Here is a 180,074-nt window from a genome sequence, read left to right as displayed (position 1 = left end):
AGCCCGTTGGGCGGGTCTAGAGCCCTGAGGTTAAAACCCGAGGGCAAAAGTTATAGGCCTGTAGCTCAGCTGGTTAGAGCGCACCCCTGATAAGGGTGAGGTCGGCAGTTCAAGTCTGCCCAGGCCTACCAAAATTCCGCTACTCTGCGTTATTTTGTCGCTTGCATAGTGAACTATGCGGCGCGACAAGATGCCTTGATTAGCGAAATTTACATTTTCCTTTTAGAAAATGCTTATCGATGGGGCTATAGCTCAGCTGGGAGAGCGCCTGCCTTGCACGCAGGAGGTCAGCGGTTCGATCCCGCTTAGCTCCACCATCTCCTGACGATCCACTTCAGAAATCAGAAACCTGGGTTCTTAGCAGTTTCTTGCGGTTTAAGAATAAGAGTCCAGCTTTCTGATTTTTACATCAGATGCTCTTTAACAAGGTGAAACAATTTGTAGTAATACACTGCAAGGCGAGGTTAGGTTGCTGTTATTCGCAAGAATAGCAAAAACTTAACATCAATAGAAATGTGTGTCTCTCAAGCACACAATCCGGTGTTCAAGTGTTTATCGGCACTTGAATACAAAGTCGTTAAGTAGTCGTTTGTGTTGTATGGTCAAGCGACTAAGCGTATACGGTGGATGCCTTGGCAGCTGGAGGCGATGAAGGACGTAGGAGCCTGCGAAAAGTCTAGGGGAGCTGGCACACAAGCTTTGATCCTGGAATGTCCGAATGGGGAAACCCACCCGCTTGCGGGTATCCATGACTGAATTCATAGGTCATGGAGGCGAACCCGGGGAACTGAAACATCTAAGTACCCGGAGGAAAAGAAATCAACCGAGATTCCCTGAGTAGCGGCGAGCGAAAGGGGACTAGCCCTTAAGCCTATTATGTTTTAGTGGAAGGTTCTGGAAAGTACCGCGATACAGGGTGATAGCCCCGTACACGAAAAGGCATTTTAGGTGAAATCGAGTAGGTCGGGACACGTGTTATCTTGACTGAACATGGGGGGACCATCCTCCAAGGCTAAATACTCCCAGCTGACCGATAGTGAACCAGTACCGTGAGGGAAAGGCGAAAAGAACCCCGGAGAGGGGAGTGAAATAGAACCTGAAACCGTATACGTACAAGCAGTAGGAGCCCTTCGGGGTGACTGCGTACCTTTTGTATAATGGGTCAGCGACTTATTGTCTGTAGCAAGGTTAACCGCATAGGGGAGCCGTAGAGAAATCGAGTCTTAATAGGGCGTTCAGTTGCAGGCAATAGACCCGAAACCCGGCGATCTATCCATGGGCAGGTTGAAGATTGAGTAACATCAATTGGAGGACCGAACCCACTAACGTTGAAAAGTTAGGGGATGACCTGTGGATCGGAGTGAAAGGCTAATCAAGCCGGGAGATAGCTGGTTCTCCTCGAAAGCTATTTAGGTAGCGCCTCGCGTCTCACCCTCGGGGGTAGAGCACTGTTTGGGCTAGGGGGTCATCCCGACTTACCAACCCCATGCAAACTCCGAATACCGAGGAGTGCAATCGCGGGAGACACACGGCGGGTGCTAACGTCCGTCGTGGAAAGGGAAACAACCCAGACCGCCAGCTAAGGTCCCAAATACCAGTTAAGTGGGAAACGATGTGGGAAGGCCCAGACAGCTAGGAAGTTGGCTTAGAAGCAGCCATCTTTTAAAGAAAGCGTAATAGCTCACTAGTCGAGTCGGCCCGCGCGGAAGATATACCGGGGCTCAAACTGGTAACCGAAGCTGCGGATGCCTGCATCTCTCTTAAATCCATTCGGATTTGTTCCAAAGAGAGCAACTCTTTACTACTTCCATCGATTAGCGTCGCGTAGCGACGATCAAGCGCCTCCGAACGTTGAGTCGGACTGCGTGAGAAGGTGGGGAGCAAAGAGTGGATTTAAGTGAGATGCAGGCATGGTAGAGGAGCGTTCTGTAAGCCGTTGAAGGTGGATCGAGAGGTCTGCTGGAGGTATCAGAAGTGCGAATGCTGACATGAGTAACGACAAGGGAGGTGAAAAACCTCCCCGCCGGAAGACCAAGGGTTCCTGTCCAACGCTAATCGGGACAGGGTTAGTCGGCCCCTAAGGCGAGGGCGAAAGCCGTAGTCGATGGGAAACAGGTTAACATTCCTGTACTCGCTATTGCTGCGATGGAGTGACGGAGAAGGCTAGGCCAGCACGGCGATTGGTTGTCCGTGTTTAAGGTAGTAGGCTGGGGACTTAGGCAAATCCGGGTCCCTAAGGCTGAGAACTGACGACGAAGCTTACTTCGGTAAGTGAAGTGGTTGATGCCCTGCTTCCAGGAAAAACTTCTAAGCTTCAGGCAATAGAGAACCGTACTCGAAACCGACACAGGTGGTCAGGTAGAGAATACCAAGGCGCTTGAGAGAACTCTGGTGAAGGAACTAGGCAAAATGGTACCGTAACTTCGGGAGAAGGTACGCCGGTTTTGGTGATGGGACTTGCTCCCTAAGCTGAGGCCGGTCGAAGTGACCAGGTGGCTGCGACTGTTTATTAAAAACATAGCACTCTGCAAACACGTAAGTGGACGTATAGGGTGTGACGCCTGCCCGGTGCCGGAAGGTTAATTGATGGGGTTAGCTTCGGCGAAGCTCTTGATCGAAGCCCCGGTAAACGGCGGCCGTAACTATAACGGTCCTAAGGTAGCGAAATTCCTTGTCGGGTAAGTTCCGACCTGCACGAATGGCGTAACGATGGCCACGCTGTCTCCACCAGAGACTCAGTGAAATTGAAATCGCTGTTAAGATGCAGTGTACCCGCGGCTAGACGGAAAGACCCCGTGAACCTTTACTACAGCTTTGCACTGAACTTTGAGCCTGCTTGTGTAGGATAGGTGGGAGGCTTTGAAGCGAGGACGCCAGTTCTCGTGGAGCCATCCTTGAAATACCACCCTGGCATGTTTGAGGTTCTAACCCAGGTCCGTAATCCGGATCGGGGACAGTGTATGGTGGGTAGTTTGACTGGGGCGGTCTCCTCCCAAAGAGTAACGGAGGAGTACGAAGGTGCACTCAGCATGGTCGGAAATCATGCAATGAGCATAATGGTATAAGTGCGCTTGACTGCGAGACAGACATGTCGAGCAGGTACGAAAGTAGGTCATAGTGATCCGGTGGTTCTGTATGGAAGGGCCATCGCTCAACGGATAAAAGGTACTCCGGGGATAACAGGCTGATACCGCCCAAGAGTTCACATCGACGGCGGTGTTTGGCACCTCGATGTCGGCTCATCACATCCTGGGGCTGAAGCCGGTCCCAAGGGTATGGCTGTTCGCCATTTAAAGTGGTACGCGAGCTGGGTTTAGAACGTCGTGAGACAGTTCGGTCCCTATCTGCCGTGGGCGTTGGAGATTTGAGAAGAGTTGCTCCTAGTACGAGAGGACCGGAGTGAACGAACCTCTGGTGTTCGGGTTGTCACGCCAGTGGCATTGCCCGGTAGCTATGTTCGGACGGGATAACCGCTGAAAGCATCTAAGCGGGAAGCCTCCTTCAAGATAAGATCTCCCTGGGACTTCGAGTCCCCTGAAGGGCCCTGGAAGACTACCAGGTTGATAGGCTGGGTGTGGAAGCGTTGTGAGGCGTTGAGCTAACCAGTACTAATTGCCCGTGCGGCTTGACCATACAACAGAGATGGTTACTGACGACTGCTGAGCGGAGAGTGAAGACTTGAGTGAAAACTTAAAGTTGAGGCTCGAAGTGAAGCGGGATTGTGAAGTCAGAGAGACGCGCAGACGACGCTTGAAAGAGCGGCCTTGCGGTGTATTACTACAGATTGTTTTACCGACTTATTTGGGTTGACTGTAACGCTGGAAAATCAGCGGCAAACGGACAGTCAGACGGCAGTGCAGAGCAACCGCTCATAAGACCAAGCCAACCCAAGCCAGTTTGCCTGACGACCATAGAGCTGTGGAACCACCTGATCCCATGCCGAACTCAGTAGTGAAACGCAGCATCGCCGATGGTAGTGTGGGGTCTCCCCATGTGAGAGTAGGTCATCGTCAGGCTTCTAAATAAAAATAAGGGCCACCCAAGCGGGTGGCCCTTTTTTTATTTACAGATTGCACAAACGCCTACTGCCGAACATCGTGACAAATCGGCAGGAAAGCCGATTTGGACGCCGCAGGCGCCCGTAGGGGCGCGGCACAGGGATGTGCCGCGATCAGAGTAGGGCCCCAGAGCGCGTTTGCGAAGCGCAGCTTCGCGCGCTCTAGGGCGACCGGCCAGGGATGGCCGGGCCGGGGCAGGTTCGAACACTTAGAAGCCGCGCCAGGGATGGCGAGGCAGAAGTTAACAGCCTCTTCCTCACCGTACCGAATCCAACCCCGATCGCGGCCAGCGGCCGCTCCTACAGGGCGCCGGTAGCCAACGCAGTGGCTGATTCAAAGATCGATCGCGGCCATGGGCGGATGGCCGCCCCGCCGCTCCTACAAAGTAATCTCACTCCCTCCCTGTAGGAGCGGCCCATGGCCGCGATCAAGTTCTCAGAAAGCACAAAACACAAACCAATTCCCAATGCCATTGAGTTCCGGTTTGAGTAAAAACTTAATCAGGCAAACGGTGAGGGATAGATGCGAAAGGTTTCCCCGCCGGCTGGTCACGAGCACTTCGACATGTATTTGTTGCAGGATGCAGTTCGAGGAAATCCAACTGCTCGCCGACCACTGCCCGCCGGTGCGCCACGAGAGCCTGGAGCCTGCCGGCGATGGCCGGGCACCCCTCCTTCTGTCGGTTGAAGAGAAACAGTTTTGTGCAGATATCTCCGGCAAAGCCGGAAAAAACTATTTTGCCCAGTTCAAGGCCTATGCGCCGTCAGGGCTCTGGATGGCTCTCCCCCCCAGCGCCGAAAGCGCAATTAAAGAAGCCCGACTGCAAAGCCCCCCGCCGCCGGTTGTCCCCGGCAGAGTTTCTCGAGATCCTCACTGCCCGGCAAAGATGGCCCGGCACTTGCAAATCTTTTCACGCCAAAAATGGTTACCTGGAAAATGTGACCTTTATCACACAGCAAACAAAAACCCGATACTGGCACCCAAAAAAATGACTCTCGCGACAAGTGCCCGTGACTTGTCGTCCGTATAATCATGCGCCTACATCGCTGCGCAGACGGCGAGTGGAACTCTGCCCGGAACTTTGTGCGATGTATGACAAACGGGGCAACCAACCAGCTATCCCAACTCTAAGGAGTAAGTACAACATGGCAAATGAAGAGCAGGCAAAGCCGAAGGAAGAGAGCTCCAACAGCTTTCTGGATGGATTTATCGATCAGGGTAACTCCGCCCCCCAGCGCGGCCCGCGGATGGGCGAAGAGGCTGAAAAGTCTGTAATCGGAAAAAACATCAAGTTCCGCGGTGAACTGATCGGTAACGAGAGCCTGCATATCGAAGGCACTGTCGAGGGCACCGTAATCATGGAGGGGCATAATCTCTCCGTGGGCGCCGGTGGTGAGCTGAATGCCAATATTCACGCGAAGAACATCACCGTGGAAGGCGCCCTCACCGGCGATGCCCTGGCAGAAGAGCTGATTGAAATCCGCCGCACAGCAGTGGTCAAGGGCAACCTGATAGCGCCGCGCATCCAACTGGACGACGGCGGTAAGTTCCGCGGCTCCATGGATATGGTGGATACCGATGCGGAAATGAAAGAGCGCACCAGCGATTTCAAAGAAAAGCTGGTACACCCCAATTTACCGCCGCGGGACAATGAGAACGATGGCAAGAAGAAGGCCGGAAAGGGAAGTGCAGCCAAAAGCAGCGGCCTTTTCTCCTCCAAGAGCGCCGCTACCGAAACCTCCGACAGCCCGGCTGAGCTGGTGACCAGCGACTGATCGTACCGGGAAAGATGCCAGAAGCGGTTTCACAATTATTGCGTTCCACTTAGTGAACCCGCTTCCTGCTAAACCGCGGTCAAGTGGTGCCGGTCGGCATGACGCGGCCGCGATTTTTCCTTGTGGTGTTTCGGGAAGTATTGCATGCAGCATCACTCTTTCGGCTTGGCGGCGCTCAGCCGGGAAATTATTCAGCCGGGATTTCGCATACTGGATCTGGGGTCACTGGCGGTAGGGACTACCCAGGCTTTCCTGCAGATGAACTGTCCCTGCTACATTGAGGACCTGATCGAATTCTTTGCGGAGAATCAACAGAACCCGGATCTCAAAGGCGCCCTGCAAGACCACTTGGTGGCCAAGCCCTCGCGAATAAAATTTGACGTCGTGCTCTGCTGGGACCTGCTCAACTTTATGAGCACCGAGTTGATTGAGCATCTGATCGAACTGCTCCAGCCGAACCTGAAACCCGGCACGCTGCTGCACGCCATGATATACACCGGTACCGCGCCGCAGGGGCCCGCGAGATTCCGCCTGTTGCAGGATTTCACCTACGAAACGGCCGAGGCCCCGCATTACCCCCGGATTCCCTGCCAGCGCCACTCGACCGTGGCCCTGACGCAGAGCCTGGGGCGCTTCAGCCTGAGCAATTCACTGTTGCAGCGACAGGGAATGCGCAAGGATCTTATCGAACATATTTTTGAATTTGACGGTAACGATTCTCGGGGAAAAGTCCGCCCGGGCGGCGCATCGGATGTATCGACCTATTTTACCGCGGCGGAAGCTGGCGAGGCGCTGTCGCTGTCCGGCCTGTCGACGGCAATGAGAGCGGCGCGCAGGTCACCGGTCAGCAGGGTGATGGATTGCGGGCCCAGGAGCGGGCGCAATGTGGACGCGTTGCAGAAACAGGTGGGCGAGCTGTTCGTGCTGGACATGCACGCGGCCATTCAATGGCACAAGCAGCGCGGCGAGGACGGCTGCTCGGCGATACGCGCGGCTTTTGGTAAGTTTTCCGGGCTTGCAGAGTGCGATGCGATTCTGGCCTGGGACATTATTGGCTTTTACAGCCCTGATGAGGCATCGGTACTGAGTGAACTGCTGGTGTCAAAGCTGAAGACCGGTGGGCTGTTGCACATGGTGTTTTGCAAGCGGGAGCGGTTACCGCAGAAGCCCGCGGTTTTCGAGATACAGGTAGACGAACGGGTGCTGGTGAAGGAGTTCCCACCCGGGGATGAGCGGGCCCATTTCAACAACCTGGCGGAAATTATCCGCGCCCTGCCGCGTCTGCAATTGGTGGACCAGGGCCACGGCAAGCTGCCGAGTGGAGCCTTCTATCACGAATTTATCTTAAAGAAATTCTCTGAGGCATAGTGGATGTCGGGATTATTACACCAGATGTTTTTGTCGCTAACCCCCGCAGTGGTCACCGAGGGGTTTATCCTGCTGATGCTGTCGATTTTTTCCCTCGCAATGCTGTTGCGCTTCTCGGGCCGCGGGCGGGATTTTGTGGACCAGGGCCCTGGCTTTCTCACCTCCCTGGGTATTCTCGGTACATTTGTCGGCATTATTATCGGTCTCTACGAATTCTCCCTGGAGGATATCGACCGCAGTATCGCGGAGCTTATGGAAGGGCTGAAAACAGCCTTTATCACCAGTGTGGTCGGGCTGGCGCTGTCCCTGCTGTTGCGGGTTTTCAGCCGTATGCTGAGGTTGCCGTCGGACCCCGTTCAGGAAACTGCCACCATCGACGACCTGAATCGAAACCTGCTGGTGCTGCGCGACTCGCTGGATAATTTTGCCCAACGATCCGCGGTGGAGCTGGTTGGCCAACTGGAGCAGGTGGTGGCACAGTTCAATCAGGGCCTGCAGGCGCAGTTCGGGAACAACCTGCAGAGTTTTTGCGCACAGCTTTCCGAACTGGAACCTGCGCTCGGCGCCGCCGCGGCTGAGTACCGAGAACATGCCGCGCGGGTGGAATCCTGGAGCCAGCGTTGCGACGAGAGCCAGCGGCAGCTGATCGACCAGCAGGCCGTGCTCGCACAGGTATACGACAAAATAGCCGAGCTGCCGCATATGTACCGCGGGCTGGATGAACTGTTGGAGCGGCAGGGGCAGCAGGCGGCGCAGTTGAACCAGCTGTTGGATGCGCAGCACGAGTCGGTGCGGCAGCTGGCGGAACTGGCGCCGCAACTACCGCCAGTTATCGAGCAGCTGTCACAGGGCGTTGCGGCCGCGCAGCAGCGGGTGGACGAGAACCTCTCGGCGATCAGCGCACAACTCGAGAGTCAGGGTGACGCGCTGGCGGAGCGCTTCCGGTATTTGTCTGCGGCGCTGGAAAATCTTCAGGAATTGGACCCCGAGGCCCTGCAGAAACTGGTGGGAACCTCCGCGCAGGCACACCGGGAGTCGATGCGGGAACTGGCGCAGATGATCGCCACTACCCACCGGGAGATGTTGCAGGTCCTCACCGAGGTGATCCGCAAGGAATTGCAGGATACGGATATCTCCATTCGCCGCCAATACGAGCAAATGGACAAGGTGATGGCGGAGCAGGTGGAACAGGTGCTCGCCGCCATGGGCGAGTCCCTGGCCACCATCAGCGGGCAGTTCACTCGGGATTATCGCCAGTTGGTGGCGCAGATGCGGCGGATACAACAGCGGGACCTGGAATATGCCGGCTAGCCTCTCTTCGCGCCTGCGCCCGACTGAAGAGGGCGAGTGGCTCAGCGTCTCGGACCTGATGGCCGGGCTGATGATGGTTTTTTTGTGCATCTCCATAGTGATGATGCGCTCGATGATGGAGGAGCGGGAAAAAATTCGAGCGCTGGCCCAGTCCTATCGCGACAACCAGCTGGCGATTTACCAGACACTGGTGAGGGAGTTTGAAGGCGACCTGCAACACTGGGGAGCCGCCATCGACAAGGACAGCCTGACCATCGCCTTCAACAACTCCGACGCCATGTTCCAGACCGGCGCCGCGGAGATGAACGGGGATGCCCAGAAGGTGATGGAAAACTTTTTCCCGCGCTACCTGGCCGCGCTGAAACCCTATCTGGACTCCGTCCGGGCGATCCATATCGAGGGGCACACCAGCTCCGAGTGGGGCACCGGGGGGAGCCGCAGCGAAAACTACTTCAACAACCTGCGCCTGTCCCAGAACCGCTCGCGGGAGGTGTTGCGTTTTGTTCACAGCCTTGTGCCGGCGGAAGAGGTTCCCGGCATGTTGGCACTGGTGGCCGCGGTAGGCTACTCGTCCGCCCGTCCGGTTCTGCGCGCCGACGGCAGCGAGGACCCAGAGAAATCCAAGCGGGTCGCCTTTCGCGTGATAACCAACTCGGAAGCGCAGATCCACCGAATCTTAGAGGAGGCCCTATAGTGGCACTGTGGAAACAGGCGTTGGCAAAGCTGCGCGGCGCAGCGGACAGCGTGCGCCCGCCCGAGTCCGGCGAAGACAGCGAGAGCGGCCCCGTTGCGGAAGCGGTGGCGGAATTGGTGGCGGACGATGCCGTGGACGCAACCGGTTCCGACCAGCCGGCGGTCGCGGACGGAGAGGCGCTGGCGCGGGAGCTGCGCGCCGGCATCCAGGTGAGCCTCGGCGAACTGGAGCCCTGCGCCGCAGGCTGGCGTTACCGCGGTCACCCGGTAATGGTTTTCGGCGCCGAGGCGCCGGAGCTGGCAGAGCCGGAAAGGCGCCGGGATTTTTTCTCGCTGGTGCATCTGTTCCCCTGCTGCGGAGCCTTGGAAAACGATGAGCGCAGCGTGTGGGTGGCTACGGACCTGGCATCGCTCAACGAAGCGCAGTCGCAGGGTCCCCTCAATGTTTGTAGAACCTGCCTGGATGCCAGCGCGGGGCGGGGCTCGGCCTCTGCTGAATTTGATTTTCCCGCCCATGTGCGCAGCCACGCGGACAGCTACTTCTCGGCCTCTGCCTGTCACTGGAAGCCGGGAGCCAATCCGCTGCCGCTGCAGCCACCCGCCGCTGAGGCGGAGGGCAGCTGCCCCAATTGCGGTTGTGCGTCGGAAGAACCGGGCTGGCAACTGAGTGCCCGCGATGCGGAGCAGCTGGCACTGCCCGAGGGCATCTGCCTGCTCTGTGCCGAACGCCAGGTGGATGGCTGCCTGCACCTGGGAGAAACCGCATTGCTGGAGGCTGCGTGGGCCCGCTACCACTACCTGGTGGCCCAGGCGGCACAGACGCCGGCGCCATCCTGGAAACTGGCGGAGGCAATTTTGCCCATGGCCTGGCAACCGCTGTTGCGCAGCCTGCAGCAGATGCTGCCCCCGCCGGAGCTGTTTTACCCGATCGAGGAGGGGGTGCCGCCGACGGTGCTGGCCTGGCCGGCCCTGAGCCGGGGAATCGTCGTGGACGAGGCTCTCGCCCTGGAGGGCGTGTCGGGCTGGAGTCTGTGGTCGCGGGGGCAGATAGAGTCGGAGCTCGGGTTCAAATTGCGCTGAGGCGGTGGAAGCTGCTGAGAAATAAATATTTTTCTGTCTTTGTTATTCCGCCCACCACTAAAAAAATACCCCGCGTGAGCGGGGTATTTTCGTCAGGTTACCGGCGGCTCAACCGGTGGATTTTGCCGGGGACGAAGCCCCGGAATTCCTGCCTTTGAGCAACAGCCAGGCCGCGGCCACCAGTATGGCCGCCTGCAGGCCGATGCCCTCCCAGGTGGAATAAATCCCCAACCAGTCGAAGCTGAAGGACACCGGCAGCGGGGTGATGCCTACCAGGGCGGCTTCCTGCAATGCGGCGATCGCTTTGCCGGCGAGCACGAACGACAGTGCCAGCAGTACGAAAGTGGTGGTGGAGAAGAATTTACCGATGGGCAGGCGCGCGGAGTAGCGCACCAGCGCCCAGCCGACCACCGCCAGCAGCGCGGCGCCGGCGGCGATGCCGCCCCACAGCGCGCTGTACTGCCCCTCGGCGGTCTGGGTGAGCAGGGACTGGTAGAACAGGATGGTTTCAAAAATTTCCCGGTACACGGCGATAAACGCCAGCCCGGCGATGCCCCACAGGGTGCCCGCGGTCAGGTTGCGGTTGATGCTGTCCTGAATGTATTGCTGCCACTCCTGGGCCTGGGTCTTGCTGTGCATCCAGAAGCCCACATAGAAGAGCACCGCGGCGGCCAGCAGTGCGGCGGCGCCTTCCATCACCTCGCGGCTCGCTCCGCTGATGGTAATCACTTTCTGCGCGAGCACCCAGGTGGCGAAGCCGGCGATAAAAGCGGTTATCCAGCCGAAATGCACGTATTTCAAGGCATCGCCGCGCTGGGTCTTGATCAGGATGGTGGTCAGTGCGATCACCACCAGCAGCGCCTCCAGGCCCTCGCGCAGCAGGATGATCAGGCTGGCGATAAACAGCGCGGTGCCGGACAGATTGGATTCCTCCAGCAGCGCCTGGGCCTGATCCAGTTTTTCGAGCACGGCGTTTACCTGTTGTTCCACCTGCTGCGGATCGCTGTTTGCATTCAGTTGGGCGCGCAGGCCGAGCAGGTCGCTCTCGATGGACCTGCGCAGATTCGCGTCGCGGGAGTCCAGCGTATTTTCAACCAGTTCGAAGCCGTCCAGGTAGGCACTGATCGCCAGGGTACGGGCGCTGCCGTAATCGCCCTGGCGATAGGCGTCCAGGGCTTTTTGCAGCTGGCTGCGCGCGGTCTCCATGGGGTCTCCATCCCGAGAGCTTTTTTTCGCGAACAGCGGCGCCGGGTCCGCGCGCAGGGCGGCCACGGATTCAGTGGGCACTTCCGGGCGGTCGTTGCGCAGCACTGCGGGGCTGTACATCACCAGGTCCTGCAGGCTCAATTGCGTGTCGGCTGTCGCCGGCTCCGCACCGGCGAAGGCGAGTCCGCCTACATAGAACGCCAGGGACCAGCGCTGCTGGTCTGTCAGGTTGCCGAATGCAGTCATGGCGGTGCCGTCGATGCCGTTGCTGATCGCATCGTAGAGGCCGAGCAGGGATCGGTTCTCCGCGCGCTCGCGCTCATGGAAGTTGGTGGGAGGCGGCTCCAGCTGTGCCGCCAGCGGGCCATCGCCCTCGCCGGATGGGCCGTGGCAGGCGACGCAGTTCTTCTGGTAGAGGGCTCGGCTCTCATCCAGGCTGAGCAGCGACTGGGGCAGGGACAACGCCGGGGAAATGGACAGCAGCCCCTGGCGCAGTTTGGCGGTGTGGCTCTGCACCTCGGCGAGGCTCGCCTTGCCGGCAATAGCCGCCTGCAGTGCCTTGGCTTCGCCGCGGATGCTCTCCGCCTCCGGCGAAGGGGACAGCCGCTGGCCGCGGTCGACCAGAACTTGGGCGAACTCCTCCATCTCCGAGTACTCGCCGCTGTTGATGATCTCGCCATCCTTCACCGCTTCCGGGTAGTCCACGCCGATGTATTCGGCCATCTGCATCAGCTGGCGCAGCTCCTGTTCGCTGAGGCCGGCCTCCTGGGCCGGGGCGGTAATTGCGGTGGCGGCGAGGAATACCGCGAGCAGTAGACGGGCTAAATACAGGCCGGGATTGCGCATGGGGGAGTGTGTCCGTTTCCATTAAAAATTTTGAACGTAATATTATTGATAATTATTCTCACAATAAACCCCGCGCTGCCTCTTCTTTGATGGATCTCGCTTGTAATTTTGGTTGTGCACAATACAATTTCCCACAACCTATTGTGTTCAACCGAGGAAAAACTCCCATGAGCGATCTCTATTCCATTCCCCTGCAGGCTGCGGATGGCAGTACCACCTCCCTGGAGGAGCAGCGGGGCAAGGTGCTGCTCATCGTCAATACCGCCAGCAAGTGTGGCTTTACCCCCCAGTACAAAGGGCTGGAGGCGCTGTACCACAAATACCGGGACCAGGGGTTGGTGGTGCTGGGGTTCCCCTGCAACCAGTTCGGCCAGCAGGAGCCGGGCAGCGACGAGGAAATCCAGCAGTTCTGCGAGCTGAACTACGGCGTCAGCTTCCCCGTCTACGCCAAGCTGGAAGTGAACGGCCCCGCCGCCCACCCGCTGTTCGAGCATCTCAAGCGCGAGGCGCCGGGGATTCTGGGCACCGAGGGGGTCAAGTGGAACTTCACCAAGTTCCTGGTCGACCGCGAGGGCCGGGTGGTGAAGCGCTTTGCCCCGAAGGACAAGCCGGAGGCGCTGGCGTCGGAAATCGAGCAACTGCTCTGACTGTTCCGCGGGGAATACTCTGATGTCTCTCTGCGAAGACAGCGGTCCGCTGGCGCTCAACCGCCAGCTCTGCTTTGCCCTCTACGCCGCCTCCCGCGCTGTGACCCGGGCCTACCAGCCGATGCTGCAGGACCTGGGTATCACCTATCCCCAATACCTGGTGCTGCTGGTGCTGTGGGAGCGGGATACAGAGGAAGACGGGGATGCCGGTACCAGTGTCGGCGCCCTGGGCGAGCGGCTGATGCTGGACTCCGGAACCCTCACGCCGCTATTGAAGCGAATGGAGCAGCGTGGCCTGGTCAGCCGCGAGCGCGCGCCCTGGGACGAGCGGGTGACGGTGGTGGCGATCACCGATGACGGCCGCGCGCTCGAGCCCCGCGCCCGGGTGTGGGTGGAGCGGGAACTGGATGGCTCCGAGGTAACCCGGGAGGAGGTGGAGCAGCTGCGCCAGAACCTGTGGCAGCTGTTGGACAAGCTGGGGGCGTCTGCCGGTTAATTGGGATGTTTATCCCAAGTTTCGTTTAAATTCTCCGGTTTTCTATCTATTTATCTTTTATTTTTTGTTTTCTTAGGATGGTTGTTGATTTCGCCGGTGCGCGGACGTATAGTCCCTCAATCGACCATTTACCTGTTTGAGCCGCTATGCCCACCGCATACCCCGCACGCAGATTTCCCTCTGGCACACTAGCTTTTTCGCTGCGACTACCGCGTTGCGGCATATAATTTTACTCCGTTACCCTCCTGTAGAATTCCACACTTTATTTGATCGGCGCGTAGACAGCAGTACAGCCGCTGTTTAGCCTCGGGCCAGATGAGGAGAAGAGCCCAGATGAACACCAAGAAAGATAAATTAGTCATATTTGATACCACCCTGCGCGACGGCGAGCAGAGCCCCGGCGCTTCCATGACCAAGGATGAGAAGGTCCGCATCGCGCGTATGCTCGAACGCATGCGTGTGGACGTGATCGAAGCCGGCTTCGCCATCGCCAGCCAGGGGGATTTCGAGGCGGTGCAGGCGGTGGCCGAGGCCGTCAAGGATTCCACCGTATGCAGCCTGGCCCGCGCCGTGGGCCCGGACATCATCCGCGCCGCCGAGGCGCTGAAAAAAGCCACCGCCCCGCGCATTCACACCTTTATCGCCACCTCCCCCATCCATATGAAATACAAACTGCAGATGGAGCCGGAACAGGTTTTCGCCCAGGCGGTGGATGCGGTGAAGCGCGCGCGCCAGTTCACCGACGATGTGGAGTTCTCCCTGGAGGACGGCAGCCGCTCCGAGCCGGAATTCATGTACCGCATTATCGAGGCGGTGATCAATGCCGGTGCCGGCACCATCAATATCCCCGATACCGTCGGCTACGGCGAGCCCGGCGAGTACGGGGCCATGTTCAAGCGGGTAATCGAGAATGTGCCCAACTCCGACAAGGCCATTTTCTCCACCCACTGCCACAATGACCTGGGGCTGGCGGTGGCCAACTCCCTGTCCGCGGTGATGAACGGCGTGCGCCAGGTGGAGTGCACCATCAACGGTCTGGGCGAGCGCGCCGGCAACGCCTCCCTGGAAGAAATCGTGATGGCGGTGCGCACCCGCCAGGATCTCTACCCGGTGGAGACCGGCATAGACGCCACCCATATCGTGCCCACTTCGCGTTTGGTCAGTTCCATCACCGGCTTCCCGGTGCAGCCCAACAAGGCCATCGTCGGCGCCAATGCCTTCGCCCACGAGTCCGGGATTCACCAGGACGGCATTCTCAAGCATCGCGAGACCTACGAAATCATGCGCGCCCAGGATGTGGGCTGGGGCCACAACCGCCTGGTGCTGGGCAAGCACTCAGGCCGCGCGGCGGTCAAGGCGCGCTACGAAGAGCTGGGAATCAACTTTGACGACGCCGGCGAGTTCGCCCTGGTGTTCCAGCGCTTCAAGGACCTGGCGGACAAGAAACACGAGATCTTCGACGAAGACCTGCAGTCGCTGGTCACCGGCAGCGAGGCTCCCGTGGAGCACTACCAGTTGGAAGACCTGGAAGTGCGGAGCAAGAGCGGCAGCCTCCCGCAGGCGCAACTGCGCCTGCTGATCGACGGCGAGTCCCACCGCGCCGAAGCCTATGGCAGCGGCCCGGTGGACGCGACTTTCAAGGCCATTGAATCGGTGGCGGAGAGCGGCGCGGACCTCAAGCTCTACTCGGTCAACGCAGTCACCCAGGGCACCGACTCCCAGGGCAGCGTGACCGTGCGTCTGGAGCTGGACGGCCGTCTGGTCAACGGCGTTGGGGCGGATATCGACATCCTCGTGGCCTCGGCCCTGGCCTACCTGGACGCCCTCAACCTGCTCGCCTCAGGCGGCGGCAAACGCAAGGGCGTCTGATGCACGAACTGCATCGCGCGGAATATCTGTCGGCGCTGGGAGTCACCAGCTATATGCCGCGCTTCCGGCTGCCCCTGGCGCCGGAACCGCGCCAGGCCCGGCTGCCGGTTGAAGAACTGCCGATGGAAAACAGGGAGCCTTCCCCCGGGACCGCGGAGCCCCAGCTCCGCCAGCGGGCCGAAGGCCCGCCCGAGATCGCGGTCACCCCGGAAGCCCCCACTGCGCTACGCGATATCGGCGCCCTCACCGAACAGGTGCGAGCTGCACCCCAGCCGCAGTCCGCCCCCGCCGAACTGACCCCGCCACAGCAACAGGTGCAACCCTTTGTTCTCAGCTGCTGGTGGCTGGGAGACGAACTGCTGGCGGTGGACAGCCGCGAGCCCGGCGCCGCGCTGCCGGTGGAGGCGCTGTTCAACAATATCGCCCGCGCCCTGGGCTGGCACCAGTTGCCCCGGGAGCAGGACCGGCTGCGCTGGCCCCTGGCGGAAAACCGCTTCGGCCCCGCGGCCGCCGCCTCGGACGCGCGGGACACCTGCTCCAGCTGGCTGGAAGCGGCCAGCGTCCGCCGGCCGGTTAAATCCATCTGGCTGATGGGCCGGCAGGCCCGCGACTTCTGTTCACCCCTCTCCCTAAAGCAGCCCTTGGCAGAGCCGGTGACCGAGTGGAACGGCATCCGCCTGGTGGCCATGCCCAGCCTGACCGAACTCTTGCAGCAGCCGGAGCGCAAGCGCGCACTGTGGCAGTTGCTGCGGGAAACCTATCCGGAGCACACTCGTTTCCCTGATTCCGGGGTCCAATGACCCCCGAATTCGACCTCACCGATGCCCACCTGGCCGCCGCCACCGTCGCGGACTGCCCCACCCTGGCCGCGCTGGCGCGCAGTGCCCACAGCCACCCCTGGGGTGAGCGGCAATACCGCGACAGCCTCGAGGCCGGGCACGACGGCTGGCTGCTGTGGTCGCCGGAGGGCGAGGCCATCGCCTGCTGTGTGATTTCCCGGCTGTTCGACGCGGCGGAAATCCTCGATATCGCCGTGGCGCCCCGGTGGCGCCGGCGCGGCGTGGCCGGGGCGCTGTTGAGGCAACTGCTCGCCCAACTGCCGCCGGAAATCGAACGGGTCCTCCTGGAAGTGCGCGCCTCCAATCGCGCCGCGCGCTCCCTCTACCGCAAACTGGGTTTTCGCGAAGACGGCCTGCGCAAGAATTACTACCCCGCAGACGGTGGCGCCCGCGAGGACGCGGTGCTGATGAGCCTCCACAGGCAACACCCGTAACTTCGCCGGATCTCCTCCCCCGCCGCTCCTACAATGCGTTTTTCGTCGTCCCTGCGCCGGTACGACGAACTTCGGGATTGAAACGGAGTAGCCACGGGGATGGTAAACTAACGGTGTTCCGTTTTTCTTTTCACACTCCGCTGCCATCCAGCGGAAGCGTCCATCTTTCCGCAAAGAGTTGTTCATGGCGTTAACCTCCAACAATCCCTCCCTGCTGGAGGGCCCGGTCGCCGGCCACCTGCAGCGCCTGGCCCTGCCCATGGTGTGGGGCATTCTCGCAACCATGTCGTTCAATGTGGTGGACACCTGGTTTGTCGCCCAACTGGGCAGTGGCCCGCTGGCGGCGATGAGCTTTTCCTTTCCGGTGGTGATGGTGATCAACAGCTTCGCCATCGGCCTGGGCGCCGGCACCTCTTCGGCGGTGGCGCGGGCCTACGGCGCCGGCGATATGGCCCGGGTGCGGCGGCTGGTGACCGACGCCTCGCTGCTGGCGCTGCTGGTGGCGCTGGCGATCAGCGCCGTGGGATTGCTCACCGTGGGGCCGCTGTTCCGCCTGCTGGGCGCGCCGGCGGAGATGCTGCCGCTGATCGCCGACTATATGGTGCCCTGGTACCTGGGCGCGGTGTTCGCGGTGGTGCCCATGGTGGCGCTGTCGGCGCTGCGGGCCATCGGCAACAGCGCGATCACCGGGCGCATCATGGTGGCGGTGGCGCTTTTCAACCTGCTGTTGGACCCGCTGCTGATCTTCGGCCTGTTGGGCTTTCCGCGCCTGGAGTTGCAGGGGGCGGCCCTGTCCACGGTGATCGCGCGCGGAATCAGCTTCTTTGCCGCGCTCTATTTCCTGGTGCGCAGGGAAAAGCTCCTGGCCGCGCCGGAATGGCGCTGGTCGGTACTGGCGGACTCCTGGCGCACCGTTCTGGCGGTGGGGCTGCCGGCGGTGGCCACCAATGTGATCATCCCCATGGCCGGCGGTGTGATGGTGGCGCTGGTGGCGGTGCACGGCGCCGACGCGGTGGCCGGCCTGGGGGTGGCGCTGCGTATCGAGCCGGTGGCGCTGATCGTGTTCTATGCGCTGTCTTCGGTGGTGGGGCCCTTTATCGGCCAGAACGCCGGCGCCGGCAAGGTGGGGCGTATGCAGGAGACGGTCGCTGTTTTGGCGCGCTTCTGCCTGGTCTTCGGGCTGGTGCTTGCGCTGGTGTTATACCTGGTGGGCGGGTTTCTCGCGCAGCTGTTCAGTGATTCCGAGGCGGTGCTGGCGGTGGCGGTGGCCTACCTGGCCGTGGTGCCTTTCAGTTACGCTGGCTACGGCTTCGTGATGTCCGCCAACGCGGCCTTCAACGGCCTCGGCCGGCCACTGCCGGCCACGCTGATCTCCTTCCTGCGTGTACTGGGCATCTATCTGCCGCTGGCCTGGGTGGGCAATCAATTGTGGGGGATCAGCGGGCTGTTCGCGGCTACAGCGGCGGCCAACCTGATGCTCGGTGTCCTGGCCTGGTGGTGGCTGCGGCGGGAAATCGGCGGGCGCGAGAGCGCCGGAGATATCCCCGCGAACGCGGCCGTGGGCCGCGATTGATGTGTCTCATTGACTCGTCATACCGGCGCAGGCCGGTATCCAGTTTAGTGGCACAGGATTTCCGGATTGCGCCGCAATGACGAAAGCGCGTTGTAGGAGCGGCCCATGGCCGCGATCTGAGCCACTACGAAGTAGCGAGTCAGCGGCGGGCCTCGCGGCCCGCAAGCCGAGCTGGAGCTCGGCGCTCCCGGGAGGCCGCTCCTACACGGCCAGTGGCTCGGTGACGGCCTCCAGCCAGCGCTGGGTGTTTTCATTTACCAACGGCATCAACGTCTCGCGCACCCTCCGGTGGTAATCGTCCAGCCATTTCCTCTCCTGTTCACTCAACAGCTTCACCTCGATCAGCGCCCGGTCGATCGGCGCCAGTGTCAGCTCCTCGAACTCAAGGAAGCCGTGATGTTCCGCGGATTCCTTCACGAACACCAGATTTTCGATGCGAATGCCGTACTGCCCGGTGAGGTAGAACCCCGGTTCGTTGGAAACGATCATGCCCGCCTGCAGGGGCACGCCGGTGCCCGCCTTGCCGATCCGCTGCGGCCCCTCATGCACACTCAGGAAACTGCCAACCCCATGGCCGGTGCCGTGGGCGTAGTCGAGTCCCTGGTCCCACAGCGCCCGGCGCGCGAAGGCGTCTATCTGTTCGCCGCAGGTGCCGATGGGAAAGCGCAGGGTGGCGATGGCGATATGGCCCTTGAGTACGCGGGTGAAATGCTCTTTGGCCAGGTGCGGAAAACTCCCCAGGGCCACGGTGCGGGTGACATCGGTGGTGCCGTCCGGGTACTGGGCTCCGGAGTCCACCAGGTAGATGCCCTCGGGCTTTATCGGCAGGCTGGACTCGCGGCTCACCCGGTAGTGCACCACGGCGCCGTTGGGGCCGTAGCCGGAGATGGTGTCGAAGCTGTCGTCGCTGAAGCCCTCGCGCTGTTCGCGCTTGGCCCGCAGCAATTGCACCGCCTCCAGTTCGCCAAAGCGGTTATCGGCAGTGCCGGCGGCCACGGCGCCGGGCAGCTCCGCGAGAAATTCACACAGGGCGGCGCCGTCGCGCTCGTGGGCGGCGCGGGTGCCCGCCAGTTCCACCGGGTTCTTGCACGCCTTGGCGGCGATGATGGGATCGCGCTCCTGCAGTAGTTCGATATCCAGTGCGCGCAATTGCTGCAGCGTCCAGCAGTTGGTGATCAGCGGGTCCACCCAGACTTTCGCTACATGATGGCGCCGGGCGGCGGCGAACAGTTCGCGCTTGTCGCTGACAATACTCACTTCGTTGTCCAGGTGTTCGATCAGCGCGTCGCCCACGGCTTCCGTCGCCAGGTAGAGGGTGGCACTGCCGTCGCGGTAGAGCAGGGCGCTGGCCAGGGCCACCGGCAAATGGGGCACGTCGTTGCCGCGGATATTGAACAGCCAGGCGCACACCTCCGGGTTGGGCAGCCACAGAGCGTCGGCGCGCTTGTCCGCCAGCAGCGCGGCGATACGCCGGCGCTTGTCTGCGGAGTGTTCGCCGGTAAACGTATAGGGATGGGGGCGCGCCGGCCCGCAGGGCGCCGCGGGCCGGTCGCTCCACACGGCGTCGATGGGGTTGTCGTCCAGGGGGCGCAGTGCGATATCCCGCTCGCCCAGGCGCTTGTGCAGCAGTGCCAGGCCCGGCTCGGTGTGCAGGCGCGGGTCGTAGCCCAGGGCCTCGCCGGTCTTCAACTGATCGCACAACCAGTCGGCGATGGCGTCCTGGTTCAGGTCCTCCTGGTCGATGGGCTGGTCGCCGATCTGCTGCTGGGCCTGCAGGGTATAGCGGCCGTCCACGAACAGCGCCGCGTGTTCCATACTCACCACGGCCATGCCGGCGGAGCCGGTAAAGTCGGTGAGCCAGGCCAGGCGCTCGTCGGAGGCGGGCACATATTCGTTCTGGTACTCGTCGCCGCGGGGCACCAGGAAGGCCTGTACTCCCTGTCGCGCCAGCTCTTCCCGCAGTGCCTGCAATCGCTCCCGGCTCATAGTTCTTCTCTCTTCTAAATCTGGTGGCGCCCCTGCTACCGGTGGCTTTTTACGGGACACGCTGTGAATACATCCCTGTACGCTCTCCGCGGCCATCCATGGCCGCAGAAGGTCCCGCAAAAAGCCCCCGGCATCAGGGGCTTCGCAGCACGTTCGTTGATTGGATTTCGATTCCAAAAGCTGCAGTCTATCAGCCCCCTGTGCGGCTTGCCGACGTGTATAATGCGCGCCTTGTTTTCCAAGCTGTTCAAGCACCGAGATTATGGCCCAGAGTTCCAGCCTGGCGGGTATCGCCGGCCGTCGCACCTTCGCGATTATTTCCCACCCGGACGCCGGTAAGACCACAGTGACCGAAAAGCTGTTGCTGTTTGGCAATGCCATCCAGCTGGCCGGCTCGGTCAAGGGCAAGAAGGGGCCCCACGCGCGCTCCGACTGGATGGCCATGGAGCAGGAGCGGGGTATCTCGGTGACCTCCTCGGTAATGCAGTTCCCCTACGCGGGGCGCACGGTCAATCTGCTGGACACCCCCGGCCACGAGGACTTCTCCGAGGATACCTACCGGGTGCTCACCGCGGTGGACTCGGCGCTGATGGTGATCGATGGCGCCAAGGGTGTGGAGGACCGCACGGTCAAGCTGATGAACGTCTGCCGCCTGCGCACCACGCCAATCCTGTCGTTTATCAACAAGCTGGACCGGGATATCCGCGACCCCATCGAGGTGATGGACGAGATCGAGGAGGTGCTGAATATCCAGGCCGCGCCGATCAACTGGCCGCTGGGTTCCGGCAAGTATTTCCGCGGTGTCTACAATCTCTACACCGACACCATCCACGTCTACAAACAGGGCCAGGGCCATACCATCCCGGAGGATATCCGCATCGAGGGGCTGGATTCCGCCGAGGCGGACGCGCTGCTGGGCGAGTACGCCGACGATATCCGCGAGGAGATCGAATTGGTGCGCGGCGCCACCCACCAGTTCGACCTGGAGGCCTACCTGGCCGGCAAGTTGACCCCCGTGTTTTTCGGCACCGCGCTGGGCAATTTCGGCGTGCGCGAAATGCTCGACGGTTTTGTGGAGTGGGCGCCGGGTCCGCAACCGCGCGCCACCAACGAGCGAGTGGTGCAGCCGGACGAGAAAAAATTCTCCGGCTTCGTATTCAAGATCCAGGCGAATATGGACCCCAAGCACCGCGACCGCATCGCCTTTATGCGCGTCTGCTCCGGCACCTACAGCCGCGGTATGAAGATGAAGCACGTGCGCCTGGGCAAGGACGTGAAGATCGCCGATGCGGTGACCTTCATGGCCGGCGACCGCACCCATGTGGAGGAGGCCATCGCCGGCGACATCATCGGCCTGCACAACCACGGCACCATCCAGATCGGCGATACCTTTACCGAGGGCGAGCAGCTCAAGTTCACCGGCATCCCAAACTTCGCCCCGGAACTCTTCCGCCGCATCCGCCTGAAAGACCCGCTGAAACTGAAGCAGCTGCAGAAAGGGTTGCAGCAGCTATCCGAAGAGGGCTCCACCCAGGTGTTCTTTCCGCTGGACAACAACGACATTATCGTCGGCGCCGTGGGGGTGTTGCAGTTTGAAGTGGTGGCCTACCGCCTGAAAGACGAATACAAGGTGGAAGCCATTTACGAAAATGTGAACGTTAGCACCGCGCGCTGGGTGGACAGCGAGAGTGCGAAAGAACTGGATGCGTTCAAACGCAAGGCCAGCACCAACCTGGCGCTGGACGGCGCCGGCCACCTGACCTACCTGGCGCCCACGCGGGTGAATTTGCAACTGGCGGAGGAGCGCTACCCGGAAATCCGCTTCTACGCCACCCGGGAGCACTAGCCGGGACCGCGGAGCTCCAGCTCCGCAAGCGGGCCGCAGGCCCGCAGTAGGAGCTTGCTTGCAAGCGAATGGAATAGAGCTCCGCAATCCTTCGCTTGCGAGTAAGCTCCACACCGCTGAATGTCTAAGTGATCGAACGGGCAGTAAGATTGAGAGAAGGATTGACGTGAGTATTCCAAAGAATCTACCCGAAGAAATTCCGCGAATCGGCAACTGGTTTACCCAAGCCATTGGCCTGCTGATCGTAAAGGCCCTGGGCTGGCGCCTGGAGGGTGAATTCCCGCCGGAGAAAAAAGTCATGGTGGCCCTGGCTCCGCACACCTCCAATTGGGACTTTGTGATAGCTATGCCGTTCATTATGGCGCTCAAGGCCAAGATTTCCTTTATGATGAAAAAGGAAGCCTTTTTCTGGCCATTCAAGCGCCTGTTTATATGGCTGGGCGGCCTGCCCACCGACCGCCGGACCCCCGGCGGCCTGGCCCAGCAGATGGCGACTTCCTTCCGGCAAAACGAAAAGATGTGGGTGGCGATCGCTCCCGAGGGCACGCGCAAGAAGGTCGATAAGTGGAAAAACGGTTTCCTGCGAATCGCCTATGCGGCGCAGGTGCCGATTCTGCTGATTGCCTGGGACTTTCCCCGCAAGCGTGTCTGCGTGGATTCCCTCTACCAGCCCACCGGCAACCTGGAACAGGATATGCGCGAGATACAGCGCCGCTTCAGCAAGTACCGGGGCCGTAACCCGGAAAACCAGACAGACTTTATCGAGGACGAATAAATCCTCCCGGGAACAAAGTGGCGGAATTTACCGGCGACCTCCCATTAATCACCTACCTGATCCTGACCTCAGTGGCCTTTGCCGCGGGCTTTATCAGTTCCATCGCCGGTGCCGGCGGCATGATCACCCTGCCGGCCCTGCTGTGGGCCGGGATACCGCCACTGGATGCCCTCGGCACCAATAAATTCCAGAGCGTATTCGGCACCCTCTCCTCCGCATTCAACTTTTTCCAGAAGGGCCACCTGGACCTGCGGCCATTGTGGCCGGGGCTGCTGGCGGCAATTTGCGGATCGGCGCTGGGTACCTGGACGGTAACCCAGCTGGGTGGTGAGCAACTGCGCATCCTGCTGCCGGTGCTGTTGATCGCAATCGCGTTGTATTTTGCCTTTTCGCCACGTATATCTGACATAGATAGCAAAGCCCGCCTAAGTAACGGCCAGTTCAACCTGCTGATCGGCGGCGGCATTGGCTTTTACGGCGGCTTTTTCGGGCCGGGCATGGGTTCCATCTATGCGCTGGCTTTTGCCGCTTTGCTGGGTTACAACATGCGCAGGGCAACGGCGCACACCAAGCCGCTGGTGCTGGCCACCAACGCCACCTCGATGTTTATCTTTATGGCGGGGGGGCATCTGCTGCTGTGGCTGGCCATCTGTATGTCGGCGGCGCAGATTGTCGGCGCGCGCCTGGGTTCCAACCTGGTGATCGCCCGCGGTGCCAGCCTGGTGAGACCGGTCATAGTTCTGGCCACCATTGCAGTGGCGATCAGGTTGCTACTGGAGGAGTGAACGATGGAAGTATTCGTTACCCTGTTGCTCTCCTTCGGCATTTTCGCCCTGATCATCTGGGCTTTTATGCATATGCGCACGCCGCGCTTCCGCATGGACCGCGAGCAGTTCCTCAAGGGGCTGGAGGACGTGATCGCCGGCCAGGCGGACGACAGCGAGTGGCGGGTACTCACCGGCTACCCGATGCGCCACGACCCCGAGCTGGAGAAGCTGCGCAGCGATTGCCTGGCGATAGAGGAAAAGGAATACACCGGCGGTTCGCCCTACCTGTTTACCGAGGCGGGCATCAACCGCCTGCGGGAGGTGCGGCACCGGTTGCTGGCAATCGGAATAGAAAAACAGTCCGACAAGGAATAGCACTAAGGAACTTTTGAATATCGTCATTCCGGCGAAGGCCGGAATCCAGAGCACAGTGATTTCTCTGGACTCCGGCCTTCGCCGGAGTGACGGGATGGTCTTATTCAGGGGTCTCCCTAAGTTAAGCGGAGTCCCCTGTGGGAGCCTGCTTGCAGGCGAATTGAGGTTGCGACAAGGCACCGGGAATATTCACCTGCAAGCAAGTCTCTACAGAGTACCCCCCTGGGCAGGGCCAGCTCGGGGTCCAACTAAGTGCCGTCCATCCGACAAATAATCCAACGAGCCTATTGAGGTTAAAACCATGTTCAAACCACTGCTCACCCTTACCGGGGGACTGATCGCGACCCTGGCGGTTACCGCCGCCCAGGCCAAGCCACTTTCCCAGGAGGACCTCTCCGTGGCGGAAGTGCTGCGCGACCGCGCACTGGAATCCTCCGATGCCTACAGCATCGTCGAATCCCTCACCGTCGAGGTGGGCCCACGCCGCGCCGGCACCGAGGGCGACCGCCGCGCGGTGGCCTGGGCCCAGGACAAAATGAAGAAGCTCGGCTTCGATCGCGTCTACACCGAACAGATCGACGTGCAGCGCTGGCACCGCGGCCACGCCCACGCCGAAGTGGTCGCGCCTTTCCCGCAACCGCTGGTGGTCACCTCCCTCGGTTACAGCGCGCCCACCCCGGAAGGCGGCTTCACCGCGGAAATCGTCGAGTTCTCCGATGTGGAGGCCCTGCTCAAGGCGCCGGCCAAGAAGGTGAAAGGCAAGATCGCCTTTATCAACAAGCGCATGGAGCGTGCCCGCACCGGCGAGGGTTACGGTCCCGCAGTACAGGGCCGCAGTAGGGGCATGCGCGCCGCTGCGGAAAAAGGCGCGGCCGCACTGCTGCTGCGCTCCGTGGGCACCGACTCCGACCGCTTCGCCCACACCGGCATGATGTCCATCGACGGCGTTGAAAACCCGGTGCCGGCCCTGGCCCTCTCCGCCCCGGACGCCAACCTGCTGGAAGCCATGCTCGAGCGCGGCAAACCGGTGGAAGTCAAACTGGACGTGCACAACGAACGCCTCGCCGACGGCCCTTCCTTTAACGTGATCGGCGAAATCACCGGTCGCGAAAAACCAGAAGAGGCGATGATTATCGGCGCCCACCTGGACTCCTGGGACGAAGGCACCGGCGCCCTGGACGACGGCGCCGGCGTGGCCATCGTAATGGAAACCGCGCGCCTGATCGCCGAGTTGCCCCAACGCCCGCGCCGCACCCTGCGCGTAGTTTTATTTGGAGCCGAGGAAATCGGCCTGGTGGGCGCCAAGCAATATGTGGATGCCCACCGCGGCGAACTGGACAACATCATTGCCGTCTCCGAATCCGACTTCGGCGCCGGCAAAATCTGGCGCTTCGACACCCGCCTGCCGGAGAACAAGTTCGATATCGCCGACCAGATGATGCAACTGCTCGCCCCCCTGGGCATAGAGCGCGGCAACAACCAGTCCAGCGGCGGTCCCGACAGCAGCGTCTTCGTCGCCCAGGGCGTACCCGCCTTCGGCCTCTACCAGGACGGCACCGACTACTTCGACTACCACCACACACCCAACGATACCCTGGACAAGGTGGACCCGAATAACCTGAAGCAGAATGTGGCTGCCTGGGTGGTAATGTCCTTCCTGGCTGCGGAAATGGAAGAGGATCTGGGGCGGGTGCCGACTGAAAATTAAGACCGATCACAGGAATAACTGGCTGTCGAACCCAGAGTACTGCCAGCCACCCGGAAACCCCGCCTCAGTGCGGGGTTTTTGTTTTTTGGACGGAGCTAAATTCGACCAGGATCAGCAGCGGCTGCTTCTATCTACACGGAAGATTGCGCAGGTGTTTGATTTATAGGGGGATGTCGATATGATCAATAGCTGTGACTGCGGGGGAGATATAGAGCAGCTGCTATCTATTTCTGGTGTGGTAGCTCTGAATGATCTTGTAACTGGCTGATTTTAAATGGAATATCTTTATTTGGGACTATGGTGCTTAATTAGATGGTGGGCATGTAGATATAAGGGAGCGTCTTTTGAATTAACTGTTATGTGCGGTCTAACTTCTGAGGAAATAAAGTGAATTTTTCGGATAAAGAGATTCAGCTAATCAAGAAGGCAGAAAGGAGTGTAAAGCAAGCGGTGGTCATGAGGATCATCGCTATCTTTGTTTCATTGCTCCTGATCGCCCTATTTTTCTTGGGAGAAATTGGTCCAGAGATGTTAGCCGTATCCGCCTTCGGATTGGCAGTCTTTACAATATTGGCTCCGCAGATAGGAGGAGCACCAAAATATGAGAAGCTGGCTCTTCTGCTTGTATCTAAGCTAAAGAGCCAAGAACACACATAACCAGGCCAACCTGGCGGACAGCCTACACAAAGCGCTTCGCACAAAAAGCGTTGCGGCTGCCGCAGTTGGCAACGTTAAGTTTTCAGTCGAGTGATTGTGGAAAATCAAAAAGGAGAACGTATTGAAGTTGATACAAAGATGGATGCTGACGCTGCTGTGTCTCATTGCCGCAATTGCATGTTATGTATTCGGGATTCCGACAGGCGGCGTCATTTTCCTGGTCCTAGGTGTAATTTTTGAAGGCATATTTTGGACACGGCTTTTCAAGCGCAAATCTACTAAAGTATAGAGCTGCTTAAGGTGGGCACAGTGCCAATCAAAATTAATCAGGCCAGGCTGTCCGCTCCGGCGCTCCGGCGCTCCGGCGCTCCGGCGCTCCGGCGCTCCGCGCCTCCGCGGGACGGCCTACGCTATGCGCTGCGCGCATAAACAGCGCAGGCCACCCCGGCTGGCAATGTTATACACACAATTAAGTAATGAAGAATGGAGCACAAAAAATGAAAAAAATAAAAATCGCATTATTTGGAGTTATCGTCGCAATAGCTTTCTCTGCGCATGCCAATGGATCATTCCGGCTTCCAAATGGAAAACTCATCCTAGAAGGGAAGAGCAAGCAGGAAATTATCTATATAGCCGGAGCTCCAATGTTTCAAGAGGTAGAAACTATCGCTGTAGATGAAGGAGCAGGCGGAACCCCAATAAAAAGAGAAATTTTAACGTATCGCCTTCCTAGCTCTCTTGGCGGCATGTCTTTGGTTGTAGTAACCATAGAGAACAACAAAGTAGTTTCTGTAGAGTCAAAGCAAGAGAGCAGAATATAGGTGCTCTGCGGTGTTCGTGTATACCTGCTCTGCAGGCCGACAGTTTACTTTGCGCACCTTTTGCGCGGTCGCTCCAATTTTCGCACAAAAGGCGCACAAAATAAGCTGCGGCTGAACGCGGCGGATTTTTAATATATTTTATGAAAATAAAATTAATAATTAGTTTTGGCCTTGGGTGCTTAACCACGTTTCTAGTCTTTGCTTTTATGTATAATCTGGTTCATGTTCAAGAGTCAGAAATGGCTAAAGGTATAGAATTTTCTATTCTGGATAAGGGCCCAATTTGTTCTTTTCCGATATTCCCTACAACTTCAATTGTTGAAGAGTCTTGTTCTTGCTGGTATTTGGGAGAAGGAGAGGGTAAGAAATATCGCGGTCTTGGTGGAGGTTGTGATGCGCTCACTTTGGACCATGAAGATTTAGGTGTTTTACCAAAATGTGGCAGCATATAGGCTGTTCAGCAGCGAGGTGGCCTGCTTTAGCCAATCACTAAACATCGGACGGGATTGCTTGTGCTCACACTTATACAAGCAGTTGTAGCCGCCGCGAAAAATGCAGGTGTGGCGGCCGCCTAAGTATGCTCCGGCTGCTACTAATCGGCCGTTAGCCAACTCCGAATAGGGCAGATTATGAATGACTCTATCCCAGAAACCTACAATTTATGCTGTAAAATACCTTGCCCCCTTTGTCAGGATGGCCGTCTTTCACTGAACCGAAGAAGCCAAGACAGGGCGTGTTAAGAGGAACAAGTGCCCCTGTAGGCAAGGTTAAATTTCTATGAAGACAGAATTTATTCTGTGTCTAGCCGTTGGCCTGTTGATGGCTTTAAATCTTTATGCCATCTATCGCTCCATTCGGTCAGAGTATGCTACAAAAGAACAAAAAGTCCTTCAATGTCTGCTCGTATTATTTATTCCGGTTGTGGGTGCAATAACTGTGATCTGCTTTTCTGGGATAACTGATTCCACTCCAAAATATAAATCTACTGGCGAAGCAGCGGGGCAAGATGTTTGCTCTGGTTCCTGGGGTGGGGATCTTCATGGTGGAGATTTCGGCGGTGGAGATGCAGGGGGCGGAGATTAGTAAAGAATTAAAAATTTAATCATTTGCGCAAAATCCCCTCCAAGGACTCCAATACTGCACTATCGTATCCTCTGTCTGACGCCTGATGGAAAAGACGGTTTAAGTGACAGAGGACACAGCGCCGTGAAAAAAGACGACCGCAGCCGCACGACCAACGATGCCGGTATCCCCGTAGCCAGTGACGAGCACTCCCTGACGGTCGGGCCGGATGGCCCGGTTCTTTTGCAGGACCACTACCTGATCGAGCAGATGGCGAATTTCAACCGGGAGCGGATTCCGGAGCGGCAGCCCCATGCCAAGGGATCGGGCGCCTTCGGCTATTTCGAGGTGACACAGGATGTCAGCGCCTATACCAAGGCGGCGGTATTCCAGCCGGGTACCAGGACGGATACGCTGATCCGCTTTTCCACCGTGGCCGGCGAGCGGGGCAGCCCGGATACCTGGCGTGATCCGCGCGGGTTTGCGCTGAAGTTCTATACCACCGAGGGCAATTACGACATGGTGGGGAACAACACGCCGGTTTTCTTCGTCCGCGATCCAATGAAGTTCCAGCACTTTATCCGCTCCCAGAAACGCCGTGCGGACTCCGGTCTGCGAGATCACGATATGATGTGGGATTTCTGGACCCTGTCGCCGGAGTCGGCACACCAGGTGACTATTTTGATGGGGGATCGCGGTGTTCCGAAGAGTTACCGGCATATGAACGGTTACTCCAGCCACACCTATATGTGGGTCAATGCCAAGGGCGAGCGTTTCTGGATCAAGTATCACTTCAAAACGGACCAGGGCAATGACTTCCTGACCCAGGAGGATGCCGATCGCCTAGCGGGTGAGGACGCCGATGTCCACCGCCGCGATTTGTTTGAGTCTATCGCCAATGGCGATTACCCCAGCTGGACCCTGAAGGTGCAGATAATGCCGTTCGAGGAGGCGGAGGATTACCGCTTCAATCCCTTCGACCTGACCAAGGTGTGGCCGCACGGCGACTATCCGCTGCAGGAAGTCGGCCGGCTGACCCTGGACCGCAACCCCACCGACTTCCACACGGAGATCGAGCAGGCCGCGTTCGAGCCCAACAATGTTGTGCCCGGCATCGGCTTCAGCCCGGACAAGATGCTGCTGGCGCGGGTCTTTTCCTATGCGGATGCGCACCGGGCGCGCATGGGCGTGAACTATAAGCAGATCCCGGTGAACCGGCCCAAGTGCCCGGTGCACAGCTACAGCAAGGACGGGCTTATGCGGGTGGAGAACGTGTCCGACCCGGTTTACGCGCCCAATTCCAAGGGTGGGCCGGAGGCCAATCACACCTATACGGAGAAGTGGGAGGCCAGCGGCGAGTTTATGCACGCGGCCTATACCCTGCGCGAGGAAGACGACGATTTCGGCCAGCCGGGTACTCTGGTGCGCAAGGTGATGGACGATGCGGCGCGGGATCGGCTGGTGTCCAATGTGGTGGGCCATTTGAAGGCGGGGGTTTCCGAGGAAGTCCTCAAGCGCGCCTTCGAGTACTGGCGCAATATCGACAAGGATGTTGGCGACCGGATCGAGAAGGGGGTGAGGGGTAGTTGAACCCAGGGGGCGCAGACTGGATACCGGCCTGCGCCGGTATGACGATTCGAAACAGCTTGTAGGATGGGCAAAGGAGTGCAGCGACGTGCCCATCTTCTGCCGCAATGATGGGCACGCTTCGCTTTGCCCATCCTACAATTGCTACCGGAAGATTGGGCAGGGAGCGCCGGACCCGGTCCGTGGGTTTTGAAGTGCCATTCTCTTCCGTGAGGGAGGACCAGGTGCAATTTCATATAGGCACGTCCGGCTGGGTGTATCCGCACTGGCGAGAGCGTTTCTATCCCGAGGATCTGGCCGAACCCCATTGGCTTGCTTTCTATGCCGAACGCTTGAAGAGCGTGGAAATCAATCGCAGTTTCTACCGGCTTCCCACGCCAGAAAACTTCGCCACTTGGCGCGATGCTACTCCCGATGATTTTCGGTTTGCGGTCAAGGCGAGCCGCTATATCACCCATATGAAGAAGCTGAAGGAGCCGGAGGAGACCCTGCCGCCGCTGCTGGATGCCATCGAAGGGCTGGGGGACAAGCTGGGGCCGCTGCTGTTTCAATTGCCACCGCGCTGGCACGCCAATCCCGATCGGCTGAGGGATTTCCTGGAGGTCTTGCCCAAAGGCTTGCGGGCCGTAATCGAGCTGCGCGACCGGACCTGGCACTGCGACGAGGTCCTGGAGATTCTGTCGGATTTCAACGTCGCCTTCTGCGTGTACGACCTTGGCGGCTTTACCAGCCCGCGGGAGGTCACCGCGGATTTTATCTACCTGCGCCTGCACGGTCCCGTGGACACTTACCGCGGATACTACGATTCCGAAGTGCTCGAAGACTGGGCCGAGTGGCTGCGGGATCAGCAGGTGAGTACTGCCTACGTTTATTTCGACAATGACGAGTCCGCCTACGCCGTGCGCAATGCCCTGGAACTCAGGGAGTTGCTGGGGTGAACTGGTTCGCCATCGACGGAAGCTTCGGCGAGGGCGGCGGCCAGCTGAGCCGCTACGCGGTGGCCCTGGCCGCAATCAGCGGCCGTCCGCTCCATCTCAGGAATATCCGTGCCCGGCGGGCCAAGCCGGGGTTGATGGCGCAGCACCTGACGGCGCTGCGGGCCGCGGCCGAAGTTGGTGGCGGCGCGCTTGAAGGCGCCGAACTCGGCGCGACGGAGATTTACTACGAGCCGGGCCGTATTCGCGGCGGCGAATACCATTTCGATGTCGGTACCGCGGGCAGCATTGTGCTGGTGCTGCAAGCACTGTTGCCGGTGGCGCTTCACGCGGACGGCCCGGTGCACCTGTCGATCACCGGCGGAACCGACGTGAGGATGGCCCCGCCGGTGGATTACCTGCGGTTGGTCTTTCTGCCCTGGCTCGCCCGCATGGGAGTCCGGGTACACGTCGAATCGGTCCGCCACGGTTACTACCCGAAGGGCGGTGGACTGGTGCAGATGCGGGTGGAGCCGTGCAGCGCACCGTGGCCGCTGCTGGCGGAGGCGCCCGGCGCGTTGCTGCGGATCAGCGGTGTATCCCACGTCGCACACCTGCCGCTGCATATCCCCGAGCGCATGGCCGCCGCGGCACGCTCTGTGCTGGCTGATTTCGATGTGCAGATTGAAACCAGAGTGTTGGGAGACACCGAGGCATTCGGCACGGGCGGGGCTCTGGTGCTGACCGCCGAAACCGAAAACAGCGTGCTGGGGGCGGCAACGGTGGCGGAGCGCGGCGTACCGGCCGAGCGTTTGGGGGAAGACGCCGGCTATGCGCTGCGCGCAGAACTGGAGGCGGGTGCGGCCATTGATATTCATGCCTGCGACCAACTGCTGATCTATGCGGCGCAGGCACAGGGGACCTCACGATTCGCAGTGCGGAAGGTGAGTGAGCACACGCGCACGGTGATGTGGCTTGTCGAGCAGTTCCTGCCGGTCAGGTTCAGCGTCGAGCCTTGGCAGGGTCTGTACCGGATTGAGGTGGCGTCAACGCTGTTGAGTTAAGCCATTGTTGTAAGAGCCTGCTTGCAGGCGAATGGCTACGGAGCTACGTTCTTGTTCGTCTGCAAGCAGGCTCCTACAGGAAGATTCCCCCTAACTTAACCGTATTGGGTTAGCGTGGCTCTCCCCCGAAATTATCCCCATTCTCCAGGCGACGATAGCACCGCCAATTCTGGCGTACCTGTTGGCAGTTCTGTCAGAGTATTTTTCCCCTGCGGTTTGCAATCCTTTCACTGAACTAATATCTCCGGATCAGAAGTCGATTGTGCGGGTATTTACCCGTCTCGGCTTGTGAAAAAACCTACATAAAAGCAATCGCTGTTTTCCCTAAATCACCCGGAGAATAAAAATGATTAGCCGCCTGTCCATCGTGCGTCGCCGGCTGTTTCTGGTTGCGCTGATTTCCACGATAATCGTTTCTTTGCCCGTATGGGGGCAGACCACGCTGCCGGGAGACTCTCCCGACGATCTGTGGCAGATCCTGGAAGAGGTCGAATTTCCCCCGCGTTACAGTGCCCCCACGGAATTCACGGCGCTGAGTCTCGATGCCGCGCTGCTGGATTCCCTCCTGGCCGCTGCGCCCCGCGAAGACTTTGGTCCAATTCCTCCACAGGTACAGCTCTGGATACCCCTCGCGAGTGGCCGGTTTGCCCAGGTCTCTGTTGCGCAAAGCCAGATGATGGAGGGGAGTCTCGCCAGCCAGTTTCCGCAGATCAAAACCTATGTCTTTTCCGGCGAGGGTGTTGCGGGCCATATCGCGGTGGGTCCCGACGGGGTGCACCTGGCCGCGATGGACGGGCCGGATATACGGTGGATACAGCCGGTAGAGACGGCCACCGGGCGAGTCTACGTGAGCTATCTCGACCGCAACCGCACGGACGGTGCGAATGTGATCGAGCACGATCCCCATATGGGGGAGGGCGACATTCCCCCGGTACCCCTGGCCCCGCTCGGTGCCGTCGCGAATGCCGCACAATTGCTGGCCGGCGAGCAGCTGCGTATCTATCGCCTGGCTGCATCCACCACCGGCGAGTTCTATCAGGCGCGCGGCAATAATGACCTCAGTGTTATTTTCTCGTTGGTCGTCGATCTTATCGGTGCCAATGCCGTGTTCGAACCGGAGGTGAGTGTACGTCTGGTTCTGGCCGCGGCCAGCCTGGACCTGCTCTACGACGATCCGGGTACGGACCCGTTCGACAACTCCGACAGCGCCTGTACCCTGCGCCAGGCCAACCGCACCAATATGCAGAATCTCGATGCGAACGGCGATATCGAGGAGGGCGACTACGACCTGGGTTTCCTGTTCGCTGCGCGCAGCGGTGGCGGTGCCAACGGTTGTGCCTGGTATGTTGTCTGTCTCGCCGACCATCAAAAGGCGCGCGGTGCCGGCAAGATGGGCAACAACGGTGCTAACAGCGCCAGCGGCCTGCTGGCGCACGAGGTGGGCCACCAGTTGGGCGCGCGCCACACCTTTACCGGCCAGGCCGGAAGTTGCACCCTTAACGAGTTCCAGGCAGGCAACAGTGAGAGCGGCTACGAGCCGGGCAGCGGCACTACGCGCATGTCCTACCGAGGCAATTGTGCGGACCAGGCCGGAGACCCGCCGCCGCCCCCACCGCCTCCGCTACAGAACGACAACGTCGATACCAGCGTGGTGCCCGCCGGCTCCTACTTTCACTCGCGAAGCTTCGACGAGATAGTCGACAATGTGTTCAACGGCGACGGTGCCAGCTGCGGCACCCTGGTCAATACCGGCAATACGCCGCCGACGGTGAACGCAGGTCCCGATTACACCATCCCGCGCCAGACGCCGTTCATGCTCACCGGCACAGGCATGGACAGCGAGCCGTTGACGTTCAACTGGGAGCAGTTCGATCGCGCCGAGGTCCAGCGGCCGATCAATACCGATCCGGGCGACGGCCCCATCATTCGTTCCGTCCCGCCCACTGCCGAGTCCTCGCGCACCGTGCCGCATTTGCCGGATCTGCTGGACAATATAGTCCGCCGCGGCGAGATACTGCCGCAAATGGATCGCGAGCTGAACTTCCGCCTGATCGCCCGCGACAACCTGATGGGCGGTGGCGGAGTCGCCTACGACAGCATGCATATCGAGGTACAGGGCGATCCCTTCTTTATCATCGCTCCCAACAGCGGTGCGCTGGAAGCCGGCTGCGCGGTGCCCCTGACCTGGCAGGTGGGCGGCGGATCGGTGGCGCCACAAGTGGAAGCGCTGTTCTCCATCGACGGCGGTCTGAATTTCGATACGCCGCTGACCGGGCTCATCGCCAACGACGGCGCCGACAGTTTCACCGTGCCCTGTCAATTGGGCGGCGAGGGGCGGATCAAGCTGCAGTCGGTCGACAACATTTTCTTCGACGTCAACAACGAAAACCTGACCGTATTCAATACGCCGCCCGCGGTGCAGGTGAGCACCGCTGGCGGTTCCGTGGATGACAACTGTGAGTTTACGGTGCAGTTCAGCGCGGAGGCCGTCGACAGTTGCGGGCTGAATGCGGCCGATGTGGAGGTGGAGCTGTTCAAGGTCGTGGACAACTTCACCCTCGGCCCGCCGACCATCAACGTCGTCCAGGTTGACTCCAATCAAGTGAATGTGACCGGCAGTGTGCAGGTTTCCGACTTGCTCAGCTCGCCGGCGCAGCTTTCGATCAGCGTGACTGCTACCGATGCCTGTGGGACATCGACCAGCGATTTTGCCGAGGCGCTGATCGTCGACGACACCCCGCCGGAAATCGATGTTGCGCTCGACCGGGATACACTGTGGCCGCCCAATCACAAGCTGGTGCCGATCCAGGCCTCGGTGGTGGCCACCGACAACTGCCCGGTAGTGGATTTCACACTCACCCAGGCAGTCAGCAATGAGCCGGAGAACGGCCAGGGCGACGGCAATACCGCGCCGGATATCGTCGGCGTTGAACTGGGAACTGCCGATCTGGAGTTCAGCCTGCGTAGCGAGCGCGCCGGGGGAGGCAGTGGCCGTATCTACACGGTGACCTATACCGCGGTGGACGGTTCAGACAATGCGGCGGAAGCTTCGGCGACTGTGGAGGTGCCCAAGTCCCAGTAGGGCATCCTTAAAATCGCAAAATTGGCCTGCCCATCTGCCACGGCCTTGATGGGCACGCTTCGCTTTGCCCATCCTACAATTAAGTCAGTACCAATCGGTTTAGCGGTGAGGCCAGTCGATATCGACAGCTCCTCACCGCTGCTCCCCCCGCAACCCCAACACCTGCTCCTGCAAGCGCTCGGCCTTGGCCGCCGCCGCATCCAGTGGTTCGCCGGCCACCACGCTGACCCGCGACCAGAATCTGCGCGGCCAGGTGGTAAAAGCGGTTCCGCCGCGGTGGCTGAAGAAGCTGCCCCAGAGGCCGCGCAGGGCCATGGGAACCACCGGCACCGGGGTGCGGCTGAGGATTTTCTCGATCCCCGCCTTGAACGGCTGCAGCTCTCCGTCTTTGGTCAACTGGCCCTCGGGGAAGATGCACAGCAGGTCGCCGTTCTTTAAACCCTGTTCTATTTCCTCGAAGGCCCGCTCGTAGCCTTCGGGGTCTTTCTGTTTTGAGCAGATGGGAATGGCGCGGCCGGTGCGGAAGATAAAGTGCAGCACCGGAATCTCGTAGATCGGCTTGTACATGATAAAGCGGATGGGGCGGCGCACGGCGCCGGCCAGCAGCAGGGCGTCCACATAGCTGACGTGGTTGCAGGCGATGATGGCCGGGCCCTCGTCGGGTACCCGATCCAATCCTTCGTGATTCACCCGGTACATGGTGTGGGACAGCAGCCAGACCAGCAGGCGCATGGCGAATTCCGGCACCTTGGCGAATACGAATACCGCCACCGCGGCGTTCATCAGTGCGATCACCATAAAGAACTGCGGGATGCTGAAGTCGAGCAGGCTCAGGAATACGATGCCGAGTAGGGCGGAAATCACCATAAACATTGAGTTCATGATGTTGGTGACGGCGATCACCCGCGCGCGCAGGGCTTTTTGGGTGCGCTCCTGGATCATCGCGTAGAGGGGCACGATATAGAGGCCGCCGAATACGCCGATCAGTGCCAGGTGCAGCAGGAACGCCTTGGCCCCCGGACTGGCCCAGAAGGCGGCCAGGGAGACCTCGGTCAGCGGCGACAGGTTGCCGCCGATCACCGACAGGGCGATGCCGCCGTAGGTCAGGCCGGCGGCCCCCAGCGGTACCAGGCCCAGTTCGATACGGCCGCCGGAGAGCCGTTCACACAGCAGCGAGCCGATGGCCACACCGATGGTAAAACTGCACAGCAGCAGGGCAACCAGCGGTTCGTCCCCGCCCAGCACGTTTTTGCCGAAACTCGGTATCTGGGTCAGGTAGGCGGCACCCAGCAGCCAGAACCAGGAGATGCCGACGATGGCGTAGAAGATCGATGGTGTCTTGACCACCTCCCGCAGCATGCGCGTTGTCTGGCTGATGGGATTCAGGTCGATTTTCAGCTCCGGCACCGGCGCCGCGGCGCCGGGAATCGCGCGGCATACGAGATAGCCCACCAGCGCGATAGCGATAATCAGGCCGCCGATCCATTGACTGCCGCCGCCGGCATCGCTGGCGCCGGAGAGAATGGTGCCCACGATGGTGCCGCCGAGAATGGCGACGAAGGTGGCCATTTCCACCAGGGCGTTGCCGCCCACCAGCTCCGATTTGCGCAGATGCTGGGGCAGAATCGCGTACTTGATCGGGCCGAAGAAGGCGGATTGCACACCGAGCAGGAAGAGCACCACCAGGCACAGGGAGTTGCTGCCGCTGATCAGCGCCACCACGCCCACCATGCTGATGCCGATTTCCGCCAGCTTGATGCGCCGGATTAGTAGGCTCTTGTCGTATTTGTCCGCCAGTTGGCCCGCGGTGGCGGAAAACAGGAAGAAGGGCAGGATAAACAGCCCCGCGGCCAGGTTGTTCAGTGCATTGGCCTGATCCGCGGCGAGGCGAAAGGCGATCATCACCATCAGCGCGCTTTTGAACACATTGTCGTTGAAGGCGCCGAGGAACTGGGTGAGGAAAAACGGCAGAAAGCGGCGGCTGGCCAGCAGTTGGAACTGGTTCTGGTGGGCCATGGGCGTCTCCCCTGTGATGGTATCGCCCTATGGTAAGCGAAAAGACGGGACTAGGCTAAGCTGGGAGCGGAGGCTGGAATCGGGACATGCTCAGATCTGTTACGCGGTATAAGGACGAACACAAGCTTCGCCCTTATACCGTGTTTTCGTCATACCGGCGCAGCAGGAACCCAGAGCCACTGGACTGGATACCGGTACCGGATCAAGTCCGGCATGACGTTCCTGCGCCGGTATGACGAGCAAACTGGCATTTACCAGATCACTACCCGCTCTTCCTCGGGCAGATACATCTTGTCGCCCTCCTTCACGTCGAACGCTTCGTAAAAGGCGGAGATATTCGGCAACACCCCGAGCACCCGGTATTTGGTGGGCGAGTGAGGGTCTGTCTTCAGTTGCGCGCTCAGCGCCTCGTCGCGAATCGCGCTGCGCCACACCTGGGCCCAGCCCAAAAACAGGCGCTGGTCGCCGGTGAAGCCGTCGATAACCGGGGCCTCTTTGCCATTCAGGGACATCTTGTAGGCCTTGTAGGCGATGCCCAGGCCGGAGAGGTCGCCGATATTTTCACCCAGGGTCAGGTTGCCGTTGATGTGTTCCCCCGGGAGCGGCTCGAAGGCGTCGTACTGGGCCACCAGCTTGCCGGTGAGTTTCTCGAAGTTCTCTCGGTCGGAGTCGGTCCACCAGTTGTTCAGGTAGCCTTTGCCATCGAACTTGCTGCCCTTGTCGTCGAAGCCGTGGCCGATCTCGTGGCCGATCACGCCGCCGATGGCACCGTAGTTGACCGCGTCGTCCGCTTCCAGATTGAAGAAGGGCGGCTGCAGTATGGCCGCGGGGAAGACGATTTCGTTCATGGGCGGGTTGTAGTAGGCGTTTACCGTCTGCGGGAACATATGCCACTCGCCCCGGTCCAGGGGTTTGCCCAGCTTGGCGCGCTCGTAGTTGGTGGAAAAGGTGCGCGCGGCGAGCACGTTGCCGACCAGGTCGTCGGCGCTGACTTTCAGCGCGCTATAGTCGCGCCACTCGTCCGGGTAGCCGATCTTGGTGGTGAAATTGTCCAGCTTGGTGAGCGCTTCCTTCTTGGTCTCCTCGCCCATCCAGCTGAGTGACTGGATGGATTCGCGGTAGGCGGCCTTGAGGTTGTTCACCAGTTCCACCATGCGCGCCTTGGCTTCCGGCGGGAAGTGCTTCTGTACGTAGCGTTTGCCCACCAGTTCGCCGGCGGAGCCGTTCACGAATTCCACCGCGCGCTTCCAGCGCGGTTCCATTTCCTCCACGCCGCGCAACGCGGTGCCGTAGAAGTCGAAGCGCACCTGGGCCAGCTCCCCGTGCATATAGGGCGCCATGGTGGTGAGCAGTTTGATTTTCAGGTAGCGGCGCCAGGTGGGAAGGCTGGTATCGGCGATAATTTTATTGGCCGCTTCCAGGTAGTCCGGCTGGCCGACGATCACTGCCTGCGCTCCCGTCAGCTGGGCCTTCGGCAGGTAGCGGTCCCAGTTGATGGTCGGCAGCATCTGCGCCAGTTCTTCCGGGGTTCTTTTGTTGTAGGTTTTATCCGGATCGCGGTTGTCCACGCGGGTCCACTGGCGTTCGGCGAGGCTTTTTTCCAACTGGTAGATCTCTTCGGTTCCCGCCTGAGGATCTTCCAGCCCGGCCAGTTGCTGCACCTCGGTGAGGTACTTTTTGTAGGCCTGCTGCAGCTTTTTGCCTTTTTCCGAGTCGTCGAAGTAGTAGTCGCGGTCCGGCAGCCCCAGACCTGCCTGCCAGAAGTAGGCGATATAGGATTCCACGTCCTTGGCGTCCTGGTTGATAAAGACACCGAAGGGAGCGTCGTAGCCCACGGAATCCGCGTAGGCGAAGTAGCCGGATAGATCGTCGCGGGATTTGATGCCGTCGATTTTCTTCAGCTCGCCCTCGATGGCCGCAAGGCCCCGGGCCTCCACCTTCTTCTCATCCATAAAGCTGTTGTAGAGGGCACCGATTTTCTGCGCATCGGCATCTTCCGCTTTCTCGCCGGCTTCGGCGATCAGGGCCTTGACCCGCTCGGTACTGGTATCGCGCAGTTGATCGAAGGAGCCCCAGCGGGATTTGTCTGCGGGAATTTCGGTGCTGTCAATCCAACCGCCGTTTACGTAGGCGAAGAAGTCGTCCTGCGGGCGCACCGAGGTATTCATGGCCTCCAGGTCCACACCGGAGCCGAGTGCGGCCGGCTGGACGGCGGCGCTGCCGGTGGCGTCTGCGGACTTTTCGTCCGCTTGCGGCGCCTCTGATTTGGAGCAGCCAGCCATTAGACCGGCGATGGCGAGAGATAGAAGGAATTTGTTCATATCGGGCCTTTGCGTTGGCTGATTATTCAACGCAATAGTATGCCCGATGCGGTTGAGAGTAGACAGAAGTCCGAGGACAAAGCGAGATCTGGAGGGGACAAAGCCGTCTCTGTCTCCTCCAGCTCAGGCCGGATCAGTCCGTTCGCTAGTCCGGCAGGCGGAAGGTGATCGGCACTGTGAAGCGGTACTCGCTCTGGGTCAACTGCGCCGGCGCCTTCGGGTAGGGGCTGGAGCGCTCGATGGCCTCACGGGCCTCGCGGTTGAGGCTGGAGTAGCGGGATTCCTGTACCGTCTGGATATCCTTTACCTGTCCCCGGGCGTCGATGACCACGTTCAGCCGCACGCTGCCTTCCTGCCCGCGCTCCTGGGCGCGCTGGGGATAGCGAGTGTTCTTGAAGGTGTGGCGCAGCAGCATGGAATGGTAGAGCTGGCGGGCGAGGATCAGGTCGGCGGTGAGCGGAGCTTCCTCTTCCTCCTCTTCCAGTTCCTCTTCTTCCGGAGCCGGGGGGCGGCGCTTGGCAGCGGCCTGGGGTTTGGAGGGCTGGGGCGCGGCTTTCCCCGCTGCCTGCGGCTTTCCATCCACGGAGGCGAGGGTGGGTGGAGGAATAGCGGCGGCTAACGCCGGTTTCTTCACTGTAGGCACGGCCGCCGCGGGTTTGGCTGCGGCCACTTGCTGTTCCTCAGCTGCCGCCTCTGTTGCTTCGGCCTCCCGCGCGTCCAGCTGTTCGGTCAGCTGCGCGATCCGCTCCGCACTGGGTTCGAGCAGTTCGTAGCGGCCGAGCAGAGACGAGGAGACCTGTCCCTCGGCCAGCAGGCCTTCGCGAAAATCGGAGGAGGGAGGCACCGGCCCGATCCAGGCGCGCAGCAGGGTGTTGAAGAAGTCGCGGTCCTCGATCTTGCCGAGGGGCAGGCCGTTCAGGGCTACGCTGGTGGTGCCGCTGTCCGCGGCGAAGGCCACGCTGAGCCGGTCGCCCTTTTTCAGGCGGCCCGAGAACAGGTTGGCGAAGATCACCATGTTCTCCGCCTGGCCGCTCAGGATATCCCCCTGGTTGTTGATCGCGATACCCTCCATCCACTGGTTGCGGAAGCTGCGAGCGGACAGGCTGTCGGCCAGGATGCGCACTTCCAGGCGGCGGGGTGTGTTGTTGTCCAGCAGTGTGCCGGCGCTAGTGGCGAGAGTTTCAGAGTAAACTGCGGCGATATAGCGGTCTTTGTTGAACTGCTGCTCCAGAGCGAGACCGTTCAACAGTGGTGCAGCTTTGGCGGATAGCGCCGCGGCAAACACCAACAGGGCGGTGAAGAGTGTTGTCGGTTTCATTGTTTTTCGGCGTCTGTTTTTTCCGGATGGGAAGTTTCCGGCGGATAAGAGTTTTGGCGCCCCCTCCCCCGAGGCGCGCCGGCCAGATTAAAAAATAGGCTACCAAGTAGCACTATTGACCAAATTAATCTGGACTCAGCCTAACTCTACTGCAACTGCAATGGAGTTCAAGCCCGAAATGGGTAGAATGTCTCGTTTTCTCAAATTTGGCGATTTGCGGGGGAGACAGCGGTCCTCCCGCCGATAGAATGCGCTGGGCCTGTTGCCGCAATATAATTTTTTTTCAATCAATATGTAATCAGTGACGGATGGAAAGTAAACCACTTGGTGATTATCCGCGGGACGCCGTGGACCGCCTGCTCAATGTCATTCACCTGTTTCGCGATATCCGCGCCACCAGCGAATGGCAGTACGACGTGTTGCTCAAGCGTTCCCAGCTTGTGAGCTTGCAGGCGGGTGAACAATTATTGAACGCCGGGGACGTGGACCAATGGGTGTACTTCCTGTTGCGCGGCGAACTGCAGGTACATGTCGAGAGCGCGGCAACGGGGAAAATCGACGCGGTGGAACGCCCGCTGGCGGTTATCCGCCCCGGCGAGGTATTCGGCGATCTATCCATGCTGCTGGCAGAGCCGCGCAGCGCCACTGTCGTGGCGGCGCCGGCCAGCCGTGATACCCAGGTTCTGGCAGTGGACTGCACCCTGTTCGGCGACCTGGAGGATTTCTCCCTGCTGCAGCTGCCCACCAAACTGGTGTTCTACCGCAATATGGTGCATTCCCTGCGCTGGAAGCTGGAAGTCTATCGCTCCAAATACCCCGCCCACCAACTGGCGGACAGCCACCGCAAACTGAAGCTGTACACCGGGCCGAAAAACTGCCGCGAGGAACTGCTGGCACTTGCGGACCAGGCCCGCGCCCTGGCGCGAATCCTGCTGGACTGGAATGCGGAGTTCGGTAGCGGTGAACTGGTGGACGAGAGTTCCGATATGTCCGACTTCCTCGAATCGATGCTTTCCTGATACCCGGAATTGTGGCGCCATAGAGCGGAACTTGTGTTCGCCCTCACGCGCGCGTTCGTTGTTCCGGCGCAGGCCGGAACCCAGGTGCCACTGGACTGGATAACCGGCGTGCGCCGGTATGACGAGTATGGGAGCTTGATTTAAAACAGGATATCTATAATTCCCACCGACCACACCCACCCCTTGACCTTCCCCCGCGGCAGGCTTGCAGGCTCTGCCGCGGCGACTTGCCGAAGACAGGCGCGATAACCCTTGTGAATTTCACATTCCGCTAGAAATGTTCGCTGCGCAGGCCGCATCCGCCGCCTACAATTTGCCTTCCGCCAGAATACGGAGGTTCTGGCGGAAGCTGGATTTTTTCCCCTCCGCAAGGTTTTCGAGATGAAAGTTTTTGCAACCTTCTGGCGGCAGCGCAATTACCGCGTGGCCGCAATCATCGCTCTGTTGGCCCTGCTGTGGCTGTTGAGTGGCCTGGTATTTTCCGGTGGACAATCGTCGGCGCCGGGGGATGGCGACAGCCGGGCAACTGCCCCCGGCGAATCACTGCGGGTACAGGCGAAAAGGCTCAGGGCCCAGTCCTACCTCACTCGCGTACAGGTAAACAGCCGCACGGAGCCGAACCGCAGCGTGCGTCTGCGCGCGGAACTGGATGGTGCCATCGTCGCGCTGCCGGTGGAGGAGGGCCGTGCGGTTAGGCAGGGCGAGGTGATTTGCGAGATCGAAGCGGAGGATCGGCCGGAAAACCTGGCCCGGGCCAAAGCCGCGCTGAGCAAGGCGGAGCTGGATTACCAGGGCGCCCAGCGGCTGAAGAAAAAGGGGCTGCAGTCGAACACCGACCTGGCTGGGCAGGAAGTGGCACTGGCCGACGCGCGGGCGGAATTCAAGCGGGCCCAAGTGGCGGTGGACAACCTGAAAATCCGCGCGCCCTTCGATGGCGTGGTCAACAGCCGCGCGGTGGAACTGGGGGATTTCATTCGCCGCGGCGAGGAGTGCGCCACCCTGCTGGACCTGGACCCGATACTGGTGGTGGGCGAGGTGTCCGAAGCGCAGGTGGGCCGCCTCACTATCGGCGGCCCTGCCAGTGCGCAGCTGCAGGGTGGGCAGACAGTGCGAGGGCGCCTGCGCTATATCAGCCGGCAAGCGGACGAACTGACCCGCGCCTATCGGGTGGAAGTGGCGGTGGAGAATTCCTCGGCCGCATTGCGCGCGGGACTCAGCGGGCGCCTGGCGCTGCCCACCGGTGAGATATTGGCGCACCGGATCAATGCCTCACTGTTGACTCTCGACGACCGCGGCGACCTGGGCGTGCGTATCCTCGATGCCGGCAACCGGGTGGGTTTCGCCAACGTCGAGCTGTTTGGGGACGCGGACGAAGGTGTCTGGGTTGGAGGCCTGCCGCCCCGGGTCACGCTGATCACTGTCGGCCAGGAATATGTCTCCGTCGGCGAGGTTGTCAGTGTGGAATTTGAGCCCGGAGAGGGCGACCTGCCCGCGCCCGGCGAAGCCGCAGTGGAGGTGCTGCCCTCGGCGAGTGAAGTGGTGTCACCGGACGGGGGGGACGCGCAGTGAAATTGCTGGACAGCGCCATAGATCGCAGCCGCAGCTCCATCAGCCTGATGTTGTTGATTGTTCTTGTGGGTCTGGCGGCGCGCGCGGGCATGACTGTGGAATCCAGCCCGGAGGTGAATCCACCGGTGGTGATCGTGCAGGTGGCTCACGAGGGTATCTCCCCGGAAGATGGCGTGCGCCTGTTGGTGCGCCCGCTGGAGCAGGAGATGCGCGCTATCGAGGGGATTGAAGAGATAATTTCCACTGCGCGGGAGTCCATGGCGTATCTGGTGATTGAATTTGATGCCGCCATGGATGTGGATGACGCAGTGGATGAAGTGCGCAATGCCGTGGATCGCGCCAAGGCGGAACTGCCTAGGGACGCGGAGGAGCCGGTTGTCGAGGAAGCCTCGGCACAACCGTTTCCGGCAATCGTGGTCACTCTGGCCGGTGAACAGGTCAGCGAGCGGGTGCTGCTGCAGAGTGCGCAGCACCTGCAGCGCAAGATCGAAAACCTGAGTTCGGTACTGAGTGCCGACCTCCGCGGCAACCGCGAGGAGGTGGTGGAAGCCACTATCGATCCGGTGCGACTGGAGCATTATGGAGTGACCAGCGGCGAGTTGATCAACGCGGTGCTGAACAACAACCTGCTGATTCCCGCCGGCGAACTGGAGACCGACCGGGGCCGCTTTTCCGTCAAGGTGCCGGGGCTGATCGAATCGGCGCAGGACGTATACGAAATTCCCCTGAAGAATTCCGCCCGCGGTGTGGTGACCCTGGGCGATGTCACCGAAATTCGCCGCACCTTCAAGGACGCTTCCAGTTACACCAGCGTCAACGGCCGCCAGGGGCTGGCGATCAACGTGGAAAAACGCAGCGGCGCCAGCTCGGTGGAAGTGGCGGACGCGGTGCGCGCACTGGTGCGGGAGGAAGCGCAATACCTGCCGCGTGGTGTCGAGGTGGATTTTGTCTTCGACCAGTCCCAGTTTGCGCGGGATATGGTCAGCGAAATGCAGGGCAATATCCTTACCGCGATGCTGCTGGTGATGGTGATTGTGGTGGCGGCGCTGGGTTTCCGCTCCGGCATGCTGGTGGGCCTGGGCATTCCCTTCTCACTGCTGTTCGGCTCCATTGTCACCTGGTATCTGGGCTACTCGTTCAATTTTATGGTGATGTTCGGCATGCTGCTGGCGCTGGGCATGCTGATCGACGGCTCAATTGTGATCACAGAATTCGCCGACCGGAAAATGGCCGAGGGGCTGTCCGCGCGCGATGCCTATGTGACTTCGGTGCGGCGCATGTTCTGGCCGGTGGTGGCCTCCACCGGCACCACACTGGCGGCCTTTCTGCCGATCATGTTCTGGCCCGGTGTCGTGGGTGAGTTTATGCGCTACCTGCCGGTGACGGTGTTCGCGGTGCTCTCCGGCTCGCTACTCTACGCGCTGTTTTTCGCCCCGGTGTTGGGGGCCATGTTCGGCAGGAGCGCGCTGGACCCCGCAGCCCGGCAATACCTCAGGGCACTGGAGGAGGGGCGGCCCGCGGTGCTCGGCGGTGTTACCGGCGCTTACGCGCGCGCTTTGGAGTGGGTGGTGCATCGCCCGCTCGCGGCTTTTGCCACCACTCTGCTGATGCTGGTCTGTATCTTTTTCGCCTTCGGCCGCTTTGGCGCCGGGGTGGAGTTTTTTACCGAGACCGAAGAGCAGTACGGCAATGTGGAAGTTCGTGCACAGGGCAATTTGTCGGTGGAGGAAAAGAAAACCCTGGTCGCGCAGGTGGAGCGCGCGGTGCTGGAGGTGCCGGAAGTGCGGGTGGCTTACACAGCGATCGGTTCCGGCGGTCTGTCCGGCAATACCGAGCGGGCGCCGGACCAGATTGCCAACATGCTGGTGGAGCTGATGCCGGCGCAGGAGCGCGAGCGCCGCAGTCGGGAGATTTTTGCCGACCTGCGCGCGCGAACCGCACATTTTCCGGGAATTAAAGTGACTGCCAAACTATTTGAGGGCGGTCCGCCGGTCGGCAAGGATATTGTGCTGGAACTGCGTTCGCGGAATTACCACAAGCTGCTGGCGGAAACCTGGCGCCTGCACCGGGCGCTGGAGAATGAGTTCGGCGGCCTGCGGGATATCGTCAATACCGCGCCGCTGCCGGGTATCCAGTGGGAGGTAAAGGTGGACCGGGCCAAGGCTGCGCTCTACGGTGCCGATCTCACACAGGTGGGTCGTGCGGTGCAATTGGTTACCAACGGCGTGCTGATGGCCGAGTATCGCCCGGACGATACCGATGAGGAAGTGGATATCCGCATCCGCTATCCCGAAAGTGCCCGCGGTATCGCCGCGCTGGAACAGCTCAAGGTGAATACCCCCCGCGGCGCGGTGCCCGTCAGCAGTTTCGTGCGTACGGAAGCCAGGCCCGAGGTGGATAAAATCGAACGCATCGACGGAACCACCCGCATGCAGGTCAAAGCCGATGTGCAGGAGGGGGTACTGGCGGACGATAAGGTCCGGGAGATCCGTGCCTGGCTGGAGGAGCAGCCAGTGGATGGCGAGGTGGACTTGCTGTTCCGCGGTGCCGATGAGGAACAGAACGAGTCGCTCAGCTTTCTCGCGGTGGCTTTCCTGCTGTCGCTGTTCCTGATGTTTATACTGTTGGTGACCCAGTTCAACAGTTTCTACCAGTCGCTGCTGATTCTGTCGTCAGTGGTAATGTCCACCCTCGGTGTGATGCTGGGGCTCACTCTTACCCAGAGTACTTTCAGTGTGATCATGACCGGCGTGGGCATAGTGGCGCTGGCCGGTATCGTGGTTAACAACAATATCGTGCTGATCGACACCTATAACCATGTGCGCGGAGCCGAGCCGGAACTGCCGCCGGCCGGGGCGGCGGTCAAGGCCGCGGCACAGCGGCTGCGCCCGGTGTTCCTCACGACCGCCACCACCATTCTCGGTCTGCTGCCGCTGGCCCTTGGAGTGAGCGTGGATATGGTGGGGCGCAATATCGTGGTGGGCGGTGTGATCGCCTCTTTCTGGGTGAAGCTGGCCAGCGCCATCGTTTACGGTCTCACCTTTTCCACCCTGCTTACATTGATCGTAACTCCGGTTATGCTGGTATTGCCCGGGCGCCTGCGGGAACTGCTGCGCAGCGTTTTGCCACCGCGGCGCCCCCTGGGGCCTGGGAGGCGAGGGCTAAAGGATCTGTAGGGTCGAAATCGGGCGCACAAGCACCGCCCGCGAAACGGGAGAGCCGGTATAGATGGCGAGCGAATGGCCAACTGCGATCATCGAGCAGGCGGAGCGGCTGTGCGAACGGCTGCAGTCTGAAATCGACGACTTTATTTCCGACCACCAGTTGCCGGCGTCGTTCCGCCACCAGGTAGAGCACTACTATGTGCCGTTGGCACTGTGGCTGGCGGAGCGCAAGGAGAAGAATAAAACCCTTGTCGTGGGTATCTGCGGCGGCCAGGGTTCCGGCAAATCCACCCTCACGGATTTCCTGCAATTGGCCTGGGAGCATCTGGGGTTTCGCAGTGCGGGTTTTTCCCTGGACGACATTTATCTCACCAGGATCGAGCGCCGGCAGCTCGCGCAGCAGGTGCATCCGCTGCTGGAGACCCGCGGTGTGCCGGGCACCCACGATGTATCCCTGGGGCTGGAGACGATCTCACGCCTGTGCAACAGCGATAGCGACACCGAGGTCGCTATTCCCCATTTCGACAAATCCACCGACGAACGCACTCCCGAGGACCTGTGGCCGCGTCACAGGGGGCCGCTGGATATTCTGCTGTTCGAAGGCTGGTGTGTGGGCGCCAGGCCTTGGGAGAACAGCCCCGAGCCGATCAATGTGCTGGAGCGGGAGGAGGACAGCCGGGGCGTCTGGCGCAATTACGTAAATACGCAGTTGGAGGGCCCCTACCGACAGTTGTTCGCCCCACTGGACACCCTGGTGATGTTGAAGGTGCCGGATATGGCGTGCGTGCTGGAGTGGCGCCAACTGCAGGAGAGAAAACTGCGGGCGCGCCGTGGCAATGGCATGAGCGACGACGAAATAGCGCGTTTCGTCCAGCACTACGAGCGAATCACCCGCAACCTGCTGGCCGAGATGCCGTCCAGGGCGGACTGCGTACTGGAGCTGGGGCGGGATCATCAGATAAAGCGGGCGCGGTTGAATAATTAGGCCGGGAACGCCGAGCCCCAGCTCGGCACGCGGGCCGCAGGCCCGCCGATGACGGCCTTACGCTTAGCACTCATCATTCACCACAAAAAAACCCGGCCGAAGCCGGGTTTTTTTGTGGTCTTGTGCTCGCCTTCCATAACGGGCGACTACAGGGACCGTCCTTACGCCTTTTTCGGCGGACGACCGGGGCCTCTCTTTCCAGCAGCGGCTTTCTTCGGGCGGCCCGGGCCTTTCGCAGTGGTGGCCTTCTTCGGACGACCTGGACGCTTCTTCACTGTGGTGCCCTTCTTGGGGCGGCCTGGACTTTTCTTCTCACTGGCGGCCTTCTTGGGGCGGCCTGGACTTTTCTTCTCACTGGCGGCCTTCTTGGGGCGGCCTGGACTTTTCTTCTCACCGGCGGCCTTCTTGGGGCGGCCCGGACTTTTCTTCTCACTGGCTGCCTTCTTGGGGCGGCCCGGAGCTTTCTTGGCCTTTTTCGCTGCAGCCTTGGCCTTGGCGGCTGCCTTTTTGGCCTTGGCTGCGGCCTTCTTCTTGGCAGCGGCGGCTTTCTTGCGCTCTGCAGCGGCGGCTTTCTTGGCGGCAGCAGCGGCCTTCTTCTTCTCCGCCGCAGCCTTCTTCTTGGCCTTTGCTGCGTCTTTCTTGGCTTTGGCAGCAGCTTTCTTCTTCTCCGCAGCGGACAGCTTCTTGGCGATGGCCGCCTCTTCCTTGGCTACGGCTTTAGCTACCTTGGTGGCCAGCTTGTTTTCCGATTCGATGGTGGCCAGCTGAGTTTTGGCCTCGGTTGCGGCGGCCTTGGCCTGCGCTGCCGCTTTCTTGGCTGCCGTGGAGGCGGCGGTGGCCGCTTTCAGCTGCTTCTGCTGTGCCGGGGTCTTCTTCTTCGCCCGTACAGCTTTTACTTTATCCTGTGCGGCCTTGGCTTTGGCGGCGGCTTTGTCGGCATCCTTGGCCAATTTATCGGCAGCTTTGGCCGCATCCTTTTCCTGTTTTGAGCGCGCCTCTTCCAGTTTGGATTTCAGAGCGCTGAGTTCCGCTTCCAGTTTGGCGACAGGACTGATTGTCGAAGTTTTTTTACGTGGAGCCATAAAATTTCCCTGTATTTAAGAGTTGTTATGGATGAGTGAAAATCATCGCGCTAATTGCAGCTCATTTATATACTGGAATGCAAGTGTTTTAAGGGTTTTTTGCCCCGCAATGAATAAATTTAAGAGCTTTTTTACCATTCTCGCTTTTATCTGGCTCTACAGCTGCGGTTTTTGGGCTCTGTTCCGGTGGATTTCCACCGGCGACATCGCCTGGTTGGGGTTGGCAGTAAACGCCCTGGCCCTGCCGGTATGGATGAGTCTTCGCTGGTGGCGGCCGGCCAGATATCGCGGTTCACTACGTGAAGATCCGGCATTTGCGGCAGTCCTGCTCGGGCTGGCGGTTGTTCTCGTCACCGACACCGGCAAGGACGAGCCCACCTACCTGGCGATTTACAACCTGTTTATCCTGCTGGTCTACCTGTTTCACCTCTCCGCATTGCGCCAGCCGGAAATGCCGCGGGTCAACGAGCGGTTTCCCCCTCTATGCACCGTGGAGGGGCAGCGATTGGATCCCGCTGCCGGGGTGAGAGCGGGAAATGCCGAGGGGTTGGTGTTGGTATTTCTGCGCGGCACTTTTTGTGCAGACAGCCGTGCCCTGTTGTCGAAGCTGCCGGAACTGGGGGAGCTATTGAACCGCTACAACGCACAGCTGATTTTGTTCAGCACCGAGAATAAAGGAAGGTGGACGCGTTTATGGTGCGGCGGGGAGCTGCCGGAAATTGTTCAGCTGGCGGAAGAAGAGGAGGGCAACCGGCTCTTTGTCGCCGCCGGCGGACAGCCGCTGTGGCTGCGCCTGTTCAGATCCCCGACACCCACCGCAGCGGCCTGCCGTCCCAGTTTATGGTTGTTGGACAGCGAGGGTATCGTGCTGTGGCGTCACCTGCCGGGGAACTATCGCACCCCGGGAGATGTGGATTTGTTGAAAGGGCAATTGTCTCGTTTGGGGAATAGAGGGTAGTGGCCGCTGGAGCGCTACCCACCAACCTCTCGTCAGAGAGGGCCGTAGGGGAGGTAGCGATTGTCCGAGTGCTGTTTGATCCACAGCAACTGGTCCCTGTCCAGCGGTGCCCCGCGCTGCCGCAGGGACCTGGCCAGCGGAATCACCGGTGACTCGGCTCCGGCGTGCCAGCCGGGGAGCTGCGCCTCGGCCAGGGTGAAAAACCGGATCAATTGCCAAAGCTGCTCTTTGTTCCAGGCTTCGCTCTCCTCCAGCCAGCGCTGTGCCGGGAGGCGCATCAGGTACGAGGCCTGCCGATCCTCCGGGGACAGGCTTTCAGGCAGCGGAGCGGTGGACTGTAGGGCGGAGATATACCGCTGTAACAATTCCCGGTTAATCTTCTCCCCCTCACCGCTCTGTTGTGGTGCTTTCTCTGGTTCCCAGGCGCCGACGCTCATTGCACAACTCCTCCGATGGAAAATGCCGCGCATTATAACGATCCGGGCGCCGCTCTGCCGAGCGCGGGCGGCGAATACTTGCAGTTGTGTGGCGAAACTGGGTAAATTGCAGCCCGGTTCCGATAAGGGGGGCCGCCAAGAAAAATAATGGCCGTGGGCGCAGCAGGAAGCGCACAACCCGCGGTACGAACCGGACTGGTTGTTTATGCGCTTCATACCTCTGCTTTTATTGCTCTCCCTGCTGAGCGCCTGTGGCGACTCCCGCTCCTGGCTGGAGCAGCGCCCCGACTCCCTGATGAAAGACGACCAGTTGATCTGCATCATCGGCGACCCCGGCACCGGCGATGAAAACCAGTGGGCGGTGGCCCGGGCGCTGCAGACCATGGACTGTGACCAGATCCGGGTGCTCGGGGATGTCATCTACCCCTCCGGTATCACCAGCCCCCAGGACCCGCTGCTGCAGTCCAACTTTATGCAACCCTACGCCGAGCTGCTGGGTAAGGGCGTCCCCTTTTACCTGGTGATGGGCAATCACGACTACAAGCAGAACGCCGGCGCCTGGCTGCAGGTGGCCGCGGAGAACCCCGATATCGTGTTTCCCAACTGGTATTACGCCGAGCGCTGGGGCGATATCTGTATCTTCAGCCTGGAAACCACCTGGTACAACAAGCTCTACTTTATTCACAAACGCTTTGCGGAGACCATGTGGCTGCGCCGGACCATGGAGGCGCAGAGAGACCGCTGCGGGTTTTCGCTGGTGCTCGGGCATCACCCGCTGATGAGTTCCGGCCGGCACGGCGATGCCGGCTACGGTGAGGCCCTGTTTCTGCGCGACGAGGTATTCGGCAAGGTGGATCTGTATATCGCCGGCCACGATCACTACCTGTCCGACGAAGGCGACTATAAAGGTACCCGCCAATTGGTCAGCGGCGCCGCCGGCAAGTTGTCCCACCTGAAAGGCGACGAACAGGAAGACGAGGACTACCACAGCTACGGCGCGGAGGGCGCCGTATTCGCGGCCTGGGAGCAGGGTTTCGTCACGCTGCGCTTCCAGCGGGACAAAGATGGCGGTAGTGTGATGGGCGACTACCGTTTCTACGCGGTCACTCCGGATGGTGAAGGCGGCTATAAAGAGCTGCGCCAGGTATGGGAAGGCCAGGTGCGTGGTCGCGGCCTGCGACTGGGAGACGGGTGATATTTCCGGCTGGGCGGCCGCCGAAGTCGCCAGTAAAGATGTAAGAATGAGCAACCGAGGAAATCATGGAGTTTATCGCGCAACCCTTGCCGGCCACCAAGCGGGTGGCCCTGGTGGCCCACGACAATCGCAAGAGTGCCCTGGTCCAGTGGTGCAACCGCCACCGCGGCCTGCTCGAACGGCACCGCCTGCTGGCGACGGGAACCACCGGGTCACAGTTGGAAGCGGCCACGGGGCTGGATGTGGAAAAGCTGTTCAGCGGCCCAATGGGCGGCGACCAGCAATTGGGGGCGAGGATCGCCCAGGGGGAGATCGATCTGCTGATCTTCTTCTGGGACCCCTTCGAGCCCATGCCCCACGACCCGGACGTCAAGGCCCTGCTGCGTATCGCCGCGGTGTGGAACATCCCGGTGGCCTGCAATTCCAGCAGTGCAGATATGATGGTGCAGTCGGCGCTGATGGACGCCAGTTTCGAGCGGGAGGTGCCGGACTACCAGGGTTATCTGGCCGAGCGGGCCGGAAAATGACTGGTCAAATATTGACCTGACTGGGTGGGGCTGAGTTGTAACTTGTTGATTTTAAATGAATTTTGTTCCAGGTGGCAGGTTTCACTTGCAATGCTGGCAATTTCCCGGCAATCTTGCCCACCTGATTAGACCGGTCAACCCGGCGCCATTTGCATTTAGCTAATTGTACGGTGTTTTATGAGTAGACGACGCGGTAAGGCTGTAGAAGAGGAAAAAGCCGATATCGACCTGACGCCCATGTTGGACGTCGTATTTATCATGCTGATCTTCTTTATCGTGACGGCGTCCTTTGTTAAAGAGAAGGCGCTGGATGTGAACGTACCCGATCCGGATCAGACCGAGCAGACCCCGCCGGACCCGGACAAGCAGAACATTCTGCTGACGGTGAACGCCAACGACGAGATCTGGATGGGCACCAGCCGTATCGACACCCGCGCGGTTCGCGCCCGTATCGCCCAGCTGTTTGCGGAGAACCCGCAGGCCATCGTGATCGTGCGCGCACACAACAAATCCAGCGCGGACACCTATGTGCAGATTGCCGACGCGGCCAAGGAAGTGAACGCGGGAATCCAGGTCTCCCTGGTGCCCTACGAGGGCTAAGCCTCCGGCGGACGCAAAAAAGCCAGCTTCGCGCTGGCTTTTTTATACCTCCAATATCTATCCCTTCCCTTATAGGAGCGGCTGGGCGGCCGCTCCTACTGCACACAATCATTGCGTCCCCGAATTAAAGCTCTGCCCGAATCGCCCACAGATCCGGAAACACCGGCTTGAACAGCGTGCTCTGCAGGTAGCCCACACCGCTGGAACCGCCGGTGCCCATCTTGCTGCCGATGGTGCGCTCCACCATTTTCACATGGCGATAGCGCCATTGCTGCAGCGAGGCGTCGATATCCACCAGCGCTTCGCAGATCTCGCTCACCAGCGGATCGTTGCGGTACACGTCGATCAACACCTTCTGCACTGCCCGTGAGGGCTCCGTCACCCGACTGAAATCCCGCTCCAGTTCGCTCTGGGGAATCTCGTGTCCCTCCTGGGCGAGGAAGTTCAAAAAGGCATCCCACAGGGTCGGCGCCTGCAGGCGCCTCTCCAGCCTCTGATAGTGCTCCGAGCCCGGCTTGTAGTTTTCCAGCTTCTTCGGGTCCTTGGCGCCGAACAGGAATTCCAGCTCGCGGAACTGGAATGACTGGAAGCCACTGGCGCTCGCCAGGCGATCGCGGAAAGACATGAATTCCAGCGGGGTCAGCGTCTCCAGGATGTCCACCTGCTGGATCAGGGTGTGGTAGATGGTTTCCACCCGCTTCAGGGTGTGCAGGGCACGGTTGCGCTCGCCGCCGTTGAACAGGCGCACGAGAAAGTCCAGCTCGTGCAGCAGCTGCTTGAACCACAATTCGTAGCTCTGGTGAATCACGATAAACAGCAGCTCGTCGTGCTCGGGCCCCTCGGAAAGAGGCTGTTGGCACTGCAGCAGCTCGTCTACTTTTAGGTAGGAACTGTAGGTAACGGTCATAGGGAAAGAACCTGCTCGAGAAGCGAGCGACGGCGAAATAAACCACTCTTTAAACCGCCCGCTTCAAAACTAAAATTGCGGAAAACACATTAATATTGGTGCCATTATAAGGTCTGGAGCCATGCGAATGGAAAATACTGCGCAATCCCTGCGAATCGATGGCGCCCGCCTGTGGGCCAGCCTGATGGAAATGGCCCGTATCGGCGCCACCCCCGCCGGCGGCTGCAACCGCCAGGCACTGACCGATGAGGACAAACGGGGGCGCGACCTGTTTTTGCAGTGGTGCCGCGAGATCGGCTGCGAGGTCCGTATCGATCGCATGGGCAATATCTTCGTCCGCCGCGCCGGCAGCGAGCCGGATGCGCCGCCAGTGATCACCGGTTCGCACCTGGATACCCAGCCTACCGGGGGCAAGTTCGACGGGGTCTACGGCGTGCTCGCCGGGCTGGAGGTGTTGCGCACCCTGGAGGACGAGGGCGTGCGGACCCGGGCGCCGTTGGAACTGGTGGTGTGGACCAACGAGGAAGGCGCGCGCTTCTCTCCGGCGATGATCGGCTCCGGCGTCTGGGCCGGCGAGTTCAGTCTCGAATACGGCCACGGCCGAGCGGACAAATCCGGCGCGACCATCGGCGAAGAACTGAGGCGTATCGGCTACCTGGGCGAGGAACCCGCCGAGCCCAAGCCCATAGCCGCCGCCTTCGAAGTGCATATCGAGCAGGGCCCGATACTGGAAAAAAAGAACGAAGTAATTGGCGTGGTCACCGGCGTCCAGGGCATTCGTTGGTACGATGTCACCTTCCAGGGCACACCCTGCCACGCCGGCCCCACGCCCATGGCCGATCGCCGAGATCCGGTGCAGGCACTGGCGCTGTTGTGCGAGCGCCTCTACAGCGAAGTGAAGGCCTACGGCGATGACGCACGTATGACCTGCGGCGATCTGCGCGCCGAGCCCGGCAGCCGCAACACGGTACCGGAAAAGGTCGTGCTGGCTCTTGACCTGCGCCACCCGCAGCCAGAGGGGTTGGAGCACCTTCACCGCACCCTGTACCGCATGGCGGACCAGGTCGAGGAGGCCACCGGAGTTGCGATCGATGTGCGCGAGGAGTGGCACTCGCCGCCGGTGGTCTTCGATTCCCAGTGTATCGAAGCGGTGGACAATGCAGCCAAAGCGCTGGGCTACAGCCATCGGAAAATGGTCTCCGGGGCCGGCCACGACTCGGTCTATGTATCCCGTGTGGCACCGGTATCGATGATCTTCGTACCCTGTGCCGGCGGCCTCTCCCACAACGAAGCCGAATCCGCCGAACCGGACCACCTGGAGGGCGGCTGTAACGTGTTGCTGCAGGCCATGTTGGCCCGCGCCGGCACCGCTTCTTAATCTCCCCCTCCCGCAAGCGGGAGAGGGGCCGGGGGAGAGGGCCCTGGGAGCGCTGAAGGCTCCAGCTCGGCTTGCGGGCCACAGGCCCGCCCCAAACCAACGAAAACAAATCCGGAACGAAAATAAATGACAGAATTCACTCTCCGCCGCCGCAAAGAAGAGGGCGGCACCAAACCGCTTGAAAAGTGGGGCATGGACTCCGAATACGGCCTGCTGCGCGAGGTGCTGATCGGCCCGGTGGATAACTTCAGCTGGCGCACCGGCAATGCCAGTGCCCGCCGCGCCGAGCGCCTGGGGCTTGTGTTCGACCACAAGGTGGCCGCCGCCCAGCACGCGGAAATGCTCGACGCCTACCGCCACGCCGGGGTCAACACCCACATCATCCCGCCGGACAGCAGCCTGCCCTATCAGATTTACGGCCGCGACTCCTCGGTAATGACCCCCTGGGGTCCTATCGTGACCCAGATGTACAGCCCCTGGCGCCGCGGCGAATGGGTGCCGATCGTCAAAAAATACGCGGAGCTGGATATCCCCATCTACGACGTGATCACCGCCGGCTCCCTGGAAGGAGGGGACTTCATGGTGCTGGAGCCCGGCGTCATCCTCTGCGGCTACTCCGGCGAACGCACCAGCGCCCAGGGATTTCAGCAGATGAAGCACTGGGTGGAAAAAGAGGGCTGGGAAGTGAAGGGTTACCAGTTCGATCCCTTCTTCCTACATATCGACGTCATGGTGGCCATGCTTGCGGAAAAACTCGCCGCCATCTGTGTGGATGCGGTGGAGCCGGAGCTGGTGCAGTGGTTCAGGAGCCGCAATATCGAGATTATCGATATCCCCTTCCCGCAGGTGCTGGAACTGGGGGTGAACGTGGTGGCTTTGGGCAATGACCGCGTAATGCTGCCCAGCGCCAATAAGGGCCTGGCGGAGAAGTGCCGCGCCCACGGTCTGGAGGTGATAGACCCGGATATCTCCATGATCACCCCCGGCGGCGGCGGCGTACACTGCATGTGCCAGCCGCTGCGCAGAGATTCGGTTAGCCAATCTGGTTGAATCGGCCCTCGTGCGGGCTGTGGCAGTGGCTAATATGGGTGTCTTTGTAGGAGCGGCCTCGCTTCGTAGTGCAGACTGATCGCGGCCAGCGGCGGATGGCCGCCCCGCCGCTCCTACAGGGTGCCGATACCAAGGCCAACCTGCTTATCTTTGTAATCCGGAGAAGCCCATGCAAACCCCATGCGCAGAAATCCAGTCCCAGGTCACAGATCGCGTACTGGAAATCACCATCAACCGCCCCGAGCGCAAGAATGCCCTCACCATGGCCATGTACAGCGCCCTGGCCGAACTGCTCAACAGCGCCGTGGGCAATATCGAAGTTCGCGCCGTGGTCCTCTCCGGCACCGAGGGCGTGTTCACCAGCGGCAACGACCTGACGGATTTCCTCGGCGGCTCCGCCTCCGGTGAAGAATCGCCGGTCTTCCAATTCTTGGTCGCCCTCTACAACTTCCCGAAACCGGTGGTGGCCGCCGTCAACGGCCCCGCCGTCGGCATAGGCACCACCATGCTGCTGCACTGCGATATGGCCTTCGCCGGCGACGACGCCATGTTCCAGATGCCCTTCGTCAACCTCGGCCTTTGCCCGGAGTACGCTTCCAGCTACTTCCTGCCCCGGCTGATGGGGCACGTGAAGGCTTCCGAACTCCTGCTGCTGGGAAAAAAATTCGGCGCGGACGAGGCGGTGGAGCTCGGCATCTGCAACGCAGCAGTGCCCGCCAGCGAAGCTTTGGACAGGGCGCGCGCTGCTGCTGGCGAACTCGCAAAAAAAGCCCCCGAAGCGGTGCGCCTCACCAAACAGCTGTTGCGCCAGGGTACCCATTCCGCCGGAATGGAAGTGATCGAGCGGGAGGCCGGATACTTCCAGAAGCGCCTGGCGTCGGAGGAGTTCAAGGAGGCGGCCACCGCCTTTATGGAAAAGCGGCCGGCGGATTTCTCCCGGTTCGAGTAGTTTTATCGAAAATTACAGAGCGGTACTTACAGGTGCGTTTCTGTCAGCGGGAGCCCCGGGAGATAAATTCCACGGCCTTGTCAGGGTGGTCGGTGAACAGCCCGTCCACGTTCAGCTGGTCGATAAACAGCTCAAGCAACCGCTCGAAACTGCCGATCTGTTGGGGGATCTTTTGCGAGTCGGCGCGGAAGGTGTAGGGATGCACCACCAGATTGTTGCGGTGCGCCCGCTGTACCAGGTCGGTGGTTACCACCTGGTTGTCATCAAGGGAGGCGATCATCATCATCAGCCAGGGACCTATAGCATCGGCATAGGTGGCGATTTTTTCCAGGCCGCCGGGTTGCAGCATCCAGTCGTAGTCATAGTTTTCCAGTTTTCCCTGTACCTCTACCTGCTTTTCACTCCACCCCGTTTTGGCGATCAATTGTACGAGGGGCAGATCCATTTCCAGCTGCGGCATCAGCTCGCGCTTTATCCGCTGCAGTTCCTCGGCGTCGAAGCACTGAAGGTAGATCTTTTTGTTGCGGTTGGTGTAGCCGTATTGCTTGAGTTTGACCAGTGTCAGGACGGCGATATCCCGGCCCTCGCGGCGATGGAAGGCGGGATTTTTAATTTCGGGGTAGATGCCGATATCGTAACCGAGCGTCTTGTTGAGCCCCTGGATCAGTTCGATTTCCTCCTCCAGAGTGGATAACTGGAAGCTGGATTGCCATAGCGGGAAGCGCCGGGGATATTTCGCAGCGATATTGCCATCCTTATTTCTGAACGCCTCGGTAACTCTCAATCGCTTGAGTTCCGTCAGGGTAAAATCGATGGTGTAGTAGCGCCCGTCCTTGCGCACGCGGCCAGGGAAAACCTGGGCGACATCGGTAATATCATCCAGGTAAATATCGTGCATTACTATCAGGCGGTTGTCTTTGCTCAGCACCAGGTCCTGCTCGATATAGTCCGGCCGCATGGCGTAGGCCAGGGCCTTGGCTTCCAGGGTATGCTCGGGCAGGTAACCGGAAGCGCCGCGGTGAGCAATCACCAGGGTGGCATGTGCACTGCCGGCGGCGAGGATGAGGACCAGGGAAAGGCAGAGGGGCAGGGTGCGATGAATCATCTTCTGTACTCTGTTTGTACGGCGCTCGGGAGTTTGTGTATACAGGATCATTGTGAGGGGCAATTTACTCAAATCAGCACCAGGCCCAGTAGCGCCACCACTGCCATGGCACTTACCCCCTGGATCAGGGTGGCGGTGGTCTGGGCGCGGTAGCCGAGTGTCACGTCCATCTTGCTGAATTGGGTAACCACCCAGAAGTAGCTGTCATTGACGTGGGACACTGTCATGGCGCCGGCACCGATCGCCATGACGGTGAGCACTCTGCCTATCTCGCTGTCCAGTCCCATCTCAAACAGAAGTGGCGCCACCAGTATTGAGGTGGTGGCCATGGCGACGGTGGAGGAGCCCTGGGCGCTTTTCAATGTTGCGGCGACCAGGAAGGGCATAAGCAGGCCCATACTGGAATGGGACAGGGACTGGCTGAGCAGGGTGCCGACACCGGAAACTTTCAATACTTCACCAAGAGCGCCGCCGGCGCCGGTGATCAACAGCACCGGTGCGGCGGCTTTGATACCGGCTGCTATATGTTTGGACAATTGCACTATTTTCTGCGGTCCACGCAGCAGAAAACAGGCGAGTCCCAGGCCCATCAGCAAAGCATTCAAGGGCTGGCCGAGAAAGACGGCCAGGTGGCGTAGGGCTGGAATATCATTGATCGGGTTATCGGGGAGATTGGCGATAGAGCCCAGGCACATCAGTGCGATGGGTACAAAAATTGGCGCAAAAGCAATGGCGGAGTTCGGCAGGCTGCCGTAACGCTCCACCAGTTCCCGGCAATACTCGTCGCTTACTTTGCTGTCCACGCCGATTTCCAGGTGTACGTCGGCAAACTGTCGCGACCAGATCCATCCCGCGAGTGCAGCCACCGCGGCTACCAGCAACCCCAGTATAATTACCATGCCGAAGCTGTTGCCCAGGCCCAGGCTGGTGGCCGCAGCGACGGGGCCGGGAGTGGGGGGGACCAGGGTATGGGTTGCGAAGAGCCCAGTGGCCAGCGCTACACTCATGGAACAGTTGGAAACCCGGAGTTTTTCCGCGAGAGAATTTTTCAGCGAGTTCAGGATAATGTAGCCGGAATCGCAGAACACAGGGATGGCAACCAGATAGCCGATAATGGAAATAGCCAGAGTCGGCATCCGTTCCCCCAGCAGCCGGATGGTGGTTTCCGCCATGGTGATGGCAGCGCCGGATCTCTCGAGAATAATGGCGATTACAGTACCCAGCATGATTACCAGGCCGATATAACCGAGTACACTGCCAAAACCGTTGCCGATGACAGTGGCAATGCTTGCCACCGGGATGCCATAGACAAAACCTGCGAGAAAGCTGGCCAGCAGCAGGGTGAGAAAGATGTGCAGTTTGAGCCTTGTGGTTATCAGTATGATCAAGCCGACAATGGCGAGCAAAATCAGAATCTGGATCACGCTCTCTCTCCCAGCCCTGGGGCTAGCCCGGATATCCCACCGCGCTGTTTAAATTGAGTCTTGTCCTTTTGATATCAAAAATTATCCTGTAACGTTCCCGGGTTACAGCCCGCTACCGGTCATCGTGGTCCGCAGTGATTGAGCGATTCCGCTGTCGGCTAGCGCATAACGGGGGAGTTGGGACCGCCTCCATTATCCCGGGTATGATCCCTCCCTCCTGCTTCAAAGGCTATGCCGCGACCGGATTCCAGATGGTGGCCGATCGCGGCCTTGGGTCGCTCCTGCAATCATGACGAGTCCTGAACTTTTCACTGTACAATCTTGATCCACTCTCCCGGCTTGGGCTCGCCGCGGGGAAAGTAACCATTGAGCAGGCGCAGTTGTTCCTCAGCGTATTCGCCGATCTCCATATGGCGGGCCAGCGATGCGAAAGTGGTTTTTTCGTTGGCTTTCACATAACGCACCCGTTTGACGTTCGGCTGAATAATGTCGCTTTTGCGCAGGGGGCGGAAGCTGCGAATACTGGTGAGAAAGAGGTTGTCGTACTCCTCGCCGGCCTTTTCCTCTCCCTCCGGCAGCTTGTTGATCTTACCCTCGAAAATATACTGGCGACTGCCGTAGAAAATTAATGCTACCCGGTCCGGGTCCTCGTTGCCGGCCTTCGGCAATTTGCCGGTGTGGCCCTGCAGCCGGTACTGCTGTAGCTGTTCGTCCTGTTCGAGGCGGCGCACGTCATAGGTCTCCCGCAACGCCATATCCGGGGGTTGGTTGCTGTTGCGCCTGTCCACCTTGAGGGTGATGGTGGCGGAATTGTCCGGTGCAATGCCGACGATGGCTTCGCGCTGGTTCTCGACTTTCCAGCCCTCCGGGAACAGCAGGGAAAATCCAAGCCGTTTGTGGTTGTAGCGGTTTTTTTCCGACTGTCGCGCGTTCTGCCCGTAGACCAGGCCGTCGGTTTTCTCGCGGTAGTATTCGACTTTGGTTACCTTTTTGTCCTCCGGCAGCTCTCCAGCTGCCGCCACAACTTCCTTCAGGCGGATATCGTTGCGAGGGTGGGAGGAGAAAACCCCGTGGTAGGTCTGCTGCTTTTTACCTTCCACCCTGGCGCGTCGGCGGGAGAAGGTCTCCTGGTCTTTCAGCAGGGCGATCACATTGATCATCGCCTGCGGATCGTAGCCGGCGTTGTACATATACTGTGCGCCAAAGCGGTCCGCTTCCAGTTCCATATCGCGGCCGTAACCTTTCACCGCCGCGGTGGTCCACAGGTTGGCCACGTCGCCGACGACACCACTGCCGGTCACCAGTACGGAGAGTACCGAGGCGACACCGGCGCCGGTGGCGGCGGTTTTTTGCCGCACCGCGTGGCGGGCGGTTATATGCCCAACTTCGTGGGCCAGCACCGCGGCCATTTCCGCCTCCGAGTGCAGATAGGTGAGCAGGCCGCGGTTGATATACACATACCCCCCCGGCAGGGCGAAGGCATTGATATCCTGGCTGTCGATAATGGTGAAGTGGTATTCCAGGTCGGGCCTGTCGCTGGCCGCGGCCACTTTCTGGCCCACGTGCTCCACATAGGCGTTCAGTACCGGATCGTTATAGATCGGCGTGCTCTTCACCAGCTTTTGATGCATTTCCCGGCCGATTTCAATTTCGCGGGATTCCGACATCAATACCAGGTCCGGCCGGTTGGTGGCGGGGTTGAAGGCGCAGCCGGCGATGGCCGCGATTACCGCGGTGGCGAGTATTTTGTGTAAAGTGTGCATTGTTTTGGTCCTCCGCTGAATTTGAGGAGCGTCAACTACTCGAAGATTTGCCGCCGGCGGGTTGTGCCGGCAGCAGGAACTGTTGCAGCTGTGCGGCCATTCCCTTGCAGGCGTTGTTCTGTACCCGGGCGATCAGGGGAATGGGTATTACGATGGCGGGCATATAGGAAGTGCCTTTGGCATCCGCGCTGAGCTTTCCGGAGAGCTCCCGGTCGCGAAAGTCCCAGACCGATGCCTCGTAGTCGGATTCCTTGTCCCAGGTGCCGAAACCGAAACAGCCCGCGCCACCGGTGCCGATGGAACAGCCGATGGAACCGGCGCTGGCGGTGGTCTCGGTGGAGCCATCGATCCACACGATGTATTTCACCCCGTAGGTTTCCATGCGCTCGCGCACTTCGGGGATATCCACCAGTCGGTCCAGGGATTTCAGGTGCATCGGCGCGGTGCGCGGCTCGAACCAGGGGTACATGGCGTCGACGAAGTGCTGCTCGGGAATAACGGTGACCCCGCGCTTGGGATTGTGCAGGTGCCTGCCCACACAGTCGATCAGGTCCGGTTCGGTTTCGTACTCGCTGGAGTGGCGCCGGCCCAGGATAACAACGGAGTCGCCGCGGGCGAGTTCGCCTTCACTGCGCCGGTATTCGTCGATCACCACCGTGGTGCAGCCGCTCAGCAGCACCAATGCGAAAATAAAAAGTGACTTGGCCACAATAACCTCCTGTTACTCCGTGGTTTCTTCACCGGCGGTTTCGCCACCCCTCATGGAAAGCGCCCGCTGCTTGTTGGCCAGGAACGCCTGCAGTTCCGGCACCCGTTCAAAGCCGGTATACAGGGTGGCGCCGGCATCACGCAGGGCGATATTGATGGCCTGGGCCAGGGCGTCCTCGCGGGATTTTAGAAAAGCAGTGGGCGTTTTGCCGTAGGCAGTGATCACCCAGTTTGCCACTGACTCGCCGCGCTGGTCATAGGCGTGCATATCGTATTTGATCCACACCTCGAAAATATTGACGCGGTTTTCCCGCGGCATGGTGAACTGGAGTTCGCGTACCTCCGGCACAATGACCAGCTCGACATTTTTCGGCAGGTCCTGGGGGTACTGGGAGAGGGAAATCGTCTCGGTAAACATGGAGCCGAGCACCGTCTCGAACAGGTTTTTCTGTGCCTTGCCGGTATTGATATTCCATTCGTCGCGGTCCGCGCTGTCCTCGTGATGGGTGAACTTACGGAATTCATCGCTGAGATAGATGCCCACGGTAAGGGGATGCTGCTGCCCGACCGGCTGCGGGTAGCGTCCATTGACACTCACCGTGTGCGAGCAGGCGACGGCGAGCAGCAGCGCCGAAACCAGGGTGATTTTCCAGACCGCGGAAAATCCTTTTTTTGACCAAGTCATAACTCGCTCCTGGATAACCCTTTAGTTACCGGAAATCGTTCAACCCCACAAAAGTCCCGCCGTTGCGGTAGGTGAGTTCGCGCATCAGCGCGGCAAATCTCAGCCCGGTTGTCTGCAGGTGCCGCGGCCGGGAAAACTGGATGGGAAAGCCGATGGCGTGAATACGTACCATACGCTGGTCTTCGCCGCGCTGGGCATTGACCCTGTCCACCGCCATCATCACATTGCGGATGGATTTGCCGGTGAATTCGTCCCCCAGTACATAGATGCTGATTTTCTTGTTGGGATCGTGGAAGGTGCGCACCGCCTTCTGGATGCCTTCCACCGGGCTGGAATTACTGAACGGGTTCCAGGACCTGAGGCGCTGCAGTATCGCCTGACGGCGCCCGGGGGTGTCGGGTATCCATTTGCCGCGGTAGTTGTTGAACATATAGTCCCCCATGTCGTTCATGACCTGGATACCCTTGACGTTGGGGTAGATATCCAGGGTGTTGACCATCTCCGTCATCATGCGGTCCCAGCCGTAGTTGAACATACTGCCGGAGGTGTCGATGATGAACAGGATATATTCACTGTCTACCGGGATGCCACCGATCACATTGTTCTTGCGCTGGTAGTTTTCCCCCAACAGGCGGCGCATTTCCTCGGTCAGGGTCTGCAGCGCCACGGTCAGCTCACCCTTGAGTTTGCCCTCCTCGCTCTCGCCCTCGGTTTTGCGCGCGTAGAGGGCCTGCAGCGTGTCCAGTTCGCCTCTCAACTTGGCAATGCGCTTGCGCTCGATGTCCAGTTGTTCGCGCTTGGCATTGAGGTCGCGGTTGAGAATACTGGTTTCGCCGCGGATTTCCGCCAGTTGTTGCTGCAGTTCCTGGACCTGGCCGTCCAGATCCAGTTCGGCTTCCTCGAGCACAATCGGCTCGATGGTTTTGGCGATCATCAGCAGCAGGACGATGGCGCCGAAGCCACAGCAGATAACGTCGAGAAAGGAGATGCTGAACTCTTCCTGTTGACGTTTGTTACGATTGCGTTTCATGGCCAGTCCCTCGAGGGCGCCAGAAATGAGCCGCGGGTATCCATGGCCAGTTTCCAGAACTCGCTCGCGGCAAAGGGATCCCCCTCCATCGGTGCCAGGATGACGTTGATCGGAACGTCTTTCGGCAACACTTTTATCGCGCGCCTGAACAGATCGATACGGTCCCGGCCGGAAATCGTATTGCCGCGGGGCTTTTTCATGCCCTGGGTGGGCAGGCCGTCAGTGATCAGGATGATGTTGTCCGGCAGCGGCGACAGGTTGCTGACCGCGTGGAACACCCGCTCCAGGCTGGTGCCGTTTTCGGGTACGACTTTGTCCAGTTCGCCGATGGCCTTATCCAGCTGGTCGCGGTCGTCCACGTTCAGCCAGCGGCCCTCGGTGCCGGCGATGGCGGCGCGAAAGCCGGTGTCGAAGGTGTAGATCTGGTACTGGCTGTCCTGGGGAAACTGCGCCGTCAGCCAGGACACGGTATTGATTGCGCGGCGCCACTTGTCGGTATTGCGTTTGACATGGGACGACATATTGCGCGTGCGGATCACCTTGATGAGCTGGTCCGCGAGCATACTCGCGGAGGAGTCGAGCAGGATCAGGATACGGTCTCCCCCCAGTTGCAGCCCGGTGAGATACTGGCGATCGCCGTCGCCCACATACTTGCGCACGTTGTTGCCGAGTTTTTTGTTCTCCGACTCCAGCTCTTTCTTGGCCTGCTCCAGCTTTTTCAGTTTTTCCTGCAGTCGCTCGACGTCCTGCTCCTCGTCGGCGCTGTCGACCTCGGCGATATTGCCCTTGACCTCCTCGATCTGCTCGATAATGCGCCGTGCCAGGCCCTGGGCCTCCGCCAGTTCGTCGCTGGTGGTATCCAGGGTGTTGCGCGCCAGCACCAGATGTTCGCGGCCGAACTCCACCTTTTCCTGCAGCAGGTTGACCTCCGCGGCCAGGTCCTGGTTTTCCGCCTCTATGTCGCGGTCGGAGCCGTGTTTGATAATCAAAAAGATCAGCGCTACGGCGCCGAAGCCGCAGGACATGATATCGAGGAACGACAGGCTGAAGGTGCTGAACCGCCGGTTCTTACGCGCCATAGTGCTCCACGCTGATCGCAGTGATTACGTCGTCGATATCCGCCGCGCCGATTTTGTCGCCGGCGGTGAGGTTCACCGGCGCAGCGATCTGCTCGCCGTTCAGCATCAGCCGGGCCCCGGCATCCACGCGTAGCGCGAGCCGCCCGGCGTGGTTGGTCACCGTGGCTGCGGGGTGGTGCGGCGGGGTCGCGGTCACCTCGAGTTTGCCATCCTTCCAACTGACGAACAGCGGCTGTTGCGCCGCCAGCGCCCGGTGGCCGAACAGCAGATGGGTGGCCGCCGCCTCGGCGGCGCTGTTGACCTGGACCGCCACTTCGCCGGCGGGGGCCGCGCTCAGTGCGGTGACCAGGCGCAGGGCCCCCGCATCGCTGTGGATTTCCCCCCAGCGCCGTGCCACCGCCTGGGCCACACAGTTGTGGGGCAGCAGGTGTATGCGCTCCGCCAGCTGCGCGCCGCCGGGAATTTCCGCCCAGCGATGGGAGACGAAGACCACGCTGTTGTGCTCCGTCAGATTGTCGATCAGCGCGCGCACCCGCGACAGGATCGGCGTGCTGGCGTCCTGTAGCTGGCGCAGGCTCACTTTCGCTGTGCGGTCGTCCAGTTCCGCCATGACTTCACCCTGGCGCATGGCGCGGCCGACCCACTGCGGCAGCATATCGTAGAGTTGCTGTTCGGCTTCCGCGGAGTAGAGCGGATCGAAGCGGCACTGCATCACGAAGGCGTCGGTAAACACCCGCGCCCAGGCGTCCTGGAAACTCTGTATGCCGGCATCGCTGACGGTTTCCGCCATATCCAGTACCGCCTGTTCGTGGACCGCCACGCGGCTCACCAGGCTCTGGTGGCGCTGTAGTTCGACGTGCAGCTGCACGCCGCGGGGGGCGCAGCTGCCGATACAGGCGGTGGCGGCATCCACCAGGCCCACGGCGTTCACCGGGCTCTCCTTGACGATGCCCAGCAGCAGCGCCAGCTGTTCGCGGGTAAAATTGCCGGGTACCGCCAGCACTATTTCTCCCGGAAGGTCGCAGTGCCCGGCGATTTCCTCCAGATGGCAGTAGGCCAGGTCCGCGTGGTGGCGGCAGCGGGCGTTGTCCGACTTCAGCGACTCCAGGCTGAGCCGGCGCCAGAACTGACTGTTCACCTGCGTGGGGTGGCTGCGCGCGCGCATCAGCGCCGCGGTGCCCACCAGTATCTGCCGGTTTTCCACCACGGCGACGCCGGGGCTTTCCAGTATTTCATCGGTGCCGGTGAATACCCGCAGCCCGCAGTCGTTGATTTCCAGTACGCCTTGGTTCATGGGCGATTCCTTCTTTGGCTCGCCAGCAGGCCCGTGCCCAACTGGCTAATTACCCTGTAGGAGCGGCCGGACCGCTCCTACAATTCTTTTAACCCAGCGATCAACTCACTTTCAAAAACCGCAACAGGTTGTTGTCGCAATAATTCTGCGTATCCAGCACCAGCCGTTCCTGCATCAGTTGCAGTTGGTGGGTGAAAAACATGATCACGATGCTGATCACCAGCGCGACAAAAGTGGAGTTGAAGGCCACGCCCAGGCTGACGGTCACCCCGGCGATATCACCTTCCACCGCCCGGTGCGCCTGGGACAGCGCCTCGCCGATACCGCGCACCGTACCGATAAAGCCGATGGAGGGTATGGCCCAGGTGATGTAACGCACCATGGCCAGTTCACTGTCCAAACGGTCCCCCTCGGTGTCGCACACCTCTTTCACGGAATTGGAAACCGCGGCCACGTTGCGGGTGGAGCCGAAGCGTTGCAGCGCGGTGAGCAGGGCGCGGGGCAGCAGGAAGTTGCGCTCTTCCTCCGGCAGGGCCTGTATGGGGCGGGTGAGGTCCCGCGCGTCTTCCGGCAGGATCGGCGTGCCTTCGCTGATATTGAGCAGGGCGCTGTCCAGCAGGCGGCGTTCGCGCAGGCTGCGGCGGGCTTTCAGCCCCATAATCGCCATGGCCCAGAGCATCAGTACGAAGCAGGCCTCCTGTTCATAGTCGCGCATCACGATGTAGAGCGAGCGCTGCTGTATGTAGGTTTCCCCGGCGGCTTCGCGGGCCAATTGCTCTTCGATCATCGCATCCGCGTTGGGACGGATAATCGCCACATAGATGGCGTGGACCAGGATGATGGCACCCAGCAGGGCGAAGAGCTGAAAGATAAAATCGGAGGATTTGAATTTCATGGCGGTGCTCTTTTAAATATCGATGGGATAGGAGACGGACAGGTCCTCGGAAATTTCCTCCGAGGGTCGGTAGTCGTCGGCTTCTTTCTCCGTTTTTTTCTTGTCGCGATCGGCCTGTGCCACCTGGACTTCTTTCTCTGTGTTTTCTTCTTCCGCTTTATCCTGCGCAGTCAGCGGCGCGGAAGTGAATACCAGGCTGAGAAAAATTACTGTCCATTTCATGGTGTCGTCTCCCCGTTGACCCAGCGCGCTACGCGGAAACCCACATCGTTGCGGGGATCGGCGCCGTAATCGCGAAAAGAAAGCCGCAGCTCGGTGAGGCCGGCGTGGCGCCAGCTGGAGCCGCGGATTACGTGATAGTCGCCATCCTGCGGGCCCACCGGGTTTTCCTCCCGCCTCAGCGAGAGCCCGGTGCCGATGGTGTAGAGGTCGTGCACCCACTCGGAAACATTGCCCCCGAGATCGTGGATGCCCAGGGAATTGGGGGAGTAGCTGCCCACCGGTGAAGTGGCGGCGTAGCGGTCGCTGTAGGTGCGCAGTACCGCGGGTACCAGTTGCGCGGCACTGGTGTCGGCGAAATTGCCGGAATTTTTTTGCACCGGCAGTTCATCGCCCCAGGGGAATTTACGCATGGCTCCCCGGTCGTAGCGGGCGGCCCAGGCCCACTCCGCCTCGGTGGGCAGGCGGTAGCCGTCGGCGGCGGTGTCGAAGCCGATGATGCGGCCGCGCTCGGTCAGGTAAACGGGGTTGAGACCGTCGCGCTCGGACAGCCAGTTGCAGAAGAGGGCCGCGTCGGTCCAGCCGATATTCACCACCGGCAGGTTGTCGTTGTCCAGGCTGACTCCCTGCACGTGGCTGGAGCTGTGCATGCGCTGGTAGCGGCGGTACTCGCCGTTGGTGACTTCAGTGGTGGCGAGGTAGAAGGGGCGGGTCAGGGAGACCTGGCGCAGCACTTCGTTGGCGCGGCGGCCCTGTTCGCGGCGGGAGGAGCCCATGGTGAAGCGGGCGTCGGGGCGCATCAGCTTCATGCGGCCGCCGGCGCCGTGGGTGATTTCCGCCGGCACCTTGGACCAGTGGGCCTGTTCGGCGGTGAGCAGTACCGCGCGCACGGTCTGTTCCAGCTTACCGCTGGGCACGATGCTGGTCTGGTAATCTTCGTAGCCGGCCTTGCGCACCACGATACTGTGGCTGCGCGCGGGCAGGGTGAAGGTCTGGCCGGCGACACCGGCGAGTTCGCCGTCGATCAAGACTTGGGCGTTTTCCGGACTGCTGGTGACGCGCACGCGGCCGAATACGGCAGAGAGGTCGACGGAGAGATCGCGCTCGACGCCGGCGGCTATGTCGATGGTGCGATCCACCGAGCTGTAGCCATCCTTGAAAAAACGCAATTGGTGGCTGCGCCCGGAGGCCAGTTCCAGTCGCAGCGGTGTGCGGCCGCGAAATTCGCCGTCCACGGTGACGCTGGCGTCTTCCGGGACACTGGTCAGGTGCAGGATGCCGTCCGCGGGCCCCAGGTCCACCGGCGCCAGTGTCTGGTCGACGCCCGCAGTCACCTCCACGGGGATCTTTTCGGTTTTGTGGTCCGGCATCGACAGCTCCACCAGTCTGTCCCCCTGAATGAGCTCCGCGCTCAGCGGCGTGGTGCCGAGCACCTCGCCCTCCACGGTAACGGTGGCGCCGGGTGGGTTGGTGTTGATATGGATACTGGCCCAGGCGGGGCGCAGTTTTGCCTGCAGTGTCTGGGTGTTGTCCAGGCCCTCGATATCCACTTCGCGGGTAAAGGGCAGGTAGCGTTCGCTCAATAGGGTGATGCGCTTGCGTCCGGCGGGAATATTCTTTGCCAGGCCATGTTCGCTGGGGACTTCGTCGCTGTCCACCAGGATGCGCACCGCCACCGGCGGATCAGTGATCACCCGCAGGTGCCCGGGGAGTTTTTCCAATTTGACGATGTGGCGGCTGTGGCCGTCGCTGTCGACTTCCACCTCACCGCTTTTTGGCAGGTAGCCCTCGGCGCTCACGGTGTAGCTGTAGTGACCCGGCAGGACCAGATGGCCGTCGCCCAGGGGCAGGGCGAGGCCGCTGACGCTGACATCGGCGTCGGCGGGCTGGGTTTCAAAAATCAGCGAGCGGGCGACCAGCAGGTAGACCAGCGCCAACAGGCCCAGCAGCAGGCAGCCGGCAATAGACAGCGCGCGGGGAGAAAACAGCAGTTTTCTGCCACCGGCTTCGACCTGGACCGGCGTGAAGCCGGTGGGCTCTATGAGCAAAAAGTCGTCGTCCGCGCGATCGCTCTTGCGAACGGGTACCGCTTCCTTCGCTGTCATTTATGCTTTCCTGTTACTGCGCACTTATCGACTTATCGCGTGTGAAGACCTCGCGCTGGTTTCGGGAAACCGACGGACCGGCACGAAGCGTTCTTGGTGCCCTACAGCTTAGCCCGCAACTGGTACTGTCAGTGTCTTTGTAACGCCATTTGGCATAAAAGTCATCTTATCGCGGGAACCGCCCTGGCGTTTGTGTCCAGGTTTTTCCACACATGAAAGTCGTGCAGTTTTTGATCAATAAGCGGAGGGTCCGTTCGCGCGCTCAGCTGTTATTGACGCCGTTAATTTTCTCCGCGCACTGGATGACCACGGTGGGTGGTTCCTCGGTGGGGTCCACGGTAAATTCCCGGCGAACGTCCCGGTAGCCCTCGCGGGTGCCCACGGCGGTGTAGCGACCCGGCTTCAGAGTGATTTCGCGCTCGGCAAAATTGCCCAGCCGGCCCACGTGATAAATCGTCACGCTGGTGCTGGTGTCGGATTGCAGGCGCACCGGGATGGGGATCAGCGCTTTGGTGATGGCGTTTTCCAGTTGTTCGATCTGGCCTTGCAGGCGCGGCGTGCCGCTTTCGAGTTTGCGCGCGTCGGCGAGCACTTCGCGGGCGTAGCGGTTGCGCTTGCCGCCGCCGAGGGAGAGGGGGTCTTCGAGCAGTTCCTGCAGTTGGTCGTCCAGCTGGGCGCGGGCTTCGGCGCGGGCCTTTCCGGTGATGGCGGAAACCAGGCTGGAATCCATTTTCAGCAGTTTGCGGTAATTCTCGGCGGCGGCGTGCCACTCTTCCGCCGCCTCCTGTTGGCGCGCGCGGCTGAACAATTGGTCGATACGCTGTTGTTTGAGGCCGTTGTCGGCCTGCCGCAATCCGACGGCGGGGTCTTCAGCCTGTGGCTTCAGCGCCTGCGCTTTCTGGAAGGATTTTTTCGCCGCGGAAAAATTCTCCTCGGCGATTGCCGCATAGCCCGCGGACATGGCCTCGCTGTAGTCGCGCTCGGTGATGTCGGCGAGAACCCGCGGGAGAAGCTCCTTGGCCGGGCGGGTCTCCGGGTCCACCGCCAGGGATTCCTTCAGGGCGTCGCGGGCTGCGTTCAGGTCGTTTTTTTCGAACGCCGTTTTGCCTTCGGTGAAGTGCTCCCAGGCCTCGGGCAGTTTTTCCGCACGGGCCTTGCCCTTGACACCCCGGGGGTGATCTTCGGAAATGATCAATACCAGGTCGAAGGCGGCGTGCGCGGCCTTGGCATCGCCGCGGTCAAGGGCTTCGTTACCTTCGGCCAGGTGTTTTTCGATACGGTCGGGAATGCCATCGCGCAGCGACTGCATCGCGGCCAGGGCTTCGCGGTATTTGTCCAGGGCCTGCATGAATTTGCGCTGGCGGTAGATCCCGTCCGCTTCCTCCGCCAGAGCCCGGGCCGCGGAAAACTCCTCGCCGGCCCAGAGATCTATCTGCCGTTCCTCCAGTTCCTCCTGCAGCATCAGGATATCCTGCAGCACTTTCTGGACCTCGCGTCGCTGCTGGGCCATTTCGGCTTCGCTGTAGGGGGAGGTCTCGATTTTTTTCGGAGCGCCGGTTTGCGTATCGGCGGTTTGGGCCGGGAGTTGCGGCCTGGGTTTTTCCACCAGTTGCGGCAGGCCCCAGAAAACCCCGATCAGCGCGAGCAGCAGGCCCGTGCCCACCGCGACGGCCAGGTGCTGCTGGTTTCGCGGATCTTTTTGCGCGGCCGCTGCGCGGGCGCGGGTCTGCTGGGACTCCGCTTGCGCGGGCTTTTCGCCGCCGAAAGTAAATTCCGCCGGCTGGATGAATCCGTTGTCTTCTGGTGACGGGTCGCGGTGTTGCATAGTCGTTCCGCACTGCTGTTTATTTTCTGTAGGAGCGGGCCATGCCCGCGATCGACGGCGGGAATCACTGCCGATCGCGGGCATGGCCCGCTCCTACCGGATCTTGTGGGTCATTACCATTGGTTCAATGGCGCTAAGTAAGTCTGGGGCGGCCCTGCTACCGGGGGCTTTTTGCGGGACACGCCGTGAATCCATCCCTGGAGGCTTGTCCGCGAGGTCCCTCTCGCAGACAAAACGGCAGGACTGCCGTTTTGGACGCCGAAGGCGCCCAAAGGGCGAGGGCCATGGATGGCCCGAGTCCCAGTCCCGCAAAAACCCCCCGGCATCAGGCCCTTCGCATCATGGTTAATGTTTAACTTAGCGCCCCTCGGTTCAGATACTGGTTTCCAGCGCGCCGGTTTCCGCCTGGTAGATTTCCCTGAGCAGTTCGCGCCACTGGCGGTACTGGTTTTCCACGGTGCCGGTGAGGGTCACGGTGCGGTCTTCCAGTTCGACGATCTGTGGCTCCACCTCCGACTGCATGGAGTCGCCCAGTTCCTGCAGCGCCTCTATGTGCATCTTGGCTTCCGCGCGGCGGTCGAAACCGCTCTTGATCAGGTAGCCGCCGCCGGCGATACCCACCTGACCGGCGGCGCGGGCGGCGCCGGTGCCGCCCCCGGCGGCGGCAATACCACCGATAATCGCCGCCGCGCCCATGATGGTGTGGTTGCGGGCCTTGCGCTTGAGTTCGCGCATCTGCTGCACTTCCTCATAGCTCAGGGCGCGCCACTCCTGATAGGGCGTCTCCATGGATTTCACGAAGGTGCCGTAGTAGCCCTGCAGGGTATCCACGAACAGGTAGTCCCGCTCGCGAATGCGGCGCACGCGCTCGAGCATGGGGTCGTTCTCCGCGGGCAGGGCGGTCAGTTGGTAGAGGCCATCCTCGTTCCGAATCAGGTAGCGGTCGAAGGCGTGGGGGGAAAAGCTGCGCGCGAACTTCATTTCGGAAATGGTGCGCAGCTCGGCGATGTACTGGTCTGAGAGCCGCTGCCGGTAAATCAGCATGTCGTTGGCGATGCGGTTGTAGACTCCCTGGAAGGCGTCGCCCTCGGTGGGATGCTTGCGGTCGTAGGCGTACTGGGAGGCCTGCTCGGTATATTCCTTGTTGAACCACACCTGGCCGCGGGAGTCGGTGACGGTGACATCCACGGTGAGGGTCTCGCCGTCGGACTGCAGGATGGTGCCGGTGACGGTGACATCGATATTGGTGCGCTCGCTGGGGATGACCCGCACCGCGCCCCAACCCTGGCTGGACTGCAGCGACTCGGCCAGGGTGACGGCGAGGTAGCGGGATTCCGCACGGCGGAGTTCAGGGAAAACCAATTCGTCCTCATCCGCCTCGGTGCTGTCCAGGCCGGGGTTGAACTGTACTATGCCCACGTCCAGCAGGCGGTCTTCGGGAATGGTCGCGTCCTCCACCGTGAGCGGCGTAAAGGCGGTGGTGCGCACGTCGGTGGTGGTGCAGGCGCCGAGAGCCAGCAGTGCCGCCAGCAGCAGGCTGCGCCCCAGAGCGTCAACGCAGAAATTCGTCCTGGACAAAAGCATACCGGCTTCCTCCGTTGTCACTTCTGTGCTTTCTTATATTTTCGATACTCTTCCCACAGTTTTTCCCGCAGTTCCGGGTCCGACTCGCGGGTGGCCGCCTCGCGGATCTGGCGGGCCACCACATCGTCGTCGTCGCCTTGGGGAATGTCCGCCGGCACCACCGGGGTGGTGCCGCTGTGGTCGTACTCGCCTTTGCGACCGGCGGTGGGCAGGCCGGGGCCGGTGGCCTGGCCGCTGGAGTTGTTCATTTCCGGGCCGCTGCCGCCCTCGCCGCCGCCTCCGGGGGGCGCGGGGATTTCCGCTTCCGCGGATTCGATCAGGTCCTCCAGGGATTCCCCGGGGGGCGCTTCATCCATGCCTTCCTCTTCCTCTTCGGGGGAAGCGGGGCGGTTGCGCACATAGTCCCGCGAACGCAGGATCATGCCGTCGTAGCTGGCCATGGTGGCATCGAACTCGCCCTCCAGTTCCGCGACCCGCTCCGCGGAGCTGGCCGGCGCCTCGTTGGGGGCGCCGCTGCCGCCACTCGCCGGGCTGCCGGCGCTGGCCTGGGCACTGGAGGAACCACCGGCCGAGGCGCTGCTGGACGAAGACGCGCTGTTGGAAGCGCTGCTGGATGAGGCACTACTGGAAGAACTGCTGGAGCTGGAAGAGGACGCGGTCTGCTCCTCCTCGGAAAAGTCGACTTCGTCCGGCGGCTCGCCCTCGCTGTTGGTGGAGGGGTCCGGCGGCATGCGGCTCTCCTCCGCGCGCTGGTCGGACTCGCTGTACACCGGTGTGGAGCGCTCGCCGGTGCGTGTGCTGTCGGGCCCGCTGTCGCTGGCGGAGCGGCTGCGCTGCGATTCATCGCCGCTGCGCGAGGCGGTGCTGGACTGCTGGCTGGACTCGCTGCCGGATTCGATGCTCGGCAGGTCCAGGCTGGGGCGATTGCTGGAGGCGGTGGCTCCAGGCATGCCCTGACTGGGACTGCTGGAAGAACTGCTCGAGGGCATGCCGGTGCTCGCGGTCGAGGGCTGGCTATTGCTGGAGGAGCTGCTCGATGAGGAGGAGCTCGACTGGGATTGGGACGAAGAACTGGAGGACGACTGGGATTGCGACTGCGACGGCTGTGCCGGTGGTTGTGATTGGGTCTGCTGGCTTTTGCAGCCGGCGATCGCCGCGCTCAGCGCCACAGCGGAGACCAGCGTGCGCCAGCCAAATTCTTCGAGTACTGCTTTCCGTAGTGTCATTGTGTCTCTCCCGAGCTGCGTGTGTCCGGTGCCGGCCCCGGGTTTCTGTAGGAGCGGCGGGGCGGCCATCCGCCCATGGCCGCGATCGGACTGCGCTTCGTAGCTCAGATCGATCGCGGCCATGGGCCGCTCCTACAGGGGGAGCCGTGTTTACACCTTATGTTCGACAGCTTCTGTTATCCAGAGTTGAAACTTCCCGTCCGTTCCCACGCCATTTTCCCGCTTCAATCGAATACGAAGCGCTGCACTATGTCCGTGGTGTCCACCGGTTCGCCGTCTTCGAAGCGCGGGCGAAATTTTGCGCGCTTGAGTACATTGCGCACCCGCGAACGGATACTCACGCTGTTTTCCGGCCTGGCATCCAGTACCCGGATATTGCGCACTTTACCGAAAGCGGTCACGTCGTAGGAGACGGTGACGTAGGACTGCGCCAGCGCTTCGCGGTCCTCTTCCAGTATCGGCAGCGCCGGCAGCGCCGCGGGGCGACCGAAAATATCCTCGATCTCCCGGTTGGTGGCGCCGTTGTCCCACAGCGCCTGGTAGGCCTCACTGTAGGTTTTCTTCGCCGAATGCCATTTGTTGAACATCATATACCAATCGCCCAGTTCCACCTTTGCCTTGGCGGAGGCCGCCGGGGGGGACTGGGGGTTTTTCTGGTAGACGTCCACGATGCGCGCAATGGCATTTTTGCCGGAGCTGAAGCTGTTCATGCGGTAGTGGTCCAGCTTGGATCTCTGCGGGTCCATGCCGTTGCCTCCGCCAAAGCTGGTGTTCACCACTATCGCTTCCTGCGGCTCACCCTTGTAGGTGGCCAGGTAGTAGTTGGTGGCCTTGAGGCCGCGCAGGGCTTCCACCAGGCGCAAGTCGTTGGCGCCGAAGTTCTGGGTGATGATATCCACCGCCAGGGTGTAGAGATTAGTGGCGCTGATCAAGTGCTCGAACAGGGTAGCCCCTTTTTCCTCTACGTAGGACTGCAGGTGCCAGCGGCTCAGGTTGTTGATGACCGGCAACATGCGCGGGTCCTTTTCCCCGTAGTTGCGCGCGTGCAGCCAGAAGAGATACTGCTGGTTGTCATTGGCTTCTTCCCATTGCTGCAGTGCGATCTGGCTGCTGATCATGCGCTCGATCATGGGCACCTGGTTCAGGGAGTAGAGGCCCTCATTGACCCGGTTGATCAGCATGGCGCGGCGGAATTCCCCGATCGCCTCTTCGTGAGCGCCGGCTTTCTGCAGCGCCGTGGCCAGGCCCAGCAACTGCTCATCGATGCCCGCGCCGTAGGCACCCTGTTCCGCCTCCAGTTCTTCAATGCGGGCGCGGTAGTTCTCCACCGCCTCCGAGGGGCGCAGCTGGCGCCTGGGCGTTTCCAGGGGTTTCGACGCGGCCTCAATATAAGCGGGGGGCGGAGCCTTGGAATCGACGGCGGTGGCTGTGCCTTCTTCCGCGTAGGTGTTACCACACAGCAGAGCTGTGGCTGTAAACATCAAGCCGATAGCAAAATTGTTGCCGATTTCTGTCTGTGTCACGGTTGAACCACTTCTGTTCCATGTTGTACTTCACCCGTCTCGCACCCTGTTGGGAGCGGAGAGGCGGGCACGAATTCCGCTCGGGCGCTGTGGCCGTGCGGATTTTTCTCTCCCTGAAGTGTGGTTCTTGCACAATCCCTGACTGTGCCCGGAGTGATTGTTCTTTCCGGTGGCAGGTTGCCGGCCCGCCGATCCAGGCGGCGCCATTACCTGTGAAAGTGCGCCCCGTATCTGCCGCGGCGGCCTGGGGGTGCGTAAAAATGAGTATAGCCAAGGGGCGCTTGTCACTTGCGATTGTGGCGGCAGTTGCGCCCGAAGCATCAGATCCCGTCCACCTATTCGGTGTAGCAGCCCGGCAGGGGGAAGGCGCGGGCAATACACGGATATTAGGAAACAGGTGACAGTAATTTTGTGTCGCAGTTAAAAAAATGGATCGGCATCACAAAAAGTTTTTTTCCGGGGGCGCCGCGCGCCGGCTGCCGGCATTTCAGTAGATCTCGAAATGTCTGTCCTAATCCATTTGGTCATAATCTGCAGGGTTGTGCGCGAATGCCTCTTCCCTTGGGTGGAGGATTTGGATTCGATCCCGGCAAGCGCCATAATCGGCCCGTGAGTTAGCAGGAGAGAATCAGTGAGTATTGAAATACACCCCGCTGTAGCCAGCTGTCTGCGCGGCTTCGAAGTACCCGATCGGCTGGGTTTCGGCACCGTGATGGCGCCGGTGATGTTTCGCGCCCGTTGCCAGGACGGTTGCTGGAGCACCGGCGAACTGATCCCCTACGGACCGCTGGCGCTGGACCCCGCGGCCAAGGTGCTGCACTACGCCCAGTCCTGCTTCGAGGGGATGAAAGCCTATCGCACCCGGGACGGTGGGGTCAGCCTGTTCCGCCCGGAGCGCAACGCCGCGCGCATGGCCCATTCCGCCGAGCGGTTGTGCATGCCGCCGGTGCCGGAGTCTCTATTTATGGAAGGCGTGCGCACGGTGACCGCCTACTGCGCCAACCTGGTGCCGGCGAGCAGCGGCGAGTCCCTCTACCTGCGCCCTTTCCTGTTGGGCACCCAGCCGGATCTGTCGGTTTCCGCCAGTGCCTCCTACGAATTCTACGTGATCGCCAGCCCCTCCGAGGCCTATCACGCCGGCAATATGCGCCTGTGGGTGGAGCGGGAGGACTCCCGCGCGGCGGTGGGCGGCACCGGCGACAGTAAAGTGGGCGGTAACTACGCCGCCTCGCTGCTCTCCATCGCGCGGCTCAAGAAGCGGGGCTACGACCAGTCCCTGTGGTTGAACCCCGGCAACCGGCGTACCGTGGACGAGCTCTCCGGCATGAACTTCTTCGCGGTGATCGACGGCGAGCTGCACACGCCGGCCCTGAGCGGCTCGATCCTCGAAGGGGTCACTCGGGACTCGCTGATCACCCTGGCCCGGGAACTGGGCTACACCGTGCGCGAGCTGGACATCGATATCGACGAGTTGCTCGCCCGGGTGCGGGACGGCAGTTGCAGCGAGGCCTTCGCCTGCGGCACCGCGGCGATCGTCAGCCCGATCAGCGTTCTGGGGGACGACAACGGGGAATACCTCCTCTCCTCGGTCCCCGGCCCGGTGGCCGTGTGCCTGCGCGAGGCGCTGCTGGATATCCAGGAGGGGCGCGCGGAGGATCGCTTTGGCTGGATGCGGCCGGTGGAAGTGGTCGATATCAATGACCAGTGATCAATTCCCTCTGTAGGAGCGGCCCATGGCCGCGATCGGTCTGAGCTACGAAGCGCAGCCCTATCGCGGCCATGGGCGGATGGTCGCCCCGCCGCTCCTACAAAGGTACTTTCCCAGCCGGGGTAATCGGTATCAATTTTTCCCTGCAGAATGTTTCCAGAGGAAACGCGAAAAAAACTTTCCCGCCAATTTAATTTCGATCGTTGACTTGTGCGACCCAAGTGTTACAACGACAAGTGCAACAATAAGAAAGACTGGAGCTTTGGGAATGGCCTCTTAGCGGTATTCCTCACTTTGACAAGCAGTATCCAGATCAAACTGAGCAATTGAGGACTCTCCCGAGTTTCTTGCAGTGTAGTGAGGAAAACGGGATGTTGAACCATACGTTCGGACTGCTGCTACAGCCGCGTCGGCAGTGGCAGCTAATCGGCAGCCTGTCGGAGAAAAATCTCCGCCGGCAAATTCCCTATGTGATCGTGCTGGCGCTGCTGCCGGCGCTGGCCTGGTATTTCGGCACCACCCGGGTGGGCTGGAGTATCGGCGGCGGGGAGCCGGTGCGGATTACCAGCGACAGCGCCCTGTCCCTGGTGGCGGTGTTCTACTGCACCATGGTGCTGGCGGTGGTGGCCATCGGTTATTTTATTCACTGGATGGCGAAAACCTACGGCGCCAGGACCTATCCCATGAAAGGCATGGTGGTCGCCGGCTTTACCGCAACGCCCATCTTTATTGCCGGTGCGGCCGGCTTCTACCCGCTGTTGTGGCTGGATATCCTGCTCGCCACCCTGGCGGTGGCCTATGCGGTGTACCTGCTGTACCTGGGTATTCCCATCGTGATGGAGGTTTCCGAGGAGCGCGGCTTCCTGTTCGCCAGCGCGATTGTCACTGTATCCATGGTGATGGCGGTGCTGGTGATGGTGGGCACGGTGCTTTTCTGGAGTTTTATTTCCGCGCCGGTGTTTCACTAATACCGCAGGTTTGAAAAAACATTGTAGGAGCGGTCCGGCCGGGAGCGGCCCATGGCCGCGATCGACCTGAGCTACGAAGCGCAGTCCGATCGCGGCCATGGGCCGCTCCTACAGGGTGTCGGTTTCTATTTCAGTCCTAAAATCACGGCGTATAGCGATATTCCAATACATAGCCATTGGCCAGTTGCACCTGCTGCGCCGCGGGGCTGCCCCTCTCCAGTTCAATTTCCACCAGTGACTTCACCACCTGCCGCGGTTCGGTATCGACGCAGTGCACGCTCATCGCTGCGATGGCCCGGTCCTCGCTGATTACCGAGTGTTCCAATATCTGCAGCAGCAGCCGTTCGTTATTGGCGCGCAATTGGTAGCCGGGCCCGCTGGGAAGAGTGACGCGGTACTTGAGGGCACCCCAGGGTCCGTCGCAGCGGATCGCCAGGTATTCCCGCGGCGGCCGGTCGCCGGGAATGGCGCCGGAATTGAATGACTCGAAAGTCTCACCCAACTCCTGCCGGGCCCGGTAGTTGTTTTCCCCGGTGCGGATTTCCAGTTCCAGGGTTTCTGCAGCTGCGGCGGCCGCAAGGCAGGCGGAGAGTGCGGGGGCTAGACGGAGGAAATTCATGTTTGCGGAAACTGTTCTGTCCCTGTTATTTCCCAGACCCTACAGGTCACCGCAACTTCCGGCAAGGCCGCTTGCTGGCCATCGGTCGATTGGATACCATCGGCTCACTGGCAGTCACTAATTTTTTCGCGATTTAATTGGTACAAACGTACTTATTGATAATTGATCTGCCGGACGGAACAACTCGAATAATTAGCAAGGAAAACTATCATGAAGACCGCAGCTTATATTGGCGTAGCCTTGGCGGCTGTGCTGACCGTAGCCTGTTCCAGGGATGCGGACACCTCGAAAACCGAAGAGTCACAACCGTCGGCCTCCGCCGATTTCCAGAAACAGTTGCTCAAGCAGCTGATTTCCGCGCAGCCGGGCGACGTGATCGAAATTCCCGCCGGCCGCTTCCAACTCAATCGCAGCCTGTCACTGAACGTGGACGGAGTGACCATCCGCGGCGCGGGCATGAGCGAGAGCGTTCTCTCCTTTAAGGACCAGATTCAGGGGGCGGAGGGCCTGTTGGTGAATGCCAGCGATTTCACCATCGAGGACCTGGCCATAGAGGACACTATCGGCGATGCGCTCAAGGTCAACGAGGGTGAGAATATTATTATTCGCAATGTCCGCGTGGAGTGGACCAACGGTCCCTCCACCGATAACGGGGCCTACGGCATCTACCCGGTGCAGACGAAAAACACCCTGGTGGAAGGCACTGTGGCCATCGGCGCTTCCGATGCGGGTATCTATGTGGGCCAGTCGCGCAACGTGATCGTGCGCAACAACCGCGCCGAGTACAATGTGGCCGGTATCGAAATCGAAAATACCATCGGTGCCGACGTCTACGGCAATGTGGCCACCAACAACACCGGCGGCATCCTGGTGTTCAATATGCCCAACCTGCCCCAGCCGGGCCACAGCACCCGTGTTTACAACAACCGGGTGTTCAAAAACAACACCGACAATTTCGGCCATGAGGGCACACCGGTGGCAGCGGTTCCCGCCGGCTCGGGTGTGGTGATCAACTCCAACGACCTGGTGGAAATTTTCGACAACGAAATTTCCGATAACGACACCGCCAATATAATCGTCAGCAGTTATTACACCTCCGGTTTCTACAGCGACAAATCCACCCAGGATGACTTCGACCCCTATCCCGAGAGCATCTACATTTACGGCAACCAATTCAGTGGCGGCGGCAAGTCCCCGGATCACCTGGAACTGAAGGCGCTAAAACTGGCCAAGTTCGGACTGGGCGGCAGCCTGCCGGATATTTTGTGGGACGGCGTGGTGAATCCGGAAAAATTGGTGGACGGCGAGCTGCCCGAGAAACTCCGGGTGTGCGTCGACAACGGAGAAGCGGGCATTGTCAATGTGGACGCCGCCAACGATTTCAAAAATATTTCCACAGATATAACCCCGCACAGCTGCAGCCTGAAAAAACTGCCGCAGATAGTGCTGGATTTTGACAGCCCGGCCGGCGAGGGGGATGAAATCGCACAAGCCGAGGCCGCCGATGCATAAGCTGTTTTGGGGTGGCGTGCTGGCCCTGGCGCTCGCGGGATGCGAAGCATCCCGCGAGCAGGTGGTCATCCACGGGCGCGATGCGGTGCCGGAGCGGCTGAGCGACTGGCATATCGTGGAAGTGATCGACGGCGAACTGTCCCTCAACGCCGGCGTCACTCCCTACGACCTCAACACCCAGCTGTTTACCGACTACGCACACAAGCTGCGCACCGTGTGGATGCCCGCGGGCAGCTCTGCCCGCTACGCCGAGGAAGCCTTCGATTACCCGGTGGGCACGGTGCTGAGCAAAACCTTTTATTACCCGAAAGCCGGGGGCGGAGGGGTGTTGCGCACCGCGGATTACAGCGCGGACTTTTCCCGTTCGGGACTGGACCTGGACAATGTGCGGCTGGTGGAAACCCGCCTGCTGGTGAAGCGCGAGGACGGCTGGCAGGCACTGCCCTACGTGTGGAATGCGGAGCAGACACAAGCCACATTGGAAATCGCCGGCGATGCCATCCCCATGCAACTGGTGGACGGAGAGGGCGGAAGCAATGCCTTCACCTATGTGGTGCCGGATGCCAATCAGTGCGCCGGCTGCCACGCGGACAATCACACCAACAAGGCGATCCGCCCGCTGGGCCCGCGCGCGCGCCATCTGAACAAAGAGTATCCCCACAAGCTGGGCAGTTACGCCGAGGGTGCGCAGAACCAGTTGTTGCACTGGCAGCAGATCGGCTATCTCAGCGAACTGCCGGAGTTGGCCGCCATACCGCGCAATGCCAGCTACTCGGATACCGGCTTTCCTCTCGAGGAGCGCGCCCGTGCCTACCTGGACATCAACTGTGGCCACTGCCACAACCCGGCGGGTCCGGCGGACACCTCCGGGCTGATGCTGCACAGGGCCGAACAGGACCAGCGCCGCCTGGGGCTGTGCAAGCCCCCGGTGGCCGCCGGCACCGGCAGCGGCAACCGCCGTTTTGCCGTAGTGCCGGGCCACCCGGAAGAGTCGATCCTGAGTTTCCGCGTGGAGTCCACCGACCCGGGGGCGATGATGCCGGAGCTGGGGCGGAGCCTGGTGCACGAGGAGGGTGTGGCGCTGCTGCGCGAGTGGATTGCGGGTATGCCGGGGGATTGCCTGTAGGAGCGGGCCATGCCCGCGATCAGCGTCTCCGACCTCCGCTGATTCGCGCCGTCCATGGCGCTCACCCTTCGGGCGCCCGCGACAAATCGGCTATCCTGCCGATTTGTCGCGGGCATGGCCCGCTCCTACAAGTGTGCTTTACGGGTTCTGCGGTGGGCATCCAACAGCGCCGCGTAGATGTGAAAGCGGGCCTCAATCCTGCGTACGTAGTCCACCGGCTCGCGGCCGCGGGCGTATCCGTATCGGGCTTTTTTGTAGTATTTGCGCTGCGATAATAGCAGCATGGCTTTTTCCACATTGCCGAACCATACCTTGCGGTCCCAGCCCATCTCCTCCGCCAGGTCTTTGGCGTCGTCCACATGGCCGGGCCCGGCGCTGTAGGCGGCGAGGGTGAACCACATTGCATTTTCGGGGCCGCTGGCATCCCGGCCTTTGAATTTGTCGTGCAGCCACTTCAGGTACTTCAAGCCCGTGCGCATCCCGATCTCCGGATCGTACAGGTTTTCCTCCACCTGCCTGCCGGTAACCGGCATTACCTGCAACAGCCCGCGGGTGCCAACCCAGGATTTGGCCCTGGGGTTGAAACTGCTCTCCTGGAATATCTGCGCCACCACCAGCCGCCAGTCGAGGCCGTAGTCCCTGGCATATTTCCGCACCAGCCGGTCGTAGGGGGAAATATGTCCCTCTGCGGTCAGCTCGGTAATTTCCGGGCGCGTGTATCTGGGGAAATCGAAATATTTTTTGCTCAGTTCTTTAGCGGCCGCGGTTTCTCTGTGACCAAAGAATTCATTTACCGCGGCCAGCAGTTCGGGGTTCTTCCCGCGCATCAGCCAGGCGTAGTCGTCGGTCTGCAGTTTCAGGGTGAAGTGAATGTCGTCGCGCCAGCGGCGCTCCAGTTTCACCGTGACTTCGTCGACCAGGGCCAAGTCGTAGTCGCCTTTGGCCACCTTGTCGATAATCTGCTGGCTGCTCATGGTTTCCGGTGCCAGTTCCATTTCGATTCCGGGGACCTTTCGTTGCAGCTTCTTCAATGCGTCATGCTGGCTACTGGACTGACGCACATGCACGGTGCGGCCAGAGAGAGCTTCCGGGCTTTTGATGCCGTCCCCCTTGCGCGCCACGATGCCGCTCCCGCCGCTCAGGTAGGAATCGGAAAAAGCGATTCCCTCTTGTTTCCCGCGCCCGGTGACCGGGAGCAGGCCGGCGGCGATATCCGCCCTGCCGGTATTGAGATATTCGATGAAGTCGTCGCGCTCCGCTGCGACGATAATCTCCAGCCGCAGGCCCTGGTTCCTGGCGAACTCCTCCAGCATTTCATATTCGTAGCCGAGCAACCGGCCCTTCCACATAAAATAAGAGCCGGGTGAGTTGCGGGTTACCGCGCGCAGGACCCCGCGCTTCCTGATCTCATCCAGGTCGCCGGTAAAGCGCTCGCCGGTAGGGCTGAGTTCGATAGGGCGGATTTCGTCGTTCATCATTTCGAGCAGCTGCGGGGAATGCTTGCGCACCGCCCAGGCCAGCTGTTGCCGTTCAGGGAAGAAGATGCTTTTCTTCAGGTCGTCGCGAAACTGCAGCACCAGGTCCAGGCTAAACTCGTCGATAATCGTAAAGTCCGTGCTCCCCTGGGCTACGTCCACCGCCAGATCGATACAGTCCTTTTCCACCACCTCGAGTTTTAACCCCGGGTGCCGTTCAACGAATTCACGCCCCTTTGCCTCATAGGTGGTGCCGGCGGTGACAGTGAGGGTCTTCCCCTTCCAGTGGTCCGCGCCCACATCCGGGCGCGATACCAGCACCAGCCGGCTGCCGGCCATGGGAGTGGAGAAGTCCACCAGCCGTTGGCGCTCTTGGGTAATGGTGAAGTTGTTGGCGATGATGTCGCCCTTGCCGGCGTTCAGCAGTGGAATCAGGTCGTCGGAATTGTTGGCGTAGAGCACCACCGGCTTCAGGCCCAGGTGCCGGGCCAGGCGTATGGCCTGTTCTATTTCGATAGCCTGCCGGGTGGCGGACCGGTGCAGGGATCTGGTCCCGAAGTCCACCAGGATGCGCAGCCTGCCGCGGCGTTTGATCGCATCCAGGTCGCCGGTTTCGGTGTAATTGTCATAGGCGTCTACGGGGTATTCGCCTCTTACCTCCGGCACCTCTCCATCCTTTTTGCCGGCTTCCTGGTCGCGCTCGCAGCCGGTGGCGATGCATAGCAGGGCGGTGAGCAGAGTGCACAGGATTCGCGGGGCGGGGGACATGGGGAGACCCGTACGGCTTTCGCTAACGACCCCGTAAGCTTAGTAGGAGCGGGCCATGCCCGCGATCGGTCTGTGGATTCAACCACTATCGATCGCGGGCATGGCCCGCTCCTACAAAGGGGGGGATTGCTCAGGCCCGGGCGGCCTCCGTCACCGGGAGGGTGGCGGGGATCAGGCCGCGGATCATCATGGTGACCGAGCGTTCCAGCAGTGGCGAGTCGTGGGTGATGGCGCCGCTGAGGATCTGGTATTCCAGGTTGAGGATGGTCCCGTGCACTATCTGCGCCGCCGCCTGGGGATCGGCGAGTTCGAGCAGTTCGAAGAATTCCTGGACCAGCGACTCGTTGGCCGAGTTGGCCATGCGGATGACGCGGGTCAGTTGCTCGTTGCGCAGGGCCTCATTGCGAAATGCCAGCTCGATCAGGCGGTAGTCGCGGTTGCCGGCCTGGGCGCGGATATGGGTGAGGATAAAGCGGGTCAGCTGCTGGATCAGCAGCTTGCGCCCGGTGCCCGTGGCGCGCTCTTCCGGGGTGAGGCGACGGGCGGCGGTGAAGCTGTCCTGCTGCAACTGGCGGGTGTGCTCCAGCCCCTGTTCCACAAAGTAAGTGAAGGCGTCGCTGATCAGGTCGCTCAGGTCTTTGAAATAGTAGGTGGTGGCGGCCAGAGGTACCGATGCCTCGCGGGCCACGGCGCGGTGGCGGATACCGCGGATGCCCTCCCGGACGATCAGCCGCAGAGTAGCCTCGAGGATGGCTTTGCGGCGTTGGCGGCTGTCCGCGCGCTGGGCGCGGCGTCCATGATAGACCAGTTCAGACTTTCCATTGTCCACACTCATAGTGTTATTCCCTGTTTTTATTGTTGGTCGCCGACCAAATTCCGGATCGGGGTCCCCATTCTAGCGAAATAGTTGGAAATGGCCACCGCTGTGGCGAGGAAGGGTGTGCCAAAAAAGTTACAGCGACGGGCTAATTGGGGCAGGACCTTGTAGGAGCGGCCCATGGCCGCGATCGACCTCTCTACGTAGCCGATACCGATCGCGGGCATGGCGGATGACCACCCCGCCCCTCCTACAGGATCAGGTGATCTTGCCGGTGGTACGTACCCGCTTGGCGCCGGGCACGATTCTGACCTGCTGGCTGCGGCGGCGCTCTATGCCCGCGTCGATGGCATTTTTGGCCGCGATCAACAGGCCCGCCACCAGGAAGGCGCCGGGGGGCAGCACCGCGGCCAGGAAGCCCGGGTAGTCGGCGCCGAGTACTGGGATCACCCACTCCTTGGCGGAGGGCCAGAACAGCAGGTCCATATCCGCAAACAGCGTGCCCTGGCCGAGCACCTCGCGGATGGCGCCGATCACAATCAGCACCGCGGTAAATCCCACGCCCATCATAAAACCGTCCACCAGCGAGGGCAGTACCGGGTTTTTGCTGGCGAAGGCGTCGGCGCGGCCGAGGATGGTGCAGTTGGTGACGATCAGCGGAATAAAAATCCCCAACACCAGATAGAGCTCGTAGGTAAAGGCCTTCATCAGCAGCTCGGCACAGGTGACGAAGGTGGCGATAATCATCACCGAGGCGGGCAGGCGCACCGCTTCCGGCATCTGCCGGCGCACCAGGGACACCGCCAGGTTGGAGCAGGTGAGCACGCCGGTGGTGGCCAGTCCTAGGCCGATGGCGTTCACCACCGAGCCGGTCACCGCCAGCAGCGGGCACAGGCCCAGCAGCTGCACCAGCGCCGGGTTATTGCTCCACAGGCCGTTGCGGGTGATCTCTCCGTATTCGGGGTTTGCCATCATTCGCTCTCTGACTTGGGTTTTTCCGCCGCAGGTTTGGCCGCCTGCGGCTCCACTTCCACCGCGCGCCCGGACGGCGGCACGTTGAAAATCTCCTCGCGATGTTCGGCGACGAAGTCCAGCACTGTGCGCACCTGGGTTACCACCGCCCGCGGGGTGATGGTGGCGCCGGTAAACTGATCGAAGGCGCCACCGTCTTTCTGTACTTTCCACAGGTCCCGCGGTGGGTCGTCAAGCGACTTGCCGTTGAATGACAGTATCCAGTCGCTCTTCTTCAGGTCCACCTTGTCCCCCAGCCCCGGGGTTTCACTGTGGCTGGTGACGCGCACCCCGGCGACGGTGCCGTCCCGGTTTACACCCACCAGCAACCGGATAGGGCCGGAGTAGCCGTCCGGCGCCACCGTGGGAATGATCACCGCGAAGATGCTGCCGTCGTCCTCCCGCGCAAGATTGATATCGCCGCCATTGGGCAGGTCCAGCATTTCCCAGTAGCGCTTGGGGATCGGGTAGGTATCCAGCAGCAGGTCGTTGCTGTGGCGCTCGAGGGGAATAATTTCCAGCAGCGCCTTGGCCGCTGCCTGGCGGATCGCCCGCTCGATGGGCTCGCGGGTGACGATCTGGGTTACCGCCAGGGTGCCGGCGGTGATCAGCGCGAACAGCGCCAGGATCAGGCCGTTGCCGAGTACGGATCGCTTTAGCATCACCGTTCCTCCAACTCAGTGGCCCGCCGCGGCGCCTTGTGGCCGTAGGTGCGCGGCACCGTGTAGTTGTCGATGGTGGGCGCGGCGAAATTCATCAGCAGCACCGCGAAAGCCACCGCGTCCGGGTAGGTGCCCCAGGCGCGGATCACATAGGTGAGAAGCCCCACGCCGGCGCCGAAAATCAACCGCCCCCTATTACTGGTGGCACCGCTGATCGGGTCGGTAATGATAAAAAACGCCCCGAGCATGGTGGCCCCGGAAAACAGGTGCAGCGCGGGCGAGCCCTCGGAGAGAGAGCTGCCGCTGTCGTAGAACAACAGCGACAGCAGTGCCAGGGTGGCGAGCATGGCCACCGGCGCATGCCAGGTGATGATGCGCCGGAACAGCAGGAAGAGGCCGCCCAACAGGAAACCGAAATTCACCGTCTCCCAGCCGAGCCCGGCAAGCGTGCCCTTGTTGAACACCGGCTCCATTTCGTACAGCCGGGAGAGCAACACCGATTCGTTTAGACGCACCACTTCCAGCGGCGTGGCGCGGGTGTAGCCGTCCACGTTGTAGCCGCCGAAACCGAACACCAGGCCAAGGGCCTCGTCGATACCGGGCGCACCGTAGATGAGTTCCGCGGGCCCCACCCAGCGGGTCATGGCCACCGGGAAACTGATCAACAGCACCACGTAGCCCACCATGGCCGGGTTGAACGGGTTGTAGCCCATGCCGCCGTACAGGTGCTTGGCCAGCACGATTGCCGTGAAGGTGCCCACCACCGGCAGCCACCAGACGCAGTAGGGCGGCAGGGCTATGCCCAGCAGCAGCGCCGTAACAAAGGCACTGCCGTCCTTGAGGTAGAAAGCCACCGGGCGGCTGCGCAGTTTCATCACCGCCGCCTCGCAGGCAAGCGCAGTGGCGGTGCACAGCAGGATATTGATCAGCACGCCGATGCCGAAATAAATCACCAGCGCCAGCACCCCGGGAACCGTGGCCGCGGCCACCTGCAGCATGACCTTGGTGGTGCTCTCGCCGGAGAGGGCGTGGGGGGAGGTGGCGCGCATCAATGCCATCGGTTCACCTCTGGAGCGAATGGCACTGATCTAAGGCGAGAATTGGTATTTATGTAGGATGGGCAAAGCGAAGCGTGCCCATCAAAGCCGCGGCAGATGGGTACGTCGCTACGCTCCTTTGCCCATCCTACGGAGGCTCTAGCGCTTAAGTCAGCACCATTCACCCCTGAAGGCGGAACGCTACCTGTAGGAGCCTGCTTGCAGGCGAACGCGAGCGCCCTGGCGCTCGCGAGGAGATATCCCCGGGATCGGATTCGGCCCAATTCGCCTGCAAGCAGGCTCCTACAGCGCAATCCCATTATTCCTGATCTCCAGCTTTCTTCTGCTCACGCATTTTCTCTTCCAGTTTTTTCTGCATTTTCCCCAGCGCCGTTTCAAACGCGTCCACGTTGGCATCACCCTCCGCGCGCGCCTTTTCCAGCCGCGCTTCGGCCTTTTTCACACGCGCCTTGAGGGCGTCGATATCCACCGCCAGTTTGTCCGCATCGCTCATACTGGCGCGGGCCGCGGCGGCCGCCTTGGCTTTTTCTATCGCGCTCTGCGCCTTACTCTTCTCCGCGCTTTCCGCCGGCGCGGCGCCGGCCTTTTCTTCGGCCTGGGCCAGTTTCTGTTGCGCTTCCCCCAGGCGGATTTCCGCCTCCTTCAGTTGCGCCGCCAATTGGCCGCGCTGGCTCTCTTCCGCGGCTTCGAGTTTTTTCTGCATGCGCTCCACCCGCTGCTCGGCACTGCTGAGTGCGCGCTGGGCGCGGGCCAGTTGTTGTTCCGGAGAGGCCTGTTTGGCTTTCACCCGCGCCAGCGCGGCGGCCACCACATCGGCCTCCTGCTGTGCAGATTTGGCTTCCGGGGAGCCGGCGTTTTCTTCCCGCTGCTTGCGCGCCAGTTCCGCGGCTTTGCGGCGCTCCTCGCGCTTGGCTTCCTTTTCCTTCTCGGCTTTTTCCAGGCGCAGCTTGCGGAACTCGAAGCGCTCGCGGGCGCGATCGGATTTTTCCTTTTCCGCCTCGGCGATGCGGATATCGCCCTTGGCGGCGCGGTAGTACTGCACCAGCGGAATGGTGCTGGGGCACACATAGGAACAGGCGCCGCACTCGATACAGTCGAACAGGTTGTAGGCCTGCAGTTTTTCCCGGTCGTCCACCCGCGCATACCAGTACAGCTGTTGCGGCAGCAGCGAAGCGGGGCACACTTCGGCGCAGAAACCGCAGCGGATACACGCCTGGGCCGGCGGCGCCGGCGGCAGTTCCTCGTCCGTGGGCACCAGGATGCAGTTGGTGGTTTTGATCACCGGCGTACTGTCGTCGTCGATGGTGTAGCCCATCATAGGGCCGCCGATCACGATGCGCTGCATCAGCCCGTGGTGGACGCCGTGGTGCTTGAGAATATGGCGGATGGGGGTGCCCAGGGGCACCTCGATATTGCGCTGCCGCTCCAGCGCCCGGCCCACCACCGTGGTCACCCGGCTGATCAACGGTTCGCCGAAACGGATCGCCCGGTACACCGCGCGGGCGGTGCCCACGTTCTGGCAGATAACGCCGATGTTGGCGGGCAGCCCCCGATTGGGCACCTCGCGCCCGGTGAGTATCTGGATCAGCTGCTTCTCGCCGCCGGAGGGGTATTTGGTGGGCAGGACCACGATATCGATGCGGCTGTCTTCGGCGGCCGCGCGCATCGCCATGATGGCCTCGGGCTTGTTGTCCTCGATGCCTATCAGCACCCGCTCAGGCTCGTCGAGTATATAGGCGAGGATCTTCACCCCGGCGATAATTTCCTCCGCGCGCTCGCGCATCAGCATATCGTCGGCGGTGATATAGGGCTCGCACTCCGCGCCATTGATCAGCAGCGTATCGATCTCGGCGCCGCCGTGGGGGTCCAGCTTGACCTCGGTGGGGAAGCCGGAACCGCCCATGCCGGCGATGCCGCATTCGCGGATCTTTTCCAGCAGGTCCACCGGCTCCTCACCGCGGAAATCCTCGCAGGGAATCAGCTCGCACCAGCGCTCCTCGCCGTCGGTGCGGATCACGATACTGTCCGCCGGCATACCGGAGGGGTGGGGCACCGCGCAGGGCTCGATCGCCATCACTTTGCCGGAGCTGGGGGCGTGCACCGGGCAGCTGATCAGGCCGTCCGCCTCGGCGATCTTCTGGCCCTTCATCACGTATTCGCCCAGCTGGACCAGCGGAATCGCGGTGCCGCCCACATGCTGGTTCAGCGGTACAACTAAATCCTCCGCCAGTGGAATGCTGCCGATGGGTTCGCCGGTGGACTGGTGCTTGTTTTCCGGCGGGTGAACCCCGCCGGGAAAATCGTAAAGCTTCAGCGCGCGTGCCTTCTCCCGCGCCTGGTCGCTGGCAATCAACTGCGCCTCGCGGGCGGCGCGGCGTTCGCGGGCGGACTCTGTTTCCTGCACCGGGCTCACGCTGCGTCCCTCTTGTTTCCGGACCGGGTGCCGCGCTGCGGGCGGTCGCTGGCGATCAGGTCGATCCCCTCCTCGGGTTTCTCCGGGTGCCAGTCGGCGAGGGAAGCCTCCCGCGGCACCATATCGATACAGTCCACCGGGCAGGGGTCCACGCACAGGTCGCAGCCGGTGCACTCGTCCACGATCACCGTGTGCATATATTTGGCCGCACCGGCGATGGCGTCCACCGGGCAGGCCTGGATGCACTTGGTGCAGCCGATGCACTCCGCCTCGCGGATAAACGCCACCATCTCCACTGTTTTTTCCGTGCCGTGCTCCGCGTCCAGGGGCACGGGCTCCATATCCAGCAGGTTGGCCAGTTCGTTAATGGTGGCCTGGCCGCCGGGGGGGCATTTATTGATGGCATCGCCGTGCACTATCGCCTCGGCGTAGGGCCGGCAGCCGGGATAGCCGCACTGGCCGCACTGGGTCTGCGGCAGCAACTCGTCCACCTGGTCCACCAGCGGGTCCCCCTCCACCTTGAAACGCACCGCGGCAAAGCCCAGCAATGCGCCGAAGGCCAGCGACATGCCGCCGAGCACCAGCAGAGGGATGGAGATTTCAGGGAGCCACTGCCACATCAGACCAACCCGCTAAAGCCCATAAATGCCAATGACATCAGCCCGGCGGTGACCATGCCGATGGCCGCGCCCTTGAACGGCAGCGGCACATCCGCGGCGGCCAGCCGCTCGCGCATGGAGGAAAACAGGATCAGCACCAGGGAAAAGCCCACCGCCGCGCCGAAGCCGTAGAGGGTGGACTGCACAAAGGTGTGCGCCTTGATGGTGTTCTGCAGCGCCACCCCGAGAACCGCGCAGTTGGTGGTGATCAGCGGCAGGAAGACCCCCAGCACCCGGTACATCAGCGGGCTGGTCTTCTCGATAAACATGCGCGCGAACTGCACCACCACCGCGATCACCAATATAAAGGAGATGGTGCGCAGGTATTCGATGCCGAAGGGCTCCAGCAGGTAGGTGTTCACCAGGTAGGAGCAGATGGACGCCAGCGTCAGCACAAAAGTGGTCGCCCCCGCCATGCCCACGGCCGTCTCCAGCTTGTTGGAGACCCCCATAAAAGGACACAGGCCCAGGAACTGCACCAACACATAGTTGTTGACCAGAATGGTGCTGAGCAGGATGACGACGAATTCGCTCATGGTTCTCCGGGGTAGCTGGTATCCGCAAAGCCTGGCAGGCACCTATGCTCCCCTCTCCCGCTTGCGGGGGAGGGGCTGGGGGAGGGGGCGCCGCGCAGGGCCGCTATTATGGGTGAGCGCCCGAGGGGCTTCAACACGGGGAGGGTGTCATCGCAAACCCGGACCGACCGGGCGGGGCACAAACCGCTCGCACCGCTAGCGCGGCTCCGGACCGGCGGCGCTCGGCTCGGTGGTGAGAATGGTTATGAGCGTCTGGGCGTGCTCGGCGGCGTCGTGGCCCAGACCGGTGAGATAGCCGCCGTCGGCCTGGGTGATCAGGCCCTTGTCGTGCAGCCGCCGGGTCGCCGCGATGGCACCGGACGCGGCGGTGGAGTGCACCTTGATACCTTCCTGGGTGGTGTTGAGGTTGAACAGGGTGAGGACTTCCAGCTCTTCGATCAGTTCCGGGGTCAGTTTCATGTTCGGAATCCTGCTGGGTGGCGGCGACCTATCGTTTGTACCGACACTATTCCCGGCTGTCCAGCCTTCTTGGCAGCTGGAGCTTAATGGCGAACTCGATTGCAATATCCCGGTATGAGCGAAAGCCCAGCAACAGCCCCTGCGGGCAGTTGACCTATCGGAGCCGGTGGCGGCAGCCTCAGCTCCCCTCTCCCCCCGGGGAGAGGGGTCGGGGGAGAGGGGCCCCCCAGCCCCCAGCACAGGGCCACCCTCGTAAATCCGGAATCCTATCCCCAACTCGCAAGAAAAGCGCCACGCAAAACAGCAGCTTCCCCTCCAGTCGAAGACAACATGGAAGCAGCAATCCCCTACTGCCGGTTGACCTCCCGGACCCGCTGGCGTAAAAAGGTTCAAACCGAGAAGGAAGTCACAAACAATAACAAAGCAGTTCACGCCTTCCCGGCTGTTCTGCGCGGGCACCCGCCAACATGGACGAAATCCAACAGCGCCGCTTCTGGCTGATCGAACTTATCGCCTACTGGGAAGGGCGCCTCACCACCACCCATCTGTGCGAGTTCTTCGGCATCAGCCGTCCATACGCCAGCAGCGAGATCAATCGCTACCGCGAAGCCCACCCGCACAACCTCCTCGAATACCGCCACAGCGACAAGGCGAATGTTCCGAGCCCGGACTTCCGGTGCCACTATATCGGTACCGACGTGGCCGAGTACCTCAACTGGATGGCCGGCCTCAGCGCCCGCTCGCTGCCCGCCCGCCCCTCCTGCCAACTACCCAACCTGGTGCTCCGGCACCCCGCTCGCAACGTCACCCCACAACTGATGCGTCCCCTGGTAAAAGCCATCCGCGAACAGCGCCGGGTGGAGGTGGACTACGGCTCCATCGCCAATCCGGACCGGGAGGGCCGCATCATAGCCCCCCACACCTTCGTCAACACCGGCCTGCGCTGGCACCTGCGCGCCTGGTGTGAAAAGAATCAGCAATATCGGGATTTCGTCCTCAGCCGGTTTCACGGCGAGCCGGAAGTGCTCAACAAATCCCCCCGCAGCGCCAAAGGCGACACCGCCTGGAACACCGAAATCACCCTTATCCTGCAACCGGACCTGCGCCTCTCCGCCGAACAGAAGGCCGTACTGGAACACGACTACAGCATGGAAGGCGGCCAGCTCCGCCTGCAAACCCGCGCCGCGTTGGCCAGCTATCTGCTCAAGGAAATGCAGGTAAATACCAAGATGCTGGACGGGAGACCGGAGGCGCAGCAGTTGGTGCTTGTCAACTATGAGGACGTTCGGGAGTGGCTTTTTTAGTGAAGCGAGGAAGCGGTTGGCTGCATCTGTAAATTTTGCTGACCTGTGGATTTGTGCAGTGTTGGTCGTGCTGAGTAGATATGGCATACCTGTTGGCCGGAAGCAAATGATTTACAAGGAATATTGATATGCCTATTTGGAAAGAGAAAGTCTTCGCAGGGAGTTGCAGGTAGTGAACGAGCCAGATAAATATCTTGCGCGGTTCTCAGAACTCCCAGACCCCGCTCGCAGAGTCTGGGCCAAGAGCGGCGAGGGCTACGGGCATGGGCTCTTGGCGCATCTGCTGGATGTGGCGGCGGTAGCTGAAGCTATTCTAATGCGCGAACCGGAGAGCAGCCGCCGGTGGGCGGCGCAAGCTTTGGGGCTGCCGTTGCCTAATCTAGTACGTTGGGTCGCCTTTCTTGCTGGCCTGCACGACTTTGGCAAGGCTATTCCGGGTTTTCAGGATAAATGGGAAGAGGGCCGTCAAGCCGATGAAGCTCTGGGACTGTCGTTTCCGCAGCGTTCACTCGGTGTTACGGATCATGCCTGTGCCAGTGCAGCCTTGCTTGGCGAGCATCTGAGCCGGCAAGGCGTTGAGCAGCGCTATTGGATTCTTCATGTATTGCAAGCCATCAGTGCTCATCACGGTTACAACTTTTCGCAGATCGAAATCAGAGATGCCAAGCCGCTCCGCGAGCCGGAGAAGTGGGGCGCGGCGCGGAATACGATTTTCATTGTTTTCCGGGCCGTGCTGGCCCCCCAAGGAGCACCAGAGGTGGAGTCCTTGGCACAACCCGCCGTGCAGTGGCTGGCCGGGCTTACCAGTGTGGCTGATTGGATAGGCTCCAATCCCGAATGGTTTCCCCCGGGCGAGCGCTGCGACCTGTTTGCCGACTACCACGCCAATGCCCTTCGACGCGCCGATGAGGCTCTATCAGCCATTGGCTGGACTGTGAATAAGCCCTTATTGAGCGATTTGGCCGATGCCGGCCAGTTGATCGGGCGCATTATCCAGAACCCCAAATTTGGCGCTCGCCCTCTGCAGCGTGAGGCGGATAACCTGCTTGACGGCGTACAGGGCCCCTCTCTGTTATTGGTTGAGGCTCCTATGGGTGAGGGCAAAACGGAGTTGGCCTTTCTTGCACACTTGCGATTGCAGGCTGCTAACCAGCACCGGGGTTTGTATTTGGCTCTGCCCACTCAGGCCACGGGCAATGCGCTGTTTCAAAGGGCCATCGGCTTTTTGCATGCCTTTGCCAGTGATACTGCTTTGGACATGCAACTGGTGCACGGTGGTGCAGCGTTGAATGAGCAGATACTGCATCTGCGCGGTATTCACGGTACACCTGGAGAAAGCGTCACCTCGTCTGCCTGGTTCTCCCAGCGTCGGCGCCCACTGCTTTCGCGCTACGGTGTTGGAACCGTGGATCAGGCATTGTTCGCGGCGCTTAACGTCAAGCACCATTTTGTTCGTCTGTGGGGGCTCGGCAACCGGGTGGTGGTGTTCGACGAAGTACATGCCTATGACACTTACACCTCTGGATTGATCGCAGCTTTATTGCGTTGGCTCAAGGCCATGGGCAGTTCAGTGGTGCTGATGAGTGCGACCCTGCCGGCAAAACGCCGTGCAACCTTGCTGCGCGCCTGGGAGGTGGACGCCAATGATATTCCCGAACTGTCTTACCCCCGCCTGCTTCTGGCCGATAACCGCGGCCTGCGGGGGGCAACTTGCGAGGCCAGGCCGCTGCCGCCGATCAACTTGCAGGCAGTAGGGGAGGATTTGGATAGCCTCTCGGCCTGTGCGATCGAGTGTCTACAACTTGGTGGTTGCGGTGCCCTGATCGTGAATACCGTTGATCGGGCCCAGGAGCTTTACCTCAAGCTGAAGGAACAATTGGGGAACAGCGCCAAGCTGTTGCTATTCCATGCGCGCTTTCCCGCTGGCCAGCGCGGTGAGCTGGAGCGAGAGGTACTGACCAGTTTCGGTGTCGATGGTGAACGGCCACAGCGCGCCTTGCTAATAGCCACCCAGGTGGCGGAACAGAGCCTCGATATCGACTTCGACTTTATGCTCACCGACTTGGCACCTGTGGATCTGATATTGCAGCGCGCGGGGCGGCTTCATCGCCACCGGCGCCCGCGGCCGGAAGCCCATGAGCAGGCGCGTCTGTTTGTGGCCGGGCTTTCCAGAGAACATTTGCCCGATCTCAAGACTACCGCCTGGGGATATGTCTACGATTCCTATATTCTGGGTCGCACTTGGGCATTGCTTTCCCGCGAGTCCATTTTGCACTTACCGCAGGATATTGATCGCCTGGTGCAGACGGTATACGGCGATATGGAGTTGCCGGCGGACCTGAGTGATGCTGATAGAAATTTCATCGAGATAGAAGCCCTCGGTGATTACATCGGAAAATGCCAGGCAGAGCAAATGATGGCTGTCAATGTGGCCATAGACCCGGATGCGGAGCCGCAGTTGGCCTATACACAGAAGCTCCGCGGCTACGAGCAGGGAGAGGAGGGCCTGGGCCTGCCTAACAGCACCCGCCTAGGTGATGACTCGATAACATTGGTTCCCGTTTATCAAAGCCCCGACGGTTGGAGCCTAACGCCGGGTGGCAGCACTTTCGATCCCGAAAAACACCCGCCCGATGGATTGGCCAAGGCGCTCTATGCCCGCCAGATCAGGGTGTCCCGAAAAGCACTGGTTAAGCATTTTCAGGCTGCAAGTATTCCGCAGGCCTTTTCTGAGCATCCGCTATTGCGTCACTTGATTCCCCTGCCGTTAGAGCGTGGATACTTTCGGCTTGATCGACTGTGTCTGCGAATGGATGCTGAGCTAGGGCTGGTCTATGAGAATAAAGAACTTTCATCCGAGGACGAGGTATGAATAAAAGTTTCAACCTGCTCGACGTACCCTGGCTGCCGGTGCGCTTGCAGGATGGCCAAGTATATGATCTGGGGCTGTTGGAAGTTTTCCAGCGCGCGGGCGAGATTAGTGCCTTGGCGGAAACGGCCCCGCCCAGCCTGATTGCCCAGTACCGCTTGTTGTTGGCCATTACTCACAGAGCGCTTAGCCGTAGCCAGGGCAGCTGGACAGACGCGGAGCGGACGAGTTGGTATCAAAGTGGCCTGCCGACTGAGGCAATACTCGACTACCTGGAGTACTGGCGTGAGCGCTTCTGGTTATTTCACCCACGGCAGCCCTTTATGCAGGCAGCGGTATTGGCCGAAGCAGAGGAAACCCGGGGCAAGCAAAAGCCCTGGACACAGATATCTCTGGCCAGCGCTAACGGCAATACACCAGTAGTGTTCGATCATTCCTGCGACCTAGCACCACAGCCCACATCGGCAGCCAATGCGCTGCGAACTTTACTGGGGTTTCTACAATTCACTCCCGGTGGCCTAGTCAAAACCCTGCGCTCTTCGGACAAGGCCGGAGCCCTCGCCAATACTGCGGCAGTCCTGCCTCTTGGTACATCGTTGGCGGAAACCCTTTGTATGGCCCTGCACGTGCCAACTCCCTCTGGTCACGAGGATTTGCCGTCTTGGGAGCAGGAGTTGCCAAGTGTTGCGCAGTTGCAGGCCGAGCCGAGATTGGCCAGTGGCCCCAACGACCGCTACACGCGGCGGACTCGCGCAGTACTACTGTTGCCGGATGAGCAGGGCCAGGTGCAATGGCTTCGTTTTGCTGCCGGTATTGCCTTGGCCGACGATGTGCAGGCGCCCGATCCGATGGCCAGTTATCGTGTGGGCAACCAAAACCTGGTGCGCCTGAGTTTCACTGAGGGACGCGCCTTCTGGCGCGACTTGCCTACGCTGCTGCCCGACGCCGAAGGTAAGTCCTCGCAGCCTGCACCGGTGTTACATTGGGCCGCGAGTCTACTGGCCAATCTAGCTACTAGCGAACAGTCGTTATTAGTAGCAGGCTTGGCGAGTGATCAAGCCAAGCTGCTGCGCTGGCGCTCCGAACGTTTCAACTTGCCGACTGCTTTGTTGCTTTCCTCGGAAGGCGCTGGAGAGCTGCGTGCCTATGTGCGTCAGGCTGAAGAGATCTTCAACGGTATCAGAAGTGTCGCCACCACGGCCCTTGCGGAAGGCATGCCCGAATCGGAACACAAAGATACAAGATCTCGTGCACGTAACCTGTTCGACACCGGCCCGGCGACACCGATCTACTTTTCCGCGGCCGAGCGCTCACTGGGCCGGGTGATGGCCTTGCTGGGCACGGGCAATTCCAGCGATCTGGATAAGGCCGATACGATTTGGCAGCAAACCCTCTTGGCGGCAGCCGACGCGGTGTGGAGGGCGGTACGCAATGCGCTTGGCGATTCTCCCAAGGCGCTGCGCGCCGAGGCCAGGGGGCATATGAATCTGATGAATAAGTTGAAGCCACTGAGGTCATCCCAATCCAACCACTCCGTCGCCGAGGAGGAGACTCAAGTATGAGTGACATCAAGCAGGACTTTATCGCGCATCTAGAGCGTTTGCGGGAGCGCGACCGCGGGGCGATGGCTGTACTGCGCCGCAGCCTGGGCTTTGCCCCAGGGGCTTATCCACCGGCCTACCCCTATGTGGAGCGCTTTGCTGCCGAAAGGGGGGCCCAGGATTCCTGGCGATTGGCTCTCTACGTGGTTGCGGGCCTGTACGCCAGCCATCCCCGGCAGGGGAGCAAGACACTGGCTACCAGCCTGGGAGAACTGATGCGCAAACGGGAGAGCGACAGTATTGAGCAGCGTTTTATTGCTCTGTTGGGCGCCGATGCAGAAAACCTGCCGGTATATTTGCGCCAAGTGGTCACCCTATTGTCCGCCGATGATAAGCCCTTGGGCTATGCCGCCTTGTTAAAAGATCTAGCGACCTGGCTCAACCCGAGAGTTGATGTCGAGTGGCGCGACAATATTCGCCAGCGTTGGGCCCGGGATTTCTACCGTGCTTTGGAAGCTCCCGCTGCCGACACAGAATCCACACCTGCCAATAACTGAGAGGGACATCATGAGCCTTTTTATCGAATTCCACCTGATTCAGAATTTTGCACCATCCAATCTTAACCGCGACGACACCGGCGCGCCCAAGGATGCAATATTCGGCGGCCATCGCCGCGCTCGCGTAAGTAGCCAGTGCTTCAAACGCGCTATCCGCTTGGCCTCACAGAAACACGATTTGATTGCGCCAGAGTTTCGTGGTGTGCGCACCAAAAAACTCAAGTCGTTATTGCTGGAGCGTCTGGACGGTCGCGAGCAGGCAGAAGCGGGGGGTAAGATCGAAGCTGCTCTGGCAGCCGCCGGTCTTAAACTTAAGGAGGACAAAACCGAATATCTTCTGTTTCTCGGCGAGGCTGAAATTTCCGGTTTTGCCGATTTGATCGAGCAGCATTGGGACGAGTTGACCGGTGCGCCCGTGGGCGCAGAAAAGAAAGGCAAGAAGGAGGCCAAGGCCAGCGCACCGCCCGAGGTGGTGAAAAAGGCCAAAGCGTTGCTGGATGGGGGCAAGGCAGTGGATGTCGCCCTGTTTGGCCGCATGTTGGCAGATATGCCCGGGGTCAACCAGGATGCCGCCTGTCAGGTGGCCCACGCTATCAGTACGCATCGGGTCGAGCGGGAGTTTGATTACTTTACCGCCGTTGATGACAAGGGTGGTCCTGACGAAACCGGCGCGGGCATGATTGGCCAGGTGGAATTTAACTCCGCAGCATTTTATCGCTACGCCGTGGTCGATACCGGTAAGCTGCAGAGCAACCTGCAGGGAGATGGCGAGTTGACCCTTTCGGCACTGTCGGCATTTACCCAGGCTATGGTGCGTGCTATTCCCACTGGCAAGCAGAACACCTTCGCAGCCCACAACCCGCCCAGTTTCGTCGGTGTCTGCCTGCGTCACAGCAGCCCACTCAACCTGGCTAATGCGTTTGAAAAGCCTGTTTCCGCTCGAATAGATCAATCGTTGACGAGTCAGTCAGTAGCGGAGCTCGCAGCGCACGAAGAGCAATTGGCTGCCATTTATGGCGATTCGCGAGATCAATGGGCTTACCTGGACCTGAGTAATGTTTGGCCAGAGGGCAGCGGCAATCGCGTGGCCAATCTGGAAGATCTGACAGCATGGGTTCGCATGCAGGTAGCCGACCAGTTGGAGGCTTGAATATGGCAACCCTGTTGATGCGCCTGCAGGGGCCGTTGCAATCCTGGGGGACTAGCAGCCGCTTCGACGAGCGCGACACACAATTGGAGCCTTCCAAATCCGGAGTGCTGGGATTGGTTTGCGCCGCTCTGGGACGAGATCGCAGCGAGCCGGTGGAAGATCTGGCGGGATTGCGGATGGGGGTGCGTGTCGATCGCGAAGGTGTGCCCATGCGCGACTACCAGACCGCTACAGGGGTATTGATCGCCACCGGTAAGTCTGATTTGCGACGCACCGTGGTCAGTCCACGGTTTTACCTGGCCGATGCGGCATTTCTAGTTGGCCTGGAGGGCGACGACGAAAACCTGCTGGTGCAGATTCACGCTGCGCTACGCACACCGGTCTGGCCGTTGGCATTGGGACGCAAGAGCTTTGCACCAGGTTGTCCCGTGTGGCTGCCTGATGGTTTATTGACATTGTCATTGATGGAAGCCCTGAAATCTTATCCGCGCTTAGCTCAGGCCCAGCGAGCTGACAAAGGCAAACCGTTGCGCTGCTTGCTGGAAGATCCCGCTGAGGGTGCCGTACGGCTGGATCAACCGGTGGCTCCTTTCGCTGAGCGGCGTTTTGGCCCACGTTTCGTGAAATCGGAGGCGGTGTATGCATCTGACCAGATTGACGCTTGATCCCGACAGCGCCCAGGCCCGGCGTGATCTGGGTGATGCCTATGAAATGCACCGCACGCTGGCGCGAGCATTTGCGGTTGATGCGCACAGCACGCCGCCGCGTTTTCTTTGGCGACTGGAAGTAGACAGTAACGCTTGGACAATGCCCGTGGTGTTGGTTCAGTCTGCGACTGAGGCAAATTGGTTGGTTCTGGCGGGTCAGCCTAACTACCTGAAGAAGCCGGTGGAGTGTAAGCGGTTGGCGCTGGAGCAGTTAGTTGAAGGCGGCAATTCTTATCGTTTCCGCCTGCAGGCTAATCCGACAGTCACCCGCTGTGGTAAACGTTATGGATTGGTTGGCGAAGCCGATCAATTGGCTTGGTTGCAGCGGCAGGGTGAACGGCACGGGTTCGGCCTCAGCACAGCACTGATCACAGCCAGCGATGTATTAGTTGGCCGCAAGAGCAATGCGCGGATCAGTGTGCGGCGCACCTGTTTTGAAGGTGTATTGCAGGTGCAAAATACTGAGGCCTTCAATCGTGCTTTGTTGGCTGGTATCGGTCCAGCGAAAGCCTTCGGTTGTGGGTTGTTGAGTGTGGTGCGCTGTTGATGGGCGTGAGGGACTATGGCCTTTTTACCGTTGAAACCTATAGCGATTAAGGATCGCAATTCGATGATCTTTCTTCAGTACGGCCAAGTCGACGTAATCGACGGTGCTTTTGTACTGGTGGACAAAGGGGGAATTCGAACCCACGTTCCCGTTGGCTCCGTTGCCTGTATCATGCTGGAACCGGGCACACGGGTATCCCATGCCGCAGTTAAGCTGGCCGCGCAGGTGGGGACTCTGCTTGTCTGGGTCGGCGAAGCTGGAGTGCGTATGTACGCGTCTGGCCAGCCCGGTGGCGCGCGCTCGGATCGATTGCTCTACCAGGCAAAGTTGGCTCTGGATGAAAACCTGCGCCTGAAAGTGGTGCGCAAAATGTTCGAGTTGCGCTTTGGTGAGCCCGCGCCAGAGCGCCGCAGTGTGGACCAGTTGCGCGGTATTGAAGGCGCACGGGTACGCAGGATGTATGGGGTGTTTGCCAAGCAGTATGGAGTTGAATGGCGCGGTCGCCGCTACGACCCAAAAAACTGGAAAGCTGGCGACAAGGCGAATCAGTGCATCAGCGCCGCTACCTCCTGCCTGTATGGCATCACTGAGGCCGCGATACTGGCGGCTGGCTATGCCCCGGCAGTCGGCTTTTTGCACAGCGGCAAGCCTCTGTCGTTTGTGTACGATATTGCCGATATCCTCAAGTTTGAAACGGTTGTTCCCGCCGCGTTCAAAGTGGCTGCCACCAACCCGACACAACCGGACAGGGAAGTGCGTATCGTTTGCCGGGATATGTTTCGCCAGACAAAGACGTTGAAACGGCTGATTCCGCTAATCGAGGAAGTGCTGTCGGCCGGGGGAATAGAGCCGCCTGGAACTCCAAAAGACGCCGTACCTCCGGCAATTCCCGAACCAGAATCCATTGGTGACCAGGGGCATCGGAGCGGCTGAGTATGAGTATGATCACCGTTGTAACCGAAAATGTTCCCGCCCGTTTACGTGGGCGGCTGGCTATCTGGTTACTGGAGGTTCGTGCTGGGGTTTACGTGGGAGATGTTTCCAGACGAGTAAGGGAGATGATCTGGGAGCAGATTACCGAACTCTCGGAAGATGGTAATGCGGTGATGGCCTGGGCGACGAATACGGAGTCGGGCTTTGATTTCCAGACGTATGGAACCAACAGGCGCGTTCCTATCGATTATGAGGGACTGCGTTTGGTTTCTTTCCTGCCAACAGATGCTCTCCAGACTTGATCTGCTTTACTAGTGGGCAGTCAGACTAAATCAGGAAGAGTTTCCTGAGTTCACCTCTTTTCGGTTACAAAATAGCCAGTTTGGCTGGTGGAATTTCGTAGGCTGAATTTTTCCTTTTAAATCAAACAGATATGTTTGGAGTGTTCCCCACATGCGTGGGGATGAACCGGGCCGCAAAACTACATTCTCCCGACTCACAGTGTGTTCCCCACATGCGTGGGGATGAACCGTTTCGCCCCGACGGGCGGCTTGTTTCGCGGGTGTGTTCCCCACATGCGTGGGGATGAACCGCGTGTAGGCCACCCCATCAAATTCCAATTCCCGTGTTCCCCACATGCGTGGGGATGAACCGAAATTATCTGCGGTTACGCCCGCTACTCCGTAGTGTTCCCCACATGCGTGGGGATGAACCGCTAATGGACAGAGCCCAGGTAGGCGAGGGCGAGTGTTCCCCACATGCGTGGGGATGAACCGCCACCATGCCGGCTCGCTCTCGATCTGCTGTGGTGTTCCCCACATGCGTGGGGATGAACCGGCACCACCAGTTGTATCTACAGGATACATGGTGTGTTCCCCACATGCGTGGGGATGAACCGCCCGATACGCTGGCGAATACTCCGAGGTCACGCGTGTTCCCCACATGCGTGGGGATGAACCGAGATTATCCCGGCGATGGGAACGCCCCGGTTAGTGTTCCCCACATGCGTGGGGATGAACCGTATTGACGAAATATTACCCGGAGTAGTCGCTGGTGTTCCCCACATGCGTGGGGATGAACCGACCCTCCAGAGAGATATTCCAGCTATCCCGATGTGTTCCCCACATGCGTGGGGATGAACCGGCAATTCGCCGATCCGTTCGATATCATCCTTCGTGTTCCCCACATGCGTGGGGATGAACCGTTCTTTGTCTATCCACTTCCCCCGGAAGACAAGTGTTCCCCACATGCGTGGGGATGAACCGAAATTACGTGGACCGACCCCGGAACGGCTGTGGTGTTCCCCACATGCGTGGGGATGAACCGCGATGGCGTGACATATGAGCAACAATATCAGGGTGTTCCCCACATGCGTGGGGATGAACCGGCGGTTTGGGACGGGCGGTCTATTAGGGGCGCGTGTTCCCCACATGCGTGGGGATGAACCGCACGTCCTGAAAACATCTTTCCCGCAGTTTACGTGTTCCCCACATGCGTGGGGATGAACCGAGTTGTTGATCTTGATACTGGCGAGGTGTCAAGTGTTCCCCACATGCGTGGGGATGAACCGGCTGATTGTATGGTCTTCCCCAGAGGTAAGACGTGTTCCCCACATGCGTGGGGATGAACCGTCCCCCACCCGTCTATCCATTTGAGTAACCGCGTGTTCCCCACATGCGTGGGGATGAACCGCTATCCAACTGCACCGTCGAATCATCAGGCAGGTGTTCCCCACATGCGTGGGGATGAACCGCGGCAGCCGTACCTGTCCGACTGGGCCTACAGGTGTTCCCCACATGCGTGGGGATGAACCGAAAGGGCAATAGGCCCCCCCACAAAGAAAACCGTGTTCCCCACATGCGTGGGGATGAACCGCGGAGAGTGATAGTTTTTTCATGTTTTGGCATGTGTTCCCCACATGCGTGGGGATGAACCAGAGCGGTGCTGGCCGAGCCTGCGCCAGATCACGTGTTCCCCACATGCGTGGGGATGAACCCCGGAGACTCAACGGACCCGGGGCGCTCGCGTCGTGTTCCCCACATGCGTGGGGATGAACCCATTCCGCAAGAAAAGAAGGCGCAAGCTATCGCGTGTTCCCCACATGCGTGGGGATGAACCGAGGATGCAGGCGAGGGTACTATAAATTTTGTTGTGTTCCCCACATGCGTGGGGATGAACCGCGCTGGCCAAAGAGCTGGACGTGCCGGTGATCGTGTTCCCCACATGCGTGGGGATGAACCGGGGAGCAATTAAACCCGGACGAGCCTCCGTATGTGTTCCCCACATGCGTGGGGATGAACCGGAGTTCTGTGTGGGCTTGGTAGTCGGCATCAGGTGTTCCCCACATGCGTGGGGATGAACCGAACGATGCGTTTATGGCGAGCGCGAAGGTTATGTGTTCCCCACATGCGTGGGGATGAACCGGAACCGTTGGGAATTGTTACGGGCCCGATAACGTGTTCCCCACATGCGTGGGGATGAACCGCGGCTCCAGCACACAAGGAGAGAGTAATGACCGTGTTCCCCACATGCGTGGGGATGAACCGGAGGGAGTCCGCCGGCATGTCGAGGAGGTCGCGTGTTCCCCACATGCGTGGGGATGAACCGCCCGCTGTCCGCTTATGTGGTGCGCGTAGTGAGTGTTCCCCACATGCGTGGGGATGAACCGTCTTCTAACTGAGCGAAAAACAAACGTTTTTAGTGTTCCCCACATGCGTGGGGATGAACCGTCAGGGCTGGCAGAGGGGCGGGGCCGCTCAACGTGTTCCCCACATGCGTGGGGATGAACCGGCTGGGGTGGAGCTGCCGGGGGCGCAACAGAAGTGTTCCCCACATGCGTGGGGATGAACCGCAGTTTCTGTCCAGGCTGAGCCCGACACTGATGTGTTCCCCACATGCGTGGGGATGAACCGAGCGCACTATGAAGAGTGCCGAGAAAACCCGTGTGTTCCCCACATGCGTGGGGATGAACCGGGTGTCGCCGCCGCCGGTGGGCGCCAGGTTGAGTGTTCCCCACATGCGTGGGGATGAACCGTACTCGGGGGTGCCGGTGCCCATGCGGCTGCCGTGTTCCCCACATGCGTGGGGATGAACCGCTCAACGAGGACTGCGGCCCGCACGATCGGCAGTGTTCCCCACATGCGTGGGGATGAACCGCGTTCCAAGGTGCGAGCCGTCAAACACCACAAGTGTTCCCCACATGCGTGGGGATGAACCGTAGCGGACGTTTTTCGCCCGAATCTCTTTGATGTGTTCCCCACATGCGTGGGGATGAACCGTCGAAGCGCCAGTCTTTGAGCTGGACTTCCTGGTGTTCCCCACATGCGTGGGGATGAACCGTCGAAGCGCCAGTCTTTGAGCTGGACTTCCTGGTGTTCCCCACATGCGTGGGGATGAACCGCATCACGGGCATCAGCCGTCCGCGTTACCCAAGTGTTCCCCACATGCGTGGGGATGAACCGGCAATGATCGACTGCTCGCGCTTGTCCAGGTCGTGTTCCCCACATGCGTGGGGATGAACCGACAGATTAAAATCCAACTTGGTTGAAATCTGAGTGTTCCCCACATGCGTGGGGATGAACCGCGCGAGTCTGACCACCTGAAACATTTTTCAAAGTGTTCCCCACATGCGTGGGGATGAACCGTCCAGCCATGCGAGTAATGCGCGCAAACCTAAGTGTTCCCCACATGCGTGGGGATGAACCGAATCAATAGTTCAGGAGATATTTATAACCCAGGTGTTCCCCACATGCGTGGGGATGAACCGCTTTTTCTGTGTCTTAACGGCCTTGATGGCCCGTGTTCCCCACATGCGTGGGGATGAACCGATCATCAGGCCTGCAGGCCCAGGGTTATCAATGTGTTCCCCACATGCGTGGGGATGAACCGAATGGCGGCCGCCCAGCAGCTGGGAAATCCGGGTGTTCCCCACATGCGTGGGGATGAACCGGGCGTAGCAATGGAGGTTGACGACCAGGGCGCGTGTTCCCCACATGCGTGGGGATGAACCGCTTGCGGGCGAGCTTGGGGCCGGGCATTACATGTGTTCCCCACATGCGTGGGGATGAACCGCTGGCCTCAAATTCCTGCCGGAACTGCTTGGCGTGTTCCCCACATGCGTGGGGATGAACCGAGACTATCCGCCCAGTCTCTAAGCTGGGGGTCGTGTTCCCCACATGCGTGGGGATGAACCGGCAGCGGCAACTAAAAGCAGGTAAAAAATATTGTGTTCCCCACATGCGTGGGGATGAACCGACGGCTTCAGCTGGATGCAGACTCGCGAATACGTGTTCCCCACATGCGTGGGGATGAACCGTTAGCCAAAGCCGCGGCGTTAACTTGCTGCTTGTGTTCCCCACATGCGTGGGGATGAACCGGGTTTCCATTAGCTGTTCATCCAGTTGGAGGTGTGTTCCCCACATGCGTGGGGATGAACCGGCAGCGGAGATGATACTGGCCTGGGCACCCAGGTGTTCCCCACATGCGTGGGGATGAACCAGGACGCGGGCGCGCCGAAGCGCGCGCCCTTCCGTGTTCCCCACATGCGTGGGGATGAACCGAGGGGTTAATCTGTCCAACCAGGGGAACCCCCGTGTTCCCCACATGCGTGGGGATGAACCGAGAACGCTGATCGTGCGGCAAAGAACCCGCACGTGTTCCCCACATGCGTGGGGATGAACCGGTGATGGATTGACGCGGGCCAACTTAACTACAGTGTTCCCCACATGCGTGGGGATGAACCGGCCAGCAGCTGCTCCACCGGCAATTCGCCGCAGTGTTCCCCACATGCGTGGGGATGAACCGCGAGGAGGCGTTATGGCATTGGTGAAATGCAAGTGTTCCCCACATGCGTGGGGATGAACCGATATCAGATGAAAACGGCAGGTGGGTTTTGGCGTGTTCCCCACATGCGTGGGGATGAACCGCCGACCAGTTTGCGCTACCGACAGAAAAGTCAGTGTTCCCCACATGCGTGGGGATGAACCGCTCACTCGAGCCAGGGGCGATTTTGAAGAACGGTGTTCCCCACATGCGTGGGGATGAACCGGCCGCCAGCGTGAGGGTCAACATGATCCATATGTGTTCCCCACATGCGTGGGGATGAACCGTGAAGAAGGAGTACGAGAGCACCGCAGGAATGGTGTTCCCCACATGCGTGGGGATGAACCGCCGGGCCGAGTGGTTCCGAGCCTGGACGGTCGGTGTTCCCCACATGCGTGGGGATGAACCGGTTTTCAATCTCGAACGAATTAAATCTCACATGTGTTCCCCACATGCGTGGGGATGAACCGTGGTCGACCTGGAAATTAGGCGCAGTAGGTTTGTGTTCCCCACATGCGTGGGGATGAACCGCCACTGTTGAAATATTTTTCGCCGGACGAGTTGTGTTCCCCACATGCGTGGGGATGAACCGCGGCCAGCGGGCGTTTCGGGATGAGGTGGTGCGTGTTCCCCACATGCGTGGGGATGAACCGTCATACCGCCGCTGGAAGCACTGCGAGCATCCGTGTTCCCCACATGCGTGGGGATGAACCGCCATTCGAGCCGCTGAAGCTGCCAGATAAAACGTGTTCCCCACATGCGTGGGGATGAACCGCATAATGTTATCCCTAGGTGGGCGCGCGGGTTGTGTTCCCCACATGCGTGGGGATGAACCGGGTGGGTCTACGGTCCAGAAAAATGCGCTATTGTGTTCCCCACATGCGTGGGGATGAACCGTAATGGGCGCGATTAAACGGACTCCGGCAGACGTGTTCCCCACATGCGTGGGGATGAACCGTGGTGTACTCGCCACCTAGCAGCCACTGGAGCTGTGTTCCCCACATGCGTGGGGATGAACCGCACTAAGAGCCGCTGGTGAACCTTCGTATATTGTGTTCCCCACATGCGTGGGGATGAACCGAACGTTGCCGAACCCCCGGGCCACGTCCTCGTGTGTTCCCCACATGCGTGGGGATGAACCGCGGGAGTGGGTCGCGGCTGAGAACCCCCCATCGTGTTCCCCACATGCGTGGGGATGAACCGATTCCCATGAGCCGATGTGCTCTTTTGATGTTGTGTTCCCCACATGCGTGGGGATGAACCGACGATACCGGCGATATTCGCGCCCGGAGGGGTGTGTTCCCCACATGCGTGGGGATGAACCGGCGTTGATGCCGTCATTAAGACCGGTGACGCCGTGTTCCCCACATGCGTGGGGATGAACCGGCCGCGCTCTGCGCGGTCTTTTGCTTTATTGTGTGTTCCCCACATGCGTGGGGATGAACCGCAACGGGAGTAGATATGGGTGAATTAATGTATGTGTTCCCCACATGCGTGGGGATGAACCGCCCTGCTCCTTTTCTTGATAAGATAATTTATCGTGTTCCCCACATGCGTGGGGATGAACCGCACGGCCTGGCCAGGGGAACCGGCAAAATGCCGTGTTCCCCACATGCGTGGGGATGAACCGTTTCGCCCCGACGGGCGGCTTGTTTCGTGGGTGTGTTCCCCACATGCGTGGGGATGAACCGGCCACCTGCAGGCCCCCGGGCATTTCCGCCAGGTGTTCCCCACATGCGTGGGGATGAACCGCTGGTTTGGGCCATTGCTGTTCTCATGCGGCGGTGTTCCCCACATGCGTGGGGATGAACCGATAGGGGATTGATATGCACTGGCACCAAACATGTGTTCCCCACATGCGTGGGGATGAACCGCCCTGAAAATAGGGCGCGCACTCTTCGTCTATGTGTTCCCCACATGCGTGGGGATGAACCGCCTCTTGCCCTATCTTCTGTGGCAGTCTCTCGGTGTTCCCCACATGCGTGGGGATGAACCGTTGAGCCTGCCTGAGAAGCTCCTCCTCGTCGAGTGTTCCCCACATGCGTGGGGATGAACCGGGGTGGAGCTGGACTATGAGGCGGAGCGACCGGTGTTCCCCACATGCGTGGGGATGAACCGCACTCGGCCAATAGGTTGGTGACGTTGGCGACGTGTTCCCCACATGCGTGGGGATGAACCGATATCACGATTGTGATAGGAGCCTACAACGATGTGTTCCCCACATGCGTGGGGATGAACCGGCTGCCGCAAACTCGCTAGCCGTGCGTCCAGCGTGTTCCCCACATGCGTGGGGATGAACCGCACCGGGGCGGGAATGGAGTTGATGTCAGCTCGTGTTCCCCACATGCGTGGGGATGAACCGCGGTTAAAGCTTGGCCATGGCGCCCTGGACGTAGTGTTCCCCACATGCGTGGGGATGAACCGGACGAGCACGGCAAGCAGGAGCGCACCGAGTGGTGTTCCCCACATGCGTGGGGATGAACCGCTGGACCAGCTGCAGCGCTTTTTTATTGGCTAGTGTTCCCCACATGCGTGGGGATGAACCGGAGGCGAAGCGGCTGAGCGTGAAGCAGGTCGAGTGTTCCCCACATGCGTGGGGATGAACCGACCGGCGAGTTAATCCTGACCCTGAGCAATGGGTGTTCCCCACATGCGTGGGGATGAACCGGATGCGTGTGTGCACCGCGTTGTGCGGCTGAAGTGTTCCCCACATGCGTGGGGATGAACCGAGGAGATCCGCAAGCAAGAGCGTGCCCGCATCGTGTTCCCCACATGCGTGGGGATGAACCGAGATACCTACGGTTTTTGGAATATGGGGACGGGTGTTCCCCACATGAGTGGGGATGAACCGCCGTATTCCTTCACCACATGGGTAATGACACTGTGTTCCCCACATGCGTGGGGATGAACCGTGCGTCAGGTCTTCCACTTTGACCATCGGCTAGTGTTCCCGACATGCGTGGGGATGAACCGGTGTGGCGGAGTACGTGGGTCATCTGTCCGTCGTGTTCCCCACATGCGTGGGGATGAGCCGGGGATTGAAGTCGAGGAATTCATCTACCTGGAAGTGTTCTCCACATGCGCGGGGATAAAACGAGGCCCTAGAGTTTACTGGTGATGCCCAGGATGTGTTCTTCACGTGTGTGGGGATGAACCAGAATCGACCGCCTGAAGGTGCGTGTATAGAAGTCTGTCGTATCAGAGAGGCTCGTAATCGGGATAATTTGTAATTCTTTGTGAATTTCTGTTTTTCTATGTACAGCTTTTTTAGCTTAGATTCTGTTTCCTCATAAGAAAGAAGAAAATCTTGAATGTCTGCACCATCTCTCGACATCTTTAACGTGCCGATTGAAATATCAGACATTTCGTTTCCCGTTTTTATAACGCTCCACTTTGGTTGCCTTTCTGACTGTGGGCAGGAGTGGCTATAACAGTGGGCTTGTAGCCAAGTCTTCCCGGAGAGTGATGCCTGTTAAACTATTTTTTTCGACGAGCCGCTTGAAGCGTTCATCGCAGTAGAGAGAGATGAATAGGTCATAGTCCGTTTTGAATACGGGGGTATCGGCAATATCCGCAGGATCGAAGTCCAGACTGATAAGGCCTTCTTGAAGCCCATCAACAAGCTTCTTTTGGCTTTTGGACTCGTCAGCCGGTTTCGTGGTGCGACAATTAAATATACGGTATTCCTCGCCTTCGAAAGGAGCGCTTAGAAACTCGCCATATGGAGCCAGTAAAGACCCAAGCACGTCAAAGGCCTTCTCGTTTAACACTAAATGGCAGCCGCCACCCCAAGTCGTAAGATCTGGGCGAACACTGACCACGACTTCGCCGTCGGGCGGCTCAAGGCGAGCTTCGAAGTCCTCCCACTTGTCGGCAATGGATGCATCGGTTTCGGTAAATTTGGAAAAGGTCTTTCGCCCGAGAGCGCTCAATACCTTTTGCATATCCAGCTCGAACCAACCATAGGTGTCTAGGTCGGGCTTTATTCGATAGTAAGTCATAGTCCTAAACGTTTTCTGATTTTTTGGGTAAGAGTGTTTGGTAAGTGCCGGCCATCAAGGCTGTTAAGAATTCTATGCCATTACACTTCGAGCAATTTGTTTACATCTGGATGCGGTCGTGCGGCACTTTCCACTATCTATGGATAAGTTTTACCTTCTGAAGAAATTCTTCGAGGTGGATGACTGACTCGCTCACCAATAGGCTTGCCGACCTCGATGTCAGGAACTGGGTGGCCGCTGGCAGATTGCCTGTGCGGCCCGGGGAGCGTTATGTCTTTGCTCAGGGAGATGGATGGGAGTCACTCAGAAAGTATCTGAGTAACTGGCTTTCAGCATAGAGAAGATGCCGTCTATTACTTCGTGCTCATCTCCAACATCGCCAGCCTCGTCGTCATCGAGTTGGTCGTAATCAATGGCATCGTACCGCTCCTTTTCCTTTTCTACTATAGCAAGGAGGGACGCCAGTTCCCTTTTGGTGAAAGAGACTTTTGCAGTCGCATTACCAGCCATTTCTAATCTCCTGCGGTGTGAGTTTGGTGCACTTTGACGGGTCCCTTTCGAGTTCTTCGAGCAGACCGATATACTTCCGTATCGGCATATCCTTGGCCGGTGCCAGCATATAGTGGCCCTCGTGTCCTCTGCGCTCATCTCGTACCAGTTTGAGGTCTACAGGTAGCAGAGCGCCCCGTTTGAGTTTCCAGACGTTCTTCCCTTGCCTCTTCATTCTGTCAGTGATGTGGTCGAAGCATGAGAAACCGGTCAAGTTGGCTCCGACGTAAATTACTCCATCTTTCATGTATGTGTAGCAATCTTTCATCGCCCGGTCTTCGTGGAACTGAAATCCACTGGCATTGCCCCCACGAAACAGATCGAAGGGCAAATCTGCCACATCCATTAGGTAAAATTCACCTGGGCTAATCATTAGCCGTCTCTCCCTTAAAGTGACAATCTACGGCTGGGCAAAGCCAGCCTTACGGCGTACATCCAGTGCCGGAAGTGGAGAGTAGGCGAAAAAACCTACAAATGTAAAGCTGGGTACTTGCTGTCTCTGTTCGGGTCCGTGGATAGAAGCCTATCGCGTAGAGTACTTTGATAGCCGGATCATCTGATCACGGCAATGGCAATCCGGGAGTCTTGTTTGCAGGTGGCAAATATCAAATACTTCTATGGGACTATCCAGTCATGCGGAACTTATTTCTTCCTCTGTCTGCGCCCCCGTTCCAGGCAGTCGATCAGGATATCCAGCCCCTCGTGCGGGTCCGCTCCCAGCGCAAAACAGTATTCGACAAATTCCACCACATCGATCTTCCGGTCCTGTTCCATTTTGCCCAGCACCGAGTGGTGCCGGCTCACCAGTTCCGCCGCTGCGCGAAGAGACAGGCCCTGCTCTTCCCGCTGGTCTTTGAGCCAGGTTCGGAGTCGGTCGTAGGCGGGGGAGTAGATCGAGCTTTTCATTGTCTCGATGGTAGAGACAATGATAGTCTGTCGGGAATTTCGAGACAGGTGTGAGTTGGAGATCTTTGTGAGGCGCGCCATGGAATCCATCTATCGGCAAATCGACCAGCTTCCGTACCCGCTGAACAAAATCCTACAAGTCGCCCGAGGCCTGCTGGAAAAGGGCACCACCGGCGCCAGTACCAGCGAGCGGATCGCTGCCGCCTTTGTGCTGGAGCGAATGGAATACCTCCCGCACGGCTGGGGCGCTATCGAGGCCTGGGAGCGTCTGGATATTGAGTGGCAGCTTTACGTCAGGCATTTGTGGCAGGAGTATCGGGATCTGATCGAGGCGCTGGAGGCTGGCGGGGTAGGCCGGGAGGGGTGATAGCCCCCCCATTTCCAAGCACCCACCCTTTTCTAGGCTCCGGCTTTCGCCGGAGTGACGAATACACTTATTCAGAAATTTGCTAACCAACGACCACCCCAAACCCTTTCCCCACCAGATAGGTGGCCACCATGGTTGAGGCTCCAACGCCTACCGTCCGCCACATCGCCGGCCAGTGCGGGGCGCCGCCTAGTCTTGCGCCGGTGTGGCCGGTGATGGCGAGGGCGGCGACAACCGCCAGGGCGCAGCCGGCGATGCGGGTGCGGGCGGGGAGGAGGGTGATGGTGAGCAGGGGGAGCAGGGCGCCGCAGGCGAAGGCGATAAAGGAGGCGAGGGCGGCCTGCCAGGGGCTGGTTAGGCGGGTGGGGTCCAGGCCGAGTTCGGCTTCGGTGTGGGCGCGCAGCGGGTCCCTGGCGGAGAGTTCGCGGGCGGCGGCGCGGGCGGTTTCGGGGGAGAGTCCCTTGGCGCGGAGGCTGGTGGTGAGACCGTCTTCCGCGGCGCGGGGATCGGAGAGGGAGAGACGCTCCCGTTCCACCAGGGTGGCCTCGGTGTCCCGCTGGGTGGAGACGGAGACGTATTCGCCGCCGGCCATGGACAGGGCGCCGGCGACCAGGCCGGCGAGACCGGCCATTACGATGTCACTGGAATCGGCGGTGGCGCCGGCTACGCCGATGACGAGGCCGGCGATGGAGATGATGCCGTCGTTGGCGCCTAGTACGCCGGCGCGGAGCCAGTTTAGGCGGGTGTCCAGGGAGCCGATGTTTACCGGATGTCGATCGGGCAAGGGGGTGTTCCTGCGTTTTCGCTTTGTGCGGGGTTGCGTGTGTTTCTGTGGATTTATTGTAGAAGTTGTGGGTGTTTTGTTTGGAATTGGGTTTTTGTTGGTTAGGTGTGCCGGTAGAGGGAGGTCGTGTCGGAGTTGATGCGATGGTGGTGTCGAGAGCTGGGGTCTCTGGGTTCCGGCTTCCGCCGGAACGACGAGAGGGCGTTGTGGGGGCGGATTGGGCGACGGTTAGCGGGCTGGAGTGTGGGGTTGTGGGTTTTGATGGGCACGCTTCGCTTGGATTCGCGCCGGCCATGGCGCTCACCCGCTTCGCGGGCGCCCTCGGCGTCCAAATCGGCAGTCCTGCCGATTTGTGCCCATCCTGCAGGTGCTGATGTGGTGCGCGCGGCGCACCCTACGTCACTACAGCGCGCCTGTAGGAGCCTGCTTGCAGGCGAAAAGATCGGTGCTCCGTAGCTGTTCGCGTGCAAGCGAGACGGTGTTAGAGCGGGCCGGTTTCGCTGCTCCAGACTTTGCCGGTCTTGCTGGCCAGCAATCGGCATTGCCCGTTTTCCAGGATATAGGTGCGCATAAAGTGGTAGCGGGCGGCGCGGGTGCTGTTGTCGTCGTTGCGTTGTTCTACGGTGGTGTAGCCGGTGATCACGGCGGTGTTGCCGGCGTTGAGTACGGATACTTCTTTGGAGGTGCGGGCTACCGGTTGTTGGTAGTTTTTGTCGCCTACGCGGGTGAGGAGGTCGCTTTTGCTTTCTGTCTGTGATGCGAGGGTGTGTACCCAAATGAATTCGTCTTTGAGCAGTTGTGCGAGAAAGTCGGTGTCGCCGTTGCGCAGCGCCTGTTCGTAGCGGGTGTCCAGTTGTTTCAGGGGTTTTTCCTCCAGGCAGGAGGCGGATGAGTGGGGGCTGAGGAATAGAAGCAGGATTGGAATTAGGTGCGGGAGGTGGCGCATGGGTTTTTCGCTTGGCAGATTTTTGCTCCTGCAAAATCTGCATTTCCGCCATCCATGGCGGTCACAACAGGCTTCTACAGGTGGTTTTCGGGACGGTTATCGTAAAGCTGCCGGGCTTTCGTGACAAAGGGTGGGAAAAAAGCCCGCCCTCAGGGCGGGCGCGCGGTGTTATGCGGCCTCTTTTAGTTGTGACAAGGCCTGCTGCAGATTGATTTCCCCTTGGAAACCGCCGCTGCTTGTGGCGGGGCACTGCTGTTCGATGGCGTGGGCGAAGATCACCGCCGGGTCGGCCTGCAGTTTTTCGTAGAGCCGCTGGAGGTTGGGGTAGTCGCGGCGGTCCACTACCTGGTGGTACTTGGTCCAGCGGGCGATGCCGATAAAGTAGGCGTCTGCCAAGGTGCGGTGCTCGCCGAGCAGCCATTCGCTGTCGCCCATCAGGGATTTCAGTGCGGCGTGGGCGCGCGCCACTGCGCCGCGGCCGAAGTTGGTGAGCGCTTCCTTTTCGCTGCCCTCGCTGCCGTGCTCCAGCGCGTGCCACAGGGGCGCGAAGGCGCCGAAGAAGCTGGTGTTGAGGAAGGCGAGCATCTGGTTCAGGCGGTCGAATTCCCGGGTGCCCTGGGGAAAGCCCAGTTGCCTGTGGATGCCCCGCGCGGCTATATGGCCGAGGATCGCCATGCTTTCGCTCAAGGTGTCGCCCGCTTCGGTGATTAGCGACGGCGTCTCCGCGACAGGGTTGATGCGCCGGTAGTCTTCTGCGATGACGGTTTCGGGCATTCCCACGCGGCAGAGATGGTAGGGCTCGCCGAGCCACTCCAGGGCGACGATGGAACCGAAGGAGCAGCCGGAGGGCACGCCGTAAAAAAGAATGGGGGTCATGGTGTTCTCCATTGGTTTCGGGTTTGGGTTGCCGGCCGGGTGGAGTCACTGTATATGCGTGGACTTTGCCTGGGTAGACTGTGAGAATCGAACTCAAAGTCCACAAGTATGTACTTTGTTCCAATGCTGAATCTCAATGACCTGTTTCTGTTTGTGCGGGCGGTGGAGCACGGCGGCTTTGCCGCGGCCTCCCGCCGTCTGGGTATCCCGAAATCCACCGTGAGCAAGCGGGTAGCGGAATTGGAGGCGGCGCTGGGTGCGCGGCTGATCCACCGCACTTCGCGCAGCTTTGTGCTCACCGAACTGGGGCGGGATTTTTACCGGCACGCCCGCGCCGCCATGATCGAGACGGAAGCTGCGGAAGACGTGGTGCGCAGCCGCGCGGCGGAGCCCAGCGGCACGGTGCGGATCACCACTTCGGTGCCGGTGGCCCAGGCGTATCTCGCCGAACAGCTGCCCCGGCTGGCGGAGACCTTTCCCCGCCTGCACCTGCAGTTGGACGTGTCCGACCGCTTTGTGGATGTGGTGCAGGAAGGCTACGACATCGCCCTGCGCTGCCATTTTGCCCCGCTGCCGGATTCGGGGCTGGTACAGCGCCAGGTGATGGTGGAGCCGATTATCCTGGTGGCCGCGCCGGCCTATCTGGAGCGGCAGGGCCGGCCTTCGGCACCGGAGGATCTGGCACAGCATTGGGGGCTGCTCACCGGCCCGCAGAACACCCGTTGGGTTTTGACCGATGGCGAGGGCCGGGAAATACCGGTGGCGCCGCTGCCGCGGATGACGGCGAACGAATCGACGGTGCTGACGAGTTCGTCGGTGACGGGGCTGGGGATTACCTGCCTGCCGGAGATGATGTGTCGCGGTGAATTGCAGGCCGGGAAACTGGTTCGGGTGCTGCCGGAGTGGCACTGCGGCAGTGTGACCACCACCATCGTGATGCCGCACAGGCGCGGGCTATTGCCGGGCGTGCGCGCCGTGGTGGAATTCCTTGTGGAAAACCTGCGGCGGCCGTAATGAGGGAGGCCTGAATACAATGGCATTAAGTTAAATATGGGCACAGTGGTTTTCGTAGGATGGGCAAAGCGAAGCGTGCCCATCAAGACGCAGAAGATGGGCACGTCGCTATGCTCCTTTGCCCATCCTACAAAGCGGTCTGAGCAAGCTGTCGCACACCGCGGCACGATGATACGGGGTGAATGGCGGCAGTTCACGGCAATCTTCCGCCAGCTTTGGGTAATGACGGTCGCCGGTGCTTCCGATAACCTGCGCGCGGAAATTCTGTTCGATAAACCGCACAGCGGAGCCAATGTATGTCGGATAACACTTATACCCCGCCCCGAGTCTGGAAATGGGACTCGGAAAGCGGCGGCGCCTTCGCCAGTATCAATCGCCCCGTTGCCGGGCCCACCCACGACAGGGAATTGCCGGTGGGTGAGCACCCGCTTCAGCTGTATTCCCTGGCTACGCCCAACGGCGTCAAGGTGACCATTATGCTCGAGGAGCTGCTGGCGCTGGGGTTCGATGGCGCTGAATACGATGCGCATCTGATCCGCATCAACGAGGGGGACCAGTTCGGCAGCGGCTTCGTGGAAATCAATCCGAATTCCAAGATCCCCGCCCTGGTGGATCGCAGCACGACGCCGCCGATCCGGGTGTTCGAGTCCGGCTCCATTCTGCTTTACCTGGCGGAAAAGTTCGGCGCCTTCCTGCCCCATACGCCGGCCCAGCGCACCGAGTGCCTGAATTGGCTCTTCTGGCAGATGGGCAGCGGGCCCTTTGTGGGCGGCGGCTTTGGCCACTTCTACGCCTATGCGCCGGAGAAGTACGAATACCCGATCAACCGCTACACCATGGAGGTAAAGCGCCAGTTGGATGTGCTGGACCGGCAGTTGGCCGATCATCCCTATGTGGCCGGGCGCGAATACACTATCGCCGATATGGCGATCTGGCCCTGGTATGGCGCCCTGGTGAGGAACACGGCGTACGATGCGGCGGAGTTCCTCGATGCACAGAGCTACAAAAACGTGGTGCGCTGGACCGATGAGATAGCGCAGCGCCCGGCGGTGCAGCGCGGGCGCATGGTCAACCGCACTTGGGGGGAGCCCGCCGAGCAGCTGCATGAGCGCCACGATTCGAGCGATTTTGAAACCCGCACCCAGGATAAGATCGGGGATGATGAGAGTTCGTGAGTGCGGTACACCGTGAAACTGCTGTAGGAGCGGCCGTTGGCCGCGAACAGTATCAGACTCAAGAAATGACCGTGGGCAGACCTTGTGGCTGGTGGTCTTGGGGACCGATAAGACCACTGGTGGCGGGGTCGCCACTTGACTAAAGATCGAGGCCGATCGCGGCCAACGGCCGCTCCTACAGGGAGATCTTCACGACACGCCTACAGCAATGCCAGGGTTGCGGCCAGGGTCTCGCCGATGCGGGCATTCAGCTTGAGGTCGATGATGTCGTCCGCGCGGGTCCTGCCCAGGGTTAGCGCGGCCATGGGTTTCTTCCATTCCCGCCCATAGCGGCAGAAGCGGTAACCGGAATACACCATCAGCGAGGAGCCGATGACCAGCAGTCCATCACTGGCCTGCAGGGCGTCCAGCGCCTGCTGCACGCGGCTTTTGGGTACGTTGTCGCCGAAGAAGACCACATCCGGTTTGAGGATGCCGCCGCAATGCGGGCAGTCGGCGATGCGGAAACTACTGAAATCCACTTCCAGGTCGGCGTCTCCGTCCGGCGCTGTTGTGGCCTGATAGCGCTGAAAGTCCGGATTCAGCGCGTAGCAGCGGTCGTGCACCGCCTGCCGGTCGCAGCGGTAGTCGCAGTTCATGCAGATAACCTGGTCGGCGCGGCCGTGCAGATCGATCACCCGTCGGCTGCCCGCGCGCTGGTGCAGCCGGTCCACATTTTGGGTGACGAGCAATTCGGCGTGTTCCCGCCGCTCCAGTTCGGCCAGGTGCAGGTGTGCCGGATTCGGCCTGGAGTGGCGCATCACCGGCCAGCCCACCAGGCTGCGCCCCCAATAGCGCTGGCGGGTACTGGCGCTGCCCATGAAATCCCCGTGCTGCACCGGCTGCTTGCGTTTCCAGGCACCGTCCTGATCGCGGTAATCCGGAATGCCGGAATCGGTACTGACACCGGCGCCGGTCAGGATCAACAGGCGGGGATGACGGCGGATAAAAGCGGCCAGGCGTTCGGCGGCCTCCTCGATAGCGACGGGGACCTGCTCCGGGAGAGATGATGGGTGGTGGATAAGGGTCATGGGGGACGGAATCTGTTGCTGTGCCCCAACTTTAACTGAGCCGGTGCCGCGGTCAAATAGGGGGCTCGTTGGGGACGCCGCGCGCGCTGGTGCGCACGGCGCACCCTACAGGATAACTAGGCTCCCCTCTCCCGCTTGCGGGGGAGGGGTCGGGGGAGAGGGGACCTTATAAAATCGACGCGCAATTCAGCAGCGGATCACAGCGCCCGCCAGGTGAGAAACAGATGGAACATCTGGGACGAGGTCGGATAGTGAAAAATCCGCTCGGAGAGAAATCCACCGACCAGCGCCAGGCCTATGGCGACCGGGAGTGGAATTTTCTCCAGCCGCTGGCAAAACTCGTTTTTTTGCCGGTTCAGCAGTTGTCGGGCGTAAAGACGCTGCTGATCCATGTCCTGGCTGCAGTGCTGAATATCCTTACTTAAAGAGCTCAGAGACATCGTTTATCGCTTCTTTCGCTTGCCGTTTGGTCTCGCTGAATCCCATCATGGAACTCAACTTTCGCTGATACAGGAGCATTCCGGTCAGAATTAAAACCTGCGCCAACAAGAAGGCGGCAAACCCGACGTAAACCGATTGCGAGTAGTAGTAGCCGATCAGGCCGGCACCGGCACAGAGACTCAATACAAAGGCCAGAACCAGTGGCAAGAGCAGCAGTTGCAGGGCAATGATCCGTTTGCCGGCTGCAAGCGTACGGCTGAATTCCAGCCGCGCCAGTGTCTGCAAATTGACGAGCCATGCAGACAGCAGCGTCAGGGTGGCATCGGCTTGCGCCAGTACACCTGCTTCTGTTTCCCCTTCATCCCCCGGTGGCGGAGTGAAGCGATCCCGGCTGCGACTTTGCGCAGCCGGCTCGGGAGTTTCCTCAGAAGGTTCAGACTTCGTAGCGCGCGCCATCGGCCAGGTTCCCCGCAGAGATGGTGTGGATTGCTCTACCTAAACAGTTTTGCAATGACCCATCCTGCGACGAAGGCACCGCCGACACTGAGAACGGGGTGCCGCTTGACCGAGGATTCCCATTTTTTCTCAAGCTCCGCAGCGCGTTGTTTACTCGCCTGTACCGAAGACATGGCGCGCTCCCTCAGCTGCGCTGCTGTATCGGTAGCCGCCTCGCCGGCGAGGTGGGAGGCTTGACGCAGCTTATCCCGGCCAGAATTTAGGGGTTTTGCAGTTGCCATAACACTCTCCTGCTTCAGAGGTTGGTGTATGGGTATCCTATAGTCGCGGCGGCCAAATACCACAAAAGATGGGATTTGAGGGCGGTCCTGACTGACGCAGCGGTCGATTACCACATATCCGGGGGGCGCCCGCAGAAGGGCTGCTACTGAGGGGCGCGCCATTCGCGAATATTGTCCACCACTCCGTCCAGCAGGCGCTGCCGGCTCTCGCGGCTGATCCAGGCGTTGTGCGGGGTGATGATCAGGTTGGGGATATCCTTCGCCAGCAGGGGATGGTTCGCGGGTGGCGGTTCCACGCTCAGCACGTCCAGCGCCGCGCCGCCCAAGTGGCCGCTGCGCAGTGCCCCGGCCAGCGCCACTCCGTCCACCAGGCCGCCGCGGGCGGTGTTGATCAGGAAGGCGCCGGGCTTCATCGCCGCGAGAAATTCTTTATTGACCAACTGATCTGTCTGTTCGGTGAGGGGGCAGTGCAGGCTGATTGCGTCGGATTCCGCCAGTAGTTTTTCCAGTGGCACGCGGCCTTCCTGTTCGCGGCCCTGTTGTCGGGGAGCGAGAGATTCCGCAATCAGGATGTTCATATCCAGGGCCCGCGCCAGTTTGGCGAACCCCTGCCCGAGGTCGCCGTAGCCGATGATCCCCAGGTTTTTGCCCGCCAGTTCCATTACCGGGTGATTGAGCATGCAGAAGATGGGGGAGCGGCTCCAGAGGCCGTTTTGCACGTCCGCGTGGTATTGGTGCCAGCGGGTGGCCAGTGCCAGCAGCAGCGCCAGGGTGTGCTGCGTCAGCGAGGCGCCAGCGTAACCCTGCACGTTGCGCACCGGGATATCGCGCTCCCTGGCTGCGTCCAGGTCGATATTGTTGGTGCCGGTGGCGCAGACGCAGATGAGTTTCAGCTTGGGTGCGTTTTCGATCAGCTGGCGGTCGAGAACTGCCTTGTTGGTGATGACCACCTCGGCATCCGCGATGCGCCCGGCGGTTTCATCCGGGGCGGTGGTCTCGTGGAAATCCCAGTGGTCCAGGACATTTTCCAGGGCGGAGGTGTCCAGCTCCTCCAGTTTCATGGTGAGTGTGTCGAGAAATACGCCGCGCATTTATTCGCCTTGAAGTAGGTTGCTGATGTTTGAGGGTGGGTAATTTGGTTTCAACGATATTCCATACAAGTCGGTCATCGATATCCGCATAGCCGTGAATGAGGAGGTTGTTGCGCATCGTAAAGATATTTCTTGGCCTTAAGCGGCATATAGAAGCTCTTGCGTTTCTTCGATGGATTGGCGGAAGTAGGGATTCCTGACTGCGCTTTCCACTACCAAGTCCACGGGCTTGCCGAAGAGCTGTTGTAGGGATTCCTGCAGGCCGAAGAAGCGGTCCGCATAGTCGGCAGTGGAATCCAGGTCGAACTCGACGAGAAGATCCACATCACTGCCGGGGTGCGTGTGGCCGGTGGCGGCCGACCCGAATACGGCGAGTCGCCGAACTCCATAGCGTTGGCAGAGTTCGGCGATTTCCCGGCTGTGGGCCTCTATGTCCTTGATCATGGCATTGCGCTCATTGTCGGGATGGATTGACAGTCATTATATCGTTGTTGGGTGAAAATACATGTTAGGTGGCGTCGTGGAAGATGATACCAGCAGTAAGCCGCCGGCCACCGCGCAGGCGGCTGACGCCGTGGCGCATGTTGACCCGGTAGTAGCCGCGGCTGCCTTTCTGCGGACGCTGGTGTACGGCGAAGATCACCGCGTCGCCCTTGCGCAGCGGAACTACATGGGCGCGGGACTGCATGCGCGGGCGCTGTTCGGTGAGTACGAATTCGCCGCCGCTGAAATTCATTCCCGGTTCGCAGAGCAGGAAGGCGGCCTGCAGCGGGAATACCTGTTCGCCGTATAAATCCTGGTGCAGGCAATTGAAATCCCCCTCGCCGTATTGCAGCAGCAGCGGGGTGGGGCGGGTCTGGCCGGCGCGGTGGCACTGTTCGAGATAGCGACCGTGTTCTTCAGGGTAGCGGGTATCGATGCCCAGGCAGTCGTTCCAGCGGTTGGCGACGGCGGCCAGGGGCCGGTAGAGGGCGGTGCGCAGGCCGGAGACCAGCGCGGGCAGGGGATAGGCGAAGTACTTGTACTCGCCGCGGCCGAAGTTGTGGTTGGCCATTACCACGCGGCTGCGGAAATGTTCGTTCTGCGGGTACAGGGCCGCGAGGCTGTCGCATTCCTCTGCGGTAAGGAGTTGGTCCGCCAGCGCCCAGCCGTCGCTGTTCAGGTTGGCGGTTACCCGCTGCCAGTCGATTTTGTCGATACGTTCGGCCAGGGGGGCGTTTTTCATCGGGCGGTTTCCGGGTTTGGTTGGAGCCGCACACGGTAGGATAGGTCGGCGGTGATTGCCGGTCGGTTTCGGAAGTGGTTTTCGACGGGATTGGTTGCAAGGCGGTTTGCTGGGAACGCCGAGCCCCAGCTCGGCTTGCGGGCCATAGGCCCGCTTTCGCGGCCAGCGGCGGATGGCCGCCCCGCCGCTCCTACAATGGGGCGGGCCTGCGGCCCGCAAGCGGAGCTGGAGCTCCGCGGTCCCGGGTTACATCACCCGCATACCGGGCACGGCGCCGGGGTGGGGTTCGAGCAGCCACAGGTCCTTGCCGCCGGGGCCGGCGGCGAGAACCATGCCTTCGCTGATGCCGAAGCGCATTTTTCTCGGCGCCAGGTTGGCGACCATCACGGTGAGTTTGCCCTGCAGGTCTTCCGGTTTGTAGGCGCTCTTGATGCCGGAGAAGACCTGGCGGGTCTCGCCGCCCAGGTCCAGGGTGAGTTTGAGCAGCTTGCCGGCGCCCTCGACGTGCTCCGCCTTGGCGATCAGCGCGATGCGCAGGTCCACTTTGGCGAAATCATCGAACTGGATTTCAGGGGCGATCGGGTCTTCCGCAAGGGGGCCACTGACCGGCTTGGTTTCCGCCTGCAGCTGCGCCAGGGATTCCTTCGCCGCTTCCATCACCGCGTCCACCTGGGTTTTTTCCACCCGCTGCATCAGCGGCTTGAATTCGCCGATGCTGTGGTTGGCCAGCGGCGTGGTGGCGGTGGCCCAATCGAGTTGGGTATTCAGGAACTGCGCGGCTTTTTCCGCGGTCTGCGGCAGCACCGGCGCCAGCCAGGTGATCAGCGCGCGGAACATATTTACGCCCTGGGAGCAGATGGCCAGTACCTCCTCCGCTTTGCTTTCGTCCTTGGCCAGGGACCAGGGCGCCTTGTCGGCAATCCAGGCGTTGGCGGCGTCGGCCAGGGCCATGATCTCGCGCATGGCGCGGGCGTATTCGCGGTTTTCGTAAAAGTCGGCGATGCGCGGTTCGGCATCGACGAACTGCTGCCAGAGTTTTTCGTCCGCCAGTTGTTCTGCCAGCACGCCGCCGCCTTTGCCCACGAACTTGGCGGTGCGCGAGGCGATATTCACCACCTTGCCCACCAGGTCGGAGTTCACCCGGGCGATAAAGTCATCCAGGTTCAGGTCCAGGTCGTCCACGCCGCCAGTGAGTTTGGCGGCGAAGTAATAACGCAGGTATTCCGGGTTCAGGTGGTCGAGATAGTTGCGCGCATTGATAAAGGTGCCGCGGGATTTGGACATCTTTTTGCCGTTCACGGTGAGGAAGCCGTGCACGCACACCTTGGTGGGGGTGCGGAAGTCCGCGGAATCCAGCATTGCCGGCCAGAAGAGCGCGTGGAAGTTGACGATGTCCTTGCCGATAAAGTGGTACACCTCGGCGGTGCTGTCTTTTTTCCAGTACTCCTGCCAGTCCAGGCCGTTTTTGTCGCAGTAATTTTTCAGGCTGGCCATATAGCCGATGGGTGCGTCCAGCCACACGTAGAAATATTTGCCGGGGGCGTCGGGGATTTCGAAGCCGAAGTAGGGGGCGTCGCGGGAGATATCCCACTCCTGCAGGCCTTCGTCCAGCCACTCCGCCAGTTTGTTGGCCATTTCGTCCTGCAGGGTGCCGGAGCGGGTCCACTCGCGCAGGAAGTTGGTGAAGGCGGGCAGGGTGAAGAAGAAGTGCTCGGATTCCTTCTCCACCGGCGTGGCGCCGGAGATGGCGGACACCGGGTCGATCAGTTCGGTGGGGCTGTAGGTGGCGCCGCAGGCTTCGCAGTTGTCGCCGTACTGGTCCGGAGTGCTGCAGCGCGGGCAGGTGCCCTTGATATAGCGGTCGGCGAGAAACAGCTGTTTCTCCGGGTCGAATGCCTGGGTGATGGTACGGGAGTCGATATGGCCGTTCTCTTGCAGGCGCCGGTAGATCATCGCCGACAGCTCGCGGTTCTCCTCCGAGTGGGTGGAGTGGTAGTTGTCCACGCCGATCAGGAAGTCGGCGAAGTCGCGCTCGTGCTCCGCCTGCATATTGGCGATGTGCTGTTCCGGGGTGAGCCCCAGCTGTTCGGCCTTGAGCATGATGGCGGTGCCGTGGGCGTCGTCGGCGCACATGTACAGGCAATGATGGCCGCGCGCGCGCTGGAAACGCGCCCAGATGTCGGTCTGGATATATTCGAGCACATGGCCCAGGTGCAGGGAGCCATTGGCGTAGGGGAGTGCGCTGGTGACGAGTATGTTGCGCGGTTGCGGCATGGGGAAATCCGTGTGCTTTGAGGTCGATGGAAGGGCGGGGAATATAGCAGATTTGCGGTGTCGCTGGGAGCGCCGAGCTCCAGCTCGGCACGCGGGCCTTCGGCCCGCCCCCTCTCCCCCAACCCCTCTCCCGCAAGCAGGAGAGGGGAGTAATACGTGGGTGGCTTTAGTCCGGCTCATTCGACACAATGCCGCCCATCAAGAATTCTCAGAGAGGGAAGCACAGTGAGCGATCATCATCACGATCACGAGGAACTGTCCGAAGAGGTGCGGGGGGAATTGGAGCGCCTGGCGGAGTGCCTGGGCCAACTGCATGATCCAGCCACTGGGTTGGAGTTGGACGAGCTGGATGCGGAGATCGAGGTGGGCTTCGAGGGGGATACGGTGTTTGTGGGCCTCACCCTCGGTTATCCCTGCGCCAGCCTGGAGGAGCACTGGCACGAGCGGGTGCGCGAGTCCTGTGCGCCGCTGCTGAAGGGCGGGGCGCTGGGTGGCAGCCACCTGCAGTTCGAACTATTCAGCGAGATTCCGATCTCCCCCACCCCGGACGCTCCGGAACCCTTGCGGAAGGTGAAGAATATCGTCGCCGTGGCCTCCGGCAAGGGCGGGGTGGGCAAGTCCACCACCGCGGTGAACCTGGCCCTGGCCCTGGCCGCAGAGGGCGCCAGCGTCGGCCTGCTGGATGCGGATATCTACGGCCCCAGCCTGCCCACCATGCTCGGTACCGAGGGCGTGCGCCCGGAGGTGCAGCAGCAGAAGTTCTTTCTGCCGGTGCCCGCCCAGGGGCTGCAGACCATGTCCCTGGGCTACCTGATGACCGAGGATACGCCCGCGGTGTGGCGCGGGCCCATGGCCAGCGGCGCCCTCAACCAGATCCTCACCCAGACCCTGTGGGGCGAACTGGACTATTTGATCGTGGATATGCCCCCGGGCACCGGTGATATCCAACTGACCCTGGCGCAGAAGACGGCCCTGGCCGGCGCGGTGATCGTGACCACTCCCCAGGACCTGGCGCTGAAGGATGCGATCAAGGGGGTGGAGATGTTCCGCAAGGTATCTGTGCCGGTGCTGGGCATTGTGGAGAACATGGCTCTGCACACCTGCTCCCGTTGCGGCCACAGCGAGCCGATCTTTGGCAGCGGCGGCGGCGAGCGCATCGCCGCCGGCTATCGCACCCGCCTGCTGGGGCAACTGCCGCTGGCGATGTCCATCCGTGAGGGCACCGACGGCGGTTCGCCCACAGTGGCGGCGGAACCGGAGGGGGAGATCGCCGGCCACTACCGGGAGATTGCCCGTCGCGCGGCGGCGCAGATCTGGCTCAATGCCGGGGAAGAGGGGATGCCGGAGATAGAAGTCAGCTAAGCGCCCCCTTGTAGGAGCGGCCGTCGGCCGCGATCGGAGGTGGTTTATTTCACAAACCGATCGCGGCCATGGGCCGCTCCTACAAGACTTATCCTGCCTACGAATTTTTCTCAAAATGTGAAATGGGTATTCAATAATTATTATTTTATTGAATTGCGGTTCTGTATATTCTTTCTGTAAAGAGAAATAAGACGCCATAGACGACTTTGGGCTGGGAGGGGATCAGTGCCTGGAGCCTGTACAGAATGAGCTTCCAGATCCGTTACAACGCTGCCAGTCGCATGGTCCGGGTCTGTTTTTTCGGCCGCACCGGCGCTGCCGCGCGGATGGCGGTGGCCAAGCTGCTGGCGGAGAAGTACCGCCATCTGGAGCCGCTGCGTATCCTGGTGGACGTGCGCTTCGCGCAAACTGCCATGTCTCCGTCGGAGCAGCGACAGTTCGGCCGCTACCTGGCGAAGCACCCGGTGCTGGGCCGTGCCGTTATGGCCGTCCTGCACAGCAAGGGCTTTTATCCCTCGCTGTTAATTGCCAACGAGGCCCGGGCGCTCGGCCACGGGATGCGTTCCTTCATCGTTGAGGCGGAGGCGCTCAACTGGCTGCGTCGGCGGAGGGCTTTGTAGATACTCGGTGTTCCGAATCAAGCTCCCATTTGCCCGTCATGCCGCGCAAGGGACGAACACAAGATTCTCCCCTACATCAGGCCTTGCTGGAAGCTGCCTGCCGGCGACGCTCTTCGTGCTTTTCGCGCCGCCGCGCAGCGGTGGTTTCGCGGGCCTCCTGGCCCAGGTGCTGCTCGCCGCGTTGCCGGGCCAGCCGGATCTGCTTTTCCCGCTCACGAAAACGCGACCGGTCCGCTTCTGAGACTTTATGGAAGCAGTGCGGGCAGCTGACCCCCTGTTCGAATTGCGCGGATTGTTTTTCCTCTTCGGTCACCGGCATTCGGCAGGCGTTGCACTGGTCGTAGTTGCCCCGCTGCAGGTCGTGGTTCACGGTGACCCGCTCGTCGAACACGAAGCACTCGCCGCGCCACAGGCTCTTCTCTTTGGGTACTTCCTCCAGGTATTTGAGGATGCCGCCGCGCAGGTGGTAGACCTCCTCGAAACCCTGTTCTTTCAGGTAGGCAGTGGACTTCTCGCAGCGGATGCCGCCGGTGCAGAACATGGCGACTTTTTTGTGCTTTTCCGGGTCCAGGTTCTCCCGCACATACTCGGGGAATTCGCGGAAACTGGTGGTCTGCGGATTGACCGCCTGTTCGAAGGTACCCACCTGCACTTCGTAATCGTTGCGGGTGTCGATCAGCAGCACCTCCGGATCGCTGATCAATGCATTCCAGTCCGCGGGATCGACGTAGGTACCCACGCTGCGGCGCGGGTCTATGTTCTCCACGCCCATGGTGACGATCTCCCGCTTCAGCTTTACCTTGGAGCGCAGGAAAGGCGGGGTGTCGGTGTAGGACTCCTTGTATTCCAGTTCCGCCAGGCGCGGATCGTTCCTGAGGTAGGCGAGCAGGGCATCTATGCCCTCGCGGGTGCCGGCAACGGTGCCGTTGACGCCCTCGCGGGCGAGCAGCAGGGTGCCGCGCACGCGGTGTTTCAGCATCCGTTCGAGCAGGGGTTGGCGCAGGGATTCGAAGTCGTCCAGGGTGACGAACTTGTAGAGCGCGCAGACGACGATCTGGTTCATAGGGCTTCCTCAATGCGGGCCGGAGCGTAAATCCGGAGCACGATTAATTTTGTTGATCAAATAGATATCCTGATCTATTTGATCATCGCCCGCGAAACACTGGCGCCAGATGCGCGGATCTGCTGGTATTTCGCGGGCTCGCGCCGGCCTGCGGCCGGCGGCGGCACATCCGTGTGCCGCATTATTAACCCGGCTCTGAGGCCGCCGGTCTAATAATTGGCCGGGCATTTTAGCGGAAAGTGCCTGGTTTGCGTATATTTCCCCCGCTTGCCAAAAAGTTTATTGACCACCGGGCCACAAGTTGTCAAAGTCTGCGGCTCCCCCCTTCAGCCACTGCGAGGCTAATTCCATGGAAGACGACTTCGTACCGAAAGAATCGACACTTAGCCGTTCCTACAGCGACGGCAACCTCACCGTCCAGATCGATATCTACGAGGATGGCGAGGGCGGCTGGCTGCTGGAGATTGTCGACGAGCAGGACAACTCCACTGTATGGGAAGACGCTTTCGAGACGGAACAGGAAGCGCTGGACGAGGCCCTGGACGCGCTGCGCGAGGAGGGGGTGGAAACCTTTGTCGGGCCTGTGGAAGAGAGTTAGGGAGTTCCGGTTCTTGTTCGCCTGTAGGAGCGGCGGGGCGGCCATCCGCCATGCCCGCGATAGGCCTCGCTAAAAAGAGAGATCCATCGCGGGCATGGCCCGCTCCTACAGGATATTGCCCAGGGGACAACGTCCGGGTACGCGATTTCGCTGCTATGGTTATTGGTAGAAGGGAATCGCGACAGTGTGACAGCACACAACCCAATCGCGGTGCCGCCGCGGGGCCCCTACGGAGAGACTGCCCCCGGCGGTGCCACCCAGTTGCCGGTTGCCTTCCCGATGAAAGCGGTACCTTTTCTGTTTCTGTCCTTTCTATTGCTGGTTTCCGGGGCCGGGGCCGACGAAATCCAGCTCTCCGGTCAGCGCTCGCTGGAAACCGATCTCTACGAAGCCAGGCTGATCTCCGAGTTGCGCGGTTACGCCATTCTGTCCGGTCGCAGTTGTGTGAATTGCGACGAAAATACCTCCATCTACATCCAGAAGATTTCCGCTAACGGAGATGAGGCCGAAGCGGGGACTGACCGCTACACCTATCCCGGTCAGTACGCCGACTACGAGAGCAAGCGGGTGGTGGAGAAAACGCGGATGTTCTACGGCCGCTGTTACGAGAACGAGCCGGCTTTGCTGTGGCTCAGCGAGTACCTGACGGAGAGCGGCTGGGTGAAGTCGGAATACCTGATTGTATTCAGGGAGGGCCGCCTGGAGCACCGTTACAACGAGGGCCGTCAGCCGAGTACCTTTTATATCGAAAACAGCGACTGTCGGGAATTGCCCGGCATTGTCGCGGAAACTGAACCCTAGACCTGGAGTGTGCACCTATATCATTCCCTGGTCCCCAAATAAAAAAGCCCCGCTAAGCGGGGCGTAAAGGGCCGCGGTTGTACCCGCGGTTATTGATAACTCAGTCGGTACGTCGATTACCGGACCAAGGAGACTTTCAGCTTTCGCTTGCCCCAGCTGCGGGCTTTCTTGACGTCTTTCCCCATCCAAACGTCGATGCGGTTTCTAAAGCGCTTGTTCATGCGGTCGCGTACGGTGTAGGTACCGGAAAGACCTTCGATCTTGACTTTGGCGCCGTTGGTCAGGCCGTGCTTTTCCAGGTCGCGGGATACCGCAATCACTTTCTGGCCGGGCTTCAGGCGGTTGTTCCAGGCCGCTACCCAGGGGTCTCCGTCGGTTTGTCCGGATACGGAGTTGTAGGCGGTTGCATCCACGGTCATGGTTTTGTTGCTGGCTGCAAAAGCCGGCACGGTGAGGGTTGCCGCGAAAATCGCGATGGTAAAGAATACGGCGTTGCGCAGAGTCTGATTGATCACTTCCCGATACCTCCAGAAGTCAGTTGGTCACAAGCTCAAAAGTGCTTGTAGAATTTCCAAGTGTTTTTGGAAATAACTGATCAATAATTAATCAGTGGGCGCTATATTACGGTTTGGTGAAGGCATATCAACCTTTTTTGCATAAAAAATAATCTATTAGAACAGGGGATAACTTTTCACCGCTTTTTAGTCTTTTATTCTCACCTTCTCGAAGAAGTGCAAAAAAATATTCCTGCAAATATCGGCTCACACTTTTTCTTGTAACAAATCAGTCTAATGGCTTGGGTGATCTGTTCCACTTATCGGGCTCCTGCGCGACAGTAAGATTTTCCTCCGATTTTCGGCCGCGGAAAAAAGGATATTGCTCCTATTTGTCCGTGCCGGGGCACAATCTGGTTGCTAAATTATTTGTGGTTGTCCAGTCACGTTCTCGGGTGGCAGGCTTCTATGGGAGGAATAGCGACAACCCGCGGCCCGCAGCGCCGCGGGCCGCTCAGAGGGAGGTGGTATCGGATACGAGGGTGGGATTCGCCTGCTGGCGCAGGGCGGTCAGGTACTGCCGGTCCTCTTCCAGGTCGGCAAAACCGTGCCGGGCGTCCAGTGCCACGGCTTTTTCCAGCCAGTCGATGGCCTCCTCCAGGTTGCCCTGCCACTCGCATACCTGACCCAGGTTGAAGTAGGTGATGGCCAGGTTGTGCCACTGCCGCTCCTGCGCCAGGTCCTGTGCGGCGGTGCTGTAGAGGCTGTAGGCGTTGCGCAGCAGCAGTACCTTGGTGGGCGTCTCTTCGCTGGCGGCCTGCTGGTGATAGGTGTGGGCCAGGGCGGAGCGCACCCGGGCGGCGGAGTGCTCCAGGGAGGCGCCTTCTTCTATATAGTCGAGTACCGCCTCGAACTGGGCCCGGGCCAGGGGATAGAGGTCCGGGCGCGCCTGCCCGCCCAGGGCGTTCAGCACAATGCCGTAGCGGTAGCGCAACTGCTGCTGTTTGCGGGGCTCGGAGGCGAGGGCGGCGATGGCTTTTTCGTACAGGGGGAGAGCGGCCTCAAAATCGCCTTCCAGGGCGTATTCCTCTGCCTCCTCTACCAGCTCAGGCGCGGACTCTCTTTCCGCCGCGGGCGCTGCGAGAGTGACACAGGGCCCCAGCAGCGCGGCGCAGAGCAGCAGTTTGAGTGAGGTTCTGTACATAAGGGCGCAAATTCTCTGCTCTGTAGGAGCGGGCCATGCCCGCGATCGGCAGTGCTTCTTAACGCCGTCCGATCGCGGGCATGGCCCGCTCCTACAATGTCTTTTTCGTCGTTCCGGCGCCGGAACATCATGTTTCGCGGGGTCTCCCTCCCCTGTAGAGCGGCCCACGGCCGCGATCGGCAGCTATTTCCAGTATCAGGCCTAACCCTGCAACTGCGCCAGCACTCCCTGCAAAGGATGGCGCAGGGTCACACCTGCGAAGCGCTTGGCCTGGCAGCGGCAGGAGTAGCCGCTGGCCAGCAGGGGGCCGGTGTCGCCGGAGAGCCGAGGGGCCCAGGACTGCTGGAAGATGACTTGCGAGGTCTCTTTGTGCCCGGTCTCGTGGCCGTAGGTGCCGGCCATGCCGCAACAGCCCAGGTTCTCGGTGTGCAGTTCCAGCCCCAGGGCGGTGAAGACGCTTTGCCAGTCGCGCAGGGAGGCGGTGGCGATGGTCTGTTCGGTGCAGTGGGGCAGCAGGTGGAAGCTGGCGGGGCGCAGGCGGTGCCGCTGCCGCTCCAGGTGCTCGCGCTGGCTCGCCAGCCATTCCTGCAGCAACTGCACTTTCGGCGCGCGCTCCCCCAGCAGTTTGCCGTATTCCCCGCGGTAGGTGAGGGTCATGGACGGGTCCACACCCACCAGCGGTACGCCGCTGGTGGCCAGTTCCGCGAGCATCTCGCTGTTGGCCAGGGCTACTCTCTGGAACTGGCGCAGGAAACCGTGCACGTGCAGCGGCTTGCCGTTGGCGCGGAAGGGGGCCACCAGGGGGAAGAAATCCAGCTGCTTGAGCAGGCGCAATGTGTCCGCGACCACCTCGGCGTCGAAGTAGCTGGTGAAGGCGTCCTGCACAACGATCACCGCGCGTTCCCGTTGTGCGGGGCCCATGGCCGCCAGGCAGTCGGGGGCGGCGTAGGGCACGCCCAGTTCATTCATGGCCTTGTGCAGGCTCTTGCGCGCCAGCAGCGGGCTGTCCACCAGGCCCAGGCCGCGCTCCAGCAGCCAGCGCACCGGTTTCAGTTTGAGCGGCCAGTTGTAAAGCTGTGGCACCCGCGCCAGTTGCGGCATCACGAATTCCAGGCTGCCGACGAAGTAGTCTTTCAGCGGGCGCAGGTAACGGCTGTAGTAGAGTTCGAGGAATTTGCTGCGGAACTCCGGCACGTCCACTTTCACCGGGCACTGGCCGGCACAGGATTTGCAGGCCAGGCAGCCCTGCATGGCCTCGTTTACCTCGTGGTTGAAGTCGTACTCGCCGCGGGCTCTGGCCAGGGTGTTTTTGATGCGCCCCGGCAGGCCGACAAAGAAGGACTGCTCGCGGAACCGGCGGGCTGCTTCAACCGGGTCCACTCCCTTCGCACTCAACTGGCGCAGCCACTCTTTCATCAGCATCGCGCGGCCCTTGGGGGAGTGGATGCGCTCGCGGGTGGCCTTGTAGGAAGGGCACATGGGGTCGTCGGGATTCCAATTGAAACAGGCCCCGTTGCCGTTGCAGTGGACCCCCTCGCTGTAGCCGTCCCACACCTGGACGGGGATGGCGCGGTCCAGTTCGCCGCGGGTGACGACTTCGTCGATTTTCAGCAGGGCGGAGACGCGGCTGGGGGTGGCGATCTTGCCCGGATTCAACTGGTTGCGCGGGTCGAAGGCGGCCTTGATCTTCTGCAGCTCCGGGTAGAGTTCGCCAAAGAACGCCGGCGCGTATTCCGAACGGACCCCTTTGCCGTGCTCGCCCCACAGCAGGCCGTGATACTTCTGCGTGAGCGCGGCCACCTTGTCGGTGATCGGGCGCACCAGTGCCGCCTGTTCCGGGTCCTTCATGTCGATGGCCGGGCGCACGTGCAACACGCCGGCATCCACGTGGCCGAACATGCCGTAGCTGAGTCCGGCGTCATCGAGGACTGTGCGGAATTCGGCGATAAAGTCGGCCAGGTGCTCCGGCGGCACCGCGGTGTCCTCCACGAAGGGGATCGGCCTTTTCTCTCCCTGCACATTGCCCAACAAGCCCACCGCGCGTTTGCGCATGCCCCAGATTCGGCTGACCTCGGCGTGGCCGCGGGCGATGGAGTAGCCGAAGCTCTTGCCCGGCTGGCCGATAAGAGCGTCGATCTGCGCGGTGAATCTTTCCAGGGCGCTGTCCAGTTCCTCCTCGGAATCCGCGGTGTACTCCACCAGGTTGATGCCCCTGACCGGCCGATGCTCTTCTCCGTTCGAGGGGGGTGGGAAAAACTCGCTGACGCTGTGCCAGACGATATCCTCCATCGCCAGCTGCAACACCTTGCTGTCCACCGTTTCGATGGAAGTGGGGCCGGCGCGCATCAGTTCGGTGGCATCGCGCAGGGCGTCCTGGAAGTGGTCGTATTTCAGGTTGACCAGTGCCGCGCATTTGGGAATCGGCAGCACATTGAGTTTTGCCTCGGTGATAAAGCCCAGGGTGCCCTCGGAGCCGCAGAGTACGCTGTTCAGGTCGAAAGTGTCGTTTTTCCGGATGTGAGCCAGATCGTAGCCGGTGAGGCAGCGGTTGAGTTTGGGAAACTTCCGTTCGATCAACTCAGCTTTGTCCCAGGCGATCTGGTCGCATACCCGGTGCACCCTGCCGACGCGGTCCTCCCGCGCGCAGGTTTCCCGCAACTGCTCGTCGCCGAGCGGCGACGATTGCCAGAGTCCGCCGCCCATCAGCACGGTGGACAGTTCCAGTACGTGGTCGCGGGTCTTGCCGTAGACGCAGGAGCCCTGGCCGGAGGCGTCGGTATTGATCATGCCGCCGATGGTGGCGCGGTTGCTGGTGGAAAGCTCCGGGGCGAAGAAGAGGCCGTGGGGCGCCAGCGCCGCGTTCAGCTGGTCCTTGACCACCCCCGCCTGCACCCGCACCCAGCGCTCCCCGGGATTGATCTCGAGGATTCGGTTCATATGCCGGGAGACGTCCACCACCAGGCCGTCGGTGAGCGACTGACCGTTGGTGCCGGTGCCGCCGCCGCGGGGGGAGAGCACCACCTGGTGGAATTCCTCGCGCTCGGCCAGTTCCATGATCAACTGCAGGTCGCGGGTGTCCCGCGGGTAGACCACCGCCTGGGGCAGCACCTGGTAGATGGAGTTGTCGGTGGCCAGTACCGTGCGGCTGGCGTAGCAGGGGCTGAGGTCGCCGCGGAATCCGGCTTCCCCCAGCGCCTGCAAAAACTGCAGGTAGAGCGCCTGTACTTCGTCGACTTCGCGCAGTGCTGGGATCATGAACGGCCTTGTGACTTTTTCGCTGCTTTTTCGGAAGGTCTGGCATTATAACGGTGCTATGGAGACTTCGCTGAAAATTCCCGTGGGCATCAGCCTCTGTCTGCTCGGCGAGCCGGTGCGCTACGACGGCGGCCACAAGCTGAGCCGGGTGTGCACCGAGCTGCTGGGGCGCCACTTCGACTACCGGCCCTTCTGCCCGGAAGTGGCCGCGGGCCTGGGTGTGCCGCGCCCGCCGATCCACCTGGTGGCCAGCGACCGCGGGCTGCGGGCCCTGGGAGTAGGGGGCAGGGATTTCACCCGGGCGCTGCTGGATTACGCGGACAGCGTGACGGAGCAGGTCCGCCAGTTGAGCGGTTTTATCCTGATGGAGCGCTCCCCCAGTTGCGGCCTGGTTTCGACGCCGCGCCATAGGTCCGCAGGTGGTGCGGCCGGGGAACCGGGGGCGGGATTGTTCGCCGGGCGGCTCCGCGAGCACTTCCCCGACCTGCCGATGGAGGAGGCCGGGCGCCTGCGGGACCCGGATATTCGCGAGCGGTTTATCGAGCGGGTGTTCGCCTACCACAGCCGGTTTCGTTGAAGCCGCGGATGCCCATCCAGTGAGCTGAACCCGCCTGTCTATACTTGACGCACTTCAAGCCTAAGCAACGGAGTGCGCAATGGGTTTCCCTGCCAAGTCCCTGGCCCTGGCCGTGGCGTTCACCGCCGCATCCGCCAGCTTTGCCGACCATATCACCGAGGATCTCTACAGCAGTATCGTGGTGTTCGGCGACAACTTTTCCGACAGCGGCAACGCGGGCATTTTCACCAACGCGGACCCGGATGGGATATTCCCACGGCAGCCGGCGGTGAGTTTTATGGCACAGCGGTTCGGGCTGGCGCCGCTCAGTCCCTCCTGTTTCGGGTTGGGCCCGGCCTTCGGCGGCGCCATCCCCTGCGCGCCGGCGCCGGGAACCCCGGAGCAGCAGCGGGCGCAGATAGCCGCCTCGGTACTGGCCAACGGCAGCAACTGGGCAGTGGGCGGCAACCATACCGCGGATGTGCTGCTGGATCTGGTGGGGCCGCAGCGCTTCCGCCAACTGTTTCCGAACACCACGGTGGCGGATCACAACGAGCTGACCACCATCCTGCCGGATTCCACCCGCTGCGGCCCCGACGGCGTCTGCGACCCGGCGGCCGGAGAGAGCCCCTACCTCTCCCCGGCGGAAGTGGCCCTGGCGACGGCGGCGTTCGGCAACCCCGCGGCACTGCAGGCGCTGGTGGACGATCCGAACAACAACATCACCCTCACCGGCGTGCCCTTCGCCACCGGGCAGGGCTATCTGCCACAGAACGTCGCCGCCAAGATCTCCGGCAATACCACCCCTATACCCCGCGACCGCCTCTTTTTTCTGTACGGCGGTGTCAACGACATCGTCGCCGCCACCATCGCCAACAACGTCACCCCGGGCAGAATGGAGCGCTCAGCCACCTTCATCGCCACCGCCGCTTTGGAGCTGAAAAACGCCGGCGCCGACTATGTGGTGGTGTCCAACGTGCCGCGGGTAGGGAATACCCCCTTGATGAACGACATGGGGCCCGCGGCGGTAAGCGCGGCCAATATCGGCACCACGCTGTTCAACGAGTCGCTGCGCCGGCAGATCAATGCCGTCGGCGACGTGTTGATCCTGGATACGGAGGGCATCGTGGCGCTGGCGCTGGACAGACCGGGACTGTTCGGCTTCGCCGACATCGACCAGGACGCCACCTGCTTTACCGCCGGTGGCTGCGCCAACCCGGACCCGGTGTACAGCCAGACCGGCAGCGCGCCGGATGCGGACCGACTGCTGTTCAACGACGGCTTGAACCTCACCCTGGCGGGGCAGCAGCTGCTGGGGGACTACTACTATTCCGTGCTGAGCGCGCCGGTGGGCTTCGCGATCCTGCCGGACCTGGGCTACCAGAATACCCGCGTCCACCAGTCGAACATCGACCACCATATGACCGCGCAGCGCTTCCGCGATCCCGAGACCACCCTGTTCTTCGGCGGCGCCTGGGGGCACGCGAACCTGGGTTACGGGCCGGCGCGCAATCGCGGGGAGAATGCCTGGAACGGCTTTCTCGGCTTCAGCTTCGCCGGCAGCGACTGCTTCGAGTGGGCTCTGGGGCTCTCCTATGGCGAGAGCGACTACAGTCCCCACGGCCTCCAGCTGGAGTCGCGCAATCTTAACTTCAGCGCCTTCGCCCGCTGGGACAACGAACGCTTTTTTGTCGACGGCGGCGTCACCTACAGTGATATCAGTTACTGGGACGTCGATCGCACCGTCTATCTGAGGGGGTTTCAAGACGAGGTGTCGGGGGACACCGATGGTGACGGGGTCAGTCTGTTCGCCCGCGCCGGCTATGACAGTGTGCCCTCGCTGCCCTGCCATATAGGCCCCTTTGTCTCGGTGGCCTGGACCCGGATAAATGTGGACAGCTTCAGCGAATCCACCAACCGGGACCTCACCTATATCGGCAGCGACGGCGCCACCCTGGACCCCATCGGCCTGCGCGTGCGCGGCCAGGACCGCGATTATATTCGCTATCGCGGCGGCTTCTTCTACAACGCGCCGGAGGAGGCCGACTGGCGCTGGTTCGGGGAGGTCTGGCTGGAGTACAACGACGGCGACGATACCGACGATGTGGGCATCGGCATCAAGTCCATCCCTTTCAACAGCGCGTATATGGCCGCCTACGACAGCCGCAACGAGGGCTTCTTCGCCAACGGCGCCGGCGCGCTGGTGGGTCTCAACCTGACGGATAAATTCCAGGTGAGCGGCAATGTGGTGGTGGGGCCGTCGGACACTATCGGCGGGCTGAACATCAACTACCGATTTTGATGTCCCTGCAACTACACGCTTTCGTCGTTCCGGCGCAGGCCGGAACCCGGGCGCCATCGGAGTGGATACCGGTACCGGATCAAGTCCGGCATGACGTTGCGCCGGTGTGACGAGTGGGCGCTTTGATGGCCTAGAAATGTCACCGAATTTTCTGCGGCAAAGCCGGGACAAATGGCGTGGGAATGCGAAATCCCCGCCGCTATCGCGGTATCGATTACTCTCGCGGTTGTTACCTTAGAAGGATCGACAACAACCGGATAGAGAAGATGTTCAGCCCCCGTTTCAGTATCCAGAGCGAAGCCCTCAACCGAGCCGACGCCGACGTGTGGGCGGTCAGCGACCGCGCCCGCGAACTGGCGGGCAAGGGCGAGGATGTGATCTTCCTCTGCGTGGGCGACCCCAACTTCGACACCCCGGAACCCATCCTCGATTTCGCCCGCGCCCGCCTCGGTGTCGGTCGCACCCATTACTCCCCCGCCGCCGGCGAGCCGGTATTGCGCCGCGCCATCGCCGATATCGAAAGCAAGGTTTCGCCGCACCCCTGCAGTCCCGACGATGTGGTGGTCTTCCCCGGCGGCACCAACGCCATCTACAGCGTACTCGCCTGTCTGCTGAACCCGGGCGAGGAGATCGTGATTCCCGAGCCCATGTATATCGGCTATGTGCCCATCTGCGATTCCCTGCGCCTGAAGGTAAAGCCGGTCCCTTGCCCGGCGGAAACCAATTTCGCTTTCGACGTCGAGGCCATCGAGCGGGCTATCGGAGAGAACACCCGCGCAGTAATGATCAACACTCCGGGAAACCCCACCGGCGCCATGGCCACCCCGGAGCAGCTGCGGGAGCTGGCCGCCTACTGCCGCGCGCGCAATATCTGGCTGGTGTGCGACGAGATGTATTCCATGATCACCTTCACCCGCCGCCACACCTCCCTGCGCACCGCCGCCGAGCACCTGGACAACATCGTGGTGATCGACGGCCTGTCCAAATCCCACGCCATGAGCGGCTGGCGCCTGGGCTGGGCGGTGGCCCGCGGGCCGCTGGTGGAGCGCCTCGCCGAATTTGCCGGCGCCACCATTTTCGGCTGTCCGCAGTTTATCCAGGAGACTGCCGCGTTCGCGCTGGAGTTCGACTCCTATTTCGTCAAGCAGATGCGCGACGCCTATCTGGTGCGTCGCGACCTGATCGTCGAGCGCATCGGCCGTATTCCCGGCCTCAGCTGCACCGTCCCGGACGCGGGCATGTTTGTGATGGCGGATGTATCCCGGGTGACGATCTCCCAAAAGGGAGGAAGCAGCCGGGCCTTCGCCGAATCCCTGCTCGACGCTGAACGCGTCTCGGTGCTGCCGGGCTCCGCCTTCGGCGCCAGCGCCAAAAATCATGTGCGCCTGACCCTGGCCGCGGACGAGGCGTCGCTGAACCGCGCGCTGGACCGCATCGAGCGCTTTGTCACCGGCGGCAGCCGCCAGGCCGGCTGACCGCCGCTAAAATCCTCACATTCGTCATTCCGGCGCAGGCCGGAATCCAGGACTCCGAACAGGGCTCTGGATTCCGGCCTGCGCCGGAATGACGATGAGTTAGTGATTTGGTGGCTGCCAGTGCGGAGTTCCAGCCGCGGCCGAATACCGCTATCCTTAGCCCCTTTTCCCGATACAAGAACCAACCAGTGAAGATCGACCGGCACAATTTGCGTATTTTGCAGGCGCTGCAGACCAACGCGCGCATCAGTAACCTGAACCTGAGCGAGCAGATAGGACTTTCCGAGAGCGCCTGCCTGGCGCGGGTCAAGCGCCTGACCGGCGAGCGCTATATCCGCGAGTTCCTCGCCGAGGTGAACCTGGACAAGGTGCGCCACGCGGAGTTTTATGTGAACGTGGCGCTGAAGCGCCAGGACGCGCGCACCAGCGAGAGTTTTCGCCGCGCCATCAACGAGATTCCGCAGATTGTCTCCTGCGTGAAAATGTCCGGTGAATTCGACTATATGCTGCACTTCGTGTGCCCGGACGCCGCCGACTTCAACCGCGTCTCCGAGCAACTGCTCGCCGACGAAGAGGCGGCCATCTCGCGCATGACCTCCCACCTGGTGATCGAGAAGACCAAGCCTTTTACCGGCTACCCGCTGGAACTGCTGTTCCGGGACTGACCGCCATTTCTCCCGGTTGTGGTATTGCGCGGCGCAGTCCGTCCTCCAGGGGCCGGCCGCAGCAATTAGGGCCTGTACAGGATGGCAACGCGGCTGTCGAATTTGGTGTGAACAGGCCCTAAGTACCTTGCCAGCACAAATTCTTCCTGGTTGAAGTAAAGGATTGTGTTGTCTGCGCACAAACCTGGTAAAAATATTCGCTTCGATGCAAAGCCGGACGACAGCGCCCCCCTTATCGCTGACAATTCTGTCCAATATGTCAAACAGCAGGTTTGTCTCTGACTCCGCAATGCGGATCAGGTGACAAATATAAGAAGAGACGGTTGGGAGCGATGACAGAGAAAATAGCCGGGAGCCTCCGCAGGGGAGCACTGCCGGTAAATATCCGCATTTCATAGTTGTTTTGGCAGGTGATGCCTGTCGCAAAAGCGGTGCGTAGTATTTCCCGTCTTGTTTTTCTTTTTCCCTCTCCCCGTCTGGGTCACACGCCTGTTGCTTCACTGCGGCCGACGACCTCATTTCAGTTCCGACCTTTACGGAGAAAATTAAATGAAATCATTCATTGGAGTATGCATGCTGCTTTCCTGGTCATTGTTGGCAGGCCAGGCATTGGCTCAGAACCTGGTGGTTCAGTACAGGGCCGCCGACACCAGTGCCGGCGATAACCAGATCAAGCCGCACCTGCGAATCGTCAACGAGAGTTCCAGTTCGGTGCCCTTGAGCGAGTTGACCGTCCGCTATTGGTACACCAATGAAGGCGACCGGCCGCAGAACCACTGGTGTGACTGGTCGCAGATTGGCTGCAGCAACATCTCGGGTTCCTTCCATTCCATTCCGGCAGTGACGGGCGCGGATAATTACCTCGAACTCAGTTTCAGCGGCGGCAACATCGCCGCGGGCGGTAACACCGGCGATATCCAGAACCGCTTGGCCAAAGACAATTGGACCAGCTACGACGAGTCCGACGATTACTCATTCGATCCGACCAAGACGGCCTATGCCAACTGGGATCGGGTAACGCTTTACCGGAACGGCAGACTGGTCTGGGGTACCGAGCCGGATGGCGCCTCATCCGGCAGCTCTTCATCCTCGAGCAGCAGTTCGGGCAGTTCCAGTTCATCGTCCAGCAGTTCGTCTTCCAGCAGCTCATCGAGCAGCAGTTCGGGTTCATCGTCCGGTGGGAGCTTCTTTAATTCCAGCTTTGAACTGGACGCCGTCGACGAGCAACCGGCCGGTTGGGACAATTTTATAGACTGGGTATTCAACAACAGCAACAACATCAGCCAGCCGCGGTACGCCCTGGTGGATGACACGCGGGCTTTCAGCGGCACCAAGTCTGTTCATTTCAAGGGCGGTGCCGCCCCGGCGCAGATCGTGCGCGCGCTTCCGTCGGGAACCGATACCGTTTACCTGCGTGCCCGGGTTTACATGAGCAAGAAGCTCGGCAACGAAGCCGGTGACAATCACGAACACATTATGGGAATCAAGGCAACACCCGATGCCAACGATGAAATACGATTCGGCCAGATCAAAGGCCACCTCGGCACCAACGAGGTTCCCAGTGACGACATTTCCCCGCCGCAAAGCCAGTGGTTCAGCGGCCCTGAAATCACCGCCAATGAATGGCATTGCGTCGAAGTCGGGATGCTGGGCGGCGATCGCCCATATCACGAGTTGCGTGCCTGGGTTGACGGGCAATTGGTCCATGTCATCGACTCAATTGACGACTGGAACAACGGTGGTGTAGGCGGAAATACCCGGTGGTTGGACGGCAAGTTTAATTACGTCATGTTTGGCTGGCATAGTTTCAGCAACAATAATGCCGATGTTTGGATGGACGACGTCGTAGTCGCGGATGCGCCCATCGGGTGCGACAACCCACCATCCGGTAGTTCAAGTTCGTCTTCCAGCAGTTCATCGAGTTCGAGCAGTAGTTCCTCGTCTTCGAGCAGCAGCGCCTCAAGCTCCAACTCGTCTTCCAGCAGCAACTCGTCCAGCTCCTCGAGCAGTGGCTCGTCCAGCTCCAGTTCGTCTTCTTCGTCGTCCTCGGGCAGCGGTTCCAGTAGCAGCGGCGGCATCACGGTTCGCGCCCGCGGCACCGCTGGCAGCGAGCACATCAATCTGATAGTGGGCGGCTCGACGGTCGCGAACTGGATCCTGAGCACCGGCTACCAGGACTACGTCTATAGTGGTGACGCCACCGGCGAGATCCAGGTCGAGTTCGATAACGACGCCGGCGGCCGGGATGTCCAGGTGGACTACATCCAGGTGAACGATGAGACCCGCCAGGCGGAAAACCAGAGCGTCAACACGGGTGTCTGGGCCAACAACCAGTGTGGTGGCGGCTCCAACAGTGAGTGGCTGCACTGCAACGGCCATATCGGCTTTGGAAACACCGGCAGCGGTAGTTCCAGCTCGTCCTCGAGCAGTTCCTCGAGTTCCAGTTCCGGCGGCCTGGCTTGCGGGGAGCCGCCTTCAGGGTTCCTGGCCGCCACGGCCATCGAAGGTGCCAATTCGACACGCACGGAAGCCAGCTTGTACGAAGGCGCTGTGTGGATTGACGGCGCGCTGTATTTTTCCGACTTTACCTTCTCCGCCGGTTTTCCTTCACGCATTCAGAAGCTGACTACTGCGGGTGTGATGACAACACAGATCGCCGACAGCGGCAGTAATGGGTTGGCGGTTGATGCACAGGGCGATATTGTTGCCGCCACCCACAAGTACAGCGGCATTTCCCGATACGAATTCACTACTGGAAATCGCACAGCGCTGGCGTCAACCTATAATGGCAACGTCTTTAATTCGCCAAATGATCTGGCGATCGCCAATGACGGAACTATTTACTTTACCGACCCCGATTTTCAACACGATCCTGCAGCAGGCGGTCAGCCTGTCACGGGAGTATACCGCATTGATGTGAACGGCGAGGTGAGCCTGATCGATGGTTCGTTAAACAACCCGAACGGCGTTGCGCTGTCACCGGAAAACGACGTGCTTTACGTCAACGGCAATTCCAGCGTGTTGCGGACCTATCCCATCATCAATGGCCAGGTGTTCCCTGGCACTGACCTTGTCCAGGGATTGACGGTGCCCGACGGCATGACGGTCGATTGCCACGGCAACATTTATATTACCGAACATAACGCTCAACGCCTGAGAGTATTCGCCCCCAATGGCAGCCAGTTGGCAACCATCAGTGTGGATGCCAAGGTAACCAATGCGGCATTTGGCGGTGACGATGGTAAAACTCTATATATCACCGGTGAAGGACGGATATGGAAAATCGGTTTGGACGTAACAGGAGCGCCGTATTGAAATATTACAATATCCTGAGGCCGCTTCAGCGGCCCTGCGTATAGATGTCCGGCGAGTTCGATTATATGCTGCACTTCGTGTGCCCGGACGCCGCCGGCTTCAACCGTGTGTCCGGGCAACTGCTGGCCGACGAGGAGGCGGCCATCTCGCGCATGACCTCTCACCTGGTGATCGAGAAAACCAAGCCGTTTACCGGCTATCCGCTGGAGTTGTTGTTCCAGGACTGACAACCGCGCCGCGATTTATTCGCGGCCGATGGAAAGGGAGAAGAGAATGTCCCTGATGGAGAGTGAATCATCGAATCTGGCCGGCCTGCTGGAGCGGGCGCTGGACACCAGCCTGGATTTCGTGGGTTCCCTGGCGGAACGGCCGGCCGCCTGTGTCGCGCCTCCCGATCTGCCATCCGGTCTATTGCCGGAGCAGGGGGTGGGAAGTGAAAAGACGCTCGACCGTTTTCGCGAAGAATTACTCCCCTACCTGTCGGCCTCGGCGGGTCCCCGCTACTGGGGATTCGTCACCGGCGGCGCGACTCCGGCCGCGCTGCTGGGAGACTGGCTGAGCAGCGTCACGGACCAGAATCTGTCGGTCGCCGGGGATTCCATCGCCCCCGCGGTGGAGGTGCAGGTGCTCGACTGGCTGCGCCAGCTGTTCCGGCTGCCCGAGACGTTCAGCGGCAGCCTTACCAGCGGCGCCACCAGCGCCAACCTGCTCGGGATACTCTGCGGCCGCCAGTTTGCCGGTGAGGTCCAGGGGATTGATGTGGCGGCCTCGGGCCTGGCCGGTACGCTCATCCACGTGTTTTCCGCCTGTCCCCACGCCAGCAGCCTGAAGGGACTGGCGATGGCGGGGCTGGGCAGGGACAGCCTGATGTCCGTCGCCTGTGAACCGGATTCGGAAAAAATGAGCCTTTCCGCGCTGGAGTACGCCCTGTCCGCCAGCGGCAGCCCGGGGAAAATCGTCCTGGCCAGTGCCGGCACCGTGACAGGTACCGATTTCGACGATCTTGCCGGAATTGCCGATCTCTGCCGGAAATATCGCGCCTGGCTGCATGTGGACGGCGCCTTCGGGATTTTTTCACGGCTGTTGGATGACAAGCGAAACTGGACGGACGGCATCGAACGCGCCGATTCGATTACCTGTGACGGTCACAAGTGGCTCAACGTCCCCTACGACAGCGGCATCTTCCTGACGCCTCACACGCGCCTGCTGGAGCAGGTGCTTTCCGTGCCCTCTCCCTACCTGGCGAACGACAGCTCCCTGCCGAGCTTTATGAACCGCGGGGTGGAAAACTCGAGGCGCTTTCGCGCCCTGCCGATCTGGTTCAGCCTGCAGGCCTACGGCAGGGCGGGCGTCGAGGAGATGGTGGCCGGCAACTGCCAACAGGCGGCGCGGCTGGCCGATTGGCTGGAGGCTTCGACGGACTACGAACTGCTGACGCCCTGCAAGCTGAATGTGGTGGTGTTTCGCCCCGCCAATGTCGATGACCTGACAGGCTGGCTCAAGAGACTGAACGCCACCGGCACTGTGTTTATGACCCCGGGCCGATGGCAGGGGACGGATGCCGTGCGCGCGGCCTTCAGCAACTGGTCCACCACGACAGCCGATGTGGACCGGGTGACCGGCCTGCTGGAAAAAATGGCCGAAGGCGAATCGCCCGTTTAAAAAAGCGCGGCCCGAAGGGCCGCGCATAAGCATGCGGTTATCTGCCGATCAGCCGCAATTCTTAAACCGGCGCCGCTTCGCCGTTGCCTTCTGTCTCTCTTCCAGCCGCTTGGCGGAACGCCTGTTTGTAATTCCTGAATTCGGTGCCCATCCAGCGATCCCACCAGGTGAAATAGGAGGTCCCGCCAACGGGCGCGGCGTTTCTGAATGCGGCGCCGGTCCATCCAACGGCGAAACAGCCAGCTCACCGCCAGGCTGACGCAAGGTGGTGGCCAGCAGGTAGCGGAAGAGATCGCGCTGGAAGTGCTCGGCCCAGTCCCGGGCCAGTTCCCACAGGAATTCCATAGTCTCACCTTGTTATTTTTCTGCCTGTCTTCCCCCTCCCTGTAGGAGCGGCGGGGCGGCCATGGGCCGTACAGGGGACTGTGCCAGAGTCTGGAGGATTGTCACCGGGAGCGCTTGCGGAAACTGAAAAATCCCTGACGGATTTTGAATAATCCGCGAATTATGCGGGTAGATGTTCGCGTCGGTACTCGGTGGGGGTGAGGTTGTGTCGGCGTTTGAAGGCAGCGTTGAACGGGCTCAGGGAACGGTAGCCGATATCCAGTGCGATGGTGAGGACGGGGAGGTGCGCCTGCTTCGGGTCCGCCAGGCGCTGGCTCGCCTCGTCGATGCGAAACCGGTTCAGGTACTCGTTGAAATTGCGGTGGCCCAGGTGGCGGTTGATCAGTGCGCGCAGCACATACTCCTGGGCGCCGAGTTGTTCCGCCAGCTCGCGGATGGTCAGGCCCGTGTGCCGGTAGCCGCCGTTTCGCATATGGGACTGCAGTTTTTCCAGCAGTTGGCGCTGCTGCTCGTCCAGCGGTTGCGATTCCTTTTCGGGTAGCTCCTCTTCTAGCTCGGGTTCTGTGGCTTGAGGTAGGGATTCGCTCAGGGCCCCCGGGGATAGCGCCAGCAGCCACAGGCAGGCCGCCAGGGCAAGTCCGCTCGCCAGCACCGCGTGCAGTGTTGGCACACCGGCGGGAATCGGCTGGTAGGAGAACAGGAATTCGGCGCAGACCACGACCAGCATGTAGCAGCCGATGGTGATCAGCAGCACCGCGCGCAGGTTGCGCCGCGATTCCACCAGGTCCGACTGGTACTGGCGCAACAGTGCAACCAGGCCGGCGCCGAGCAGGCCGAGTTGCAGTGGCTGCTTGAGCAGGTACAGCCAGTGGCGCAACGCCGGCCAGTGCCCGGCGTCCAGGTGGGCGGCGGCGAGGCCGACCGCCAGACTCATCGCGATCAGGGCCCAGCCCCAGCGCGGAAAGCGCTCGCACTCGCTGCACAGTGCGAAGGCGAACAGCCAGAAGGCGCCGGGGATCAGTTCGGTGGGGAGGTCGACCAGAAAGTCCATCAGTGGCCCGCGGTCCGGCAATACCGGGCGCAGCAGGTAGAAGAAAGCTCCGATAAGCACTACAAGCAGCCATCGCCCCGCGGGCTGATGGCGGTAGCTGATCGCCAGCTTGGCCGCCGCCAGTAACAGCAGTGCGCAGGCGCTGCCGGTAAAAAATACATAGCTATTCATTTCTTGTCCCTGGCCCCTGGCCACTCAACCTGCAATCACCTCCAGCGCTCCGCCCAGGCATCCAGCACTTTGCTGGAATAGGTGTGGCGGCCGTAGCTGCCGTTGTAATAGGCGAGGGCGTTGGCCAGGTTGCCCTTGGCCTTGCCGATATAGTGCTTGAGGATGGTGCAGCCGTAGCGCAGGTTGGTGTCCATATCGATCAGGTTGTCGTCGGGGCGGCCGATTTCCTTTTTCCAGAAGGGCATCACCTGCATCATGCCTTGGGCGCCCACCCGCGACACCGCGTAGGGATCGAAGGCGCTTTCGATCTGGATCACCGCCAGCACGATCTCCGGGCGCAGCCCGGCGAGGGTTGCCTCGCGGTGCACCGCCTTGAGCACGTGCATGCGCTCCTTGGGGTCTTTGATATAGCGGGCCAGCGGTTGGGACTTGGACATCAGCCAGACCTCCGCGTCGAAGCGATCGGTGAAGCTGTCCGCCTGGGTGATCGCCTCTTTCAGGGCGAGGCGCAGCTCCGGGTCTATTTCCGGAACCTTCACCTGGGCCTGGGCGCCGGCAAATATGAGGCTGAGCAGCAGTGTGGTCAGGCTTTTTCTTATCATGACGGGAGATTTTACGGAAAGGCGGAAAGGATGGGCAGCGGCAACTGCGGATTGCCGGTCGGTCCCGGGACAATCGTCATACCGGCGCAGGCCGGTATCCAGAGTCTGGGCACAATACTTCTTTCGCACCTTCGCACTGGATCCCGGGCCAAGCCCGGGATGACGATTGAGCGGGACTTAGTGTCCTATCAGCTTCAGCAGTACTTCCTCCAACTGCGATTCCGCAAACTCCTGGCTCTCGGCGTCGCGGCGGCCCTTGTACTCCACCACGCCCTTCTCCAGGCCGCGGTCGCCGATGACGATGCGGTGCGGAATACCCAGCAGTTCCACGTCGGCGAGCATGGCGCCGAGGCGCGCCTTGGGTTCATCCATCAGCAGCACGTCGACACCTTTATCGCGCAGGGACTCGTACAGATGTTCGCACTTTTCCCTGACCAGATCGCTCTTGTGCATATTGATCGGCACTATCGCCAGTTGGAAGGGGGCGATGGCGTCGGGCCAGATGATGCCGGCGTCGTCGTGGTTCTGCTCGATGGCGGCGGCCACGATACGGGATACGCCGATGCCGTAGCAGCCCATGACCAGCACTTGCTCCTTGCCGTTCTCGTCCAGCACCGTGGCGTTCATCGCGCGGCTGTATTTGTCGCCGAGCTGGAAGATGTGGCCCACCTCGATGCCGCGCTTGATCTCGAGCTGGCCCCGGCCATCCGGGCTGGGATCGCCGGCGACAACATTGCGCAGGTCTTCGATGCGGCCGAGCTCCACGTCGCGGCCCCAGTTGACCCCGGTGTAGTGATAGTCGTCTCTGTTGGCGCCGCAGATGAAGTCCGCCAGATGCGCGGCGGAGCGGTCGACGATGGTTTCGATCTTCAATCCCACCGGACCCAGGGAGCCGACGCCGCAGCCGAGTTCCCCGGCGATGCGCGCCTCCGGGGCAAACTGCAGCGGGCTGGCGATGCCCGGCAGTTTTTCCGCTTTCAGTTCGTTCAGCGCGTGATCGCCCCTGAGGATCAGGGCTACCAGTGGAGCGGTTTCACCCTCTTCGCATTCGCCCAGTACTATCAGCGTCTTGACCGAGTGCGCCGGGTCCGACTGCAGGAATTCGCTCACCGCGGCGATGGTCTTCTGCCCCGGGGTGTGCACCTCTTCCATGGTGCTGGTCCCCGTCGGGCGCTCGCCTGAGGGCGCGGTAGCCTCCGCCAGTTCCACATTGGCGGCGTAGCGGCTCTCGGTGGAGAAAGCGATATCGTCCTCGCCGCTCTCGGCCAGCACGTGGAATTCGTGGGAGTGGGAGCCACCGATGGAGCCGGTGTCCGCGAGTACCGGGCGGTAGTCGAGGCCGATGCGGTCGAAGATGCGGCAGTAGGCAGCGTGCATCACGTCGTAGGTCTCCTGCAGGGAGTCGACGTTCAGGTGGAAGGAGTAGGCATCCTTCATGGTGAACTCGCGCGCACGCATCACGCCGAAGCGCGGGCGTATCTCGTCGCGGAACTTGGTCTGCACCTGGTAGAAGTTGACCGGCAGCTGCTTGTAGCTGTTGATCTCGTTGCGGACCACGTCGGTGATCACTTCCTCGTGGGTCGGGCCCAGGCAGAAGGGATTGTCGTGGCGGTCCTTGATGCGCAGCAGTTCCGGGCCGTACTGCTGCCAGCGGCCGGACTCCTCCCACAGCTCCGCCGGCTGCACCACCGGCATCACCACCTCCAGCGCGCCGGCGCGGTCCATCTCCTCGCGCACGATGCGCTCCACCTTGCGCAGCACCCGCAGACCGGTGGGCAGCCAGGTGTAGAGACCGGAGGACAGGCGGCGGATCATACCGGCGCGCAGCATCAACTGGTGGCTGATGACCACGGCGTCGTTGGGAGTTTCTTTCTGGGTGGCGATCAGGTAGAGGGATGCGCGCATAAGATGATTCAGTTTGTATTGCTTTTCGGGCTGGCCATTTTACGCCGGGGAGGGGGGAGCTTGGTAGGGGCGAACCTTGTGTTCGCCGAGGGCGGGGCGTCGACAGGGGCGAACACAGGGGGCGCCCCTACAAAAAACCCCGCTGGAGCGGGGTTTTGACGGCATCAGGACTCGGCCATTTCCTTCAGCTTCTTCAGCGGCCGCACCTTCACCTGGATGCTGGCGGGCTTGGCCTTGAACATGGTCTCCTCGCCGGTGAAGGGGTTGATACCCTTGCGGGCCTTCTTGGCCGGCTTCTTCACGGTGGTGATTTTCAGCAGGCCGGGCAGGGCGAACTCGCCTACCGCGCGCTTCTTCACGTGGGCCTCGATCACGTTGGTCAGCTCGTCCAGGACGGACTGGACCTGCTTGCGGGTCAGCTCGGTGTTCTCGGCGATCTGGTTGAGGATCTGGGTTTTGGTGTACTTCTCCTTTACCGCAGAGACTTTCTTGGCCGGAGCGGCCTTCTTGGCGGGTGCCTTTTTCGCTGCGGTTTTCTTCGCGGGGGCTTTCTTAGCTGCTTTTTTCTTGGCGGCCATGAGTAGCTTCCTTCTATGGTGTTTTTCCAGTGAAAATGTGTTCGTACAGCGGGGTACTGCCGGGAAGTATATATGGTTTTTTTTTGCGCGCACGGGAAAATACGGGAAAAACAGTGCTTTTTTCACGTTTTTGTCCCCCGGTTCGGCCCCCTGGCCCCCGGGGAGGCGCCTGCGGGCACAGCTTCTTCCCCCCGGGGCGCTCATGTATAATCTGCGCCCCCTTGTATTTCAGGTACCCAGCAATGCCGATCTACGAATACCAGTGCAGCGCCTGCGGCCACCAGATGGAGGCCCTGCAGCGCATGAGTGACGCCCCTCTGACGGACTGCCCCGCCTGCAACGGGGCCACCCTGCGCAAGAAGATCTCAGCGGCCGGCTTCCGCCTCAAGGGCGGCGGCTGGTACGAAACCGACTTCAAGACCGGTGGAAAGAAGAAGAACCTGGCCGGAGATGCGGCCAAGCCCAAGGAGGGTGGGGCAAAGAGCGGGGCAAAGGCGGACAAACCCGCCGCCGGGGCCAGTTGACCAGCCCCGGGCTAAATTGACAATCCAATAATCGACTACGGGAATTTGACTCCATGCGCACCGACTACTGTGGCGCCCTTCGTTCCGCGGATATAGACCGCGAAGTAACCCTGTGTGGCTGGGTGGACCGCCGCCGCGACCACGGCGGGGTGATCTTTATCGACCTGCGCGACCGCGACGGCATAGTGCAGGTGGTGTTCGACCCGGATGCGGGCGCCCACTTCGAGCAGGCGGACCGGGTACGCAGCGAGTACGTGCTCAAGGTGACCGGCCACGTGCGCGCGCGCTCGCCGGAGACGGTAAACCCGAATATGAATACCGGCGAAGTGGAGATCTATGGCACCGCGCTGGAAATCCTCAACAGCGCGGAGACCCCGCCGTTCCAGTTGGACGAGCACACCGCGGTGGGCGAGGACGTGCGCCTCAAATACCGCTACCTGGACCTGCGCCGCAATGAGATGCAGCGCAATCTGCGCTTTCGCTCCAAGCTCACCACCGCCGTGCGCAACTACCTGGACGGCGAGGGTTTCCTGGATATCGAAACCCCGATCCTGACCCGCGCCACCCCCGAGGGCGCGCGGGACTACCTGGTGCCCAGCCGCACCCACGAGGGCAAGTTCTTCGCCCTGCCGCAGTCGCCGCAGCTGTTCAAGCAGCTGTTGATGGTGTCCGGATTCGACCGCTACTACCAGATCGCCAAGTGCTTCCGCGACGAGGACCTGCGCGCGGACCGCCAGCCGGAATTCACCCAGATCGATATCGAGACCGCCTTCCTCGGCGAGGGCGAAATCATGTCCATCACCGAGGGCATGATCCGCAGTCTGTTCAAAGAATTGAAAGATGTGGACCTGGGCGAGTTCCCGCGCATGTCTCACTGGGAGGCAATCCTCAAATACGGCTCCGACAAGCCGGACCTGCGCATCCCGCTGGAACTGGTGGAGATCAAGGACCTGATGACCGAGGTGGAGTTCAAGGTGTTCTCCGGCCCGGCCAACGATCCCAAGGGCCGTGTGGCCGCCCTGAAGGTGCCCGGCGGCAACGACAAACTCACCCGCAAGCAGATCGACGACTACGGCAAGTTCGTCGGCATCTACGGTGCCAAGGGCCTGGCTTATATCAAGGTCAACGACAAGTCGGACCTGGAGAACGGCCTGCAGTCGCCCATCGTCAAGTTCCTGCCCGAGAGTGTGCGTGCCGCGATCCTCGAGCGGCTCGAGGCGGAGAACGGCGACCTGATTTTCTTCGGCGCCGACAGCCGCAAGGTGGTCTCCGAGGCCCTGGGCGCGCTGCGCTGCAAACTGGGTGAAGACCTGGACCTGTACACCCGAGAGTGGGCGCCCCTGTGGGTGGTGGACTTCCCCATGTTCGAGGAAGAGGACGGCGGCAGCCTCACTTCCCTGCACCATCCCTTCACCGCGCCCTCCTGCACCCCGGAGGAGCTGGAAAAGGCACCGCTGGACGCACTGTCCCGAGCTTACGACATGGTGCTCAACGGCACCGAGCTGGGCGGCGGCTCCATCCGTATCCACGACCAGTCCATGCAGCAGGCGGTGTTCCGCACCCTGGGTATCGACGAAAAGGAGCAGCGTGAGAAGTTCGGTTTCCTGCTCGACGCCCTCAAATACGGTGCACCGCCCCACGGCGGCCTGGCATTTGGTCTCGACCGACTGGTGATGCTGATGACCGGAAGCGACTCCATTCGCGACGTCATCGCCTTCCCCAAAACCCAGAGCGCGGCCGACGTGATGACCGACGCCCCGGGCACGGTGGAAGCCAAGCAGCTGCGCGAGCTGAATATCCGCCTGCGCCCGAAGGAAGAGCAGGTCGGTTAACTGCACTGTCGTCATTCCGGCGCCGGGGTGACGACAAAAATACATTGAGCCACAACGGAGCAATACCGGAGAGATAGATGGCGGGACACAGCAAATGGGCCAACATCAAACACCGCAAAGCGGCCCAGGACGCCAAGCGCGGTAAGATTTTCACCAAGATCATTCGCGAGCTGACCGTGGCCGCAAAGGCCGGCGGCAACCCGGAAGACAATCCCACCCTGCGCGCCACCATCGACAAGGCGCTCAGTAACAATATGAAGCGCGACACCATCGACAAGGCCATCGCCCGGGGTGCCGGCAATGCCGAGGGTGACAACTACGAGGCGGTGACCTACGAAGGTTACGGTGTCGGCGGCGTCGCCGTCCTGGTGGAGTGCCTGACCGACAATCGCAACCGCACAGTGGCGGAAGTGCGCCACGCGTTTTCCAAGCGCGGCGGCAACCTGGGCACCGACGGCTCCGTGGCCTACCTTTTCTCGCGCAAGGGCCAGATGTACTACGAGCCGGGCGTCGATGAGGACGCTCTGATGGAGGCTGCGCTGGAGGCCGGCGCCGAGGATATCGAGACCAACGAAGACGGCAGCATCGAAGTCACCACCGAATTCCAGGACTATATGCCGGTGAAGGACGCGCTGACAGAGGCGGGTTTCAAGCCGGACAACGCCGAGATCGCCATGATTCCCTCCACCACCGTGCCGATGGACAAGGACGGTGCGGAGAAGGTAATGGCCCTGGTGGACATGCTGGAAGACCTGGACGATGTGCAGAACGTCTATACCAATGCCGATATCCCTGCCGAGGTGATGGAGGAGTTGGGATAACCTGGGCGCGCCGAGCTCCAGCTCGGCTTGCGGGCCGCAGGCCCGCTTGGGCGAACACAAGGTTCGCCCCTCCAATCCTGACCGACCACCGACTCCCTTGACGCTTTCCCCCCACCTTGGGAAACTCCCGCCACTATATAAACATACAGATACCAACTGGAGAGCCGCTTGACCCGAATTCTGGGCATAGACCCCGGCTCGCGCAAAACCGGCTACGGCCTGATCGACATCCAGCGCGGCCGCGGTTGCTACGTGGCCAGTGGCGTGATCCGCCTGCCGGATGGCCCGCTGCCGGAGCGGCTCAAGCTGATCTTCGACGCCGTGAGCCAGATAGTGCAGCAGTACGCGCCGACGCAGATGGCCATCGAAAACGTGTTTATGTCCAAGAGCGCCGGCTCCGCCCTCAAACTGGGCCAGGCCCGCGGCGCGGCGATCGTGGCCGCCACCTGCGCGGACCTGCCGGTGGCGGAGTACGAGGCGCGCAAGGTGAAGCAGGCGATCGTGGGCAGCGGCGCGGCGGACAAGCTGCAGGTACAGCATATGGTGAAGACCTTGCTGCAGTTGCCGGCCTCGCCGCAGGAGGATGCCGCCGACGCCCTGGCGGTGGCCCTCTGCCATATGCACACCACGCAGACCCTGGTTCAGGCCGCCGGCGGGGCCCGCGGGCGCTTTCGCCGCGGCCGCCTGACGATTTCTTAAGGAAGTGACAATCCATGATCGGAAGACTGAGCGGCACCCTCGCCGCAGTGCAGCCGCCGCAGTTGCTGGTGGACGTGCAGGGAGTGGGCTACGAAGTGCTCGCGCCCATGACCACGATTTTCGAACTGCCGCCCCTGGGGCAGGCGGTGCAGCTGCACACCCACCTGGCGGTATCGGAAACCGCGCAGCAGCTGTACGGCTTTATCCGCGAAGGGGATCGCCAGCTGTTCCGCACCCTGATCAAGGTCAACGGTGTGGGCCCGAAGATGGCGCTGGCGATTCTCTCCGGCCTCGACGGCAACGCCCTGGCGCGTTGCGTGGCGGAGGACAATATCGGCGCGCTGGTCAAGGTGCCAGGGGTGGGCCGGAAAACCGCGGAGCGGCTGGTGATCGAACTGCGCGACAAGCTGGCGCCCCAGGTCGGCGATGCCAACGATATCCCGCTGATGGCCGCCAGTACGCCGAAAATCGATTGTGCCGGCGAGGCGGAGAGCGCCCTGGCGGCACTGGGGTACAAGCCCACCGAGGCCACAAAAATGGTGGCCAGGGCCTGCAAGGAGCAGCCGGACGCCGACAGCGCCACCCTGATCCGCCTGGCCCTCAAAAGTATGGCGCCGGCTTAGGAATGCGGAATGCGAAATGATGAATGCGAAATGCGAAATGAATTATCCCTGTAGGAGCGGCCCATGGCCGCGATCAAAACCGACGGCGGCAACAATGTGTGATCGCGGGCACAGCACTCAAACCCGGCACTGCGGCCCGGCGCGTATTCCGCATTCCGCATTCATCATTCCGCATTCGTTCTGCATTCCGCATTCGTTCTGCATTCCGCGTTCGTTCTGCATTCCGCGTTCGGGGAGCCCCCTGTGATCGAAGCCGACCGCCTGATCGCCCCCGAACCCATAGGCCCCACTGGCCAAGAGGACCAGCACGACCGCGCCGTGCGCCCAAAATCCCTGGCCGACTACGTGGGCCAGCCGGTGGTGCGCGAGCAGATGGAGATCTTTATCCAAGCCGCCAAACTGCGCAGCGAGGCTCTGGACCACACCCTGGTATTCGGTCCGCCGGGATTGGGCAAGACCACCCTGGCGAACATCATCGCCGCGGAGATGGGCGTGGCCATCAAGACCACCTCCGGCCCGGTACTGGAGAAAGCCGGCGACCTGGCCGCGCTGATGACCAACCTGGAGCCGGGGGATGTGCTGTTTATCGACGAGATCCACCGCCTCAGCCCCCATGTGGAGGAGGTGCTCTACCCGGCGATGGAGGACTACCAGTTGGACATCATGATCGGCGAGGGCCCGGCGGCGCGCTCGATCAAGCTGGACCTGCCACCTTTCACCCTGGTGGGGGCCACCACCCGCGCGGGTTTGCTCACCTCGCCACTGCGCGACCGCTTCGGCATTGTGCAGCGACTGGAGTTCTACAGCGTGGACGATCTCACCAGCATCGTGCGCCGCTCCGCTCGATTGATGGGTGTCGAGATGGACGAGGGCGGGGCGCTGGAAGTGGCGCGCCGCTCCCGCGGAACGCCGCGGATTGCCAACCGTCTGCTCCGCCGGGTGCGCGACTACGCGGAGGTGAAAGGTGACGGCAGCGTCGGTGTGGAGATCGCGGACCTGGCGTTGAACATGCTCAACGTGGATGCGCGCGGCTTCGATCACCTGGACCGGCGCATGCTGCTGGCGATGATCGAGAAGTTCGACGGCGGCCCGGTGGGAGTGGACAGCCTGGCGGCGGCGATCAGCGAGGAGCGGGACACCATCGAGGATGTGCTGGAGCCCTTCCTGATCCAGCAGGGCTATATCACCCGTACTCCGCGGGGGCGGGTGGTCACCGCATTGGCCTACGAGCATTTCGGCGTGCCGAAGCCGGATAGGGCGGGGTAGCCGGACGGATCGATCGCGGCCAGCGGCCTCTCCCACAAGGATAAATGCCCTGTAGGAGCGGTCCGGCCGGGAGCGGCCCATGGCCGCGATCGGGATTTCAGAACAGTTAGGGAGCAGGGGTGAAAGAGCCATTCAGCATCCCCATCCGCGTCTATATAGAAGACACAGACGCGGGTGGAATCGTCTACTACGTGAATTATTTGAAGTATATGGAGCGCGCGCGCACAGAATTCATGCGCTCGCTCGGCTATGATAAGCCCGCAATGCCGCAACAGGGCCTGTTGCTGGTGGTGCACTCGGCGGAGATCCAGTACCGCCGTTCAGCACAGCTGGACGACGCGTTGCGGGCCACCGCCTCGATTGGCAAACTGGGGCGTGCCGCGGTGACCTTCGAGCAAGAAATTTACCGCGGGAATGAAATTATTTGCGCCGGTGTGGTCAAAGTCGCCTGCGTGGCCGATGACAACCGCAAACCCTGCGCATTACCCGAAACCATTTATTCAGCATTAAAGGCAGCTAGTTAAAAGATGAACGCCGGTGAACAACTTTCCCTGTGGGGACTGATACTAACCGCCAGTCCGCTGGTGCAGCTGGTGATGTTGCTATTGCTGCTGGCCTCGGTGGTCTCCTGGGTCATGATCGTGCAGCGCGGTCTCTACCTGTCCCGCGCCAAGAGCGCCTTGTCCGGCTTCGAGCGGCGTTTCTGGTCCGGAGCGGACCTCAACCAGCTGTTCCGCGAGGGCAACGCCCGCGCGGAGAAGGGGCGGATGCACGGCCTGGAGTCGATCTTCCGCGCCGGCTTTACTGAGTTCACCCGCCTGCGCCAGCAGGGCCGCAGCAGCCCGGAGGCGGTGATGGAAGGCTCCGAGCGGGCCATGCGCGTGGCGATGTCCCGGGAACAGGAACGCCTGGAGATGAATCTGCCGTTCCTCGCCAGCGTGGGCTCGGTGAGCCCCTATATCGGCCTGTTCGGTACCGTATGGGGCATCATGAATTCTTTCCGGGGCCTGGCCACCATGCACCAGGCCACTATCGCCACGGTGGCGCCCGGCATCAGTGAGGCCCTGGTGGCCACCGCCATGGGCCTGTTCGCGGCGATCCCCGCAGTGCTGGCCTACAACCGCTACGCCGCCAAAGCGGAGTGGCTGCTGTCCAGTTACGAGACCTTCGCCGAGGAGTTCTCCTCCATCCTGCACCGCAAAGTGCACTCCAGCTAGACGGGATGCATCTATGAGTGTTGCTCGCAAGGCACCCAGGAAAAAACTGGTCTCCGAGATCAACGTCGTTCCCTATATCGACGTAATGCTGGTGCTGCTGGTGGTGTTTATGGTGACCGCGCCGCTGCTGATGCAGGGGGTCAAGGTGGATCTGCCCGACGCCCCGTCGGCGCCGATCGAGGACACCGACGACGAGCCTTTGATCGTCTCGGTGCGCGCCGATGGCACCTATTACCTGAATCTGGGCAAAGATGAAAAAGAGGCCAAACCGCTGGCGGAGATCCGCGATACCGTAGCCAAGGTATTGCGCCAGAAGCCCAAGACTCCGGTGCTGGTGTGGGGCGACACCGACGCCAAATACGGCCTGATTGTCGGCACCATGACCCAATTGCAGCAGGCTGGTGCGCCCAGTGTCGGCCTGGTCACCGAGCCGCCGCAGGAGTAAGCCGGGATATGCGAGGCTCCTATTCGCTGGCGATTGTGATCAGCCTCCTGTTGCACGGGACGCTGATCGCCGTGGTCACCTATGGTTGGGAGGCGACCAGCAAGCCCGAACGCAAGCCCATGCCCCAGTTCGTGCAGGCCAAGCTGGTGACCATCGAGCCCAAGGTCACCAAGAAGAAGACACCGCCCAAGGTGGATCTGGAGCAGAAGCGCCGCCAGCGCGAACTGGAGCGCCGGCGGCAGGCTGAAGCGGAGAAAAAGCGCCGCGCGGAAACCGAAAGAAAGAAGAAAGAAGCGGAGAAGAAGAAAGCGGAGCAGGAGCGCAAGAAGAAGGAGGCGGAAGAAAAAGCCCGCCGTGAGAAAGAGCGCAAGGAGCAACTCGAGCGCGAACGCCAGAGCGCCTTTGACGAGGCGCTGGAGGAAGAGGAGGAGCTGCTGGAAGCCACCGAGGACACCCAGGCGGTCATGTCCGTGGCCCAGGCCATCCAGGCGCGCATCGAATCCGTGTGGAGCCGCCCGCCCAGTGCGCGCAATGGTATGCTCACCGTGGTACAAATAAACTTTGTGCCCACCGGCCGCGTGGTGGCGGCCAACATCGTGGAAGGCAGCGGCAATGCGGCACTGGACCGCTCGGTGCTCACCGCCATCCGCAAGGTGGAGGTGTTTCCCGAGGTGGCCGAACTGGCCCGTGTGGAGCCCGCGCTTTTCGAACGCGAAGTGCGTACAACCCTGTTGAACTTTAGAGTCGAAGATCTGCGCCAATGATTAAAAAACTCGCTACGCTACTCCCGGTTCTCGTCGCCGTGGTCGCCGCATCGCTCAGCATGGGCGCCCGTGCCCAGTTGGTGGTGGATATCACCAGCGGTATCGACGACCCCACGCCGATCGCCGTTTCCCCGTTCAGTTGGTCCGGTACCGGCGTGCTGCCGGAGGATGTCTCCGACATCGTCGCCGCGGACCTGCGCCGCAGCGGCCTGTTCGCGCCGGTGCCGAAAGAGGACATGCTGTCCTTTCCCAAGTCCGCGGACGAGGTGTCCTTCCGTGACTGGCGGGTTCTGGGTACCGAATACGTGGTGGCCGGCCGCATAGAACCCCAGGCGGCCGGTTACCTGCTGACCTTCGACCTGGTGAATATCTTTGGTCAGCAGAAGATGTTCACCAAGCAGGTGAGCGGCGGCAGTCGCCAACTGCGGGATATCGCCCACCGCGCGGCGGACGAGATCTTCGAGGCGATCACCGGCATCCGCGGCGCCTTCTCCACACAGATGGTCTATGTGCAACAGGACACCCGCGGCGGCCAGCCCAGCTACGCGCTGATGCAGTCGGATATCGACGGCGCCCGCACCCGGGAGATCCGCCGCTTCAGTGCCCCGGTGATGTCGCCCATGTGGTCGCCGGACGGCCAGGAGGTGGCCTATGTGTCCTTCGAGACCGGCCGGCCGGCGATCTTCCGCGAGAACCTGCGCACCGGGGCCCGTCAGCAGCTGACCAACTTCAAGGGCCTCAACAGCTCGCCCACCTGGTCGCCGGATGGAACCAAGCTGGCCATGGTGCTCTCCAAGGACGGCAATCCGGAGATCTATGTGCTGGATTTGAACAGCGGCAAGTTCACCCGCATGACGCGACACTTCTCCATCGACACCGAGCCGAACTGGATGCCGGATGGAAAATCCCTGGTTTTCACCTCGGATAGGGGAGGTAAGCCACAAATTTACCAATTGACTCTTGCCACCGGTCAAGTAGACCGCTTAACCTTCGACGGCGACTACAACGCAAGGCCGCGGGTATCTCCGGATGGGAAAACGCTGGTAATGGTCCATCGCAACAGAGGTGTATTCACCATTGCGACAATGGATATCAATACCGGCAGAATGCGTGTTCTCACCGAGACGCGCCTGGACGAATCCCCCAGCATCGCGCCCAACGGCGCTATGCTGATGTACGCCACAAAGCGGGGGGACAAGGGTATCCTGGCGGCGGTGTCGCTGGATGCCGGGGTTAAGTACAGCCTCCCGTCCCAGAGCGGAGATGTTCGCGAACCGGCGTGGTCGCCTTACTTCGATTGACTTTCTTTAGATTGGTAAGGGGTGCCTGTTGAACGCCACTGAACGGCGGCGCTTTTGGCAGGCGTGGAAATCAGACAATATAAAGTCTTACGGAATTTTTCGATAACACTAAAAGCGGAGTTGCTTATGTTGAAATCAGTAAAAACTGGCCTGGGTCTGGCCTGCGTTCTGGCGGTAATGGCGGGTTGTACCAGCACCGAAACTGAAGATACCCGGGAAGAAGTGGTAGATACGACCCCGCCGCCGGTGGTGGAGGAACCTACTCCGACTGAAACTGCGGTGCCCCTGGACAACGTCGTCTACTTCGACTTTGACCAGTCCCTGCTGAAGCCGTCTACCCGGGAGCTGCTGATTCAGCACGCCGACCGTATGCGCGGCAACACCGGCAGCACTGTTCGCCTGGAAGGTCACGCCGACGAACTGGGTACTCGTGAGTACAACCTGGCTCTGGGTGAGCGCCGCGCCAACGCCGTGCGCGACTTCCTGGTACTGCAGGGTGTCGATCCCTCCACCCTGGAAGTGATCAGCTACGGTGAAGAGCGTCCGGCGCAGACCGGTTCCAGCGAGAGTTCCCGCGCGATGAACCGTCGCGTTGTGATCAACTAATCGTTCAAATGGATGCCAATGGCTTTTACCATTAGACGTATCGCGATTGCCGCAGCCGCCCTGGCTGCGGCATCGCCCGTATTCTCCCAGGCGCCGATCGTCGACCTGTCCAGCGACAGTTCGCAGAGATCGGCGCCTGTTTATCGGGACGACCAGACAGCGCGCGCCGCGCCGGTTTCTGCCCAGCGCCCGCGCGCGCAGACGAATCCCCAAGCTGACGCCTACTACCGGATGCAGGTGCTGCAGCAGGAAGTCCAGGAGCTCCGCGGCGCGGTGGAGGAACTGAGGCACGAGGTCAAGCGTCTGCGCCAGCAGCGCACCGATGACTACATGGACCTGGACCGGCGCATTGCGCGGCTGGCCGGAACGGAGCCCTCAGAGAAGGCTCCGGAGGCGGGCAGCGACGCACCGGAAGATAGCAACGGTGACGCAACCGCGGCTACGGCCACCGCCGCGCCGGAAGCCAGTGAGGATGAGCGCGACCGCTACCAGGCCAGCTTCGGTCTGGCCCGCGATGGCAACTACGATGGCGCCCGTACGGAGTTCAAGCGCCTGCTGCAGGATTACCCCGAGGGGCGCTACGCCCCCAATGCCAATTACTGGCTGGGGGAAATCGCCCTGGTCCAGGGAGACCTGGAAGAGGCGCGCCAATGGTTCGTGGCCCTGCTGGACAGCTATCCCAGCTCCAACAAGGTATGGGATGGGCGCTATAAACTGGGTACTGTCTACCACCAATTGGGCGATAACAGTCGCGCCAAGGAACTGCTGCAGCAGGTGGCAGGCAGCGATGCCCGCGCCGCCGGTCTGGCCAAGAAGTATCTGGAAGAGAACTTCTGATACTCGGGGCCCCGGTAGGCCCCGCTCCCTGTAGGAGCGGCCGCTGGCCGCGATCAGTGTGGTAGTTACCCCAACCCTGTCGCCGCTGGTTTTTTGGCCAGAAAAAAACTATGATCCCGCGCCCGGACGGCATTCGTCGCCCGGGCTTTGTTGTTTATGGCTGGGTGAATATGACCGATCTGGACAATGAGTCATTGCGCTTTCGCGCGGAGTCATTGTGCTCTCGTGCGGAATCAGAGCGCACGGAGTCACTGCGTATCAGCGAGATCTTCTACTCCCTGCAGGGAGAGGCTCGGGAGTCCGGCCTGCCCACAGTATTCGTCCGCCTGACCGGTTGTCCGTTGCGCTGCAGTTACTGCGATTCGGAATACGCCTTCTACGGCGGCGAGCGGATGACCCTGGCGGAAATATTGCAAAGGGTAGAGAGCCACCCGGCGCGCCATGTGTGCGTGACCGGCGGCGAGCCGCTGGCCCAGCCCAATTGCCTGCCCCTGCTGAAAGCCCTGTGCGATGCCGGCTACGAGGTTTCCCTGGAGACCAGTGGTGCCATGCCGGTGGAGCAGGTGGATTCGCGGGTCTCGCGGGTGGTGGATTTGAAGACCCCGGCTTCCGGCGAACAGCACCGCAACCGCGTGGAGAATCTCGCCGTGCTGACCGGCCGCGACCAGATCAAGTTTGTGATCTGCGACCGCGCCGACTACGACTGGGCCAAGTTCACCCTGGATCAGTATCGCCTGCCCGAGCGGGTCGGAGAGGTGCTTTTCTCCCCCAGCTATGAACAGCTGCAGCCGCGGCAGCTGGCGGAGTGGATTCTGGAGGACGGCCTGCCGGTTCGGATGCAGTTACAGCTGCACAAACTGCTGTGGGGAGACATCCCGGGGGTGTAGCCTGGGAGCGCCGAGCTCCAGCTCGGCCTGCGGGCCGCAGGCCCGCTTCTCGAGTATTGATCAGCGAGAAAGTTATGACCGCAAAAAAAGCCGTAATCCTGCTGTCCGGCGGCCTCGACTCCGCCACTATACTGGCCATGGCCAAAGCCGAGGGTTATGAATGCTATGCCCTGGGTTTCGATTACGGCCAGCGCCACAGCGCCGAATTGCTGGCGGCCCAGCGGGTCGCCGCCGATCTGGAGGCTCGCGAACACAAGGTGGTCGCGCTGGATCTGCGCTCCATTGGCGGTTCGGCGCTGACTGACGACAGCATCGACGTACCGGAAGAGGAGACCGGCGGCATTCCGGTGACCTATGTGCCTGCGCGCAACACCGTGTTCCTTTCCATCGCCCTGGGGTGGGCGGAAGTGCTGGGGGCGCAGGATATCTTTGTGGGGGTCAACGCGGTGGACTATTCCGGCTATCCGGACTGCCGCCCGGAGTACATCGAGGCCTTCGAGCGTATGGCCAACCTGGCTACCCGCGCCGGTGTTGAGGGCCACAAGCTGCGCATACGCGCGCCGCTGATGCAGATGAGCAAGGCGGATATCGTGCGCCGGGGTACCGAACTGGGCGTGGACTACAGTCTGACGGTGTCCTGCTACCAGGCGCGGGCAGACGGCGCCGCCTGCGGCCGCTGCGACAGCTGCCGCCTGCGCGCCGCCGGTTTTGCGGAGGCGGGGCTGACGGACCCCACGGTCTACGCCGGCTGAAAAATACCGGCTTGGCCCGCAGCATCAGCTCGGGTCTAAGCCATTAAATTCTTTAGATTTTTTTGTCGCCAGGTATTGTTTTTTCGAAATAGATCCGTAAGATACGCAGCTCCTCACGTCGAGGGATCAAAGGGTCGTTAGCTCAGTTGGTAGAGCAGTTGGCTTTTAACCAATTGGTCGCTGGTTCGAGTCCAGCACGACCCACCATATTCGCAAAGGGCTGCCGTCAGGCGGCCCTTTTTGTTTTCTGTTCACAGGTGGTGAGGTTGCAGAAAGTAGCCATGTTACCTGTGCGGGCTCCACTTGAAGTGATCCCTTAGGCTTTGGCCTTCGCTGACTTCTATGCCAGTGGGACGACCGGCCTTACCGGCGATTGCGTTCGGAGATTTCCCTGCTGTGCTCGCGGCGTATCTGCTTCAGCAGTTTGTGGTGGGCCTTGTCAATTGCCGTTATTGCCTGCCAGTCGATGTCGGACGCATCGAACTGGTGTCCGGGGCCCCATACCTGGGTGCTGACCCTGCTCTGTTCGTTCTCGCCCCCCTCCCAGGACACGGCAATACGCGCTCGCTCGAGGGTGTTCAAATACTCGTCCAGTCCACCGAACTTCTCTTCGATGTGTTTTTTCAGATCGTCGGTAAGGTCGTAGTTTTCGGCGTTGATTTCGAGTTCGATCATTGCAATACCCTCGGAGTGAGCCGGCTCAGAGAATGGCGCAGCGAACCAGCGCAAAGGTTAAGAGCCGATGGCTTTATGGGAGCTGGCGGTGTGAATAAATCAGTGAAATTGTTCACGACTGCAATCATTTGACGACGTAAAGTAAAAGGATGCACTACTTTTGCAAGTTGTGACCAATCATAAATATCGGTCATTTGATGAGATTGCTTTTCCTTAATCTAATCTCATGTGATTATAATATGAACAGTTGCACAATGATTATATTATAAATAATCGCATATCTACTGATAGGCCACTGCGGGACCCATACATGCTTGCACCCAAACGACTTCTGCCCTCTCTCAGTATGCTCAGCATATTTGAGGCTGCCGCCAGGAGGGGCAGTTTTTCTGCCGCCGCGGAAGAGCTCTGCTTGAGTCAAAGTGCCGTAAGCAGACAGATCAAATGTCTTGAATCCCAATTGGAACATGAATTATTTGTCCGCGACCGGAAAACCGTCCGCATTACTGATGCGGGAGAGCGGTATGCGAAAGCCATTCGGGAAGCGCTCCTCTTGATAGCTAACGCATCCATAAACCTAAGAGCCAGTCCGGAAAGAAATACACTTAATTTGGCGATTTTGCCTTCCTTGGGAGGAAGCTGGCTGGTACCCAGGCTATCTGGATTTCTTGAGAAAAACCCGGATATAAAGATTAATTTAACTACCTACACAGAGCCCTTTGACTTCCATAAGGAAAACATCGACGTTGCCATACATTTTGGCAGCGATCGCTGGAATAATGCCGAAACCAGGTTTTTGATGAGGGAAAAATTGATACCGGTATGCTCGGCGGAGTTTCTAAAAAAACACCCGTTAGGAAACCCGGAAACTGTTTTGGATGTTCCCCTCATACACCTTACTATCAGGCCGGACGCATGGGAGCGCTGGCTCAGGTCCCAGGATGTGGGATTTGATTATTTGACAGGCATGATGATCGACCGGTTCGAAATCGCTATTAAGGCCGCACAATGTGGCATGGGGCTGGCGTTGATCCCGGAAATCCTGTTGTCGGATTATCTTGCAAATGGCACTTTAGTGTGCCCCTTCAAAACCTGTGTTGAAAGTGAGGGTGCCTATTATCTGGTTTGGTCTAGAGACACAGGCTATTTGACAGCGCTGAGTAGAATTTATGATTGGTTGGAAAAGGAAGTCAAAGCTTGCGATATTTCTCCAGAGAATACTAATTGATCGTAGTGGGGAATTCTTTTTCACTAGGCCTCATTCCCTTGAGGTATCTGCAATTTTTCTGATCGATACTACCGGGTTGGAGGGAAAGGATACCCCTCTCCCGGGACACGGGCTGGGCGCCCCCCCTTAAATACATCCCTGTACGCTCGTAATCGGCATCCCTGCCTCATCCGGTCCCGGGAGAGGAGTATCCTTCCCTTTCGCCTTATTAGTAACTATGGGCTGCGCATACAAGGATATGTGTTTGTATCAGATGTGTTACAGCCAAATGGGCTTTACGGTGGAAAGTCCGGATTTGGGCTGGGGCGGATTGACAGAGCGCCATCCGGCACTCTGTCAATCCCAGAGGTTGGTTAGAATTGCGCGTCCAGGCGCACGTAGTAGAAGCCGCCGTTCAAGCCCGCGGGAGAATTCAGCGGGTAGATGGCGCCGAGAAAGCCGGGCTGATCGCCGTACTCGTGCTTGTCGGGATAGGTGTCAAACAGGTTTTTGGCACCGATACCGACCTGGAAGGTATCGTTGAGCTGTGCGCTGACCTCGGCGTCCACCAATACAATGGAGCCGGTCTTCACGGGCAGCGTCGAATCGTTGAACAACAACTCCGTGGTTTCACCGTAGTAGTTGGTACGCACCATCGCATTCCACATACCGATACTGTGGTTGATGGTAAACGTGGCCCGATGCTCCGGCAGGAAGTCTTCCAGTTCCTCGGCGCGCGCCTCGCTGACGGTCTGGCCTCGGTTGACAACCTTGGTATCGGTCCAGTTGTAAGCCAGGGTGAAGTCCGTGAAGCCCGCGCTCGATTCAAACGGTGCCGAGGCGACAATGTCCACGCCCTGTGTCTCGGTATCGAAGTCGTTTACAAAGAACTGAATCTGACTGATGGTTTGGGCTTCGGCGTTCCCCATGGCGAGCAATGCGGCGCGGTCATCATCCGTGATACTGGCATCGGTCAGTGCGATGCGGTCATCCACCTTGATATTGAAGTAGTCGATGGTGAGGTCCATGAAGCCGGCGGAAATCACCGTGCCGATGGTCAAGCTGGTGGATTCCTCCGGTTGCAGCTGCTCGCCGCCCTTGAACTGCGCCACCGCATTGGTGGGGGGTACTACCAGTGCTTCGATGAGTTGGCCGTCTTCAAAGCTGGTCGAAGCGCGGCGCAAACTGCTCTGGCCGACCGTGGGCGCCTTGAAGCCGGTGCTGACCGCCCCGCGCAGGCTCATCCAGTCGGTCAGGTCCAGGCGGGCGGCGAGCTTGCCATCAAAGGTGCTGCCGAAATCGTCGAACTCTTCGAAGCGCATGGCGCCGGACAGCAGGAAGTTATCGGTAATGTCAGCTTCGAGATCCAAGTAGCCGGCGTAGCTGTCGCGATTGAAGGTGCCGGCGACATCTTCGGAGAAACCCTGAAAGCCATTGGAACCGATGGAGAAACCCTGGTCCTCATAACCGCCGGGGGCGTAGGACTCGGTTTGGCCGGCGATGATTTCGAATTGCTCCTTGTGGTATTGGAGACCAAAGGCCACATTGAGGTCCGACGCCAGGCCGCTGACAGCTACCGGGTAGCTGAAATCGGCGTTGGCCATGCGCTCGAATTGGATCTGGCTGCCGAGGTCGAAGGTGGTGGGGCTATTGGGGCCGTAGGACGCATTGATTGAGTTGTAGATGTTGTACTCGAGTTCGCTGCGGCCGGCGGAGGCGCTGAAGTCATAGGTCATGCCGTTCGACCATTCGCCTCTGATACCGGTCACGAAACTGGAGTCTGTCACCGTTCCGCCGAAACGTGGGGTAAACCCGCCGGGGAATATCTCGTTGAAGGCAAAGCAGTTCGCGTTGTTGGCCACCTGGTCCTGGTAGACCGGGTCGTTGAGCACATTGTCCACGCCGCTCAGGGAAATAGTCGGGCAACTCTCGCCGTCGTCCGGAGTCAGGTCGGCCACCAGCAGGTTGCCGTCGCCGTCGTTGAAAACGCCGGTCCTGCCGTGGGGATGGCGGTAGAAGAAGCTGCCGTCGGTATCGCGGCTGGCGAAGTTTCCGAAGGCGTAGACCTCACTGCTGTTCCCGACCTCCATGGCGGAGTTGACGAAGATCTTGTAGTCGTCGGTAATCTCCGGAGTACCCCAGATGACCACCGGATCGGGAACACTGGTATTGCCCGCATCCACCAACGCCTGGGCGCCGGGGTCCTGAATACCGCGGCTGGTGGCCTCGGTGTCCTTGATCTCAAAGGCGAGGGTGGCGAAGCCGTCTTGGCCCAGGAAGGTGCCGAACAGGCCGGAGATTTCGTTGATTGCGCCATCGCCCTCGAAATACTGTCCGCTCCGAACCTGAATCTGTCGCGCTTCCGGGTCGTCTGCCAGCACAAAGTTGAGTACGCCGGCGATAGCGTCCGAGCCGTACTGGGCGGCGGCGCCATCGCGCAGCACTTCGACCTGTTTCATGGCGATGCCGGGCAGCGGTGAGATATCCACACCCTGGGCGCCCTTGTTGACACCGGCAACGAATTCGCCGATCACCGCCCCGCGGTGGCGGCGCTTGCCGTTCACCAGCACGAGGGTGTTGTCAGCGGGCATACCGCGCAGGTTGGCCGGCCGCACCAGGGTGCCGGCGTCGCTGATGGGTTCGCGGCTGACGTTGTAAGACGGCACCACGTTGGTGAGCACGTCCAGCATATCGCTGCTGCCCTGGGACTTCATCTCGGCGTCACCGATGACGTCCACCGGTACGGGCGCGTCGAGGACGGAGCGGCCGTCGCGGCGGCTTCCCACCACTGCGATTTCTTCGATGGTGGTCTGGCCGCTATCGGTCAGGTTGTTCTCTGTTGTTTGCGCATTGGTGTAGGCCGCAGCAAATGCCCAGATGGGCACGGAGGTCAATAACATCGGAAATTTTACATATTTCATTACGTTGCTCTCCAGATAATATGCGTGATCGTATGCTTGTGAGTGCGCTCTCAGTTTCAAGCGGAGTTGCGATGCGGCTTTGCTTTTTGATTTCTCCCTCGGGATTCAAAGAAACCTATAATTCCGTAATATCGAAGCCTGCAATCGTTGAGCTGTCGCGCGGTTCGGGTGCCTATTGGTCTTGTTGTTATTATTTTGCTGAACAATCCTCCTTTTCTATACCTTTGGTTTTTTTGGGAATCATCGCAATATTTATTGTTGTTATATTTTTGAAAGATTGGTCATTCGTCATACGGATTACTCAGTTAAACTGAAGGCGGCGATCATAATTATTGCTATCGGTGCTACAAAGCGCGCCGCAAAAAGCCACAACCGAAAACCAACGGGTCCAAGCTTGATTTGATCCAGCAAGGTCCGGCGCGATATGAACCAGGCTGAAAAGACTACAATTAAAAGGCCGCCAAGTGGCAGTAAAATGTTATTGACAAGCGTGTCGATAATGGCATTGAAATCCCGTCCGAAAACCTTGAAGTGAGAGAAAATATTGTATGAAAAAATAGACAGCATGCTTAGCAGGGCTATTGCGGAAAAAACAATGATCGCTGCCCGGCGACGGGAAATATTCCTCTCATCCATCAGGAAAGAAATAAGCGATTCCACAAAGCCGATCATTGTGGTAATGGCCGCGCACGACAGTGAGAAGAAGAACAGAATGCTGAATAGGCGCCCGATTGGCATTTGCGAGAAGGCAACGGGAAGGGTTTCAAAAATCAACCCGGGACCACTGGCGGGGTTCAGGCCGAAGGTAAATACCAGTGGGAAAATAACCACTCCCGCCAGGAGAGCGATAATTGTGTCTGCAGCAATGATAATCCCCGCGCCTGCGGGAATATTAAAGCTCTTGGGCAGGTAACTGCCATAGGTCATCATTGCCGCGAGACCGACGCCGATGGAGAAAAAGGCCTGGCCGATGGCGGCCAGAAAGACCGATCCATTTATTTTGCTGAAATCCGGTTCGAACAGGTAGCTGACAGCAGGCGCAAAGCCTTCGGAAAGCATTCCGTAACCGGCCAGTAGCACCATTACGACTATAAGCAGCGGGATCATTACAGATACTGCGCGCTCAACCCCGGCTTTCAGGCCGAGAAAGGCGATACCCGCTGTAATTGCCAGGCCGGCCCAGCACCAGAAAATCATGACCGCATTGTCCTGCAGCATCGCCTGGTATGTCGCAGATGACATGGCCGCATCAAAGGAGCCAAATCCTACGGAGACTGATTTGTAGAGATAGTAGAGCACCCAGCCGACTATGCCGCTGTAGATCAGGGTTACCAGGAAGGCGGCCAGCATGTTGATGTAGCCTACGCCTTTCCAGCGCGGGGACCTGTTCTCCTGTAGTGCGGTTTGGAGCATGGCACCCGTACAGGAGCCCCTGCCAATCCGCCCAATAGTCAGTTCGGCTATCAGTATCGGCATCCCGATAATGAACACGCACAGGAGATACACCAGCACAAATGCTGAACCGCCGTTTTCACCCACCATATAGGGAAAACGCCAGATATTACCGAGGCCGACTGCGAAGCCTATCGATGCGAAGATAAATGCTGTTCGAGAAGACCATCCTGCTTTTTCTGACTTGTCGACAGATCTATCACCATGAGAGGTGTGGATGGCTTCAGCGCTCCTACCTGCATTGAGCGTTATCATTATTTACTAACCTCCGAATTATATTTTTTATGTCGGTATCACGGCTGCAGATACATCTGTCAGCACAGGTCAAAATGACACTTTATTTGCTAAATTCAGTTATACCTTGAATACTCGTCCAGAGTTATCATAAAAAAGGTATATGTTTGTGATCTGAGGTCATATATGTTGCAGTGCGGCGGGTTTTGTGGATAAAAACGCTGCATTCATCCTGGCGGGGAGAGGTAAAGTTGGTGAATGTGGAAATGTGCAGAATATTTGTCTGTTTACTTTTTTGTGGCTGATTGCGCTGTTTATATCAGCTGCGTCAATCCATGCATGACGGTGGCGCCAAGCTCATAATAGCGGCTCTTCGCTGTGGTAAAGCTTTCGCGATACACGGTCGAGGGCTCGATGGGCAACACTTCTTCATTGCCACCCAGCAAATACTCGGCAGCCGTTTTGCCAAACACACTTCCCGGCCCGATACCTCGTCCGCTATAGCCGAAAATACTCAATGCGTTGGGGCCAAATTTGACCATATGGGGCAAATGGTCCACCGAAAAGGCGATGCGTCCGTGCCAGGCGTGATCGAACTCGACGGCTTCCAGGTAGGGAAACATCTTGCGCAATCTGTGTTTGGCCCACCGGTAGTGGATGTCCCTGGTGGCGCCTTCGATATTGCCCACCGCGCCGATAATCAATCTCCCCGCCTCGTCGCGCCTGAGTGATGTCATAATCGTCGCGGTATTCCAGCACCCCTGGCGCTCGGGCAGAATGCGCTCCAGTGCCTCTGCCGACAGCGGTTGCGTCGCAGCCTGGAAAAAGTACAAGGGAGTATATTGAGGTGTGGCGTTGCCGACCAATAAGTCCCGATGATAGGCATTGGTGGCCAAAAGAATTCCATTGGCCTCCACGGTATTCGTTGGAGTGCGGACCCGCCAGCGGCTTCCTTTTCTCTCTATCGATACGACGGGACTGTTTTGGTAAACAGAGGCGCCGGCGGAAACCGCAGCACGGGTCAGGCCGCGAACATAAGCGAGGGGCTGGATGGTTCCCACATCGTGGTGCCAGATTGCACCTCGATAGATGGAGGTGCCCGTTTTGGCCGCCGTCTCTTGCCGGCTCAATAGTTCAGCCTTCAACCCCCTCGCACGGTATTGTCTTAAGCGGTCCTTTAAATTGGCTAAACCCCTGGTCGAATGGGCGCAGTGCAGGGTGCCCGTTCGGGTGAGCTCGCAATCGATCCCGAAGCGGGCGATATTCGAGAATACCTGCTCCGGCCCTGCCGCCAGCATGGTGTTGATTTTCTTTCCCGCCGCTTTACCCAGTATTTTTTCTATTTTTTCCGGCTCCATCCACAGCCCGGCGTTGACCAGTCCCACGTTTCTGCCTGAACCGCCATAACCAATATCATCGGCTTCCAGCAGGGTTACGCTGGAACCCCTTTCCGCCAGCTCCAGAGCCGCGGTTACCCCTGTGAAGCCGCCCCCGATGACTACCACATCCACAACCTGGTCTTCATTCAGGGCGGTATTCTCGAGGACCTCGCCGGCGGTACTGCGCCATAGGCTGTTTAATAAAGTGGGGTTATTCACATCTAACTCCTTAATTATTACTCAGGGGTTATTCGCCACCCTTGGGAAGCTGATGAAAGTGGTATTTCTGGCGAGTATTACACCGTGAACTCGCCCTGAGGTAACGTGTATTTGGTACATGCTTGTAACCAAAGCTCATGGATAGCGGGAGAGGAGGAGCGTCTTCCCTTCTGTCCCGGTAGTCAGTCTTCGCCAAATTTAGTCATATAGTTGTGAGCAATAGTTGTTTTACAGTTCCGACGCACCTGTGCTCCACTACGGCTGCTCCATGGCAGTCCCATTGGGAAAGTTTTAAGGTGGGGGTGGAGTGAATTTTCAGAAGCCGTTCAGGGGGCACTAACAAAGTGAAACTGACAGACGTTCTAGACAATCTCGGATTGGACACCAGCGCACTGAACCAGGGTGACCTCAGTGTGACCAGCCCAATCGACGGTGGGGAAATCGGCCGTGTAACAGCCCATAGCGCTGTCCAGGCGGATGCCATCATTGCAAAATCCCAAGAAGCGTTCCAGCAGTGGAAGCTGGTACCGGCCCCCAAACGCGGTGAGCTGATTCGCGTGCTGGGCAACAAGCTCAGGGAGCACAAAGAGGCCTTGGGCGCACTGGTCACCCTCGAGTGCGGCAAGATCTACCAGGAAGGCCTCGGCGAAGTGCAGGAGATGATCGATATCTGCGACCTCGCTGTGGGCCTGTCCCGCCAGCTTCACGGGTTGACCATCGCCTCTGAACGCCCGGGTCATCGCATGAGTGAAACCTGGCACCCCATTGGTCCCGTGGGTATTATCTCGGCGTTCAACTTCCCCGTCGCAGTCTGGAGCTGGAATGCCGCCCTGGCGGTGGTCTGCGGCAACAGTGTCATTTGGAAGCCCTCAGAGAAAACGCCCATCACCGCGGTTGCCTGCCAGAAACTCTTTGAGGATGCCGCCCGGGAAGTGGGCGGTGTACCGGACGGCTTGTCCCAGTTGCTGATCGGCGAGGCCGACATCGGCGCCCAATTGACCGCGGACAAGCGGGTACCGGTGATCAGTGCCACCGGCAGTACGGCCATGGGCCGGAAGGTGGGCCCGGTGGTGGCCGAGCGCTTTGGCCGCTCCATTCTGGAACTTGGCGGTAACAATGCCATTATCGTCTGCCCCTCCGCCGACCTGGATATGGCCGTGCGTGCGATCCTGTTCGGCGCCGTGGGCACCGCGGGGCAGCGCTGCACCACTACGCGCCGCCTGCTGGTGCACAAATCCATCTACGAAGAGCTGGTCCCGGCCCTGAAAAAGGCCTATCAAAGTGTTGAGATCGGCAATCCGCTGGATGCCGGTACATTGGTAGGACCGCTGATCGACCGGACCGCTTACGACAATATGCAGACTGCTCTGCAGGGAGTGGCGAACGGCAAGGTCACCGGGGGAGAGCGGGTTCTGTCCGACGAATACCCCGAGGCCTATTACGTCCAGCCCGCGATTGTCGAAATGCCGGAATCCGGGCAAACGGTCCAGCATGAAACATTTGCGCCGATTCTCTACGTCTATCCCTACACCGACCTGCAGGAGGCGATACGCCTGCAGAACGATGTTCCCCAGGGGCTGTCCTCTGCCATTTTCACCAATGACGTTCGGGAAGCGGAAACCTTTCTCTCCGCCGCCGGCAGCGACTGCGGCATTGCCAACGTCAATATCGGCACCAGCGGCGCGGAAATAGGTGGCGCCTTCGGTGGTGAAAAAGAGACCGGCGGCGGCCGCGAGTCCGGCTCCGATGCCTGGAAGGGCTACATGCGTCGCGCCACTTCCACGGTGAACTATTCAACAGAACTGCCCTTGGCCCAGGGCATCGAGTTCGATATTTAGCGAGCCGTGAGGGGGAAGTCGATGGCGACCGACAAGCTGAGCGAAAACGAGTCCGGCTACCCCCCTGACACCCTGGGGTTGGAAACCGAAGAGATGCGCCGCCTGGGTTACCGGGTGGTGGATATGGTGGTCGATCGGCTGGCGTGCAGGACCCGGGAACCCGCGATCTTGACCGGCCAGGCCGACCAGCTCCGGCAGGCCCTGGGCGGCCCGCTGCCCGAACAGCCGTTAAATGCAGAGGAATCTCTCGCCCTGCTGGCCGAGGTGGCGCTTCCCCATCAACAGCGGGGTGACCACCCCCGCTACTTTGCCCGGGTACCCGGCCCCAGCTCATTTGCCGCGGTACTCGGAGAATGGCTGGGTACGGGGTTCAATACCATAGCGGCCTCCTGGGCGGGGGGCTCCGGTCCCGCCACCGTTGAGCTGGTGGTGATCGACTGGCTGCGCCAGCTGATGGGGCTTCCCGAAGGCACCGAGGGCGTTCTGGTCAGCGGTGGTTCCATGGCCAGCCTCACCGCCTTTGCCGCGGCGCGAGCCACCGTCGGCACGGGTGTCGTGTACCTGAGCGACCAGACCCATTCGTCCCTGCCGCGGGCGCTTAAGGAACTGGGTTTCCCGCCAGAGCATATTCGTATCCTGGAAAGTGACAAGCACCTCAGGCTGCCCGTCGAGTCATTGCTCGCTGCCATTGCCGAAGACAGACAGGCGGGCAACAGGCCGTTTATGGTGATCGGAACCGCGGGAACCACCAATGCGGGTACCGTCGATCCGCTGCCGGAACTGGCGGATATCTGTGCCCGGGAAAATCTGTGGTTCCACATCGACGGCGCCTACGGCGCCCCGGCGGCGCTCACAGCGCAGGGGCGCGTCTACCTGCACGGCATGGAGCGCGCCGATTCGCTGGTACTGGACCCGCACAAATGGCTGTTCCAACCCTATGACGCGGGCTGCCTGTTAATCCGCAAGGGGGCTCTTGAGCAGTGCTTCAACATGAACCCCGAGTACCTGAAAGATGTGGAAGCGGGCGCGGGCGAAGTGGACTTCCGCAATCGGGGCCTCGAATTAACCCGGCGCTCGCGCGCACTGAAGCTCTGGATGAGTTTGCGCACTTATGGCGTAGGCCGGTTTCGCGAGGCGATTCAAACCGGCATTAGCCTGGCCGAGTACGCCGAGCGCTACCTGCGACAGCAACCGGACAAGTGGGAAGTGGTAACCCCGGCGCAAATCGGCGTTGTCTGTTTTGCATTGAAGGGGCAGTCCGGGGAGGACCACAAGCGGCGCGCCCAGGAGCTGGCGGATTCGGGTTTTGCCTGCGTGTCCTCCACCTCACTCAAGGGCCGCACCGTGCTTCGTCTCTGCATCATCAATCCGCTGACAACGGAGGACGATGTCCGGGAAACCATCGACCGATTGGGAATCCTCTGAGCGGGTCGTCTCTCGTTATCAGCCACTCCGTCATGCGGTCTAAAGGTGCACGACAGTACAGCACTCGGTTCGCCCGCTGACGCCTATTTCAACTCGAGATTTTGCCCGGCTGTTTCCATTCCCGCCTACCTGATTGATTTTCATGGGTTTTCCGGTTCGTGGTGACAAAGAAGGAAACGGCGCCAAGTTCCATTTTGGTGCTTGTAGATCAAAATGAAACCGATTACATTGTTCCGCAACCCGGCTCGTTGGGCACAGCGTTGAGTTTCAATATCCAGAAGCGGCGCCCGGGCATGAGCTGAGAATAAAAATAAACGCGATAAAACAAAAAAATGAGGGTATAGAGCTGTTTCATAAGCAGCCAACACCCCACAGTTATTTTCCGCACCCCATGCTGGTAGAGCGAAGCTGTCGGTATCCGTCCGACCGTCTCTACACCAAAGTGTCAAATCTCCGGGAATTCCCAAGCAGGGCCACCGGGAGATGGTGGCATCCATTTACATCTTGATGGTGCAGGAAACAATAATGAAAAACCCCGCCTTGAAAATCTCATCATTATTTCTGTTCTTGTGCGTCTGGGGCTCGATGCAGGCAGCGACTGCAGCGACCTGCGAGTACATCGTGGTCAACGATTGGGGCTCGGGCGCGCAGGCCGGTATCCGCATCACCAATGACGGCTCCAGTGCCATCGACGGCTGGGAGGTCAACTGGGAATACGGTGACGGTACCGTCGTGACCAGCAGCTGGAACGCCAACGTATCGGGCAGTAACCCATACACCGCAAGCAACTTGTCGTGGAACGGCAGCATCCAGCCGGGGCAGTCTGCCGAGTTCGGACTGCAGGTGGACAATGGCTCGTCCAGCGCTGCGACGCCGACTGTGACCGGTTCGGTTTGTGATGGCGGGGGCACCGGCAGCAGTTCAAGCTCCAGTTCGAGTTCGTCGTCGAGTTCCAGCTCTTCCAGCAGCAGCTCTTCATCAAGCAGCAGCGCCTCATCGAGCAGTTCCAGCTCCTCGACCAGCGGCGGTCCCAGTGGCCCGCCTCCGGTGGTGGAAATCGAACGGGTATTCCCCAACCTGACCTTCAGTCAGCCGCTCGGCTTGATGCAGGCGCCGGGCGACGATTCGCGCTGGTACGTGCTGGAGAAAACCGGCGTGCTCTACTGGATTGACGCCACCGATAACTCCACTTCCACCAAGAACACCTACCTGGACCTGTCCGGGGTGGTCGATACCGCGAGCGAGGGCGGCTTGCTGGGGGTGGCCTTCCATCCCGATTATCAGTCCAACGGCGTGGTGTACCTGTCGTTTACCGTGCCGGGCTCGGGCCAGATGATGTCGGTGATCGCGCGATATACGGAGAACCCGGGCGGAGCTAGCCTGAACGCCAGTTCGCGCCAGGACATCCTCACCCTGCAGCAGCCCTTCGCCAACCACAACGGCGGCAATATCGCGTTCGGGGCCGACGGTTACCTGTATATCGGCTTCGGCGACGGCGGTTCGGCCAACGACCCCGAGGCCAACGGCCAGGATACCAGCACCTGGCACGGCTCCATGCTCAGGATCGACGTCGACAGCGGTTCGCCGTACAGCATTCCCCCGGACAACCCTTTCGCGGGCGGCGGCGGCCTGCCGGAGATCTACGCCTATGGCCTGAGAAACCCCTGGCGCTGGAGTTTCGACAAGCTCACCGGCGACTTGTGGCTGGCCGACGTCGGCCAGGCGCTGTACGAGGAAGTCAATATTATTGAAAACGGCGGCAACTACGGCTGGCGCTGCCGGGAGGGCTTCCACGCCACTTCCAACAGCTGCAACGGCAGCGGCCCCTACGACGATCCCCTGTTCGAATACGATCACGGCCAGGGGCAGTCGATCACCGGCGGTTACGTCTACCGCGGGTCGCAAATCGCCGGCATGGACGGCGCCTATGTCTTCGGCGATTACCAGAGCGGCAGGGTTTGGGCCTACACCGATGCCATGTACCAACTGGCGGATACGAATATGGGCATCGCCTCGTTCGGCCAGTCCAACAGCGGCGAAGTTTACCTGGTGGATATTATCGGGGGCACGCTGCACCAGATAGTTGCGGAGGGGGGCAATAATTCCAGCAGCTCCAGCTCGTCGTCGAGCAGTTCCTCGTCGAGCAGCAGTTCCTCATCAAGCAGCACTTCGAGTTCAAGCAGCTCGAGTTCCAGCAATTCGTCCAGCGGCAGCAGCGGTGGCGGTGGCGTAAGCTGTTCGATCACCGGCCAGAATGTCTGGAACAACGGATACCAATTGGATGTCACCGTGACCAACGGCGGCAACATCGCGGTGAGCAGCTGGGAGATTGCGCTTCAGTTCAGTGAACCACCGCAAGTCACCGGCAGCTGGAATGTGAATTTGAGCGTCTCGGGCAACACGGTCACGGCCGGCGACGTCGGCTGGAACGGCAACCTCTCGCCCGGCGGCAGTACGTCGTTCGGTTTCCAGGGCGACCACGACGGCAGCTTCGTCGTACCGGACTGCAGCGGCCCGGGCAGCTCATCGAGCAGCAGTTCGAGCTCGTCGTCCAGCAGCTCCAGCTCTTCCAGTAGCGGCGGCCCCATCGACACAGGGAATATGACTGGTGGCGAGATCTATAGCGCTGTCTGCGCGGACTGCCACGGTTTCGCGGCCGACGGCGGTTCGGTGGGCATACCGCTGAACGAGCCTCAGGACCTGGACTTCATGATCGGGTTTATCGAGGACTCGATGCCTCAGGGCCAACCGTCCCTCTGCGGCGCAGACTGTGCGGAGAAGGTCGGCAATTATATCGCCGACACTTTCTGGGAAGATCAGGTGCCGCCCAATTGCAGTATCGTCCGCTACGGCGCCCGCCAGTTGAAGATTCTGACGCGGTCCGAATACCAGAAAACGGTTGAGGACCTGCTGGGGGTCGATTTCGCAGCCTCCGACGGGCTGGCCGAAGACAGCCGGGTCGGCTACTTCATCAACAATGCCCATTCGTCGGTCGTAACCGGTACCTATGACCGCTACCTGACGGTGGCCGAGGAAATTGCTGCATGGTCGGCGAGCCGCGATTTCTCGCCCGCGCTAAGCTGTGACTCGTTCAACCAGAGCTGCGTCGACCAGTTCATCGGCGAGTTTGCGCCGAAAGTGTTCCGCCGTCCGCTGGATAGCCAGGAAGTGACGACCTACACAGAACTGGCCAACGGCAGCTTCACCGACGGCGACGTGCACTCGGGTATCCAACTGGCGTTGACGGCGATGTTGTCCTCGCCACAGTTCCTGTACCGCCACGAGTTGGGCGAGTCGAATCCGGCCAACAGCGAAATCGATCCCGATTCCTACGAGTTGACCTCGTATGAAATGGCCACCTGGTTGAGTTATTCGTTCACCGGTTCCACGCCGGACGACACCGCGCTGCAGAAGGCGGCCAACGACCAGTTGCGCGATCCGGCCCAGATCAGGCAGGAAGCGCAGCGGCTGTTGAACATGTCCGATGCCAGGGAAACCATGGGTAGCTTCGTCGGCAGTTGGCTGGATACCGACAATCTTGAAAATTCGCCGAAGGATGCGGCTGCCTGGCCCACCTTCGAGAACGTGGCCCCGCACATGGAGCAGGAAATTCGCGAAGTGTTCGCGGAGGTCATGTTGAACGGTAACGAGTCGTTCGCCTCGCTCTACGACGCCAACTGGACCTTCGTCAACGGGCCGCTGGCGCAGCACTATGGCATTGGCGGCGTCTCGGGCGATTCGTTCCAGCGGATCAACACCAGCGATCGCGGCGGTATCCTCACCAGCGGCGCCTTTATGGCGCGCTGGGCCGAGCGCGTCGAAACCTCGCCGATCCGGCGTTCGGTGCGGGTGCGCCGCCGCATGTTGTGCCAGGATCAACCCGATCCGCCCGCCGGCATCGCGGAAAGCCGCGCGGAGCGCCTGGAGGAATTGTCGGACCTTATCAGCGACCCGGCGACCACCAACCGTATGAAATACGAGGCCCTGACGTCCGTAGCGCCCTGCCTGAACTGCCACCAGGAGTGGATCAACCCGCTCGGCGGCGGCATGGAGGACTTCGACTCGGTCGGTAACCCGCGCAGCGTCGATCTGAACGGCAACCCAATCGATGCCAGCGGACAGTTGTACGCGCCCGATGTTTTAAGCAATCGGGGCGAGTGGATCGCCTTCGACGGGGCCCGGGGGCTGGGCCAGGTACTGGCAACCCTGCCCAGTGCGCAGTCCTGCGTATCGAAGAACATGTTCCGATTTATGCTCGGCGTGGGGCACGACAGTATCGACAAGACCAATCCGCAGGGACGGGAACTCGATCCGGTCGAGGAGGACGGTTACACCTGCACCATTCTGGATATGACCGATACCCTCGTGCAGCAAAGTCCCCGGACAATGCTTGAGAACATGAGCACACTGGAAGCGGTGCGTTACCGCAAAGAGTGGCCGCGTTGATGCACGACGTGGCCGCGCCCACCGGCGCGGCCACCCGGCTCAACCCGGCACTTGATTCGATTATGTGTGTAAAACAATAAAGGTTCAGGTCATGGCAAAGCGATACAAAAACGTGTTCGATAAAAGGCGCAGGGATTTACTGAAAGTCTTCGCCGCCGCAGGTATTACCAAGGGGCTGATGCGGGCCTCGCCGCTGGTAACTGGCATGATGGTCTCCCGCTGGGCCGAGGCGCAGACCGGCCCCAACAAGTCGGTTGTCATTTACGTGCCCGACGGCGCCTTACCCGAGTACTGGTTTCCGAACAGCGATCTGACCAGTTTCGGGGAGATGTCCCAGCCCTACAGTTCCGTCGCCAGTGAGTGCAACTTTCTGAGGAGCATGAACCATCATCGCGGCGGGCACGGCGTGATGCCGACCATCATCAACAACAGTTGGGGCGGCGACAGCTTTGACGTCAACATGGGCAGAATCCTCGGCGGGAACCTACCTTTCACCTACGTCAACCTGGGTGTACACAGCAACGGCAACGGCACCTTGACCAAAGACAATGGCTCGGAAGTGCCGTTTGAAGACAACCCGTTCAATGCATTCAACCGGCTGTTTGGCAACCTGCAACCCGGCGGCGGCGCCGACCCCAAACTGAACGCGGTGGACGCGCATCTGGAGGCGGTGAATGCCCTGAAAACAAAACTGGGCACATACGAACAGCAGCGTCTGGATTCGCATTTGACGGCCATCGAAGAAACCCAGCAGCGCCTGCAGGATATGGCCGGTGGCGGGCTGTCTTGCGACGCCGCCTCCGCCCCCGCCCAGTTCCCGATTGAATTTTCCACTTTTCAACAACAGGCGGAACTGCAGGCGGATATTATTGCGCTGGCCTTGCAGTGCAATCTGACCGCCTCCTGTTCCCTGGGACTGGGCAACGACGGCGCCGAGTTTTCCATGCCCTATTTGAATTTCAAGGACACTTATCATTCGTCGATACACGGGGGCAACGGCGGCGATCCGACCTACCCCTTCTACCGGGAGACGCGGGCACATCTGAGCGGGCTGTCGGCTTACCTGATCGGCCGGTTGAGAGACCGGGGATTGCTCGACAGCACTATCGTCTGCGAGGTCACCGACATGGGCAACGGCGACGCGCACGGCAGCAACGACGTTCCGCTGATCATGGCCGGCGGCGGCGGAGTGATCCAGCGCGGCGTGTCGAATGCCGGGAGTGCCTCTTACACCCCCTTGCATCAAATACACACCGCGGCGGTAGCCCTGCAGGCCGATCAGCATCCGGCATATCAGGGTTATGCGAGCGAAGTGATTCCGGGGGTTTTGACCTGAGGGCATCTCCAGAAGATGCGTCATTTCGGCGCAGGCCGGAATCCAGGTGCCCTCGAACTGGATACCGGCCTGCGCCGGTATGACGACTTACTAATAAGGTGGAAGGGAAGGATACCCCTCTCCCGGGACCGTATGAGGCAGGGATGCCGATTACGAGCGTACAGGGATGTATTTAAGGAGGCGCCCAGCCCGTGTCCCGGGAGAGGGGACAGATGGTATCTCCGGCCAGTTTGAAATCGGCAAGGTGCTCAAGAATAAAGTGTTCAAAAATAAATTCGTACAAATCATCACTCTGGCGTTTGCGATTGCCTGCCAGGGCGGATGCTCAAAACCCGACCGGGATCATTCTTCGCCACAGAGCAGACTCAACGACACAGGTATAACCTGGGGAGCGGATTATCCTAGAGGTGTCAACGACGATTGCAGCGCAAGCGTCAACCGCGAGCTGCTGCCCGAGGGGGAGACGGTCGCGGCCGACATCCTGAGTCAGCAGGACTGCAGACACGGCAGGGATGCCGACGGCGCGGCGGGGTTTATTTTTCGCAAGATCGGCGAGAAGGGCCAGGTGCTGTCTGCAGATGCGCAAACCTGGCACTGCGTGCTGGATGAAATCACGGGCCTGGGCTGGGAGATCAAGCAGCCGGGCGACGGCGTTTACGGCAACCGGGGACTGCACGATGCAGACGACGTGTACACCTGGTATAACCCAAAGAGAGGTGTCAATGGCGGTGCCATCGGCGACTGGAACAGCCGCTACGCTCAATGTACGGGATACGTCGAAGGCCAGCCCACCACCTATTGCAACATCGAGGAATTCGTCAGCCGCATCAACCGGCAGGGCCTGTGCGGCTTCAATGACTGGCGCGTGCCGACCCTGACGGAGCTGGCCACCCTGGTGAACTTCGGGCGCAGTTCCCCGGCTGTTGATGCTGCCTATTTCCCCAATGCCAAAGGCGGGTTTTACTGGAGCCATTCAGCCGATGCGAAATTGGAGGAAAGGGCCTGGGCGATCAATTTTCAATTTGGCTATTCCGCGCCGATGCCGCGCAATAACGGCCGTCATGTGAGATTGGTCAGGGACTGGAATACCGGCCCCGATAAAATCGACTGGGGTTCGGGTGCGGAATGATCGACTGTAGAATTATCGACATGGTGCAAAAAACGGGATTGCTGTTGGTGTTGCTGGCGTCGGTCTCCCAGGCGCAGACCGGTCAGCATTGCAAAACCGAACATATCGCGGCGACGGCGCCGTCCTCGCGCTACCAGCAAAAGGACGATGGCTCGATCGTCGACAGGGAGACAGGCTTGATGTGGCGCGCCTGCCTGGAAGGTGTCGCGGGCGAAGCCTGTGACGAGGGTGAGATCCTGGAGTTGACCTGGGCCGAGGCGCTGGCTTATGTATCGACGTTCAACAGTGAAGGCGGTTTCGCCGGCCACACGGACTGGCGCCTGCCGAATATCCGCGAGCTGGGTACGCTGGTCGAACTGCAATGCGTCGGCCCCGCGATCAATCTGGCGGTTTTTCCCAACACTGCCTCTTCGGATGTCTGGTCCTCGTCGCCCGCCCATTTCCATACGCATTATTCGTGGCATGTCGATTTTGAAACCGGCGCTTTTACTTACGGCGAACGGGCAAAGCCGAAAGCCGTTCGTCTGGTGCGCGGCGGTGACAGCTGAATGGCACTAAGTGAAGTTTGTAGGATGGGCAAAGGAGCGATGCGACGTGCCCATCTTTCGAGGCCCCGATGGGCACGCTACGCTTTGCCCATCCTACACTCGGATTTTCCGCTTAAGTGAACAGCGCCCTCTCATACGCCTTTTACCGGCTTATTCGTTCACAAGCCTGGCATCGCGCACAATTGCGGTGATGATGGGGATGGGAGTCAGCAGATGCTCCAGAGTCAGGGCTTCGGCCCGCTTGGCATCGCGTTTCATTAGCGCGTCGACGATTGCCGTATGCTCCCGGCGCTTGTTCGCCAGCGCTTCGGCTGAAAAGACCGTCTGGCGCAGCCAGAGCTGCCGGTAGCGCTCTGCCTGGTCCAGAAGGGTGGCGCGCAGCTCGAGCAGTTTTGAAGATTTGCAGCCTTCGGCAATGGCGTTGTGAAATTCTTTATGCCGCTTGTCCCAGAGGTTCATCATATCGTCGGTACTGTGAACCTCGGTCACGCTGGCGACCTTGTGGGCCTTGCCGATTACCTCGGCCTCCCAGTCCGCATCACCGCGCTCGACAGCCAGGCGTACGATCATCGCCTCGAGGTGCGCGCGCGCATCGTAGATATCATTCAGTTCCACCAGTGACATTTCAGCCACCCGGAAGCCCCGCTGGCTGGCCGCCGTGACCAGGCGCTCGGCCACCAGTTGGGACAGCGCCTCCCGCATCGGCCCTGCGCCTATCTGATAGCGCTCTTTCAGGTGGCTCATCAGCAGCTTGTCACCGGGCCGGAACTGACCGCTGGTAATATCCCGTTTGAGCAGCCCATAGGCAACCACTGCCTGATTCTGTCGCCCAGATTCCATCGTTATCGCCTGTCACAAGGTCTTGATCGGATTATTAGCGGGCCGATTATACCCACCGAACTCTGTCAAATAATAATGGTACTTTCAAATTGTGTTGACGTTTTTACAAAATGTAGATATTTTTGCAAAACAAAGACATTGCCCCGTTGATATCCGAGCAACGAACCGAGGTGCCAAGATGAGTCACGCTGCCGCCCTGCAGAGCGCCGGAAATCGGCATGGATCTGCTGATCAGGGTTTTACCCTAAAAGAGAGCGATTACTCCAAGCGGTTGCTGGAGCTGGTGTTCAACCCCGGGACCGTCAACCGCTTCATCGAGGCCATGGACCCATATCCGGTGCAGGCATTGGAGTACAAATCCCTGCTGCGTTTTCGGGCCGGCCAGATCCTGGATGACCTCTGTGGCAACCAGCTCCAGCCGCTGCTGGTCGAGACGCTGGCCGACCGCGCCACCGGTGCGCTGCTGGTTGAGCCGAGGGGGCTGGAGCGGGTCGAACAGGCGGAAGATATGGTGAAGTTCACCACTGCGGTCGCACACCTGTTCGGACGCTCCAATCAAGACGCGATGAGCGGCAAGTACTACGCGCGCTTTGTGGTGCAGAACGTCGATAATTCCGACAGCTACCTGCGTCAACCGCACCGGGTGATGGAGCTGCACAACGACGGTACCTTCGTCGAGCAGGATACCGATTTCGTGCTGATGCTGAAGATCGACGAGCAGAACATGGCAGGGGGAAACTCGCTGCTGCTGCACCTGGACGATTGGGAGCACCTGGAGCGTTTCTGCAGCAGTCCGATGGCCCACCGCGTCATGCGCTGGTCGGCGCCGCCGAGCAAGAATACCCAAAAGGATGTCTTTCACCCGGTGTTCGATGTCGACAGCCAGGGCCGCCCCATCATGTCCTATATCGATCAATTCGTGCAGCCGAAAAACTTGGCGGAGGGCACCTGGCTGGCCGACCTCTCCGATGCCCTGGAAGGCAGCCGGCGGAAGCTGTCCATTCCGGTGCCCGTCGGTAGCTTCCTGCTGATCAACAACCACTTCTGGTTGCACGGTCGCGACAGGTTCACGGCCCACGAGGGTCTGCGCCGCGAGCTGATGCGCCAGCGCGGCTACTTTACCCATACCAAGACTCTGCGCAGTCCATTGCAGTAATTGCTCAAGTTTCGGAGTTCATTGGAAACCGCCACTGAACTTGCCAGGCCGGGAGGGGGAGCGCTTTCCGGGACCGTATGAGACAGGGATGTCGATTACGAGCGTACAGGGATGTATTTACAGTGTGTCCCGGAAAGCGCTCCCCCTCCCGGCCCATCTCCGAACTCCGAAGCTTGAGTAATTAAACCGGGCGGGCCGCGTTGGCCAAATCCATTC

At 60.5% G+C, this 180,074-nt stretch carries 149 protein-coding genes, 3 tRNA genes, 2 rRNA genes and 1 CRISPR repeat array; of the genes, 92 read left to right on the top strand and 62 right to left on the bottom strand.

The window, feature by feature from the left end:
• Positions 1–54 precede the first annotated feature (54 nt).
• The 10 genes from PP263_RS12000 (at position 55) to PP263_RS11955 (ending at position 10,285) form a co-directional block, all read left to right on the top strand.
• Positions 55–131 (top strand) — tRNA-Ile (locus PP263_RS12000).
• A 110-nt stretch (positions 132–241) separates the two neighbouring features.
• Positions 242–317, top strand: a tRNA-Ala gene (locus PP263_RS11995).
• 283 nt (positions 318–600) lie between these two features.
• Positions 601–3,633, top strand: a 23S ribosomal RNA gene (locus tag PP263_RS11990).
• A gap of 267 nt (positions 3,634–3,900) precedes the next feature.
• Positions 3,901–4,016, top strand: a 5S ribosomal RNA gene (rrf, locus tag PP263_RS11985).
• Positions 4,017–4,638: 622 nt separating this feature from the next.
• Positions 4,639–5,088, top strand: coding sequence for a hypothetical protein (locus PP263_RS11980; RefSeq protein WP_308363745.1), 450 nt, complete (start codon positions 4,639–4,641; stop codon positions 5,086–5,088).
• Between the two features lie 115 nt (positions 5,089–5,203).
• Positions 5,204–5,833 (top strand): polymer-forming cytoskeletal protein, encoded by a 630-nt coding sequence (locus PP263_RS11975; protein WP_308363744.1) that lies wholly within the window; start codon positions 5,204–5,206, stop codon positions 5,831–5,833.
• 144 nt (positions 5,834–5,977) lie between these two features.
• The gene (locus tag PP263_RS11970; RefSeq protein WP_308363743.1) at positions 5,978–7,201 is read left to right on the top strand and encodes a hypothetical protein; all 1,224 of its coding nucleotides are present in this window, start codon (positions 5,978–5,980) and stop codon (positions 7,199–7,201) included.
• 3 nt (positions 7,202–7,204) lie between these two features.
• On the top strand, positions 7,205–8,512 hold the full coding sequence (locus PP263_RS11965; RefSeq protein WP_308363742.1) for a MotA/TolQ/ExbB proton channel family protein: 1,308 nt from the start codon (positions 7,205–7,207) through the stop codon (positions 8,510–8,512).
• A complete protein-coding gene (locus PP263_RS11960) occupies positions 8,502–9,206 on the top strand; it encodes an OmpA family protein (RefSeq protein WP_308363741.1) in 705 nt (234 codons plus the stop codon). The genes PP263_RS11965 and PP263_RS11960 overlap by 11 nt, the downstream gene beginning before the upstream one ends.
• Positions 9,206–10,285 carry a hypothetical protein gene (locus PP263_RS11955; protein WP_308363740.1) on the top strand — a complete coding sequence of 360 codons (1,080 nt, stop codon included), beginning with the start codon at positions 9,206–9,208 and terminating at the stop codon, positions 10,283–10,285. Before PP263_RS11960 ends, PP263_RS11955 begins: the two co-directional genes overlap by 1 nt.
• Positions 10,286–10,393: 108 nt before the next feature.
• On the opposite strand, the gene PP263_RS11950 is transcribed toward PP263_RS11955, so the two are convergent.
• The gene (locus tag PP263_RS11950) at positions 10,394–12,337 is read right to left on the bottom strand and encodes an FTR1 family protein (RefSeq protein WP_308363739.1); all 1,944 of its coding nucleotides are present in this window, start codon (positions 12,335–12,337) and stop codon (positions 10,394–10,396) included.
• A 167-nt stretch (positions 12,338–12,504) separates the two neighbouring features.
• Between PP263_RS11950 and PP263_RS11945 the strand changes: the two genes are divergently transcribed.
• The 6 genes from PP263_RS11945 (at position 12,505) to PP263_RS11920 (ending at position 18,195) form a co-directional block, all read left to right on the top strand.
• On the top strand, positions 12,505–12,984 hold the full coding sequence (locus PP263_RS11945) for a glutathione peroxidase (RefSeq protein ID WP_308363738.1): 480 nt from the start codon (positions 12,505–12,507) through the stop codon (positions 12,982–12,984).
• A 22-nt stretch (positions 12,985–13,006) separates the two neighbouring features.
• On the top strand, positions 13,007–13,480 hold the full coding sequence (locus tag PP263_RS11940; protein WP_308363737.1) for a MarR family transcriptional regulator: 474 nt from the start codon (positions 13,007–13,009) through the stop codon (positions 13,478–13,480).
• Positions 13,481–13,813: 333 nt separating this feature from the next.
• Positions 13,814–15,349 (top strand): 2-isopropylmalate synthase, encoded by a 1,536-nt coding sequence (locus PP263_RS11935; protein WP_308363736.1) that lies wholly within the window; start codon positions 13,814–13,816, stop codon positions 15,347–15,349.
• Entirely contained in the window at positions 15,349–16,149 is an 801-nt protein-coding gene (locus tag PP263_RS11930) for a hypothetical protein (protein WP_308363734.1), read from the top strand. The genes PP263_RS11935 and PP263_RS11930 overlap by 1 nt, the downstream gene beginning before the upstream one ends.
• Positions 16,146–16,622: a ribosomal protein S18-alanine N-acetyltransferase gene (gene rimI / locus PP263_RS11925; protein WP_308363733.1), complete on the top strand. Its 477-nt coding sequence runs from the start codon at positions 16,146–16,148 to the stop codon at positions 16,620–16,622. Before PP263_RS11930 ends, rimI begins: the two co-directional genes overlap by 4 nt.
• 184 nt (positions 16,623–16,806) lie before the next feature.
• Positions 16,807–18,195 carry an MATE family efflux transporter gene (locus PP263_RS11920; RefSeq protein ID WP_308363732.1) on the top strand — a complete coding sequence of 463 codons (1,389 nt, stop codon included), beginning with the start codon at positions 16,807–16,809 and terminating at the stop codon, positions 18,193–18,195.
• A gap of 201 nt (positions 18,196–18,396) precedes the next feature.
• On the opposite strand, the gene PP263_RS11915 is transcribed toward PP263_RS11920, so the two are convergent.
• Positions 18,397–20,181: an aminopeptidase P family protein gene (locus tag PP263_RS11915; RefSeq protein ID WP_308363731.1), complete on the bottom strand. Its 1,785-nt coding sequence runs from the start codon at positions 20,179–20,181 to the stop codon at positions 18,397–18,399.
• A gap of 262 nt (positions 20,182–20,443) precedes the next feature.
• Between PP263_RS11915 and PP263_RS11910 the strand changes: the two genes are divergently transcribed.
• From PP263_RS11910 to PP263_RS11850, 13 genes are all read left to right on the top strand, one after another.
• Complete coding sequence (locus tag PP263_RS11910) at positions 20,444–22,027, top strand: peptide chain release factor 3 (protein WP_308363730.1); 1,584 nt, start codon at positions 20,444–20,446, stop codon at positions 22,025–22,027.
• 166 nt (positions 22,028–22,193) lie between these two features.
• Positions 22,194–22,802, top strand: coding sequence for a lysophospholipid acyltransferase family protein (locus PP263_RS11905; protein WP_308363729.1), 609 nt, complete (start codon positions 22,194–22,196; stop codon positions 22,800–22,802).
• Positions 22,803–22,819: 17 nt separating this feature from the next.
• A complete protein-coding gene (locus tag PP263_RS11900; protein WP_308363728.1) occupies positions 22,820–23,587 on the top strand; it encodes a TSUP family transporter in 768 nt (255 codons plus the stop codon).
• A 3-nt stretch (positions 23,588–23,590) separates the two neighbouring features.
• Positions 23,591–23,944, top strand: a complete 354-nt coding sequence (locus PP263_RS11895; RefSeq protein WP_308363727.1) for a hypothetical protein — start codon at positions 23,591–23,593, stop codon at positions 23,942–23,944.
• A 301-nt stretch (positions 23,945–24,245) separates the two neighbouring features.
• Positions 24,246–25,652: a M20/M25/M40 family metallo-hydrolase gene (locus PP263_RS11890; protein WP_308363726.1), complete on the top strand. Its 1,407-nt coding sequence runs from the start codon at positions 24,246–24,248 to the stop codon at positions 25,650–25,652.
• A 387-nt stretch (positions 25,653–26,039) separates the two neighbouring features.
• Entirely contained in the window at positions 26,040–26,309 is a 270-nt protein-coding gene (locus PP263_RS11885) for a hypothetical protein (protein ID WP_308363725.1), read from the top strand.
• Positions 26,310–26,806: 497 nt separating this feature from the next.
• Entirely contained in the window at positions 26,807–27,130 is a 324-nt protein-coding gene (locus PP263_RS11880; RefSeq protein ID WP_308363723.1) for a hypothetical protein, read from the top strand.
• Between the two features lie 140 nt (positions 27,131–27,270).
• On the top strand, positions 27,271–27,582 hold the full coding sequence (locus PP263_RS11875; RefSeq protein WP_308363721.1) for a hypothetical protein: 312 nt from the start codon (positions 27,271–27,273) through the stop codon (positions 27,580–27,582).
• Between the two features lie 325 nt (positions 27,583–27,907).
• The gene (locus tag PP263_RS11870; RefSeq protein ID WP_308363720.1) at positions 27,908–28,213 is read left to right on the top strand and encodes a hypothetical protein; all 306 of its coding nucleotides are present in this window, start codon (positions 27,908–27,910) and stop codon (positions 28,211–28,213) included.
• Positions 28,214–28,336: 123 nt separating this feature from the next.
• Entirely contained in the window at positions 28,337–29,782 is a 1,446-nt protein-coding gene (locus PP263_RS11865) for a catalase (protein WP_308363719.1), read from the top strand.
• A gap of 221 nt (positions 29,783–30,003) precedes the next feature.
• Entirely contained in the window at positions 30,004–30,717 is a 714-nt protein-coding gene (locus tag PP263_RS11860; protein ID WP_308363718.1) for a DUF72 domain-containing protein, read from the top strand.
• The gene (gene rtcA / locus PP263_RS11855) at positions 30,714–31,757 is read left to right on the top strand and encodes an RNA 3'-terminal phosphate cyclase (RefSeq protein WP_308363716.1); all 1,044 of its coding nucleotides are present in this window, start codon (positions 30,714–30,716) and stop codon (positions 31,755–31,757) included. Before PP263_RS11860 ends, rtcA begins: the two co-directional genes overlap by 4 nt.
• 346 nt (positions 31,758–32,103) lie before the next feature.
• Positions 32,104–34,839, top strand: coding sequence for a reprolysin-like metallopeptidase (locus PP263_RS11850; protein ID WP_308363715.1), 2,736 nt, complete (start codon positions 32,104–32,106; stop codon positions 34,837–34,839).
• A 132-nt stretch (positions 34,840–34,971) separates the two neighbouring features.
• Here PP263_RS11850 and PP263_RS11845 read toward each other — a convergent pair whose 3' ends face one another.
• The 3 genes from PP263_RS11845 to PP263_RS11835 all read right to left on the bottom strand — a co-directional run bounded on the left by PP263_RS11845 (position 34,972) and on the right by PP263_RS11835 (position 40,494).
• Positions 34,972–36,855 carry an MFS transporter gene (locus tag PP263_RS11845; RefSeq protein ID WP_308363714.1) on the bottom strand — a complete coding sequence of 628 codons (1,884 nt, stop codon included), beginning with the start codon at positions 36,853–36,855 and terminating at the stop codon, positions 34,972–34,974.
• Between the two features lie 251 nt (positions 36,856–37,106).
• On the bottom strand, positions 37,107–39,176 hold the full coding sequence (locus tag PP263_RS11840) for a M13 family metallopeptidase (protein ID WP_308363713.1): 2,070 nt from the start codon (positions 39,174–39,176) through the stop codon (positions 37,107–37,109).
• 145 nt (positions 39,177–39,321) lie between these two features.
• Positions 39,322–40,494 carry a TonB family protein gene (locus PP263_RS11835; RefSeq protein ID WP_308363712.1) on the bottom strand — a complete coding sequence of 391 codons (1,173 nt, stop codon included), beginning with the start codon at positions 40,492–40,494 and terminating at the stop codon, positions 39,322–39,324.
• Positions 40,495–40,802: 308 nt separating this feature from the next.
• Here PP263_RS11835 and PP263_RS11830 point away from each other — a divergent pair, with 308 nt between their 5' ends.
• From PP263_RS11830 to PP263_RS11815, 4 genes are all read left to right on the top strand, one after another.
• Positions 40,803–41,513 (top strand): cyclic nucleotide-binding domain-containing protein, encoded by a 711-nt coding sequence (locus tag PP263_RS11830; RefSeq protein WP_308363711.1) that lies wholly within the window; start codon positions 40,803–40,805, stop codon positions 41,511–41,513.
• Between the two features lie 381 nt (positions 41,514–41,894).
• A complete protein-coding gene (locus PP263_RS11825; protein ID WP_308363710.1) occupies positions 41,895–43,082 on the top strand; it encodes an efflux RND transporter periplasmic adaptor subunit in 1,188 nt (395 codons plus the stop codon).
• Positions 43,079–46,258, top strand: a complete 3,180-nt coding sequence (locus tag PP263_RS11820) for an efflux RND transporter permease subunit (RefSeq protein ID WP_308363708.1) — start codon at positions 43,079–43,081, stop codon at positions 46,256–46,258. The genes PP263_RS11825 and PP263_RS11820 overlap by 4 nt, the downstream gene beginning before the upstream one ends.
• A 52-nt stretch (positions 46,259–46,310) precedes the next feature.
• Positions 46,311–47,231: a phosphoribulokinase gene (locus tag PP263_RS11815; protein WP_308363707.1), complete on the top strand. Its 921-nt coding sequence runs from the start codon at positions 46,311–46,313 to the stop codon at positions 47,229–47,231.
• Positions 47,232–47,392: 161 nt separating this feature from the next.
• On the opposite strand, the gene PP263_RS11810 is transcribed toward PP263_RS11815, so the two are convergent.
• A complete protein-coding gene (locus PP263_RS11810; RefSeq protein ID WP_308363706.1) occupies positions 47,393–48,313 on the bottom strand; it encodes a hypothetical protein in 921 nt (306 codons plus the stop codon).
• Between the two features lie 109 nt (positions 48,314–48,422).
• Here PP263_RS11810 and PP263_RS11805 point away from each other — a divergent pair, with 109 nt between their 5' ends.
• Positions 48,423–49,271 carry a hypothetical protein gene (locus PP263_RS11805; RefSeq protein ID WP_308363705.1) on the top strand — a complete coding sequence of 283 codons (849 nt, stop codon included), beginning with the start codon at positions 48,423–48,425 and terminating at the stop codon, positions 49,269–49,271.
• A 32-nt stretch (positions 49,272–49,303) separates the two neighbouring features.
• Here the strand turns inward: PP263_RS11805 and PP263_RS11800 are convergent, their stop codons facing one another.
• Entirely contained in the window at positions 49,304–49,708 is a 405-nt protein-coding gene (locus PP263_RS11800; RefSeq protein ID WP_308363704.1) for a hypothetical protein, read from the bottom strand.
• A 205-nt stretch (positions 49,709–49,913) separates the two neighbouring features.
• Here PP263_RS11800 and PP263_RS11795 point away from each other — a divergent pair, with 205 nt between their 5' ends.
• From PP263_RS11795 to PP263_RS11785, 3 genes are all read left to right on the top strand, one after another.
• Entirely contained in the window at positions 49,914–50,903 is a 990-nt protein-coding gene (locus PP263_RS11795; RefSeq protein ID WP_308363703.1) for a metallophosphoesterase, read from the top strand.
• Positions 50,904–50,968: 65 nt separating this feature from the next.
• On the top strand, positions 50,969–51,430 hold the full coding sequence (locus PP263_RS11790; RefSeq protein ID WP_308363702.1) for a methylglyoxal synthase: 462 nt from the start codon (positions 50,969–50,971) through the stop codon (positions 51,428–51,430).
• 177 nt (positions 51,431–51,607) lie between these two features.
• Positions 51,608–52,030, top strand: a complete 423-nt coding sequence (locus PP263_RS11785; protein ID WP_308363701.1) for a biopolymer transporter ExbD — start codon at positions 51,608–51,610, stop codon at positions 52,028–52,030.
• Positions 52,031–52,154: 124 nt separating this feature from the next.
• Here PP263_RS11785 and PP263_RS11780 read toward each other — a convergent pair whose 3' ends face one another.
• Positions 52,155–52,937 (bottom strand): tryptophan 2,3-dioxygenase family protein, encoded by a 783-nt coding sequence (locus tag PP263_RS11780; RefSeq protein WP_308363700.1) that lies wholly within the window; start codon positions 52,935–52,937, stop codon positions 52,155–52,157.
• 127 nt (positions 52,938–53,064) lie between these two features.
• Here PP263_RS11780 and PP263_RS11775 point away from each other — a divergent pair, with 127 nt between their 5' ends.
• The 3 genes from PP263_RS11775 to PP263_RS11765 all read left to right on the top strand — a co-directional run bounded on the left by PP263_RS11775 (position 53,065) and on the right by PP263_RS11765 (position 56,314).
• A complete protein-coding gene (locus PP263_RS11775; RefSeq protein ID WP_308363699.1) occupies positions 53,065–54,315 on the top strand; it encodes a Zn-dependent hydrolase in 1,251 nt (416 codons plus the stop codon).
• Between the two features lie 126 nt (positions 54,316–54,441).
• The gene (locus tag PP263_RS11770) at positions 54,442–55,365 is read left to right on the top strand and encodes an arginine deiminase family protein (protein ID WP_308363698.1); all 924 of its coding nucleotides are present in this window, start codon (positions 54,442–54,444) and stop codon (positions 55,363–55,365) included.
• 169 nt (positions 55,366–55,534) lie between these two features.
• The gene (locus PP263_RS11765) at positions 55,535–56,314 is read left to right on the top strand and encodes an enoyl-CoA hydratase (protein WP_308363697.1); all 780 of its coding nucleotides are present in this window, start codon (positions 55,535–55,537) and stop codon (positions 56,312–56,314) included.
• Positions 56,315–56,357: 43 nt separating this feature from the next.
• Here PP263_RS11765 and glpQ read toward each other — a convergent pair whose 3' ends face one another.
• The 15 genes from glpQ to PP263_RS11690 all read right to left on the bottom strand — a co-directional run bounded on the left by glpQ (position 56,358) and on the right by PP263_RS11690 (position 74,779).
• Positions 56,358–57,419 (bottom strand): glycerophosphodiester phosphodiesterase, encoded by a 1,062-nt coding sequence (gene glpQ / locus PP263_RS11760; RefSeq protein WP_308363696.1) that lies wholly within the window; start codon positions 57,417–57,419, stop codon positions 56,358–56,360.
• 68 nt (positions 57,420–57,487) lie between these two features.
• Positions 57,488–58,843: a GntP family permease gene (locus tag PP263_RS11755; protein WP_308363695.1), complete on the bottom strand. Its 1,356-nt coding sequence runs from the start codon at positions 58,841–58,843 to the stop codon at positions 57,488–57,490.
• 308 nt (positions 58,844–59,151) lie between these two features.
• Positions 59,152–60,606, bottom strand: coding sequence for a M48 family metalloprotease (locus PP263_RS11750; protein WP_308363694.1), 1,455 nt, complete (start codon positions 60,604–60,606; stop codon positions 59,152–59,154).
• Positions 60,607–60,637: 31 nt separating this feature from the next.
• A complete protein-coding gene (locus PP263_RS11745; protein ID WP_308363693.1) occupies positions 60,638–61,315 on the bottom strand; it encodes a hypothetical protein in 678 nt (225 codons plus the stop codon).
• Between the two features lie 12 nt (positions 61,316–61,327).
• Positions 61,328–61,999 carry a hypothetical protein gene (locus PP263_RS11740; protein WP_308363692.1) on the bottom strand — a complete coding sequence of 224 codons (672 nt, stop codon included), beginning with the start codon at positions 61,997–61,999 and terminating at the stop codon, positions 61,328–61,330.
• Between the two features lie 25 nt (positions 62,000–62,024).
• Positions 62,025–63,029 (bottom strand): VWA domain-containing protein, encoded by a 1,005-nt coding sequence (locus PP263_RS11735; RefSeq protein WP_308363691.1) that lies wholly within the window; start codon positions 63,027–63,029, stop codon positions 62,025–62,027.
• The gene (locus PP263_RS11730) at positions 63,026–64,108 is read right to left on the bottom strand and encodes a VWA domain-containing protein (RefSeq protein WP_308363688.1); all 1,083 of its coding nucleotides are present in this window, start codon (positions 64,106–64,108) and stop codon (positions 63,026–63,028) included. The genes PP263_RS11735 and PP263_RS11730 overlap by 4 nt, the downstream gene beginning before the upstream one ends.
• The gene (locus PP263_RS11725; protein WP_308363687.1) at positions 64,098–65,402 is read right to left on the bottom strand and encodes a hypothetical protein; all 1,305 of its coding nucleotides are present in this window, start codon (positions 65,400–65,402) and stop codon (positions 64,098–64,100) included. The genes PP263_RS11730 and PP263_RS11725 overlap by 11 nt, the downstream gene beginning before the upstream one ends.
• Positions 65,403–65,502: 100 nt before the next feature.
• Positions 65,503–66,297, bottom strand: coding sequence for a MotA/TolQ/ExbB proton channel family protein (locus PP263_RS11720; protein ID WP_308363685.1), 795 nt, complete (start codon positions 66,295–66,297; stop codon positions 65,503–65,505).
• Positions 66,298–66,309: 12 nt separating this feature from the next.
• Positions 66,310–66,519: a hypothetical protein gene (locus PP263_RS11715; protein ID WP_308363683.1), complete on the bottom strand. Its 210-nt coding sequence runs from the start codon at positions 66,517–66,519 to the stop codon at positions 66,310–66,312.
• A complete protein-coding gene (locus PP263_RS11710; RefSeq protein ID WP_308363682.1) occupies positions 66,516–68,621 on the bottom strand; it encodes an SUMF1/EgtB/PvdO family nonheme iron enzyme in 2,106 nt (701 codons plus the stop codon). The genes PP263_RS11715 and PP263_RS11710 overlap by 4 nt, the downstream gene beginning before the upstream one ends.
• A gap of 262 nt (positions 68,622–68,883) precedes the next feature.
• Positions 68,884–70,446, bottom strand: coding sequence for a hypothetical protein (locus tag PP263_RS11705; RefSeq protein WP_308363681.1), 1,563 nt, complete (start codon positions 70,444–70,446; stop codon positions 68,884–68,886).
• Positions 70,447–70,818: 372 nt separating this feature from the next.
• On the bottom strand, positions 70,819–72,030 hold the full coding sequence (locus PP263_RS11700; RefSeq protein WP_308363680.1) for a hypothetical protein: 1,212 nt from the start codon (positions 72,028–72,030) through the stop codon (positions 70,819–70,821).
• 17 nt (positions 72,031–72,047) lie between these two features.
• A complete protein-coding gene (locus PP263_RS11695) occupies positions 72,048–73,256 on the bottom strand; it encodes a hypothetical protein (protein ID WP_308363679.1) in 1,209 nt (402 codons plus the stop codon).
• Positions 73,257–73,480: 224 nt separating this feature from the next.
• Positions 73,481–74,779: a hypothetical protein gene (locus PP263_RS11690; RefSeq protein ID WP_308363678.1), complete on the bottom strand. Its 1,299-nt coding sequence runs from the start codon at positions 74,777–74,779 to the stop codon at positions 73,481–73,483.
• A gap of 631 nt (positions 74,780–75,410) precedes the next feature.
• Between PP263_RS11690 and PP263_RS11685 the strand changes: the two genes are divergently transcribed.
• Both PP263_RS11685 and PP263_RS11680 read left to right on the top strand, forming a co-directional pair.
• Complete coding sequence (locus tag PP263_RS11685; RefSeq protein WP_308363677.1) at positions 75,411–76,487, top strand: branched-chain amino acid aminotransferase; 1,077 nt, start codon at positions 75,411–75,413, stop codon at positions 76,485–76,487.
• A gap of 371 nt (positions 76,488–76,858) precedes the next feature.
• Complete coding sequence (locus PP263_RS11680; protein ID WP_183461454.1) at positions 76,859–77,455, top strand: Yip1 family protein; 597 nt, start codon at positions 76,859–76,861, stop codon at positions 77,453–77,455.
• A 142-nt stretch (positions 77,456–77,597) separates the two neighbouring features.
• Here the strand turns inward: PP263_RS11680 and PP263_RS11675 are convergent, their stop codons facing one another.
• Positions 77,598–78,074, bottom strand: coding sequence for a hypothetical protein (locus PP263_RS11675; protein WP_308363675.1), 477 nt, complete (start codon positions 78,072–78,074; stop codon positions 77,598–77,600).
• A gap of 210 nt (positions 78,075–78,284) precedes the next feature.
• Between PP263_RS11675 and PP263_RS11670 the strand changes: the two genes are divergently transcribed.
• Together PP263_RS11670 and PP263_RS11665 are read left to right on the top strand one after the other, a co-directional pair.
• Positions 78,285–79,586, top strand: coding sequence for a parallel beta-helix domain-containing protein (locus PP263_RS11670; protein WP_308363673.1), 1,302 nt, complete (start codon positions 78,285–78,287; stop codon positions 79,584–79,586).
• On the top strand, positions 79,579–80,712 hold the full coding sequence (locus PP263_RS11665; RefSeq protein ID WP_308363672.1) for an SO2930 family diheme c-type cytochrome: 1,134 nt from the start codon (positions 79,579–79,581) through the stop codon (positions 80,710–80,712). The genes PP263_RS11670 and PP263_RS11665 overlap by 8 nt, the downstream gene beginning before the upstream one ends.
• Before the next feature lie 125 nt (positions 80,713–80,837).
• On the opposite strand, the gene PP263_RS11660 is transcribed toward PP263_RS11665, so the two are convergent.
• The 9 genes from PP263_RS11660 to PP263_RS11620 form a co-directional block, all read right to left on the bottom strand.
• Positions 80,838–82,955, bottom strand: a complete 2,118-nt coding sequence (locus PP263_RS11660; RefSeq protein ID WP_308363671.1) for a transporter substrate-binding domain-containing protein — start codon at positions 82,953–82,955, stop codon at positions 80,838–80,840.
• 130 nt (positions 82,956–83,085) lie between these two features.
• Complete coding sequence (locus PP263_RS11655; RefSeq protein ID WP_308363670.1) at positions 83,086–83,790, bottom strand: TetR/AcrR family transcriptional regulator; 705 nt, start codon at positions 83,788–83,790, stop codon at positions 83,086–83,088.
• 240 nt (positions 83,791–84,030) lie between these two features.
• On the bottom strand, positions 84,031–84,744 hold the full coding sequence (locus PP263_RS11650) for an electron transport complex subunit E (protein WP_308363669.1): 714 nt from the start codon (positions 84,742–84,744) through the stop codon (positions 84,031–84,033).
• On the bottom strand, positions 84,744–85,445 hold the full coding sequence (gene rsxG, locus PP263_RS11645) for an electron transport complex subunit RsxG (protein WP_308363668.1): 702 nt from the start codon (positions 85,443–85,445) through the stop codon (positions 84,744–84,746). Before rsxG ends, PP263_RS11650 begins: the two co-directional genes overlap by 1 nt.
• A complete protein-coding gene (rsxD, locus tag PP263_RS11640; protein ID WP_308363667.1) occupies positions 85,445–86,503 on the bottom strand; it encodes an electron transport complex subunit RsxD in 1,059 nt (352 codons plus the stop codon). Before rsxD ends, rsxG begins: the two co-directional genes overlap by 1 nt.
• 298 nt (positions 86,504–86,801) lie before the next feature.
• Positions 86,802–88,856 carry an electron transport complex subunit RsxC gene (gene rsxC / locus PP263_RS11635; RefSeq protein ID WP_308368607.1) on the bottom strand — a complete coding sequence of 685 codons (2,055 nt, stop codon included), beginning with the start codon at positions 88,854–88,856 and terminating at the stop codon, positions 86,802–86,804.
• Between the two features lie 56 nt (positions 88,857–88,912).
• A complete protein-coding gene (rsxB, locus tag PP263_RS11630) occupies positions 88,913–89,536 on the bottom strand; it encodes an electron transport complex subunit RsxB (RefSeq protein ID WP_308363666.1) in 624 nt (207 codons plus the stop codon).
• Positions 89,536–90,111, bottom strand: coding sequence for an electron transport complex subunit RsxA (gene rsxA / locus PP263_RS11625; RefSeq protein WP_183462453.1), 576 nt, complete (start codon positions 90,109–90,111; stop codon positions 89,536–89,538). Before rsxA ends, rsxB begins: the two co-directional genes overlap by 1 nt.
• A 195-nt stretch (positions 90,112–90,306) precedes the next feature.
• Positions 90,307–90,570, bottom strand: a complete 264-nt coding sequence (locus PP263_RS11620) for a TIGR02647 family protein (protein ID WP_308363665.1) — start codon at positions 90,568–90,570, stop codon at positions 90,307–90,309.
• 467 nt (positions 90,571–91,037) lie between these two features.
• On the opposite strand from PP263_RS11620, the gene PP263_RS11615 reads away from it, so the two are divergent.
• From PP263_RS11615 to cas2e, 9 genes are all read left to right on the top strand, one after another.
• Positions 91,038–91,874: a WYL domain-containing protein gene (locus PP263_RS11615; RefSeq protein WP_308363664.1), complete on the top strand. Its 837-nt coding sequence runs from the start codon at positions 91,038–91,040 to the stop codon at positions 91,872–91,874.
• A gap of 172 nt (positions 91,875–92,046) precedes the next feature.
• Entirely contained in the window at positions 92,047–94,746 is a 2,700-nt protein-coding gene (cas3, locus tag PP263_RS11610) for a CRISPR-associated helicase Cas3' (RefSeq protein ID WP_308363663.1), read from the top strand.
• Complete coding sequence (gene casA / locus PP263_RS11605) at positions 94,743–96,305, top strand: type I-E CRISPR-associated protein Cse1/CasA (RefSeq protein WP_308363662.1); 1,563 nt, start codon at positions 94,743–94,745, stop codon at positions 96,303–96,305. Before cas3 ends, casA begins: the two co-directional genes overlap by 4 nt.
• Positions 96,302–96,841 (top strand): type I-E CRISPR-associated protein Cse2/CasB, encoded by a 540-nt coding sequence (gene casB, locus PP263_RS11600; RefSeq protein ID WP_308363661.1) that lies wholly within the window; start codon positions 96,302–96,304, stop codon positions 96,839–96,841. The genes casA and casB overlap by 4 nt, the downstream gene beginning before the upstream one ends.
• 10 nt (positions 96,842–96,851) lie before the next feature.
• Positions 96,852–97,991, top strand: a complete 1,140-nt coding sequence (gene cas7e / locus PP263_RS11595) for a type I-E CRISPR-associated protein Cas7/Cse4/CasC (protein ID WP_308363660.1) — start codon at positions 96,852–96,854, stop codon at positions 97,989–97,991.
• 2 nt (positions 97,992–97,993) lie between these two features.
• Entirely contained in the window at positions 97,994–98,656 is a 663-nt protein-coding gene (cas5e, locus tag PP263_RS11590) for a type I-E CRISPR-associated protein Cas5/CasD (protein ID WP_308363659.1), read from the top strand.
• The gene (gene cas6e / locus PP263_RS11585) at positions 98,631–99,245 is read left to right on the top strand and encodes a type I-E CRISPR-associated protein Cas6/Cse3/CasE (protein WP_308363657.1); all 615 of its coding nucleotides are present in this window, start codon (positions 98,631–98,633) and stop codon (positions 99,243–99,245) included. The genes cas5e and cas6e overlap by 26 nt, the downstream gene beginning before the upstream one ends.
• A gap of 15 nt (positions 99,246–99,260) precedes the next feature.
• Positions 99,261–100,178: a type I-E CRISPR-associated endonuclease Cas1e gene (gene cas1e, locus PP263_RS11580; protein ID WP_308363656.1), complete on the top strand. Its 918-nt coding sequence runs from the start codon at positions 99,261–99,263 to the stop codon at positions 100,176–100,178.
• A 2-nt stretch (positions 100,179–100,180) separates the two neighbouring features.
• Positions 100,181–100,480 carry a type I-E CRISPR-associated endoribonuclease Cas2e gene (gene cas2e / locus PP263_RS11575; RefSeq protein ID WP_308363655.1) on the top strand — a complete coding sequence of 100 codons (300 nt, stop codon included), beginning with the start codon at positions 100,181–100,183 and terminating at the stop codon, positions 100,478–100,480.
• Positions 100,481–100,620: 140 nt separating this feature from the next.
• Positions 100,621–108,156: direct repeats of the CRISPR family, unit length 29 nt; unit sequence GTGTTCCCCACATGCGTGGGGATGAACCG.
• A 268-nt stretch (positions 108,157–108,424) separates the two neighbouring features.
• Here the strand turns inward: cas2e and PP263_RS11570 are convergent.
• From PP263_RS11570 to PP263_RS11555, 4 genes are all read right to left on the bottom strand, one after another.
• Positions 108,425–109,000, bottom strand: a complete 576-nt coding sequence (locus PP263_RS11570) for a hypothetical protein (RefSeq protein WP_308363654.1) — start codon at positions 108,998–109,000, stop codon at positions 108,425–108,427.
• Positions 109,001–109,303: 303 nt separating this feature from the next.
• Complete coding sequence (locus PP263_RS11565) at positions 109,304–109,510, bottom strand: hypothetical protein (RefSeq protein WP_308363653.1); 207 nt, start codon at positions 109,508–109,510, stop codon at positions 109,304–109,306.
• Positions 109,500–109,922 (bottom strand): hypothetical protein, encoded by a 423-nt coding sequence (locus PP263_RS11560; RefSeq protein ID WP_308363652.1) that lies wholly within the window; start codon positions 109,920–109,922, stop codon positions 109,500–109,502. The genes PP263_RS11565 and PP263_RS11560 overlap by 11 nt, the downstream gene beginning before the upstream one ends.
• A gap of 269 nt (positions 109,923–110,191) precedes the next feature.
• Positions 110,192–110,455: a helix-turn-helix transcriptional regulator gene (locus PP263_RS11555; RefSeq protein ID WP_308363651.1), complete on the bottom strand. Its 264-nt coding sequence runs from the start codon at positions 110,453–110,455 to the stop codon at positions 110,192–110,194.
• A gap of 79 nt (positions 110,456–110,534) precedes the next feature.
• Between PP263_RS11555 and PP263_RS11550 the strand changes: the two genes are divergently transcribed.
• Positions 110,535–110,822, top strand: coding sequence for a hypothetical protein (locus tag PP263_RS11550; RefSeq protein ID WP_308363650.1), 288 nt, complete (start codon positions 110,535–110,537; stop codon positions 110,820–110,822).
• Between the two features lie 82 nt (positions 110,823–110,904).
• On the opposite strand, the gene PP263_RS11545 is transcribed toward PP263_RS11550, so the two are convergent.
• From PP263_RS11545 to PP263_RS11535, 3 genes are all read right to left on the bottom strand, one after another.
• Positions 110,905–111,606, bottom strand: a complete 702-nt coding sequence (locus tag PP263_RS11545) for a VIT family protein (protein ID WP_308363649.1) — start codon at positions 111,604–111,606, stop codon at positions 110,905–110,907.
• A gap of 481 nt (positions 111,607–112,087) precedes the next feature.
• On the bottom strand, positions 112,088–112,552 hold the full coding sequence (locus tag PP263_RS11540; protein ID WP_308363648.1) for a nuclear transport factor 2 family protein: 465 nt from the start codon (positions 112,550–112,552) through the stop codon (positions 112,088–112,090).
• A 168-nt stretch (positions 112,553–112,720) separates the two neighbouring features.
• Positions 112,721–113,428 (bottom strand): glutathione S-transferase family protein, encoded by a 708-nt coding sequence (locus PP263_RS11535; RefSeq protein WP_308363647.1) that lies wholly within the window; start codon positions 113,426–113,428, stop codon positions 112,721–112,723.
• Between the two features lie 123 nt (positions 113,429–113,551).
• On the opposite strand from PP263_RS11535, the gene PP263_RS11530 reads away from it, so the two are divergent.
• Both PP263_RS11530 and yghU read left to right on the top strand, forming a co-directional pair.
• Complete coding sequence (locus tag PP263_RS11530) at positions 113,552–114,442, top strand: LysR substrate-binding domain-containing protein (RefSeq protein WP_308363646.1); 891 nt, start codon at positions 113,552–113,554, stop codon at positions 114,440–114,442.
• Between the two features lie 296 nt (positions 114,443–114,738).
• Entirely contained in the window at positions 114,739–115,617 is an 879-nt protein-coding gene (gene yghU, locus PP263_RS11525) for a glutathione-dependent disulfide-bond oxidoreductase (RefSeq protein WP_308363645.1), read from the top strand.
• Positions 115,618–115,817: 200 nt separating this feature from the next.
• On the opposite strand, the gene PP263_RS11520 is transcribed toward yghU, so the two are convergent.
• Positions 115,818–116,687 (bottom strand): NAD-dependent protein deacetylase, encoded by an 870-nt coding sequence (locus PP263_RS11520; RefSeq protein ID WP_308363644.1) that lies wholly within the window; start codon positions 116,685–116,687, stop codon positions 115,818–115,820.
• Positions 116,688–116,911: 224 nt separating this feature from the next.
• Between PP263_RS11520 and PP263_RS11515 the strand changes: the two genes are divergently transcribed.
• Entirely contained in the window at positions 116,912–117,112 is a 201-nt protein-coding gene (locus PP263_RS11515; RefSeq protein ID WP_308363643.1) for a hypothetical protein, read from the top strand.
• Here PP263_RS11515 and PP263_RS11510 read toward each other — a convergent pair.
• The 7 genes from PP263_RS11510 to metG all read right to left on the bottom strand — a co-directional run bounded on the left by PP263_RS11510 (position 117,105) and on the right by metG (position 122,455).
• A complete protein-coding gene (locus PP263_RS11510; RefSeq protein WP_308363642.1) occupies positions 117,105–117,584 on the bottom strand; it encodes a hypothetical protein in 480 nt (159 codons plus the stop codon). The genes PP263_RS11515 and PP263_RS11510 overlap by 8 nt on opposite strands.
• 35 nt (positions 117,585–117,619) lie before the next feature.
• Positions 117,620–117,865, bottom strand: a complete 246-nt coding sequence (locus PP263_RS11505) for a hypothetical protein (RefSeq protein ID WP_308363641.1) — start codon at positions 117,863–117,865, stop codon at positions 117,620–117,622.
• 143 nt (positions 117,866–118,008) lie between these two features.
• Entirely contained in the window at positions 118,009–118,956 is a 948-nt protein-coding gene (locus PP263_RS11500) for a D-2-hydroxyacid dehydrogenase (protein ID WP_308363639.1), read from the bottom strand.
• Complete coding sequence (locus PP263_RS22720; protein ID WP_374693721.1) at positions 118,844–119,083, bottom strand: HepT-like ribonuclease domain-containing protein; 240 nt, start codon at positions 119,081–119,083, stop codon at positions 118,844–118,846. Before PP263_RS22720 ends, PP263_RS11500 begins: the two co-directional genes overlap by 113 nt.
• Before the next feature lie 11 nt (positions 119,084–119,094).
• Positions 119,095–119,400 (bottom strand): nucleotidyltransferase family protein, encoded by a 306-nt coding sequence (locus PP263_RS11495; RefSeq protein ID WP_183462399.1) that lies wholly within the window; start codon positions 119,398–119,400, stop codon positions 119,095–119,097.
• A gap of 64 nt (positions 119,401–119,464) precedes the next feature.
• Positions 119,465–120,181: a 2OG-Fe(II) oxygenase gene (locus tag PP263_RS11490; RefSeq protein ID WP_308363638.1), complete on the bottom strand. Its 717-nt coding sequence runs from the start codon at positions 120,179–120,181 to the stop codon at positions 119,465–119,467.
• Between the two features lie 246 nt (positions 120,182–120,427).
• Positions 120,428–122,455 (bottom strand): methionine--tRNA ligase, encoded by a 2,028-nt coding sequence (metG, locus tag PP263_RS11485; protein WP_308363637.1) that lies wholly within the window; start codon positions 122,453–122,455, stop codon positions 120,428–120,430.
• A gap of 225 nt (positions 122,456–122,680) precedes the next feature.
• On the opposite strand from metG, the gene apbC reads away from it, so the two are divergent.
• Together apbC and PP263_RS11475 are read left to right on the top strand one after the other, a co-directional pair.
• Complete coding sequence (gene apbC, locus PP263_RS11480; protein WP_308363636.1) at positions 122,681–123,817, top strand: iron-sulfur cluster carrier protein ApbC; 1,137 nt, start codon at positions 122,681–122,683, stop codon at positions 123,815–123,817.
• A gap of 245 nt (positions 123,818–124,062) precedes the next feature.
• A complete protein-coding gene (locus PP263_RS11475; RefSeq protein ID WP_308363635.1) occupies positions 124,063–124,437 on the top strand; it encodes a hypothetical protein in 375 nt (124 codons plus the stop codon).
• A gap of 76 nt (positions 124,438–124,513) precedes the next feature.
• Here the strand turns inward: PP263_RS11475 and PP263_RS11470 are convergent, their stop codons facing one another.
• Entirely contained in the window at positions 124,514–125,500 is a 987-nt protein-coding gene (locus PP263_RS11470) for a rhodanese-related sulfurtransferase (protein WP_308363634.1), read from the bottom strand.
• 349 nt (positions 125,501–125,849) lie between these two features.
• Here PP263_RS11470 and PP263_RS11465 point away from each other — a divergent pair, with 349 nt between their 5' ends.
• Both PP263_RS11465 and PP263_RS11460 read left to right on the top strand, forming a co-directional pair.
• Positions 125,850–126,098, top strand: a complete 249-nt coding sequence (locus PP263_RS11465) for a hypothetical protein (protein ID WP_183462385.1) — start codon at positions 125,850–125,852, stop codon at positions 126,096–126,098.
• A gap of 186 nt (positions 126,099–126,284) precedes the next feature.
• Positions 126,285–126,899: a hypothetical protein gene (locus PP263_RS11460; protein ID WP_308363633.1), complete on the top strand. Its 615-nt coding sequence runs from the start codon at positions 126,285–126,287 to the stop codon at positions 126,897–126,899.
• A 116-nt stretch (positions 126,900–127,015) separates the two neighbouring features.
• On the opposite strand, the gene PP263_RS11455 is transcribed toward PP263_RS11460, so the two are convergent.
• From PP263_RS11455 to PP263_RS11445, 3 genes are all read right to left on the bottom strand, one after another.
• Positions 127,016–127,414, bottom strand: coding sequence for a hypothetical protein (locus tag PP263_RS11455; RefSeq protein ID WP_308363632.1), 399 nt, complete (start codon positions 127,412–127,414; stop codon positions 127,016–127,018).
• A 493-nt stretch (positions 127,415–127,907) separates the two neighbouring features.
• Complete coding sequence (locus PP263_RS11450) at positions 127,908–128,597, bottom strand: tetratricopeptide repeat protein (RefSeq protein ID WP_308363631.1); 690 nt, start codon at positions 128,595–128,597, stop codon at positions 127,908–127,910.
• A gap of 201 nt (positions 128,598–128,798) precedes the next feature.
• Positions 128,799–131,852, bottom strand: coding sequence for an FAD-binding and (Fe-S)-binding domain-containing protein (locus tag PP263_RS11445; RefSeq protein WP_308363630.1), 3,054 nt, complete (start codon positions 131,850–131,852; stop codon positions 128,799–128,801).
• A 58-nt stretch (positions 131,853–131,910) separates the two neighbouring features.
• Between PP263_RS11445 and PP263_RS11440 the strand changes: the two genes are divergently transcribed.
• The 7 genes from PP263_RS11440 to PP263_RS11410 all read left to right on the top strand — a co-directional run bounded on the left by PP263_RS11440 (position 131,911) and on the right by PP263_RS11410 (position 141,827).
• Positions 131,911–132,429, top strand: coding sequence for a DUF523 domain-containing protein (locus PP263_RS11440; RefSeq protein ID WP_308363629.1), 519 nt, complete (start codon positions 131,911–131,913; stop codon positions 132,427–132,429).
• A 79-nt stretch (positions 132,430–132,508) separates the two neighbouring features.
• A complete protein-coding gene (locus PP263_RS11435; protein WP_308363628.1) occupies positions 132,509–134,710 on the top strand; it encodes an autotransporter domain-containing protein in 2,202 nt (733 codons plus the stop codon).
• Positions 134,711–134,892: 182 nt separating this feature from the next.
• Entirely contained in the window at positions 134,893–136,185 is a 1,293-nt protein-coding gene (locus tag PP263_RS11430) for an aminotransferase class I/II-fold pyridoxal phosphate-dependent enzyme (RefSeq protein WP_308363627.1), read from the top strand.
• Between the two features lie 188 nt (positions 136,186–136,373).
• A complete protein-coding gene (locus tag PP263_RS11425) occupies positions 136,374–136,850 on the top strand; it encodes an Lrp/AsnC family transcriptional regulator (RefSeq protein ID WP_308363626.1) in 477 nt (158 codons plus the stop codon).
• A 549-nt stretch (positions 136,851–137,399) separates the two neighbouring features.
• Positions 137,400–140,165, top strand: a complete 2,766-nt coding sequence (locus PP263_RS11420) for an SMP-30/gluconolactonase/LRE family protein (RefSeq protein ID WP_308363625.1) — start codon at positions 137,400–137,402, stop codon at positions 140,163–140,165.
• 44 nt (positions 140,166–140,209) lie between these two features.
• Complete coding sequence (locus tag PP263_RS11415; RefSeq protein WP_308363624.1) at positions 140,210–140,392, top strand: Lrp/AsnC ligand binding domain-containing protein; 183 nt, start codon at positions 140,210–140,212, stop codon at positions 140,390–140,392.
• 46 nt (positions 140,393–140,438) lie between these two features.
• Positions 140,439–141,827, top strand: coding sequence for a pyridoxal-dependent decarboxylase (locus PP263_RS11410; RefSeq protein WP_308363623.1), 1,389 nt, complete (start codon positions 140,439–140,441; stop codon positions 141,825–141,827).
• 48 nt (positions 141,828–141,875) lie between these two features.
• Here PP263_RS11410 and PP263_RS11405 read toward each other — a convergent pair whose 3' ends face one another.
• From PP263_RS11405 to PP263_RS11385, 5 genes are all read right to left on the bottom strand, one after another.
• The gene (locus PP263_RS11405; protein WP_308363622.1) at positions 141,876–142,172 is read right to left on the bottom strand and encodes a hypothetical protein; all 297 of its coding nucleotides are present in this window, start codon (positions 142,170–142,172) and stop codon (positions 141,876–141,878) included.
• A 160-nt stretch (positions 142,173–142,332) separates the two neighbouring features.
• On the bottom strand, positions 142,333–143,394 hold the full coding sequence (locus tag PP263_RS11400; RefSeq protein ID WP_308363621.1) for a helix-turn-helix transcriptional regulator: 1,062 nt from the start codon (positions 143,392–143,394) through the stop codon (positions 142,333–142,335).
• 35 nt (positions 143,395–143,429) lie between these two features.
• Entirely contained in the window at positions 143,430–143,996 is a 567-nt protein-coding gene (locus PP263_RS11395; protein WP_308363620.1) for a lytic transglycosylase domain-containing protein, read from the bottom strand.
• 177 nt (positions 143,997–144,173) lie between these two features.
• On the bottom strand, positions 144,174–145,901 hold the full coding sequence (locus tag PP263_RS11390; protein ID WP_308363619.1) for a proline--tRNA ligase: 1,728 nt from the start codon (positions 145,899–145,901) through the stop codon (positions 144,174–144,176).
• A gap of 164 nt (positions 145,902–146,065) precedes the next feature.
• Positions 146,066–146,479: an HU family DNA-binding protein gene (locus tag PP263_RS11385; RefSeq protein WP_308363618.1), complete on the bottom strand. Its 414-nt coding sequence runs from the start codon at positions 146,477–146,479 to the stop codon at positions 146,066–146,068.
• A 242-nt stretch (positions 146,480–146,721) separates the two neighbouring features.
• On the opposite strand from PP263_RS11385, the gene PP263_RS11380 reads away from it, so the two are divergent.
• The 16 genes from PP263_RS11380 (at position 146,722) to PP263_RS11305 (ending at position 159,260) form a co-directional block, all read left to right on the top strand.
• Positions 146,722–147,003: a zinc ribbon domain-containing protein gene (locus PP263_RS11380; RefSeq protein WP_308363617.1), complete on the top strand. Its 282-nt coding sequence runs from the start codon at positions 146,722–146,724 to the stop codon at positions 147,001–147,003.
• Between the two features lie 53 nt (positions 147,004–147,056).
• On the top strand, positions 147,057–148,835 hold the full coding sequence (gene aspS / locus PP263_RS11375) for an aspartate--tRNA ligase (RefSeq protein ID WP_308363616.1): 1,779 nt from the start codon (positions 147,057–147,059) through the stop codon (positions 148,833–148,835).
• A 77-nt stretch (positions 148,836–148,912) separates the two neighbouring features.
• Complete coding sequence (locus PP263_RS11370; RefSeq protein ID WP_308363615.1) at positions 148,913–149,656, top strand: YebC/PmpR family DNA-binding transcriptional regulator; 744 nt, start codon at positions 148,913–148,915, stop codon at positions 149,654–149,656.
• Between the two features lie 168 nt (positions 149,657–149,824).
• A complete protein-coding gene (gene ruvC, locus PP263_RS11365) occupies positions 149,825–150,355 on the top strand; it encodes a crossover junction endodeoxyribonuclease RuvC (protein WP_308363614.1) in 531 nt (176 codons plus the stop codon).
• Between the two features lie 14 nt (positions 150,356–150,369).
• Positions 150,370–150,978: a Holliday junction branch migration protein RuvA gene (ruvA, locus tag PP263_RS11360; RefSeq protein ID WP_308363613.1), complete on the top strand. Its 609-nt coding sequence runs from the start codon at positions 150,370–150,372 to the stop codon at positions 150,976–150,978.
• Positions 150,979–151,221: 243 nt separating this feature from the next.
• Positions 151,222–152,244, top strand: coding sequence for a Holliday junction branch migration DNA helicase RuvB (gene ruvB, locus PP263_RS11355; RefSeq protein ID WP_308363612.1), 1,023 nt, complete (start codon positions 151,222–151,224; stop codon positions 152,242–152,244).
• 119 nt (positions 152,245–152,363) lie between these two features.
• Positions 152,364–152,768, top strand: coding sequence for a tol-pal system-associated acyl-CoA thioesterase (gene ybgC / locus PP263_RS11350; protein ID WP_183462338.1), 405 nt, complete (start codon positions 152,364–152,366; stop codon positions 152,766–152,768).
• Between the two features lie 3 nt (positions 152,769–152,771).
• Positions 152,772–153,461 (top strand): protein TolQ, encoded by a 690-nt coding sequence (tolQ, locus tag PP263_RS11345; protein WP_308363610.1) that lies wholly within the window; start codon positions 152,772–152,774, stop codon positions 153,459–153,461.
• A gap of 13 nt (positions 153,462–153,474) precedes the next feature.
• Positions 153,475–153,906, top strand: coding sequence for a protein TolR (tolR, locus tag PP263_RS11340; protein WP_183462334.1), 432 nt, complete (start codon positions 153,475–153,477; stop codon positions 153,904–153,906).
• A gap of 8 nt (positions 153,907–153,914) precedes the next feature.
• A complete protein-coding gene (gene tolA / locus PP263_RS11335; protein WP_308363609.1) occupies positions 153,915–154,670 on the top strand; it encodes a cell envelope integrity protein TolA in 756 nt (251 codons plus the stop codon).
• Entirely contained in the window at positions 154,667–155,971 is a 1,305-nt protein-coding gene (gene tolB / locus PP263_RS11330; protein WP_308363608.1) for a Tol-Pal system beta propeller repeat protein TolB, read from the top strand. Before tolA ends, tolB begins: the two co-directional genes overlap by 4 nt.
• 126 nt (positions 155,972–156,097) lie before the next feature.
• Positions 156,098–156,577: a peptidoglycan-associated lipoprotein Pal gene (pal, locus tag PP263_RS11325; RefSeq protein ID WP_308363607.1), complete on the top strand. Its 480-nt coding sequence runs from the start codon at positions 156,098–156,100 to the stop codon at positions 156,575–156,577.
• Positions 156,578–156,595: 18 nt separating this feature from the next.
• The gene (gene ybgF, locus PP263_RS11320) at positions 156,596–157,414 is read left to right on the top strand and encodes a tol-pal system protein YbgF (protein WP_308363606.1); all 819 of its coding nucleotides are present in this window, start codon (positions 156,596–156,598) and stop codon (positions 157,412–157,414) included.
• A 110-nt stretch (positions 157,415–157,524) separates the two neighbouring features.
• Positions 157,525–158,301 (top strand): 7-carboxy-7-deazaguanine synthase QueE, encoded by a 777-nt coding sequence (gene queE, locus PP263_RS11315; RefSeq protein WP_308363605.1) that lies wholly within the window; start codon positions 157,525–157,527, stop codon positions 158,299–158,301.
• A 74-nt stretch (positions 158,302–158,375) separates the two neighbouring features.
• The gene (gene queC, locus PP263_RS11310) at positions 158,376–159,053 is read left to right on the top strand and encodes a 7-cyano-7-deazaguanine synthase QueC (protein ID WP_183462324.1); all 678 of its coding nucleotides are present in this window, start codon (positions 158,376–158,378) and stop codon (positions 159,051–159,053) included.
• Between the two features lie 131 nt (positions 159,054–159,184).
• A tRNA-Lys gene (locus tag PP263_RS11305) sits at positions 159,185–159,260 on the top strand.
• A gap of 156 nt (positions 159,261–159,416) precedes the next feature.
• Here PP263_RS11305 and hpf read toward each other — a convergent pair.
• Positions 159,417–159,728: a ribosome hibernation-promoting factor, HPF/YfiA family gene (gene hpf, locus PP263_RS11300; RefSeq protein WP_183462321.1), complete on the bottom strand. Its 312-nt coding sequence runs from the start codon at positions 159,726–159,728 to the stop codon at positions 159,417–159,419.
• 310 nt (positions 159,729–160,038) lie between these two features.
• Here hpf and PP263_RS11295 point away from each other — a divergent pair, with 310 nt between their 5' ends.
• The gene (locus tag PP263_RS11295) at positions 160,039–160,956 is read left to right on the top strand and encodes a LysR substrate-binding domain-containing protein (protein ID WP_308363602.1); all 918 of its coding nucleotides are present in this window, start codon (positions 160,039–160,041) and stop codon (positions 160,954–160,956) included.
• Positions 160,957–161,309: 353 nt separating this feature from the next.
• On the opposite strand, the gene PP263_RS11290 is transcribed toward PP263_RS11295, so the two are convergent.
• From PP263_RS11290 to PP263_RS11280, 3 genes are all read right to left on the bottom strand, one after another.
• Positions 161,310–163,856: a TonB-dependent receptor domain-containing protein gene (locus tag PP263_RS11290; RefSeq protein ID WP_308363601.1), complete on the bottom strand. Its 2,547-nt coding sequence runs from the start codon at positions 163,854–163,856 to the stop codon at positions 161,310–161,312.
• A gap of 297 nt (positions 163,857–164,153) precedes the next feature.
• The gene (locus PP263_RS11285; protein ID WP_308363599.1) at positions 164,154–165,563 is read right to left on the bottom strand and encodes a sodium-dependent transporter; all 1,410 of its coding nucleotides are present in this window, start codon (positions 165,561–165,563) and stop codon (positions 164,154–164,156) included.
• A 293-nt stretch (positions 165,564–165,856) separates the two neighbouring features.
• The gene (locus PP263_RS11280; protein WP_308363598.1) at positions 165,857–167,140 is read right to left on the bottom strand and encodes an FAD-binding oxidoreductase; all 1,284 of its coding nucleotides are present in this window, start codon (positions 167,138–167,140) and stop codon (positions 165,857–165,859) included.
• A 344-nt stretch (positions 167,141–167,484) separates the two neighbouring features.
• On the opposite strand from PP263_RS11280, the gene PP263_RS11275 reads away from it, so the two are divergent.
• The 6 genes from PP263_RS11275 to PP263_RS11250 all read left to right on the top strand — a co-directional run bounded on the left by PP263_RS11275 (position 167,485) and on the right by PP263_RS11250 (position 177,862).
• Positions 167,485–168,978 (top strand): aldehyde dehydrogenase family protein, encoded by a 1,494-nt coding sequence (locus PP263_RS11275; protein ID WP_374693660.1) that lies wholly within the window; start codon positions 167,485–167,487, stop codon positions 168,976–168,978.
• A 21-nt stretch (positions 168,979–168,999) separates the two neighbouring features.
• On the top strand, positions 169,000–170,403 hold the full coding sequence (locus tag PP263_RS11270; protein WP_308363597.1) for an aminotransferase class I/II-fold pyridoxal phosphate-dependent enzyme: 1,404 nt from the start codon (positions 169,000–169,002) through the stop codon (positions 170,401–170,403).
• A 525-nt stretch (positions 170,404–170,928) separates the two neighbouring features.
• On the top strand, positions 170,929–174,849 hold the full coding sequence (locus tag PP263_RS11265; RefSeq protein ID WP_374693659.1) for a cellulose binding domain-containing protein: 3,921 nt from the start codon (positions 170,929–170,931) through the stop codon (positions 174,847–174,849).
• Between the two features lie 91 nt (positions 174,850–174,940).
• The gene (locus PP263_RS11260; RefSeq protein WP_308363596.1) at positions 174,941–176,185 is read left to right on the top strand and encodes a DUF1552 domain-containing protein; all 1,245 of its coding nucleotides are present in this window, start codon (positions 174,941–174,943) and stop codon (positions 176,183–176,185) included.
• Positions 176,186–176,429: 244 nt separating this feature from the next.
• Positions 176,430–177,314, top strand: coding sequence for a DUF1566 domain-containing protein (locus PP263_RS11255; protein ID WP_308363595.1), 885 nt, complete (start codon positions 176,430–176,432; stop codon positions 177,312–177,314).
• Positions 177,311–177,862, top strand: a complete 552-nt coding sequence (locus PP263_RS11250; RefSeq protein WP_308363594.1) for a DUF1566 domain-containing protein — start codon at positions 177,311–177,313, stop codon at positions 177,860–177,862. Before PP263_RS11255 ends, PP263_RS11250 begins: the two co-directional genes overlap by 4 nt.
• A gap of 150 nt (positions 177,863–178,012) precedes the next feature.
• On the opposite strand, the gene csiR is transcribed toward PP263_RS11250, so the two are convergent.
• Positions 178,013–178,702, bottom strand: coding sequence for a DNA-binding transcriptional regulator CsiR (gene csiR / locus PP263_RS11245; protein ID WP_308363593.1), 690 nt, complete (start codon positions 178,700–178,702; stop codon positions 178,013–178,015).
• Positions 178,703–178,880: 178 nt separating this feature from the next.
• On the opposite strand from csiR, the gene glaH reads away from it, so the two are divergent.
• The gene (glaH, locus tag PP263_RS11240) at positions 178,881–179,858 is read left to right on the top strand and encodes a glutarate dioxygenase GlaH (protein ID WP_308363592.1); all 978 of its coding nucleotides are present in this window, start codon (positions 178,881–178,883) and stop codon (positions 179,856–179,858) included.
• The last annotated feature ends 216 nt before the right edge of the window (positions 179,859–180,074 follow it).

This window comes from Microbulbifer sp. TB1203 (genome assembly GCF_030997045.1).
Taxonomy (GTDB): Bacteria; Pseudomonadota; Gammaproteobacteria; order Pseudomonadales; family Cellvibrionaceae; genus Microbulbifer.
This window is presented reverse-complemented; position numbering and strand designations above follow the sequence as displayed.

Coding starts and splice junctions, on each gene's coding strand:
- PP263_RS11915 (WP_308363731.1), bottom strand. CDS start 20,181: ATGAGCCGGGAGCGATTGCAGGCACTGCGGGAAGAGCTGGCGCGACAG.
- PP263_RS11615 (WP_308363664.1), top strand. CDS start 91,038: ATGGACGAAATCCAACAGCGCCGCTTCTGGCTGATCGAACTTATCGCC.
- PP263_RS11655 (WP_308363670.1), bottom strand. CDS start 83,790: ATGAGTGTGGACAATGGAAAGTCTGAACTGGTCTATCATGGACGCCGC.
- PP263_RS11875 (WP_308363721.1), top strand. CDS start 27,271: ATGAAAATAAAATTAATAATTAGTTTTGGCCTTGGGTGCTTAACCACG.
- PP263_RS11970 (WP_308363743.1), top strand. CDS start 5,978: ATGCAGCATCACTCTTTCGGCTTGGCGGCGCTCAGCCGGGAAATTATT.
- PP263_RS11800 (WP_308363704.1), bottom strand. CDS start 49,708: ATGAGCGTCGGCGCCTGGGAACCAGAGAAAGCACCACAACAGAGCGGT.
- PP263_RS11400 (WP_308363621.1), bottom strand. CDS start 143,394: ATGAATAGCTATGTATTTTTTACCGGCAGCGCCTGCGCACTGCTGTTA.
- queE (WP_308363605.1), top strand. CDS start 157,525: ATGATCCCGCGCCCGGACGGCATTCGTCGCCCGGGCTTTGTTGTTTAT.
- PP263_RS11790 (WP_308363702.1), top strand. CDS start 50,969: ATGGAGTTTATCGCGCAACCCTTGCCGGCCACCAAGCGGGTGGCCCTG.
- PP263_RS11850 (WP_308363715.1), top strand. CDS start 32,104: ATGATTAGCCGCCTGTCCATCGTGCGTCGCCGGCTGTTTCTGGTTGCG.
- PP263_RS11475 (WP_308363635.1), top strand. CDS start 124,063: ATGAGCTTCCAGATCCGTTACAACGCTGCCAGTCGCATGGTCCGGGTC.
- PP263_RS11695 (WP_308363679.1), bottom strand. CDS start 73,256: ATGACACTACGGAAAGCAGTACTCGAAGAATTTGGCTGGCGCACGCTG.
- rimI (WP_308363733.1), top strand. CDS start 16,146: ATGACCCCCGAATTCGACCTCACCGATGCCCACCTGGCCGCCGCCACC.
- PP263_RS11270 (WP_308363597.1), top strand. CDS start 169,000: ATGGCGACCGACAAGCTGAGCGAAAACGAGTCCGGCTACCCCCCTGAC.
- PP263_RS11495 (WP_183462399.1), bottom strand. CDS start 119,400: ATGATCAAGGACATAGAGGCCCACAGCCGGGAAATCGCCGAACTCTGC.
- PP263_RS11710 (WP_308363682.1), bottom strand. CDS start 68,621: ATGACAGCGAAGGAAGCGGTACCCGTTCGCAAGAGCGATCGCGCGGAC.
- PP263_RS11560 (WP_308363652.1), bottom strand. CDS start 109,922: ATGATTAGCCCAGGTGAATTTTACCTAATGGATGTGGCAGATTTGCCC.
- PP263_RS11910 (WP_308363730.1), top strand. CDS start 20,444: ATGGCCCAGAGTTCCAGCCTGGCGGGTATCGCCGGCCGTCGCACCTTC.
- rsxB (WP_308363666.1), bottom strand. CDS start 89,536: ATGTGGCAGTGGCTCCCTGAAATCTCCATCCCTCTGCTGGTGCTCGGC.
- tolB (WP_308363608.1), top strand. CDS start 154,667: ATGATTAAAAAACTCGCTACGCTACTCCCGGTTCTCGTCGCCGTGGTC.
- PP263_RS11975 (WP_308363744.1), top strand. CDS start 5,204: ATGGCAAATGAAGAGCAGGCAAAGCCGAAGGAAGAGAGCTCCAACAGC.
- PP263_RS11565 (WP_308363653.1), bottom strand. CDS start 109,510: ATGGCTGGTAATGCGACTGCAAAAGTCTCTTTCACCAAAAGGGAACTG.
- PP263_RS11415 (WP_308363624.1), top strand. CDS start 140,210: ATGTCCGGCGAGTTCGATTATATGCTGCACTTCGTGTGCCCGGACGCC.
- cas2e (WP_308363655.1), top strand. CDS start 100,181: ATGAGTATGATCACCGTTGTAACCGAAAATGTTCCCGCCCGTTTACGT.
- PP263_RS11675 (WP_308363675.1), bottom strand. CDS start 78,074: ATGAATTTCCTCCGTCTAGCCCCCGCACTCTCCGCCTGCCTTGCGGCC.
- PP263_RS11680 (WP_183461454.1), top strand. CDS start 76,859: ATGTTGAACCATACGTTCGGACTGCTGCTACAGCCGCGTCGGCAGTGG.
- PP263_RS11445 (WP_308363630.1), bottom strand. CDS start 131,852: ATGATCCCAGCACTGCGCGAAGTCGACGAAGTACAGGCGCTCTACCTG.
- PP263_RS11935 (WP_308363736.1), top strand. CDS start 13,814: ATGAACACCAAGAAAGATAAATTAGTCATATTTGATACCACCCTGCGC.
- PP263_RS11550 (WP_308363650.1), top strand. CDS start 110,535: ATGGAATCCATCTATCGGCAAATCGACCAGCTTCCGTACCCGCTGAAC.
- PP263_RS11980 (WP_308363745.1), top strand. CDS start 4,639: ATGCAGTTCGAGGAAATCCAACTGCTCGCCGACCACTGCCCGCCGGTG.
- PP263_RS11290 (WP_308363601.1), bottom strand. CDS start 163,856: ATGAAATATGTAAAATTTCCGATGTTATTGACCTCCGTGCCCATCTGG.
- PP263_RS11285 (WP_308363599.1), bottom strand. CDS start 165,563: ATGATAACGCTCAATGCAGGTAGGAGCGCTGAAGCCATCCACACCTCT.
- PP263_RS11750 (WP_308363694.1), bottom strand. CDS start 60,606: ATGCACACTTTACACAAAATACTCGCCACCGCGGTAATCGCGGCCATC.
- cas6e (WP_308363657.1), top strand. CDS start 98,631: ATGCATCTGACCAGATTGACGCTTGATCCCGACAGCGCCCAGGCCCGG.
- PP263_RS11390 (WP_308363619.1), bottom strand. CDS start 145,901: ATGCGCGCATCCCTCTACCTGATCGCCACCCAGAAAGAAACTCCCAAC.
- PP263_RS11440 (WP_308363629.1), top strand. CDS start 131,911: ATGGAGACTTCGCTGAAAATTCCCGTGGGCATCAGCCTCTGTCTGCTC.
- PP263_RS11730 (WP_308363688.1), bottom strand. CDS start 64,108: ATGGCGCGTAAGAACCGGCGGTTCAGCACCTTCAGCCTGTCGTTCCTC.
- csiR (WP_308363593.1), bottom strand. CDS start 178,702: ATGGAATCTGGGCGACAGAATCAGGCAGTGGTTGCCTATGGGCTGCTC.
- PP263_RS11890 (WP_308363726.1), top strand. CDS start 24,246: ATGTTCAAACCACTGCTCACCCTTACCGGGGGACTGATCGCGACCCTG.
- casB (WP_308363661.1), top strand. CDS start 96,302: ATGAGTGACATCAAGCAGGACTTTATCGCGCATCTAGAGCGTTTGCGG.
- PP263_RS11830 (WP_308363711.1), top strand. CDS start 40,803: ATGGAAAGTAAACCACTTGGTGATTATCCGCGGGACGCCGTGGACCGC.
- PP263_RS11535 (WP_308363647.1), bottom strand. CDS start 113,428: ATGACCCCCATTCTTTTTTACGGCGTGCCCTCCGGCTGCTCCTTCGGT.
- PP263_RS11410 (WP_308363623.1), top strand. CDS start 140,439: ATGTCCCTGATGGAGAGTGAATCATCGAATCTGGCCGGCCTGCTGGAG.
- PP263_RS11665 (WP_308363672.1), top strand. CDS start 79,579: ATGCATAAGCTGTTTTGGGGTGGCGTGCTGGCCCTGGCGCTCGCGGGA.
- PP263_RS11770 (WP_308363698.1), top strand. CDS start 54,442: ATGACAGAATTCACTCTCCGCCGCCGCAAAGAAGAGGGCGGCACCAAA.
- rsxD (WP_308363667.1), bottom strand. CDS start 86,503: ATGGCATTGATGCGCGCCACCTCCCCCCACGCCCTCTCCGGCGAGAGC.
- PP263_RS11370 (WP_308363615.1), top strand. CDS start 148,913: ATGGCGGGACACAGCAAATGGGCCAACATCAAACACCGCAAAGCGGCC.
- PP263_RS11450 (WP_308363631.1), bottom strand. CDS start 128,597: ATGTACAGAACCTCACTCAAACTGCTGCTCTGCGCCGCGCTGCTGGGG.
- PP263_RS11385 (WP_308363618.1), bottom strand. CDS start 146,479: ATGGCCGCCAAGAAAAAAGCAGCTAAGAAAGCCCCCGCGAAGAAAACC.
- PP263_RS11765 (WP_308363697.1), top strand. CDS start 55,535: ATGCAAACCCCATGCGCAGAAATCCAGTCCCAGGTCACAGATCGCGTA.
- PP263_RS11920 (WP_308363732.1), top strand. CDS start 16,807: ATGGCGTTAACCTCCAACAATCCCTCCCTGCTGGAGGGCCCGGTCGCC.
- cas1e (WP_308363656.1), top strand. CDS start 99,261: ATGGCCTTTTTACCGTTGAAACCTATAGCGATTAAGGATCGCAATTCG.
- PP263_RS11420 (WP_308363625.1), top strand. CDS start 137,400: ATGAAATCATTCATTGGAGTATGCATGCTGCTTTCCTGGTCATTGTTG.
- PP263_RS11945 (WP_308363738.1), top strand. CDS start 12,505: ATGAGCGATCTCTATTCCATTCCCCTGCAGGCTGCGGATGGCAGTACC.
- PP263_RS11650 (WP_308363669.1), bottom strand. CDS start 84,744: ATGGCAAACCCCGAATACGGAGAGATCACCCGCAACGGCCTGTGGAGC.
- PP263_RS11520 (WP_308363644.1), bottom strand. CDS start 116,687: ATGACCCTTATCCACCACCCATCATCTCTCCCGGAGCAGGTCCCCGTC.
- PP263_RS11780 (WP_308363700.1), bottom strand. CDS start 52,937: ATGACCGTTACCTACAGTTCCTACCTAAAAGTAGACGAGCTGCTGCAG.
- tolR (WP_183462334.1), top strand. CDS start 153,475: ATGAGTGTTGCTCGCAAGGCACCCAGGAAAAAACTGGTCTCCGAGATC.
- glpQ (WP_308363696.1), bottom strand. CDS start 57,419: ATGATTCATCGCACCCTGCCCCTCTGCCTTTCCCTGGTCCTCATCCTC.
- PP263_RS11705 (WP_308363681.1), bottom strand. CDS start 70,446: ATGCAACACCGCGACCCGTCACCAGAAGACAACGGATTCATCCAGCCG.
- PP263_RS11500 (WP_308363639.1), bottom strand. CDS start 118,956: ATGCGCGGCGTATTTCTCGACACACTCACCATGAAACTGGAGGAGCTG.
- yghU (WP_308363645.1), top strand. CDS start 114,739: ATGTCGGATAACACTTATACCCCGCCCCGAGTCTGGAAATGGGACTCG.
- PP263_RS11670 (WP_308363673.1), top strand. CDS start 78,285: ATGAAGACCGCAGCTTATATTGGCGTAGCCTTGGCGGCTGTGCTGACC.
- PP263_RS11940 (WP_308363737.1), top strand. CDS start 13,007: ATGTCTCTCTGCGAAGACAGCGGTCCGCTGGCGCTCAACCGCCAGCTC.
- PP263_RS11845 (WP_308363714.1), bottom strand. CDS start 36,855: ATGGCCCACCAGAACCAGTTCCAACTGCTGGCCAGCCGCCGCTTTCTG.
- PP263_RS11930 (WP_308363734.1), top strand. CDS start 15,349: ATGCACGAACTGCATCGCGCGGAATATCTGTCGGCGCTGGGAGTCACC.
- PP263_RS11570 (WP_308363654.1), bottom strand. CDS start 109,000: ATGACTTACTATCGAATAAAGCCCGACCTAGACACCTATGGTTGGTTC.
- PP263_RS11380 (WP_308363617.1), top strand. CDS start 146,722: ATGCCGATCTACGAATACCAGTGCAGCGCCTGCGGCCACCAGATGGAG.
- PP263_RS11740 (WP_308363692.1), bottom strand. CDS start 61,999: ATGACTTGGTCAAAAAAAGGATTTTCCGCGGTCTGGAAAATCACCCTG.
- PP263_RS11295 (WP_308363602.1), top strand. CDS start 160,039: ATGCTTGCACCCAAACGACTTCTGCCCTCTCTCAGTATGCTCAGCATA.
- ybgF (WP_308363606.1), top strand. CDS start 156,596: ATGGCTTTTACCATTAGACGTATCGCGATTGCCGCAGCCGCCCTGGCT.
- PP263_RS11435 (WP_308363628.1), top strand. CDS start 132,509: ATGGGTTTCCCTGCCAAGTCCCTGGCCCTGGCCGTGGCGTTCACCGCC.
- PP263_RS11430 (WP_308363627.1), top strand. CDS start 134,893: ATGCGAAATCCCCGCCGCTATCGCGGTATCGATTACTCTCGCGGTTGT.
- PP263_RS11785 (WP_308363701.1), top strand. CDS start 51,608: ATGAGTAGACGACGCGGTAAGGCTGTAGAAGAGGAAAAAGCCGATATC.
- casA (WP_308363662.1), top strand. CDS start 94,743: ATGAATAAAAGTTTCAACCTGCTCGACGTACCCTGGCTGCCGGTGCGC.
- PP263_RS11405 (WP_308363622.1), bottom strand. CDS start 142,172: ATGGAATTCCTGTGGGAACTGGCCCGGGACTGGGCCGAGCACTTCCAG.
- glaH (WP_308363592.1), top strand. CDS start 178,881: ATGAGTCACGCTGCCGCCCTGCAGAGCGCCGGAAATCGGCATGGATCT.
- PP263_RS11880 (WP_308363723.1), top strand. CDS start 26,807: ATGAAAAAAATAAAAATCGCATTATTTGGAGTTATCGTCGCAATAGCT.
- PP263_RS11540 (WP_308363648.1), bottom strand. CDS start 112,552: ATGCGCCACCTCCCGCACCTAATTCCAATCCTGCTTCTATTCCTCAGC.
- PP263_RS11805 (WP_308363705.1), top strand. CDS start 48,423: ATGAATAAATTTAAGAGCTTTTTTACCATTCTCGCTTTTATCTGGCTC.
- PP263_RS11395 (WP_308363620.1), bottom strand. CDS start 143,996: ATGATAAGAAAAAGCCTGACCACACTGCTGCTCAGCCTCATATTTGCC.
- rsxG (WP_308363668.1), bottom strand. CDS start 85,445: ATGCTAAAGCGATCCGTACTCGGCAACGGCCTGATCCTGGCGCTGTTC.
- PP263_RS11840 (WP_308363713.1), bottom strand. CDS start 39,176: ATGAACAAATTCCTTCTATCTCTCGCCATCGCCGGTCTAATGGCTGGC.
- PP263_RS11795 (WP_308363703.1), top strand. CDS start 49,914: ATGCGCTTCATACCTCTGCTTTTATTGCTCTCCCTGCTGAGCGCCTGT.
- tolQ (WP_308363610.1), top strand. CDS start 152,772: ATGAACGCCGGTGAACAACTTTCCCTGTGGGGACTGATACTAACCGCC.
- tolA (WP_308363609.1), top strand. CDS start 153,915: ATGCGAGGCTCCTATTCGCTGGCGATTGTGATCAGCCTCCTGTTGCAC.
- PP263_RS11555 (WP_308363651.1), bottom strand. CDS start 110,455: ATGAAAAGCTCGATCTACTCCCCCGCCTACGACCGACTCCGAACCTGG.
- rsxA (WP_183462453.1), bottom strand. CDS start 90,111: ATGAGCGAATTCGTCGTCATCCTGCTCAGCACCATTCTGGTCAACAAC.
- ruvA (WP_308363613.1), top strand. CDS start 150,370: ATGATCGGAAGACTGAGCGGCACCCTCGCCGCAGTGCAGCCGCCGCAG.
- PP263_RS11530 (WP_308363646.1), top strand. CDS start 113,552: ATGCTGAATCTCAATGACCTGTTTCTGTTTGTGCGGGCGGTGGAGCAC.
- PP263_RS11895 (WP_308363727.1), top strand. CDS start 23,591: ATGGAAGTATTCGTTACCCTGTTGCTCTCCTTCGGCATTTTCGCCCTG.
- PP263_RS11775 (WP_308363699.1), top strand. CDS start 53,065: ATGGAAAATACTGCGCAATCCCTGCGAATCGATGGCGCCCGCCTGTGG.
- PP263_RS11720 (WP_308363685.1), bottom strand. CDS start 66,297: ATGAAATTCAAATCCTCCGATTTTATCTTTCAGCTCTTCGCCCTGCTG.
- PP263_RS11260 (WP_308363596.1), top strand. CDS start 174,941: ATGGCAAAGCGATACAAAAACGTGTTCGATAAAAGGCGCAGGGATTTA.
- queC (WP_183462324.1), top strand. CDS start 158,376: ATGACCGCAAAAAAAGCCGTAATCCTGCTGTCCGGCGGCCTCGACTCC.
- cas5e (WP_308363659.1), top strand. CDS start 97,994: ATGGCAACCCTGTTGATGCGCCTGCAGGGGCCGTTGCAATCCTGGGGG.
- aspS (WP_308363616.1), top strand. CDS start 147,057: ATGCGCACCGACTACTGTGGCGCCCTTCGTTCCGCGGATATAGACCGC.
- PP263_RS11815 (WP_308363707.1), top strand. CDS start 46,311: ATGGCGAGCGAATGGCCAACTGCGATCATCGAGCAGGCGGAGCGGCTG.
- PP263_RS11735 (WP_308363691.1), bottom strand. CDS start 63,029: ATGAAACGCAATCGTAACAAACGTCAACAGGAAGAGTTCAGCATCTCC.
- PP263_RS11505 (WP_308363641.1), bottom strand. CDS start 117,865: ATGGCAACTGCAAAACCCCTAAATTCTGGCCGGGATAAGCTGCGTCAA.
- PP263_RS11515 (WP_308363643.1), top strand. CDS start 116,912: ATGGAACATCTGGGACGAGGTCGGATAGTGAAAAATCCGCTCGGAGAG.
- PP263_RS11265 (WP_374693659.1), top strand. CDS start 170,929: ATGAAAAACCCCGCCTTGAAAATCTCATCATTATTTCTGTTCTTGTGC.
- metG (WP_308363637.1), bottom strand. CDS start 122,455: ATGCCGCAACCGCGCAACATACTCGTCACCAGCGCACTCCCCTACGCC.
- PP263_RS11470 (WP_308363634.1), bottom strand. CDS start 125,500: ATGAACCAGATCGTCGTCTGCGCGCTCTACAAGTTCGTCACCCTGGAC.
- PP263_RS11715 (WP_308363683.1), bottom strand. CDS start 66,519: ATGAAATGGACAGTAATTTTTCTCAGCCTGGTATTCACTTCCGCGCCG.
- PP263_RS11965 (WP_308363742.1), top strand. CDS start 7,205: ATGTCGGGATTATTACACCAGATGTTTTTGTCGCTAACCCCCGCAGTG.
- PP263_RS11250 (WP_308363594.1), top strand. CDS start 177,311: ATGATCGACTGTAGAATTATCGACATGGTGCAAAAAACGGGATTGCTG.
- PP263_RS11465 (WP_183462385.1), top strand. CDS start 125,850: ATGGAAGACGACTTCGTACCGAAAGAATCGACACTTAGCCGTTCCTAC.
- PP263_RS11835 (WP_308363712.1), bottom strand. CDS start 40,494: ATGAAACCGACAACACTCTTCACCGCCCTGTTGGTGTTTGCCGCGGCG.
- PP263_RS11510 (WP_308363642.1), bottom strand. CDS start 117,584: ATGGCGCGCGCTACGAAGTCTGAACCTTCTGAGGAAACTCCCGAGCCG.
- PP263_RS11490 (WP_308363638.1), bottom strand. CDS start 120,181: ATGAAAAACGCCCCCCTGGCCGAACGTATCGACAAAATCGACTGGCAG.
- PP263_RS11870 (WP_308363720.1), top strand. CDS start 27,908: ATGAAGACAGAATTTATTCTGTGTCTAGCCGTTGGCCTGTTGATGGCT.
- PP263_RS11620 (WP_308363665.1), bottom strand. CDS start 90,570: ATGAAACTGACCCCGGAACTGATCGAAGAGCTGGAAGTCCTCACCCTG.
- PP263_RS11810 (WP_308363706.1), bottom strand. CDS start 48,313: ATGGCTCCACGTAAAAAAACTTCGACAATCAGTCCTGTCGCCAAACTG.
- PP263_RS11960 (WP_308363741.1), top strand. CDS start 8,502: ATGCCGGCTAGCCTCTCTTCGCGCCTGCGCCCGACTGAAGAGGGCGAG.
- cas7e (WP_308363660.1), top strand. CDS start 96,852: ATGAGCCTTTTTATCGAATTCCACCTGATTCAGAATTTTGCACCATCC.
- PP263_RS11700 (WP_308363680.1), bottom strand. CDS start 72,030: ATGCTTTTGTCCAGGACGAATTTCTGCGTTGACGCTCTGGGGCGCAGC.
- hpf (WP_183462321.1), bottom strand. CDS start 159,728: ATGATCGAACTCGAAATCAACGCCGAAAACTACGACCTTACCGACGAT.
- PP263_RS11660 (WP_308363671.1), bottom strand. CDS start 82,955: ATGTCCCCCGCCCCGCGAATCCTGTGCACTCTGCTCACCGCCCTGCTA.
- PP263_RS11725 (WP_308363687.1), bottom strand. CDS start 65,402: ATGAACCAAGGCGTACTGGAAATCAACGACTGCGGGCTGCGGGTATTC.
- PP263_RS11825 (WP_308363710.1), top strand. CDS start 41,895: ATGAAAGTTTTTGCAACCTTCTGGCGGCAGCGCAATTACCGCGTGGCC.
- pal (WP_308363607.1), top strand. CDS start 156,098: ATGTTGAAATCAGTAAAAACTGGCCTGGGTCTGGCCTGCGTTCTGGCG.
- PP263_RS11950 (WP_308363739.1), bottom strand. CDS start 12,337: ATGCGCAATCCCGGCCTGTATTTAGCCCGTCTACTGCTCGCGGTATTC.